206 protein-coding genes, 4 tRNA genes, 3 rRNA genes, 7 pseudogenes and 1 riboswitch (2 of these 221 running past the window's edge) are annotated in these 230686 nt (G+C 61.7%); of the genes and pseudogenes, 92 read left to right on the top strand and 128 right to left on the bottom strand.

Translation table 11 applies throughout. The features are described 5' to 3' along the window. The 3 genes in view from xerD to queG are tightly spaced (each overlapping or abutting the next) and all read right to left on the bottom strand, a layout consistent with a single transcriptional unit that may run on beyond the window. Positions 1-403: the beginning of a site-specific tyrosine recombinase XerD gene (gene xerD, locus LDZ28_RS10855; protein ID WP_244826162.1), read on the bottom strand. It extends 524 nt beyond the left edge of the window; only the first 403 of its 927 coding nucleotides appear in the window; it begins with the start codon at positions 401-403; the stop codon falls past the left edge of the window. Continuing rightward, positions 400-876: a methylated-DNA--[protein]-cysteine S-methyltransferase gene (locus LDZ28_RS10860; RefSeq protein WP_244826163.1), complete on the bottom strand. Its 477-nt coding sequence runs from the start codon at positions 874-876 to the stop codon at positions 400-402. Before LDZ28_RS10860 ends, xerD begins: the two co-directional genes overlap by 4 nt. Beyond that, entirely contained in the window at positions 873-2132 is a 1260-nt protein-coding gene (queG, locus tag LDZ28_RS10865) for a tRNA epoxyqueuosine(34) reductase QueG (protein WP_244826164.1), read from the bottom strand. Before queG ends, LDZ28_RS10860 begins: the two co-directional genes overlap by 4 nt. 18 nt (positions 2133-2150) lie before the next feature. Between queG and tsaE the strand changes: the two genes are divergently transcribed. After that, positions 2151-2714 (top strand): tRNA (adenosine(37)-N6)-threonylcarbamoyltransferase complex ATPase subunit type 1 TsaE, encoded by a 564-nt coding sequence (gene tsaE / locus LDZ28_RS10870; protein ID WP_244826165.1) that lies wholly within the window; start codon positions 2151-2153, stop codon positions 2712-2714. Further along, positions 2696-4231, top strand: coding sequence for an N-acetylmuramoyl-L-alanine amidase (locus LDZ28_RS10875; RefSeq protein WP_244826166.1), 1536 nt, complete (start codon positions 2696-2698; stop codon positions 4229-4231). The genes tsaE and LDZ28_RS10875 overlap by 19 nt, the downstream gene beginning before the upstream one ends. A 336-nt stretch (positions 4232-4567) precedes the next feature. Here LDZ28_RS10875 and LDZ28_RS10880 read toward each other — a convergent pair whose 3' ends face one another. Further along, on the bottom strand, positions 4568-5449 hold the full coding sequence (locus LDZ28_RS10880) for an EamA family transporter (RefSeq protein WP_244826167.1): 882 nt from the start codon (positions 5447-5449) through the stop codon (positions 4568-4570). A gap of 172 nt (positions 5450-5621) precedes the next feature. Then, a complete protein-coding gene (locus LDZ28_RS10885; protein WP_244826168.1) occupies positions 5622-5888 on the bottom strand; it encodes a hypothetical protein in 267 nt (88 codons plus the stop codon). Between the two features lie 213 nt (positions 5889-6101). On the opposite strand from LDZ28_RS10885, the gene LDZ28_RS10890 reads away from it, so the two are divergent. Continuing rightward, a complete protein-coding gene (locus LDZ28_RS10890; protein ID WP_244826169.1) occupies positions 6102-7001 on the top strand; it encodes a pirin family protein in 900 nt (299 codons plus the stop codon). Between the two features lie 97 nt (positions 7002-7098). Then, a complete protein-coding gene (gene trxA / locus LDZ28_RS10895; protein ID WP_244826170.1) occupies positions 7099-7947 on the top strand; it encodes a thioredoxin in 849 nt (282 codons plus the stop codon). A gap of 273 nt (positions 7948-8220) precedes the next feature. Here the strand turns inward: trxA and LDZ28_RS10900 are convergent, their stop codons facing one another. Next, positions 8221-9066 (bottom strand): ThiF family adenylyltransferase, encoded by an 846-nt coding sequence (locus LDZ28_RS10900; RefSeq protein WP_244826171.1) that lies wholly within the window; start codon positions 9064-9066, stop codon positions 8221-8223. 267 nt (positions 9067-9333) lie between these two features. Between LDZ28_RS10900 and pdxH the strand changes: the two genes are divergently transcribed. The 3 genes from pdxH to LDZ28_RS10915 all read left to right on the top strand — a co-directional run bounded on the left by pdxH (position 9334) and on the right by LDZ28_RS10915 (position 12498). Then, positions 9334-9975 carry a pyridoxamine 5'-phosphate oxidase gene (gene pdxH, locus LDZ28_RS10905; RefSeq protein ID WP_244828102.1) on the top strand — a complete coding sequence of 214 codons (642 nt, stop codon included), beginning with the start codon at positions 9334-9336 and terminating at the stop codon, positions 9973-9975. A gap of 139 nt (positions 9976-10114) precedes the next feature. Beyond that, on the top strand, positions 10115-11329 hold the full coding sequence (locus LDZ28_RS10910; protein ID WP_244826172.1) for a cyclopropane-fatty-acyl-phospholipid synthase family protein: 1215 nt from the start codon (positions 10115-10117) through the stop codon (positions 11327-11329). Further along, positions 11293-12498, top strand: coding sequence for a DUF72 domain-containing protein (locus LDZ28_RS10915; RefSeq protein WP_244826173.1), 1206 nt, complete (start codon positions 11293-11295; stop codon positions 12496-12498). Before LDZ28_RS10910 ends, LDZ28_RS10915 begins: the two co-directional genes overlap by 37 nt. A gap of 239 nt (positions 12499-12737) precedes the next feature. Here the strand turns inward: LDZ28_RS10915 and msrA are convergent, their stop codons facing one another. Further along, the gene (gene msrA, locus LDZ28_RS10920; protein ID WP_244826174.1) at positions 12738-13298 is read right to left on the bottom strand and encodes a peptide-methionine (S)-S-oxide reductase MsrA; all 561 of its coding nucleotides are present in this window, start codon (positions 13296-13298) and stop codon (positions 12738-12740) included. Between the two features lie 436 nt (positions 13299-13734). Between msrA and LDZ28_RS10925 the strand changes: the two genes are divergently transcribed. Further along, positions 13735-14247 carry a flavin reductase family protein gene (locus tag LDZ28_RS10925; protein ID WP_244826175.1) on the top strand — a complete coding sequence of 171 codons (513 nt, stop codon included), beginning with the start codon at positions 13735-13737 and terminating at the stop codon, positions 14245-14247. Positions 14248-14280: 33 nt separating this feature from the next. Here the strand turns inward: LDZ28_RS10925 and LDZ28_RS10930 are convergent, their stop codons facing one another. Further along, positions 14281-14787 (bottom strand): Lrp/AsnC family transcriptional regulator, encoded by a 507-nt coding sequence (locus tag LDZ28_RS10930; RefSeq protein ID WP_244826176.1) that lies wholly within the window; start codon positions 14785-14787, stop codon positions 14281-14283. A gap of 130 nt (positions 14788-14917) precedes the next feature. On the opposite strand from LDZ28_RS10930, the gene kynB reads away from it, so the two are divergent. From kynB to kynA, 3 genes are read left to right on the top strand one after another with little or no spacing between them, the layout of a single operon-like run. Continuing rightward, positions 14918-15550 carry an arylformamidase gene (gene kynB, locus LDZ28_RS10935; protein WP_244826177.1) on the top strand — a complete coding sequence of 211 codons (633 nt, stop codon included), beginning with the start codon at positions 14918-14920 and terminating at the stop codon, positions 15548-15550. A gap of 35 nt (positions 15551-15585) precedes the next feature. Then, positions 15586-16836 (top strand): kynureninase, encoded by a 1251-nt coding sequence (gene kynU, locus LDZ28_RS10940; RefSeq protein WP_244826178.1) that lies wholly within the window; start codon positions 15586-15588, stop codon positions 16834-16836. A 12-nt stretch (positions 16837-16848) separates the two neighbouring features. Next, the gene (gene kynA, locus LDZ28_RS10945) at positions 16849-17745 is read left to right on the top strand and encodes a tryptophan 2,3-dioxygenase (protein WP_244826179.1); all 897 of its coding nucleotides are present in this window, start codon (positions 16849-16851) and stop codon (positions 17743-17745) included. Positions 17746-17869: 124 nt separating this feature from the next. On the opposite strand, the gene LDZ28_RS10950 is transcribed toward kynA, so the two are convergent. Next, positions 17870-18622 carry an IclR family transcriptional regulator gene (locus LDZ28_RS10950; protein WP_244828103.1) on the bottom strand — a complete coding sequence of 251 codons (753 nt, stop codon included), beginning with the start codon at positions 18620-18622 and terminating at the stop codon, positions 17870-17872. A gap of 381 nt (positions 18623-19003) precedes the next feature. Between LDZ28_RS10950 and LDZ28_RS10955 the strand changes: the two genes are divergently transcribed. The 4 genes from LDZ28_RS10955 (at position 19004) to LDZ28_RS10970 (ending at position 21859) form a co-directional block, all read left to right on the top strand. Next, a complete protein-coding gene (locus LDZ28_RS10955; RefSeq protein ID WP_244826180.1) occupies positions 19004-20194 on the top strand; it encodes an acyl-CoA dehydrogenase in 1191 nt (396 codons plus the stop codon). A gap of 250 nt (positions 20195-20444) precedes the next feature. Next, a complete protein-coding gene (locus LDZ28_RS10960; RefSeq protein WP_244826181.1) occupies positions 20445-20747 on the top strand; it encodes a YqjD family protein in 303 nt (100 codons plus the stop codon). 197 nt (positions 20748-20944) lie between these two features. Next, complete coding sequence (locus LDZ28_RS10965) at positions 20945-21325, top strand: phage holin family protein (RefSeq protein WP_244826182.1); 381 nt, start codon at positions 20945-20947, stop codon at positions 21323-21325. A gap of 21 nt (positions 21326-21346) precedes the next feature. Then, positions 21347-21859, top strand: a complete 513-nt coding sequence (locus LDZ28_RS10970) for a DUF3318 domain-containing protein (protein WP_244826183.1) — start codon at positions 21347-21349, stop codon at positions 21857-21859. 4 nt (positions 21860-21863) lie between these two features. Here the strand turns inward: LDZ28_RS10970 and LDZ28_RS10975 are convergent, their stop codons facing one another. From LDZ28_RS10975 to glyA, 7 genes are all read right to left on the bottom strand, one after another. Beyond that, positions 21864-22313 (bottom strand): type IV pilin protein, encoded by a 450-nt coding sequence (locus LDZ28_RS10975; RefSeq protein WP_244826184.1) that lies wholly within the window; start codon positions 22311-22313, stop codon positions 21864-21866. Positions 22314-22322: 9 nt separating this feature from the next. After that, positions 22323-22814, bottom strand: a complete 492-nt coding sequence (locus tag LDZ28_RS10980) for a pilus assembly protein (protein WP_244826185.1) — start codon at positions 22812-22814, stop codon at positions 22323-22325. Further along, positions 22811-23578 carry a PilW family protein gene (locus LDZ28_RS10985; RefSeq protein WP_244828105.1) on the bottom strand — a complete coding sequence of 256 codons (768 nt, stop codon included), beginning with the start codon at positions 23576-23578 and terminating at the stop codon, positions 22811-22813. The genes LDZ28_RS10980 and LDZ28_RS10985 overlap by 4 nt, the downstream gene beginning before the upstream one ends. Continuing rightward, on the bottom strand, positions 23575-24006 hold the full coding sequence (locus tag LDZ28_RS10990) for a prepilin-type cleavage/methylation domain-containing protein (RefSeq protein WP_244826186.1): 432 nt from the start codon (positions 24004-24006) through the stop codon (positions 23575-23577). The genes LDZ28_RS10985 and LDZ28_RS10990 overlap by 4 nt, the downstream gene beginning before the upstream one ends. Next, positions 24003-24551 carry a GspH/FimT family pseudopilin gene (locus tag LDZ28_RS10995; RefSeq protein WP_244826187.1) on the bottom strand — a complete coding sequence of 183 codons (549 nt, stop codon included), beginning with the start codon at positions 24549-24551 and terminating at the stop codon, positions 24003-24005. Before LDZ28_RS10995 ends, LDZ28_RS10990 begins: the two co-directional genes overlap by 4 nt. Before the next feature lie 155 nt (positions 24552-24706). Then, complete coding sequence (gene nrdR, locus LDZ28_RS11000) at positions 24707-25189, bottom strand: transcriptional regulator NrdR (RefSeq protein WP_244826188.1); 483 nt, start codon at positions 25187-25189, stop codon at positions 24707-24709. 30 nt (positions 25190-25219) lie between these two features. Beyond that, on the bottom strand, positions 25220-26467 hold the full coding sequence (gene glyA / locus LDZ28_RS11005; RefSeq protein WP_244826189.1) for a serine hydroxymethyltransferase: 1248 nt from the start codon (positions 26465-26467) through the stop codon (positions 25220-25222). A 178-nt stretch (positions 26468-26645) separates the two neighbouring features. Continuing rightward, positions 26646-26744: riboswitch (ZMP/ZTP riboswitch) on the bottom strand. A gap of 193 nt (positions 26745-26937) precedes the next feature. On the opposite strand from glyA, the gene LDZ28_RS11010 reads away from it, so the two are divergent. The 9 genes from LDZ28_RS11010 (at position 26938) to LDZ28_RS11050 (ending at position 33661) form a co-directional block, all read left to right on the top strand. Then, positions 26938-27687 carry an SDR family NAD(P)-dependent oxidoreductase gene (locus LDZ28_RS11010; RefSeq protein ID WP_244826190.1) on the top strand — a complete coding sequence of 250 codons (750 nt, stop codon included), beginning with the start codon at positions 26938-26940 and terminating at the stop codon, positions 27685-27687. 134 nt (positions 27688-27821) lie between these two features. Beyond that, positions 27822-28274, top strand: coding sequence for a tol-pal system-associated acyl-CoA thioesterase (gene ybgC, locus LDZ28_RS11015; protein WP_244826191.1), 453 nt, complete (start codon positions 27822-27824; stop codon positions 28272-28274). A 142-nt stretch (positions 28275-28416) separates the two neighbouring features. Next, on the top strand, positions 28417-29094 hold the full coding sequence (gene tolQ, locus LDZ28_RS11020) for a protein TolQ (protein WP_016346195.1): 678 nt from the start codon (positions 28417-28419) through the stop codon (positions 29092-29094). A gap of 9 nt (positions 29095-29103) precedes the next feature. Then, a complete protein-coding gene (gene tolR, locus LDZ28_RS11025; RefSeq protein WP_244826192.1) occupies positions 29104-29547 on the top strand; it encodes a protein TolR in 444 nt (147 codons plus the stop codon). Then, positions 29544-30641 (top strand): cell envelope integrity protein TolA, encoded by a 1098-nt coding sequence (gene tolA / locus LDZ28_RS11030; RefSeq protein ID WP_244826193.1) that lies wholly within the window; start codon positions 29544-29546, stop codon positions 30639-30641. Before tolR ends, tolA begins: the two co-directional genes overlap by 4 nt. Before the next feature lie 120 nt (positions 30642-30761). Then, positions 30762-32054 (top strand): Tol-Pal system beta propeller repeat protein TolB, encoded by a 1293-nt coding sequence (gene tolB / locus LDZ28_RS11035; protein WP_244826194.1) that lies wholly within the window; start codon positions 30762-30764, stop codon positions 32052-32054. Positions 32055-32108: 54 nt separating this feature from the next. Next, on the top strand, positions 32109-32615 hold the full coding sequence (gene pal / locus LDZ28_RS11040) for a peptidoglycan-associated lipoprotein Pal (RefSeq protein WP_244826195.1): 507 nt from the start codon (positions 32109-32111) through the stop codon (positions 32613-32615). 55 nt (positions 32616-32670) lie between these two features. Beyond that, the gene (gene ybgF, locus LDZ28_RS11045) at positions 32671-33420 is read left to right on the top strand and encodes a tol-pal system protein YbgF (protein WP_244826196.1); all 750 of its coding nucleotides are present in this window, start codon (positions 32671-32673) and stop codon (positions 33418-33420) included. 165 nt (positions 33421-33585) lie between these two features. Next, positions 33586-33661 (top strand) — tRNA-Lys (locus LDZ28_RS11050). 71 nt (positions 33662-33732) lie between these two features. Here the strand turns inward: LDZ28_RS11050 and LDZ28_RS11055 are convergent. After that, complete coding sequence (locus tag LDZ28_RS11055) at positions 33733-34326, bottom strand: hypothetical protein (RefSeq protein ID WP_244826197.1); 594 nt, start codon at positions 34324-34326, stop codon at positions 33733-33735. Positions 34327-34490: 164 nt separating this feature from the next. On the opposite strand from LDZ28_RS11055, the gene LDZ28_RS11060 reads away from it, so the two are divergent. Next, positions 34491-35564, top strand: a complete 1074-nt coding sequence (locus LDZ28_RS11060; protein ID WP_244826198.1) for a YafY family protein — start codon at positions 34491-34493, stop codon at positions 35562-35564. On the opposite strand, the gene LDZ28_RS11065 is transcribed toward LDZ28_RS11060, so the two are convergent. Next, positions 35561-39010 (bottom strand): YhaN family protein, encoded by a 3450-nt coding sequence (locus LDZ28_RS11065; protein ID WP_244826199.1) that lies wholly within the window; start codon positions 39008-39010, stop codon positions 35561-35563. The two genes, LDZ28_RS11060 and LDZ28_RS11065, sit on opposite strands and share 4 nt — an antisense overlap. A gap of 4 nt (positions 39011-39014) precedes the next feature. Next, the gene (locus tag LDZ28_RS11070) at positions 39015-40283 is read right to left on the bottom strand and encodes a DNA repair exonuclease (protein WP_244826200.1); all 1269 of its coding nucleotides are present in this window, start codon (positions 40281-40283) and stop codon (positions 39015-39017) included. Between the two features lie 175 nt (positions 40284-40458). Between LDZ28_RS11070 and LDZ28_RS11075 the strand changes: the two genes are divergently transcribed. Further along, complete coding sequence (locus LDZ28_RS11075) at positions 40459-40686, top strand: hypothetical protein (protein WP_244826201.1); 228 nt, start codon at positions 40459-40461, stop codon at positions 40684-40686. Positions 40687-40689: 3 nt separating this feature from the next. Here the strand turns inward: LDZ28_RS11075 and rsmA are convergent, their stop codons facing one another. The 4 genes from rsmA to LDZ28_RS11095 form a co-directional block, all read right to left on the bottom strand. Next, a complete protein-coding gene (rsmA, locus tag LDZ28_RS11080; RefSeq protein ID WP_244826202.1) occupies positions 40690-41499 on the bottom strand; it encodes a 16S rRNA (adenine(1518)-N(6)/adenine(1519)-N(6))-dimethyltransferase RsmA in 810 nt (269 codons plus the stop codon). A 47-nt stretch (positions 41500-41546) separates the two neighbouring features. Beyond that, on the bottom strand, positions 41547-42548 hold the full coding sequence (pdxA, locus tag LDZ28_RS11085) for a 4-hydroxythreonine-4-phosphate dehydrogenase PdxA (protein ID WP_244826203.1): 1002 nt from the start codon (positions 42546-42548) through the stop codon (positions 41547-41549). Between the two features lie 6 nt (positions 42549-42554). Beyond that, positions 42555-43904: a peptidylprolyl isomerase gene (locus LDZ28_RS11090; protein ID WP_244828107.1), complete on the bottom strand. Its 1350-nt coding sequence runs from the start codon at positions 43902-43904 to the stop codon at positions 42555-42557. A gap of 140 nt (positions 43905-44044) precedes the next feature. Beyond that, complete coding sequence (locus LDZ28_RS11095; RefSeq protein ID WP_244826204.1) at positions 44045-46435, bottom strand: LPS-assembly protein LptD; 2391 nt, start codon at positions 46433-46435, stop codon at positions 44045-44047. Positions 46436-46681: 246 nt separating this feature from the next. Here LDZ28_RS11095 and LDZ28_RS11100 point away from each other — a divergent pair, with 246 nt between their 5' ends. The 3 genes from LDZ28_RS11100 to purB all read left to right on the top strand — a co-directional run bounded on the left by LDZ28_RS11100 (position 46682) and on the right by purB (position 49905). Then, entirely contained in the window at positions 46682-47707 is a 1026-nt protein-coding gene (locus tag LDZ28_RS11100) for an aminoglycoside phosphotransferase family protein (RefSeq protein ID WP_244826205.1), read from the top strand. A gap of 6 nt (positions 47708-47713) precedes the next feature. Then, a complete protein-coding gene (murU, locus tag LDZ28_RS11105) occupies positions 47714-48421 on the top strand; it encodes an N-acetylmuramate alpha-1-phosphate uridylyltransferase MurU (RefSeq protein ID WP_244826206.1) in 708 nt (235 codons plus the stop codon). A gap of 95 nt (positions 48422-48516) precedes the next feature. Next, a complete protein-coding gene (gene purB, locus LDZ28_RS11110) occupies positions 48517-49905 on the top strand; it encodes an adenylosuccinate lyase (RefSeq protein ID WP_244826207.1) in 1389 nt (462 codons plus the stop codon). 108 nt (positions 49906-50013) lie between these two features. On the opposite strand, the gene LDZ28_RS11115 is transcribed toward purB, so the two are convergent. The 11 genes and pseudogenes from LDZ28_RS11115 to LDZ28_RS32850 all read right to left on the bottom strand — a co-directional run. Further along, positions 50014-50508, bottom strand: a complete 495-nt coding sequence (locus LDZ28_RS11115) for a gluconokinase (RefSeq protein WP_244826208.1) — start codon at positions 50506-50508, stop codon at positions 50014-50016. A 10-nt stretch (positions 50509-50518) separates the two neighbouring features. Then, positions 50519-51883, bottom strand: a complete 1365-nt coding sequence (locus tag LDZ28_RS11120; RefSeq protein WP_244826209.1) for a GntP family permease — start codon at positions 51881-51883, stop codon at positions 50519-50521. A gap of 264 nt (positions 51884-52147) precedes the next feature. Then, positions 52148-52459 carry a hypothetical protein gene (locus LDZ28_RS11125; protein ID WP_244826210.1) on the bottom strand — a complete coding sequence of 104 codons (312 nt, stop codon included), beginning with the start codon at positions 52457-52459 and terminating at the stop codon, positions 52148-52150. A 110-nt stretch (positions 52460-52569) separates the two neighbouring features. Next, complete coding sequence (locus LDZ28_RS11130) at positions 52570-53676, bottom strand: YadA-like family protein (RefSeq protein WP_244826211.1); 1107 nt, start codon at positions 53674-53676, stop codon at positions 52570-52572. Positions 53677-54066: 390 nt separating this feature from the next. Continuing rightward, positions 54067-54177, bottom strand: a pseudogene (locus tag LDZ28_RS32840) (hypothetical protein); the annotation flags it as partial. A 1299-nt stretch (positions 54178-55476) separates the two neighbouring features. Then, positions 55477-56073, bottom strand: coding sequence for a plasmid pRiA4b ORF-3 family protein (locus tag LDZ28_RS11140; protein WP_244826213.1), 597 nt, complete (start codon positions 56071-56073; stop codon positions 55477-55479). 7 nt (positions 56074-56080) lie between these two features. Next, on the bottom strand, positions 56081-57625 hold the full coding sequence (locus LDZ28_RS11145; RefSeq protein ID WP_244826214.1) for an IS66 family transposase: 1545 nt from the start codon (positions 57623-57625) through the stop codon (positions 56081-56083). A 51-nt stretch (positions 57626-57676) separates the two neighbouring features. After that, positions 57677-58024, bottom strand: a complete 348-nt coding sequence (gene tnpB, locus LDZ28_RS11150) for an IS66 family insertion sequence element accessory protein TnpB (RefSeq protein ID WP_244826215.1) — start codon at positions 58022-58024, stop codon at positions 57677-57679. After that, on the bottom strand, positions 58021-58455 hold the full coding sequence (locus tag LDZ28_RS11155) for a transposase (protein WP_370652031.1): 435 nt from the start codon (positions 58453-58455) through the stop codon (positions 58021-58023). The genes tnpB (LDZ28_RS11150) and LDZ28_RS11155 overlap by 4 nt, the downstream gene beginning before the upstream one ends. Positions 58456-58523: 68 nt before the next feature. After that, positions 58524-60555, bottom strand: a pseudogene (locus LDZ28_RS32845) (hypothetical protein); the annotation flags it as partial. Positions 60556-60984: 429 nt separating this feature from the next. Next, positions 60985-61041, bottom strand: a pseudogene (locus LDZ28_RS32850) (ESPR-type extended signal peptide-containing protein); the annotation flags it as partial. Positions 61042-61196: 155 nt separating this feature from the next. Between LDZ28_RS32850 and LDZ28_RS11175 the strand changes: the two are divergent. The 4 genes from LDZ28_RS11175 to LDZ28_RS11190 are packed head-to-tail and all read left to right on the top strand — an operon-like array spanning position 61197 to position 64172. Further along, a complete protein-coding gene (locus tag LDZ28_RS11175) occupies positions 61197-61628 on the top strand; it encodes a transposase (RefSeq protein ID WP_244828109.1) in 432 nt (143 codons plus the stop codon). Continuing rightward, positions 61625-61972 carry an IS66 family insertion sequence element accessory protein TnpB gene (tnpB, locus tag LDZ28_RS11180; RefSeq protein WP_244826215.1) on the top strand — a complete coding sequence of 116 codons (348 nt, stop codon included), beginning with the start codon at positions 61625-61627 and terminating at the stop codon, positions 61970-61972. Before LDZ28_RS11175 ends, tnpB (LDZ28_RS11180) begins: the two co-directional genes overlap by 4 nt. Before the next feature lie 51 nt (positions 61973-62023). After that, positions 62024-63568, top strand: a complete 1545-nt coding sequence (locus LDZ28_RS11185) for an IS66 family transposase (RefSeq protein ID WP_244826214.1) — start codon at positions 62024-62026, stop codon at positions 63566-63568. Between the two features lie 7 nt (positions 63569-63575). Beyond that, a complete protein-coding gene (locus LDZ28_RS11190; protein ID WP_244826213.1) occupies positions 63576-64172 on the top strand; it encodes a plasmid pRiA4b ORF-3 family protein in 597 nt (198 codons plus the stop codon). Positions 64173-64557: 385 nt separating this feature from the next. Here the strand turns inward: LDZ28_RS11190 and LDZ28_RS11195 are convergent, their stop codons facing one another. From LDZ28_RS11195 to edd, 6 genes and pseudogenes are all read right to left on the bottom strand, one after another. After that, a complete protein-coding gene (locus LDZ28_RS11195; protein ID WP_244826219.1) occupies positions 64558-65685 on the bottom strand; it encodes a DUF2827 domain-containing protein in 1128 nt (375 codons plus the stop codon). A 46-nt stretch (positions 65686-65731) separates the two neighbouring features. Beyond that, entirely contained in the window at positions 65732-66883 is a 1152-nt protein-coding gene (locus LDZ28_RS11200; protein WP_244826220.1) for a DUF2827 domain-containing protein, read from the bottom strand. Beyond that, on the bottom strand, positions 66880-68037 hold the full coding sequence (locus LDZ28_RS11205) for a DUF2827 domain-containing protein (protein ID WP_370652032.1): 1158 nt from the start codon (positions 68035-68037) through the stop codon (positions 66880-66882). The genes LDZ28_RS11200 and LDZ28_RS11205 overlap by 4 nt, the downstream gene beginning before the upstream one ends. Positions 68038-68481: 444 nt before the next feature. Then, a pseudogene (locus LDZ28_RS11210) lies at positions 68482-68589 on the bottom strand (hypothetical protein); the annotation flags it as partial. Between the two features lie 1072 nt (positions 68590-69661). Next, positions 69662-70294: a bifunctional 4-hydroxy-2-oxoglutarate aldolase/2-dehydro-3-deoxy-phosphogluconate aldolase gene (eda, locus tag LDZ28_RS11215; RefSeq protein WP_244826221.1), complete on the bottom strand. Its 633-nt coding sequence runs from the start codon at positions 70292-70294 to the stop codon at positions 69662-69664. An 85-nt stretch (positions 70295-70379) separates the two neighbouring features. Beyond that, positions 70380-72269, bottom strand: coding sequence for a phosphogluconate dehydratase (edd, locus tag LDZ28_RS11220; protein ID WP_244826222.1), 1890 nt, complete (start codon positions 72267-72269; stop codon positions 70380-70382). Positions 72270-72569: 300 nt separating this feature from the next. Between edd and LDZ28_RS11225 the strand changes: the two genes are divergently transcribed. Then, the gene (locus tag LDZ28_RS11225) at positions 72570-73409 is read left to right on the top strand and encodes a MurR/RpiR family transcriptional regulator (protein WP_244826223.1); all 840 of its coding nucleotides are present in this window, start codon (positions 72570-72572) and stop codon (positions 73407-73409) included. Between the two features lie 106 nt (positions 73410-73515). Beyond that, positions 73516-75375: a hypothetical protein gene (locus LDZ28_RS11230; protein ID WP_244826224.1), complete on the top strand. Its 1860-nt coding sequence runs from the start codon at positions 73516-73518 to the stop codon at positions 75373-75375. Between the two features lie 13 nt (positions 75376-75388). Here the strand turns inward: LDZ28_RS11230 and LDZ28_RS11235 are convergent, their stop codons facing one another. From LDZ28_RS11235 to LDZ28_RS11275, 9 genes are all read right to left on the bottom strand, one after another. Continuing rightward, positions 75389-75805, bottom strand: coding sequence for a CopD family protein (locus LDZ28_RS11235; RefSeq protein ID WP_244826225.1), 417 nt, complete (start codon positions 75803-75805; stop codon positions 75389-75391). Positions 75806-75814: 9 nt separating this feature from the next. Then, positions 75815-77086, bottom strand: a complete 1272-nt coding sequence (locus LDZ28_RS11240; RefSeq protein ID WP_244828111.1) for a glutamate-5-semialdehyde dehydrogenase — start codon at positions 77084-77086, stop codon at positions 75815-75817. Between the two features lie 127 nt (positions 77087-77213). Beyond that, positions 77214-78314, bottom strand: coding sequence for a DNA polymerase III subunit delta (gene holA, locus LDZ28_RS11245; protein WP_244826226.1), 1101 nt, complete (start codon positions 78312-78314; stop codon positions 77214-77216). 22 nt (positions 78315-78336) lie between these two features. After that, the gene (gene lptE, locus LDZ28_RS11250; RefSeq protein WP_244828112.1) at positions 78337-78888 is read right to left on the bottom strand and encodes an LPS assembly lipoprotein LptE; all 552 of its coding nucleotides are present in this window, start codon (positions 78886-78888) and stop codon (positions 78337-78339) included. A 53-nt stretch (positions 78889-78941) separates the two neighbouring features. Further along, complete coding sequence (gene leuS, locus LDZ28_RS11255; protein WP_244826227.1) at positions 78942-81536, bottom strand: leucine--tRNA ligase; 2595 nt, start codon at positions 81534-81536, stop codon at positions 78942-78944. Positions 81537-81996: 460 nt separating this feature from the next. Beyond that, positions 81997-82425: a biopolymer transporter ExbD gene (locus LDZ28_RS11260; RefSeq protein WP_244826228.1), complete on the bottom strand. Its 429-nt coding sequence runs from the start codon at positions 82423-82425 to the stop codon at positions 81997-81999. 14 nt (positions 82426-82439) lie between these two features. Further along, complete coding sequence (locus LDZ28_RS11265; RefSeq protein ID WP_244826229.1) at positions 82440-83105, bottom strand: MotA/TolQ/ExbB proton channel family protein; 666 nt, start codon at positions 83103-83105, stop codon at positions 82440-82442. A gap of 5 nt (positions 83106-83110) precedes the next feature. After that, entirely contained in the window at positions 83111-83908 is a 798-nt protein-coding gene (gene dapB, locus LDZ28_RS11270) for a 4-hydroxy-tetrahydrodipicolinate reductase (RefSeq protein WP_244826230.1), read from the bottom strand. Between the two features lie 102 nt (positions 83909-84010). Next, positions 84011-84802: an outer membrane protein assembly factor BamE gene (locus LDZ28_RS11275; RefSeq protein ID WP_244826231.1), complete on the bottom strand. Its 792-nt coding sequence runs from the start codon at positions 84800-84802 to the stop codon at positions 84011-84013. A gap of 231 nt (positions 84803-85033) precedes the next feature. Between LDZ28_RS11275 and fur the strand changes: the two genes are divergently transcribed. Then, on the top strand, positions 85034-85462 hold the full coding sequence (fur, locus tag LDZ28_RS11280) for a ferric iron uptake transcriptional regulator (protein ID WP_244826232.1): 429 nt from the start codon (positions 85034-85036) through the stop codon (positions 85460-85462). A gap of 186 nt (positions 85463-85648) precedes the next feature. Here the strand turns inward: fur and alc are convergent, their stop codons facing one another. After that, complete coding sequence (alc, locus tag LDZ28_RS11285; protein ID WP_244826233.1) at positions 85649-86668, bottom strand: allantoicase; 1020 nt, start codon at positions 86666-86668, stop codon at positions 85649-85651. 41 nt (positions 86669-86709) lie between these two features. Beyond that, a complete protein-coding gene (locus tag LDZ28_RS11290; RefSeq protein ID WP_244828113.1) occupies positions 86710-88029 on the bottom strand; it encodes a C4-dicarboxylate transporter DctA in 1320 nt (439 codons plus the stop codon). A gap of 230 nt (positions 88030-88259) precedes the next feature. Between LDZ28_RS11290 and LDZ28_RS11295 the strand changes: the two genes are divergently transcribed. After that, positions 88260-88955 carry a FadR/GntR family transcriptional regulator gene (locus tag LDZ28_RS11295; RefSeq protein WP_244826234.1) on the top strand — a complete coding sequence of 232 codons (696 nt, stop codon included), beginning with the start codon at positions 88260-88262 and terminating at the stop codon, positions 88953-88955. Positions 88956-89144: 189 nt separating this feature from the next. Here LDZ28_RS11295 and gap read toward each other — a convergent pair whose 3' ends face one another. Together gap and tkt are read right to left on the bottom strand one after the other, a co-directional pair. Next, complete coding sequence (gene gap / locus LDZ28_RS11300) at positions 89145-90155, bottom strand: type I glyceraldehyde-3-phosphate dehydrogenase (protein WP_244826235.1); 1011 nt, start codon at positions 90153-90155, stop codon at positions 89145-89147. Between the two features lie 42 nt (positions 90156-90197). Next, entirely contained in the window at positions 90198-92249 is a 2052-nt protein-coding gene (tkt, locus tag LDZ28_RS11305) for a transketolase (protein ID WP_244826236.1), read from the bottom strand. Positions 92250-92596: 347 nt separating this feature from the next. Here tkt and LDZ28_RS11310 point away from each other — a divergent pair, with 347 nt between their 5' ends. Then, the gene (locus LDZ28_RS11310) at positions 92597-93010 is read left to right on the top strand and encodes a glyoxalase/bleomycin resistance/extradiol dioxygenase family protein (RefSeq protein ID WP_244826237.1); all 414 of its coding nucleotides are present in this window, start codon (positions 92597-92599) and stop codon (positions 93008-93010) included. Positions 93011-93074: 64 nt separating this feature from the next. After that, complete coding sequence (locus LDZ28_RS11315) at positions 93075-93812, top strand: 16S rRNA (uracil(1498)-N(3))-methyltransferase (RefSeq protein ID WP_244826238.1); 738 nt, start codon at positions 93075-93077, stop codon at positions 93810-93812. Positions 93813-93910: 98 nt separating this feature from the next. On the opposite strand, the pseudogene LDZ28_RS11320 reads toward LDZ28_RS11315, so the two are convergent. The 4 genes and pseudogenes from LDZ28_RS11320 to LDZ28_RS11330 form a co-directional block, all read right to left on the bottom strand. Further along, positions 93911-94306 (bottom strand): annotated as a pseudogene (locus LDZ28_RS11320) (barstar family protein); the annotation flags it as partial. Positions 94307-94375: 69 nt separating this feature from the next. Continuing rightward, positions 94376-94483: pseudogene (locus tag LDZ28_RS32855) on the bottom strand (barnase inhibitor); the annotation flags it as partial. Positions 94484-94498: 15 nt separating this feature from the next. Continuing rightward, a complete protein-coding gene (locus LDZ28_RS11325) occupies positions 94499-95014 on the bottom strand; it encodes a ribonuclease (protein WP_370652137.1) in 516 nt (171 codons plus the stop codon). Positions 95015-95469: 455 nt separating this feature from the next. Beyond that, complete coding sequence (locus LDZ28_RS11330; RefSeq protein WP_244826241.1) at positions 95470-97764, bottom strand: NADP-dependent malic enzyme; 2295 nt, start codon at positions 97762-97764, stop codon at positions 95470-95472. A 263-nt stretch (positions 97765-98027) separates the two neighbouring features. On the opposite strand from LDZ28_RS11330, the gene thiL reads away from it, so the two are divergent. From thiL to LDZ28_RS11345, 3 genes are read left to right on the top strand one after another with little or no spacing between them, the layout of a single operon-like run. Then, a complete protein-coding gene (thiL, locus tag LDZ28_RS11335; protein ID WP_244828115.1) occupies positions 98028-99032 on the top strand; it encodes a thiamine-phosphate kinase in 1005 nt (334 codons plus the stop codon). Continuing rightward, entirely contained in the window at positions 99022-99561 is a 540-nt protein-coding gene (locus tag LDZ28_RS11340; RefSeq protein ID WP_244826242.1) for a phosphatidylglycerophosphatase A, read from the top strand. The genes thiL and LDZ28_RS11340 overlap by 11 nt, the downstream gene beginning before the upstream one ends. 39 nt (positions 99562-99600) lie before the next feature. Next, positions 99601-100101, top strand: a complete 501-nt coding sequence (locus LDZ28_RS11345; protein WP_244826243.1) for a CinA family protein — start codon at positions 99601-99603, stop codon at positions 100099-100101. A 155-nt stretch (positions 100102-100256) separates the two neighbouring features. On the opposite strand, the gene pyrF is transcribed toward LDZ28_RS11345, so the two are convergent. The 16 genes from pyrF to mpl all read right to left on the bottom strand — a co-directional run bounded on the left by pyrF (position 100257) and on the right by mpl (position 117477). Continuing rightward, the gene (gene pyrF, locus LDZ28_RS11350) at positions 100257-101069 is read right to left on the bottom strand and encodes an orotidine-5'-phosphate decarboxylase (RefSeq protein ID WP_244826244.1); all 813 of its coding nucleotides are present in this window, start codon (positions 101067-101069) and stop codon (positions 100257-100259) included. Positions 101070-101175: 106 nt separating this feature from the next. Next, the gene (locus LDZ28_RS11355) at positions 101176-102336 is read right to left on the bottom strand and encodes an aldose 1-epimerase (RefSeq protein WP_244826245.1); all 1161 of its coding nucleotides are present in this window, start codon (positions 102334-102336) and stop codon (positions 101176-101178) included. 82 nt (positions 102337-102418) lie between these two features. After that, the gene (locus tag LDZ28_RS11360) at positions 102419-103294 is read right to left on the bottom strand and encodes an SMP-30/gluconolactonase/LRE family protein (RefSeq protein ID WP_244826246.1); all 876 of its coding nucleotides are present in this window, start codon (positions 103292-103294) and stop codon (positions 102419-102421) included. Beyond that, entirely contained in the window at positions 103285-104073 is a 789-nt protein-coding gene (locus tag LDZ28_RS11365; protein ID WP_244826247.1) for an SDR family NAD(P)-dependent oxidoreductase, read from the bottom strand. The genes LDZ28_RS11360 and LDZ28_RS11365 overlap by 10 nt, the downstream gene beginning before the upstream one ends. 75 nt (positions 104074-104148) lie before the next feature. After that, on the bottom strand, positions 104149-105165 hold the full coding sequence (araH, locus tag LDZ28_RS11370) for an L-arabinose ABC transporter permease AraH (RefSeq protein ID WP_244826248.1): 1017 nt from the start codon (positions 105163-105165) through the stop codon (positions 104149-104151). A 24-nt stretch (positions 105166-105189) separates the two neighbouring features. Then, entirely contained in the window at positions 105190-106704 is a 1515-nt protein-coding gene (gene araG / locus LDZ28_RS11375) for an L-arabinose ABC transporter ATP-binding protein AraG (protein WP_244826249.1), read from the bottom strand. Between the two features lie 59 nt (positions 106705-106763). Further along, positions 106764-107771 (bottom strand): arabinose ABC transporter substrate-binding protein, encoded by a 1008-nt coding sequence (locus LDZ28_RS11380; protein WP_244826250.1) that lies wholly within the window; start codon positions 107769-107771, stop codon positions 106764-106766. A 113-nt stretch (positions 107772-107884) separates the two neighbouring features. Then, a complete protein-coding gene (locus LDZ28_RS11385) occupies positions 107885-108664 on the bottom strand; it encodes an SDR family oxidoreductase (protein ID WP_244826251.1) in 780 nt (259 codons plus the stop codon). Beyond that, positions 108661-109347, bottom strand: a complete 687-nt coding sequence (locus LDZ28_RS11390; RefSeq protein ID WP_244826252.1) for a 2-dehydro-3-deoxy-6-phosphogalactonate aldolase — start codon at positions 109345-109347, stop codon at positions 108661-108663. The genes LDZ28_RS11385 and LDZ28_RS11390 overlap by 4 nt, the downstream gene beginning before the upstream one ends. An 18-nt stretch (positions 109348-109365) precedes the next feature. After that, the gene (locus tag LDZ28_RS11395; protein WP_244826253.1) at positions 109366-110328 is read right to left on the bottom strand and encodes a 2-dehydro-3-deoxygalactonokinase; all 963 of its coding nucleotides are present in this window, start codon (positions 110326-110328) and stop codon (positions 109366-109368) included. Continuing rightward, the gene (locus tag LDZ28_RS11400) at positions 110325-111269 is read right to left on the bottom strand and encodes an IclR family transcriptional regulator (protein WP_370652036.1); all 945 of its coding nucleotides are present in this window, start codon (positions 111267-111269) and stop codon (positions 110325-110327) included. The genes LDZ28_RS11395 and LDZ28_RS11400 overlap by 4 nt, the downstream gene beginning before the upstream one ends. Before the next feature lie 383 nt (positions 111270-111652). Beyond that, positions 111653-112405 (bottom strand): monofunctional biosynthetic peptidoglycan transglycosylase, encoded by a 753-nt coding sequence (gene mtgA, locus LDZ28_RS11405; RefSeq protein WP_244826254.1) that lies wholly within the window; start codon positions 112403-112405, stop codon positions 111653-111655. After that, positions 112405-113253 carry a shikimate dehydrogenase gene (gene aroE, locus LDZ28_RS11410; RefSeq protein WP_244826255.1) on the bottom strand — a complete coding sequence of 283 codons (849 nt, stop codon included), beginning with the start codon at positions 113251-113253 and terminating at the stop codon, positions 112405-112407. The genes mtgA and aroE overlap by 1 nt, the downstream gene beginning before the upstream one ends. Positions 113254-113314: 61 nt before the next feature. Then, the gene (locus LDZ28_RS11415; RefSeq protein WP_244826256.1) at positions 113315-115405 is read right to left on the bottom strand and encodes a ribonuclease catalytic domain-containing protein; all 2091 of its coding nucleotides are present in this window, start codon (positions 115403-115405) and stop codon (positions 113315-113317) included. An 81-nt stretch (positions 115406-115486) separates the two neighbouring features. Beyond that, complete coding sequence (locus tag LDZ28_RS11420; protein ID WP_244826257.1) at positions 115487-116086, bottom strand: YqiA/YcfP family alpha/beta fold hydrolase; 600 nt, start codon at positions 116084-116086, stop codon at positions 115487-115489. Beyond that, entirely contained in the window at positions 116083-117477 is a 1395-nt protein-coding gene (mpl, locus tag LDZ28_RS11425) for a UDP-N-acetylmuramate:L-alanyl-gamma-D-glutamyl-meso-diaminopimelate ligase (protein WP_244826258.1), read from the bottom strand. The genes LDZ28_RS11420 and mpl overlap by 4 nt, the downstream gene beginning before the upstream one ends. Positions 117478-117694: 217 nt before the next feature. On the opposite strand from mpl, the gene LDZ28_RS11430 reads away from it, so the two are divergent. From LDZ28_RS11430 to LDZ28_RS11470, 9 genes are all read left to right on the top strand, one after another. Then, on the top strand, positions 117695-118342 hold the full coding sequence (locus tag LDZ28_RS11430; protein WP_244826259.1) for a UDP-N-acetylmuramate--alanine ligase: 648 nt from the start codon (positions 117695-117697) through the stop codon (positions 118340-118342). A 13-nt stretch (positions 118343-118355) separates the two neighbouring features. Next, positions 118356-118895: a TlpA disulfide reductase family protein gene (locus LDZ28_RS11435; RefSeq protein ID WP_244826260.1), complete on the top strand. Its 540-nt coding sequence runs from the start codon at positions 118356-118358 to the stop codon at positions 118893-118895. 529 nt (positions 118896-119424) lie between these two features. After that, complete coding sequence (gene accB, locus LDZ28_RS11440) at positions 119425-119898, top strand: acetyl-CoA carboxylase biotin carboxyl carrier protein (protein WP_244826261.1); 474 nt, start codon at positions 119425-119427, stop codon at positions 119896-119898. 183 nt (positions 119899-120081) lie between these two features. After that, the gene (gene accC, locus LDZ28_RS11445) at positions 120082-121455 is read left to right on the top strand and encodes an acetyl-CoA carboxylase biotin carboxylase subunit (RefSeq protein ID WP_244826262.1); all 1374 of its coding nucleotides are present in this window, start codon (positions 120082-120084) and stop codon (positions 121453-121455) included. 14 nt (positions 121456-121469) lie between these two features. Then, positions 121470-122372, top strand: coding sequence for a 50S ribosomal protein L11 methyltransferase (prmA, locus tag LDZ28_RS11450; protein ID WP_244826263.1), 903 nt, complete (start codon positions 121470-121472; stop codon positions 122370-122372). A gap of 49 nt (positions 122373-122421) precedes the next feature. Continuing rightward, the gene (locus tag LDZ28_RS11455; protein WP_244826264.1) at positions 122422-123828 is read left to right on the top strand and encodes a DUF3426 domain-containing protein; all 1407 of its coding nucleotides are present in this window, start codon (positions 122422-122424) and stop codon (positions 123826-123828) included. A 115-nt stretch (positions 123829-123943) separates the two neighbouring features. Beyond that, positions 123944-124444, top strand: coding sequence for a thiol peroxidase (gene tpx / locus LDZ28_RS11460; RefSeq protein ID WP_244826265.1), 501 nt, complete (start codon positions 123944-123946; stop codon positions 124442-124444). Between the two features lie 144 nt (positions 124445-124588). Further along, the gene (locus LDZ28_RS11465) at positions 124589-125527 is read left to right on the top strand and encodes a carbohydrate kinase family protein (RefSeq protein WP_244826266.1); all 939 of its coding nucleotides are present in this window, start codon (positions 124589-124591) and stop codon (positions 125525-125527) included. Positions 125528-125544: 17 nt separating this feature from the next. Then, positions 125545-126024, top strand: a complete 480-nt coding sequence (locus tag LDZ28_RS11470) for a glycine zipper 2TM domain-containing protein (RefSeq protein ID WP_244826267.1) — start codon at positions 125545-125547, stop codon at positions 126022-126024. Positions 126025-126288: 264 nt separating this feature from the next. Here LDZ28_RS11470 and LDZ28_RS11475 read toward each other — a convergent pair whose 3' ends face one another. The 4 genes and pseudogenes from LDZ28_RS11475 to LDZ28_RS11490 all read right to left on the bottom strand — a co-directional run bounded on the left by LDZ28_RS11475 (position 126289) and on the right by LDZ28_RS11490 (position 129658). Beyond that, positions 126289-127017 carry a histone H1-like DNA-binding protein gene (locus LDZ28_RS11475; protein ID WP_244826268.1) on the bottom strand — a complete coding sequence of 243 codons (729 nt, stop codon included), beginning with the start codon at positions 127015-127017 and terminating at the stop codon, positions 126289-126291. Positions 127018-127048: 31 nt separating this feature from the next. After that, positions 127049-127385: pseudogene (locus tag LDZ28_RS11480) on the bottom strand (hypothetical protein). A gap of 104 nt (positions 127386-127489) precedes the next feature. After that, positions 127490-128749, bottom strand: coding sequence for a ribonucleotide-diphosphate reductase subunit beta (locus LDZ28_RS11485; protein WP_244826269.1), 1260 nt, complete (start codon positions 128747-128749; stop codon positions 127490-127492). Between the two features lie 696 nt (positions 128750-129445). Next, the gene (locus tag LDZ28_RS11490) at positions 129446-129658 is read right to left on the bottom strand and encodes a DUF3820 family protein (RefSeq protein WP_244826270.1); all 213 of its coding nucleotides are present in this window, start codon (positions 129656-129658) and stop codon (positions 129446-129448) included. 119 nt (positions 129659-129777) lie between these two features. Here LDZ28_RS11490 and LDZ28_RS11495 point away from each other — a divergent pair, with 119 nt between their 5' ends. Further along, a complete protein-coding gene (locus tag LDZ28_RS11495; protein WP_244826271.1) occupies positions 129778-131172 on the top strand; it encodes an MFS transporter in 1395 nt (464 codons plus the stop codon). A 159-nt stretch (positions 131173-131331) separates the two neighbouring features. Here LDZ28_RS11495 and LDZ28_RS11500 read toward each other — a convergent pair whose 3' ends face one another. The 3 genes from LDZ28_RS11500 to LDZ28_RS11510 form a co-directional block, all read right to left on the bottom strand. Continuing rightward, positions 131332-134334, bottom strand: a complete 3003-nt coding sequence (locus tag LDZ28_RS11500) for a ribonucleoside-diphosphate reductase subunit alpha (RefSeq protein WP_244826272.1) — start codon at positions 134332-134334, stop codon at positions 131332-131334. A gap of 988 nt (positions 134335-135322) precedes the next feature. Further along, positions 135323-135673 (bottom strand): PP0621 family protein, encoded by a 351-nt coding sequence (locus LDZ28_RS11505; RefSeq protein WP_244826273.1) that lies wholly within the window; start codon positions 135671-135673, stop codon positions 135323-135325. A 28-nt stretch (positions 135674-135701) separates the two neighbouring features. Continuing rightward, complete coding sequence (locus LDZ28_RS11510) at positions 135702-136613, bottom strand: inner membrane protein YpjD (protein ID WP_244826274.1); 912 nt, start codon at positions 136611-136613, stop codon at positions 135702-135704. A 121-nt stretch (positions 136614-136734) separates the two neighbouring features. On the opposite strand from LDZ28_RS11510, the gene ffh reads away from it, so the two are divergent. Together ffh and LDZ28_RS11520 are read left to right on the top strand one after the other, a co-directional pair. After that, positions 136735-138102, top strand: a complete 1368-nt coding sequence (gene ffh, locus LDZ28_RS11515) for a signal recognition particle protein (RefSeq protein WP_244826275.1) — start codon at positions 136735-136737, stop codon at positions 138100-138102. A gap of 115 nt (positions 138103-138217) precedes the next feature. Beyond that, a complete protein-coding gene (locus tag LDZ28_RS11520; RefSeq protein ID WP_244826276.1) occupies positions 138218-138769 on the top strand; it encodes a hypoxanthine-guanine phosphoribosyltransferase in 552 nt (183 codons plus the stop codon). 47 nt (positions 138770-138816) lie between these two features. Here LDZ28_RS11520 and LDZ28_RS11525 read toward each other — a convergent pair whose 3' ends face one another. Next, a complete protein-coding gene (locus LDZ28_RS11525; protein WP_244826277.1) occupies positions 138817-139416 on the bottom strand; it encodes a MarC family protein in 600 nt (199 codons plus the stop codon). Position 139417: 1 nt separating this feature from the next. Further along, positions 139418-141154, bottom strand: a complete 1737-nt coding sequence (locus tag LDZ28_RS11530; RefSeq protein WP_244826278.1) for a proline--tRNA ligase — start codon at positions 141152-141154, stop codon at positions 139418-139420. A gap of 295 nt (positions 141155-141449) precedes the next feature. On the opposite strand from LDZ28_RS11530, the gene LDZ28_RS11535 reads away from it, so the two are divergent. Then, entirely contained in the window at positions 141450-142100 is a 651-nt protein-coding gene (locus tag LDZ28_RS11535; RefSeq protein ID WP_244826279.1) for an RNA pyrophosphohydrolase, read from the top strand. Here LDZ28_RS11535 and LDZ28_RS11540 read toward each other — a convergent pair whose 3' ends face one another. Continuing rightward, on the bottom strand, positions 142101-142247 hold the full coding sequence (locus tag LDZ28_RS11540; protein WP_244828158.1) for a hypothetical protein: 147 nt from the start codon (positions 142245-142247) through the stop codon (positions 142101-142103). It abuts the gene before it with no gap. Between LDZ28_RS11540 and LDZ28_RS11545 the strand changes: the two genes are divergently transcribed. Continuing rightward, the gene (locus tag LDZ28_RS11545; protein WP_370652138.1) at positions 142207-142770 is read left to right on the top strand and encodes a CNP1-like family protein; all 564 of its coding nucleotides are present in this window, start codon (positions 142207-142209) and stop codon (positions 142768-142770) included. The genes LDZ28_RS11540 and LDZ28_RS11545 overlap by 41 nt on opposite strands. 81 nt (positions 142771-142851) lie before the next feature. Here LDZ28_RS11545 and proB read toward each other — a convergent pair whose 3' ends face one another. The 4 genes from proB to rplU all read right to left on the bottom strand — a co-directional run bounded on the left by proB (position 142852) and on the right by rplU (position 145967). Beyond that, positions 142852-143970: a glutamate 5-kinase gene (gene proB / locus LDZ28_RS11550; RefSeq protein ID WP_244826281.1), complete on the bottom strand. Its 1119-nt coding sequence runs from the start codon at positions 143968-143970 to the stop codon at positions 142852-142854. 49 nt (positions 143971-144019) lie between these two features. Further along, on the bottom strand, positions 144020-145132 hold the full coding sequence (cgtA, locus tag LDZ28_RS11555) for an Obg family GTPase CgtA (RefSeq protein ID WP_244826282.1): 1113 nt from the start codon (positions 145130-145132) through the stop codon (positions 144020-144022). 210 nt (positions 145133-145342) lie between these two features. After that, positions 145343-145603, bottom strand: a complete 261-nt coding sequence (gene rpmA / locus LDZ28_RS11560; protein WP_014192314.1) for a 50S ribosomal protein L27 — start codon at positions 145601-145603, stop codon at positions 145343-145345. Positions 145604-145655: 52 nt separating this feature from the next. Then, positions 145656-145967: a 50S ribosomal protein L21 gene (gene rplU / locus LDZ28_RS11565; protein WP_244828118.1), complete on the bottom strand. Its 312-nt coding sequence runs from the start codon at positions 145965-145967 to the stop codon at positions 145656-145658. 247 nt (positions 145968-146214) lie between these two features. Here rplU and LDZ28_RS11570 point away from each other — a divergent pair, with 247 nt between their 5' ends. From LDZ28_RS11570 to LDZ28_RS11610, 9 genes are all read left to right on the top strand, one after another. Next, positions 146215-147207, top strand: coding sequence for a polyprenyl synthetase family protein (locus LDZ28_RS11570; protein WP_244826283.1), 993 nt, complete (start codon positions 146215-146217; stop codon positions 147205-147207). A 40-nt stretch (positions 147208-147247) separates the two neighbouring features. Then, positions 147248-147324 (top strand) — tRNA-Pro (locus LDZ28_RS11575). A 161-nt stretch (positions 147325-147485) separates the two neighbouring features. Continuing rightward, positions 147486-148775: an HlyC/CorC family transporter gene (locus tag LDZ28_RS11580; RefSeq protein WP_244826284.1), complete on the top strand. Its 1290-nt coding sequence runs from the start codon at positions 147486-147488 to the stop codon at positions 148773-148775. Positions 148776-148849: 74 nt separating this feature from the next. Next, entirely contained in the window at positions 148850-150043 is a 1194-nt protein-coding gene (locus tag LDZ28_RS11585) for a GspE/PulE family protein (RefSeq protein ID WP_244826285.1), read from the top strand. Beyond that, positions 150040-151248, top strand: coding sequence for a type II secretion system F family protein (locus LDZ28_RS11590; RefSeq protein WP_244826286.1), 1209 nt, complete (start codon positions 150040-150042; stop codon positions 151246-151248). The genes LDZ28_RS11585 and LDZ28_RS11590 overlap by 4 nt, the downstream gene beginning before the upstream one ends. A gap of 31 nt (positions 151249-151279) precedes the next feature. Further along, on the top strand, positions 151280-152191 hold the full coding sequence (locus LDZ28_RS11595) for an A24 family peptidase (RefSeq protein ID WP_244826287.1): 912 nt from the start codon (positions 151280-151282) through the stop codon (positions 152189-152191). Positions 152192-152207: 16 nt separating this feature from the next. Next, entirely contained in the window at positions 152208-152813 is a 606-nt protein-coding gene (gene coaE / locus LDZ28_RS11600; RefSeq protein ID WP_244826288.1) for a dephospho-CoA kinase, read from the top strand. Positions 152814-152960: 147 nt separating this feature from the next. Next, entirely contained in the window at positions 152961-153716 is a 756-nt protein-coding gene (gene zapD, locus LDZ28_RS11605; RefSeq protein ID WP_244826289.1) for a cell division protein ZapD, read from the top strand. A 67-nt stretch (positions 153717-153783) separates the two neighbouring features. Then, entirely contained in the window at positions 153784-153975 is a 192-nt protein-coding gene (locus LDZ28_RS11610; RefSeq protein WP_244826290.1) for a DNA gyrase inhibitor YacG, read from the top strand. On the opposite strand, the gene LDZ28_RS11615 is transcribed toward LDZ28_RS11610, so the two are convergent. From LDZ28_RS11615 to secA, 4 genes are all read right to left on the bottom strand, one after another. Further along, positions 153972-154415 (bottom strand): NUDIX domain-containing protein, encoded by a 444-nt coding sequence (locus tag LDZ28_RS11615; protein ID WP_244826291.1) that lies wholly within the window; start codon positions 154413-154415, stop codon positions 153972-153974. The genes LDZ28_RS11610 and LDZ28_RS11615 overlap by 4 nt on opposite strands. Before the next feature lie 5 nt (positions 154416-154420). Continuing rightward, on the bottom strand, positions 154421-155284 hold the full coding sequence (locus LDZ28_RS11620) for an ATP-binding protein (protein WP_244826292.1): 864 nt from the start codon (positions 155282-155284) through the stop codon (positions 154421-154423). A 26-nt stretch (positions 155285-155310) separates the two neighbouring features. After that, a complete protein-coding gene (gene argJ / locus LDZ28_RS11625) occupies positions 155311-156552 on the bottom strand; it encodes a bifunctional glutamate N-acetyltransferase/amino-acid acetyltransferase ArgJ (RefSeq protein ID WP_305038163.1) in 1242 nt (413 codons plus the stop codon). Between the two features lie 171 nt (positions 156553-156723). Then, entirely contained in the window at positions 156724-159537 is a 2814-nt protein-coding gene (secA, locus tag LDZ28_RS11635) for a preprotein translocase subunit SecA (protein WP_244826294.1), read from the bottom strand. 288 nt (positions 159538-159825) lie between these two features. Here secA and LDZ28_RS11640 point away from each other — a divergent pair, with 288 nt between their 5' ends. Then, positions 159826-160320 (top strand): DUF721 domain-containing protein, encoded by a 495-nt coding sequence (locus LDZ28_RS11640; RefSeq protein WP_244826295.1) that lies wholly within the window; start codon positions 159826-159828, stop codon positions 160318-160320. A gap of 50 nt (positions 160321-160370) precedes the next feature. Here the strand turns inward: LDZ28_RS11640 and lpxC are convergent, their stop codons facing one another. The 18 genes from lpxC to coq7 all read right to left on the bottom strand — a co-directional run bounded on the left by lpxC (position 160371) and on the right by coq7 (position 180881). Continuing rightward, a complete protein-coding gene (lpxC, locus tag LDZ28_RS11645; RefSeq protein ID WP_244826296.1) occupies positions 160371-161288 on the bottom strand; it encodes a UDP-3-O-acyl-N-acetylglucosamine deacetylase in 918 nt (305 codons plus the stop codon). 266 nt (positions 161289-161554) lie between these two features. Continuing rightward, the gene (locus tag LDZ28_RS11650; protein WP_244826297.1) at positions 161555-162058 is read right to left on the bottom strand and encodes a peroxiredoxin; all 504 of its coding nucleotides are present in this window, start codon (positions 162056-162058) and stop codon (positions 161555-161557) included. Positions 162059-162340: 282 nt separating this feature from the next. Then, a complete protein-coding gene (gene ftsZ / locus LDZ28_RS11655; protein WP_244826298.1) occupies positions 162341-163543 on the bottom strand; it encodes a cell division protein FtsZ in 1203 nt (400 codons plus the stop codon). Between the two features lie 144 nt (positions 163544-163687). Next, positions 163688-164920 carry a cell division protein FtsA gene (gene ftsA, locus LDZ28_RS11660; protein ID WP_244826299.1) on the bottom strand — a complete coding sequence of 411 codons (1233 nt, stop codon included), beginning with the start codon at positions 164918-164920 and terminating at the stop codon, positions 163688-163690. Between the two features lie 26 nt (positions 164921-164946). Beyond that, positions 164947-165699: a cell division protein FtsQ/DivIB gene (locus LDZ28_RS11665; protein ID WP_244826300.1), complete on the bottom strand. Its 753-nt coding sequence runs from the start codon at positions 165697-165699 to the stop codon at positions 164947-164949. A 30-nt stretch (positions 165700-165729) separates the two neighbouring features. After that, positions 165730-166671, bottom strand: a complete 942-nt coding sequence (locus tag LDZ28_RS11670) for a D-alanine--D-alanine ligase (protein ID WP_244828120.1) — start codon at positions 166669-166671, stop codon at positions 165730-165732. Between the two features lie 26 nt (positions 166672-166697). Continuing rightward, a complete protein-coding gene (gene murC / locus LDZ28_RS11675; RefSeq protein WP_244826301.1) occupies positions 166698-168089 on the bottom strand; it encodes a UDP-N-acetylmuramate--L-alanine ligase in 1392 nt (463 codons plus the stop codon). A gap of 3 nt (positions 168090-168092) precedes the next feature. Then, positions 168093-169226 (bottom strand): undecaprenyldiphospho-muramoylpentapeptide beta-N-acetylglucosaminyltransferase, encoded by a 1134-nt coding sequence (murG, locus tag LDZ28_RS11680; RefSeq protein ID WP_244826302.1) that lies wholly within the window; start codon positions 169224-169226, stop codon positions 168093-168095. Continuing rightward, the gene (gene ftsW / locus LDZ28_RS11685; protein ID WP_244826303.1) at positions 169223-170521 is read right to left on the bottom strand and encodes a putative lipid II flippase FtsW; all 1299 of its coding nucleotides are present in this window, start codon (positions 170519-170521) and stop codon (positions 169223-169225) included. The genes murG and ftsW overlap by 4 nt, the downstream gene beginning before the upstream one ends. Continuing rightward, the gene (murD, locus tag LDZ28_RS11690; RefSeq protein WP_244826304.1) at positions 170518-172029 is read right to left on the bottom strand and encodes a UDP-N-acetylmuramoyl-L-alanine--D-glutamate ligase; all 1512 of its coding nucleotides are present in this window, start codon (positions 172027-172029) and stop codon (positions 170518-170520) included. Before murD ends, ftsW begins: the two co-directional genes overlap by 4 nt. A gap of 77 nt (positions 172030-172106) precedes the next feature. Continuing rightward, on the bottom strand, positions 172107-173276 hold the full coding sequence (gene mraY / locus LDZ28_RS11695; protein WP_244826305.1) for a phospho-N-acetylmuramoyl-pentapeptide-transferase: 1170 nt from the start codon (positions 173274-173276) through the stop codon (positions 172107-172109). A 20-nt stretch (positions 173277-173296) separates the two neighbouring features. Continuing rightward, the gene (gene murF, locus LDZ28_RS11700) at positions 173297-174727 is read right to left on the bottom strand and encodes a UDP-N-acetylmuramoyl-tripeptide--D-alanyl-D-alanine ligase (protein WP_244826306.1); all 1431 of its coding nucleotides are present in this window, start codon (positions 174725-174727) and stop codon (positions 173297-173299) included. Continuing rightward, on the bottom strand, positions 174724-176250 hold the full coding sequence (locus LDZ28_RS11705) for a UDP-N-acetylmuramoyl-L-alanyl-D-glutamate--2,6-diaminopimelate ligase (RefSeq protein ID WP_244826307.1): 1527 nt from the start codon (positions 176248-176250) through the stop codon (positions 174724-174726). Before LDZ28_RS11705 ends, murF begins: the two co-directional genes overlap by 4 nt. Continuing rightward, positions 176247-178106 carry a penicillin-binding protein 2 gene (locus LDZ28_RS11710; protein ID WP_244826308.1) on the bottom strand — a complete coding sequence of 620 codons (1860 nt, stop codon included), beginning with the start codon at positions 178104-178106 and terminating at the stop codon, positions 176247-176249. The genes LDZ28_RS11705 and LDZ28_RS11710 overlap by 4 nt, the downstream gene beginning before the upstream one ends. Beyond that, a complete protein-coding gene (gene ftsL / locus LDZ28_RS11715; RefSeq protein WP_244826309.1) occupies positions 178103-178447 on the bottom strand; it encodes a cell division protein FtsL in 345 nt (114 codons plus the stop codon). The genes LDZ28_RS11710 and ftsL overlap by 4 nt, the downstream gene beginning before the upstream one ends. Continuing rightward, a complete protein-coding gene (gene rsmH, locus LDZ28_RS11720) occupies positions 178444-179397 on the bottom strand; it encodes a 16S rRNA (cytosine(1402)-N(4))-methyltransferase RsmH (protein WP_244826310.1) in 954 nt (317 codons plus the stop codon). Before rsmH ends, ftsL begins: the two co-directional genes overlap by 4 nt. A 15-nt stretch (positions 179398-179412) precedes the next feature. After that, entirely contained in the window at positions 179413-179841 is a 429-nt protein-coding gene (gene mraZ / locus LDZ28_RS11725) for a division/cell wall cluster transcriptional repressor MraZ (protein WP_244826311.1), read from the bottom strand. Between the two features lie 383 nt (positions 179842-180224). Then, the gene (gene coq7, locus LDZ28_RS11730) at positions 180225-180881 is read right to left on the bottom strand and encodes a 2-polyprenyl-3-methyl-6-methoxy-1,4-benzoquinone monooxygenase (protein ID WP_244826312.1); all 657 of its coding nucleotides are present in this window, start codon (positions 180879-180881) and stop codon (positions 180225-180227) included. A 346-nt stretch (positions 180882-181227) separates the two neighbouring features. On the opposite strand from coq7, the gene LDZ28_RS11735 reads away from it, so the two are divergent. Beyond that, complete coding sequence (locus LDZ28_RS11735) at positions 181228-182406, top strand: porin (RefSeq protein ID WP_244826313.1); 1179 nt, start codon at positions 181228-181230, stop codon at positions 182404-182406. A 153-nt stretch (positions 182407-182559) separates the two neighbouring features. Here LDZ28_RS11735 and LDZ28_RS11740 read toward each other — a convergent pair whose 3' ends face one another. Together LDZ28_RS11740 and LDZ28_RS11745 are read right to left on the bottom strand one after the other, a co-directional pair. Then, entirely contained in the window at positions 182560-184233 is a 1674-nt protein-coding gene (locus tag LDZ28_RS11740; RefSeq protein ID WP_244826314.1) for a long-chain fatty acid--CoA ligase, read from the bottom strand. A gap of 130 nt (positions 184234-184363) precedes the next feature. Beyond that, the gene (locus tag LDZ28_RS11745) at positions 184364-186445 is read right to left on the bottom strand and encodes a molybdopterin-dependent oxidoreductase (protein WP_244826315.1); all 2082 of its coding nucleotides are present in this window, start codon (positions 186443-186445) and stop codon (positions 184364-184366) included. 166 nt (positions 186446-186611) lie between these two features. On the opposite strand from LDZ28_RS11745, the gene LDZ28_RS11750 reads away from it, so the two are divergent. Beyond that, positions 186612-187802 carry a M20 aminoacylase family protein gene (locus LDZ28_RS11750; RefSeq protein WP_244826316.1) on the top strand — a complete coding sequence of 397 codons (1191 nt, stop codon included), beginning with the start codon at positions 186612-186614 and terminating at the stop codon, positions 187800-187802. 118 nt (positions 187803-187920) lie between these two features. Here LDZ28_RS11750 and rrf read toward each other — a convergent pair. The 6 genes from rrf to LDZ28_RS11780 form a co-directional block, all read right to left on the bottom strand. Next, positions 187921-188034, bottom strand: a 5S ribosomal RNA gene (gene rrf / locus LDZ28_RS11755). A gap of 117 nt (positions 188035-188151) precedes the next feature. Continuing rightward, positions 188152-191032, bottom strand: a 23S ribosomal RNA gene (locus tag LDZ28_RS11760). Positions 191033-191336: 304 nt separating this feature from the next. After that, positions 191337-191412: transfer RNA gene (locus LDZ28_RS11765), tRNA-Ala, on the bottom strand. Positions 191413-191468: 56 nt separating this feature from the next. Further along, positions 191469-191545, bottom strand: a tRNA-Ile gene (locus tag LDZ28_RS11770). A gap of 64 nt (positions 191546-191609) precedes the next feature. Further along, a 16S ribosomal RNA gene (locus LDZ28_RS11775) occupies positions 191610-193142 on the bottom strand. Together the 16S, 23S and 5S rRNA genes with 2 tRNA genes alongside form the textbook arrangement of a ribosomal RNA operon. A 494-nt stretch (positions 193143-193636) precedes the next feature. After that, the gene (locus LDZ28_RS11780) at positions 193637-194413 is read right to left on the bottom strand and encodes an enoyl-CoA hydratase (protein ID WP_244826317.1); all 777 of its coding nucleotides are present in this window, start codon (positions 194411-194413) and stop codon (positions 193637-193639) included. A gap of 139 nt (positions 194414-194552) precedes the next feature. Between LDZ28_RS11780 and paaN the strand changes: the two genes are divergently transcribed. The 4 genes from paaN (at position 194553) to paaK (ending at position 198970) form a co-directional block, all read left to right on the top strand. Further along, on the top strand, positions 194553-196262 hold the full coding sequence (gene paaN / locus LDZ28_RS11785) for a phenylacetic acid degradation protein PaaN (RefSeq protein WP_244826318.1): 1710 nt from the start codon (positions 194553-194555) through the stop codon (positions 196260-196262). A 102-nt stretch (positions 196263-196364) separates the two neighbouring features. Further along, on the top strand, positions 196365-197156 hold the full coding sequence (gene paaG, locus LDZ28_RS11790; protein ID WP_244826319.1) for a 2-(1,2-epoxy-1,2-dihydrophenyl)acetyl-CoA isomerase PaaG: 792 nt from the start codon (positions 196365-196367) through the stop codon (positions 197154-197156). A gap of 58 nt (positions 197157-197214) precedes the next feature. Further along, entirely contained in the window at positions 197215-197601 is a 387-nt protein-coding gene (paaI, locus tag LDZ28_RS11795) for a hydroxyphenylacetyl-CoA thioesterase PaaI (RefSeq protein WP_244828121.1), read from the top strand. Between the two features lie 70 nt (positions 197602-197671). Then, entirely contained in the window at positions 197672-198970 is a 1299-nt protein-coding gene (paaK, locus tag LDZ28_RS11800) for a phenylacetate--CoA ligase PaaK (protein WP_244826320.1), read from the top strand. Here paaK and LDZ28_RS11805 read toward each other — a convergent pair. Both LDZ28_RS11805 and apaG read right to left on the bottom strand, forming a co-directional pair. Next, entirely contained in the window at positions 198967-200208 is a 1242-nt protein-coding gene (locus LDZ28_RS11805) for a murein transglycosylase A (protein WP_244828122.1), read from the bottom strand. The genes paaK and LDZ28_RS11805 overlap by 4 nt on opposite strands. A 90-nt stretch (positions 200209-200298) precedes the next feature. Then, on the bottom strand, positions 200299-200673 hold the full coding sequence (apaG, locus tag LDZ28_RS11810; RefSeq protein ID WP_244826321.1) for a Co2+/Mg2+ efflux protein ApaG: 375 nt from the start codon (positions 200671-200673) through the stop codon (positions 200299-200301). Between the two features lie 295 nt (positions 200674-200968). On the opposite strand from apaG, the gene rpe reads away from it, so the two are divergent. The 8 genes from rpe to LDZ28_RS11850 all read left to right on the top strand — a co-directional run bounded on the left by rpe (position 200969) and on the right by LDZ28_RS11850 (position 208157). Then, a complete protein-coding gene (gene rpe, locus LDZ28_RS11815) occupies positions 200969-201658 on the top strand; it encodes a ribulose-phosphate 3-epimerase (protein WP_244826322.1) in 690 nt (229 codons plus the stop codon). Continuing rightward, positions 201655-202395 (top strand): phosphoglycolate phosphatase, encoded by a 741-nt coding sequence (locus LDZ28_RS11820; RefSeq protein WP_244826323.1) that lies wholly within the window; start codon positions 201655-201657, stop codon positions 202393-202395. The genes rpe and LDZ28_RS11820 overlap by 4 nt, the downstream gene beginning before the upstream one ends. A 386-nt stretch (positions 202396-202781) precedes the next feature. Continuing rightward, positions 202782-204278: an anthranilate synthase component I gene (gene trpE / locus LDZ28_RS11825; RefSeq protein ID WP_244826324.1), complete on the top strand. Its 1497-nt coding sequence runs from the start codon at positions 202782-202784 to the stop codon at positions 204276-204278. A gap of 12 nt (positions 204279-204290) precedes the next feature. Further along, a complete protein-coding gene (locus LDZ28_RS11830; protein ID WP_244826325.1) occupies positions 204291-204875 on the top strand; it encodes an aminodeoxychorismate/anthranilate synthase component II in 585 nt (194 codons plus the stop codon). 5 nt (positions 204876-204880) lie between these two features. Beyond that, on the top strand, positions 204881-205912 hold the full coding sequence (gene trpD, locus LDZ28_RS11835; protein WP_244826326.1) for an anthranilate phosphoribosyltransferase: 1032 nt from the start codon (positions 204881-204883) through the stop codon (positions 205910-205912). Positions 205913-205923: 11 nt separating this feature from the next. Next, positions 205924-206709 carry an indole-3-glycerol phosphate synthase TrpC gene (trpC, locus tag LDZ28_RS11840; protein ID WP_244826327.1) on the top strand — a complete coding sequence of 262 codons (786 nt, stop codon included), beginning with the start codon at positions 205924-205926 and terminating at the stop codon, positions 206707-206709. Between the two features lie 21 nt (positions 206710-206730). Continuing rightward, positions 206731-207384, top strand: a complete 654-nt coding sequence (locus LDZ28_RS11845; RefSeq protein ID WP_244826328.1) for a CYTH domain-containing protein — start codon at positions 206731-206733, stop codon at positions 207382-207384. Further along, positions 207381-208157 (top strand): uracil-DNA glycosylase, encoded by a 777-nt coding sequence (locus tag LDZ28_RS11850; RefSeq protein ID WP_244826329.1) that lies wholly within the window; start codon positions 207381-207383, stop codon positions 208155-208157. The genes LDZ28_RS11845 and LDZ28_RS11850 overlap by 4 nt, the downstream gene beginning before the upstream one ends. Before the next feature lie 88 nt (positions 208158-208245). Here the strand turns inward: LDZ28_RS11850 and LDZ28_RS11855 are convergent, their stop codons facing one another. From LDZ28_RS11855 to LDZ28_RS11870, 4 genes are all read right to left on the bottom strand, one after another. Further along, positions 208246-208842: an FMN-dependent NADH-azoreductase gene (locus LDZ28_RS11855; protein WP_244826330.1), complete on the bottom strand. Its 597-nt coding sequence runs from the start codon at positions 208840-208842 to the stop codon at positions 208246-208248. A gap of 139 nt (positions 208843-208981) precedes the next feature. Continuing rightward, positions 208982-210799: a M61 family metallopeptidase gene (locus tag LDZ28_RS11860; RefSeq protein ID WP_244826331.1), complete on the bottom strand. Its 1818-nt coding sequence runs from the start codon at positions 210797-210799 to the stop codon at positions 208982-208984. Positions 210800-210897: 98 nt separating this feature from the next. Next, positions 210898-211629, bottom strand: a complete 732-nt coding sequence (locus tag LDZ28_RS11865) for a DsbC family protein (RefSeq protein WP_244826332.1) — start codon at positions 211627-211629, stop codon at positions 210898-210900. Positions 211630-211659: 30 nt separating this feature from the next. Beyond that, the gene (locus LDZ28_RS11870; RefSeq protein WP_244826333.1) at positions 211660-212832 is read right to left on the bottom strand and encodes a UbiH/UbiF family hydroxylase; all 1173 of its coding nucleotides are present in this window, start codon (positions 212830-212832) and stop codon (positions 211660-211662) included. A gap of 240 nt (positions 212833-213072) precedes the next feature. Here LDZ28_RS11870 and ychF point away from each other — a divergent pair, with 240 nt between their 5' ends. From ychF to LDZ28_RS11890, 4 genes are all read left to right on the top strand, one after another. Beyond that, positions 213073-214167: a redox-regulated ATPase YchF gene (gene ychF, locus LDZ28_RS11875; RefSeq protein ID WP_244826334.1), complete on the top strand. Its 1095-nt coding sequence runs from the start codon at positions 213073-213075 to the stop codon at positions 214165-214167. A 121-nt stretch (positions 214168-214288) separates the two neighbouring features. After that, complete coding sequence (locus LDZ28_RS11880; RefSeq protein WP_244826335.1) at positions 214289-214612, top strand: DUF3761 domain-containing protein; 324 nt, start codon at positions 214289-214291, stop codon at positions 214610-214612. A 178-nt stretch (positions 214613-214790) separates the two neighbouring features. Beyond that, complete coding sequence (gene ettA / locus LDZ28_RS11885) at positions 214791-216458, top strand: energy-dependent translational throttle protein EttA (RefSeq protein ID WP_244826336.1); 1668 nt, start codon at positions 214791-214793, stop codon at positions 216456-216458. A 242-nt stretch (positions 216459-216700) separates the two neighbouring features. Continuing rightward, positions 216701-217825, top strand: a complete 1125-nt coding sequence (locus tag LDZ28_RS11890; RefSeq protein WP_244826337.1) for a DUF748 domain-containing protein — start codon at positions 216701-216703, stop codon at positions 217823-217825. A 3-nt stretch (positions 217826-217828) separates the two neighbouring features. On the opposite strand, the gene LDZ28_RS11895 is transcribed toward LDZ28_RS11890, so the two are convergent. The 3 genes from LDZ28_RS11895 to LDZ28_RS11905 all read right to left on the bottom strand — a co-directional run bounded on the left by LDZ28_RS11895 (position 217829) and on the right by LDZ28_RS11905 (position 220629). After that, on the bottom strand, positions 217829-218452 hold the full coding sequence (locus tag LDZ28_RS11895) for an HAD family hydrolase (protein ID WP_244826338.1): 624 nt from the start codon (positions 218450-218452) through the stop codon (positions 217829-217831). Between the two features lie 27 nt (positions 218453-218479). Then, a complete protein-coding gene (locus LDZ28_RS11900; protein ID WP_244828123.1) occupies positions 218480-220231 on the bottom strand; it encodes an aminopeptidase P family protein in 1752 nt (583 codons plus the stop codon). Positions 220232-220356: 125 nt separating this feature from the next. Beyond that, entirely contained in the window at positions 220357-220629 is a 273-nt protein-coding gene (locus LDZ28_RS11905; protein WP_244826339.1) for a hypothetical protein, read from the bottom strand. A gap of 296 nt (positions 220630-220925) precedes the next feature. Here LDZ28_RS11905 and LDZ28_RS11910 point away from each other — a divergent pair, with 296 nt between their 5' ends. The 7 genes from LDZ28_RS11910 to LDZ28_RS11940 all read left to right on the top strand — a co-directional run bounded on the left by LDZ28_RS11910 (position 220926) and on the right by LDZ28_RS11940 (position 227114). After that, positions 220926-221693 carry a glycosyltransferase family 2 protein gene (locus tag LDZ28_RS11910; protein WP_244826340.1) on the top strand — a complete coding sequence of 256 codons (768 nt, stop codon included), beginning with the start codon at positions 220926-220928 and terminating at the stop codon, positions 221691-221693. Positions 221694-221855: 162 nt separating this feature from the next. Continuing rightward, positions 221856-223190, top strand: coding sequence for a glutamyl-tRNA reductase (gene hemA / locus LDZ28_RS11915; RefSeq protein WP_244826341.1), 1335 nt, complete (start codon positions 221856-221858; stop codon positions 223188-223190). A 94-nt stretch (positions 223191-223284) separates the two neighbouring features. After that, the gene (gene prfA / locus LDZ28_RS11920; protein ID WP_244826342.1) at positions 223285-224367 is read left to right on the top strand and encodes a peptide chain release factor 1; all 1083 of its coding nucleotides are present in this window, start codon (positions 223285-223287) and stop codon (positions 224365-224367) included. Beyond that, complete coding sequence (prmC, locus tag LDZ28_RS11925; protein WP_244826343.1) at positions 224364-225200, top strand: peptide chain release factor N(5)-glutamine methyltransferase; 837 nt, start codon at positions 224364-224366, stop codon at positions 225198-225200. Before prfA ends, prmC begins: the two co-directional genes overlap by 4 nt. 97 nt (positions 225201-225297) lie before the next feature. Next, the gene (gene grxD / locus LDZ28_RS11930; protein WP_244826344.1) at positions 225298-225609 is read left to right on the top strand and encodes a Grx4 family monothiol glutaredoxin; all 312 of its coding nucleotides are present in this window, start codon (positions 225298-225300) and stop codon (positions 225607-225609) included. A gap of 13 nt (positions 225610-225622) precedes the next feature. Then, positions 225623-226219 (top strand): UbiX family flavin prenyltransferase, encoded by a 597-nt coding sequence (locus LDZ28_RS11935; protein ID WP_244826345.1) that lies wholly within the window; start codon positions 225623-225625, stop codon positions 226217-226219. A gap of 109 nt (positions 226220-226328) precedes the next feature. Next, complete coding sequence (locus tag LDZ28_RS11940) at positions 226329-227114, top strand: class III extradiol ring-cleavage dioxygenase (RefSeq protein ID WP_244826346.1); 786 nt, start codon at positions 226329-226331, stop codon at positions 227112-227114. A 92-nt stretch (positions 227115-227206) separates the two neighbouring features. Here the strand turns inward: LDZ28_RS11940 and LDZ28_RS11945 are convergent, their stop codons facing one another. After that, positions 227207-228799 carry an APC family permease gene (locus tag LDZ28_RS11945; protein ID WP_244826347.1) on the bottom strand — a complete coding sequence of 531 codons (1593 nt, stop codon included), beginning with the start codon at positions 228797-228799 and terminating at the stop codon, positions 227207-227209. A 476-nt stretch (positions 228800-229275) separates the two neighbouring features. Between LDZ28_RS11945 and LDZ28_RS11950 the strand changes: the two genes are divergently transcribed. Then, complete coding sequence (locus tag LDZ28_RS11950) at positions 229276-229479, top strand: cold-shock protein (protein ID WP_016346375.1); 204 nt, start codon at positions 229276-229278, stop codon at positions 229477-229479. A gap of 64 nt (positions 229480-229543) precedes the next feature. On the opposite strand, the gene LDZ28_RS11955 is transcribed toward LDZ28_RS11950, so the two are convergent. Beyond that, positions 229544-230686, bottom strand: partial view of an Hsp70 family protein gene (locus tag LDZ28_RS11955; RefSeq protein WP_244828124.1) — the 3' portion only. 132 nt of this gene lie beyond the right edge of the window; the window shows 1143 of its 1275 coding nt (coding positions 133-1275); the start codon falls outside the window, past its right edge; it ends in the stop codon at positions 229544-229546.

Here is a 230686-nt window from a genome sequence, read left to right on the forward strand (position 1 = left end):
CGCCGAGCAGCGCTTCGACTTGCGCTTCGTTGAGCGTCGATGGAAAACGCGGCGGCTGCTTCGCCGAGCGCAGCTTCAAGGTTGGATCGACCGTCGCGCGATGCTCGCGCAACGCCCAGCCGTAATATCGGCGGAACACGGACAGACGCCGGTTCGCGGAGGTCGCCTTGTCGCCACGGCGCGCAGCCATGTAGCCGTTCAGGTCGCTTTCACTCGCCGTGTCGATGGACCCGCCGCGCGTCTTCGCGAGCCATTCGGCGAAGAGCTTCAGGTCGCGGCGATACGCTTCGAGCGAATTCTTGGCGAGCCCGTGTTCGAGCCAGAGCGCGTCGCAAAAGAGATCGATTGAGTCCGAACTCGCGATCAGTTCCGGCGTCGGCAGTTCCTCGGCGATTGCGCTCATGCGATCGATACACCCTCATGCGCCAGCAACCAGCGCTTCACGTCACGAAAAAAGCCATCGCCGGGCGTATGCGCGAAGCCGCCTATCCCGCTCGATGAAACCACCCGGTGGCACGGTATCACGATCGGCAGCGGATTGGAGCCGCACGCTTGCCCGACCGCGCGCGGCACGCTGCCGACTTCGCGCGCGAGCTGGCCGTAGGTCCACACTTGTCCCGCCGCGATGCCAGAAATGCCCTTCCACACGCGCTCTTGAAACGCCGTGCCGCCGGTGCCGAGCGGCAGATCGAAACGCATGGCGGGTTGCTCGAAATATTGGCGAATCTGTGCGATGGCTTGTTGCACGAGCGGCTTGTCCGACTCGATGCTTTCGACCTCGCCCGGAAGATAGACGATCTCGCGCACGGCGCGCTCGTCGGCGCGAATGCCGACTTTGCCGAAGGGCGCGTCGATCACTGCATCGAAATGCTTCATGCCGGCCTCGCTATTTCGTCTGGCGCCGCGCGCTGCGCGAGCGCCCATTGCACATGCTCGCGAACCAGCGCGGAAGGATCGTCCATGCGCGCCTGCAACGCTTGCACGATACGCTCGCGCTCCACGCTTTCGAGCGACGCGCGCAGTGCATTGCCCATCGCCACCGCGATATTGCGTAGCCATCGCTCGTGTCCGATACGCCGGATCGCGCTGCCCTGCATGCGCGTGTCGAAGTCCTCGGCGCTCCACGCAAACAACTCGACGAGCGTGGAACGATCGAGCCCATGCCGCACATCGAAGTCCACGACCGGCGTGGCCTGCGCGAACTTGTTCCAAGGACACACGAGCTGACAATCGTCGCACCCATACACGCGATTGCCGATCAAAGGCCGCATCTCCTCGGGAATACTGCCTTGCAGTTCTATCGTCAGATACGAAATGCAGCGCCGCGCATCCACGCGATACGGCGCCACGATCGCGCCAGTCGGACATGCGCCGATACAGCGCGTGCACTGCCCGCAATGCGCGCCGTCCGTCTCGGGATGCGGGTCGACGGGCAATGCAATATCGACGTAAATCTCGCCGATGAAGAAGAGCGAACCGGCATCGCGATCGAGCAGCAACGTATGCTTGCCACGCCAGCCGACGCTTGCTTTTTGCGCCAGCGCGACTTCGAGAACCGGCGCGGAGTCCGTGAACGCGCGATGCCCGAACGGCCCGATGGCAGCTTCGATGCGCTCGGCCAGTTGCTGCAGCCGGTTGCGCATGACCTTGTGATAATCGCGGCCGCGCGCGTAGATCGAGACCATCGCCTGCGATGGATCGCTCAGGCGCGACCATTCGACGGCGCGCCAGTCGTTCCTCTGACCATCGGCTGTCGCGACACTTTCAGCGCCCTTGTGCTCGAGCGTCGCGCCAGGCAGATAAGCCATGCGCGCCGTGATGACCCGTCGCGTGCCGGCCACAAGCTCGGCGGGCCTTGCGCGTTTCATCCCATGTTTGGCCATATAATCCATCTCGCCGTGATAGCCTGCTTCAAGCCAACTGGCGAGGCCTTCCTCGGCATCCGTCAGGTTGGTATCGCCGATACCAACCGCACCGAATCCCAACTCGCGCCCCCACGTCTTGATGCGTAGCGCGAGTTCCGCCAGCGCGGCCTCATCGCCTAGTTCGACGTGATGCAAGGCGCGCGACTCATCGGCGGCGTCGCTGGACGCGGTCGTGATTTCAACGGAATGTTCCGGCAATCGGTTCATCACGACATTTTACGAGCAATGCCCGAAAGCCCTGTACGAACGACGCCTGATTTTCCTTCCGCGCTCCTCGAACGCCGCTTCGATCTGCGCGACGAAGCGGCAACGCTCGCCTTCGGGGAACGCTTTGCACGCGCCATCGACGAGACGCGCAAGCAAACCTCGGCCGAACGTTTTTCGGGCTTGCAGGTCCAGTTGATCGGTGACTTGGGCGCGGGCAAGACCACGCTCGTGCGCGCGACCTTGCGCGCGCTCGGTCATGCGGGCCGCGTGAAGAGTCCGACTTACACGCTCGTCGAGCCCTATTCGCTCGACACGCCAGGCGGGCCGCTCGATGTCTATCACTTCGATCTCTACCGCTTCGCCGATCCCGCCGAATGGGCCGATGCCGGCTTTCGCGAGTATTTCGATCGCGGCGCGGTGTGCCTCATCGAATGGCCGCAGCAAGCAGGCGGACTGCTCGGCGTGCCGGACCTCGTGTTCGAACTTGCCTTGCCCGACGAGAGCCGTGAAGTCGAAGAAGGCCGCGTGCTGAATGCGCGGGCGTTTAGCGAAACAGGAAAGACATGTCTCGAAAGATGCTGATCAAGCCGTTTCATTCGATCGAATCGGGTGCGAGCGCGCCGCACAACTGGCGGCGGCGTCAGGTGCTGCGCGCGGGCGCATCGACGCTTGCGCTTGCGCTCGTCGCACCGAAGCTCGCGCACGCGAGTTCCGTGCTCGGCGTGCGCGTGTGGCCCGCGCGCGATTACACGCGCGTGACCATCGAATCCGACCAGCCGCTCACGAACAGCAATCAGACGCTGCAAGGCCCGGACAGACTCGTCGTGGATCTGAACGGCATCGATCTGGATCAGTCGCTGCGCGATCTCGTCTCGAAGATCACGCCGAACGATCCGCAGATTCAATCGGTGCGCGTCGGTCAGTACCAGCCGCATGTCGTGCGCATGGTGTTCGACCTCAAGGGTTCGGTCAAGCCGCAGGTCTTCACGCTAGGGCCGATTGGCAGCTACAAGTATCGGCTCGTGTTCGATCTTTACCCGGCCGTCGCGCCCGATCCGCTGATGGAACTGCTCGCGCAGTCCGAGCACAAGCAGGAGGCCTTCGACCGCGCCAATCCGAATCCTTCCGCGCCGCCGCCCGCCACGCTTTCGGGGCCGGCCACGCCGCAGAAATCGCTCTCGCAGGATTCGACCGACGAGTTTTTCCAGAAGTACGCTCAGGGCGATGCCCCGGACAACGCCGCGTCGGTGGCGCCGAAGCCCGTGCCTATGCCTGCGCCATCCGTGCCGAAGCCGTCGCGCGTCGTGCCGCCCGTGATCGCGAAGAAGGATGACGACGACAGCGACCAATACACGTTCTCGCAGCCCAAGCAGGATCGCTCGGGGACGACGCGCCTTCTGACTGTGGCCATCGATCCGGGTCACGGTGGCGAAGATCCCGGCGCTATCGGCGGCGCGGGGACGTATGAGAAGCACATTGCGCTCGATATCGCGAAGAAGCTGCGCGCGAAGATCGACGCGCAACCCAACATGCGCGCCATGATGACGCGTGATGCCGATTTCTTCGTGCCACTCAATGTGCGTGTGCAGAAGGCGCAGCGTGTCGGCGCCGATCTATTCGTGTCGATTCATGCGGACGCGTTTACCGAGTCTTCGGCGCGTGGTTCTTCCGTTTTCGCGTTGTCGGAACATGGTGCGTCGAGCGCGGCGGCGCGGTGGATGGCCGCCAAGGAAAATTCGTCGGATCAGGTCGGTGGCATCAACGTGAAATCGCAAGACGCTAGCGTGAATCGCGCGCTTTTCGACATGTCCACTACGGCGCAGATTCGCGATTCCATGCGGTATGGGAGTTTCGTGCTGAATGAAATCGGGGGCATTAACAAACTGCACAAGGGGTCGGTCGAGCAGGCAGGGTTTGCCGTGCTCAAGGCACCGGATATTCCCTCGATTCTCGTCGAAACCGCGTTTATCAGTAACCCGGATGAGGAGACTCGCCTCAACGATGATGCCTATCGGGACAAGATGGCTAGCGCCATTATGAAAGGCATCAGGCGGTATTTTGCTGCTAATCCGCCTTTGGCTAAGAGTCGCATGACTTGAAGACGTTGGTTTGCGGTTCTTTTGCGGTTCTCGGGCAGTCTCGTTCAGTAGCCGCCTCCCCGGCGGGGGGGTCCCTTTCTTTGCTGCTGCAAAGAAAGGAACCAAAGAAAGCAGCTTTGGAACCGGCATCTGAAGCACAACTGGTTCCCCGCTATTTACCACAAACCCCTTGTGCACTCCCCCTCCACTCACGCTCTCGGTAAAACTCACAAGATCAAAGCTTTTTTCGGAGTCGCTGTTCGATTTTTTTCACTGGCACTTTCAAGGAAGTCGGCCGTTGTATTGCTTTTTTCTTTAGCGTCTTCCCTTTAAGGGTCCGTTTTTTTGCGGTTTTTTTTATCGCGGGATGGGGAATAGTCTCTGTTTCAAGCGTGCGCCGAATACATTGACCGCCAATCCCGCCATTACCAGCGCCGCGCCCGCTACTTCCGCCGGTGTCAGTGCCTCGCCCAGAAACACCGCCGCCGATGCAATGCCTATCACCGGCACCAATAACGAGAACGGTGCGACCTGCGCCGCCGGATAGCGCGCAAGCAATTTGCCCCACAAGCTGTAGCCAATGATGGTCGCGATGAACGAGAGATAAACGATCGCGAAAATCGATATCGACGGGATCGCCGCAAGGCTCGCTTCAATGCGCGCCGGGCCCTCGAAAATCAACGACAACGCAAGAAACGGCAGCGGCGGTATCAGGCTCGCCCACACTACGAGCGACAGCAAGTCGACCTTGCCCATGCGCTTCGTGACGACATTGCCAAGCGCCCACATCGACGCCGCGCCAAGCGTGAACAAGAACCCTGTGAGGGTCATCGCGTGGCCGCCCTGCATGCCGATCAGCGCTAGCCCGGCCGCCGCGATCAAGAGTCCAGCTATATTCATCGCGCGTATGCGCTCGCCAAGCATGAAGGCGGCAAAGATCAAGGTGAAGAACGCCTGCGCCTGCAAGACGAGCGAAGCAAGTCCCGCCGGCATGCCGACCGACATGCCATAGAACAACAACGCAAACTGGCCGAACGAAATGGAAAGGCCATAAGCGAAAAGCCAGCGCAGCGGAATTCGCGGGCGCTTGACGAAGAAGACCGGCACCGCGGCCAGCGCGAATCGCAAGGCGCCCAGCAAGAACGGCGGCACGCCGTGCAAACCCAGTTTGATGACGACGAAATTCACGCCCCACGCGAGAATCACCACCGACGCAATCAGCAAGTCCCTTGGCGACATCGCCGCTCCTTCGTGCACTTCGATTGAAAGTCACACGAGTTTAGCGGGGCGCACTCTGCGGTGGCTTGTGAAAAACTGCGCTCACAACGCCTTGCCGTCTTGGCGCATGCAGACAAAAAAACGCCCGCGCCTCCCAAGGGAAGCGCGGGCGCTTCACAGCAATCCAGACCGCTTACTTGCTTTGGCCGGATTCCGCTGCCGCATTGTTGCCGGTTTCGACGTCAGGCGTCTTCTTGCCTGCCGACGGATGCGCGCTGTGCTTGCGCATCTTGTGCTTGGTCGTGCCCGACGACGACGTGCCATCGGTCGACGCGCCAGTGTCGGTCTGGCCCATGGCCGCCGACGAGTTGCCCGACGAGGTCTGGGCCATTGCGCCGGTTGCAGCCGTGGCGCTCAAAAGACCTGCGGTGATGGCGATCAACAGTTTATTCTTGCTCATGGTTTCCTCTCCTATCAATTGACGTTTGCGCAAATTCTGCACGCATGCTGCAAAAAGCGCGGTCCCTTCGTAAAAAACACGTGAAGCACGCGTAACTCCGCACGAAGTCGATGAAGCGTTTTCCACATCCCCGATGAGAGCGCATCGCCGCAGCGGCCGGTAGAATCGGCGGTTCCAGGCGCGCAACCGGCGCGTCAGCTACCGGAACCGCCAATGTCCACGTCGATCCGCGTCCTGCTCAAACCACATCAACACGATGTCGGCGGCCTCACGGTGAGGCGCGTGCTCCCCGCACTGGCGGCACGCACTGTCGGACCCTTCATCTTCTTCGACCACATCGGTCCCGCAACCCTCGTGCCCGGACAGGGACTGGATGTACGGCCGCATCCGCATATCGGGCTCGCAACCGTCACCTATCTCTTCGAAGGCGCCATCATGCATCGCGACAGCGTCGACTCCGTGCAGAAGATCGTGCCCGGCGACGTCAACTGGATGACCGCCGGGCGCGGCATCGTCCATTCGGAACGTACGCCCGACGAGGAACGCGAGCGAGGCCAGACGATGCATGGCATCCAGACCTGGGTCGCGCTGCCGGTGGCAAGCGAGGAAGTCGAGCCTTCGTTCGAGCATCATGCGGCGTCCGCCTTGCCGCAAATCGAGCGCGACGGCGTGACTTTGCGCGTAATCGCGGGCACCGCGTTCGGCGCCCAAGCGCCCACGCGCACGTTCTCGCCAACGCTTTACGTCGCCGCCGATTTCGCTCGCGGCAGCGCGCTCACGCTCGATACCGAACACGAGGAACGCGGCGTGTATCTCGTCGAAGGCGATCTGTCCATCGACGGCGAAACGCTGCCCGAACAGCAAATGGCCGTGCTCGAACCGGGCGCGCCGGTGCATTTCGAGAGCGCGAACGGCGCGCGCGTGATGATCCTCGGTGGCGCGCCGCTCGACGGCGCACGCATCATCGAATGGAATTTCGTCGCCAGTTCGCGCGACAAGATCGAGGCCGCGAAACAGGCATGGAGCGAGCAGCGCATGGGGCACGTTTCCGGCGAGACGGAGTTCATTCCGCTGCCGCCCGCGCGCCGCGAGAATCGCGCGCCCGAGGCATGAGACGTGCATCGGCGTGAATCAACGCCGTGGCCGTTGAGAGTTATGCAAGCGTCCCCATCTAATTTCAAGACACATTGCAGGCATTAGGAGAGAACGCATGGAAACGACCCTCGCTACGTTTGAAAACGACGTCATCAACGCGTCGATGCTCGCGCCCGTTCTCGTCGATTTCTGGGCTCCGTGGTGCGGCCCGTGCAAGACGCTCGGTCCGATGTTGGAACGGCTCGAAGCCGAAGCCGCCGGCAACTGGAAGCTCGTCAAGGTGAATGTCGACGAGAATCAGGAACTCGCGCAGCACTTCCAGGTGCGCAGCATTCCGCACGTGATCGCGTTTGCGGAAGGCCGGCCAGTGGACCAGTTCATCGGCGTGTTGCCCGAAGGCCAATTGCGCGAGTTTCTCGACCGGCTCGTGCCCGCTGGCGCCGAGGCCGAGCGCCGCGCCGCGCACGACGCGTGGGCGAGCGGTAACCGCAAGGACGCGATCGATCGCATCAAGGCCACGATCGCGCTCGATCCGAGTTACGAAGATGCGCGCCTCGATTTGATCGAATGGCTGATCGCGGAACGGCGGATCGACGAAGCGAAGGAAGAAGACAAGCTGCTTTCGCCTAAGACGACGCAGGGCATCGACGCGCGCTACAACGCGCTCAAGACCGAACTCGACGCCGCCGATGCAGCCGCCGGACTGCCGCCCGCCGACGATCTCATCGCGGCGGTGAACGCGAAACCGGACGATCTCGAAGCGCGCTTTGCGCTTGCGAACCGTTTGATCGCCGGCCGCGATTACGGTGGTGCGCTGGAACATCTGCTCGAAATCGTCGTGCGCGATCGCGCGTTCATGGACGACGTCGGCCGCAAGACGATGCTATCGGTGTTCGAACTTGCGGCGAATCAACCGGATGTCGTGGCGTACTGGCGGCGCAGGCTGAGTGCCGCGATGAATTGAGCATGCATGATCGCTCGTGGATGCAAAAACGGCCAGCTCGTGGAAGCTGGCCGTTTTTTTGTTGGCTGCGGTTCGCCGCGTGACGTCAAGCAGCGCATGTTCGCCGTGTGGCCACGTCGACTCGCGTGCATGCATGCAACTGGCGGGTTTGCCGCGACGCCAGCTCGTCATATTCGTGCGAAAACCGACCTGCCATCGACGCAAGCCACCACCATTCATGCTTCTGTGACTCTATGGCACGCCGTTGTTACGTCCTCGCAAGAACCTGCCGCCCTAAGCCGCCTTCTTCGCCAACGCCCGAAGCACGAACGCCGCCGCCGCGAACCCAAAGCTCGCCGTCACACACACGCTGGACCCGAAACCCGCGCAATTCAGCCCGACCGGGCCCGCGTATTCCGCGCCGGTTTCCAGATGCTCCGCGCCCTCGCTGATATCGCAAGCCACCGCTTCCGGGTAAATGAGCGGCTCGTCCGAATACACCGCGCTGACCTTGAAACGCGCCTTCGGTCCGCGCGGAAAGCCATGCATTTTGCGCAACTGGCCGCGCACTTTCGAAAGCAGCGGGTCCTGAATGGTCAGCGCCAGGTCGTCGATGCGAATACGCGTCGGATCGAGCTGCCCGCCCGCGCCGCCCACCGTGATCAGCGGCTGCTTGTTCGCGACACACCACGCAATGAGTGCGGTTTTCGTGCGCACGCTGTCGATGGCATCGACGATGAAGTCGAAACCGCCGCCGAGCATCGCATCGAAATTACCCGGCTCCACGAAGTCCTCGATCTGCCGCACGTCGCAGGCGGGATCGATCAAACGGATGCGCTCGGCCATCGCCGTGACCTTGGCCTTGCCGTAGTTGCCGTCGAGCGCGTGGATCTGCCGGTTGGTGTTGCTTTCGGCGACGTTGTCGAGATCGATCAACGTGAGCTTGCCGATTGCGCTGCGCGCCAGCGCTTCAGCCACCCACGATCCCACGCCGCCTATGCCGATCACCGCGACATGCGCGCCTTCGAACGCCGCGAGCGCAGGCGCGCCATACAGACGCGCGATGCCGCCGAAGCGTCGGTCGCGGTCGGCGATCTCGTCGGCGGAAGGTGACTCGTTGGGAGCGATGGTGGCAGTCATAGGTGGAAGCAGAAACCGAAAAAGCGCGGGAGGGCTTCGCGGAGCATGGGCAAAAACAAGCCAAACGCCGCTGCGGCCCGTCAGGCATAGCTTACAAGCGCCTGTCTAATTGACAAAGTTGGTAGACCATTCATGCAGAAAGCGCGCGAATTGCGTATTCTGCCTTATCGAAACCCAAGGGGTGATAGCCGGACCGGATTCACCACGGCAAGGGCAAGAAAGAACCACCTTGGCTATACTGACGCCGACTGTAGCGTTTGCATAAAAATGACCACCCTCGCAGACCTTCGCAAAAATTATTCTCGCGGCTCACTCGACGCCGCCGACGTCGCGCCGGAGCCGGTGCGCCAGTTCGACACCTGGTTCGCCCAGGCGCTCGACGCGAAACTGCCCGAACCCAACGCCATGACCTTGGCCACCGTCGACGAGAACGGCCGGCCCTCCGCGCGCATCGTGCTGATCAAGGGGTTCGACGAACGTGGCTTCGTTTTTTTTACCAATTACGATAGCCGCAAAGGCCGCGAAATCGCCGCCAATCCCGCGGCAAGTCTGCTGTTCCACTGGATCGAGCTCGAACGTCAGGTGCGTGTCGAAGGCGTGATCGTCAAGACGAGCGCCGAGGAAAGCGATGCCTATTTTCAGTCCCGGCCGCTCGGATCGCGCATTGGCGCGTGGGCGTCGGAACAGAGTCAGCCGCTCGAAAGCCGCGAGGCGCTCGAAGCGCGCGAGCGCGAAATGATCGAAAAATTCGGCGACGCACCGCCGCGCCCGCCACACTGGGGCGGCTACCGGCTCGTGCCGGACACCATCGAATTCTGGCAGGGACGTCCGTCGCGGCTGCATGACCGCATCGTCTATGAGCGCGAGCGCGCGGACGGCCCGTGGGATATCAAGAGGCTCGCACCCTAAGACGGGTCCGGTAGCAGGCAGTACGTCGTCATAAAACGCAGCACCACGGCAACGAACATGAAGGCGCGTCGATGCACGGGCATCCAGAACCGGCACGGCGGGCCTTCCCCTTGATTTTCTTTAGCGCGGAGAAGCAAGCATGTTCTGGGAGAAGAAGCTGACGCAATGGGTCGAGGAAGTGCGGGCCAGGGCCAACCTGCCTGCGCGCCTCGTGCTTTGGGATGGACAGCAGCACGACTTCGGGCAGTTCGCCGCGCCGCAAGTCACGTTGCATGTAAAGAGCGCGACGGCGCTGCCTTATCTGCTGGAACCGAGTCTCGACAATCTCGGTGAAGCGTACGTGAAAGGCAAGATCGATATCGAGGGCAAGCTCTCGGACATCATCAACGTCGGTTATTCGCTCGCGAAGAACACCGTCACGAGCGCGGGCAAGCTGGCTCGCGTGCGGCGCTACTTCAATCACTCGAAGGCGTCGGACAAGAAGGCCATTCAGTACCACTACGATGTGTCGAACGAGTTCTATCAGCTCTGGCTCGACAAGAACATGGTGTACTCGTGCGCGTACTTCGAAAACGGCGACGAAGATTTGGCCACCGCGCAGATCAAGAAGATCGATCACATCCTGACCAAGATTCAGGTGCAGCCGGGCCATCGTTTGCTCGACATTGGCTGCGGCTGGGGCGCGCTCGTGATCCGCGCCGCGCAGAAGTTCGGCGCGAAGTGCGTGGGCGTGACGCTCTCGGAAAACCAGTTCAAGCTCGCGACGCAGCGCGTGAAAGATGCGGGCCTCGAAGATCAGATCGAAATCCGTCTGCAAGATTATCGCGACGTGCCGGGGCAATTCGACCGCATCACGAGCGTGGGCATGTTCGAGCACGTCGGACGCAAGAATCTGCCGGGCTACTTTGCAAAGATTCGCGATCTGCTGGTCGATGACGGCGTCGCGATGAATCACGGCATCACGTCATCCGACGCCGACAGCGGCGAGACCGCGCTCGGCGGCGGCGAGTTTATCGACCGCTACGTGTTTCCGGATGGCGAGTTGCCGCATATCGGTCTCGCGCTCGAAAGCATGCAGCGCGGCGGGCTGGAAGCGATCGACATCGAAAGCTTGCGCCGGCATTACGCCCGCACGCTCGACATCTGGGCCGAGAGCTTCGAGGCAAACGCCGAGCAAGCCAAGAAGCTTGTGGATGACGAGAAATTCCGCATCTGGCGCGTGTATCTCGCGGGTTGCGCGTACGCGTTCGAGAACGACGACGTGTCGATCTATCAAGTGGTGTGCCGCAAGGCGGGCCGCAGCGCGACGACATTGCCGTGGTCGCGGAAATACATTTACGAGAAGGCGCTCTGAAGCAGGGATCGAAGTTTTCGGAAGAGGACGCTGCGCGTGACGGCGACGCGCAGGGCTCCCTGCTCGACGACGCGGCGCCGAGTGAGATTGCGCCAGCCGGTGAGCTAGAGTGCCTGCCGGCGTCGGCGGAACACGGGCAAGCCACAGAACCCGACCTGTTCGACGAACCCGCGCCGCGCAAGCCCGCGAGCCAGCCGAAGGCACGCGGCGTCCTGCCTGCGCCATTGAACGCCGATCTCGACGCGCTCGCGAAAAAACTGCCCGAAGCCATTCATCTCGGCACATCGACGTGGTCGTTTCCGGGCTGGCGCGGCATCGTCTACGGCGACGCGTATTCGAACACGAAGCTCTCGCGCGACGGCCTCACCGCCTACAGCGCGCATCCGTTGTTGCGCTGCGTGTCCATCGACCGCTCGTTCTACGCACCGCTTTCGCTCGCCGACTACGCGCGGTATGCGAGCCAGGTGCCGGAGCACTTTCGCTTCATCGTGAAGGCGCCTGCCGCCGTCACCGACGCCTTTATCCGCGGCCAGCGCGGCGCGCCCGATGCGGAGAACCCCGCGTTTCTAAACGCGCGGATTGCCATCGACGAATTTGTGGCACCGTGCATCGGCGGGCTTGGGACGAAAGCCGGCGCGCTCGTGTTCCAGTTCTCGCCGCTGCCAGATGCGATGATCGTCGAGCCATCGCGCTTCATCGACCGGTTGGCGGCGTTTCTCGGCGCGCTTCCGCCGCTCGAAGGCGAGACGCGTTACGCCGTCGAATTGCGCGACGCCGTCATGCTGACACCGCGCTTCATACGCGCGCTGCGGGACGCGAACGTGCGCTATTGCATCGGCGTGCATGCGCGCATGCCGGACGTGCGTCGCCAGGCGAAGGCGCTCGCGTTGCTGGACGAAGAAACGCTAGGGCCGCTCGTCGTGCGCTGGAGTCTGCATAGCGGCTTTCGCTACGAACAGGCGAAGGCGAAGTACGAGCCGTTCGACCAAATAGTCGATGAAGACCGCGACACGCGCGAGGCGCTGGCCGAACTGGCCGCGCGATATGCGATCGCGGGCCAGCCGGTGGTCATCGCGGCGAACAACAAGGCGGAGGGTTCCGCGCCGCTTACGTGCTTCGAGCTTGCGCGTGGGATTGCGCGGGAATGCGAGCGCGTACTACGCGGCTAGCGGTAAAGCTATAACGTGCGACGGCTGAAATCGACCGGGCTCCCCGGCGTACTGGCTGAACGCTCTATCCACCGCTATCGAGCCGCACTTCAGGCACGGCTCGCATGCCGTCACGTCTTTGCTTCAAGCGCGACTTGAGCGCCAGGATGCCTCGCCTTATGGCATGGACTGAACGCGGCGACTTCCCGGCTCCGACACGGTATGCAGACCGCCCTCAAGCGCGGCCTCCGCCCCGCCCTTCACTTCTTCAACCGATGCGCGAACTTCTTGCGGAACTTCGCGACCTTCGGGCCGACGACCGCCGCGCAATACCCCTGGTTCGGATGCTGCTCGAAGTAGTTCTGGTGATACGCTTCGGCCGGATAGTAGTCGTTATCGAGCGCGGTGACCTGCGTGACGATCTTGCCGCCGAAGACATCCTCGCGCTGCAGTTCATCGATCACTTCGAGCGCGACCTTGCGCTGCTCGTCCGAATGCGTGAACACCGCCGAGCGATACTGCGTGCCCACGTCATTACCCTGGCGATTGAGTTGCGTCGGATCGTGCGTCGCGAAGAAAATCTCAAGCACTTCGCGGTAGCTGATGATCGCCGGATCGAACACGACCTTCACCACTTCCGCGTGGCCAGTTTCGCCATCGCAGACCTGTTCGTACGACGGATCGACCACCTTGCCGCCCGCATAGCCGGATTCGACCGACACCACGCCTTCGACCGCCAGAAACACCGCTTCCGTGCACCAGAAGCAACCGCCGCCGAGCGTCGCGGTTTCGGTTCTCGCCTGCTCATTCTGCTGGGTCATGCGCAACTCCTCGTCAAGTGCATGCGGCCATGCCGCGGATCATCCATATGGATGCGCCTCGCCGCTTCTTCAACATTCCACGGTTTCTTCGATGTTTCCGATGCGCGCGAAGGGCTTGCTCCGAGCTTACCGGCTTTTACAAAGCGGCGTTGGCCACACTGCCGGCGCTGGCTTATGGCGGTTCCGGACGGCTGATTCCGCTAGAATCGAGCCAATCTCCAGCTTTTAGACAACACGAGAACAGGTCCTTCCGATTCGAATGCAACACGTATCCGGTTCGGCAAGACGAGATTCCACCAACTGATGACAAGCCCTTTCGCCCCGAGGAAATGCGCGTCCGGATCGGCATAAAACAAGACACTTCTAACCGATGACAAGTCCTCTCGCTCCAAGCGAAACTCGTCAGGTCGGCGAAAAAACAAGACGACTTTGCCCGATGACAAGCGCTAAAACCCCGAACTTCGATCCGAAAGAATTCCGCGCCGCGCTCGGCCAGTTTGCGACGGGCGTGACCGTCATCACCACGCGCACCGAATCCGGGCAGTTGATCGGCATCACGGCCAGTTCGTTTAATTCGGTATCGCTCGACCCGCCGCTCGTGCTGTGGAGTCTCGCCACCAAGTCGGCTTCGATGTCGGTGTTTCGCGCCAATAGTCACTACGTGGTGAACGTGCTCGCGGCATCGCAACTGGAGCTTTGCCGGCGCTTCGCCACGGTCAAGGGCGACCGCTTCGCGGGCGTCTCGCACGCGGCGGGCGACACCGGCATGCCAGTGCTCGACGGCGCGATTGCCTGGTTCGAATGCCACAATCGCAGCCGCTACGACGAAGGCGACCACGTGATCTTTGTCGGCGAAGTGGAGCGCTGTGGCGTGCGCGCGAAAGACGACAGCGCGCCTCCGCTGGTGTTTCACGCCGGCGGATTCCACACGTTGGGATCGATCGAATAAGCCCCTCGACGCTTGAATATCAACGCCTGAGGCTCAAGGCGGGCTGCTTGGCCGCGCCGGTTGTTCGATCAGCGCGACGGGCACGCCTGCATCGTCCTTCATGGTTTGCAAGACGATATTCGAGCGAATGTCGATAACGCCCGGCGCCTTATACAGCTTGCTCAGAATGAAATCCGAGTAGTGCTTGAGGTTGTGCGCGAGCACGCGCAACACGTAATGCGTGTCGCCCGTGACGACGAACGCGCCCACCACTTCCGGCCATTCGCGCACGGCGGCCGCGAACTTCTCGTGCCAGTTTTCCTGGTCGTTGCGCATGGAGACGTGCACGAAGGCTTCGAGCTCGATGCCCAGCCGCTCACGGTCCAGACACGCGCGATAGCTCGCAATCACGCCCTCTTCTTCGAGCAGGCGCATGCGGCGCAAACACGCCGAAGGCGAGAGCGCGATGCGCTCCGCAAGGTCCAGGTTACTGATCCGTCCATCTTCCTGCAGTACCGCCAGAATTCGGCAATCTGTTGCATCGAGCGTGAATCCGGTCATTTTTTAGTCCCCTAGCCCGTTTCATCGAATTATGTTCTAGCCACAACGTTTTTGGGTAGTTTTTTTGCAATCACATTTCGAGATAGCACGGCTATGATTTGACGCATCCCAGCGCTTTCTGTTAGCCGACATGACGCTTCTCGATATTTCTCCGCCGATTTCCACCGACACGCCGGTCTGGCCGGGCGATACGCCCGTTGGTATCGAACGCGTCTGGCGCATGGAAGCGGGCTCGCCCGTGAACGTGGCGCGTCTCACGCTTTCGCCGCACACCGGCGCTCATGCCGATGCCCCGCTGCATTACGACGAACACGGCGCGGCTATTGGCGAGGTGCCGCTCGACACGTATCTCGGCGCTTGCCGGGTCGTGCATTGCATTGGCGCGGCGCCGCTCGTTTTGCCAGAACATATCGCCGATTTTCTCGACGATGACAACGCCCCGCCGCGCATCCTCCTGCGTACCTACGCGAGCGCGCCGCTCGATACTTGGGACAGCGCATTTTGTGCCGCCGCGCCCGCGACCGTCGATCTATTGGCGGCGCGTGGCGTGAAGCTCATCGGTATAGACACGCCATCGCTCGATCCGCAGGAATCGAAGACGATGGACGCGCATCGCCGGATTCGCGCGCACGGCATGGCGATTCTCGAAGGCCTCGTGCTCGATGCCGTCGCGCCCAGCGACTACGAACTCATCGCGCTGCCGCTCAAATTTTCGACGCTCGATGCGAGCCCGGTGCGCGCCGTCCTGCGCCCGCTTTCCTGATCGCCCCGATCTTCCCTGAACAATTGGACTTTTCGATGAAAAACCGTGACGACGCCGCCGCACTCGACCGCGACGACCCGCTGAATGCCCTGCGCGATCAATTCGTGCTCGCGAACGACGTAATCTATCTGGATGGCAACTCGCTCGGCGTGCCGCCCAAAGCGGCTGCCGCGCGCGCGGCCGGCGTGATCGCCGAAGAATGGGGCGAAGGGCTGATCCGCAGTTGGAACACCGCCGGCTGGTACGCGCTGCCGCGACGGCTCGGCAACAAGCTGGCTTCGCTCATCGGCGCGGGCGAGGATGAAGTCGTCGTGAACGACACGATCTCGGCCAATCTCTTCAAGATCCTTTCCGCGGCACTCAAGCTCGCGAACGAGCGCGATCCGAAACGTCGCGTGATCGTCTCCGAACGTTCGAACTTTCCGAGCGACCTGTATATCGCGCAGGGTTTGATCGAGCAGCTCGATCGCGGCTATGAACTGCGTCTCGTCGATGACGCGTCCGAACTGCCTGCCGCCATCGACGAACACACCGCCATCGCGATGATCACGCACGTGAACTATCGCACCGGCTACATGCACGACATGGCCGCGCTCACCGAGACGATTCATCGCGCGGGCGCAATCGCGGTCTGGGACCTGGCGCATTCGGCAGGCGCGGTGCCGGTCGATCTGAACGGCGTCGGCGCGGACTATGCCGTCGGCTGCACGTATAAGTATCTGAACGGCGGACCGGGTTCGCCTGCGTTCGTGTGGGTGCCCAAGCGCCATCAGAACACATTCTCGCAGCCGCTCTCGGGCTGGTGGGGGCACAAGAAACCGTTCGCGATGGACCCGGTGTATCGCCCGGACGATGGTATCGGTCGATATCTGTGCGGCACGCAGCCTATCGTCTCGATGTCGCTCGTCGAGTGCGGGCTGGATGTATTCCTGCAAACGGATATGCAGACCTTGCGGCGCAAGTCGCTTGCGCTTGGCGATCTGTTCATCGAGCTAGTGGAAGCGCGTTGCGGCGAGTTTCCGCTGACGCTCGCGACGCCGCGCGAACATGCGCGACGCGGCTCGCAAGTGAGCTTCGAGCATCCGAACGGCTATGAGGTGATGCAGGCGCTGATCGCGCGTGGCGTGATCGGCGATTATCGCGAGCCGCGTATTTTGCGCTTCGGCTTCACGCCGCTTTACACGCGTTTCGTCGATGTCTGGGAAGCGGTTGAAACCTTGCGCGATGTGCTCGCGACCGAAAGCTGGCGCGCGCCGGAGTTTGGCGAACGCGCTTCGGTGACTTGAGAGGTGACGGCCATGAATGAGGTTAAAGGCGGCGGATGTCCGTTCGGCCACGGTGCGGCCGATGCCGCACGGGCGGTGCATCCGGCAGAATCAGGCTGGCACGAAGCCAAGCTCGATTTCTCCGATTCGATGAGCTACGGCGACTATCTCGGCCTCGATTCGATTCTGACCGCGCAGCATCCACGCTCGCCGGACCACAACGAGATGCTGTTCATCGTGCAGCACCAGACGAGCGAACTCTGGATGAAGCTCGCGCTCTACGAACTGCACGCCGCCCTCGAAGCGGTTCATACCGACGCCCTGCCATCCGCCTTCAAGATGCTCGCGCGCGTGTCGCGCATCTTCGAGCAACTGGTGCAGGCGTGGAACGTCCTCGCTACCATGACGCCTTCCGAATACACCGCGATGCGGCCGTATCTCGGTGCGTCATCCGGGTTTCAGTCGCATCAGTATCGGCAGATCGAGTTCATGCTCGGCAACAAGAATGAGCAGATGCTGAAGCCGCATGCGCATCGGCCGGAGATTCTCGCGCAGGTGCGACAGACGCTCGAAGCGCCTTCGTTCTACGACGAAGTGATCCGACTGCTCGCGCGACGTGGCTTCCAGATCGCGCCCGAAAGGCTGCAGCGCGACTGGACCCAGCCCACGACGCACGACGCGTCGGTCGAAGCGGCGTGGCTCGCGGTATATCGCGATCCGTCACGCTACTGGGAGCTCTATGAGATGGCGGAGGAACTCGTCGATCTGGAAGACGCCTTCCGGCAATGGCGCTTCCGGCATGTGACGGCGGTGGAGCGCATCATCGGCTTCAAGCAAGGAACGGGCGGCACGGCGGGCGCTTCGTATCTGCGCAAGATGCTGGACGTGGTGCTGTTTCCGGAGCTTTGGCATGTGCGCACGATGCTTTGAGATTGCGTGCGGTCGATGAACTCAAGCTGTGGCGACTGCGCAATCGCGCGCGACCCTCGCCGCCCGGCGACGCTTCGAGCACGGCTGCTTCACGATGCCGCGAGCAGCCCAATCGAGCGGTCCTTCAGGCGAGCCGTCCCGCCAACGCCCTTAGTTTCGGCGCAATCGACTCGCGGAAATAACCCTCATCCATCGACGACGCCGGCCCGCTGCTGCTCAACACCAGCCAGCGCCCATTGCGCACGTCGCGAAACGGCGCGGCAATCGCGTTGACGTCGTCGTGCCATTCACGGAATGAATAGCAGCAGCCGTCGCGCGCGAAATCTTCGATCGCGCGCTGCGCCGAAGCCACTCGTTCGGCGCCTTCCCGTTCCCGCAATTCTTCCAGCAAGGCCGCGCGCTCATCGGCGTCGAGCACGGCGAGATAGGCGCGTCCCATGGAACTCGTGAGCATCGACAGACGCGATCCGGGCGCGAGGCCGAGCGTGAGCGCGGTTTCGCTACGAATGGTTTCCAGATAGATCATGTCGAGGCCATCGCGACAGCCGAGCGATACCGCCGCGCCGATCTCACGCGCCAGCGCGCGCATATGTGGCCGGGCGAGTTCCAGTGTGTCCGCGCCCGCCAATAGCGAGAAGCCGAGCGAGAGCACGCCCGTGTCGAGCGCGTACTTGCCGGCGGCATCGTCGAAACGCAGGTAACCGAGCGTGGTCAGCGTGTAGGCCAGACGATTGACCGTCGCCTTGGGCAATCCCGTGCGCGCGACGAAATCGCGATTGCCGAGAAGCGTCTCGCCAGGGCGAAATGCGCGCAACATATCGAGACCGCGTGCGAGGGCGACGACGAACTTGCGATCGTCGGATGCGTTGGGCGACAGATGAGAGTGGCGGCCGGACTCGTGATCTGAAGCGCGGTCGGACGCGTGTCCGGGATTACGCTCATCCGCACGCCCGAATTCGTGGATGGATTCACGGCCGGACTCGCAGCTCGATTCGCGGCCTGAAGCGCGGACAGATTCGCGGCTAGAAGCGCCTTTGGAGCCGCCGGCCAATGCGTCTTCGGTTCTGCCATCAGGTGCACGTTCGGCTTTCCGGCGAGATTCGCCGTCGGTTTCACGCCCAGAACCACGTTTGAAAGCAGCAGACATCGGATGCTAAACTCGAAGCTAATTTGCAAAACATTGTTCCGCTCAGCGGAACGCAAGTCAAGCGCCGGAGCGAGGCGCTTTTCAATCGACACTGCATGGGAGGAGACGCACATGGCCGACGCCGCTCGCTTCAACTGGGAAGACCCGCTCTTGCTGGATCAGCAACTCAACGAAGAAGAACGCATGGTCCGCGACGCCGCGCGCGCCTACGCGCAGGACAAGCTGCTGCCGCGCGTGACGCAGGCGTTTCGCGAGGAAACGACCGATCCGTCGATCTTTCGCGAAATGGGCGAGCTCGGTCTGCTCGGCCCGACCATCCCCGAACAATACGGCGGACCGGGCCTCAACTACGTGAGCTACGGCCTGATCGCGCGCGAAGTGGAACGCGTGGATTCCGGCTATCGCTCGATGATGTCGGTGCAATCGTCGCTCGTAATGGTGCCGATTCACGCTTTCGGCAGCGACGCGCAAAAGGAAAAGTATCTGCCGAAGCTCGCGCGCGGCGAGTGGATCGGCTGCTTCGGGCTCACCGAGCCGAACGCCGGTTCCGATCCCGCCAGCATGACGACGCGCGCGAAGAAAGTGCAGGACGGCTACTCGCTTTCGGGCTCGAAGATGTGGATCTCGAACTCGCCTATCGCGGATGTGTTCGTCGTCTGGGCGAAGCTGGAGGAAAACGGACGCGATGAGATTCGCGGCTTCATCCTCGAAAAGGGCTGGAAAGGACTGTCCGCGCCAGCCATTCACGGCAAGGTTGGATTGCGCGCGTCGATCACCGGCGAGATCGTGATGGACGAAGTGTTCGTGCCGGAAGAAAACCTGTTTCCGGAAGTTCGCGGTCTCAAAGGGCCGTTCACCTGTCTGAACTCGGCGCGCTACGGCATCTCGTGGGGCGCGCTCGGCGCCGCCGAAGCCTGCTGGCATATGGCGCGGCAATACACGCTGGATCGCAAGCAGTTCGGTCGTCCGCTTGCGGCAAACCAGTTGATCCAAAAGAAACTTGCCGATATGCAGACAGAAATCACGCTAGGCCTACAAGGCGTGCTGCGACTCGGGCGCATGAAGGACGAAGGCACGGCAGCGGTCGAGATCACCTCGATCATGAAGCGCAATTCGTGCGGTAAGGCGCTCGACATCGCCCGGCTCGCGCGCGACATGCTGGGCGGCAACGGCATTTCGGACGAGTTCGGCGTGGCGCGTCACCTCGTCAATCTCGAAGTGGTGAATACCTACGAAGGCACCCACGATATCCACGCGCTTATTCTCGGACGCGCGCAAACCGGAATTCAGGCTTTTTTCTGAAAGGCGTATGGTGCGACTCGGACTGATTGATCCTCTTTGTAACTTTCGATCAGTTTGCTGAAACTTTTACGGGTCAGATCGGCTCCCATTGTCAGCGATGTCGAGAGTTTGACAAGGCTGCGGCGATTTCCTTTGATTAGCATCGAGTGGAATGAAACCTGCAAGGAGTCTGTGTTGCAGGTTCCAGCCTGCTCGTCAGCAATCGCATCTCTGGCTGCGAATCAGGTAGCCTCACCGATTGGAGCCTTTAATGTCAGAAATCAATAAGGAGCGATTCATGTCGGACATCAAAACCGTTCTCGCTGACGCCGAAGATCTTCTCAAGCAAGCCGCCAGCGCCACGGGCGAACGCGCTTCCGAACTGCGCGAGAGCGCGCTCGCTCGACTAAAGCAAGCGAAGGAGAAAGCCGCCGATGCACAAGTCGTCGTGATCGAACGAGGCAGAAAAGCCGCGCGCGCCACGGACGATTACGTCCACGAACACCCGTGGGCATCCATTGGTATTGCGGCTGGCCTCGGCACGGTGATCGGGCTTCTCATCAACCGCAAATAAGCCGCACTTCCCCACGCTCCTCGACAATGGCCCGGTGATTGCTACGTTCGTAACGGTCACGGTCCATCATCAAGAAAGGACCGAACCGCCAACGCCCGCTCGGGGCGCGCGGATCGACTCTCGCGCCGGAACGCCGCCTCGTGCGGCGACCGGGACAATATCAAAGCGGCACCCAACGCGCTTCTCGCACCCAAGCCATGACGACCGAACGGCCACCGCAGCAATCGTCCCCCGGACCGTTGCGACGAATCATCAGTTCTGCCTTCGCCATCTTCGAGACGCGCCTTGAACTCATCGGTATCGAGCTTCAGGAAGAGAAGGAGCGGCTTATCGGCGTACTGTTTCTCGGTCTCGCCGCCATGATGCTGGCAATGATGGCGCTGATCTCCCTCACCGTGCTCATCGCCATATTCTTCTGGGACACATATCGCTGGCAGGCGCTTGGCGGCATCACGCTCGTTTATGCGCTGATTGCAATCGCCTGCGGACTACGTGCGCGCAGCACGCTGCTCGACGCGCCGAACATGTTTGACGACACGCTCGCCGAATTCCGCAAGGACCGCGACACGTTCCACTGAACTCACACGGGCAGTCCGACCATGAGCAAAAAAGACGATACCTTCAAGCCGCCCAAGCGTGACAACGCCAAGGCGCTGCGCACACCGCACATGCGCGCGCTGCGCAAGGAACTGCTGATTGCGCGCGCCGATGTCGAACGCATGGAGCTTCAGCAGGCCACGCACGATCTGCGCACGTCGATCACGCACTTCAGTTTCCTGCGCTTTTTGATGCCTGGCGGCGGCAACCGGCGCACGCCGAAGCGCGGTGCATCGGGTGGCGGCATCGGCGGCATTCTGGCTTCGGTCAGCTCGATGCTTGGCGGCAAGGGCAGCAATCTCGGCCTGCTCTTCAAGCAGTATCCAATCATCGGCTCGGTGGCGTCGCTCGTGCTGACCAAGCCTGTGCGGACCGCCGTGGTGCGTGGTGCCAAGCCCGCGCTCAAGTGGGGCGGTCTGGGTTTGGTCGCCTGGGAAGGCTGGCGCATCTGGCAACAGATGAAAGCCCCGCATGCCGAAGCCACCACCGAAGCCGTCGATCCGACGGTCTTCTGAACGTTTAATTTTTCCCTCCCCAACAAGCGGTGGACTGCGCGGTATCCAGTGCAGTCGCCGCTGATCCCGTCGTGCGGTTCGACCGCACGCCCGTCGCGTCGACGATGAATACGCCGCAAGAATCGTCCTGCATCGGACCATTTGCGACTGGCGTCGCCTCGATGCTGTATCCGCCATTCGTCGCCGATTCCGGCAGCACCGCGAGCCGATAAACCGGCGCACCGCTCGATGGCGCCTGATCCATGCCGGCGGAAAGCGTCACTGCATCCGTCGCCGACTGCGCGAGCCGCGTACTTTCGATGTATTGCACGGCACGCATCGACGCCGCCGCCGCATCGAGCCGATGCGCCTTCGCCACGTGCTGCCGATACGCAGGCACCGCGAACGTCGCGATGATCGCCACGATGCAGAGCGCGATGATCAATTCCAGCAGCGTAAAGCCCTTGTCCTTCATGGTTCGTCCTCAAAACGGCTTCGCTACGACGCGCCGCCAATGTCGGGTCGCGCCATCGATTCTTGATTGCAGCCACGCCTCGGTCTCGGGCGATGCGCCGAAGCCACGCGCCGTCACGAGATACGACGTCACCGCCACCGCCTGGTCCGTATGCGACCAAGTTTCGATCAGACATTGCGGCGCGCGGCGCGCATACGGCCAGTCGCCAAACGGCTCGATGGCGACGGCCGACGCTCCTTCGAACGACGCCTTGCTGCGCCAGCCCACAGGCTCCTGCGCGCCCGAACTCGTCATGACGGGCGCATCGGCAATCATGCGAACGCAGCGGACCAACGCGCTGTCGGCCGCATGGAACGCCTGCATCCGCTCGCGCGCCGACACGGCCGTGCGGGTCGCGACGAGCGAGGCTTGCAGCCAGGCGCTGGCGGTCACGAGCATCATCGCGGCGAGCAAGAGGACGATAGGCAGCACCGTGCCGCGCGAACGCGCGCGCCGCCTCACGACGTGCCTCGCGCGTTGCGTATGCCAACCGTGCGCCAGAAGGCCATGCGCGTGCGTCCGTCATCGCTGACGGCTGGTGCGCCATCGCAATCGACATAGTTCGCCCGACGTTTCGCCTGAATCGCCGCGCCACGCACGAGCACGCAGACCTCGGCGGCGTAGACATCCGGCCAGCGTTCGCGTGCGATGGCCGACGCGTCGAGCGCGGCCGGTGCACCCGCGATCCAGTAGACGACGCGCATCCGTTCGACGCCCTCCACCAGCGGTTGCGCCTGACGACCCCCGCCCTCGCAATAAAGCTCCGGCTCGCCGCTCGACGTGCTGGGCTTTGCGTAATAGCGGTTGAAGACGAACGCATCCGAAACCGTCTGGCCGATGCAGTCGGTAGGCGTGCCGCTCGTCGATGGCCACGTCGAAACCGTGTCGGCCGCGTAGCGGACCTGCAGACCGTCCGAGTGACTCGCGAGCGACTCGCACGACGCCGACGTCTCCGCGCCGGTCACGCGCCCCTGCGAACAGCCGAAGAGCGGCGCGTCGGTCGCGCCCGCGGCCGAAAATCCGGCCATCTGCACTTGTTGAGCGACGAGATCGAGCGCGCCGACGCCGGCATCGTGAATGTGCGCGGCATCGGCGGCACGTTCGAAGCCCGCACGCTGAGCGCGATACACAGACAGCGACGCGGCCAGGATCAACAGCCCGAGCGCAAGCGCAATCGAAAGTTCGAGCAGTGTGTGGCCGCGTGAATGAATGAGCCGCGTGTTCATCGTGCAAAGGCCATCGCGATGCATGACGTGTGCGGTCGCGCCTGCGGTTCGGGACACGGCTCCGCGCCTTCCGCGACATGCCAGTTGACGGTTGCGACCTGCACGCCGTTGCCGCGATCCGAGATGGCGATGTCTCCATCGGGCAGCAACGCAGCCGCCCTCGCCCGCCACCTCGACAACATGGCCGAGCTATCCGCGCTGCCACGCGTTGCCTCGCCGATGGAGTCGGCCATCAGTGCCGCGCGTTCGCTCAACAGCGCCGTTCGTTCGGCTTTTGCCAGCGCGTTTTGCATGGCGACGAGTCCGAGCGCCGTGACCGCCGCGATCGACAGGGCGATCATCACCTCGATCAACGAATCGCCGCGCGGGCGAACGGATCGAGTGCGCCCGCCGCGCCTGATGCTCGGCATGACCGATCGCGCGTTCATGCCGATGCTCCGCAAGCGCCTTGAGTCATGCGCGCACGCCCGCCCGCAGCCAGTCGAATGCAGCGCCGCGACGACGCATTCGCGTTGGCATCCGCGCTGCGCGGGCCGAAATCGAAGCTACGGAAGCCGCCGATCACTTGGCCCATCGGCGGCGTGAACGAAAGATCCGTCGATGCGCCCGCAATGGCGACCGATGTCATCGCCGGCTGCAAGCGCAAGAGCGTCAGCGCGCCGTCTTTATCGACGAAGAGGCCCCAGCCGCACGACCAGTCCGCGATACCCGCGTCGCAAGCCTTGCCCGCCGCGAGGCAATGCCGGCTCGCATCGACGCGGCATAGCGTGACGCGCGCGCCGCGTTTGAGCGATTCGGCCCGCGCGAGCGAAAGCGTCGAGAAAAGCGAGCGCGCGCGGGCATCGATCTGATCGCGTGCCTGCCAGGAGAGAAACGAAGGCGTGGCGAAAGTTGCGAGGATCGCCATCACGGCAAGCACCACGCAAAGTTCGACGAGTGTGAAACCAGAATTCGAGAAGCGGCTCATCTGCATGCCTTATCGACGAGTTGAACGAATGCTCAATCTAGCGATAAGGAACGCGCGCCGCCATTAGCCGAATGGACGAGTGTTCACGCGCGTTCGCACGGGGCACACTGCCCGAGGGCAAAAGATCGACTGGGGGAAAGATGCTCGGTACAGACGCGCAATCAGCGCTTGCGGGAAGTGGTCTTTTTGGGCGCGGCGCGGCGGAATTCCTCGAGCACGTCCTCGAACTCGGACACGTCTTCGAAACGCTTGTAGACCGACGCGAACCGTACATAAGCGATGGTGTCGAGCTGCCGCAACTCGTTCATCACGAGTTCGCCGAGACGTTCGCTCTGCACTTCGCGCTCGCCGCTGCCAAGCAATTGATATTCGATGCGCGCGACGGCTGCCTCGATGGCGTCCGCCGCAACCGGCCGCTTGCGCAGCGCCAGCTTCATGCTCGCGACGAGCTTGCGGCGATCGAACTCGGTGCGGCTGCCGTCTTTCTTCACGACCGACGGCAGCGCCAGTTCGACGCGCTCATACGTGGTGAAACGCTTGTCGCAGGATGGACAGCGTCGCCGCCGCCGGATGGCTGCGCCGTCCTCCGACACGCGAGAATCCACGACCTGGGTGTCTTCGTGTCGGCAGAAGGGGCAGCGCATCGGGGCTTGGTTCCTGGCTCGGTTCGAATATCAGCGATAGACCGGGAAACGCTTGGTCAACTCGGTCACTTGTGCGCGCACGCGCTCGAGGTTCGCCTGGTCTTCCGGTGCGTCGAGCACGTCCGCGATCAAATTGCCAACCTGCTCCGCTTCCTTCACGCCGAAACCGCGCGTGGTCATGGCGGGCGAACCGAGACGCACGCCGCTCGTGACGAACGGCTTTTCCGGATCGTTCGGAATGGCGTTCTTGTTGACCGTGATGTGCGCGGCGCCGAGCGCGGCTTCGGCCGCCTTGCCGGTGATCTTCTTTGCGCGCAGATCGACCAGCATGACGTGGCTTTCCGTGCGGCCCGAGACGATACGCAGACCGCGCTTGACGAGCGTTTCGGCCAGCACGCGCGCGTTATCGACCACTTGCTGCTGGTACGTCTTGAACTCCGGCGTCAGCGCTTCCTTGAACGCGACGGCCTTCGCCGCGATCACGTGCATGAGCGGACCGCCCTGAATGCCCGGGAAAATGGCCGAGTTGATCTGCTTCTCGAATTCAGCCTTCATGAGGATCACGCCGCCGCGCGGGCCGCGCAGGCTCTTGTGCGTGGTCGTGGTCACGAAGTCCGCGTGCGGAACGGGATTCGGATAGACGCCTGCCGCGACGAGCCCCGCGTAATGCGCCATGTCGACCATGAAGTAAGCGCCGACACTCTTCGCGATTTGCGACAGGCGCTCGAAGTCGATACGCAGCGCGAACGCCGACGCGCCCGCGACGATCAGCTTCGGCTTGTGCTCCTTGGCGAGCGCTTCGGTCTTTTCGTAGTCGATGTCTTCGGCTTCGTTCAGGCCGTAGCTCACGACGTTGAACCACTTGCCCGACATGTTGACGGGCGAACCGTGCGTCAGGTGGCCGCCTTCGGCGAGGCTCATGCCCATGATCGTGTCGCCCGGCTTCAGCACGGCGAAGAACACGCCCTGGTTGGCCTGCGAACCGGAGTTCGGCTGCACGTTCGCGGCTTCGGCGCCGAACAGTTGCTTGACGCGGTCGATTGCCAGTTGCTCGATGATATCCACGTATTCGCAACCGCCGTAGTAGCGCTTGCCGGGATAGCCTTCGGCGTATTTGTTGGTGAGTTGCGAGCCTTGCGCGGCCATGACGGCCGGGCTCGTGTAGTTTTCCGAGGCGATCAACTCGATGTGATCTTCCTGACGGCGATTTTCCTGCTCGATCGCCTTGAGCAGTTCGGGATCGACCTTGGCGAGGGTACTTTCGGCTCTGTCAAACATACGTTTTCCGTGAGATCAAAACAGGTTGACCGGATCGCGCGTGACGATGCGTTCGAAGCACGAACGCAAAACGCAAGGAAGACGCAGGACGCCAGACGGGTCCACACGCGACGGATGAGGGAAGAATCCGGGTTCGCGGAACGGACAGCCACCGGCAACGCAGCGACGGCGCGCGGATCTCAGCTGCCCAGGCGAACGGCAAAACGACACTCCGCGCTTCCTAGTGGGTCGTTCCACCTTGAATCCGAAGATTCTATCGCCAGTCACGCGGGGTTTGAGCGTTGTAGTGTAATGGTGCGGCCGGGTTTAGGCAACTTGGCGAGCGTCTGCGAAACGCGTAAAACGCACGATCGTTCTGGTTTGCAGTTGCTTGCCGCATCGCATCATTGGAAGTACTCTGTGCGCCGTTGCCGGTCGTGTGTCCGCGCGCGCTCCGGTACAGCCCAACCCCCACTTTCCGGAGCCCGCTCATGATCGTATTCGTCACCGGCGCCTCTGCCGGCTTCGGCGCAGCCATTGCCCGCACATTCGTCAAGGGCGGCCATCGCGTCGTCGCGGCCGCGCGCCGTAGAGACCGGCTCGCCGCGCTATCGAAGGAACTCGGCGACTCGCTCTTGCCAGTCGAACTCGACGTGCGCGACAGCAACGCCATCAAGAGCGCCATCGCCTCGCTGCCCGAATCGTTCGCCCAGATCGACGTGCTGGTCAATAACGCGGGCCTCGCGCTCGGCCTCGAACCGGCACAACGCGCGAATCTCGACGACTGGAAGAACATGATCGACACCAACTGCATGGGACTCGTCGATGTCACGCATGCCGTCCTTCCCGGCATGGTGGCGCGCAATCGCGGTCACGTGTTCAACCTCGGTTCGGTCGCGGCGTCGTACCCGTATCCGGGCGGCAACGTGTACGGCGCGACCAAGGCGTTCGTGCGGCAATTCAGCCTGAACCTGCGCGCCGACCTTGCCGGAACCGCGTTGCGCGTGACGGATATCGAGCCGGGCCTGTGCGGCGGCACCGAGTTCTCCAACGTGCGCTTCAAGGGCGACGACGACAAGGCCAGCGCCGTCTACAAAGACGTGCAGCCGCTAACCGCCGAGGATATCGCCGACGCCATCTACTGGATTGCGACGCGCCCCGCGCACGTGAATATCAACGCGATCGAACTCATGCCCGTGGCCCAAACCTTCGGACCGTTGCAAATACACCGCGGCTCGTAAGAGGAATCGACTGTATTTGGTGGCCCAACTTCCGCTTCCGGTAAAATGCCGCGGATGTTTATTTGTCAAAAAGCGAGCCGGAGCGGGTCCAAAAGCCTCCGCGCGAGCGGGGCGGCGCAAAGGTGAGTGATTCGTTGAATTTCGAATGGCCGATTCGGGTGTACTACGAGGACACCGACGCGGGCGGCATTGTCTTCTACGCGAACTACCTGAAGTTCTTCGAGCGTGCGCGCACCGAATGGCTGCGCGCGTGCGGTATCGACCAGCAGCGGCTGGCCGAATCGGCCGGCATCGTGTTCGTCGTGAGAAGAACATCCGTCGATTATTCGGCTCCCGCGCGCCTGGACGACTCCATTCGCATCGTGAGCCGTATCGCGCGGCTCGGGCGCGCATCGGTGGATTTTCATCAGGAAGCGTGGCGTGACGCGGTTCTTCTTGCAAGCGGCGATATTCGCGTCGCTTCGGTGGATCGCGCAACGATTCGCCCTGCCGGTATTCCCGAACGAGTTCTCGAAGGATTGAGGCGCGGTCCTCATGCCGGGCAGGTCGTGCTTGCCGCGGACGAGCATCGCGCGCACCCGGTTTGAACGCTTCACGGGCAAGAGCCGGCCACGAGGCGGCTTTCGTTTTATTGATGTCGCGGTCACGAAAGCCTGACGCGCCTTTGACCGGAAGCCCCTTTTCCGGACGTAAATAGCAGCTAATAGCAGGTGGAAGCAGCGGACTTTTATGAACAACACACAAGACTTGTCGATCGTATCTCTCGTCATTCATGCGAGCCTGCTCGCGCAGGCCGTCATGGCCCTGCTGCTTCTGCTCTCGCTGCTGTCGTGGACTTTCATCTTCCGCAAGTGGTTCGCCATTCGGCGCGCGCGCGCGCAAACCGAGCGTTTCGAACGCGATTTCTGGTCCGGAGGCGACCTGCAGGCGCTGTATCAAAGCGCGGCGAACAACCGTCACACCATCGGCGCGCTCGAGCGTATCTTCGAATCGGGCATGCGCGAGTTCTTGAAGGGCAAGGAGCGTCGCATCACCGATCCGGGCGCGATTCTCGACGGTTCGCGCCGCGCCATGCGGGCTGCCTTTCAGCGTGAAATGGACGTGCTCGAAGCGAATCTCGCGTTTCTTGCATCGGTCGGCTCGGTCAGTCCGTATATCGGTTTGTTCGGCACGGTCTGGGGCATCATGAATTCGTTCCGCGGCCTCGCAAACGTACAGCAGGCAACGCTCGCCAACGTGGCGCCCGGCATTGCCGAAGCGCTCGTCGCGACCGCGATCGGCCTCTTCGCCGCGATTCCCGCCGTGGTCGCTTACAACCGCTACGCTCACGATATCGACCGCCTGGCGATCCGCTTCGAGACCTTCATCGAAGAGTTCTCGAACATCTTGCAGCGTCAGGCGCACTAAGGAGTCACGATGGCAGGCTCGTCCCGTTCCAGCATGCGCGGCAGTTCGCGCCGCGCCATGGCCGACATCAATGTCGTGCCGTATATCGACGTGATGCTCGTGTTGCTCGTCATCTTCATGGTGACGGCGCCGCTCGTGTCGCCTTCGATCATCAACTTGCCGACCGTCGGCAACGCGCAGCCACAGGAACAGCAGCCGCCGCTCGTCATCAACATCAAGGCCGACGGCAGCATGAACGTGCGCTACAAGGAAGAAGGCGGCGCGACGCAAGAGCAGAGAATGACCAAGGACGACCTGAACACGTTCGTACTCAATCGTCAGGAGTCGCATCCGGATCAACCCGTCGTCATCGCGGCGGACAAGACCGTGAAGTATGAAGTCGTCATGAACGTGATGTCCGATATGAAGGCGCGCGGCGTGAAGCGCGTCGGATTGCTCGTCAAATCGCAATGACCCTTTTGCAGAACCGGCAGACGCGCGGCTCATCAGCGCGACCCATCCGCCCGCCGCGCGAACGCGGTACGGGCCGCGCTTTCGCGCTCGCCGCCGTCATGCACTTGCTGCTTGGCTGGCTGCTGTATCACGGCATCAACTGGCAGAACAACACCCCCGCCGGAGCCGAGGCGGAACTGTGGACCGAGATTCCCGACACGCCTGCTCCCACGCCGCGCGTCGCGCCCCCGCCGCCCGTGGCCGTGAAGCCGCAGCCTGCGCCGCCGCCCGCGAAGGACGAGGACGCCGACATCGCGCTGCAGGAAAAGAAGCGTAAGCAGGAAGCCGCCGCACGCGATGCACAATTGGCCGAGCAGCGCCGCCAGCAGGAATTGGCGCAGCAGGAAGCCGAAGCGAAGCGCCAGCAGCAAGTCGCCGCTCAAGCCGCCGCGGCGGCCGCCGCGCAGAAGGCCATGCAGGACAAGCAGAAGCAGATCGAACAACAACGTCAGGCCGACCTGCAAAAGCAACAACAAGCGAAGCTGCAACAGGACAAGGCGCGTCAGCAGCAACAAGCCGAAGCGCAAAAGGCCGAGCAGCTTCAGGAACAGAAGGAAGCCAAGGCGAAAACCGATGCCGAAGCCAAGGCAAAGGCCGATGCGCAAGCCAAGGCCAAGGCCGCGGCGCAGGCAAAAGCCAAGGCGGATGCGGAAGCGAAGGCGAAGGTCGATGCCGAACGCAAGTCGCGCCTCGCGCAGCTGCAAGGGCAGCTCGGCGGCGGCACGAATTCGAGCGGCGAAGGGCTGGCCAAGGGTGGCACCGGCAAGGGCGCGGGCGGCAACGCGGCGTCGGCGGGTTATGCCGAGAAGGTGCAGCGTCGCGTGCGGCCGAATATCATCTGGTCGGGCGAAACGTCCGGGCTGGAAACGGTCGTGTCGGTGCGCTGCGCGCCTTCGGGCACGCTGCTTTCGGCGACCATTACGCGGTCGAGCGGCAACGAGCAGTGGGACGCTGCCGCGTTGCGCGCGGTGCAGCGCTCCGATCCCATGCCGAAGGACATCAACGACCAGGCGCCAGGGTCATTTACGATCACGCTGCGCCCGGCTGGCAGTTGATTGCGCGGGACCACTGCAAAGCGTGAGACCGTTGCCGCACGGGAACGAATTGTGCAATCGGGGGTCTGTTTCTGCAGTCTCGGGTAACTTGAAAACGCATTTTTCTGGAACGAATACAGCATGAGTTTGATGAAGAAGCTTGGCTTGAAAACGCTGGTCGCATCCTGTCTGATCGCCGCCGGTACCGCCGCACATGCCCAGTTGAACGTGCTCGTGACTGGCGTCGGTTCTACCCAGTTTCCGATCGCCACGGCCAACTTCGCCAATGAGGGCAGCTCACCGCAACAGGTCAGCGCGATCATTCGTCAGGACCTGCAGAGAAGCGGCAAATTCACGAATATCGACGCGGGCGGCACGCCGGTTTCCGAGACCGATTCCGTCGATCTCGGCGCATGGAAAGCCAAGGGCGCGGACGCGTTCGTATCGGGTAGCGTCAACAAGCTGCCGAACGGCCAGTACGAAGTGCGCTTCCGTCTCTACGACACGGTCAAGCAGCAGAATCTCGGCGGTTTGTCGCTCGTTTCCGCCGAAAGCGGCCTGCGCATGAGCGCACACAAGATCGCGGACTACATCTACGCCAAGTTGCTCGGTGGCCGCGGCGTATTCGCAACCCGTCTGTCCTACGTCATTCAGACGGGCGGACGCTACCAATTGCAGATTTCGGACTCGGACGGTCAGGACGCGAAGATCGCCCTTTCCAGCCCGGAGCCGATCATTTCGCCGGCATGGTCGCCGGACGGCACGAAGGTCGCCTACGTGTCGTTCGAAAAGAAGAAGCCGGTGGTCTACATCCACGATCTGCCGACCGGGCGGCGCGTGGTCGTATCGAATCAGAAGGGCAACAACAGTGCGCCGGCGTGGTCGCCTGACGGCAGCAAGCTGGCCGTGGCCTTGTCGCGCACCGGCAATACGCAGGTTTTCGAAGTCAACGCGGACGGCTCTGGCCTGCGTCGTCTGACACAAGGCAGTTCCATCGATACCGAGCCGGCCTTCTCGCCCGATGGCAACTCCATTTACTTTACGAGCGATCGCGGCGGCCAACCGCAGATCTACAAGATGCCGGCGGCGGGTGAAAACGCCGGCGCGGCCCAGCGGGTCACGTTTACGGGCAGCTACAACACAAGCCCGCGCGTGAGTCCGGACGGCAAGCAACTCGCGTACATTTCGCGCACCGGTGGCGGCTTCAAGCTGTATTTGCAGGACCTCGGGTCCGGCACGGCGACGGGGCTGACCGACACGACGCATGACGAATCGCCGAGCTTCGCGGCGAATGGTCAGTACATCCTCTACGCCACCCAAGTGAACGGACGTGGCGTGTTGGCAGCCGTATCGACCGATGGTCGTACGCGGCAAGTCTTGTCCGTACAGGGCGGTGTGGTGCGCGAGCCGTCCTGGGGTCCGTTCATGCAGTAAGTTCAGCAAACACGTTCAAATACAACGTTCAGCTACAACACAAGGAGAGGTACCATGATGTCGAAACTTCGTATCGGCCTGGCAGTTGCGATGGTCGGCGCATTGGCAGCTTGTCACTCGGGCGTGAAGCTCGATGAAGGCGCGAACAAGGGCTCGGTCGGCACGCAGCCGAACCCGACGGACGTCAAGCAGGTCAACATCGACCCGCTGAACGACCCGAACAGCCCGCTCGCCAAGCGCAGCATCTTCTTCGACTTCGACAGCTACGCCGTGAAGGACGACTATCAGCCGCTGCTGCAACAACACTCGACGTACCTGAAGAGCCACCCGGAACGTCACGTCCTGATTCAAGGCAACACCGACGAGCGCGGCACGAGCGAGTACAACCTGGCGCTTGGTCAGAAGCGTGCGGAAGCCGTGCGTCGCGCCATGTCGTTGATGGGCGTTGCCGATTCGCAAATGGAAGCCGTAAGCCTTGGCAAGGAAAAGCCGATGGCGACGGGTCACGACGATTCGTCGTACGCCCAGAACCGCCGTGCGGATCTCGCCTACCAGCAATAACAGCAGCAATAGCAGTAGTCCACGTAACGTAACTTAGTCACGGGTGAGTTGCCCTATGTTGTATCGCTTTTCCTTGCTGCGCCTTGCCGCAGCCGCGTGCGTCGCAGGTTCGACGATGCTTGCCGTGCCCGCGCACGCTGGCGTCTTCGACGACAACGAAGCGCGCAAGGCCGTACTCGATCTGCGCACGAAGACGGACAGTCTGGGCAACCAGTTGTCCGCCGCGCAGCGCACGATCCTCGATCAGTCGAATCGTATCGATCAGCTTAATCAGCAGGTCGCGACGCTTCGAGGGCAGAACGAGGATCTGGGCAATCAGGTTGCCACGCTGCAGAAGCAGCAGAAAGACTATTACGCCGACCTCGATACGCGCTTGAAGAAGTTCGAGCCGCAGCAGCAGACTATCGACGGCGTATCGGGCGCCGTGCAACCTGGCGAGACGGAAGCGTTCAACGCGGCATCGACCGAGTTCCGCAACGGTGACTACAAGAATGCCGCGACTTCGTTCAAGGCATTCGTCTCGAAGTATCCGCAGAGCCCGTATCAGCCGACCGCGCAGTATTGGCTCGGCAACGCGCTGTACGCGCAGCGCGACTACAAGGGATCGACTGCGGTCTGGCAGAATCTGGTGAAGACGTACCCAACGCATCCGCGAGCGCCCGAGGCGTTGCTCGCAATCGCGAATAACCAGATCGAACAGGGTCAAAAAGCGGCTGCCAAACAGACGCTGCAGCAGATCATCTCGCAGTATTCCGGCACTGAAGTCGCACAGTCGGCGCAGAGCAAGATGTCGCAGGTGAAGTGACAAGAAGCATCGAAGCATCGAGCGAAGCTTTCGGGTTTCGCGCCTCTCGAGACGAATGCCCGCGGGCCGTTGCGCCGCGGGCGTTTTTCTTTGTTTCGTCGATGCGCGCGCAGCCCGCGCTGCCTTGACAGAATCCGAAACGGCCGATTATAATTTCGCCTCTTTGGGTCGTTAGCTCAGCTGGTAGAGCAGCGGACTTTTAATCCGTTGGTCACAGGTTCGAATCCCGTACGGCCTACCAAAGAAATCGAAGGGCCGCGCTTAGCGCGGCCCTTTCCTTTTTCTTCGCTGGCTTCGCACCAGCACCAGTCTTCATCGTTCGAGCAATTCGACCCTTGGCGTCAACTCAAGCGCCGCTACCGATTCAAAGTTCGCGTTGGCCTCGCTCAAAGCGCGATCCGCGTCTGCACGGCGCCGCTTGTACTTCAAGTGCTTGCCAAGTCCCGCGCCGAACACGATCAGTCCGGCGAGCGCGAATGGCCACTCGATGTAAGCCATCATCAGCAATAGCAGGCCCCACGCCGCATGAGGCCAGAGCTTTGGCTGGGCTGGCACCGAACGCATGGCCACATCGAGTCGCGCGAGCGCCGCATCTAATCCGTCGACCGCGCCGTGCCGCTCTTGCAACCGCGCTTCGATCTCGTACACCGCGCGCATCGACTTTTCCTTCGACGGAAGCGACAACGATCCGATATCGCCCAGCAAACCGATCGCTTCGTTGACCTGCGCAAACGAAGGTCTCAGCGCGAGAAAAGTCGGTTCGTGTTCCGGCAGCCGCATCGCGCGATGAATGTCCAACCGGCTCACGCACACGCCGTGCGAGAAGAAATACCGCTGGATGGCATGTGTTGTCCGGCCCTTGAGCTTCTGTAAAAGCTCCTCGTTGGCTTGCTCTCGTTTGCTCATGCTTCTGAATGCTCCTCGACGCTCGTTTAATCGTGGGCATTCTTTCCGCTCGCCACGCGAAACGTCACTAGAACAATCCTAAACAGCGCTCGACCGTTCGAGACATCCTCTGTCCCAATGCTGCCTATAATCAAACCTCTCCGCTTCCAACCCAACGCACCGTCATGACCTCGAGCCTCGACGAAGCCATTCTCCGCGTGCTGCCAACCGAACGCGACGCGCTCGCGTGGCTCTCCACACCCGAAATTCGCCGTCGTCTCGAAGAGCGCGGGCATCGCGTTGGATACACGAAAAAAGTGCAGCGGCATCTCACCGCGCTCGAAGCCGAATCGCGCGTCATGTCGATGCAAAATGGCCGCGAACTGCTCTGGCAACGCAAGCCATGGCTGCATGGTCTGCAGGAAGGCGTCGGCTTGATGAGCGCATCGGAAGCGGTGGCGTTTCACATCCTGCAGCGCTTTGCCGGCAACAAGCTACCGAACGCGGTCACGCGCGACATCGACCCGCTCTTCAAGGCTGCCGAAGCGCGGCTCTCGCAGGAGAAGGCGGACAGCCGCATCTACCGCGCGTGGGCGGACAAGATCGATTCCGTCGATGGCGCCTTCACGCTGATTCGTCCGAAGCTGCGTCCGGACATTTTTCAGGCCGTGGCGACAGCGACTTTCTTCGAGCGCGAACTGCTCGTACAGTACCGCGCCGCGTACAAAGGCGAGCAAGGCGACGCGCCGAAAACCAGGACGCTCTGGCCGCTCGCGCTCGTCGAATCCGCTGGCGTGATGTACATGGTCGCGCAGGACCCGGGCCGTGCGCCGCGTCCGGAAAAAGGCGAAAAGGAATGGGTGCGCGCGCTGTACAGGCTGGACCGCATTCGTTCGGTGTCCGAGTCGGGCGAGTCCTTCACGTATCCCGAAGACTTCAAGCTGCGCAAGTACATCGAGACGCAGCAGGTCTTCGACTTTCTACCCGAGCCGCCCGTGCGCCTCGAACTCGCGTTCGAAGGCAGTTCGGGCAACCAGCTACGCGAGTCGCCGATGTCGAAAGATCAGCATATCGACATGCTGCCCGACGGCCGCATGAAGGTGACCGGCACGGTGACGCCGAGCCTCAAGCTGCGCTGGTGGCTGCGCGCGCTCGGCGCGGGCGTCGAGATTCTCGCGCCGCAAACGCTGCGCGACGAATTCGCGGACGACTTCCGCAAGCTCGCGGCTCGGTACGCGCGTGCGAGTGAAACCGCCTAGCGCATGAAGTGCACGTTGACCTTCGGTCCGAACACTTCGCGCACCATGTCCACGAGATGATCGTGATGGCTCAAAAAAATCACCTGCGTGTGCATCGCGATTGCGCTCAAGACGCGCAGGCCGGCGCGCGCGCGGCCGTCGTCGAAATTGATGAAGAGATCGTCGGCCACGAACGGTAGCGGCGACGCCTTCTCGGCATGCTCCTCCAACGCAGCCAGACGCAGCGCGAGATAAAGCTGATCGCGCGTGCCTTCGCTCATGCCGGTGATCTCGACGTGTTCGCCGCTCTCGCGAATGGCGGCGAGCGCCATCGGCTGGCGGTCGTAATCCACGGCGAGCCGCGAGAACGCGCCGAGCGTGAGCTCCGAGAAAATCGTGCTTGCGCGCGTGAGCATCGGGCCTTGACGGCGTTCGCGGTATCGGTCGATCGCCCACTTCAGGAGCGTCGATGCCGTCTCCACCTTGACGAAGCGCTCGGCGGCATCGGCCATGACGGATAGCGCTTCCTGCCGCTTCGCTTCGGCGCGCGCGGCGTTGCCTTCGCCGGAGATCGCGTTGAGTTCGCGGCGCGCGGCATCGAGCTCCGTCGCCAGTTCGCTCGATGCCTTCACGGAATCGCCGAGCGCCGCGCCGATCAGCGACAGTTCGCCGTGCAGACCGGACAGGTCGGCGCCCTCCACTTCCGCGATCAGAACGTCGAGCGCGAGGCCGTCGCCACCTTTGATCAGCGCATCGCGCGCGGCATCGATCGCGGCGAGCAACGCGCGCTTCTTCTGCGACTTGCCGATGAGCGGCGCGAGCAACTCCGCGCTGTCCACGCGGGCCCGCTCGTAAAGCGGACGCAGCGCCGACTTCGCTTCCTCGACGCCCGCCTCGGCGCGGCTCACCTGCTCGCCCGCCGATGCCAGTTCCTTCTTCAGACGCTCGGCATCGGCACGCGCCGCGCACGCGGTATCGAGCCGCGCCGAGAGTTCGGCCGCGATTGCGCCGGGCTCACGCACATGGTTCGTGCCATCGAGTTCAAGCGCGAGCTGCCTTGCATCGGACTCGAACGAGGCGAGCGCCGCGCGCATGGCGTCGATCTGTCCGTGGCGAATGGCGTCGATCTGCACGAGCTGTTCGCCGATCTTGTGGACGATACCAATGGCCAATTCGGCCGCCGCCTGCGAGTCCGCCGCGACCGCCACGCCGGCTTTCGCCGCGGCTTGCGACCATTCGGCTTGCCATCGCTCGAAGGCAAGCGCAGCGGCCTTGGCCGTGTTCTGCCGCGTGACCAGTTCCGCTTGCGCTTCGTCGAGTTGCCCGACGATATGACGCCGCTCGATCACCGCTTCGTCGATGGCGCCGATATGCGCTTCGGCGGCATCGCAAAGTACGTCGAAGTCGGCGGTGGCTTCCGCCAACGGCAAATGCCGCGCGAGGTCTTCATGGCGCGTGGCCGCTTCGGCGCTTTCGCGCTCGAACTCTTCCGCGCGCCGGGCAAGCGTGCGCGCCGCCTCGATTACGTGCTCGCGACGCGTGAGCCATGAAGGGACGTCGTCGAGCGCCATCTCCGCAACTTGACTGTGCGATGCGAGCGCGTGCCACGCCGCATCGACGTCCGCGAGCGCTTTTGCGGCTTCGTCCGCGCTGCGTTGCCTTCGTGCGAGCGTTTCCTGATCGACCGCCACGCGCCGCTGCAACGCGCTGAACTGCGTGGCTTGTCCGATGGAATCGAGTCTGCGGTCGGCAAGGTCATCGGCGGTGTGCATCGCCGTCTCGAAAAGCGGCGCGCCCGAATCGAGCGGCGTCGCGCCACTCTTGAGCGCGTGCCACGCGGTATCGCGCGTCTTGCGAGCACTGCGGACCTGATCGCCCGTGACGACATCATGCGTCTGGGTGAAATCGGCGAGTTCGGTTTGCGTGGCGTGCAGCGCGTCGTGCGCTTCGTTCATGCGATCGGCGGCGCGCGTCAGCCGAAGCGCGAACTCCTGCCGCTCGCTGCGCAAGATGGCGATGCGCTCGATCGACGGCAAGTTCATCGCTTGCAGTTCGGCAATTGGCCGCGACCATTGGCCAAGCGATGCAAGGCCCGCTTCGAGCGCTTGCGCGGCTTCGCGGCGCGCGTCGCCGAGACGGTCTTGCGCCGCGCCCGTTTCGCGATATTTCTGCGCCTGCCGCAGCGCGCGGCGCAACTCCTGCGAGACCTCGCCCTCGGCGATGCCGCCAAGTCGCACCTTCAATGTCCCGATCTGGGCGAGCGTTTCATCGACCGAGCGCGCCGCATTGCGCGCCGCCGTCTCCAACGTGCCGCGTTCGCGCATCAGGCTCGTGACCGTCTGCAACGCAAGCTGTCCGGGCAGCGCCTGACGCGCGCCCGCTTCGTTTTGCGGCCAGCCGAGTTCCGCGCAATCCTGCGCGACTTGGCGCAGACGCGCGGCGACATCGTGTTCGAGTCGCGCGATGTCGGTCGCGTGATGCGCGCACCGATGACGCGTGGTGTCGAGCGCGCGTATGCGGGTTTCCAGCGCGAGCAACGCGTGGTCGATACGGATTTCGTTCAGCTCCGCCTGACGTTGCGCCGTCGCCTTGGCGTGCAGCTCGTGCGCGGTTTGCGCCGATGCAAGCCGTGTCAGCGCGCTTTGCAAAACAGCTTCGGCGTCGGCGGGAAGATCGGTGACTTCGCCGAGTTCCGCGAGCTCGGCCGCCTTCTCGCGCCACACGTTCAAATACGGCGCGACGCGGCGAATCCGCTCCAGCTTGCCGCGTTTCGCTTCGAGTTCCGCGCGACGCGTTTCGAGCGCGCGGCCGCGCTCCTCGGCTTCATCGACCGCCGTATATGTCTTGCGCCATTGCGTCGTGCGCACGCTCGCCGTCTTCAGTTCGCTCGTGGCTTCCTCGAATTGCTTGAGGCCGATGTAATACGCGCGGTCGCCTGACTTGCGCTTGGCCCAGAGCGCGTCCGCTTCCTCGGCCAGGCGTTGTCGCACGGCGCCGAGACTCGCAATGCCCGCAGCCGATTGAAACAGCACCTGCCCGACATCGCTCGATGCATCGAGAATGCTTCGTCCGCCCGCAATCAATCCTTCGTGGCCGAGACAGTACATCTGCTCGAAGAAGCTCTTGTCCGCCGTGCCGATGAAGGGCGCGAGCGCATCGGCGGCGAGCGCGTCGCCATTGGGTTTGGCAAGCGACGCCTTGCGGCTCTTGGTGCGATGAAACGCGAGCGTCTCGTCGTTCAGTTGCAGCGTTGCGCCGAGTTGCAGATCGCTCTGCGGATGCACGAACGCGAGCGGCGAGCGCTGCGGAATGCCGAACAGCAATTCGGCAATCGCCGTCTTGATGGTCGACTTGCCCGCCTCGTTCGGTCCGACGATGAAGTGAAAATCCTGTGGCGCCGCCGGAAATTCGATGACGCGATCCGTGAACTTGCCGAAGCGAATCAGTTCTAGCTTGCCGACGCGCATGAGCCTATTCCGCATCCGCGAGTTGGGCGATCAGACCGGAGCGCACTTCGGCGACGATCCGCGCGAGATCGTCGTTGCGCACGTATTCGAGTTCAGGCACCGACTTTTGTAATTCGCTCGGCGCCTGCGACGCCAGACCGATCAAACGCTCTTTCAACATGCTTAGAAACTCCGGGTCGGACTCGGCTTCGACCAACAAGGCGTGCAGATCGGCGAGCGCATCGGCGCCGCCGGCGAACGGTTCGCCCGCCGCGCTCGAATGCACGATCGGCTGCGTCGCGATCTTCACTTTTTCCAGCCACAGACGGTCGTGGCTGATCGCCGCGATCTGCGCCAGCACTTCGGCGCGCAATTGCGCTTCTAGACCGAATAGCGCGCCATGCGCTTCGGTCGCGCCGGTGATGGTAACCCGCACCGCGAGCGGCACGGGTTGCGCGGCGGATTCGACGAGCGCATCGAGCGCGCGTCCGACCGCGAGCGCGACGTCATCGAGCGTGACGGCTTCGCTGGCATCGACGATAACGGACTCCCAGCGCAAGACATCGATGAAAAGCCGCTCGACGCTCACCTCTTCCGTCTCCGAAACGTGGACGATCACCGCGCCGCGCCGGCCCGGTTCGCGGATATTGCGGCCCTGCAAGTTGCCAGGGAACACGATCGTGGAGGCCTCTTGCCAGATGGCGAAATCGTGCACGTGGCCAAGCGCCCAGTAGTGATATTGCCGCGCGTGCAACTCGGCGATCGAGCACGGCGCGTAACTCGCGTGCGCCGCGCTGCCTTCGAGCGCGGTATGCAACACGCCGATGTTGAAGTAGCCCTCGACCGGCTGCGGATACGCGGTGACGAGATTCGTCGTGACCGCTTTTTCCTTGAAGCTGTGGCCGTGCAGCGCCACCTTCAGGGCGTCGAGTCGAAAGGTCTGCGGCTTTCTGCTCGAAAACGTGTGCACGTTGTCGGGTAGCTGCAACTGGCTCGTCATCTCGCTCTCGGCGTCGTGATTGCCGAAGAGCACATAAACCGGAATGCCCGCGCGTCGCAAGCGCCCCATCTCGCGGCAAAAGAAGATGCCGGTGTTGTAGTCGCGCCAGGTGCCGTCGTAGAGATCGCCCGCGATGACCATGAAGTCCACCGCCTCTTCGAGCGCGACATCGACGAGCTTCGTGAATGCGTCGCGCGTGGCGTTGCGTAAGAGATCGGCGGGCGCGTCGGCATAAGCGGCGAGACCGTGCAACGGGCTGTCCAGATGGATATCCGCCGCGTGAACGAACCGCATGGCGTTGCCTCCTTTTTGATGTACTCGATGACCGCGCGGAGCGACGATGATAGCAGCCGCAAAGAACGAATCGCGTCGCGTTGGAACGCGTTTCTTCGGGACGCGATGTGTCCCTGCGGGCTTGCACAATGACTCACTCGCATCCGCCGAAGAACGAACAGAACGAGGAGAACAAGTGAGCGCAACGAGCCCTTACACCACGCAGACAGTCGATGCCGCCATCGTGCATCTGGAACGCGTCCTGTCGAAGGAAGGCGCGAATTCGCTGTTCGGCCAGACGTACTGGCGCAGTCGCGTGCAGCAGGTCAGCGCGACGCGCGGCCTGCATCGCGACCAGCGCATGCGGCTCGAACGTCTCATGCGGCTGCTTTCGGACGTTTCGAGCGCCGCGCTATGTCTATGACACTCAAGCCCGCACGAGCGCTTGTGCCAGCGCAACGAACTCCGCCACCGGCACTTCTTCGGCGCGACGCGCGAGATCGAAGCCGAGCGCGTCGAAATCGATTCGGTCGCGATACGCGCCGAGATTGTTGCGCAGGACCTTGCGACGCTGCGCGAAAGCAGCCTTGACGACTTCACTCAAGGTCGCCTCATCCACCACGAGCAGTTCGTGCGGCGCGAACGGAATCATCCGCACGATCGCGGAATTCACCTTCGGCGGCGGCTGGAAAGATTCAGGCGGCACGTCGATCAGCTTGTCCATCACGTAGCGGTATTGCAGCATCACGGACAGGCGGCCGTAGTCCTTGCTGGCGGGCTCGGCAATCATGCGATCGACCACTTCGTCCTGCAGCATGAAGTGCTGGTCGATCACCTTGGGCGCGAAGCTCGTCAGGTGGAACAAGAGCGGACTCGAAATGTTGTACGGCAGATTCCCGACAATACGCAGCGTCGGCTTGTCGCCTTCCAGCGCGAGCGAGCCGAAGTCGAATTCGAGCGCATCGGCGGAATGCACGACGAGACGCTCGCCAAAGCGCTTTTCCAACCGGCCGATCAAATCGCGGTCGAGTTCCACGGCGTGCAGCGGCGACTCGGGCGTGGCCACCCGTTCGATCAGCGGCTCGGTCAGCGCGGCAAGACCCGGTCCGATTTCGACCATGCGTTCGCCGCGTTTCGGCGCGATCGTATCCACGATCGAATCGATCACGCCTTGATCGACGAGAAAGTTCTGCCCGAAGCGCTTGCGCGCGAAATGGCCCTGGTGTCTGGTGGACATCGGTCTGACGCCTTTGAAACTGATGTGAATGAAGAACCGCGCGACGCTCAGACGCCGCGCTTGTCTCGGTGCTTGTGGCGCGCCATCGTGACGGCGGCGTCGATGGCCGCGATCATGCTGCCCGCATCGGCGCGGCCCGTGCCCGCGAGATCGAGCGCCGTGCCGTGATCGACGGAAGTGCGGATGATCGGCAAACCCAGCGTGACATTGATGCCTTCGCCAAAGGTTGCGAATTTCAGTACCGGCAAGCCCTGGTCGTGGAACATCGCGAGCACGCAATCGGCGTCTTTCAGATAGCGCGGCTGAAACAGAGTATCCGCCGGATACGGACCCGGCGCGTCGATACCGAACGCGCGAGCACGTTCGAGCGCGGGCGCGATGACATCGATTTCCTCGCGGCCGAGATAACCGTTCTCGCCCGCATGCGGGTTCAGCCCGGTCACGAGAATACGCGGCGCTGCGAGGCCGAAATGCGCGCGCAGATCGTGATCGATGATGCGCAGCGTCTCGACCAATCCGTCGATGGTCAGTGCCGCGGACACGTCCTTCAGCGGCAGATGCGTGGTGGCAAGCGCAACGCGTAATGGCCGCTCGCCCGTGCCCGCCAGCATCATCACGACTTGCGGTGTATGCGTGCGCTCGGCGAGATATTCGGTGTGGCCGGTGAAAGGCACGCCGGCGTCGTTGATCGTGCTCTTTTGCAGCGGTGCGGTAACGATGGCGTCGAACCGGCCTGCGAGCGCGCCGTCGATGGCTGCATCGAGCAGATTCAGCACGTAACGGCCGTTGGCCGCGTTCAGCTTGCCGGCCTCGGCGGGCGCGGCAAGCGCATGATGCTCGATCTCGATTCCACCATGCGCGGCAGGCCAGGACGCGGCGCGTGCCTTGAGCAACTCGCGGTCGCCCAGCACGACGAAGCGCGCTAACGGCCAGCGCGCCTGCGCTTCCCGCAAGGCGGCCGCCGTCAATTCCGGACCGACGCCCGCCGGTTCGCCTGTGGTGATCGCGATGGTGATCGCCGGGGCGAGCGGATGGGTGTCGGCGTTCATGCGGTCTTACTGCTGGGCTTGCGCCGCAATGCCCTTGTACTGCACGTAGGCGGTGTCACGCAGTTCGCGCAGCCAGTCGGAGTACGCCTGTTCCGCCTTGCGCTGACCAATGGCCTGACGCGCGATATCGAGCTGCTGCGTGGCCGACCCTTCCGCGTCGCGCCGGCCCAGCACCTGGATCAGGTGATAGCCGTATTCGCTGCGCACCGGGTCGCTCACGGCGTCGTCCTGCAGACTGTTCATCGCGCGTTCGAACTCGGGCACGGTTTCGCCCGGGCTGATCCAGCCGAGATCGCCGCCTTGCGAGGCCGAACCGTCTTGCGAATACGTGCGCGCGAAGTTCGCGAAATCGCCGCCCGAGAGCACTTGCTGCTTGATGTCGAGCAGCTTCTGGCGCGCGGATTGTTCCGACATGCCATCCGACACGCGCAGCAGAATGTGACGCACGTGCGTCTGCACGAGCTTCGGCGCATCGGCCGCGGTGCCCTGGCTCGCGCGGCGCTCGACCAGCTTGACGATCTCGAAGCCGCCGTCGGTGCGCAGAAGCGTCGGCACGACCTGACCGGGACGCAACGTGGCCACCGCCGACACGATGCCCGCCGGCAACGTGCCCGGCGTGCGAAAGCCGAGGTCGCCGCCCTTGCCTGCGTCCGTGTCCTGCGAATTCTGCTTGGCAAGTTTCGCGAAGTCGTCGCCGTTTTGCGCTTGCTTAAGCACCGCGTCGGCTTGCGCCTGCACCTTCGCGACATCGGCGGAAGATGCGTCGGAAGGCAGCTTGAACATGATGTGCTGCAGGTGCAGATCGCTCGAGTTGCGCGCGCCGGGACCGCGCTGGCTGGCGATGTAGTTCGCCACTTCGCCGTCGGACACGGTGATCTTGCTGTCCACTTCCTTTTCGCGCAGCTTGGAGAGCGTGAGTTCGGTGCGGGCGTCGCGCGTGAAGGTGGTCCAGGGCACGCCTTGCGCCTCGATGCGCGAGCGGTAGACGTCGAGCGTCATCTGGTTTTGCTGCGCGAGACGCTCGAGCGTGCGGTTCACGGTGGCGTCGTCGACGACGATGTTGTCTTCCTTCGCGCGCTGCAACTGAATGCGCTCGAGCACCATCTGATCGAGCACCTGCTGCTGCAATTGTTCAGCGGGCGGCACCGGCGCGTTCTGTTGTTGCAGACGCTGCGCGATGAGGCGCGAGCGGTCTTCGAGTTCGCGCCGCGTAATGACGCCGTCGTTGACGATCGCGACGACCGAATCGGTGATTTGGGCACTGCTGCCATTCGACAACGCCTGCGCACCGGCCGGCGAACTCAGGATCAGAGCGGCAGCGATCACGCTTGTTGCAACTACCGTCGATCGAAACATATTCACGTTTGCCACAGATACTCCATCAAATACGGGTCGTGCCCGTTCGTATGCTGCTTCTCGTGCGGTTCTGGCGAGCCGCCTTACTGCTTCTTAGCTGCGTGTTAGAGGATGCCTTGTCCGCCTGCGTTCCCCGAGGCTCACTCGTAGTTGCTGTAGCGGGCGAGCGGCGGCGCTGCTGGCGGCGGAGGCTGGTAGCCCTGGACGCTCGCGCGGAACGCGCTGACGAGGCCGTTGTCGACGTTCGACAGGCCCTTGAACGTAAGCTGCGCGAGCACGCGCGTGCCGGACGAGGGCTGACCGCTGGTGTTGACGCCATTAGCGTAACGTTGCGCGCCGAAACCAAGCGCCCAGCAGTCGGCATCGTACTGGAAGCCCACGAGGCCGTCGACGAGCCGATGACTCGCAAGATCATAATTGACACGAGCGACCGCATAGAGACGATTCGTGAGCGGCCACTCGCCGGACACCAGGATCTGGTTGATCGGCTCGTTCACGAGCGTGGTCTGGTTGGAACGCGTGTAGCGGTAGCCGACGTTGATCACCTTGCGGTCGGCCGGGCTGAACGCGAAGCCGATGCTCGAGCGCACGAGCTGATTATTGTCGACATTATATTGGAACGCGGTTTCCGAGGCGAAACCAGCTCCCAGCTTGATCGCCGCGCCCGCGATGAGGTCCGAGTGCTTGGCCTCGTTGATTGGCTGATCCTCGGAGATCGTGACGCGCTGGCTCGTGAAATAGTACTGCTGCGCGATGACGAAACGCGCACGTTCATCGCCCGTCGCCGGGTTGATGAAGCGCGTCGTAAGGCCCGCCGTGATGCGGTTTGCGTCCGCGATCCGGTCGTTGCCGACGAACGTGTTCGGCGTGTAAATCTCGGCGAGACCGAAGTCGGCTTCGGCGGTATCGAAGATCGGCGCGAAATTCTGGTTGTGATACGGCGTGTAGACGTAGTAAAGCCGCGGTTCCAGCGTCTGGATGTAGTCCTGGCCGAAAAGCCGCACCGAGCGGTCGAACACGAGACCTGAGTCGAAACTGAGCGTCGGGATCGATTCGGTGAAGTTCTTCGGCTGGCCTGCCGGCGTCAGCGGTTGGCCCGCAATCGGCCCGGTCGCGATATGGCTCAGGTCGTAAGACGCGAAGTGCCACTGAATCTTCGGCGTGACAAAGTAGCCCGGCGCGTTGACCCCGTAACTCACGTACGGGTTGAAGTACATGCGCTGACCGTCGGTCGCGCCTTCCTCGGTGATCGTGAAGCGCGTGAAATCCGCTTCGGCGCCGTAGTCGAAACCGCCGACGTTGAACTTGCTGTACTGCACGTTCAACTGCGGTTCGCGCGCATACGGCGGGACCGACGGCTGCAACGTCTGCCAGCGCTGTTCGCGCGCAAGCACGGACCACGGTCCGTTGCTGTATGTCAGACCCGCTTCCTGCTGGTAGAGCAACTGCGTGCCGTTCAGGAACTGGTTCGACGCGTTGCCCAGGTCTTCCGGATACTGACTGTCCGAAACCTTGTTGTAATTGACGTAACCCGCAAAGCCGCCGCCGAAGTTCTGAAAATGCTTCCAGAAGATGGCATAGCGGTTCGTGTGCGTTTCGCGATCGTTCGGCAAATAGTCGCCAGTGAACGAGCCGGAGTAAGTAGGCGACAGATAGCGGTACGTCGCTTCCATCAGCACACCGCGCTGCGTCATGACGCGCGGCGTTACCGTCAGATCGCGATTAGGCGCGATGTTGAAATAGTACGGCGCTGTCAGTTCGAAGCCCGTGTTCGAACTTACCGAAAAAGTCGGCGGCAGAAAGCCACTGCGGCGGTCGCCCGTCAACGGAAACGACAGCCACGGGCTTGCGAATACCGGCACGCCCTGGAAGAACAGCACGCCGTTATGCGCGACGCCGTCTTCGGCGCCGGTATCGAAATCGAACGAACTGCCCTTGATGTACCAGGCCGGATTGGTTTCGCACGCGCAGGCCGTGTAGGTGCCGTGATCGACACGCGCCCGCTCGTTATCGATGATATCGATGCGCTCCGCGCTGCCCGAGCCGCCCGTCAGCAGGAAGTGGTACTTCGGGTTCGTCATGAACCCTTCGTTCGCCTCAACCTTCAAATGCGCTTCGGGACCCACGAACGACACGCCGTTGTTGATGAGCCTGACATTGCCGAAAGCATCGGCCATGTCGGTGTCCTGGTCGTAATGGAGCGCATCGCCCTTTATGACCGTCACCGTGCGCCGGATTTCCGCCGAACCTTTCGCCGCCATGTCCTCGTCGGACGTGCCAGTGGTCTTGTCGCCGAGAAGAAAACTCGTTGGCTGCTGGCCGCTCTTCAGCGGGCGCTCTTCCAGTTGGGGCGCGAGACGCAGGCTGCCGGGACCGTCGATTGGCTGCGGTTCGGCTGCGGGTCCTGCAAGCTGAGCGTGCGCGAAAGCGGGCATCAGGCCCGGAACGGATAAAAGCGCGGCGACGAGCCGCCGCCGGCGTGGCTGAGCGTCGCCTGGAATCTTCGATGCGGGAAACTGTCGTGGCGGCATGTATGGGTGGCGGTTCGATCCCGTTCGCGTCCTGAGCGCGATGCCGACAAGTCTGCGGCCGCGCTTTTGGCCGCGCTGTGACCGCACATGCGTCGAGGTCGAAACTGGACGGTCCGTTGCCAGGCAGGGACGACACTCGATCGAACGGTGACGCGGACAGTCGTCGGGCCTGGCGCCAGGCTTGAAACGGATCGCTTAAAAAAGTCGTGGGGTATTATATGGCAAGATGTTTTGCCTCTCGAATTTATGACGCACATTCCCCCCGATTCCCGCTTCGAACAACTTCGTTCGTGGCTGCAAACCCTCACCGATCGTTACCGGCTCGATGTCGCGACGCTCGCGCCCGCGTCGGCCGACGCCAGCTTTCGCCGCTACTTCCGGCTGGAGAGCGCATCGGAGCATGGCAGCACGCTCATCGCCGTCGATGCCCCGCCGCCCGAGAAATGCCGCGAGTTCGTGCAAGTGGCAGGCTTGCTCGAAACCGCCAACGTGCATGTGCCGAAGATTCTCGAAGCCGACTTCGAGGCCGGCTTCATGCTCGTGACCGATCTCGGCACGACCACCTACATCTCCGTCCTCGATGATAAGAACGCGCGCGGGCTCATGCGCGACGCCATCGACGCGCTGATCCGCTTCCAGCAGACTTCGCGCGAAGGCGTGCTCCCGCCGTTCGACGAAGCGTTCCTGCGTCGCGAGATGGAGTTGATGCCCGAGTGGTTCATCGGCCGTCACCTTGGCCGCGAGGTCACACAAGCCGAGCGCAAGACGCTCGACAAGACCTTCGATCTGCTCGTCAAAAGCGCGCTCGCGCAACCGCGGACTTTCATGCTGCGCGACTTCATGCCGCGCAATCTGATGGTCGCGGAGCCGAACCCCGGCGTGCTGGATTTTCAGGACGCGGTGTACGGGCCGATTGCGTACGACATCGCATCGCTCATGCGCGACGCGTTCATCAGCTGGGACGAAGAGTTTCAGCTCGACTGTATCGTGTACTACTGGGAACGCGCGCGAAAGGCCGGCCTTCCGGTCGATGCGGACTTCGGCGAGTTCTATCGTCAGGTCGAGTGGATGGGCCTGCAGCGGCACATCAAGGTGCTCGGGCTGTTCGCGCGCATTCATTATCGCGATGGCAAGTCGCACTATCTGGCGGACTTGCCGCGCTTCATCGGCTACGCACGCAAGGTGGCCGAACGCTACGCGCCGCTCTTCCCCTTCGCGCGTCTGCTCGATCAGTGGGAAGGCCGCGCGATCGAAGTCGGCTATACGTTCTGAGCGGCCATGAGTCAAACCCTCAACACGGCGATGATCTTCGCCGCCGGCCGCGGCGAACGCATGCGCCCGCTCACCAATTCCTGCCCGAAGCCGCTGCTTGAAGTCGGCGGCAAGCCGTTGATCGTCTGGCAGATCGAGCGGCTCGCGGCGGCGGGCATCCAAACCATCGTCATCAATCACGCGTGGCTCGGCGAGCAGATCGAAGACGCGCTCGGCGACGGTTCGCGCTGGGGCGTCGAGTTGCGCTATTCCGCCGAGACCGACGCGCTGGAAACGGCGGGTGGAATCGCGCAGGCGCTGCATCTGATCGGGCGCGGCGTGTTTATCGCGGTGAGCGGTGATGTGTTCTGCGAGTTCGACTATGCGTCGCTCGGTGAGCGCGCCGACAAGCTCGCATCGCGCGATACGCCCGGCATGCATCTCGTGATGGTGCCCAATCCGCCCTTCCATCCAAACGGCGACTTTGCGTTGCGCGAAGACGGGCTGCTCGCCATCGACGGCGCGCCGCGCCATACGTTCGGCAACATCGGTCTCTACGACACGCGCATGTTCCATGACCTGACTCCGGGTACGCGCCGCGCGCTGACGCCGTATTACCGCGAGACCATCGCGGGCAGACGCGCCACCGGCGAGTTGTACGTAGGCCGCTGGGAGAACGTCGGCACGCCCGCGCAACTCGACGCGCTCGACCGGGAATTGCGCGCCCAAGCCTGAGGCGCGCCGGGATTGGGACGCATCCGATGGTAAAATGCGCAGTTCTGCCGTCTTTTCCTTCCAGCCGCAAGCAGAAGCTGACACGCCAAGCCATCATGTCCGATACCCGTCCCGATACCCTCTTCGCGCTCACCGCGCTTTCGCCGCTCGACGGTCGCTACGCCTCCAAGACCGAAGCCCTGCGCGAATGGCTCTCCGAGGCCGCATTCATGCGTCACCGCGTGACGGTCGAAATTCATTGGCTGATCGCGCTGTCGCGTGCGGGCTTCGCCGAAGTGCCGCGCTTTTCCGAGGCATCCGAGCAATTTCTGCTGAGCTTGGCCGAGCGCTTCACGGCGCACGACGCGGCGCGCATCAAGGACATCGAGCGCGTCACGAATCATGATGTGAAGGCAGTCGAATACTGGCTGAAGGAATCGGTCAAGGGTCAGCCGGAACTGGAACGCGCGAGCGAGTTCATTCACTTCGCGTGTACGTCGGAAGATATCAACAACACGTCGCACGGGCTCATGCTCGCCGGCGCGCGCGAACATGTGATCGTGCCCGCGCTGCGCTCGGTGCACGAGCGCCTGGTGAAGCTCGCGCACGCACACGCCGAACAGCCAATGCTCTCGCGCACGCACGGCCAGCCCGCGAGCCCGACGACGCTCGGCAAGGAAATCGCCAACGTGGCGGCGCGTCTGTCGCGCGCCATCGAACGTATCGTCGAGGTGCCGCTGCTTGGCAAGATGAACGGCGCGGTCGGCAATTACAACGCGCATCTGTCGGCGTATCCGGAGTTCGACTGGGAAGCGTTTTCGAAGGATGTCGTCGAAAACCGTTTGAAGCTCACGTTCAATCCGTACACGATCCAGATCGAGCCGCACGACTACATGGCCGAACTGTTCGATGCCGTCGCGCGCGCGAACACGATTCTGCTCGACCTCGATCGCGACGTGTGGGGCTATATCTCGCTTGGCTACTTCAAGCAGCGCACGAAGGCGGGCGAGATTGGTTCATCGACGATGCCGCACAAGGTCAACCCAATCGACTTCGAAAACTCGGAAGGCAATCTCGGCCTAGCGAACGCGACGCTGCGCCATCTTTCCGACAAGCTGCCGATTTCGCGCTGGCAGCGCGACCTCACCGATTCGACGGTGCTGCGCAATATCGGCGTGGCGTTCGGCTACTCGCTGCTCTCCTACGACGCGCTGATCCGCGGTCTGGACAAGCTCGAGGTGAACGCGGCGCGCCTGAACGAAGATCTCGACAATTGCTGGGAAGTGCTCGCCGAGCCCGTGCAAACGGTGATGCGCCGTTTCGGCATCGAGAATCCGTATGAGCAACTGAAGGAACTGACGCGCGGCAAAGGCATCACGCGCGAAGGCTTGCAGACGTTCATCAATGGTCTCGCGATTCCCGCGGATGCAAAGCAGTTGCTGCTCGACATGACGCCGGGTTCGTATATCGGCAAGGCGGTCGAGCTGGCGAAGCGAATCGCTTGACGTTCGATCGGGCCGCTTGAGCCGGCCCTTCCGCACTTGCTCGCTTCATAAAAGAAGGCCCCGCGCTTGAACACGCGGGGCCTTTTTTTGATGCCTATCGCTCCAGACTCAGCGCGTCTTGAGCTTCTCGATCACGTTATCCACGATCTGCTCAGGCGTGAGTTCAATACTCTCGATGATCGCCTCGTCTTCGCCCGGCTCTTCGAGCGTATCAAGCTGGCTTTGCAACAGCGACGGCTCGAAGAAGTGGCCTGTACGCGTCTGCAGGCGCTCCTTTAACACGTCGAACGTGCCTTGCAGATAGACGAAAACGACGTCCTTGTCGCCATCGCGCAAGATGTCGCGATACGAGCGCTTCAACGACGAGCACGTGAACACCGCCGTTTCGCCCGCGCGCTTTTTCTCTTCGATCGCCGCGCGGATCGTCTTTAGCCACGGCCAGCGGTCGTCGTCCGTCAGCGGGATGCCCTTGTGCATCTTTTCCTTGTTGGCGGCGCTGTGGAACGCGTCGCCGTCAGTGAACGGGCATTGCAGGCGTTCCGCCAGCATTTCGCCGATGCGGGTTTTGCCGGCGCCCGAGACGCCCATCGCGATGAGAATCATCAAAATCTCCTTACACGACCGCCGCGAGCGCGAAGGTCAAACCTAAACCCATCAGGGAAATCAGCGTTTCGAGCAACGACCAGGTCTTGAACGTCTGTCCGACCGTCATCCCGAAATACTCTTTGATCAGCCAGAAGCCGCCATCGTTCACGTGCGAGAAGATCAGCGAGCCAGAGCCGGTAGCAAGCACCAGCAACTCGGGACTGACGTGACCGCCTGCCGCCGCTGCAATCGGCGCCACGATACCGCAAGCGGTCGTCATGGCGACAGTCGCCGAGCCGGTGGCCAGGCGAATCAGCGCGGCGACGAACCAGCCGAGCAGCAAGGGCGAAAGATTCGCTTGCGAAGCCGTGGCGACGATCTGCTGAGAAATGCCGCTCTCACGCAGGATATTGCCGAAACCGCCGCCCGCGCCCACGATCAGCGTGATGCCCGCGATTGGCGCAAGACATTCGCCGCAGAACTTCTGGATCTGATCGCGATTGAAGCCGCGCGCCGCACCGAAAGTCCAGAAACTGACCAGCACGGCAATCAGAAGCGCCATGTCGGACTGACCGACGAAGCGTAGCAGGTCGTTGGGCAGCGTCTTCGGCGTGAAGACCAAGTCAGCCCAACTGCCGACGAGCATGAGAATCACCGGCAACAGAATGGTGAAGAGCGTAATGCCGAAGCTCGGCAGATCGCGCTTTTTTTCCGTATCGCCATGCTTGCTGATGAACTGGTCGGCCAGCGCATTGGCATCCGGCAGCTTAATGTACTTGTGGATCATGAGCGCAAAAAGCGGCCCGGCGACAATGGCGGTCGGAATCCCGACGATCAGACCATATGCAATCGTCCTGCCGATATCGGCGTGATACGCCTGCACCGCGAGCAACGCGGCCGGGTGCGGCGGAATCAAACCGTGCACGACCGAAAGGCCGGCGACCATCGGCAGACCGATCAGCAGCAAGGATTTGCCCGTGCGTTTGGCGACATTGAACGCGATCGGAATCAGCAGCACGAAACCCACCTCGAAGAACACCGGCAAGCCCACGATGATCGCCACAACCATCATCGCCCAGTGAATGTTCTTTTCGCCGAAGACATTGATCAGCGTATTGGCGACGCGCTCGGCGCCGCCGGATTCCGCCATCATTTTGCCGAGCATCGTGCCGAGACCCACGACGATGGCAATATGCCCGAGCGTATTGCCGTTGCCGGTCTCGAACGCCTTGACGATCTTGTCCATCGGCATGCCGACCGCAAGCGCGAGCAGCACGGACACAATGATCAGAACGAGAAACGGGTAAACCTTATAACGCGCGATCATCAGGATCAGAACCGCGATCGCGATTACCGCATAGAGCAGGAGCATGCTCCCGTGGACGGCCGGCATGACGCCTCCTTTGATTTTGTTGAGGTTTTTGGCGCTATGCGTGCGTTTGCCGTCGCTGCAAAGAAGCAACGGGCAAGCGCGTGCACCGCGCCGAAGAATCGGGATTTTACTGGTAAGCGGGAAAGTCGTCCGTAAAGCGGTCGAAGGACAACATAAAGCTGAATTTGGATGCGCGCGCCGTCGCTTGAATATGAAAAAAGCCGACTCTTGTTGAGAGTCGGCTCTTTCGTGCAAATTGCTTCGCGCTAATTCGAACAGCTTGAATCAGGACGCCGGATTCGCGGTCGGTGCGGCAGAACCGCAGGTGAAGGTGATCTCGCGCGGATCGTTACGGCCTTGATTGCCTTGCAGACCGTCGACTGCCTGCACCAAAACCACTTGGCGATCCTGGCAAATCTTTGTCGCCGCGCTCATGCACGACTTCTGCGACTCGAACAGACCGGAGCATGTGACACGATAGGCTTCGCCCTGATTTGCGATGTTCACCTTTCGAGCCGTATAGGCCAGGCCTGTGTCGGTGGTGCATGCAGACAACATTGCCGCTGCGGAGATGATGGAAATAAGATACTTGAACATCTTTCAACTGCCGGGTAATTGATGGTTGCTTGAATCGAGCGCCTGGGCAAACGCGCGACTACGCGAATGCCCAGGCTTTGCTTCCTGACTGTCACGTCAGGAAGTTTGCTTTACCACCGGTACGAAGCGTTGGCGCTGTACACGGTGCCATTGCGGCTCGTACCCGCACCCGCCTGCAACACGAGGTTCTGCGTGACGCGCAGGTTCATCGCGACGGCAGCCGCCGCATAACCCTGATACGCGGCGCCGCCCACACCGACGGACATATCCTTGTCCTGATCGATGTGCGGGACCATGGCCAGAGCCGTAGCCGCTGCAATACCCGAGTAGGCGGTGCGACCGATGTTGGTGACCTGGCTTTGCATCCCGGCAACCGCACCGTCCGTGTAGCTGTTGGATTGCGCGACCGCGTCGTTCAACTGGTTCACGTTGACCATATCCGTGTCTTGCGTGCCAGCCGCGACGTTGGTGATCTGACGCTCACTTCCCACCGCACCAACCGACACCGTCTGAGCACGATCCGCCACGGAACTTGCACCCAAGGCAACGGAGTTGTCCGCCGTAGCCTGGCTGCCCGCGCCGATCGCCGTTGCGTAGTTACCGCTCGCAAGGGCATTCGTGCCCATTGCGGTGGTGCTCATGCCCGTGGCTTGTGCGTTCGCGCCGCTTGCTACAGCGTGCGGACCGCTAGCCACGGCCGCTTCGGTCGTGCGGTCGCCATCAGCCGCAAAGAGCGGATTCGCACTTGCGGTGACGTTCTGGATGGAACTGGCCAGCGCGTCGAGCTGCGCCTTATTGGCCAAGTCGGTCGGAGCGACACCGGCTTGAACGCCATGGATCTGCGTGCCTTGGGCGCCGCTCAGCGTGATGTTGCTGTAGTCGGTGTTGCCGTTGGCATCCGTGTCGAACGTTGCGGCCGTCTTCGCGGTTTGATTGCCGTAGAGGCCAGAATCCTTCAACTGACCAACCGTTGCAACGTCACTGTCAGCAATACCGTTCGCGATGTTGGTAATACGCAGCTTGTCCGTGCTGTTGCCGAACGACACTGTGTTCGCCTGGTCGGCGACAGCGTTGGTAGCCAAAGCCACCGCGTTGTCGGCCGTCGCCACGGCGTTGCCGCCGATTGCGACCGAGTTCTTGCCCGTTGCCGACGAGTCGATCAAGACGGAGTTGGCATGGAAATACTTGATGCCACCCCCGTTCGCGGCAGTGCTCATGGCCGTCGAGATGCTCGTGACGTCGGTCATCGCAGTGCTCACGGTCGTCGACATCGAGTCGATGCCCGTCGACAGTGAGTTCACAGTGGTCGACATCGAGTTGACGGTCGTCGAGATCGACGTGGAGAGCGAACTGAAGCCCGTCGAGAGCGAGGACACACCTGTCGAGAGCGAGGACATGCCCGTCGACAAGGAATCCACGCCCGTGGACATCGAATTGATCGTCGTTGAAGACGACGTCGACAGCGAATTGACACCCGTCGAGAGCGAGTCAACACCGGTCGACAGCGAGGTGATGGCCGTTGACGAAGACGTCGAAATGGAGTCGATACCCGTGGACAACGAACTCATCGCCGTCGAAGACGACGTGGACAACGAGCTGACGCCTGTTGAGAGCGAATCAACACCCGTGGACAGCGAGCTGACCGCCGTCGAAGACGACGTGGACATCGAGCTAATGCCCGTCGAGAGCGAATTCACACCCGTGGACAGCGAGCTCATCGCCGTCGAAGACGACGTGGACAACGAGCTGATACCCGTTGAGAGCGAGCTGATGCCCGTGGACAGCGAACTCACACCCGTGGACAGCGAGCTGACGGCCGTCGAAGACGACGTGGACAGCGAGCTTACGCCCGTGGACAGCGAATTCACACCGGTGGACAACGAACTGACGGCCGTCGAGGACGACGTGGACAGCGAATTCACACCGGTCGAGAGCGAATCCACACCGGTCGACAGCGAGCTGACGGCCGTCGAGGACGACGTGGATAGCGAGTTCACACCCGTGGACAGCGAGCTGATGGACGTCGAGCTCGATGTGGACAGCGAGCTGACACCCGTGGACAGCGAATCTACACCGGTGGACAGCGAACTGATAGCCGTCGAGGACGACGTGGACAGCGAGCTGACACCGGTAGAAAGCGAATCGACACCCGTCGACAGCGAATCGACACCCGTGGACAGCGAACTAATTCCCGTCGAGGACGACGTGGACAGCGAACTGACGCCAGTCGAGAGCGAATCAACACCCGTGGACAGCGAACTAACACCCGTCGAGAGCGAATCCACGCCCGTGGACAGCGAGCTGATCGCCGTCGAATTCGACGTAGACAGCGAACTGACACCCGTCGAGAGCGAATCAACACCCGTGGACAGCGAACTAACACCCGTCGAGAGCGAATCCACACCCGTGGACAGAGAACTGATGCCCGTCGAAGACGATGTGGACAGCGAGTTGATACCCGTCGAGAGTGAATCAATACCCGTGGAAAGAGAACTCGTCGCCGTTGAAGACGACGTGGACAGCGAGTTGACACCCGTGGACAACGAGCTGATCGCCGTCGAGGACGACGTGGACAGTGAGCTCACACCCGTAGACAGCGAGCTAATGGCCGTCGAGGTCGACGTGGACAACGAGCTGATGCCCGTGGACAGCGAACTCACACCGGTCGACAGCGAACTGATGGCCGTCGAGGTCGACGTGGACAGCGAGCTAATGCCCGTGGACAGCGAGCTGATGCCCGTGGACAGCGAGCTGACACCCGTGGACAGCGAGCTGATGGCCGTCGAAGTCGACGTGGACAGCGAGCTCACGCCTGTGGACAGCGAACTGACACCGGTGGACAGCGAGCTGATGCCCGTGGACAGCGAACTCACACCCGTCGAGAGCGAGCTGATGGCCGTCGAGGTCGACGTGGACAGCGAGCTGACGCCCGTGGACAGCGAACTCACCGCCGTGGACAGCGAACTGATGCCCGTGGACAGCGAACTGTAAGCGTCAAACCTTGGCCGTCTTGACGATCAGAATTTGATCTCTGAGAGCCGCTGGTTTGCAAGCGCGAGATCGAAGGCGCCGGCATCGAAGTTGCCGCCACACCATTCGAGGAAGTGGTCGTGTTCCTCGTGCGCTGAATCGCCGATTGCTTCGAGGAAGGCGGCATATCCCGGCACGCCGCCAACGTCCTCCGGCGGACATGCGTTCTGTCCGTCGAGGCATAGCGGCTGGCGCATGTCTGGATCAGGCACGAGGGCCTTCTCGACCTTGATCCGATGCTGCCAGTTGTCGCCGTAGTCGTAGATGTAGGTGAACGACCTCAATCCTCCCAGCGCCTTGGCCAGCGTGACCCGTGCTTCATTTAGCATGGGCGGATCGCTCTGGAAACCGAAGTCATCCGGTTCGCCATAGTTGGTTTCGCCGAAGACGAATTCATGCAGGTGGCCTCCATCCCAGCCCATGGCCAGCAGCAGCACGACATGCAGCTTGCCCAGGCGGATAGAACCAGGAACGATGATTCGTCGCCAGATCGCAGGCTTGATGTACTTCAGCTCAACGCGCAGCACGTAATCGGGCACTGGCGACTTGACCAGGCGCACAGCGGGTTTGCGGGTTTGGACCATCGAATAATTACGCGGCTTGCTGTTCGACGTGTTCGGCTGGCATCAGGCGCCACGGCAGCAACTCATCGATGCGGTTGATGGGATGGTCGGCGATGCGCTCAAACACCGTGCGCAGATAGGCAAACGGCTCGATACCGTTCAGGCGCGCCGTACCGATGAGGCTGTAGATCACGGCCGCGCTTTGGCCACCGCCATCGGAACCTGCGAACAGATAGTTGCGCCTGCCCAGAACCAGCGGCCTGATCGCGCGCTCCGCCGTGTTGTTATCCACTTCGACGCGCCCGTCTTCGCAATAGCGTGTAAGTGCGTGCCAGTGCCCCAGCGAGTATCTGATCGCCTTCGCCAGTCCCGACTTCGCCGAGACCTGTGACAGCGTGTGTTCAAGCCAGGCCTTCAGCTCAGTGAGCAATGGGGCGGATCGTTGTTGACGCGCAGACAGGCGCAGGTCCGGTGTTTGACCGCGAACCTCGCGTTCGACAACATATAGCGCCCCAATGCGGCGCAGTGCTTCTTCGGCAATCGGTGAACTGTCCAGCTTGTACAGGTCGTAGAATTTGCGCCGGGCATGCGCCCAGCATCCGGCCTCGATGATCGTGCCGTCACGATACAGGGCGTCGTACCCGCTGAAAGCATCTGCCTGCAGAATTCCCGTATAGCCCGCCAGATGTTCCCGAGGTCGCTCACCTTTGCGGTCGGGTGAGTATCTGTACCAGACTGCTGGTGGCGCGCGGCTTCCCGCTGGGCGGTCATCGCGCACATAGGTCCACAGACGCCCCGTGCGCGTCTTGCCACGCCCCGGCTCCAGCACAGGAACGGGCGTGTCGTCGGTATGGATCTTGTCTGCGTCGAGCACGTAACGACCGTGTGCATCGGACAGCGGCTGCAGCAGCGCGGCTCCTTCGCGCACCCACGACGCCAGTGTTGCCCGGTCCAGTTCGATGCCCGCGCGGCGAAAGATGCCGGCCTGCCGGTATAGCGGCGTATGGTCAGCGTACTTCGCGACGACGACCTGTGCGAGTAGTCCGGCACCCGCCATCGATCGCGCTATCGGTCGCGAAGGCGCTGGCTCCTGCACCACTGCAGCACAGCGCGGACAGCTTAGCTTGGGACGTACGTGACGTAGCACCTTGAAGTAACCGGGCACATAGTCAAGCACCTCCGAGACGTCTTCACCGAGCGCGCGCATCTGCTTGCCGCATTCCGGGCATCCGCAATCGCCCGGTGCATGAACAACAGTTTCCCGGGGGAGATGGGCAGGGAAGCGCCGTGGCTTGCGACGCAGCGGAACAACGTCCGTTGTGGCCGATGTATCCGAAGTCGTGTCGGCATCGGGCACCTTCGCCGTTGCGACGATGGCCGATTCTGGAGCGGCAAGCTCACCGAGCGCGAGCTGCAGCTGGTCCATCAATTCGGTCATACGCTCCGATGAACGGCCATACTGCCATCGCTTCAGTCGCGAGATCTCGGCCAGCAACTGCGCGATGGTCTCGTCACGCGAGGCAACGATGCGCTTGAGGGCGGCAATGTCGTCGGGCAGATGGCTGGCTGGCATGCATGCCAGTGTAATTGAAGACCGTGCGCTTGTGGACTCCCACACCCTGCGTTACGCCGCGTGCGTCGGCTGCCACGTCCGTTCTGGATGTCGCCAGTCAATCCCCTCGAGCAGCATCGACAACTGCGCCGCAGATAGATGGACTGTTCCCGAGTTCGCCTGTGGCCACACGAAGCGTCCGTGCTCAAGTCGCTTCGCGTACAGGTTCATGCCGTCGCCGCTCCACCATAAAATCTTGATGAGGTCACCGCGACGCCCACGAAAAAGGAAGATGTGACCTGAGAAGGGATCACGTCCCAGTGTCGATTGCACCAGCCCGGCAAGTCCATCCATGCCCCGGCGCATATCGGTAACGCCCGCTGCCAGCCATACGCGGGTACCGCTGGGTGGAGCAATCATGCTGGCATCAGGCAGCGCAGCACGAGGCGCAACTGCACTGGATCGACCATACCCGTGACGCGCACACGGGCACCGTTCAGTTCGATCTCGATGCCCGACGCTGACTGTAGGCTCTCGCGATGTGGCTCGACCGGCTGCAGTGCCAGTGACGCCGGCGCGCTCTGCTCGTCTGTCGGTGCTTCAGGTAGCGCAACTGGCAGCAACACCGCCGTGCTGTGCGCCACCTCGTCAAACAGGCCCGCCCGCAGTTGCCGGCGCCACTTGAACACCATATTGAGATTCAGCCCGTGCGCCTGCGCGAGCTTCGCTACCGAAATACCCGGCTCGCTCGCCGCAACGGCAACTTGCCGTCGGTACTCCGGTGCGTAGTTCGGTCGGCCCTTGCGGCTCGATGGTCTCGCACTCCTTGCGTCCAAAGTAGTCCCCACCACTTGAAGTAACGGGTATCACTTTGTACAACGGCTTCAGGTCTGTCCATGCGGCCATGAAATAACGCTTACAGCGAACTCACACCCGTTGACAGCGAGCTGATCGCCGTCGAGGTCGACGTGGACAGCGAGCTCACACCCGTGGACAGCGAACTTACGCCCGTCGACAGCGAGCTGATTGCCGTCGAGGTCGACGTGGACAACGAGTTCACGCCGGTGGACAGCGAACTGATACTCGTCGAGCTCGAGGTAGACAGCGAGCTGATACCCGTGGACAGCGAGTTGATCGCGGCCGAGTTCGAGCTCGACAGCGAGCTCAACTGACCGAAGTTCACCGCGTCGGACTGGTTCGTGCCGTCAGCCACGTTCGTGAGCGTTGCCGCCGAGCCACCCTTGTTCAGCGTGACCTTCGTGTGCGTCGAGTCATCGTACTGCACCGAGTTGGCCACACCCGTGGACAACGAGTTGATCGCCGTCGAGGTCGACGTGGACAGCGAGCTCACACCGGTCGACAGCGAGTTGACTGCCGTGGAGGTCGAGCTCGACAGCGTGCTCATGCCCGTGGACAACGAGCTGATACCGGTAGACAGCGAGTTGATGCTCGTGGAAGTCGACGCCGACAGCGAGCTCATGCCCGTGGAGAGCGAGTTGATGCCCGTGGAGCTCGAAGCCGACAACGAGTTGATGGCCGTGGACGCCGAACTCGACAGCGAGTTCACGCCCGTGGACAGCGAAGTGATGCCCGTCGAGGTCGACGGTGGACAGACTGCTGACCGAACTGACAGCCGTGCTGACGCCGGTTGAAAGCGAGTTGACGGTACTGGTGGTCGTGCTCAGGCCGGTGGAAAGGCTATCGACCTTGCTGTTCGCGGTACTGACGCCCGTGGAAAGGCTGCTTACCTGGCTGTTAGTCGTGCTCAAGCCGGTAGAAAGCGAACTCACTGCACTATTGGTCGTGCTCAGCCCCGTCGACAGCGAGCTTACGCCGGTCGATGTCGAAACGGACAACGAACTCAGGTTAGTCGAAAGCGTGTTGACAGTGCTGTTGGTGGTGCTCAAGCCGGTCGACAGGCTGTTCACCGAGCTGTTGGTGGTGCTCAGGCCGGTCGACAGGCTGCTTACTGCGCTCGTCGCTGTGCTAAGACCGGTAGACAGGCTGGTAACACTACTATTGGCCGTGCTCAAGCCAGTAGAGAGGCTGCTCACGGCGCTATTAGTGGTGCTCAGACCAGTCGAAAGGCTGCTCACCATACTGCCGGTGGTGCTCACACCCGTCGATAGCGAAGTTACTGCGCTGTTCGTCGTGCTGAGCCCCGTGGATAAGCTGCTCACGGCGCTAGTCGTGGTGCTCACACCGGTCGATAGGCTGCTAACCGCGCTGCTAGCTGTACTCAAGCCCGTTGATAAACTGCTCACCGCGGTGTTCGTCGTACTTAGGCCAGAAGACAGGCTATTGACCATGCTGCCGGAAGTGCTCAGACCCGTTGACATACTAGTGATCGAGCTGCTTACTGTGCTCACCCCTGTCGAAATACTGCTAACGGAGCTGTTCAACGTGCTCAAGCCGGTCGACAGACTGCTCACGGAACTGGTCGTCGTGCTGAGGCCAGTTGACAACGAATTGATCTGGGAACCCGTAGAAAGCGACAAACTGTTTAAACCAGTAGACGTGGAAGTCGATAGCGAGCTTAGGCTCGTTGAGAGACTATTCACACGGCTGCTCGTCGTACTTACTCCGCTAGATAGCGAATTTACGGCGATCGACAAAGAAGAAGCCGATGTTGAAATTGAATTAACGCTGGTCGAAGTGCTCGACGAAACCGACGACCAAGCGCTTGAGATTGAGCTCATTCCCGTGGACAAACTCGTGGAAGCGGAGGTCCACGCCGTAGACACCGAGCTCATGCCGGTAGACAGACTGGTCGAAGCACTGCCCCAAGCTGTCGACAGCGAGCTCATCCCCGTCGACATAGAGCTAATGTTAGTAGAGAGCGAGAGGGACGTGGAGCTAACAGCGGTAGATAGCGAATTGGAAATCGTAAATAGCTGCCCGCCGTTCACTGCATCCATGCTGGAGCTTGTTATCGCGCCATTCGCCATATTCGTAATGCTGTGCGCGGTCATATCCAGGTACTGATTCATCTGGATTTTCGTGGCCGCACCCAAGGTTACGACGCCAGCGCCAACAGCCATGAAGGCCGACGTACTAGCGTTGTCGTCCATCATGATGGCGCCGCTCCATCCACTGCCCAAGTTCATGAAGCTATTGTTGCCACAACTATTGCCACTGATGGTGCCTGAAGAGTTGGTCCATATTCCATACCCCGAACCACTCACACACGTGCCAAGAACGGGAACAGCCCAAGCAGCAGAACTTCCGAATAGGAAGGCGGCCGTAGCGCCAATTCCGGTGGCCATTCTCAACATATTAGAGGGCTCTTGCGCTCGTCGAGAAAATACCGCGTCCTCGCCAGTTTCCCGACCGCGCACCGCGCCGGAACTCCTTTTGCCACGCACCGCCGCCGTCTCTGCAACGGCAACGAAAGTACCTACTTTCTCATTCCAAATACTGCGGTATGACTTATTCATAAACCGTATTGATCCACAAAAAACGACCGTCTTTCACAAAAAACCTAAGAAGGAAAACCTTCTAACTACGGCACAGAATATTCGTAAGCGTTATTTCATGGCCGCATGGACAGACCTGAAGCCGTTGTACAAAGTGATACCCGTTACTTCAAGTGGTGGGGACTACTTTGGACGCAAGGAGTGCGAGACCATCGAGCCGCAAGGGCCGACCGAACTACGCACCGGAGTACCGACGGCAAGTTGCCGTTGCGGCGAGCGAGCCGGGTATTTCGGTAGCGAAGCTCGCGCAGGCGCACGGGCTGAATCTCAATATGGTGTTCAAGTGGCGCCGGCAACTGCGGGCGGGCCTGTTTGACGAGGTGGCGCACAGCACGGCGGTGTTGCTGCCAGTTGCGCTACCTGAAGCACCGACAGACGAGCAGAGCGCGCCGGCGTCACTGGCACTGCAGCCGGTCGAGCCACATCGCGAGAGCCTACAGTCAGCGTCGGGCATCGAGATCGAACTGAACGGTGCCCGTGTGCGCGTCACGGGTATGGTCGATCCAGTGCAGTTGCGCCTCGTGCTGCGCTGCCTGATGCCAGCATGATTGCTCCACCCAGCGGTACCCGCGTATGGCTGGCAGCGGGCGTTACCGATATGCGCCGGGGCATGGATGGACTTGCCGGGCTGGTGCAATCGACACTGGGACGTGATCCCTTCTCAGGTCACATCTTCCTTTTTCGTGGGCGTCGCGGTGACCTCATCAAGATTTTATGGTGGAGCGGCGACGGCATGAACCTGTACGCGAAGCGACTTGAGCACGGACGCTTCGTGTGGCCACAGGCGAACTCGGGAACAGTCCATCTATCTGCGGCGCAGTTGTCGATGCTGCTCGAGGGGATTGACTGGCGACATCCAGAACGGACGTGGCAGCCGACGCACGCGGCGTAACGCAGGGTGTGGGAGTCCACAAGCGCACGGTCTTCAATTACACTGGCATGCATGCCAGCCAGCCATCTGCCCGACGACATTGCCGCCCTCAAGCGCATCGTTGCCTCGCGTGACGAGACCATCGCGCAGTTGCTGGCCGAGATCTCGCGACTGAAGCGATGGCAGTATGGCCGTTCATCGGAGCGTATGACCGAATTGATGGACCAGCTGCAGCTCGCGCTCGGTGAGCTTGCCGCTCCAGAATCGGCCATCGTCGCAACGGCGAAGGTGCCCGATGCCGACACGACTTCGGATACATCGGCCACAACGGACGTTGTTCCGCTGCGTCGCAAGCCACGGCGCTTCCCTGCCCATCTCCCCCGGGAAACTGTTGTTCATGCACCGGGCGATTGCGGATGCCCGGAATGCGGCAAGCAGATGCGCGCGCTCGGTGAAGACGTCTCGGAGGTGCTTGACTATGTGCCCGGTTACTTCAAGGTGCTACGTCACGTACGTCCCAAGCTAAGCTGTCCGCGCTGTGCTGCAGTGGTGCAGGAGCCAGCGCCTTCGCGACCGATAGCGCGATCGATGGCGGGTGCCGGACTACTCGCACAGGTCGTCGTCGCGAAGTACGCTGACCATACGCCGCTATACCGGCAGGCCGGCATCTTTCGCCGCGCGGGCATCGAACTGGACCGGGCAACACTGGCGTCGTGGGTGCGCGAAGGAGCCGCGCTGCTGCAGCCGCTGTCCGATGCACACGGTCGTTACGTGCTCGACGCAGACAAGATCCATACCGACGACACGCCCGTTCCTGTGCTGGAGCCGGGGCGTGGCAAGACGCGCACGGGGCGTCTGTGGACCTATGTGCGCGATGACCGCCCAGCGGGAAGCCGCGCGCCACCAGCAGTCTGGTACAGATACTCACCCGACCGCAAAGGTGAGCGACCTCGGGAACATCTGGCGGGCTATACGGGAATTCTGCAGGCAGATGCTTTCAGCGGGTACGACGCCCTGTATCGTGACGGCACGATCATCGAGGCCGGATGCTGGGCGCATGCCCGGCGCAAATTCTACGACCTGTACAAGCTGGACAGTTCACCGATTGCCGAAGAAGCACTGCGCCGCATTGGGGCGCTATATGTTGTCGAACGCGAGGTTCGCGGTCAAACACCGGACCTGCGCCTGTCTGCGCGTCAACAACGATCCGCCCCATTGCTCACTGAGCTGAAGGCCTGGCTTGAACACACGCTGTCACAGGTCTCGGCGAAGTCGGGACTGGCGAAGGCGATCAGATACTCGCTGGGGCACTGGCACGCACTTACACGCTATTGCGAAGACGGGCGCGTCGAAGTGGATAACAACACGGCGGAGCGCGCGATCAGGCCGCTGGTTCTGGGCAGGCGCAACTATCTGTTCGCAGGTTCCGATGGCGGTGGCCAAAGCGCGGCCGTGATCTACAGCCTCATCGGTACGGCGCGCCTGAACGGTATCGAGCCGTTTGCCTATCTGCGCACGGTGTTTGAGCGCATCGCCGACCATCCCATCAACCGCATCGATGAGTTGCTGCCGTGGCGCCTGATGCCAGCCGAACACGTCGAACAGCAAGCCGCGTAATTATTCGATGGTCCAAACCCGCAAACCCGCTGTGCGCCTGGTCAAGTCGCCAGTGCCCGATTACGTGCTGCGCGTTGAGCTGAAGTACATCAAGCCTGCGATCTGGCGACGAATCATCGTTCCTGGTTCTATCCGCCTGGGCAAGCTGCATGTCGTGCTGCTGCTGGCCATGGGCTGGGATGGAGGCCACCTGCATGAATTCGTCTTCGGCGAAACCAACTATGGCGAACCGGATGACTTCGGTTTCCAGAGCGATCCGCCCATGCTAAATGAAGCACGGGTCACGCTGGCCAAGGCGCTGGGAGGATTGAGGTCGTTCACCTACATCTACGACTACGGCGACAACTGGCAGCATCGGATCAAGGTCGAGAAGGCCCTCGTGCCTGATCCAGACATGCGCCAGCCGCTATGCCTCGACGGACAGAACGCATGTCCGCCGGAGGACGTTGGCGGCGTGCCGGGATATGCCGCCTTCCTCGAAGCAATCGGCGATTCAGCGCACGAGGAACACGACCACTTCCTCGAATGGTGTGGCGGCAACTTCGATGCCGGCGCCTTCGATCTCGCGCTTGCAAACCAGCGGCTCTCAGAGATCAAATTCTGATCGTCAAGACGGCCAAGGTTTGACGCTTACGAATATTCATGTGTTCGCCGTGTTAGAAGCGGACACCTCCTAAAATCGAGAAATCCAATCAACGGGCGACACTCAACGCTGCGCCGCGCGTATTTAAGAAAAGTCGCATTGAATACAGCAGAACACAGCTGATGGAAGCTAGGCGGAAACCACACTAGTCCCGGCTAAAAGCTTCTGTGATAATCCGTTGATTACTGAACAACAGCGGAGACCGGCGGGCGGCCCAATTTACTGAAAGGAAGGGATTCGGTATCAATAAAAAAGGTTTCCTAAGCTACAGGAAACCGTGGTGCTCTAGCCAAGCGGTTTTGAAACCGCTGGCGGATTACAATTGCGACTTAAGCAACGCTGGACCTCAGCGTGCAGGGCTTTCCATTAACGAATTCAACAATTGCGTGTATGTTTTCGACAGCGCTTCATTTTCTGGCATGAAACGATTGATCGCTGATCTCTGAGCGTCTCGGTAAACCACGTATTGGGCGTCGTGCACCTCGATGGCCTTAATAACTTGTTTTGCCCCCTCTTGTACGTTGTTGGCGTGATAGTAGTAACCAATATCTGTGCACAGAGTGGCGTTGTGAACGAGCGGATATCCTTGCCAGCACACTTCCAGATAGAAGTAATTCAGAGGGTTTTCCCACTGATGAGAGATCACGATATCCGTGCATTCGGCAAGAAACGTAGGAGTTTCGAAACGGCCTAGGAACACAGCCTTGGACTGTCTTACGATGTCGAGCTGATTCATCAATGAAATAAATTCTTTGCAATTTACTGCAAGATGCTGGGCGTTCGTGACCTGCAGCAGTTCAATACAGTCTGGCTGCTCGCGATAGGCAAGCTCACCAATCATCGTTGGATAAAGACAGAATTTAACAACGTTGATGTTCGGTTCCATCACGCTGAGTCGGCGTGGTCCGGTGCGAGGCCGGTATTCACCCGAGTTCGGCAATTTAGCGGTCCGCTCATTCAAAAAAATCGGACTCCAGATAAACGGCACGACCTGAGCGGTTTGTCTTCGCAAAACTTCGAAATACGCCTGACTGATATTGGCAACCTGCGGAATCATCCATATATCGTCGTAGCGCTGATTGACGAACAGATTTTCACCAAAGCTCGGCTTGCTAAATATGACGGACTCCATTGCGTGCACATACTCGAAGCCGCAACAATAAGAAATCAGCCGTGCACCGCGCCGCTTGAGGTAGTCCGTCGCGGCCGGATCGATCTGGCCGCCGAGTTCTATCAATACGTCGACGTTGTCTTTCGCATCGTTGAAGGTGACAGTAGGCCAGCGTTTTAAATCCCAAGGCAACTTGTCCGTGATCGCCACATGCGTCGTATTGACCAGCACGACGCTTTCGACATTCGGACAATTCTTCAGCGCTTCCGCGAGGAATACGGCATTCTGTTTAATGCCGTTGTTCCACAGCGTCTCGGCCTCATGATGCAGTCCGATCGTAATTCCAATACGCAACTTCTTCATCGCTCACTACTCCGCATCACGGTAACAGGCCTGCTGCCCGTAGTTGTCAGGTTCTTGCATAAACTGCTTCGATAGCTTGGGTATAAAGCCGTACGTTCTCTTCGTTTTCCGGATCCAGCGTCTTCAGAAACGTTTTCGCGCTAGCCTGGTAGCTGGCGAGGTTTTCGTCGTGCACAGCGAACGCGCGACGCAATGCCCTGCCGCCTTCTTCGCAGTCGAAGTCTTGATAGCGATACCCGCAATCACCGATCAAATGCGAGTTATGAATTAGCGGATACCCACCGTACAAAGCTTCGTAATAGACATAGTTCTGAGGGTTCTCCCACTGGTGGCTGACAACTGCATCAACCGACACTGGTACGATCTGCGCGAACGGATAACGCCCCTCAAAGAAGCCGAGCCCATGTTTGACAATGTTCAGGCTCTGCGCAAATCCTGCGAATCCTGGATGATCTTTCAGTTTGAACGTGTTGTATGCGTACATACGTTCAATCATGTCCGGATTCTCCCGATGCGCCATTTCACAGCAGAGCATGGGGATATAACTCGTTTTCACCATGCAGACATTCGGCTCAAAGATTCCGATACGCCAGCGGCCACGGCCACGCTGATATCCAAACGTCTGGCCCTCTGGCAATTTCGCAACCTCGCGGTCGAGAACCACAGGACTCCAGAGGTGCGGCATTAGCTTCACCGGCGCACGGAAGAGCGTCTCGAAGTATGGCGCACAACTGCGCTCGTATTCCGGGAGCGTCCAAACCTCGTCATACGGCGCACCCGAGATAAGCAGCGCGTGTTGCAGGTTGAAGACCATTCGCTCGATGTCAATGACGTAGTCATTACCTACGCGCATCGTAATGATCTTTCCGCCGCCGTCTCGAAACTTGATCGACCATTCCTTATTGAGCTGGGCGCTCATCTCGATCATTACGTCGAGCTTCGTCATGGCTGTTTCCATGTCGATGAGCGGTGCCGGCGAATCGACCAAGAAACGCTTGGCGTCCTCCGGGCCACCATCGCCGCCGCCCGTCACCAAATAAGTGGCTTTTACGCGCGGAGAACGCTTAAGCAGCATGACGAGATACAGGCAGTTCTGGAAAATGCCGTTCTCCCAGAGCGACTGCTCGCCTTTTCGGATAAAAATTGAAACGCCGACATTCAACCGCTCCGGCATGCGGGGTTTTGTTTGCTTGTTCATACGCCGAGCTTCACAGTGCTGTGGTTGCAAAGGTGCAGCAACCGATTGGCGAAACTATCGAGATTCGCTAGTTGAAACGGATTGACCGAGTCGATTACACGCTGGGCTCGTGCGCGATAGTCAGCTAGCGATGCGTCGTGTTCGCGAGCAGCCAATAAGAGTTGCCGGCCGCCCTCTTGCGCGTTGAAATCCGGGTAGTAGTAGCCCGCGTCGAGCCAAGGCGAGTTGTGCACCAGCGGATAGCCGCCATACAAGACGTCAAGATAAAGATAATTCTGGTCGTTTCCCCATTGGTGAGAGACGACGGCATCTGCGTACTGCGCCATGAAGCCTGCAATGTCATTTCGACCGTGAAATGTTGCCTTGCTGTCTTTCACGATGTTGAGCGAATTCGCCATTTGCACGAGCGTCGGATGATCCTTCATGTGCAGCGAGTTGAGCACATGCATGTGCGACACGCTCGAAGGTACGGCTCGATAAGCTTCTTCGCATACCAACATCGGAATGCTCGACGTCTTCACAACTGAAATGTTCGGCTCGAACATTGCGACACGAAAGCCCTGCGCATGTGGTGGATCTTCCAATGAAGTTCCGCTCCGACGCTGATATCCGAAATGGAGTCCGTGTTCGCTTACTTCGGCAATGCGTTGTTCGAGAAACTGCGGATGCCAGATGAATGGCACAAGATGAACATCGCAACGGTGGAGCGTACGCATCATGGGGATTGACAATCGATCTTTCGGCATCAACCAGATTTCGTCATAGCGGTCCGGCCGCATAACGTGAACCGGTTTATCGAAAACGGGCGCCTCGATCAGACCAACGTAGGGCTGCCCGCAGCAGTAATAAACCACCTTCTTGCCGCGTGCGCGCATTAGATCAAGCCACTGGGTATCCAGCGCACCACCCATCTCGAAAATCACATCGACATGATTGGTTGCGTCCGCTGCGCGCATGATGCGCACCTTTCTTGACGACAGATCGACTTGCGGCGGCATCGCGTTTTGATCGCCAACATCAATCAACGAAACGCTTTCTACGAACGGCAACCGTTGGAGAGCTTCCGCCAAGAAGATGACATTTTGCCCAAGCCCGTTCTGCCAGATGTTCTGTCCTTGATGCGTTACGACAGAAATTCCGATTCGGATTGTCATTAGTTGTTATCCCAGAAATGACGAAGCGCATTTTCAGAAATTGAAACGCTGCGCTGTTGGCTTTGCGTTTGAGAGACTGCTGTGCCCAAAGACGCACGCGTTGCCATTTGCCAAACGCTGATGGAAAGCAGGAGAGACCGTAATCAAGCGTTTTTGCCGGGGGACAAAAAGCGGATTCCTTGGTCAAATATATAGAAGAACACCTGAAATTCCCAGTGAACCTGACGGTTTATGAGAGTCGTCCTATGACGGTGCCAGGGTTCTAGTCTGCCAACGCTTAAAGGCAGTCCGGCAGGCTAAAACGTCCGACCGCTTTCGGTGGAAAAGCTAAGAAGTGTCGGGGCGATTAGCTCGAAAGAGCGTGCGGGAGATCGGCGCAAGAAAGCGTCGCCACAGTTCGTAACGATGTCTCGCTTTGTATCACCGAGGCTCGTCTTGACAGCACGATCCTATGCCACGCCGCACTGCCTCGATGTCCGCGCCCACCATGTCGGCAAGATTCGCCAACTCGTTCATGAACGAGATACGCGTCGCAAGCATTGCATTAGCAGCGTTTTGGTTGCGACGAATGAAAATGCACGAATGCGCGCACCGACGCCAGCACAGTGCAATTCGGTGGCCTCTGTTACTCTGCTATAGCGTCGAGGTGCGGTTCGAACCAATACATCGAGCCATGTGTACTTGTTCCACTTAGGAAGAAGCGACGGCGCACTAGGTGTCGAATCGGGCCTATTTCGCTTCGCGTCGCACGTCGCTTGTTGCTTGCTTATCGTTGCTCGCTCGCAAGCGTCAGCAAATGTCGAGTCTTGCAGAAGCAGTTACTTCCGGTTCAGCATCCTGCGATCAAGTTCGTTTCTCTGTTACCTGCTTTCAGCCATCACCAGTGCGGATACCATGATTATCTTTGTCTTAGCTCGCTCTTTTTATACTACTAAAATCGTTCGTGTCCGTGGATCACGAATTCAATTATCCGACGGCGTATAGCGGAGAAAATTCGCAGAATCTGTTTATTAAAATCCACACCTTTCTTAGCCTGTCTTAATGAATTGGCGAACAGTACTGGTTTGAACCAAATCGCTCAACAAACGAAACCATCGGGCCGTTTCGCACGTTGAGCCAAATTCTATTTTTAAGATGCTCAATTTAACTTAGAAGCATCAATTGAAATTTTAATTACACATCGTCTGCATCTTGCCGTGATGCAGCCAGTGGTGCGGAGTCACTCAACGATGGCTTGCTCGAGCCGTTGGTTCTGACGGGTAAGACTAAAAACGTCGACGACCAAGTGCTGAACTCTTACTCAACACGACACAACGCTTAACTCGTCAGTGTCAGCCGAAATTTGTTGAAGAACCCCAAGCATTTTGAAGGATGAGCTCTTGGGTCCTACGTCACCGCCATCAAGGGTGTGTGCAGAACGGGCGTGACGCACAAAAGTAGAAGTCGATATTTGAAGCGTACGTCGAAGATGAGGGCCGACAAGAACCGGCGAGATCGGAAGAGGGCTCGTTAAGCGAGTTCCACCACGAAACGCGAGCTCGGCTCAAGGCACGTTACCTTCGCACAAAGGACGTGCCCCAAGAACAGACTCATATACAACAGAATGACACCTCAGCCCAGCAACTCACCCCTGCGCCGCCAACTCCGTAGCCGCCCGCGCCAGCCTCGTAACCTCCTCCCAATTCTGCGTAGCCAGCGCAGCCTTCGGCGTCAACCAAGACCCGCCCACACAAACCACATTCGGCTGCGCCAAGAAGCTCGTCGCCGTCTCGGCGGTAATCCCGCCCGTCGGACAGAACTTCAAGTTGGGAAACGGCCCATGGAAAGCCTGCAGCATCGGAATTCCACCCGCCTGCTGCGCCGGGAAAAACTTCACGATTTCATATCCAAGTTCCATCGCCGTAATGATGTCGCTCGGGGTCATCACGCCAGGCAGCAATGGCAAGCCCGCATCTTGCGCAGCCTTATGCATGTCTCGCGTCAAGCCGGGTGACACACCGAATTGCGCACCCGCCTTCTTTGCCTGTGCACAATGCTCGGGTTTCGTGATCGTGCCGACGCCCACGACGATATCGTCCGCAAGCTGACTCGCCCGCTCGATTGCCGCGATACCCGCGGCCGTGCGCAACGTAATCTCCAACACCTTCACGCCGCCAGCATGCAGCGCGCGCGAGACGTGCTCGCCCTGCTCGACCGAATCGAAGGCAAGAACAGGAATGACAGGACCCAGACGGACGATTTCGCTTACCGTTTTCATGTGATACGACTCCTGGTGTTTGATGCGGCGCCGTTGTCTAACGGCCAAGCCGCGAGGTTTGTTTCAGGCAGCAACGGCCTATGACTCAATGTGTCGCGTGCGCCTTCACGACATCGGGCGAGCGGTGCGACGGAGCAGACGCGGCGTCAAGCAGCGCGCCAAACACCGACGCGCCCTCTTCCGCTGGCAACGCCGCGTGACGGAACACGCCGAACAGCTCACGCCCGAAGCCCGCCTCGTTTTGCGCCTGATGCAGCGGCGCCTCCACTTCGCGCGCCGCCCATTCATCGGCATCGATATCGACGTCGAGCACGCCCGACGGCGCATCGATCACGATCATATCGCCCGTGCGCACCTTGCCGATCGGACCATGCAACAACGCTTCAGGCGATATGTGGATTACCGCGGGCACCTTGCCCGATGCGCCCGACATGCGCCCATCGGTCACGAGCGCCACATGGAAGCCCTGATCCTGCAACACGCCGAGCAACGGCGTCAATCGATGCAACTCCGGCATGCCATTCGCGCGCGCGCCCTGAAAGCGCACGACCGCCACGAAATCGCGCTTGAGCTCGCCCCTGTCGAACGCCTCCTGCACTTCTTCCTGCGAATTGAACACGATAGCCGGCGCCTTCACCACGCGATGTTCAGGCGCAACCGCCGAGATCTTGATCACACCCCGCCCGAGTTTGCCTTGCATGAGCCGCAAACCGCCATCCGGCTGAAACGGCTCGCCAATGCTACGCAGCACCTTGCTGTCATGACTTTCTTTAGCGCCATCGACCCATTGGAGCTTGCCGTCGATGAGCTTCGGCTCCTTCGTGTAATGCGACAGCCCATGACCGACGACCGTCTGCACGTCCTCATGCAGCAAGCCGCCTTCGAGCAGATTGCGCACGAGGAACGCAACGCCGCCCGCCGCGTGAAAATGGTTCACATCGGCCTTGCCGTTCGGATAGATCTTCGCGAGCAGCGGCACGACCTGCGACAGTTGATCGAAGTCGTTCCAGTCGATGATGATCCCCGCCGCGCGCGCAATCGCCACCAGATGCAGCGTGTGATTCGTGGAGCCGCCCGTCGCCAGCAACGCGACGATGCCGTTGATGATCGCTTTCTCATCGACGACGTGGCCAATCGGCGTGTAGTGGCCGCGTTCGAGCGTGATATCCAGTACGCGACGCGCGGCCTCGGCGGTAAGTGCATCGCGCAACGGCGTATGCGGATGCACGAACGCAGCGCTCGGCAGATGCAGGCCCATCACTTCCATCAGCATCTGATTGCTGTTCGCCGTGCCGTAAAACGTGCATGTGCCGTGACCGTGATAAGCCGCCGCTTCCGCTTCGAGCAATGCGTCGCGGTTGCATTTGCCCGTCGCGAACTCCTGACGAACCTTCGCTTTGTCGTCGTTGGTGAGGCCGCTCGTCATCGGACCGGCGGGCACGAAGATGGTCGGCAGATGTCCGAACTGCAGCGCGCCGATGGCGAGACCCGGCACGATCTTGTCGCATACGCCGAGGCACAAGGCGGCATCGAACATGTTGTGCGTGAGCGCCACGGCCGTGCTCATGGCGATGACTTCGCGCGAGAACAGCGACAACTCCATGCCAGCGTTGCCCTGCGTGATGCCGTCGCACATGGCCGGCACGCCGCCCGCGAATTGCGCAATACCGCCGTGCTTCTGCGCCGCCTGCTTGATGATGTCGGGGAAGCTCTTGTACGGCGCATGCGCCGACAGCATTTCGTTATAAGAAGACACGATGCCGATGTTCGGCTCGCGCACCGCCTTGATCGCGAACTTTTCCTGCCCTTCGAGACCCGCGAAGCCGTGCGCGAGATTGGCGCACGACAACGCGCCGCGCGCCGGAAACTTGCCGCGCGCGGCGTCGATGCGCGCCAGATAAGCCGAACGGGTGGACTTGCTGCGTTCGATCACGCGGTCGGTGACCTTCTTGAGTTGCGAATGCGGGGAAACCATCGGAGCTCCTTTGTCTCACTCCCGGCGTGCTTGCCGTCGAGGTATTGGGTTGGACGTCGCGAGGACTGGCAGCTATCTGATTATTTTGCGTCGTGCCGTGAAACGAAATGTTAGTAGAAAAACTACAAGCAGACAACTTGCGATCCGCCTTTATTTGTTAAGCGTTCGCGTATCTGGCGCTTTTACCGGCAGAGAACTCAGGGAAATCCCCTAAACCTACACATCGGATCGTGTAGTAAATGTACAAAGCAGCGATCAGCTATAGTCGCAGGCAATTTTCCAGCATAGGCGAGATTCCCGATGTTGCTGTCCCAAGTCGAGGCGATGCGAGAACAATTGCGCCCTTCGGAGCGCAAGCTGGCCGACTACGTGCTCGAAGCGCCGCGCGAGGTACTCGACTTGTCGATGACCGATTTTGCGGCGCGGGCCGGCGTCAGTCAGCCGACGATCGCGCGCTTCTGTCAGGCGTTGGGCTTTTCCGGCTTTCGCGAGTTCAAGATTCGTCTTGCTCAAAGCGTGGCAGGGGACGTTCCCACGGTTTATCGCGATGTCCGCAGCGACGAGCCGCCTGCGGGCGTTGCCGCGAAGGTTCTGGACCGCACCATCGGAGCGCTGATCCAGGTGCGCAACAGCTTGTCGTCGGACAGCGTCGCCGCCGCGATTGGCGTGCTGGCCAACGCGCGTCGCATCGAGTTCTATGGCGCGGGCGGATCGGGCATCGCGGCGCTGGATATGCAGCACAAGTTCTTCCGCCTCGGCGTGCCGTCGGTTGCGTATTCGGACCCGCATACCTATACGACTTCGGCGGCGCTGCTCGGACCCGGCGATGTCGTCGTCGCCATTTCCAATACTGGCCGCACAAAAGACATTCTCGACGCGTGCAAATCGGCAATGGATCGCGGCGCGAGCGTGATCGCTATCACGCATGGCAATTCGCCGCTCGCGCGCATGGCGAATATCGGGCTTTTCGCAAATGTCGACGAAGACACGGATATTTTCTCGCCGATGACTTCCCGCGTATCGCACTTGGCCATCGGCGATATTCTCGCGGTCGGCATGGCGTTGGCACGTGGCCCTGAGTTGGCTGCGCGTCTTGCCGAGGCCAAGGATGTGCTGGAACGAAGACGCGTCGACCTTTGATCGACGCAGCACACCGGCCGCGAATGTGACAGTTGGTTCAATCGGCTTACTTTGCCAGTACGATCATTTAGTATGAGCTTCAGCGATTAAGTGATCAGTAGAGCAAATGGAAACCAGCGGCGTATTTTCACTTGAACGTTTCGAGTCCTGTATCAATGGCGAAGACTTCGATGAAGCTCTCGCCCTGTTCGGCAAGTTCTCGGAACGGTTGGCAAGATTTCCGTATATGAATCTGGCCGACCTCATGTCCCACGGCGACGCCCGAGCGTTCGCCAATAGATCCGAGTCGGACGAGCATTTCGCCAGCCGCGTTTGTCATGCTTTAGGAAGCATGCTCGTGAATCCGCGATTCACCTGGACCGACGTTCGTTTGCAATCGTTGCAAGCGCAGCGTTCGCTCATCTGGAGCATCGCGGCTGCCACGTCGCCCGGTCATACCGACCATTTCGTGCGTGAGTTGCTTGCTCGTCGTCAAAGCAACGCCGACGCATCCACTCTTTCTGCCGACACCGCTCGACGCCTGAGCATTCTGTACAGCCCGGAATCACGCATCGACCTCGATATCGCGCAACTTTGGAACGCCGACCGCGCTTCGGCGTTGAGTCTTGCCATCGGTATCGGAGGAGAACAATTCGGCGGCAGCGCGGTTGCGTGTGCACGACGCATCCGCTTGCTCGAATGGCTGACCGGCTCGATCGACAAACTGAATGAGTCGCCGCCGCTCGATCTGACGAGTCTCTGGGCGCTGTATATGCATTGCACTTACACCGAGGGAAACCGACATGCCGTGAAACAAGGCATCAACGGTCTCGTGCGCCTGGGTCTTGCGAATTTCGGGCTGACCGATCTCGATACGACCAAGCCACCACCCGAGCGCGAACGGAACGCACCTCCGCTCATGCTGGTCGTCGCGGAAAGTTTCAACAGCGGGCATTCGATCGTGCGAACGCATTCCGCAACGCTCGCTGCGGCAAGACGTTGCTTCGAAACAGTCGCGTTCTGCGCACCTCGCTCTATCGACGATGCGGGTCGTCGGGTATTCGATCGAACTATCGATCTCCCGGAAGGCGCCAACGTGCTCGACCAAGTCCGCCTCATTCGCGACTTCGCGCAAACGGAGCACCCAAGCGTGCTGTACATGCCGAGCGTGGGCATGTCGGTTCTGACCATTTTCTTGTCAAACATCCGCGTCGCGCCGCTGCAAATTGCGGCGCTCGGGCACCCGGCGACGACGCATTCGGACTGCATCGACTACGCCAGTGTCGAAGATGATTATGTCGGCGACCCGGCTTGCTTCAGCGAAAAACTCATGCGGCTGCCGAAGGACGGACAGCCTTATATCGCATCAAGTTTATTGAGCGCGGTTCCGGCCCGCACGCCGGTTGGCAAGAACCACACTGACATTGCCATCGCCGCGACGCCGATGAAGTTCAATCCGTCCTTCTTCACTGCCTGCAGGGCAATCGTGCAGCGGGCAGGGCCGCATGTGCATCTGCATTTCATTGTGAGCGGCAGCAAGGTGTTCACCTTGATGCACCTGAATCGCGTGCTGAGCGAGTATCTTCCTTTTGGCTCATTCACGATCCACGGTTTCTTGCCCTACGATGAATACGCCGAACAGCTCGCCAACATGGACATGTTCCTGAGCCCCTTTCCCTTCGGCAACACAAACGGAATCGTGGATGCCTTCACCGTCGGCTTGCCCGGTATCTGCAAAACGGGACCGGAAGTGTTCGAGCATATCGACGGCGCGATGTTCGCACGCGCGTCGATGCCGGAATGGATGGTCGCAACGACTGTGGACGACTACGTTGAGGCTGCTGTCCGGTTGGCGAATAACCGGGATGAGAGAGAAGCGCTACGCGCGTGGATGCTTGAAACGAAAGTCGTGCAACGCTTCTTCGAGGGACGGCCGGAAGTATTCGGCGAAATGGCGCTAGCGCTACTTGAACAGCGCGACGCGTGAAAATGGCAAGCAGCTAAAAAGGCTTGACCACGACAAGCAACGTCGCGCCTAAAAGACCCAGCACCGGCAATTCATTGAACATCCGATACCACTTGTCCGACCGCTTATTCTCGCCACGTTGAAACGTGTGCAGCAAGCGCCCGCAATAAGCGTGATAAACGATGATCAGCGCAACGACGGTGAGCTTCGCATGCAGCCAGCCCTGCCCCGCGCCAATGCCTACCACGAGCCACAACCAAAGCCCGCACGCCAGGGCGGGCACCGCGATGAACGTCATGAAGCGAAACAGCTTGCGCGCCATGAGCAGCAAGCGAGCGGTTGCAGCCGCGTCCTTTTCCATCGCGAGATTCACGAAAATGCGCGGCAGATAGAAAAGCCCGGCGAACCACGACGCGACCAGCACGATATGCAGCGATTTGATCCAGAGCATCGCGTAACCTTACTGACGCACTTCGCCGCGCCCGAGCACGACGTATTTTAGTGACGTCAGCCCCTCCAGCCCGACAGGTCCGCGCGCGTGCAGCTTGTCGTTCGAGATGCCGATTTCCGCGCCGAGACCGAATTCGAAGCCATCGGCGAAACGGGTCGATGCGTTGACCATCACGCTCGCCGAATCGACCTCGCGCAAAAAGCGCATGGCGCGGTCGTGGTCTTCGGTGACGATGGCATCCGTATGATGCGAGCCGTAGATGTTGATGTGCTCGATCGCTTCATCGAGGTCCTCGACGACCTTGATCGCCAGAACCGGCGCGAGGTATTCCGTGGTCCAGTCGACCTCGGTGGCATCGACGAGCGAACCCACGTTCGCCGCTTCGAGCACCGCGCGCGCAAGTCCGTCCACACGCAGTTCGACATCCTTTGCCTGAAACGCGCGCGCGAGCGCCGGCAGTGCCTCATGCGCGATGCCTCGCCCGACGAGCAGCGTTTCCATCGTGTTGCAGGTGCCGTAGCGGTGCGTCTTCGCGTTGTCGCAGATCACCGCGGCCTTGGCGAGATCCGCGCGGTCATCGACATAAACGTGGCAGATGCCGTCGAGATGCTTGATCATGGGCACGCGCGCTTCTTCCATGAGCCGCGCGATGAGGCTCTTGCCGCCGCGCGGCACGATCACGTCGACGAACTCCGTCATGGTGATGAGCTTGCCGACCGCCGCGCGATCCGCCGTCTCGACGACCTGCACCGCATCTTGCGGCAAGCCGGCCGTTTCGAGGCCCTTGGCGATGAGCTTTGCAAGCGCCGTGTTGCATTCCAGCGCCTCGGAACCGCCGCGCAAAATGGTGGCGTTGCCCGACTTGAGGCACAGAGCGGCTGCGTCGATCGTCACGTTCGGCCGCGATTCATAAATGATGCCGATCACGCCCAGCGGCACGCGCATCTGCCCGACCTGAATGCCGCTCGGCCGATACTTGAGCCCGCTGATTTCACCGATGGGATCGGCCAGCGCCGCGACCTGTCGCAAGCCTTCGACCATCGTGTCGAGCGCCTTGTCCGACAGCGTCAGACGGTCGATGAACGCCGCGTCGTGACCCTTCTCGCGCGCGCGGGCGAGATCGCGGGCATTCGCCGCTTTGAGTGCTTCGCGTTCCTCGGCAATAGCGAGCGCCACCGCATGCAGCGCCGCGTTCCTGGCCGCCGTCGATGCCCGCGCCATGGCACGCGACGCCTTGCGCGCGCGCCGGCCAAGGTCGGCCATGTAGTGATCGATGTTCATCATGTGTCTCTTTGCGGGCCGCAGGCATCCGCAATGTCTGGATATCGCGCTCCGCCCGAACAACGGCGAGCGCTGAAAAAATCATTCTAAGCGGTTAAGCGTATTGCAACAGCGCCCGCTCAAGCGTCTAGCGACGAACTCGCGCCGGTGGCGCAACGGCGACGGCATGCGCGGCCTTGCTGGAATGCGCGACAGCCATGGCTAGCTCGAACATGCCGGCCCAGGGATCGGGCGGCGGTTCGCTGCCGCGCTTGCCCGCGCTCCCGGACAGCCCCTTCACCTGCCGATCCAGCCGCGCCGCCAGCGAAAGCGCCTTCTCCAGCGCTTCCTCGGTCACGCGCGAAAGCGCCGGGCCGATCAACCGTTCGCGCGGACCCCAGACGCGGTTCTCGCGCATGAGCGTGGCGAGCGGTTTGCCCGATGCCACGCCGCGCTTGATACGCAGCAGCGTACGCACCTCTTCGACCAGCGCCCACAGCACGAGCACGGCGGCTTCGCCTTCGCCCTTCAGACCGTCGAGCATGCGCGCGAGCCGGCCGATATCGCCGGTCAACATGGCCTCGTTGAGCTTGAAGACGTCGTAGCGCGCGACGTTCAGCACGGCATCGTGAATCTGCTCGAAACTCAATACGCCTTGCGGATACAACAGCCCGAGCTTCTGGATTTCCTGATGCGCCGCGAGCAGATTGCCCTCCACGCGTTCGGCGATGAACAGAAGCGCTCGCCGCCCTTCTTCGCCTGGCGCCACACGCTGGCCTTGCAACGAAAGCCGCTGACCGACCCACATGGGCAGTTGCGCGCGTTCCACTGGATCGATTTTCAGCGCGACGCCCGCGCCGATCAGCGCCGTGAACCACGCGGACTTCTGCGTCGCGCCATCGAGACGCGGCAAGGTGACGAGCGCGAGGATGTCGGGGTTATTGGCGGCGGCGAGCGTCTTCAACGCTTCCGCGCCTTCCTTGCCCGGCTTGCCCGTGGGGATGCGCAATTCGATCAGTTGCCGGTCGCCGAAGAGCGACATCGACTGCGTCGCGCCGATCAACCCGCTCCAGTCGAAACCGCGCTCGACGGTAAACACCGTTCGGTCCGTGAAACCCGCCGCGCGCGCCGCGGCTCGGATGCGGTCGCACGCTTCCTGCGCGAGCAGGTGCTCGTCGCCATAAACGACGTACAGACCCTTCGGACCTTTCGCGAGGTGCGCTTCGAGCGCGTCGAGCTTCAACTGCATGATGGTCGATGAGCGCGCGCGATCAAAGCGGCGGCGTCGGCAACGGCGCGCGTGGCGCGATGCCCGGCGTCTGCTCGCTCGGCGCCGGATGCAGCGAACGCACGACGGCAAGCCGGCGCGTCAACTGATCGACGGCGTCGTTACGCATGTCGTTGTAGAGCAGCGTCGCTTCCTGCGATTTCGCGAGCGTGTACTGGTCGCTGTAGGTCATTGCGCGATTCAGCGCGATGACGCTAGGCGGAATCAGCAACGTGCCGTCGGCGCCGAGCAGCGAATACGTCAGCCGGAAATCGAGCTCGTATTCCTGCACCACGCCCTGCGAATTCAGACTCAGCGTGCCCATGCCCGTGCCCTCGGACAGCGACAAAGTAGCGTCCGGCTTCTCGCCTGCCTTGACGATGACCGTATCGCTGCCGCCCTGCACCATGCGTTCGAGCCGCGCGACCATTTGCGGCGTGCCGCCCGAAATGGAGAGCCGCTTGAACGCGTAGTCCTGCTGTCCGCGCAATTGGAAGCCGCACGCGGATACGGCGAGCGCGCCGCCAAGCAGCGCCAGAAACGAACGCCTGCCCATGCCGGTTGCCTCGACTCGTTTTCCGGTCACATCCACTCCCTTGGCGCTCATCATCAGACGACCACGTTGACGAGGCGTCCCGGCACCACGACGACCTTCTTCGGCGCACGCCCTTCGGCAAACTTCTCGAACATCTCGTGCGCGATCGCGGCCTTTTCGATGTCTTCGCGCGATGCGTCTTTCGCGACCGTCAGCGCGCCACGCACCTTGCCGTTGACTTGCAACACGAGTTCGATCTCCGATTGTTCGAGCGCGGCTTCGTCGACCTTCGGCCACGGCGCATCGAGCAGCGGACCGAAGCTATCGGCGTAACCGAGTTCCGACCACAACTGAAACGTGACGTGCGGCACCACCGGATACAGCACGCGCAACAGCACGCTGAAGGTTTCGTTGAGCACGCCGTCGCTCGACTGCTTCGCGCTTTCGAGCGCGTTGAGCATCTTCATCGCGGCCGAAACGACCGTGTTGTACTGCAGGCGGCCGTAGTCGAAGTCGGCTTGCTTGAGCACCGTATAGATTTCGCGGCGCAGCGCGCGATCGGCATCGTTGAGTTTCGATGCATCGAGCTTCGCGTGCTGACGCAGCGCTTCAGCGTTGTCGTGTCCGAAATGCCACACGCGGCGCAGGAACCGGCTCGCGCCTTCCACGCCCGCGCCCGACCATTCGAGCGATTGCTCCGGCGGCGCGGCGAACATAACGAAAAGACGCGCCGTATCCGCACCGTATTGGTCGATGAGCGTCTGCGGGTCCACGCCGTTGTTCTTCGACTTCGACATCTTCTCGACGCCGCCGAGCACGACCGGCTGACCGTCCGCGTTCGAGGTCGCGCCCGTGGGACGGCCCTTGTCGTCGTGCGTGACGGTGACATCCAGCGGGTTGTACCAGGTCTTCTTGCCCGCCGCGTCTTCGCGATAGAACGTCTCGTTGAGCACCATGCCCTGCGTGAGCAGATTCTTCGCGGGCTCGCCGAACTTCACGAGGCCCATGTCGCGCATGACCTTGGTCCAGAAGCGCGAGTACAGCAAGTGCAGAATGGCGTGCTCGATACCGCCGATGTACTGGTCCATCGGCATCCAGTAATCGGTGCGTTCGTCGACCATGGTCTTGGCGTCCGGCGCGCTGTAGCGCGAGAAGTACCAGGAAGAATCGACGAAGGTGTCCATCGTGTCGGTCTCGCGCTTCGCCGCCGCGCCGCATTTCGGGCACGCGCAGTTCAGGAACGCTTCGGACTTCGCGAGCGGATTGCCCGTGCCGTCCGGCACGAGGTCTTCCGGCAGCACGACCGGCAAGTCTTTTTCCGGCACCGGCACGTCGCCGCAACTCGGGCAATGGATGATTGGAATCGGCGTGCCCCAGTAGCGCTGACGCGAAATGCCCCAGTCGCGCAGACGCCAGGTGATCTGCTTGTCGCCGAAGTCTTTCGCTTTCAAGTCGGCGGCGATCGCGTTGATGGCTTCCTCGGTCGTCATGCCGTCGTACTTGCCGCTGTCGACGAGACGCCCGGCGGTTTTGTCGCCATACCATTCCTGCCAGGCATCGGTCGAATAAGTCTTGCCTTCGACGGCGATGACCTGCTTGATCGGCAAGCCGTATTTCTTCGCGAACGCGAAATCGCGCTCGTCGTGCGAGGGCACGCCCATGACCGCGCCTTCGCCGTAGGACATCAGCACGTAGTTGCCGATCCACACTTCGACCTGTTCGCCCGTCAGCGGATGCGTGACGAAGAAACCGGTGGGCATGCCCTTCTTTTCCATGGTGGCGACATCGGCTTCCGCCACGCCGCCGCGCTTGCATTCCTCGATGAACGCCTGCAAGTCCGCGTTGTCGCGCGCAAGGCGCGTGGCGAGCGGATGCTCCGCCGCGATCGCCGCGAAGGTGACGCCCATGATGGTGTCGGCGCGCGTGGTGAACACGCGCAGCAGCTTCGCCTCGCCATCGATCTCATACGGGAAACCGAAATTCACGCCGAAGCTCTTGCCGATCCAGTTCTGCTGCATGATCTTGACGCGCTCGGGCCAGCCGAGGCCTTCGAGATCGTCGAGCAACTGGTCCGCATAGTCGGTGATGCGCAGGTAGTACATCGGAATTTCGCGCTTCTCGACGAGCGCGCCCGAGCGCCAGCCGCGCCCGTCGATGACTTGCTCGTTCGCGAGCACGGTTTGATCGACCGGGTCCCAGTTCACCGTGCCGGTTTTCTTGTACGCGATGCCCTTTTCCAGCATCTTGAGAAACAGCCACTGGTTCCACTTGTAGTACTCGGGCGAGCAGGTGGCGACTTCGCGCGACCAGTCGATGGCGAGACCCATCGACTGCATCTGCTTCTTCATGTACGCGATGTTTTCGTAGGTCCACTTTGCCGGCGGCACGTTGTTCGCCATGGCCGCGTTCTCGGCGGGCATGCCGAACGCGTCCCAGCCCATCGGCATGAGCGTGTTGTGACCGTTCATGCGCAGATAACGGTACATCACGTCGTTGATGGTGTAGTTGCGCACGTGACCCATGTGCAGCTTGCCCGACGGATACGGCAGCATCGAGACGCAATAGAACTTGGGCTTGGCCGACGTCTCGGTCGTCCGGTAGACGTCGTTCGCGCGCCAGTTGCTCTGCGCGGCGGATTCGACGTCGGCGGGTACGTATTTATCGTGCATGGTGTGGTGGCTTTACGCAAATGCTGGGAACGGACCTCGGACGCGCTTTGCGGCGTGTCGGTCTGGATTGGCGCTGCGCCCGGTGTTTCGTCCTGCTGCTGACGAGCAACGCAAAGCACGGGCAAAGGGCGATTATACCGTCGTGTCAACTTGCTCAGGCGATGGCGGCAGGCTTCGAGATGCGTGTCCAGGGCTTTCTGGCGGAGGCGGCGAGGTGCTTGGCGCCGATGCAAAGCTTCGAGCGCCCGCCGGTGAGAAGTCAAACGCCGCCAAGTAAGCCGATCGAGCGACATACGCGCAATGCAAGCTTGATCGAGGAGCGCATTGGAATTGTGCCGCGCTTCGCGTCTCCCGTCGCTGCAAAGCTCAAGTGTACGAAGCGGGAAAATACGTTTGACCGGCACGCTGAAGTTGCATCCCGCCCGGCGCCGCCAACCGCCGCAAAACTAAAAAGACGCGCCTACCGCGCCGGTTGCCCGACCGCTTGCGTAACGAACCCGATCCGCTCCAACCCCGCCTGCTGCGCCGCGCCCATCACCTGCGCGATGACCTCGTAGCGCGTCGCGCTCGACGCCCGCAAATGCACTTCGGGCTTTTGCGCGGCCTTGGCGGCATCCGCGAAACGCGCGCGCATGTCGTTCATGCTGATGGGCGCGTCGTTCCAGTAGAGCTTGCCCGCATCGTCGATGGAAAGCGTGATGGTCTGCGGCGTCTCGCGCGCCGGCTGCGACGCGACTTTCGGCAGATCGAGCCGGATCGCATGCGTGAAAAGCGGCGCGGTGATGATAAAGATGACGAGCAGAACGAGCATGACGTCGATGAGCGGCGTCATGTTGATGTCCGCCATTGGCGCGTTATTGGGCTTTTTGTCGAGTCCGCCGAACGCCATCGCCTCGCGCTCCCCTACTTGCCTTCACCGCACACGAACGTGTGCAGATCGTGCGCGAAGCCGTCGAGTTCCTCGGAAATCTGCCGCACGTAGCGCCCGAGCACGTTGTAGGCGAGCACCGCCGGAATGGCCACGACGAGCCCGAAGGCCGTCATGATGAGCGCCTCGCCAACCGGACCGGCGACGGTTTCGATCATTGCCTGTCCGCTCGCCGCAATGCTGGTCAGCGCGTGATAGATGCCCCACACGGTCCCGAGCAGCCCGACGAACGGCGCCGTGCTGCCCACCGACGCCAGCAGAACCTGCCCGAACTCCAGCCGCCGCTGTGAATTCAGCAACGCTTGCCGCAACGCGCGCAGCACGCGTTCGCTGCGTTCCACGCGCGCGAGCAACGCGCCCGGCATCTCGGCTTCCGATGCACGCCACGCAGCCTCGGCGAGCGGCAGATATACGCGCTCGCGATCGACTGCACGCAAGGCGCCGATGCCGTCCTTGAGCGTCGCCGCCTGCCAGAACCGCTGCACCCCGCGCGGCCCCTGACGCTTCGCGCGCGTGAGCACCCACGCCTTTACCAGCAGAAAACACCAGCTTGCGAACGACATGGCGAGGAGCACGCCCGCAATCGCATGCGTGACCGCATCGCCGCTTTGAAGATAATGAATGACGCCTGTGGCCGCCATGAATCTCAGCGCAGCCCGAGGACGTCCTGCATGTCGAAAAAGCCTTTGTCGTGGCTCGCGAGAAACCTCACCGCGCGCAGCGCGCCCTGCGCGTAAGACAGACGGCTCGCCGATTTATGCGTGATCTCGACGCGCTCGCCGATGCCCGCGAACATGACCGTGTGATCCCCGACGATATCGCCGCCGCGAATGGTCGCGAAACCGATGGTCGATGGGTCGCGTTCGCCGGTCACGCCTTCGCGCGCGTAGACGGCGCAGTCCTTGAGGTCGCGGCCGAGCGCCTTGGCCACTGCCTCGCCCATGGCGAGCGCGGTGCCAGAGGGCGCATCCACCTTGTGCCGGTGATGCGCCTCGATCACTTCGATGTCGTAGCCCTCCGCGAAGTGCTTCGCCGCGAATTCGAGCAGCTTGAGCGTGACGTTCACGCCAACGCTCATGTTCGGCGCGAACACGACGCCGATCTTCGCGCCCGCGGCTCGCAATTGCGCCTTCTGTTCATCGGAGAAACCGGTCGTGCCGATCACCATCTTCACGTTGTAACGCAGCGCGGCTTCGAGATGCGCGAGCGTGCCCTCGGGGCGCGTGAAGTCGATCAGATAATCGGCGGCAGCGAACACGCGTTCGATGTCGTCGGTGAGCAGGACGCCCGTGGTCTTGCCGAGAAACGCGCCCGCGTCCTGGCCGAGCTGCGGCACGCCGGGCCGGTCGAGGGCGCCGACGAGTTCCGCGTCGGGATCGTTGAGAACGGTTTCGATCAACATCCGGCCCATGCGGCCCGATGCCCCGGCGATGGCGATCTTCATGGCTGTCTCGTGTCGAAGCGCGCAACGGTCACGCGCTGGATGATGCAGATTGGAAGCAACGGGAACCGCGCGAGGAGCGCGCCGGTTCCCGTCGGCGCCGCGTTACTGCGGCATGGAGAACTGCGTCTGACTACCGGCGTTGGAAGGCGTGGGCGACGTGCTCGCCGGGCCTACCGCGCTGCTATCCGGAATGTTGATTTGCTGCGGCTTGCGCTGCAACTGGATCTGCGAGTTGCTGCCGCCCGCGCCCGCCGAACCCGGCGCACCGCCCGCGCTTTGCGGCGCGCTGCTGTAGGCCGAAGAGCGCTGACGGCCCGTTGGCGTATCCACCTGAGCGGTCGCGCGATTCGCGGCCTGCGCCGCTTGCTGGTTCGCGTCGCCCGAAAAAGCCGCCGCTGCGTTTGGCTGCGTGGAAGGCTCGCCCGCCGGAGCGGTCACGGCCACGGTGGATGCCGCGACCGGCGCGGAAGCGGGAGGCACCGCGGCCTTCGCGACCTTCACGCCCTTGTCGCCGTCGATTTCCGCGAGCAGTTCGAGGTTCGAAGGCAGATTCTCGCCGCCCGACCAGCTCACCACGCGCTCGCTCGCGAAGTTCACGACGAAGTCGCGCTGCTGCACGACCGACGTGGAACCGCGCTTGAAGTAAAAGACGTAGTCCCAGCGATCCGCGTGGAACATGTCGGTGAGAAGCGGCGTGCCGAGAATTTGCTTGACCTGATCGCGCGACATGCCGACCTGCATCTGGCTTGCTGCTTCTTGCGAAACGAAATTGCCTTGCACGACCGTGATCCGATACGGCGTGATGCTCTGCGCGATCTTCTGCGTGATGCTGTCGTAAGTCGAGCAACCGGCCAGCAATGCGGCCACGGTTGCAGCGATCATGGTTCCCCGCATGCGACGGCTCTCCCTGCAATTCGATAAAATTTTTGAGAACATTTCAACCTTTCGCGCGAGGCGTTTTCGAAGGCCGCGCCAATCCAAGCCAATCCAAGCCAATACGTGAGCCAATACGCGACAGTCACGTGCTCATGCGGACCGATCCGTGTCATTTCTGTTCATGATGTCGGGAACGGTCAAAACGCATTACTATGAGAACCTCAAATTGTACTCTAGGGATGCCTAGCCATGACCAATCCCGCCGATCTCAAAAATATCGGGCTCAAGGCGACCCTGCCCCGCCTCAAGATTCTCGAAATCTTCCAGCACAGTCCGGTGCGCCATCTGACCGCTGAAGACGTGTATCGAAACCTGCTCACCGAAGAGCTGGATATCGGTCTCGCCACGGTTTATCGCGTGCTCACGCAGTTCGAGCAAGCCGGACTTTTGTCGCGGAGCAATTTCGAATCGGGCAAGGCCGTCTTCGAACTCAACGAAGGTTCGCATCACGATCACCTCGTGTGCATCGACTGCGGCCGCGTGGAAGAGTTCTTCGACGCCGAGATCGAACGCCGTCAGCAGTCCATCGCGAAAGAGCGCGGCTTCAAGCTCCACGAGCATGCGCTGGCTTTGTACGGCGCCTGCACGAAAGAAAACTGCCCGCACCGTAAGCATTGAGCGGATGCGCCGGGTGCCCGGCGCGCAATAGGCAAAACCGCCGCCCATCGGCAACGATGGACGGCGGTTTCATTTCGCCTGTACGGTTTGCGAGATGCGTATGCGCACGATTCGCAATTACGTTTCACATACCTTGATCGATGAACGCGAATGCTCGGCGCGCGAGCAAGACAAGCATCGGCGTCTTCATTGAATTTCGCCGAAGACGCGCAGCCGCGACACGCCGCCATCCGGAAAAATATTGAAGCGCACGTGCGTCACGGGCCCGAGCTTCGCGAGCTCCTTCTCGAAGCGATGCACGTTGTCCATAGCGAGTTTTTGCTCGTCGAGCAGCACAGGCCAGAACATGGCTTGCGTCACGAGCGATTCATCCGTGCCGCCCTCCACACGCGCCGCCTGCAGCGAGCAGCGATCCGGGAAATTGCCTTTGAAATGCGCGGTATCGACTTCGATCGCGCGGATCACGCCAGGCGCGGCCAGCGCCACGATCGCCCAGTCGTTGCCAGGCTCGCGACGGCGACGCGTTTCCCAGCCATCGCCCATATTCACGCCGCGTCCCGGCATCAGCATTTGCGATGCTGGCCCGAAGTGCTGATTGTTCGCCGCGACCAGATACGCGCCGTTCTCGACAGCCGCGAGGTCCAGCAGCGTGCCGCGCTCGATGCGCGAAAAATCCGTCTTCGGCTGACCATACACACGTAGCCGCGCGATCCCGCCATCGGGGTAAATGTTCACGCGCAAGTGCGTGTAAGCGCGCGTATCGGCGATCTCGACATAGTGATGACGATTGCCCTGCAAGGTCGTCGCCGGCACGATCTCGCGCCAGTCGCCGTCTTCGGGCGCGCTCGCTGGATCGGCGTTCGGGCTGTAGCACGCCTCGACCGACGCGGCCGGCGGAAAGTTGCCCGTGAAATGACTCGTATCGATATCGATGCCGTGAATCGTGCCCGCGCGCGCGAGCTTGACGACGCAGAAGTCATAGCCCGTCGTGCGCTTGCGGCGCGTTTCCCAGCCGTCCATCCACTTGCCGTGTTGGTCGTATTTGCCGGGAATGAACACCGCCGGCTGCGGCTCCAGCATGCGTTCCTTCGGCGCGAAGAATTCGTCCGTGGCGAAGAGCGCCTGCGCGCCGAGACGCGGGTCCGCGAGGTTAATATAGCGGCGCGTGAAGGCGGGCGCGTCGGGATCGAGAATCGGGTTTGCCATTCGTATGTCCTTTTATTTGAAGATCGAGCGCAGCTTCGGCATCAGATCGCGTGCGCGTTCTCATGCCCATGCGAGGTTTCGGGCGCGGCCGGCACGAAGCGATAATCCGCGTCCTGGTCGAGCACACGCCTGGCGCGCGCCCGGTCGATGTCGTTCTCCCACACGGCCACGACCACCGTCGCCACGCAATTGCCGATGAGATTCGTCACCGCTCGCGCAATGCCGACGAACCAGTCGACCGGCAGAATCAGCACGAGACCGAGCACGGGAATCGCGGGAATGGCCGACAGCGTGGCCGCAAGGATCACGATGGCCGAGCCGGGAATGCCGTGCGCGCCCTTCGAAGTCACGAGCGACACGAGGACCACGACGATCAGGTCATGCAGCGAAAGCGGCGTGTTGGTCGCCTGCGCGATGAAGATCACCGCGAGCGTGAGGTAGATCGAGAAGCCGTCGAGATTGAACGAATAGCCGGTCGGAATCACGAGGCCGACGGTCGAGTCCTTGATGCCCATCCATTCGAGCTTGCGCATGATCTGCGGCAGTACGGCATCGGACGATGCAGTGCCGAGCACGATCGACAATTCTTCGCGCAGATAGCGCACGAGCTTGAAGATGGAGAAGCCCGCGAGGCGCATCACCACTGCGAGCACGACGAACACGAAGAGGAAGCAGCTTGCATAGAACACGGCCACGAGCAGGCCGAGTTGCTTCAACGATTCGACGCCGTACTGCCCGGTCGTGAACGCAATCGCGCCGAGCACGCCGAGCGGCGCCAGCTTGATGATGAACGCCATGATGCGAAAGAACACGTGCGAGAGTTCGTCGATCAGACCGGTCACGCGCTTCGCCTTGTCGCCGAGCAACGAGAGCGCCGAGCCAAATAGCACGGAAAACACCAGCACTTGCAGGATGTCGCCCTTGGCGAAGGCGTCGATGGCGGTATCGGGAATGATCTTCAGCAGAAAACCCGCCGTGTCCTTGAGGCTCTTCGCGTGTTCCGTGTAGGTCGTGAGCGACGACGCGTCGAGCGTATGCAGGTCGATATTCATGCCGACGCCCGGACGCGTCACCCACGCGAGGATCGCGCCGATCACGAGCGCCAGCGTAGTCATGATCTCGAAGTAGACCACCGCTTTCAGACCGACGCGCCCGACCTTCTTCAGATCGCCCGCGCTCGCCATGCCGCTGACGACGACGCAAAACACGATTGGCCCGATCACCATCTTGATGAGCTTGAGAAAGCCATCGCCGAGCGGCCGCAGCGACTGGCCGAAGTGCGGGAAAAGCGCGCCGACCACGATACCGATGACCAGCGCGATCATCACCCTGCCGAACAGCGAATTCAGGAATCTCGACACGACCTTCTCCTTGTCGTTGAAGGGTTTCATTTTCAGGCAACTGTTCCGACTGGTCGGACCAGTGATGTGATGAGGCATATTAGAAAGCCGATATAACCGCGTCAAGCAACGCGTGCTAACGGTTTACCCTGTTGCCTTCTGGCATGGAATCGCTTGATTCGAACCGGAGCACACGCGTACGAAAGGCGCGCATACAATGGCGGTCAGACCGGCCATTCCCAATTCTTCCTATGAAAAACGTTCCGCATACCGTGACCGATGCCGCCATCGCGACCATTCGCGAGCGTATCGAGTCAAGCATGTATCCCGTGGGCAGTTTGCTTCCCGCGCAGCGGCAACTATCGGAGGAACTGGCGATCAGCCGTGCTTCGTTGCGCGAGGCGCTGACCACGCTCGAAGCGCTCGGCATGCTGCACATCCGTCCCGGCAAGGGTGTGTATGTGAGCAGCGCGCAGGCGTCGAGCGCGCATGGCTGGCGGTTTGCCGATCAGGCGTCGTTGCCCGATACGTATCAGATGCGCTTCGCGCTCGAAGGATTCGTCGCGCGGCTGGCGGCGCATTCCATCGGCGATGCCGACATCGACTGGCTCGATGACAATCTGAACGCGCTGCAAGGCGCGCTCATGGCGGCGGAACTCGAGGAAGCCGCGCAACTCGACTTCGCATTCCATATGCGTATCGTGAGTCTCGCGGGCAATGCGGCCATCGAGTCCATCTTGCGTGGCAGCGCCGACATCATGAAAGAGAGCCAGCGCTTGCCGTTCTATCGGCGCGAGCTCGTGCTTTCGACTTATAACGAACACATGGTGATCGTCGAAGCACTCAAGGCGCGTGACGGCGAGAAAGCCGGCATTGCAATAGAGCGGCACATCGTCAACGCGGCGCAACGCGCGGGCGTGCATTTTCCGGTGCCACACCGAGCGTAGGTCCGGCATTTCCAGCGATGCGCTGTCGAATCGATCTCAGGGGCACGGCATCGGCGAACGCGGCTGCGGCGGCTGCGGCTTACGTCGTGTCGCATTGCCGGCAGCAATTTCGCGTAAGCCGGAACACGCGCGGGAAAAGAAAAGCCGCTCCGAAGAGCGGCTTTTTTTACGTCAGTTAGTGCAGCAAGCTTACTTCGCGTTCGCGAGCGCTACAGCCGTGTCCAGCATGCGGTTCGAGAAGCCCCACTCGTTGTCGTACCAGCTCGACACCTTCACGAGACGGCCCGACACCTTCGTGAGCGTTGCATCGAACGTCGACGAAGCCGGGTTGTGATTGAAGTCGATCGACACGAGCGGCGCCTCGTTGTAGCCGAGAATGCCCTTGAGCGAACCTTCCGCTGCTTCCTTCATGATCTTGTTGACTTCCTCGACCGTCGTATCACGTGCGGCGATGAAAGACAGATCGACCACCGACACGTTGATGGTCGGCACGCGAATAGCATAGCCGTCCAGCTTGCCGTTCAATTCCGGCAGCACGAGACCGACCGCCGAAGCCGCGCCCGTCTTCGTCGGGATCTGGCTATGCGTGGCCGAGCGCGCGCGACGCAGGTCTTCGTGATACACGTCGGTCAAAACCTGATCGTTCGTGTAAGCGTGGATGGTGGTCATCAGACCGTTCACGAGACCGATCTTGTCGTTCAGCGGCTTGACGAGCGGTGCGAGACAGTTCGTCGTGCACGACGCGTTCGAGATGACCGTGTCGGATGCCTTCAGCACGTGGTGGTTCACGCCATACACGATGGTCGCGTCCACGTCCTTGCCACCCGGCGCCGAGATGATGACCTTCTTCGCGCCACCCTTGATGTGCGCGCTCGCTTTTTCCTTCGTCGTGAAAAAGCCCGTGCATTCCAGCACGACGTCGACGTTCAACTCGCCCCACGGCAGTTCGGCCGGGTTGCGGTTGGCCAGCACGCGAATCTTGTCGCCGTTGACGACGAGGTAATCGCCGTCCACCGACACTTCGCCCGGGAACTTGCCGTGCGCCGTGTCGTACTGCGTCAAATGCGCGTTCGTCTTGGCATCGCCGAGATCGTTGATGGCGACGATCTCGATGTCGTGTTTCTTGCCGTTTTCGTAGAAAGCTCGCAGCGTATTGCGGCCGATCCGGCCGTAGCCGTTGATTGCAACGCGAATCGTCATGGTCAATCTCCTGATGGCTAAAAAAACCGTTGACTGCCGGGTTCAGGCCGCGAGCACGGACTTCGCCGTCTCGACGACATGTTCCACCGTGAAGCCGAAATGCTTGAACAGCTCGCCCGCCGGTGCGGATTCGCCGAACGTGTCGATGCCGACCACGCCGCCTTCGAGGCCCACGTACTTGCGCCAGAAATCCGTCACGCCCGCCTCGATCGCCACGCGCGCCACGCCCTTGGGCAACACGCGCTCGTGGTATTCGGCGTCTTGCTTGTCGAACACGTTGGTGCAGGGCATCGAGACGACGCGCGCGCCAATGCCGTCCTTCGCCAGCGCCTCGACCGCCTGCATCGCGAGCTGCACTTCCGAGCCGGTCGCGATGAGGATGATCTTGCGCGCCGGAATGTCGTCGTTCCAGTCGCGCAGCACGTAGCCGCCCTTCGCGATGTTCGCGATCTGCACGTCGTTGCGCGGCGAGAATTGCAGATTCTGCCGGCTGAAGATCAACGTGGACGGACCTTGATGTTCGATTGCATGCGTCCAGGCCACCGCCGTTTCCACGGTGTCGGCCGGGCGCCACGTCTGCAGTTGCGGAATCAGACGCAGACTCGACACGTGTTCGATCGACTGATGCGTCGGGCCATCTTCGCCGAGACCGATGGAGTCGTGCGTGAACACGAAGATGGAGCGCGACTTCATCAGCGCCGCGACGCGCAACGCGTTGCGACTGTAATCCGAAAACGTCAGAAACGTGCCGCCGAACGGGCGGAAGCCGCCATGCAGCGCGAGACCGTTGATGGCCGTGCTCATGCCGAATTCGCGCACACCGTAATTGATGTGGTTGCCCCACTGGATGCCCGCGTGACCGGGGTTCGCGTTTTCTGCGTCGCCGGCGGCGCGTACGGGCTTCGACGCTTTCCAGTTCGTGAGGTTCGATCCCGTAAGATCCGCTGAACCGCCCAGCAGTTCCGGCAACGCAGCGGCCAGACCTTCGATGGTCTGTTGCGATGCCTTGCGCGAAGCGACCGTTTCGGCGCGCTGGTTCGCATCTTCGATGATCTTCGCCGCGCTCGCCTTCCAGTCAGCCGGCAATTCGCCCTTCATGCGGCGCGTGAATTCGACCGCTTCGCTGCCGTACTTCGCGCGGTAGGCCTCGAACGCCTTGTTCCACTCGGCTTCGGCGTGCGTGCCTTGTTCCTTCGCGTCCCACGCCGCATAGACTTCCTGCGGAATCACGAACGGCTCGTAATTCCAGCCGAGGCCCGCACGCGTCGCCGCGATTTCCTTGTCGCCGAGCGGCGCGCCATGCGCGTCGTGACCGCCTGCCTTCGTCGGCGCACCCTTGCCGATGACGGTGCGGCAGCAGATCAGCGTGGGCTTGTCCGAGTTCTTCGCCGTGGCGATGGCGGCATCGACCGCTTCGACGTCATGGCCGTCTACCGCGCGGATCACGTTCCAGCCGTAGGCTTCGAAACGCTTCGGGGTGTCGTCGTGGAACCAGTGTTCGACGTGACCGTCGATGGAGATGCCGTTGTCGTCGTACAGCGCGATCAGCTTGTTCAGCTTGAGCGTGCCCGCGAGCGATGCGGCTTCGTGCGAGATGCCTTCCATCAGGCAACCGTCGCCGAGGAAAACATACGTATGGTGATCGACGATCTTCGCGTCGGCCTTGTTGAACTCGGCCGCCAGCAACGCTTCGGCGAGCGCCATGCCGACCGCGTTGCCGACGCCCTGACCGAGCGGCCCGGTGGTGGTCTCGACGCCCGGCGTCATGCCCACTTCCGGATGGCCCGGCGTCTTCGAATGCAGTTGGCGGAAGTTCTTCAGTTCACCGATCGGCAGGTCGTAGCCGGTCAGGTGCAGCAGCGAATACAGCAGCATGGAGCCGTGACCATTCGACAAAACGAAACGGTCGCGGTCGAACCAGTGCGGATTCGTGGGGTTGTGCTTCAGATGGCGCGACCACAGCGCGACGCCGATTTCGGCCATGCCCATGGGCATGCCGGGGTGACCGGAGTTGGCTTGTTGAACGGCATCCATGGCAAGCGCGCGGATCGCGTTGGCCATGAGGGCGGTCTGACTGGAGGGCTGGGTCGTCATGTCGTGTCGAGTGCTTGGAAAGCTCGGGAGCTTCCGGCTGGTCCTGAAATAATCCGCAGTGATTCTGCTACGCGCCGGACCCGCGGCACACAACGTTTTCAGGACCGGAACGACGAGAAACGACGAGGATCGGGAGGCCGTCATTCTAACAGACCGGTCCGATTGACAGGCCGCGAGCAAGCGCCAAAGCATCGCCGTTCGACGCGCATCGCTGACCATCGCGGCGGGCACGTTCCGTGCAGCGGCTGCTTCGCTTCGAGCGCCGGCGCCTGCGGATGGCATGCCGGGCTTCGTGGCAGAATGTCCCTCACCGTATTCGTGCAGCAAGGCTTGAAGGAGTGCTTTCGATGACAGACCCACGCCCGGCCGACGTGCCCTGGTTGACGCCCTATCTCACCGTGCGCGATGCGCGCGTGAGCATCGGGTTCTACGAGAAGGCGCTCGGCTTCGCGGTGCGCGACAGCGTGAACGACGATGGCAGCATCATCCACGTCGAGATGACGTATCGCGGCCAGTTGATCGTGATGTTCGCGCCGGAGGGCGCTTACGGCTCGCAGGCGCGCACGCCGAAGAGCTCCGGCATCATGGCGCCGCAGTCGTTCTATCTTTATGTGGACGACGTGGATGCCACCTTCGCGCAGGCCATCGCCGTGGGCGCGAAAGCGCTCATCGAGCCACAGGATCAGTTCTGGGGCGACCGCTTTGCGCAGATCGAAGATCCGGACGGCTATCGCTGGGCGATTGCGCGGCATTTGAACTAAGCGCTGTTTCATTCTCTCAAGGCAACTTCACTATCCGCGGGTTCTGCATCCGCGATCGTTACCTATGCCACGCTTTTACGTTGACGGCCCGCTCGCGGTGGGCCAAACCTTGCCCCTCCCCGACGATGTCGTGCGCCACGTGCACGTCCTGCGCCTCCAGACCGGCGATGTCATCACGCTCTTCGATGGCGAAGGCGGCGAGTATCGCGCGGAGCTGACCGAGATCGCGAAACGTGCGGCCAGCGCGCGGATCGACGAACACGACGAACGTGACGCGGAGCCGCCGTATCGCGTGATACTCGCGCAAGGCGTCGCAGGCGGCGACAAGATGGACTGGCTGATCGAGAAAACGGTGGAGTTGGGCGTCGCGGATATCGTGCCGCTGACCACCGAGCGCGGCGTCGTGCGGCTTGCGGGCGAGCGTGCGCTCAAGCGTCAGGCGCACTGGCAAGCGCTCGTGCGCGCCGCCTGCGAGCAATGCGGACGCAATCGCGTACCGCACGTCGCGCCGCCGCGCGATCTCGACGCCTGGCTCGCCGACTTGCCGCCCGCCTCCGATGGTGAGCTGCGCTTGCTGCTTTCGCCGCGCGCGGAACTCACGTTCGCGACGCTGCCCGCAAAAGCGCCGCGCGAACCGGTGACTTTGCTGATTGGACCGGAGGCGGGATTTTCGCCATTGGAAGAAAGTGAGATTGTGGCGGCGGGTTTCTCCGCGCTCGGTCTCGGACCGCGCGTGTTGCGCACGGAGACGGCGGGAATCGCGGTGCTGGCGGCACTGGCCGCGCGTTGGGGCGGCTGGTGAACGGGACGACAGCCCGCAAAACAAAATCAGCCCGATGAGCAAGACCCATCGGGCTGATTCATTTCAAACGTCGCGCGAGCAGCGCTCGCTTCAGCGCGTCACACGAACGAATAGAACACGCGGAACGCCACGCGCCGTTCGGCCCAGAACTCGGCCGCGTCGCGGAACACGTCGAGCAGCGTCTCGCGCCCTTCCTTGTCGAATTTCTGCGCAATCGGCAATTGCTCCAGCACGATCACGAAGCCCGGTTGCGAGCCCGCCTTGTGGACGAGATCGGTCAGCGAGTCGTACAGCGCGTCGTAGTTCTTGCCGAAGTGCTTGGGAAACAGGAACGACGTTGCAATGGTCTCCAGGATTTCCTGCTTGCTCTGCGCCTGCCCGAGATACGCGTAAAGAAAATGCTGTTCGAGTCGATTCGCTTCGTCGGCAAGTTCCTGAACACGGAACGCGCGGATGGATTGCACGATATTCGGCCGCACCGTCGCGAAAAGAGACTCGGATTCCTCCGCCGGTTCCTGAGAATGCGCCTGCACCGGATTCGGCTCGTCATCGGGTCTGTTGTCGTGTTCTGTCATGCGTAGCCGCAATACTCGCTGGAACAGGTTGCCATCGCCGGTTGCGAAAAGATCACTCGCGACGCCGTTGTCGTGCGCGTAGATGTTGTCGCTCATGCCGTTAATCCCTAGTTAGTCCGCAATGCGTTTGAAACTGGCGTAATGGTCGTCCGTGTAGTAGCAGTCGCCGGTCTGCCGCTTCGACCCGCCACACACGATTCGCCGGGCGCCCCGGTCACGCGAACGCGGCGTGGGCACCGTGTACTCGTGGTAATAACCACGCGGATGCCGCGGCAGCACACGCTCGCGATTGCCGAACACGACTCCGTCCTTTGGATAAGGGAAAGGGCCGCCCGCTTCGATCAGCCGCAATGTCGCCACTGCCTGCTTCGGCAACTGCGCAATGCCGATGGTGGCGAGCCCGTCACGCTCAGGCCGGCCGGATTCGGCAGACCGTTGCGTGGGTTCCCGCACCGGTCCCCGACCAAGAGACCCTGCCGATTCGGCGGGCGTTCCCGGCGCCTCGCTTGCCTGAATGGCAGCGGGACCCGCGGATGCCGCGTCTGGTGCGCCGCCACGGGATTCGTCCTTGCCACACCCGCCAAGAATGAGACTCAAGGCGACGATGGATGAAACCCATGCACGCATCACGAAACGGTTGTCCCCGCGTTATCAGAATTCGACGACCATGAAAGATGCAAGGGTATCGCTAATGACAAGGGGAAGCAACGTTCCGCGAGAAATCGGCAATTCTTCCTTAAAATTGCCAAAAAGCATGGAGATTGGCAAAAAATCAAGTCAATATTTAGCCCAAATCTGAGAGATTTTTATCTCGAACGAGATAATAATTTGTCCCGCAGAGCCGCGAAGCCATATGACGAGTCGCCTCACTTGTCGGCTTCACGGCAGGCGCTCCGCCGAGGCTCTGTTTTTGACCCTTGGAGGGCGAGTGAATCCCCTTTGCTCTTGCCTCGAAGCGTGCCAACGACCCACGGCACGCTTTTTTTTCGCCCGCGTTTTTTGTTGCCAAAAAAAAACGCGGCGGAAAATTCCGCCGCGTTCAATTGGCACGTCGTCGTACGGCAGACGCTCAGTTCATCCGTTCACCGTGCAGCCGTCGCGTCGGCCACGAGCAGCGCCGTCATGTTGACGATACGCCGCACCGTCGCCGATGCCGTCAGCACATGCACCGGTTTTGCCGCGCCGAGCAGCATCGGACCGATGGCAATGTTGTTGCCCGCCGCGGTCTTCAGCAGGTTGTACGAGATGTTCGCGGCGTCGATGTTAGGCAGGATCAGCAGATTGGCGTCGCCTTCGAGCGTCGATTCCGGCAGCACTTCCTTGCGCAGACGTGAGTCGAGCGCGACGTCGCCGTGCATTTCGCCATCGACGTCGAGATCGGGCGCGCGTTGCTTGAGGATAGCCAGCACGTCGCGCATCTTCTGCGCGGTCGGCGCGTTGCTCGTGCCGAAGTTCGAATGCGACAGCAGCGCGATCTTCGGCACGATGCCGAAACGCTTCACCTCTTCCGCCGCCATGATGGTGATTTCCGCGAGCTGCTCGGGCGTCGGGTCGACGTTGACGTGCGTGTCGGCCAGGAAAATCTGGCGGCCCGGCAACACGAGGCCGTTCATGGCCGCGTAGACCTTCGCGCCTTCCTTCTTGCCGATCACCTGATCGATGAAGTGCAAATGCCGATGCGTCGTGCTTACCGTACCGCAGATCATGCCGTCGGCTTCGCCCTTTTCCACCAGCATCGCGCCGATGAGCGTGGTGCGGCGGCGCATCTCGAGCTTGGCCATCTGCTCGCTGATACCCTTGCGCGCCATCATCTTGTAGTACGTCTGCCAGAAGTCGCGGTAGCGCTCGTCGTGATCGGTGTCGACCATCGTGAAGTCGACATCCGGCGTGAGACGCAGACCGAACTTCGTGATGCGCTGTCTGATGACCGCCGGCCGGCCGATGAGAATCGGCTTGGCGATTTTTTCGTCGACGGCGATCTGCACGGCGCGCAGCACGCGCTCTTCCTCGCCTTCCGCGAACACGATGCGCTTCTTCTCCGGCTCCACGCTGCGCGCGAGCTGGAACACGGGCTTCATGGTCGTGCCGCTGTGGTAGACGAACTGCTGCAAGTGCTGTTCGTAGGCGTCCATGTCCTCGATAGGACGCGTCGCCACGCCGCTGTCCATCGCGGCCTTGGCCACTGCTGGCGCAATCTTCACGATGAGACGCGGATCGAAAGGCTTCGGAATCAGATACTCGGGGCCGAACGACAAGTCCTGAATGCCGTACGCGGTCGCGACGATATCGCTTTGTTCCTGACGCGCCAGTTCCGCGATTGCGTTCACCGCCGCGATTTCCATTTCCTTCGTGATGGTGGTCGCGCCCGCATCGAGCGCGCCACGGAAGATGAACGGAAAGCACAGAACATTGTTGACCTGATTCGGGTAGTCCGTGCGGCCGGTGGCAAGCACGGCATCGGGGCGCACTTCGAGCGCGAGTTCCGGCAGGATTTCCGGCGTCGGATTGGCAAGCGCGAGAATGAGCGGCTTCGCGGCCATGCCCTTGACCATTTCCTGCTTGAGCACGCCGCCTGCCGACAAGCCGAGGAACACGTCCGCGCCTTCCATCACTTCGGCGAGCGTGCGCGCGCTGGTCTCGCGAGCAAAGCGTTCCTTGTCCGGGTCCATGAGTTCGGTGCGGCCTTTATAGACCACGCCGGCCAAGTCCGTGACGAAGATGTTCTCGATCTTCATGCCGAGATCGACGAGCAAGGTGAGACAGGCCAGCGCCGCCGCGCCCGCGCCGGACGCCACGAGCTTCACTTCGGCGATGTCCTTGCCGACCACCTTCAGGCCGTTGGTGATGGCTGCCGCGACCACGATAGCCGTGCCGTGCTGATCGTCGTGGAAGACGGGAATCTTCATGCGCTTGCGGCACTCGCGCTCGACGATGAAGCAATCCGGCGCCTTGATGTCTTCCAGATTGATGCCGCCGAACGTCGGTTCGAGCGCGGCGACCACTTCGACGAGCTTGTGCGGATCGCTTTCGTTGAGCTCGATGTCGAACACGTCGATGCCCGCGAACTTCTTGAAGAGCACGGCCTTGCCTTCCATCACCGGCTTGGAAGCGAGCGGACCGATGTTGCCGAGACCCAGTACCGCCGTGCCGTTCGACACGACGCCCACGAGGTTGCTGCGCGCGGTGAAACGTGCGGCGTTGAGCGGATTTTCAACGATCGCCTCGCACGCGAACGCGACGCCCGGCGAGTAAGCCAGCGCGAGATCGCGCTGGTTGATCATCTGCTTGGTCGGCGCAATTGCGATCTTTCCGGGGACCGGAAACTCGTGATAGTCGAGCGCGGCTTCGCGAAGCTTGGTATTGGCGTCAGTCGTCATAAGGCGGGCTAGCAGTGCGGGAATTAGAATGGAAGTTCGAACGCATTGTAGCGCCATTCGTGTAGCGCTTTAGCCCGCAGTCCATGCAATTCAGCTACAAGTGCCGTGACTTTAAAAGGTCTGATCCTGAAGCGCAGTAAGGCTTTCAGCGCATCGGCCGGCTTTTTCGAGACACGATGCGGGTACGTTTACCGCTCGCCGATGCATTTTGCCGTCCAATACATTTCTATCTTGCAGCGCAACAATCAGCCTTGACGCCCACGATGCTCTCCGAGTTTTCACTGATCGATCGATACTTCGCCCGCCGCGCGAGCCCGCCATCGTCACGACACGACAACGCGGCCGCCATGCCGCTTGGCATCGGTGACGATTGCGCGCTGATCGCGCCGCCCGCCGGACATCAACTGGCTATTTCCACGGACATGCTGGTCGAAGGCCGTCACTTCTTTCCCGATGTCGATCCGAACGCGCTCGGCCACAAGGCGCTCGCCGTGAACCTTTCCGATCTCGCCGCGATGGGCGCGAAGCCGCACGCGTTCACGCTTGCGCTCGCCTTGCCGCGCGCCGACGAAGCGTGGCTCGCCGCATTCAGCGACGGCCTCTTCGTGCTCGCGCAGCGCTTCGACTGCGCGCTGATCGGTGGCGACACCACGAGCGGTCCGCTCAACATCTGCATCACCGTTTTCGGCGACGTGCCGCATGGCGCGGCATTGCGTCGCGATGCCGCGAAGCCGGACGACGACATCTACGTTTCCGGCACCTTGGGCGATGCTCGCGCGGGACTCGGCGCAATACGCGGCGAATGGCCGGCGGCGTCGTCCGCATGGAACGTGGCGCTCGAACGCCCCGAGCCGCGCGTGGCGCTCGGTCTCGCGCTGCGCGGCGTCGCGCACGCGGCGCTCGATATCTCCGATGGCCTGGCCGGCGATCTCATGCATATCCTCAGGCGCTCGAACGTGCGCGCCATCGTCGATGCCGACGCCGTGCCGTGCTCCGATGCCGTTCGCGCGTTGCCCGAAGCCGCGCGCCGCCAATGCGCGCTCGCGGGCGGCGACGACTACGAACTCTGCTTCACCGCGCCGCGCGAGCGGCGTGACGCCGTGGCTCGCATTGCAGAACGCGTGGGCGTGGCGTTGACGCGCATCGGTACAATCGAAGCGATGAGCGCGCCGTGCACGACGAGTACGCCCGCCATCGACTGGCGCGACAACACGGGCGCGCCGCTTTCACTGACGTTGCAAGGCTTCGACCACTTTCATGCAGACTGACCCGACCCCGGCGCTCCCGGGCGATCCCCCCACTGCGCGCGGCGCGCCGCGCAAGCCGAGCGCGCGCTTCATGCTCACGCATCCGCTGCATATTCTTTCGCTCGGTTTCGGCAGCGGGCTTTCGCCGATCATGCCCGGCACCGTCGGTACGCTCTTCGCGTGGGTTTCGTTCGTCGTGTTCAATCAGTATCTGACGGTGGCCGAATGGGGCGCGTTGATCGTCATCGGCTTTGTTGCCGGATGCTGGTTCTGCGGCTTCACCGCGAAGAAGATGAATGTCGCGGACCCGTCGGCGGTCGTATGGGACGAGATCATTGCGTTCTGGCTCGTGCTGCTGCTCGTCACGCCCGCGACGTTCACCGGACAGTTGTGGGCGTTCGTCGTGTTTCGCTTTTTCGATATGGTCAAGCCACCGCCCATTCGCTATTTCGACCGCCATTTGAAAGGCGGCTTCGGCATCATGTTCGACGACCTGGTCGCGGCGTTCTTCTCGCTGCTCGTGATCGCGCTCTGGCGCATGACCGTCTGACGGTCGTTCTTCTCACCTTCAACCCTTCGGAACATCGTCATGGCAACCGATACCGTCGTTCACCAACTCGCGATTCGCGTCGGCAACAAGCTGCGCGACGAACGGCTGACGCTCGCGACCGCCGAGTCGTGCACGGGCGGCATGGTCGCGGCGGCGATCACGGATATCTCCGGCAGCAGTGCGTGGTTCGAGCGCGGCTTCGTCACGTATTCGAACCTCGCGAAGACCGAGATGATCGGCGTGCCGGCTGCGTTGATCGAACAGCATGGCGCGGTGAGCGAGCCGGTGGCGAAAGCAATGGCCGAAGGCGCCTTGCGCAACAGCCGCGCGCAGGTGGCGGTGTCGATCACGGGCGTGGCGGGGCCAGGGGGCGGCAGCGAGGCGAAGCCGGTGGGAACGGTGTCGTTTGCGTGGAGCAATCGGCTGCATACGGCTGTCGAGACGCAGTTGTTCAAGGGGGACCGCGAACAAGTACGCACACAGGCGGCGGCGCATGCGTTGAGGGGCTTGCTGGAGTTGCTGGAGCGCAGGGAGAAGTAAGCGCGATGTGGCTTCGATCGCATCGCGTTCTGACTTCGCGGTATTGGTCGTGAGTTGGCGTAGCGTTGAAACGCCGCGAATTCATCGATACCCGCTGATCCACGTTTCAGCGCGGCTTCTATGCATCGTCGCATTGCCGAAGCCGCGCATCGTTCTTATCGATACGCGTTGATCGAATCGCGCGTTTTCTTCGCCGCCTCCGCAGCGGCTTGAGCGTAATCCTCGCCCTTGCTCGCGTAGATGATCGCGCGCGACGAATTGATCAGCATGCCCGTGCCGTTGCCAGTGCGGCCCGCGCGCACGGTTCTTTCGACATCTCCGCCTTGCGCGCCGATACCTGGAATCAACAACGGCATCTCGCCGACAATGCAACGCACCGCTTCGATTTCCCTCGGAAACGTCGCGCCGACCACGAGTCCGAGCTGACCGTTCTTATTCCACCTTTCGGCCGCGAGCGTCGCGACCACGTGATAAAGCGGCCTGCCGCCTGTATCGAGAAACTGCAGATCGGAGCCGCCCGCGTTCGAAGTCCGGCACAACACGATCACGCCCTTGCCTTTATGCGCGAGATACGGCTCGATGGAATCGAAACCCATGTACGGGTTGACCGTGACCGCATCCGCACGATAGCGCTCGAACGCCTCGCGCGCATATTGCTCCGCCGTGCTGCCGATGTCGCCGCGCTTGGCATCCAGGATCACGGGAATGCCGGGATGCTTCTCGTGGATATGCGCGATCAGCGCTTCGAGTTGATCTTCCGCGCGATTCGACGCGAAGTACGCGATCTGCGGTTTGAACGATGACGCGTAAGGCGCGGTGGCATCGACGATATCGCGGCAGAACTCGAAGATCGCGTCCGAACGGCCCTTGAGCGCGGCCGGGAACTTCGACGGCTCGGGATCGAGACCGACGCACAGCAGCGATTGCGTGCGCGACCACGCGGCGTTGAGCGATTGAATGAAGGACATGGCGGGAGGCTTCTCGAAGAACGTCGATGGCACGCATTTTAACGTGCCGGCGTTCCACCCTACTCGTCCGAATCGTCCGGCATGCCGCCGCTTTGATCGCTTGCTCTCAGGCGTCTGTCATCTGGCTTTCCTTCAGCCATCCACGCGTGCATGCGTTGCGCGTGCCTTCGCCTTCGCGCCCGAACCCGCGCGGGCGCGCGTGCGTGGACTGGCCCGCCGCGACGCATCGCCCCGTTCGCTCGACCGTGAAGCGAAACGTACGCGCGAGCCGCTCGCCCGGTTCGAGCACCGTCATGCCGTGCGCCTCGCCTCCACCGGGCAGGTTCACCGCGTTGATCGGATGATCCACCGGCTCGAAGCAAAAGAAGTTCTCGCCGGGCGGCGCGTAAAGCACGTAGTAGTCGGTATCGGCGGCGATGATGAGCGACAGCCGACGCCTGGGCCACAGCACGCTCGTGCGTCCGCTCCAGCCGGTGAAGGCGTTGTTCACCATCTCGGACGGCATCGGGTATGCCACGCCGAACTGCCACGCGGGCGGCGCGGGAACGTGACGCACCGGCAGCCAGTCGTCGCCGCAAAGCCACAGACCGCCCGCCGCCGCGGATAACTCCGTATCCGCTTCGCGCATCAGAAACGGATGCAGCCCGAGACCGAACGGCAGCGCCTGATCGCCCGTGTTCTGAACGTCGAGTGTCACGACGAGCGTCGCGTCGTCCAAGGCATAAGTCTGCGTTGCGCGATACGAATACGGCTTGCCGTCGCGCCGGTCGAGCGTCATGCGCACATGGGCTGCGTCTGCGTCTTCGTCTTCCACTTGCCACGCGCCGAGCCAGCCGTCGCCGTGAATGGGCAGCGGTTCGCCCGCGCGGTTGCACGGCACGTCGATCGCGCGGCCGGAAAACTCGAACTGCCCATTGCCGATGCGATTCGAATACGGCAGCAGCGGATAGCAGGCGAGCTGATTCGGATCGGTGTCCGGGCCCGGTTCGATGCAAGGTCGAAAGATCGGCACGAGCGCGCCTTCATGACGCCAGTCGAATCGTGTGATGCCGCCGCCGAGCGAAGGCGCGACATCGAGCCGCAAATGCGCGTTTGCAAGCGTGATGCAGCCAGCGACGCCCGCGCTGCCGATAGCGACCGCCGCGGTGCCCGGGCCGGGGCGTATCGGCGGCTCCTTGGCGGCGGCGAGACGAGAACGGCGGGCGTTCGCCTGCGCCGTAGATGCGGATACCGCGTTCGATCCTGTTTCTGTGTGCGCAGCAGTCATGGCTCGTACTCCAGCGAGAGGCGAAACGGCCCGGCGTGGCCGGGCTTGGGCGCGCTTGAACGCAGAGCGCGGCGCCTTGGTTTTATGGCTTGCCCTGAAATACCGCTTCTTCGATTCCGCGCACACCCGGTGTGGCGATGAACACGCCGCCTGCATGCGGATCGGTCTGCAAGGCACGCTCGTTCAGTCCGACGCGCGCGCTCGTCACATACATCGAGGCGAAGTCCGCTCCGCCGAACGCGACGCAACTCGGTTGCGCGCTCGGCACATCGACACGCGCGCTTTCGCGGCCATCGGGTGCATAACGCACCACGCGATAACCGCCCCATTGCGCGTTCCAGAGCCCGCCATCGGCATCGACGATAGAACCGTCGGGAACGCCCGTCGCATCGCTCAATTCGACGAACACGCGGTCGTTCGCGAAGCTCGGGTAATCGCACGCGCGAATCTGGCGCGTCGGGGAATCGCAGTAGTACATCGTCGCGCCATCTGGGCTGAAGCCGATGCTGTTCGAGATCGCGCAGTCGGGAAGCGGCAACCGTTCGAGCGACAAATCGTGATTCAGCCGATAGAACCCGCCGACCGCCTGCGCATCCTCCACGTCGTGCTTGGTGCCGAACACGAAGCGCCCTTCGCGGTCGCAGCGGCCATCGTTCAGACGCGTCGGCAAATCGGCTTCGACGAGCATGATGGTCTCGATCTCGCGCGTCGTCAGGTCGAAGAACGCGAGCCGCGATGCAAGGCCGAGCAGCAAGCGTCCCGCATCGGCGCACGGCGTGAAGCACGCGAGCCGCTCGGGCATTTCGAAGGATTCGCTTTTGCCGTCGCGCGGATCGTAACGCCACAGACGCTTGCCTTCGATATCGGTCCAGTAGAAGCGGCCGCTTCGCGCGCACCACGTCGCGCCTTCGCCGAGCGCGCACTGGCTGTCGACGAGAAGGCGCGCTTTCACGCCCATCCTCCGTCGACGACGATATCCTGCGCGGTCAACATGCTGCTGTCGTCCGACGCCAGGAACAGCGCCGCGCGCGCGAGATGTTCCGGCATCAGTTCGGCGTCGATGCACTGGCCGAGCTTGATGGCTTCGCGGCCTGCGTCGTCGAGCCAGAGCGTCTTTTGCTTTTCGGTCATCACCCAGCCCGGGACGAGCGTATTCACGCGAATGCCGAACTTGCCGAGATCGCGCGCGAGGCCGCGCGTCATGCCCTGCACGCCCGACTTCGACGTGACGTAGACCGGGAAATTGCCTTGCTTGAGCATCCAGCTGATGGAGCCGAGATTGATGATCGAGCCGCCGCCGAGCTGCTTCATGTCTTCGATGACCGCCTGCGCCGCGAAGAACTGATGGCGAATGTTCACCGCGATGCCGGCATCGTACGATTCGGGCGTCACGGATTCGATCGAATGACGCTTGTCGTTCGCCGCGTTGTTGACGAGCACGCTGATGGGCCCGAGCGCCGAGCGCACATCGACGATGCCTTTACGCAAGGCGTCGATGTCGGTCAGATCGATACGCAGGAAGAGCGGCTTGAAACGGCCTTCGGGCAACGACGCGCCGAGCCGGTCGGCGAGCGCTTCGCCCGCGGCCGTATCGATATCGAAGAACGCGACCTTCGCGCCCTGACCGGCGAAGTTTTCCACGAAGGACGCGCCGATACCGGTGGCGCCGCCCGTGATGAGCACGGTTTTGCCCGCGAGGCTGGGATAAACGGCGAGCTTCTTTTCAGTGGCTGACATGGGCTTGTTCACAAGAGTTTGGCTTCGCGAAAGCCATATGGCTCTCGCGGCGATGCAAACGACACGACCGGAGGCTCAGTCCCGCGACCCGCGATTCTTCAGCTGATCGAGCAGCACGGCGGCCAGCAGGATCGCGCCGCGCACGAGGTACTGATAGAACGCGTCGATGTTCAAAAGGTTCATCACGTTTTCGACCGTGCCCATGATGAGCACGCCGATCACGACGCCCGAGATCGTCGCGCGTCCGCCGAGCAGCGACACGCCGCCCAGCACGCACGCGGAAATCACGTTCAATTCGAAACCTTCAGCGGCATTCGGCTGACCCGACGTGATCCGCGAAGCGAGAATGACGCCCGCGAGCGCGGTGACCGCGCCCTGGATCAGGAAGATCCACACGCGCGTGCGCTCCACGTTGATGCCCGCGAGCCGCGAGGCTTCCGGATTGCCGCCAATTGCGAGCGTATTGCGGCCGTACACAGTCTGGTTGAGCAATACGCCAAAAACGATGAAACATGCAAGCGTGACCCAGATAGGCAGGGAAATCCCCAACATAGAGAGTCCGCCGAGTTCGATGAAGGTGTCCGACGACACGCCCACCGCCTGACCGTGCGACACGATGAAGCCCAGGCCGCGCACGATTTCCATCGTGGCGAGCGTGGTGATCAGCGCGTTGATGCGCAGATAGGCGATCACCGCGCCGTTCACGAATCCGATCACCGAACCCGCCGCCACCGCCGCGATGATCGCGATGAACGTATTGCCCGTCGCGTTCAACACCATCGCGCAAAGCACGCCGGCGAAGGCGATCGTCGAGCCGACCGAAAGGTCGAAGTCGCGCGAGGCGAGGCAGAACATCATCGTGCAGGCCACCATGCCGATCTGCGAGATCGACAAGGCCAGTCCGAGCATGTTCTCGATCGAAAAGAAGTGATCGACCGTCAGCGACATCGTGGCGAACATCACCACGAAGATCACGATCAGACTGTATTCCGTCAGTTGCTGATACCACTTTTGCTTGTCGTTCTTCTGCGGAATCAGCGCGTTCGCCACCGCCTCACCCGCTTGCCCGACGATGTTTTCTCTTGCTTCCATGATGTGCTCCCCTGTCTTCTCTCTTTAAGCCGCTTCCGCGACCGTGTCCGATTGCGGCAGCGCCAGACTCAACACCGACTGCTCGTTCGCCTTCCCGCGCGGCAATTCGCCCGCTATACGACCTTGCCGCATCACGACGATCCGGTCGGACACGCCCAGCACTTCGGGCAGTTCCGACGAAATCATCACGATGGCGCAGCCGCGCTCCGCCAGTTGATAGATCACGTTGTAGATCTCGTGCTTGGCGCCGACGTCGATACCGCGCGTCGGTTCATCGAGGATCACGACCTTGAGATCCGGCTCCGCGAGCCAGCGCGACAGAATGGCTTTCTGCTGATTGCCGCCCGACAAAAAGCGGATGCGCTGTCTGCGGCTCGGCGTCTTGATCTTCAAGAGCTGGATGAAGCGATCCGCCGTCTGCGCTTCCTTCTTGCGATCGAGGAACAAACCCGCGCGCAGATAATGCCGGCGGCACGAGATGTTGATGTTCTCCGCGACCGTCGCCATCGCGACAATGCCCTCTTCCTTGCGATCTTCCGGGCACAGCACGATGCCGTGTCGAATCGCTTCGCCCGTGCTGCGCACCTTGATCGGCTGACCGTCGAGTTCGATCGCGCCTTCCTTCTTCTTGTCCGCGCCGTAGACGAGGTGCATCAATTCGCTGCGCCCCGCGCCCACCAGCCCGAAGAAACCGACGATCTCGCCGCGCCGCACTTCGAAATTCGCCGGCGCGCTCAGGGCTGCGCCTTGCAGGTTCTCGACCGAGAAGCGCACGTCGCCGAGCGGCCGCGCGCGATAGTTGTAGATATCGCTGATCTCGCGGCCGACCATCTCCTGAACCAGCGTGTCGCGCGGCAAGTCTTTCAGCGAAAGATGCGACGCGATCTTGCGGCCGTCGCGGAAGATGGTGCAGGCATTGCACAGTTCGTAAATCTCGTCCATGCGATGCGAGATATAGATGAGCGCGCGGTTGTCCGCCTTCAGATCGCGCACGAGCTTGAACAGCACTTCCGTCTCGCGATGCGACAACGAACTCGTCGGTTCGTCGAGCGCGATCACGCGCGCGTTGCGCAACAGCGCCTTGCAGATTTCCACCATCTGCCGCTGCGCGATCGAGAGCTTGCGCAGCTTGGCGTTAGGATCGAGATCGACGCCCATCGCCGTCAGCCGGTCGCGCACGTGCTTCTTCGCCTCGCGCTTGTTGACCCAGCCGAGCCGGTTCGGCAGCGCGCCGAGCAGCAGGTTCTCGGCCACGGTCAAGTCCGGCACGTACTGCAATTCCTGATGGATCACCGCGATGCCCGAAGCAATCGAAGCCGCGGCGCTTCCGAAATGCACTTCCTTTTCGTCGATGAGCACGCGCCCCGAATCGGGCTGATACTCGCCGCCGAGAATCTTGAGCAAGGTCGATTTACCCGCGCCGTTCTCGCCCATCAAACCGTGAACTTCGCCGGCGTTGACGTCGAACGACACGCCGTCGAGCGCGCGCACGCCTGGAAAAACCTTGCCGATATTGTCAAAACGCAGCGTCGCTGACACATCGCCTCCTTATGCTTCGAGCGAGCCACGCCACGCGCGGCCCGCTCTCGTCCAATGACTTAGTTCGATGCCAAGCCCATCTGCTGACGCACCGACGCCACGTTTTCACGCGTTGCCAGCATGCCGGTCGTGAGCGTGAGTGCCGGCGGCGCCTTGCCGTCCTTGATCCACGCGTACATCAGGTCCGAGGTTTCCTCGCCGTGACGCTTCGGGCTGATGATGACCGTGCCGTAGAAGCCCGTCGGGTTCGGTTTCTTGAACTCGTTGATCGCCGAATCCGAGCCGCCGATGCCGATGCCGATCATGTTGTCAGCCTTGAAGCCACGGCCTTCCGCCGCGCGCACCGCGCCGAGCACGCCTTCGTCGTTGAGCGCGTAGGCCACCCAGTGCTTGAACTGCGGGTTCTTCGTGAGCGCGATGTTCGCGGCGTTGAACGCGTTTTCGGTGTCGGTCTTCGCTTGCGGCGCCATGATGATGTTCGCCTTCGGAAAGCCCGATGCCACGAGCGCGTCGGTGGCGCCGGCCGTGCGGTCATGCGCGGTCGGCAGCTGTTCGTAAGTCACGTCGATGGCGCCGACTTCCTTCACGTCCCAACCGCGCTTCTTGATCTCGGCCGCAATACCGTCGCCGACTTGCTTGCCGATGTTGTAAGCCGAAATGCCCATGTGCGGCACGGCTTCGATCGGCTTGCCGGAACCGTCGACGAGACGGTCGTCCACCGTCATCATCTTGAGCTTGTCGGCCTTCGCCTTGGCCACGATGCCCGGTCCGAGCTTGACGTCAGGCGTGCAGATGATGAACCCCTGAGCCTTTTGCGCGGCAAGGTTGTCGATCGCGCTCATGACCTTTTCGCCCGACGGCGCGCCGATCTTCACGAGGGTGAAGCCCTTCGCTTTCGCGGCCATTTCGGCGAACTTCCATTCGTCCTGGAACCACGGTTCTTCGGGTTGCTTCACCAGGAAGCCGATCTTGACGTCGTCGGCGGCTTGCGCAACCGGCGCGGCGATCATGGTGGCGCTCGTGGCCGTCGCAGCGGCGAGAAGCGTAAGGAACAGTCTGCGTTTCATCGTTTTGTCTCCCGACTTTTTGCTCGAATCATGCCCGCGCACGGGCGCTCAGTTGGTTGGCGGCCGCGTTTTTGTAGTGATGCCGCACCACGGCCAGTGCGTCATTCGTGACTTCAGTCGTGGTAGAGCGCAGAGCGCCCGCCATCGATCGTGATGCAACTCGCGTTGATGAACGGCGCCTCGTCGGATGCGAGGAACACCGCCGTCATCGCCACTTCTTGCGGCTGGCCGATACGCTTCATCGGCTGCAAATCCAGTGTGGCCTGACGCGCGACCTGTGGATCGGGCTGGCCGTTCCACCAGTCGAGCGTCAGTTGCGTTTCGATATAACCCGGCGCGATGGCATTCACGCGCACGTTGTTCGGCGCGTATTCGATGCCGAGCGCGCGCGTCAGTCCGATCACGCCGTGCTTGGCCACCGGATACGGAAAGCAGCCGGGGATGATCTTGAACGAATGCGTCGAGGCAATATTCACGATGCTGCCCGCGCCGCGCTCGACCATGCCGGGCAGCGCCGCGCGGCAGCCGTTCCAGACGCCGTCGAGATCGACGGCGAAGCAGCGCCGCCAGTCTTCGTCGGTCATCGTGAGCGGGTCGCAGAACACGTTGATGCCCGCGTTGTTCACGAGCACGTCGAGCGGGCCGAACGCGCTTTCGGTTTGCGCGACCGCTTCCTTCACCGATGCGCTTTGGGTCACGTCCGTGCCGATCGCGACGACGCGCGTCGAATTCGCTTCCTTCGCGATGCGTTCAGCCGTCGCTTGCGCCGTCTCGATATCGAGTTCCGCGAGCGCGACCGCAGCGCCCTCGCGCGCAAACGCCAGCGCGATCGCCGCACCGATGCCGCGCCCGGCGCCCGTGATCATCGCGACCTTGCCGGCGAGGCGGTTCATTGCTTCTCGCCCCGTGTGGAATGCGCGACCGCTAGTCCGTCGATGAACGCTTTCGCATGCGATGCCGTCGCCGTTTCGCTCTGCCCCGGCTTGTACAGCGCCGAGCCGAGACCGAAGCCGTTCGCGCCCGCGCTGATAAACGGCCCCATGTTGTCCGGCGCGACGCCGCCCACCGGCACCAGCGGCACTTCCTTCGCGATCACCGCGCGCCACGCCTTCACGACATGCGCGCCGAGTTGTTCGGCGGGGAACATCTTCAATACGTCCGCGCCGTTCTTGAGCGCGAGGAACGCTTCGTTCGGCGTTGCCACGCCCGGCGCGCAGGCGAGCCCCTGCGCTTTCGCCGCGCGCACGACATCGGCGTCGCTGTGCGGCATCACGATCAGTTCGCCGCCTGCCGCGCGCACGCTGTCGACGTAACTCGCATGCAGCACCGTGCCCGCGCCGACGATGGCATCGGCGGGCAGCGCCTGGCGGATCGCCGCGATGCTGTCGAACGGCTGCGGCGAATTGAGCGGCACTTCGATGATGCGAAAGCCCGCTTCATACAGCGCGCGGCCGTGCGCCTCGGCTTCCTCGGGCGTGATGCCCCGCAGGATCGCGATCAGCGGACACGCGGCGAACGCTTTCGCGAGGCCGCCGTGCATGCCGTAAGGCGCGGGTAGATTGATGGGCGGTTGCATTCGTTTCTCCTTTCCGTGTCACATGCGCGCGGGCTTGGCGATCAACCCGGCCTGCAATGCGATTCGATAAAGCCCGGATTCGGTCGCTTGCGCCACCGTCTGCGCGTCGTTGCATCCGTATTGCGCGAGGGCCGCGCGATAGCGGTCGCACAGCGCATCGTTGCCGATCAGACGCAACGTCTTGCCGGCGAGCGTCGCGTTCTCGCGCGCCAGCACTTCGTTCAGGCCGCGCAGTTCATGGCCGATCAAAAGTCCCGACAGATAATCCGGCTGCTCGGCCGCCGTGAGCTGACCGGTCAGTCCGAGTGTGCGCGTGCTGAAGATCGTCGCCAGAAGGCCGGCATGACCGGCATCGCGCGCGGTATCGACGCCTCTCAGAAACGCCGCGCTATCCGGCTTCGCGTCCTGCTCCATCGTGCGGCCGAGGATGGTGTGATCGCGCAGTGCGCCGAAGGTCTCGCCCGTCATGAACGTATAGAAGCGTTCGATCCGTCCCGCTTGCACGAATGCCCACTTGGCATGCGTGCCCGGCAGACCGATGAGCGCGCCACTCGCCGTGTTCAGCGACGCATCGCTCGCGAGTGCGCCGAAAATCTGCGTCTCCTCGCCGCGCATCACGTTCGGCAGCGTGCCGCGTTCGAGCACGCCCGGCACGACATGAACGGTCGCGCCCCGCGCCGCCTTTACCGTGACGATGCCCGCGACGAGCGCGTCGGCATCGGCGGGCGTTTCGACGTAAGGCGCCTCCATCCAACCCTGCGCGCTGCCGACCATGCCCGCCGCGATGACGGGTAGTTGCGCATTTGCGCTCAGCCAAGCGCCGCAGGTTTCCTCGAAAGCCTGATCGAAGCCGCCAGCGGGCAGCTTCATGATTCCCGCCGACGAAGCGCGCGTGTCGAGCGCGGCGCCTGCGGCATCGAGCAGATAAGCGCGCAGGGACGTCGTGCCCCAGTCGAGCGCGATCAGAACGGGCGCGCTCATCGCTTGATCCTGCGGTTGGCTTGCGGCGCGCGCCAGCCGAGTTCCTCGGAGATCGCGCGCGCTTCGCGCTGCACGACCGGAATCAGTTCTTCCATGCGTTCGTGGGGCATATAGGGAATCGTGCTCGCCACCGAAAGCGCCGCGACGATCGCACCCGACGCATCGCGCACGGGCGCCGCCACGCAGCGGATCGACGCCTCGTTCTCTTCGAGATCGAAGGTGAAGCCACCTTGCGAATAGCGTGTCATGCGCTGCAAAAACGTGTCCATGTCCGGCCGGTTCTCCGGCTTGAAACTCGTGCGGGCGAGCGCGCGCAGCGATGCATCGAGCAGCTTCTTCCAGACGTTGGCTTCGAGGTCGAGCATCATTGCCTTGCCGATTCCCGTCGATGCCAGCGGCATGCGATGCCCCACGCGCGAGCGCATTTCCAACCCGCGCGTGCCCGGAATCTTGTCGATGTAGAGCACGTCGTCGCCGTCGCGCACGCCGAGGTGAATGGTGTCGTGCGTGTGTTCCGCAAGCGACTGCAAATGCGGACGCGCGACCGCCGTGAGCGGCATCTGTTCGAGCGCGATGGTGCCGAGTTCGATCAGTTTCGGCCCGAGCAGATAGCCGCCCTGCACTTGCCGGAGATAACGCGCCTGCACGAGCGAACTCACGAGCCGATGCGTCGTGCTGCGCGTGGTGCCGAGCGCCGCGCCGAACGAGCGCAGATCGCGCGCGCCGTTGGCGGCGGCTTCGAGAATCGCGAGGCCGCGCAAAAGCGTTTGCGTGCCTGCCTGTTGCGGCGTGATGTCGACGAGCGCGCTCGGCAGCGCGAAGGCGTCCGGATCGCGCCGATGATGGCCGTTGCTTTTCTTGTCGGCGCCGTCGTTCATGGCGTTGGCCGACATATCGCGCACGTTCGGCGCGGTGGATTCGGTTTGTTCGATTTTGGTCATGCCGCTCGTTCCTCGATGAACACGACGCGCGTCATGCGAAGCGTGCAAGCTGGACGGCGCGCGCGGCACGAGCCCAAGCGCCCGCCGAAGCGATGACGAATCCGAAAGATGAGGCGCGTGACGCGACCTGCGAACGCGGGCAGGCGATCGATTGCATGACTTGTCTCCGTTGTTCTGGATATTCTTCGTCGCGCCCGTCTCGGATGACTGACGCGTGTGCTTTTTATGCTGTGGTCGGATTGTAGTTCCGCCTATCTCGATAATTCAATATGTGATCGCACTGTTCACATAATGGGAGTAAAGCTGACGGCCGACAGCCTTTTGCAAACAAAAAAGCCCTGACAAATCAGGGCTTTAACTAGTTTAGCGCCGCTAGCTAAATTTCACTCGGGCAACTCGGCCGCGCCCATTCGCCGCGCGATTACGTTGGCGCGCCTGGTCAGATACGGCGTCGCGCGGTGATCGTCGAAGTATTTCGGACGCGGCAGCATGACGGCAAGCCGTGCGCTTTGCGACGCGGACAGCTTTGCCGCTGTCGTCTTGTAGTAATACTGGGCCGCCGCCTGCGCGCCGTAGACGCCATTACCCCACTCAACCGAATTGAGATAAATCTCGAAGATGCGCTGCTTGTCCATCAAAAGCTCGAGCATCGACGTGATGACGAGTTCCTCGGCCTTGCGGATATAGCTTTTCTCGCGCGACAAGAACAGATTCCGCGCGAGTTGCTGCGAAATGGTCGAACCGCCCGCGACGATCTTTCCGCGCGCCTTGTTCTTTTCCCACGCTTGCAAGATGGCGTCGGTTTCGTAGCCGTTGTTATTGACGAAGTTGGAGTCTTCCGACGCGATGATCGCGCGCTTCAGATTGCGCGAAATCTGGTCGTACGGAACCCACGTGCGTTGCAGTTCGATGCCAGGACGCTCTTTCGCGAGGGTCCAGGCGTCGGCGCGCATGAAGGCCGTCGCGCCGGGATTTACCACGGTCCAGACCGCGATCTGCGCGAAGAAGTAGAGCTGCGTCGCGAGCGCGGCGATAACCAGTACCGACACGCCATAACCGATCCAGCGCGCGGGACCGAGCCGCACCCCGCGCCGCTGCCGCGTGCGCGTGTGCTCGGAAATGGGTGCGGTCGTCATCAGACTTTGGCTGCGAGCACCTGGCGCAGCTCGCGCAATACCGCGCCGCCGTCCGGGCGCACGCCGCGCCAGATGAAGAACGATTCGGCCGCCTGTTCGACGAGCATGCCGAGGCCATCCGCCGCGCGCGCCTGAAGGCGTTCGGCGTGCTGCATGAACACGGTTGGCTTCGCGCTGTACATCATGTCGTAGGCGAGCGTGCCGGCGCCGAACGCGGCGGCGTCGCAGTCGGGCAAGGCGGCGTCGAGACTGCCCGCGGTCGCGTTGACGATGACGTCGTAGCGCCCTTCTTCCGCGCTCTTCGCGCTGCCGCCCGCAAACCGCACGTTCGACGCGAGCGCGGCTTCCGCGAACTGATCGACCAGTTGCAGCGCCTTCTCAGCCGTGCGATTCACGATGGTGAGCGCCGCCGGCGAGCGATCGAAGATAGGCAGCACGACGCCGCGCGCCGCGCCGCCCGCGCCGAGCAGCAACACGCGCTTGCCCGTGAGGCTCACGCCGAGATTCACTTCGATGTCGCGCACGAGGCCGACGCCGTCCGTGTTGTCGCCGCGCACGCCATCCGCACCGAACGACAGCGTGTTGACCGCGCCCGCAGCGGCTGCGCGCGGCGAGAGTGTATTGGCGAAAGCGTGGGCGTCGAGTTTGAAGGGCACGGTCACGTTCATGCCGCGTCCGCCCGACGCCATGAACGTTCTGGCTTGCTCCTCGAAGCCGCCGAGCGGCCCAAGGATGCGTCCGTACTCGATAGGCTCGCCGGTCTGGATAGCGAATTTCGCGTGAATCCACGGCGATTTGCTGTGCTCGATCGGATTGCCGATCACCACGTATTGATCGCGTTGCGTCATCGCGCGCGTCCCGTGAGTTGGCGCGCGGCGTGCGCGCTCTGGATCATGCCGGCGCGCGGCATCATTCCGCCCGCTCCGAAGACTCTTGCGATTCGCCTGCACCCTCGACTCCGTCGGCACCTTCGGCACCTTCGGCCGACGGCTCCGTCGCGGAGACTTCCGCCTGCGCTTCGGCTTCGCCTTCGGCGCTGAGATCGACGGTTTCGACGATCTCTTCCTCGGCTTCGTCTTCTTCCACCGGCGCGCTTTGCGTGGGCGCGTCGATCACGTGCAGCAGGCGGCACGACGCCTCGACGGTCAGTTCATCGATGGATACGACTTCGAGCATCAAACGCGTGCCGCGCGCATGCACGCCGAGTCCGGGCACATGCAGGATCAGCGGAATTTCTTCGAGACGCACCAGATCGTCCTTGATGACCGATGCTGGAACTTGCCGCTTGTTCTCCTGCTTGAGCCAGCGCAGACACCAGAAATACTCCATGCGGCGCTGATGATCGGCATAAGCGGTGTAGGTATCGTCGAAACCTTGCACCACGGCGAAGAGATCCGCGTCCTTCGGTTTGAACGGCGCGGCGAGCTTGGCCGTCACGCCATGCTGCACGCACGCGAGCAATTGCCACTGATTCACGAGATCGACATAACGGCGCAGCGGCGAGGTGCTCCACGCATATTGCGCGACGCCCAAGCCTTCGTGCGGCGCGGGCGTGGTCTGCATGCGCGTGCGCTTTGGACCGGGACCGCCGAAACCGCGCTGCGATCGGTAGATGCCCGGTACGCCGTGATCGTTGAGAAACGCGCCCCACGACGAATTCGCGAGAATCGCCAGTTCGGCGACGATCAGATCGAGCGGCGAGCCACGGCGGCGCGGCGTAATGGTGATGCGCTCGCCTTCGACATAGAAATTGAAGTCGTTGTTACGCTGCACTTCGCGCTTCAGACCGTAAGTGGCGCGCGCCTGCTGTCGCTTTTCGAAGAGCGCTTGAGCCAGCGGCCAGAGCACGGCAATGTCCGCCTTATGCGGATAATCGCCGCTGCCGTCCGCGAGCGTCTCTTCGGTGACGTGTTCGTCGAGATGGTTGTGGCGCAGATTCGACTTCACGAATACACGTTCGGCGCGCGTTTCGGTGGCGACGATCTCCTGCGTCTCGCGATTCACGATGATGTAAAGCGACAGCGCCGGGCGCAAGCCGCCTTCACCGAGCGTGAAAACATTGACGACGTCGTCGGGCAACATGGTGATCTTGTCGCCCGGCATGTAGACCGTGGACAGCCGGCCACGCGCAATGGCGTCGATCGCATCGCCCCGCGCGATGCCAAGCGCCGGCGCCGCAATGTGAATACCCACGCGCACGCGGCCATCGGAGAGATGCTGGACGGAGAAGGCGTCGTCGATTTCGGTCGTCGTGACGTCGTCGATGGAGAATGCTTCGACATCCGCTTCGGGCAAGTCTTCCGGGAAAGGCGCGGGTTGCAGCGACGGAAAACCGACGCCGTGCGGAAAGAACTCCGACAGGAACTTCGCTTCGTGCAAGGCGCGCGCCGAGGCAATTCCGCCGCATTCCAGCATGAGCCGCGCTTGCGAAATTCCGCGCGCGGCGGCGGCCGCTTCGAGCGCCTTGTACTCGATGGAGTTCTTGTCGGGCTTCGTAAGCAAACCGATTGCCTTGCCCGCGAGCGCCTCGGGCAACTTGCCCGCCTTCAGTTCCTCTTCGTAGCCCGCTTGCACGAGCGCCTGCTGACGCTTGCGTTCGAGCCCGGCAAGCGCCATCTGCAATTGCTCTTGCGGCGCTCGCTGATACTGCCCGCGCCCCTTGCGGCGAAAGTACACCGGCGCGCCATGCATGCGCAGCACGAGCGCCGCGCGTTCGGCCGCGCCGAATTTGTCGCCGAAGTAATCCGCGCCGAGCGTGGCGAACGGAAATTCGTCGTCGGGCGCGCATTCCCACAGGAAGTCGAGATCGATTTCCTGCGCGATGGCGTCGGCTTCCTGCATCAGCTCGCCCGCAGCGGGTTTATCGAATTCGATCAGCACGTCTTTCGCGCGCACTTTCGCACGCCGTCCGCCCGGCAATTCGACCTGGAAGGCATCGCCCTGTTTGGACAGCACCGATCCGGCCTTGAAACTACCCGATTCCTCGAAGAAAACGTTCACTCAATACTCTCGTAAAACGGTGGACCGGGTCGCGGCAAGCGCGCCGGCGGTTGAATGGGCTATGTCCTCGCGCCGCGCGTGTCACGCGGCCGCGGATGCGACGGCCGGCGGCGGTTCGCGTCCGCAGAACGCGAGCACGTCGTCCAGATAGTCGGGGAAGTCGCTGATGGCGTGATCGCCGCCTTCGATCAGCGTGGTGCGCACGCCGGGGTAGTGGGCGAGCATGGTGCGGTAATCGAGCACTTCGTCGCCGGTGGCCGCAATCAGATAGTAACGCTCGGCCTGCGTGATCTTCTCGACGGCGAGCGCGCGCAGTTCGTCCAGATGGCGCGGCAACACGGTGATGCTGCCGCCGCCATGCCACAACGGCTGTTCGCCGAGATAGTGGCTCAGATCGCGCTGCGGCACCACGGCGGGATTGAGCAGCACGGCGCGCCAGCCGTGCTTTTCGGCGAGATACGTGGCGTAGAAACCGCCGAGCGAACTGCCGACCACGGTGATTTCTGCAGCGGATGTATTCGCGACGAGCGATTCCGCCAGTTCGATCGCTTCTTTCGGCGAGACGGGCAATACCGGACACTGCCATTCGCTCAGCCGCCCGAGGTCCGCCAGACGCGCACGCATGACGCGCGCCTTGAAAGATTGGGGCGAGGAGCGAAAGCCGTGCAGGTAGAGAATCACGCGTTTCCTCCGGACGGACGCGCCGAAAGTGCGTCGAGCAGCTTTTGATGCACGCCGCCGAAGCCGCCGTTGCTCATCACGAGCACGTGGTCGCCGGGGCGCGCGGCGGCCGCGACCGCCTTCACCAACGGTTCGATCTCGTTGAATGCCTGTGCCTTGTCGCCGAGCGGTGCGAGCGCTTCCGCCAGATCCCAGCCGAGTTTGTCGCGGCCATCACGCGCGCCGTAGCCGAACACGAGATTCGCGTCGGCGAGACTGCCGGGCAACTGCGCTTTCATCGTGCCGAGTTTCATGGTGTTGGAGCGCGGCTCCAGCACGGCCAGAATGCGCGCGTCGCCAATACGCGTGCGCAGGCCGGCAACCGTGGTTTCGATGGCGGTTGGATGATGCGCGAAGTCGTCGTAGACGGTGACGCCATCCACGCTGCCCTTCACTTCCATGCGCCGCTTGACGTTGCGAAAGCTCGCCAGCGACTTGACCGCTTGCGACGCCGGCACGCCGACCGAGCGCGCCGCTGCGATCGCCGCGAGCGCGTTCATGCGATTGTGTTCACCCTGCACTTGCCACTCGACCACGCCTTGACGCTCGCCTTCCCAATACACCGCAAATTGCTCGTCGACGCGCGCGCCCTCGGTCGCGGGTAGCGCTTGCCAGCCGCCATCCACACCGAAGCGTTCGACGCTCGACCAGCAGCCGCGCGTCAGCACGCGTTCGAGCGCGCCTTCGCGCCCGTTCGTGACGATGCGTCCGATGCCCGGCACCGTGCGCACGAGATGATGAAATTGTGTTTCGATGGCGGCGAGATCGGGGAAGATATCGGCGTGATCGAATTCGAGATTGTTGAGCACCGCCGTGCGCGGCCGATAGTGGACGAACTTCGAGCGCTTGTCGAAGAACGCGGTGTCGTATTCGTCGGCTTCGATGACGAAGAAGCTCGAGTCGGTCAGTCGCGCGGAAATGCCGAAGTTGAGCGGCACGCCGCCAATGAGAAAGCCCGGATTCAAGCCCGAATCTTCCAGTAACCACGCAAGCATGGAGCTCGTCGTGGTCTTGCCGTGCGTGCCCGCAACCGCCAGAACCCACTTGCCCGCAAGCACGTGCTCGCCGAGCCACTGCGGACCTGACGTGTAAGGCAGGCCGCGGTCGAGAATGGCCTCCATCAGCGGATTGCCTCGCGACACCACGTTGCCGATCACGAATAGGTCGGGTTCGAGCGCGAGTTGCTCGACGCCGTAACCTTCGATCAGTTCGATGCCTTGCGCTTCGAGTTGCGTGCTCATCGGCGGGTAGACGCCGGCGTCGCAGCCGGTGACCTTGTGGCCCGCTTCGCGCGCCAGCACGGCGAGTCCGCCCATGAAGGTGCCGCAGATGCCGAGGATGTGGATGTGCATAAACCGTGTCGCGCCGCGTGGGCGAAGAGTGCGGGAAACATGAAACGGCGCCGCGTGCACGCCGTGCGCGAAGACGCCTGGAGGCGCATATTGTAACCGACGCACTCCGCCACCTTACGCCCGCCGGCAGCCGATGCAACCGGCGCGATCGAGGGCCGATCAACGCTCGATCGAGACCCGATCGAAGCCGTTCAACGATATCTAGTATTATTTCGCCATGGTTCGCAAATCACATTTCGATCCGCAGCGCGTGCGCGAGGAAATCGCCATCGCGGCCGCGAGAATGATCGCCGAAGACGGCCTCGACTACTCCACAGCCAAGCGCAAGGCGGCGCGGCAGGTGGTCGGCGAGGCGAAGATCGGCGGCGAGTTTTTGCCCGACAACGATCAGATCGAAGAGGAGATCCGCGAGTATCAGGCGATCTTCCAGAGCGACAGTCAGCCTGTCGTCCTGCGCCGCATGCGCGAGTTCGCGCTCGAATGGATGGAACGGTTGAAGCCCTTCGATCCGTATTTGACGGGCGCGGTACTCAACGGCACGGCGGGCGAGCATTCCGACGTCCACTTGCAATGCTTCTGCGACAACCCGAAGGAAGTCGCAATCTACTTGCTGAACGCGAACATTCAGTACGACGTGTCGGAGACGCGGCATTTCGCCGGGCGCGGTTACGTGGAAACGCTCAGTTTTTTGCAGCGCATACCCGGCGAGGAACCAATGGGCCTGCACATCGCGCTCTACGATCCTGACGACTTGCGCGGCGCCGTGCGCGCCGATGGCCGCGGTCGTCTCGCGCGGGCGAACGCCGCGACGGTGCGCACGCTGCTCGATCATCCCGATACCCCGTCGCTCGAAATCAGCGGCTGACTCTATTTTTCCTATGAACAGCAAACGGATTCTGGCGCTTCTAGTCGTCGCGGTCGCAGCGACGGTCGGCGGCTTCTACGCAGGGCATGTCTTCACCGGCGGCGAAACCGTGGCCGCGACACAGAACAATGGCAACGCCGTCGAACAATTATGGAAGGCCGCGCCGCCGGGAGCCTCGGGCACCGCGCAACCGCTTGCATCCTTCAAAGGAAAACCGGTCGTCGTGAACTTCTGGGCTTCGTGGTGCGGACCGTGCGTCAAGGAAATGCCGGAGTTGTCGGCGCTGCATCGCGAATATGAGAAAAAAGGCATCACATTCATCGGCTTGGGAGTGGACAGCGAGAAGAACGTTAACGATTTTCTCGGCAAGGTGAAGGTGGACTATCCCGTCTATGTGACGGGCTTCGGCGGCGCCGACCTCGCGCGCAGCTTCGGCAATAACGCGGGCGGTTTGCCGTTCACCGTGGTGATCGACGCAAAAGGCGTGGTCCGGTCGACCAAGCTTGGTGAAGTCAACGTCGCCGAACTTAAGCGTACACTCGACGCGCTGTAAAAATTCGCTGCGTTTTTAACCGAAGTGTCGCTCAATAAGCAGCAAGTTAGCAGGTTGAACGCCGATCTTGCCGGAACTTCGCTCTTTCGCTACGACTTGTCCGAACTTCTGCCCTACTGATCGGACCCTGTCGGAACGGTAAAACTAGACAAAATTCTCTAAAGAGCGCTAAAGTGCGCCGAATTCCGCACAACCCGAAGCGACCATGAACACTCAACCGGTGCCGCAAGGCGACATTGCTGTCGAAACCGACACGCGTTTGGTGTGCGTCGACCAGCCTTTTCGCAGGCCATCGGGGAGCGCGCTTCAAAACGATCACGATGACGCATTCGACATGAACGCGCCTTGCGTGCCAATCGATTCTGCCGCCGCAACTTCGGCTCACGTTTGGTCCAGCGCACAGAGCTTGCAACAAACGCGTGCCGAAGCGCTGGCCCTGCCGGTCCGCGGCTGACAGTCAGAACACCACAAAGTCAAGTCAAGCACCGGGGGCAGTCCCGGTCTCCAAGCATTGAAAGGGGAATTTTCGATGGACCTTCGTAAACTCAAAACGCTGATCGACCTCGTCTCGGAATCCGGCATCTCGGAACTCGAAGTGACGGAAGGTGAAGGCAAGGTTCGCATCGTCAAGAATGCGGCGCCGGTCTATATGCAGGCGCCTCAGCAATACGCGCCGCAAATGCAGGCCGCACCCGCGCCGTTCGCCGGCGGCGCAGGCGAAGGTTCGGCGGCGCCCGCCGCGAGCCCCGCTGCCGTCGCGCCGCAAGGACACATCGTCACTTCGCCGATGGTCGGCTCGTTCTACCGCGCGCCTTCGCCGGGCGCGGACCCGTTCGTCCAGGTCGGCGATACGGTCAAGGAAGGCCAGACCATCTGCATCATCGAAGCCATGAAGCTCCTGAACGAGATCGAAGCCGACAAGTCCGGCGTCGTAAAGGAGATCCTCGTCGAGAACGGTCAGGCGGTCGAATACGGCCAGCCGCTCTTCGTGATCGGCGACTGACGCGTTACGCCGGACGACGCCGGATGCACCTCATCACGATGGCTCGCACCGTGTTTTCGATCTCCGGCTGCCCGCCGTGTCCGCGCGCTTCGCATCGGTTTTCCCCGATGCCCGAACCGCGCGCCGCCGATTCGATTCCCGAGGGCGCGCCCGTCGCGCCCGTTGATGAGCCGACCCACAGCCATGTTTGAAAAAATCCTCATTGCGAACCGCGGCGAGATCGCGCTTCGCATCCAGCGCGCGTGCCGCGAACTGGGCGTCAAGACCGTTGTCGTCTACTCGGAAGCCGACAAGGAAGCAAAGTACGTGAAGTTGGCCGACGAAGCCGTGTGTATCGGTCCGGCGCCGTCGAACCTCAGCTATCTGAACATGCCCGCGCTCATCAGCGCGGCCGAAGTCACGGACGCCGAAGCCATCCACCCCGGCTACGGCTTCCTTTCCGAGAACGCCGATTTCGCCGAGCGCGTCGAGCAATCGGGCTTCACGTTCATCGGGCCGCGTCCCGAAACCATCCGCATGATGGGCGACAAGGTCACGGCCAAGCAAACCATGATCAAGACCGGCGTGCCGTGCGTGCCGGGCTCGGAAGGCGCGTTGCCGGACGATCCAAAAGAGATCGTGAAGATTGCGCGCACGGTCGGCTATCCGGTCATCATCAAGGCGGCGGGCGGCGGCGGCGGACGCGGCATGCGCGTCGTGCATACGGAAGCGGCGCTCGTAAACGCGGTAAACATGACGCGCGAGGAAGCGGGCCGTGCGTTCGGCAATCCGCAGGTCTACATGGAGAAATTCCTGGAGAACCCGCGGCATATCGAGATTCAAGTGTTGGCGGATTCGTTCCGCAACGCGATCTGGCTCGGCGAGCGCGACTGTTCCATGCAGCGCCGACACCAGAAAGTGGTCGAGGAAGCGCCGGCGCCGGGTATCGCGCGGCGGCTGATCGAGCGTATCGGCGACCGCTGCGCCGACGCATGCAAGAAGATGGGCTATCTCGGCGCGGGCACGTTCGAGTTCCTGTACGAGAACAACGAGTTCTACTTCATCGAAATGAATACGCGCGTGCAGGTCGAGCATCCGGTGACGGAACTCATCACGGGCGTGGATATCGTGCAGGAACAGATCCGCATCGCGGCTGGCGAGAAGCTCTCGATCCGCCAGAAAGACATTCAGTTTCGCGGCCACGCGATCGAATGCCGGATCAACGCGGAAGATCCGTTCAAGTTCACGCCGTCGCCGGGACGTCTTACGTCGTGGCACGCGCCGGGCGGTCCAGGCATCCGCGTCGATTCGCACGCCTACAACGGCTATTTCGTCCCGCCCAACTACGACTCGATGATCGGCAAGCTGATCTCCTATGGCGCGACGCGCGAGCAGGCGATCAACCGCATGCGGATCGCGCTCTCGGAAATGGTCGTGGAAGGCATTCAGACCAACATCCCGCTGCATCGCGAACTGATGATCGACGCTAAGTTCGTCGAAGGCGGCACGAGCATCCATTACCTCGAAAACAAGCTCGCCGCGCGCAAGGCGGCGGTGGCCGAAGAGTCGAAGGCATAAGCGAGTCGATTAGCATGAGTTACCGGGAATTGATCGCCGAGCTGGATCGCGAGCACGCGGAAGCGCTGTCGGATGCGTTGCTCGATGTGGGCGCGCTGTCGGTCTCCGTCGAGGACGCCGACGCCGACACGCCTGACGAGCAACCGCTTTTCGGCGAACCCGGCCTCACGCCGGAGAAGAGCGCGTGGAAGCGTTCGCGCGTCGTCGCGCTGCTCGCCGACGACGCCGATCCCGCCGTGCTTCTCGCGGCCGCCGCGAATGAGATCGGTCTTGCCGACACGCCCGCCTATTCCCTGCGCGAAGTCGAAGAGCAGGATTGGGTGCGGCTCACGCAAGCGCAGTTCGATCCAATTCATATCGGCGAGCGTATCTGGGTCGTGCCTTCGTGGCATGACGCGCCCGACCCGGACGCGCTCGTGCTCGAACTCGATCCGGGCCTCGCGTTCGGTACGGGCAGCCATCCGACCACGCGGCTCTGCATGGAGTGGCTGGAGCAGTCGGTGAAACCGGGACAGTCGTTGCTCGATTACGGTTGCGGCTCGGGCATCCTCGCGATTCTCGCGAAGAAGTGCGGCGCACAGCCGGTATATGGCATCGACATCGACCCGCAGGCGGTGGAATCCGCGCGTCAGAATAGCGAACGCAATCACGCCGACGTCACCTACGGTCTGCCCGACGAATGTCCTGCCGGCGAGTTCGATATCGTCGTTGCCAACATTCTGTCCAATCCGCTCAAGCTGATGGCGTCGATGCTCGCCTCGAAGGTGAAAGCGGGCGGCCGTATCGCGTTGTCGGGCATTCTCGCGCGACAGGCCGACGAGGTCGCGGCGGTCTACGCGCAGTGGATCGACATCGCTGTCTGGCGCGAGCACGAAGGCTGGGTGTGCCTCGCCGGAACTCGGCGCGAAAGCCTTTAGAATAACGCCATCGTCCACGACTAGGCCGCGAGGCCAATGGCACTCTCCTATGGCGCTGGCAACCCGCTGCCCACACTGCGAAACCGTCTTCAGGCTGGACCCGCATCTGCTCGCGCCGCATGACGGCCGCGTGCGTTGCGGCCATTGTCAGGAAGTCTTCGACGCCGCGCATCATCGCTTCGAGCTTCCGGAAGAGCACGCCGCGCCGCACGAGGCGCAACATGCGGCGATCATCGACGATGAAGTCGCCGTCGGTCCTGCAAGCTTTGCGTCCGATGCGAATGGCGATGCATCGGCGAATTCAGTGGCAGCGGAATCTCAGGGTGTCACGGCGCCGGCAACGCCGAAGATAGCGAAGGAAATAGAGAAGCCGGCGACGCCGAGTCCGGCAGCGCCTGCCGCTGTAAAGCCTTCGACGCCTCCCGCCGCCAAGCCGATCACGCGAAAGACACCTGCGCCGGTTCCAAGCGGACCGTCTGCATCTGCGCCTCGACCGCTCGATCTCGGCGCGAATAATCCGCCCGTGCCGCCCGTGCCTTTAGCGCCTGAAGAGGACAGCGACCGCACCGTCTACGCGAATACGCCTGCATCCACGCAACCAGCGCAGAACCATCCCGCGAAGCAGTTCGTTCGTGTCGATGCACCGCCAGCCGATCACGTCACTCCGGCCGCACAATCTCCAACGCGCCCTGTCCCTCCGCCCGAGACACCCGCCGCACGCTTCGTTTCGCCGGACGATCGCGCGGAGCCGTTCATCGGGCCGACGCCGACTGCGGCCGAACCGCCGCGTCCCGCACCGGAGCCCGCGCCCGCCGCCGACTGGGGCAAGGACCCCGAGCCGGCCTTCGGCGCAAAGTCACCGCGCCCGCCGGGCGCCGCGCACGCGGCCAGCGCCAACGAAGCGTTCCCGGTCATCCGCGAATCGCGCGATGCACTCGGTCCGCTCGATCCGCCCGATCCCGAATGGACGCGTCCGCGCACGGGCTGGCGCGCGGCGGGCATCGTGCTCTCGGTGCTGCTCGTGCTGACGCTGATCGGCCAGATATTGTGGTGGCAACGCGAATCCGTCATGGTCTACGTTCCCGGCACGCATTCGCTCTACGCGGATATCTGCTATCAGCTCGGCTGCACCATCGCGCCGCCGCGCTATATCGACGGGCTGCAGATCGAAAGCTCCGGGCTGCGTCAGGTCGACGGTCCGCACAAGCTCGAACTGAAGCTGTCGCTGCGCAATCGGTCGGATGTGTCGCTGGCTTATCCTGCGCTCGAACTCACCCTGCTCGACGACAAGAGCAACGTCGCCGTGCGCCGCGTGCTATGGCCGCAGGATTACGCCCGACCGGGTACGATATTCCCCATCGGCCTTCCGCCGCAAAGCGCGCAGCCGGTCGTCGTGAGGCTGGATACGGGCGATGCGGTCGCCGCGAACTACAGGGTTCAGGTTTTCTATCCGTGATGCGTGCCCGCGCGGCCGCACGAACCCTGTCCATTCTGACGCGCGCGTTAACATCGAAGATGAACGAACGCGCGCGCTTTCCCGTCAGCATCTGACACATTCTCTGGAGCGCAACATGAGTCAAGTTACCCTCGGCGGCAATCCTATCGACGTACGCGGCACGTTTCCGAGCGCCGGCCAGCAGGCGGCCGAATTCACGCTCGTCGGCGCCGATCTTGGCGACGTCAAGCTGGCGAATTTCGCGGGCAAGCGCAAAGTGCTGAACATTGTGCCGAGTCTCGACACGCCGACCTGCGCGACCTCGACGCGCAAGTTCAACGAAGCCGCCGCCGGCCTCGACAACACGGTCGTGGTGGTCGTCTCGGGCGATCTGCCGTTCGCCGCCAAGCGCTTCTGCACGACCGAAGGCATCGAAAACGTGGTGACGGCATCGACGTTTCGCGGTCACGAATTCGCGGAAGCTTATGGCGTGGACGTCACGAGCGGACCGCTCAAAGGCCTGACGGCACGCGCCGTCGTCGTGCTGGACGCAGACAACAAGGTGCTGCATTCGGAACTCGTGCCGGAAATCAAGCAGGAGCCGAACTACGACGCCGCGCTTGCTTCGCTCAAGTAAGGTTGACGGCATGCCGGACCGCCGCGGCGGTTCGGCGGTTCGGCGGTCCGCATACGGGACGCGGTGGACGCTCAAAAGGGTTTCACCGCCGCGCGCCGTATGCGCACCCTCTTCCTCGGCACCTAAACTTAAAGGACGTTCGCCTTGGCTACGCTTATCTGCGGCTCGCTCGCCTACGACAACATCATGACTTTCCAGGGCCGCTTCGGCGACCACATCCTGCCGGACCAGGTGCACATGCTGAACATCAGCTTCCTGGTGCCGACGATGCGGCGCAACTTCGGCGGCTGCGCGGGCAACATCGCCTACGCGCTCAAGCTACTCGGCGGCGATCCCAAGATCATGGCGACACTGGGCGCGGCGGATGCTCAGTTGTATATCGACCGGCTCGACGCGCTCGGTATCTCGAAAGAGTACGTGCGCGTCCTGCCGGACCAGCACTCGGCGCAATGCTTCATCACGACCGACCTGGCGAACAATCAGATCACCGCGTTCCATCCCGGCGCAATGATGGAGTCGCACCTGAACCGCGCCGACGAAGCGAAGAACATCTCGCTTGGCATCGTGGCTCCGGATGGCGCCGACGGCATGCGCGAGCACGCGGCGCAGTTCGCGTCGGCGGGCGTGCCGTTCGTCTTCGATCCGGGTCAGGGTCTGCCGATCTTGGAAGGTGTCGAGCTTTGTCGCATGATTGAACTTGCCACTTACGTGGCGGTCAACGATTACGAAGCCAAGTTGTTGAGCAACAAGACCGGATGGTCGATCGAAGACATCATGAGCCGCGTCGATGCGCTCATCATCACGCGCGGCGAGCATGGCGCGCAGATCTATCACGAGGACGGCGTGCTCGAAGTGCCCGCCGTGAAAGCGCGGCAAGTCGTCGATCCCACTGGCTGCGGCGACGCATTCCGCGGCGGCCTGCTGTACGGTATCGAAAACAAGCTTGGTTGGGAAAAGACGGGCCGTCTTGCAAGTCTGATGGGCGCATTGAAGATCGAACATCAGGGTCCGCAAACTTATGAGCCGGCACGTGCCGAAATTGAAGAGCGTTACAAGCAGGCTTTCGGAAGCAGCCTGTCGTGATTGAGTGGAGTAATGGAATGAAAACGATAAGTCGTATCGCGCTTGCAGTAGCGCTCGTCGGCTCGGTGGCGCTCACGGGCTGCGCCTACAACAGCAGTTCGCCGGACGTGTACACGGCTTCGCAGGCGCAACGTGAGGAGACGGTGCGCATGGCGACCGTCGAAAGCGTGCGTGGCGTGAAGATCAGCTCGAACAACGGTCAACCGACCGGTCTCGGCACCATAGGTGGCGGCGCGCTCGGCGGCGTGGCCGCAGCCAGCGTCATCGGCGGCGGCAACGGGTCGATCATCGCGGGCATCATCGGCGGTCTGGCAGGCGCGGTCGCGGGTAACGCGGTCGAGAACAACGTCGCCATGAAGAACGGCCTGGAGATCACCGTGCGTCTCGATAACGGCGACATGCGCGCCATCACGCAAACCTCGAACGGAGAAGTGTTCCAGGCAGGCGAGCGGGTTCGCCTGCTGTCGAGTGGCGGCGTCACACGCGTCACGCACTAAGGTATTCAGCGGAGGATTAGCCCTCGCGTGGGCTCGTCACTTCGAGCTCACGCAGGTCTTTCGCGTTCCGAACGAAGCGCATGTATCGAAAGATGCATGCGCTTTTTCTTTGGCTCACGAAAACGCGGCGAAGCCCCAAGTCATGCGAACGGAAAAACCCGCCGCCAGGTTTCCCTGAGCAGCGGGTTTGAGGCCGGGTAGGCCTACCCGGTCGAAAGGCACATCGGTGTGTGCCGTGGTCCTGCCAACTACGAACGTAAAGACTTACGGACGGCTGCCCGTCGGGAACGGCCATGCTGCCGCCGGATTCAACGCCGTCTTGACTGCGGCGGCCGGAGCCGGAGCAGGCGTCGATACGGTCGTTGCCGTCGTTGCAGGAGCGGCAGCCGTAGTCTTCTTCGCAGCAGCGGCCTTTTTGGCCGGAGCTTTCTTGGCTGCGGGAGCCTTCTTCGCTGCGGGAGCAGCGGAAGCAGGAGCGGCAGCGGGGGCAGGCGCGGCGGCGGGAGCAGGGGCAGCAGCGGTTTTGGCGGGAGCCTTTTTCGCGGCAGCCTTCTTCGCAGGAGCCTTTTTCGCGGCAGCCTTTTTGGCGGCAGCCTTCTTCGCGGGGGCCTTCTTCGCCGCAGCCTTCTTAGCAGGCGCCTTCTTGGCAGCAGCCTTCTTCGCTGCGGCCTTCTTCGCAGGCGCCTTCTTCGCGGCTACTTTCTTGGTGGCTACCTTCTTCGCTGCAGCCTTCTTGGCGGGCGCCTTCTTGGCAGCAACCTTCTTCGTTGCGACCTTCTTCGACGCTACCTTCTTTGCTGCCGCCTTCTTGGCCGGAGCCTTCTTCGCTGCAACCTTCTTCGCCGCGACCTTCTTCACCGCGACCTTCTTGGCTGCTACCTTCTTCGTGGCGACCTTCTTGGCTGCTACTTTCTTAGCCGGAGCGGCCTTCTTTGCGGTGACTTTCTTTGCTGCAACCTTCTTGGCTGCGGGTTTTTTCTTGGCAACTGCCATGGTTTTTCTCCTTCAGGTTTTCAGATGAGAGTCAGTTCAAACTACACCCTTCGTCAAAACCCGCTTCCCACGCGTCGCTTCTCAAGGCGCACGCTACGAAGCGGATTATTCATCGGCGTACGCTGATCCCACCTGCTTACGCTAATGAATACGGCAAGGCGCGCCGTGCCCTTTGGCACCGCGCGCCAGATAGTGTCAGCACCGCTGATACGCGGCGCCGGCCATCGCTTGATCGAGCCAGCGAGCTTGCCGCTGGCGTTTTCCGGGGGGAAGTTTGCCCATCCCATTGAAGGGATCGCAAAAGGCCTGTCTTCTATCGCAGCCGTGTACGAGCACGGGCTAGCTAAGTCACAAGGCGCACTCTGCATCAGGCGACCGTTCTCCTAAACCTTGTCGGCCGAGCGCGCGTGAGTGTCACGCCGCTGCCCGGCCGTCCCATCGATTTCGTCTGCAACACGTCCTGGGCTTGTTGTTATTCCCAGGTCAGCGCGCCGCCGGTTTGATACTCAATCACGCGTGTCTCGAAGAAGTTGCGTTCCTTCTTCAAGTCGATCATTTCGCTCATCCACGGGAACGGGTTTTCCTCGTTCGGGTAGAGCGGGTCAAGCCCGATCTGCTGGCAACGCCGGTTGCAGATAAAGCGCAGGTAGCTCTTGAACATCGACGCGTTCAGGCCGAGCACCCCGCGCGGCATGGTGTCTTCAGCGTAGCGATATTCAAGTTCGACCGCCTCCTTGAAGAGCTCGCGGATCTCGGCCTTGAAGTCGGCGGTCCACAATTGCGGCTCTTCGAGCTTGATCTGGTTGATGAGGTCGATGCCGAAATTGCAGTGCATCGATTCATCGCGGAGGATGTACTGATACTGCTCGGCAGCCCCCGTCATCTTGTTCTGGCGACCCAGCGCCAGGATTTGCGTGAAGCCTACATAGAAGAACAGCCCTTCCATGATGCAGGCAAACACGATCAACGACTTCAGCAATTTCTGGTCCGCTTCCAGCGTGCCCGTGGTGAAGGCCGGGTCCGTCAACGTCTGGATGAACGGAATCAGGAACTCGTCCTTCGCGCGGATGGAAGCGACTTCGTGATAGGCGTTGAAGATTTCGCTTTCATCGAGCCCGAGCGATTCGACGATGTACTGATATGCGTGCGTATGGATAGCTTCTTCGAACGCCTGGCGCAGCAAGAACTGGCGGCACTCGGGAGCGGTGATGTGACGGTACGTACCGAGCACGATGTTGTTCGCGGCGAGCGAGTCTGCCGTGACGAAGAAGCCCAGGTTGCGCTTGACGATGCGGCGCTCGTCGTCCGAAAGACCATTCGGGTCTTTCCACAGGGCGATGTCGCGCGACATGTTCACTTCCTGCGGCATCCAATGGTTCGCGCAACCCGCGAGGTACTTTTCCCACGCCCACTTGTACTTGAACGGCACCAACTGATTGACGTCGGTCTTGCCGTTGATGATGCGCTTGTCCGCGACGTTGACGCGCGCTTCGCTTTGCGCGGCGATGACGCCAGCGGAAGGAGTCGCGGCTGCGGGCGGAACGAAGCCATCGGAGAAGATGTTGTTCGCTTGCGCGATCTGATGAGCAGCTTGATGAGCTTGGGCAGCACGATGATCGACATGCGCTGTACCTTGCGTACCGAAAGTCGTGCCTTGAGCGTTCTGCAACGGGTTCTGTTGCGAAGCGCTCGAGGGAACTACGGCAGTGGTCTCGTCATCCCAGTTGAGCATAAATTCTCACCATCAATTTAGTTCGGTTTGTACCATCTTTCCATGAGCATTAAAAGAGTTTGCTCATGGAAATTCTCGTTTTCACGCGTTTTAGTTTCGGCGTTGCTTCCTGCATACAACATTTGGTTCATCACATCGTGTGTGAAGCGTCATGCAAGATCGGTGGAAGCGTGTGTGAAGCGGTCCTGATCGAGTGTGTTCGATGACACCGGCGAGTGCTTCGACCGTGTTCTCTCGAAGCTCTGAGAGCGTTGCAGCATAAGGCTTTGCGGCTGACGATCAAATCATGTCGCGTGACTTCGCGCTTGCTCGATGACTCTCTTCGCGATAGATGCCGCGTAGCGCTGACGTTCTTGCTTGCGATGTTCGAGCGATGCAATGTCGAGCGATGTCACAAGACTCAAGCGCTTGGATGATTCGTGGTGTCGATACGTCATCTCTGCATGCTCTTCGCCGTGCTTCGATGTGCTTTGCCGTGGTCTCGCGAGACGCGGATGCATGAGCTCGACGAGTGACTCGATGCAAGGGTTCGAAGCCTGTTCATGCATGCACCGAAGGCTGTTTTCGACCTCTCGGCAAAGCGCTCCGATGCGTCGAAACCGTTGCCGAAGTCTAGCATTTGGCGCATCCAATTTCCACTAGATATTGTGTCTTGCGTTCCTGGCAAATACAACCTATAGCGCTTGACGCACAGCCTCAGCGGCTTCGCAGCGGATCGAGCAGAGAGCGCAAATTGTTATGGTCGATCTCATGCATGAGGGCAAGCAGGCGACCCAGCTTGCCCTCTGGAAAACCCTCACGCGCGAACCACGCGAGATAGTGAGCAGGCAAGTCGGCGATGAGCCGGTCCTTGTACTTGCCGTAGGGCATCGTCTGCGTGACGAGTCGTTGCAGGTCTTGCGGGTCCATCGCTTCTTCACTCCTCTTCCATGTTCATCGCGGCGCGTTGCGAGTTTCGTACTCGTCGGCTGCTCCATATCGGTGCCATAATCGCCGCTCTCGCTGCCTCGTGTCGAACGCGATTCTCCATGCCGATCGCCAAAGCTCTCATCGCCCCTCTCATCGTCGCGTGCGCGATGTTCATGGAAAGCGTCGATGCCAATGTCATCGTCACTGCGATTCCCGAAATGGCGCGTGCCTTCGGGCGCGATCCCGTCACGCTGAAGATTGCCGTCACGAGTTATGTGCTCGGCCTCGGCGTCTTCATACCGATCTGCGGCTGGGTCGCCGACCGCTTCGGCGCACGCACCGTGTTTCGTGCGGCCATCGGCGTGTTCGTGGTCGGCTCTATCCTCTGCGCGGCGTCCACCTCGCTCGGACCATTCACGGTGGCGCGCTTCATCCAAGGCGTCGGCGGCGCGATGATGGTGCCGGTCGGGCGCATCATCATCTTCCGCTCGGTGCGGCGCGCGGACTTCATTCGCGCGATGAACTATCTCTCGCTGCCCGCAATGCTCGGACCCGCCGTGGGGCCGCTGCTCGGCGGTTTCATCACGACATATCTGCACTGGCGGCTGATCTTCTTCATCAACATTCCGATCGGCATTCTCGGTATCTATCTGACCAACCGCTACATCGCGGATTCGCGCGAGGAGCATCCGGGCAGGCTCGACTGGTTCGGCTTCTTTCTCTCGGCGGGCGCGGGCGTGCTGCTGCTGCTCGGCTTGTCGCTCGTGGGCGGCGAGCTCGTGTCGCCAAGCGTGGCCGTTGCGATGTGCGTCGTCGGCGCGCTCATGGTCTCGTTCTACATCATGCATGCGGCGCGCGTCGAACGGCCGCTGCTCGATCTGCGCTTCTTCAAGGTGCCGACCTTTCAGGCGAGCGTGATCGGCGGATCGCTCTTTCGCATCGGGCTTGGCGCGGTGCCGTTTCTGCTGCCGCTCGCGTTGCAGGAAGGGCTCGGCATGACGGCCTTCAAGTCCGGCGCGATCACCTGCGCTTCGGCTTTCGGCGGCATGTTCATGCGCTCGCTGGCGTCGCGCGTGTTGCGGCGCTTCGGCTTTCGACGCACGCTCTTCTTCAACGCGGCGCTTTCCGGCATTGCCATCGCCGCCTGCGGGACCTTCTTTCCGGGCACGCCGACCTGGCTGATCTGGGCAGTCGTGCTGCTTGGCGGCTTCTTTCCCGCATTGCAGTTCACGAGCCTCAACTCGCTCGCTTATGCGGAGATCGAAACGCGCGATGTCGGACGCGCGACGAGTCTCGCGAGCTTCGTGCAGCAGGTATCGCTCGGGCTGGGTGTGACGATTGCCGGCGTGACGCTCGAGTTCTCGCAGTATCTGAACGGACATTCGGCTGTGCAGTGGTCGGATTTTTGGCCCGCGTTTTTCGTCGTCGGAATGTTTTCGTTTTTGTCGATGCCGATAACCGCGCGATTGCCGCTCGATGCTGGCTCGGAGATTTCGCGAGGAACGCGAGGTTGATGAAAGCCTGAAGCGCCACGCTGCAAAGCCGCGAAGCAAACAGAACGATCGAACCAAAACGAAACCGGGCCGGCACCGCGCGCTTCCTTCAACGAAGCACGCAATGCCGGCCCGGCGTGAAACATAAAGCCCTACCTGATCGAACCGCCAGCAACTAGCTTACTGACAAGCTTCGCACTCGTCGAAGCCGGGGTCGCCGGGACGCATCATGCAGACGGGACCATCGGCTTCCGGAGCCGCTTCAACCGGCACGGCAGCAGCCACCGCCGCAGCGTTGAATCCGCCCGCCGCCGCACCGCCAATCGCGCCGCCGTTGAATCCGTCCACACCACCGGCGCCAGCGGCACCGCTACCGCCATCGCCTGAAGGAACCGCGTTGAGCGCGCCGTGCGCCACCGTCGACTTCTCGACGTGCGTCGCCGCCATCGTGCGGAGATAGTAGGTGGTCTTGAGGCCGCGCAGCCATGCGAGCTTGTAGACCTCGTCCAGCTTCTTGCCCGATGCGCCGCCCATGTAGATATTGAGCGACTGCGCCTGATCGATCCACTTCTGGCGACGCGCCGCCGCTTCCACCACCCACTTCGCGTCCAGTTCGAACGCGGTGGCGTAGATGGCGCGCAGATCGGCCGGAATGCGGTCGATGCGCGACAGCGTGCCGTCGAAGTACTTCAGGTCCGACACCATGACTTCGTCCCACAGGCCGCGCGCTTTCAGGTCGCGCACCAGGTAGTCGTTGACCACCGTAAACTCGCCCGACAAGTTCGACTTGACGTACAGGTTCTGGAACGTCGGCTCGATGCACGCCGACACGCCGATGATGTTCGAGATCGTCGCCGTCGGCGCAATCGCCACGCAATTCGAATTGCGCATGCCGTGCGTCGAGATGCGCGAACGCAGCACGGACCAGTCCATGGATTCGGACGTGTCGACTTCGACATAACCGCCACGCGCCTCGGCCAGCAACTGCAGCGTGTCCTGCGGGAGGATGCCGCGATCCCACAGCGAGCCGCGATAGCTCGAGTAACGGCCGCGCTCTTCCGCCAGTTCCGTCGACGCGTAATAAGCGTAGTAGCAGACGGCTTCCATCGAACGATCCGCGAACTCGACCGCCTCTTGCGACGCATACGGCGTGCGCAGCAGATGCAGGCAGTCCTGGAAGCCCATGATGCCCATGCCCACCGGACGATGCTTCAGGTTCGAGTTACGCGCCTTCGCCACCGCGTAGTAATTGATGTCGATGACGTTGTCGAGCATGCGCATCGCCACGCTGATGGTGCGCTTGAGCTTCGCGTGATCCAGCGCGAGCGTGCCGTCCGCCTGTTTCGCCAGGTGCGCGACCAGGTTCACGGAACCCAGATTGCACACGGCGATTTCGTTGTCGCTCGTGTTCAGCGTGATTTCCGTGCACAGGTTCGACGAGTGCACGACGCCCACGTGCTGCTGCGGCGAGCGCACGTTGCACGGGTCCTTGAACGTGATCCACGGATGGCCGGTCTCGAACAGCATGCCGAGCATCTTGCGCCACAGTTGCGCCGCGGGCAGCTTCTTGAACAGCTTGATCTCGCCGCGCGCCGCTTTCTCTTCGTAAGCCGTGTAGGCCTTTTCGAAAGCCGCGCCGAACAGGTCGTGCAGGTCCGGGCAGGTAGCCGGCGAGAACAGCGTCCAGTCGCCGCCTTCGTGCACGCGCTTCATGAACAGGTCGGGAATCCAGTTCGCCGTGTTCATGTCGTGGGTGCGGCGACGGTCATCGCCCGTGTTCTTGCGCAGTTCCAGGAATTCCTCGATGTCCAGGTGCCACGTCTCCAGATACGCGCACACCGCGCCCTTGCGCTTGCCGCCCTGATTCACCGCGACGGCCGTATCGTTCACGACCTTCAGGAACGGCACGACGCCTTGCGACTTGCCGTTGGTGCCCTTGATGTGCGAGCCGAGCGCACGTACGCGCGTCCAGTCGTTGCCGAGCCCGCCCGCGAACTTCGAGAGCAGCGCGTTTTCCTTGAGCGCTTCGTAGATGCCGTCGAGGTCGTCGGCGACGGTCGTCAGATAGCACGACGAAAGCTGGGAACGGCGCGTGCCGGAGTTGAAGAGCGTGGGCGTGGACGACATGAAGTCGAACGACGACAGCACGTTGTAGAACTCGATGGCGCGCGCTTCGCGGTCGATCTCGTTGAGCGACAGACCCATTGCGACGCGCATGAAGAACGCTTGCGGCAGTTCGATACGCTTGCCTTCCGTGTGCAGGAAGTAGCGGTCGTACAGCGTCTGCAGGCCGAGATAGCCGAATTGCAGATCGCGGCTCGCGTCGAGCGCGGCGCCGAGACGCTTCAGGTCGAATTGCTGGAGCTTGTCGTCGAGCAGTTCGGCTTGCACGCCCTGCTTGATGAATTGCGGGAAGTATTCGGCGTAGCGCTCGCCCATTTCGGCTTGCGTCACTTCGCCTTCGAGAATTTCGCGGCGGATCGTGTGCAGCAGGATGCGCGCGGTGACCTGGCTGTACGCCGGGTCTTTTTCGATCATCGTGCGCGCGGCGAGGATGGCCGAGTCGTAGACCTGGCTCATCGGCACGCCGTCGTACAGGTTCTTCACCGTTTCGGCGACGATCGGGTCGGCGGAGACGGCATCGCCCAGATTGGCGCAGGCCGAGACGATCAGAGCCTTGAGCGCGTCCAGATCGAGCGGATGCGTGACGCCGTTGTCCACCACGTTGATGCCGCTCGCGTTCGCCCGGACTTCCGGCGCGTGCGCGCGCTCTTGCGTGCGCTTCTCGCGATACAGCACATAGGCACGCGCGACGTTGTGCTCGCCGCCGCGCATCAGCGCGAGTTCGACCTGATCCTGAATGTCTTCGATATGGAACGTGCCGCCATGCGGACGGCTGCGCACGAGCGCGCGCACGACGGCTTGCGTCAGTCGGTCGACGAGTTCGCGCACGCGAGCGGACGCCGCGCCCTGACCGCCGTTCACGGCGATGAACGCCTTCGTGACCGCGATGGCGATCTTCGACGGCTCGAACGACACCACGCTTCCGTTGCGGCGGATGACTTTGTAGTCCGCGTACGTCGTGTTCGGCGCGAGCGCTGGCGCGCCCGATGCATTGGCGCCGCCCTGCGGCCGCGCGGATGCGCCTTCGAAGGAAGTCGTGGCGTTCTCGGTGGTTTGCATGTGCAAAACTCCTGATGTTCGAATGGTGCGGATGGTCCGCGGATTTATCACTTATGCCGCGCGCGTTTGCTGTCGTCGTTGAACCGATGCGACACGCGCGATGTTTGACGGTAAAGCCAGGCTGTGAATACAGCAGGCTCGGAACACGAATCGCGCAAAAAAATAACGCCGATAACGGCCCGCATTGTTTCTGGCGTCTCATGCGATGCCCGCGTTGGCGCGCGGTGTCGGTCGACGCGATTTCACGTTTCGACTCGCGTTTCGACTCACGTTCCGACTCACGTTCACTTGCATGCCTTCTTCTCGGTGCTTCTTGCTGGCGCTCGATACACCCGATGCCCCATTCCTCGCAGATGGAAGCGTCGCGCGCACCGCCCCGGGCCAGCCAACTTCTCTTACGCCGGAAAGCCGACGGCGCCGGCTCATTAGAGCGGGCGCCGCCTCAACAACACAAGATATAGTGCAAAGTACGTCTTTCGGCACCAAGTATAGTGGACTTTCGCACAGTCTCAAAAAGTTTTATTTGCTCTGACCATGCGCTCACGGGGTTGACTTTTGCTGCGTCAAAGCACGGCAAGGGATCGGGCGTGAGCTTGCTGCGGCGCAGCGAGACGGAGCTTCCGCGAGGCGTTTATAACGAAGTCAAGATGTGTGGACAGGCGTGAATCGGGCGCGTGATTGCGCTATACGCGAAGGCCGCTTCGAGTTTTTGCGCGTGCGGGACGTTCGCGCCGAAGCCATCCTGGCGATGGAGGCGTTTGCAGTCGGCGAGAGTTTAGATGTATGAGACTGCGCTCGCCGCAATATAGAGCCGCAAACCGCATCTCATGTTCACTGTCGGCCAAGTAGCCGCCGCATGCGCTTAGTGCGTGTCAAGGGAGGATGACCGTGCTTACCGCAGCATGGCCTTTGCGGGAACAGCGCGCCTTTGCAGTCTGCAAGACATCCTCGACGTGAGGCGGCGCATGTTCGTTTCGGCACCGAAGGCTCAACGCGCGTCGCGCCCTCGCGGGCTCGCGGCATGACGTCGCGCGTGTTCATCGCAACAAAAGCGCTGTCCCGCCACCACGATCGACTCGCTGCGTGGCGTATGCACGCCGCATTGCACGCAGCGGATGAGCGGATCGGTGAGCTGCGGAGCATCGCTCGCAGCGGCGCCGCCACGCGTGCGACGCGCACCAGTGGCACCCGCAGCACCCGCAGCGCCCGATGAACCCGGCGCGCCGCTTCCCGCCGACGAACGCGCATCGGCTTGAGCGCGCTCGTTGGCGCGGCGCAGTTTCTTCAGGAGCCATTGGGTCACGAAGAAGAGCGCGATCAGAAGAATGAAGTTTCGCATCGACTTGAACAGGTTGGAAATGCCGCGCTCACACCACTGCGCGATGCAGCAGCACTTCGAAGACGAACCGGCTGCCCACGTAAGCCAGCAGCAACGCGACGAACGAAGCGAGCACCCAGCGCAAGGCAGCGCGTCCGCGCCAGCCGGAAACGCGTCGCGCGGTCAGCAGTGCGCCGAACATCACCCAGGAAAGGAACGCGAACACGGTCTTGTGATCGAGACGCAGCGCGCGATCGACCAGCTGCTCGTTGAACGCGATGCCCGACACCAGCGTCAGCGTAAGCAGCACGAAGCCAGCCGCGATCAATCTGAACAGCAGCTTTTCGAGTGTAAGCAGCGGCGGCAAGGTATCGAGCCAGCTCGCGAGCCAGCCGCCATTGGCCGCATGACGCGTGTTGAGACCGCGCATGCGCTGCAGCCGGCGCTCGAGCAGCAACATGAGCACCGCATGCAGCGCCGCGATGGCGAACAGCCCATAAGCGATATTGGCGATCAGAAAATGCAGCTTGAACATTGGCGCGGCGGAATACGAGAGCACGCGCACGCCGCCGAACAGAAGCGGCAGCAAGGACGCCACGCAAGCGAGCGGCAACACGAGCAGACGCAGGCCGTCGAGCGGAAAGAAGAAGCTTTCGATCCAGTAGATGCCCGCGCCCAGCCAGAACATGGCCGAGAGCGCGAACGCGAAGCCGAAGATCATCGCGTTCTGCGGAAAGATGGTGGTGTGCAGCAGAACGCCGTGCACCAGCAATGCCACTAATAATAAAGCGCGCCCGACACCGCTCATGCCCGATGCGCGCGACGTCGATGTCATCGAGCCTACGCCCGCAGGCACGCCCGCCAGCGCCGGTTCGACGGCGGTATGACGATGCGCGCGCCACCCCGCCACGGCTAGTCCGCCGTAGAGAAGCGCAGTGAGGGCATACAGTACAATATCCATGTTCGAAGTTTACACTAGGCCCCGGTTCCGCGACGCCTTCACCCTTGCGCCAGCATAGTGCGCAGCGCGGTGAGCGCGCCATGTCACTGTGAATTCTGGGCCGCATTCTATAGCGCTCCCCATGCTCGACAACCTCACTCAACGGATGGCGCGCGTCGTCAAGACGCTGCGCGGCGAGGCCCGCCTCACCGAGGCCAACACGCAGGAGATGCTGCGTGAAGTGCGTCTCGCGCTTCTCGAAGCAGACGTGGCGCTGCCGGTCGTGCGCGAATTCATCGCCAAGGTGAAGGAAAAGGCGCTCGGCGAGGAAGTCCTGTCGAGCCTTTCGCCGGGCCAGGCGCTCGTCGGCGTCGTGCAGCGCGAACTGACTGCCGTGATCGGCGGCGACTACGAAGGCAAGGCCGCCGAACTGAATCTCGCGGTCACGCCGCCCGCCGTCATCCTCATGGCCGGCTTGCAGGGCGCGGGCAAGACCACGACCACCGGCAAGCTCGCCAAGCTGCTGCGCGAAAAGAGCAAGAAGAAGGTGCTGACGGTTTCTGTCGACGTGTATCGTCCGGCGGCTATTCGTCAGTTGCAGACGGTGACCGAGCAGGTCGGCGCGGACTTCTTCCCGTCCGAGCCGGATCAGAAGCCCGCGGATATCGCGCGCGCGGCAATCGACTGGGCCAAGCGCCACTACCATGACGTTGTGATCGTCGACACGGCCGGCCGTCTCGGTATCGACGAAGCCATGATGAAGGAGATCAGCGAGCTACACGCGCTGCTCAAGCCCGCCGAAACGCTCTTCGTCGTCGACGCCATGCTCGGTCAGGACGCGGTCAACACCGCCAAGGCGTTCAACGACGCCCTGCCGCTCACCGGCGTCGTGCTCACCAAACTCGACGGCGACTCGCGCGGCGGCGCGGCGCTCTCCGTGCGTCATGTCACCGGCAAGCCGATCAAGTTCGTCGGCGTCGCGGAAAAGCTCGACGGTCTCGAAGTGTTCCATCCGGATCGCATGGCGAACCGGATTCTCGGCATGGGCGACATTCTCGCGCTCGTCGAGGAAGCGCAGCGCGGCGTCGACACGCAAGCCGCGCAGCAACTCGCCGACAAGGTCAAGAAAGGCGGCGACTTCGACCTGAACGACTTCAAGGCGCAGCTCTCGCAGATGAAGAAAATGGGCGGCCTCTCTTCGCTCATGGACAAGCTGCCCGCGCAGTTTCAGCAAGCGGCGCAAGGCGCGGACATGAACAACGCCGAGAAGCAGATGCGCCGCATGGAAGGCATCATCAATTCCATGACGCTTCAGGAACGCGCGAAGCCCGAGCTCATCAAGGCCGCGCGCAAGCGTCGTATCGCGGCGGGCGCGGGCGTGCATGTGCAGGAAGTCAACCGCATGCTGAACCAGTACGAGCAAATGCGCGGCATGATGAAGAAGCTCAAGGGCGGCAACCTGCAAAAGATGATGCGCGGCATGAAGGGCATGATGCCCGGCATGCGCTAGGCGCGACAGAACAGGCCCGCGCTCGCGCCGAACGCCGCGAGGAGCGCGGGTTTATCATAGGGCGCACGCCGCCGTTTCTTTCCACACTAAGTAGTCCGCCTCCCCGCTTCCCTCTATGAATCGCGAAGAAGCTCTCCATATTTTCAGCCACTCCGAAGAGATCGTTTCGGTCGAAGCCGTCAACGCATCGATCGAACGCATGGCTGCAGCCATCAAGGCGGCAACGAGCGACGATTTTCCGCTCGTGCTTTCGGTCATGGGAGGCGCGGCCGTTTTCACCGGCATGCTGCTGCCGCATCTCGACTTCCCGCTCGAGTTCGATTACATCCATCTGACGCGCTATCGCAACGCCATCAAGGGCGGCAGCGAAATGCAGTGGCGCGTGGCGCCGGCCGAATCGGTGAAAGATCGCGTGGTGCTCGTACTCGACGATATCCTTGACGAAGGCGAAACCATGGCTGCTATCCGCGACCGCATCATGGCGATGGGCGCGAAGCAGTTTTTGTCGGCGGTGCTGTGCGAGAAGATCATCCCGAAGGCGAAACCGCTGCGTCCTGATTTCTGCGGCTTCGAAGTGCCGGACCGTTATGTGTTCGGCTGCGGCATGGACGCGAAGGGTTATTGGCGGAATCTACCAACCATTCGCGCGCTAACCGAAGGCGCATGAGCGTTCGTTCGGTAGTCAGTGAAAAAAAGCGGCCGAGGCCGCTTTTTTCATAGCTGATGCACGAAGGTCCGTATGCCCGTGAGCATCATCTCGACCGAAATGGCCACGAGCACGAGCCCCATCAAGCGCTCGAATGCCGTCACCGCGCGCTCGCCGAGCCAGTGTTGAATCTTCTCGGCCAGCACGAGCACGATGGCGCACACGACCATGGTGACCGTGAGCGCGCCGATCCATTCCAGCATCTTCCCCGGCGCTTGCGATGTCAGCAGCATTACAGTGGCAAGCGCGGACGGTCCCGCAAGCGCGGGAATGGCGAGCGGCACGATAAGCGGTTCGCCGCCGCGCGAGTCGCCGCCCATCGGGCCGTCGGGATGCGGAAAGATCATCCGCAGCGCGATCAGAAACAGCACGATCCCGCCGCCGATACGCAACGACAGATCCGTCAAGTTCATCGCGCGCAGGAAGCGGTCGCCGGCCAGCATGAACACCAGCAGGATCACGAACGCAATCGCCACTTCCCGCAAGATCACGACGCGGCGCCGCTCGATAGCGACGCCGCGCAGTGCGTTGATGAAGATTGGAATATTGCCGAGCGGATCGGTAATCAACAGAAGCAGAATCGTCGCCGACAGGAAGTTGTATTGCACGTTACTTCGCGAGCGCCTCACGAATCTTGGCCGTCACCATGCCCGCTGCCTCGTCCACCGGCACGAGCGTGGCTTCGGTATCGCGGCGCGCCTGATATTCCAGCTTGCCGTCCTTGAGCCCGCGATCGCCAATGACGATGCGATGCGGCACGCCGATCAACTCCCAGTCCGCGAACATCACGCCCGGGCGCTCACCGCGATCGTCGAGAATTACGTCGAGGCCGGCTTCCTGCAAGGTCGCGTAGAGCTTGTCGGCCTGCTCGCGCACGGCTTCGCTGCGGTCGTAGCCCATCGGGCAGATCACGACTTCGAAAGGCGCAATGGCTTCCGGCCAGATGATGCCCTTGTCGTCGAAGTTCTGTTCGATGGCTGCGCCCAGAATACGCGTGATTCCGATGCCGTAGCAGCCCATCTGCATGGGCGCCGGCTTGCCGTTTTCGTCGAGGAAGGTCGCGCCCATCGAATCCGAGTACTTGGTGCCAAGCTGGAACACGTGGCCCACTTCGATACCGCGACAGATTTCGAGCGTGCCCTTACCGTCCGGCGAGGGATCGCCCGCGACGACGTTGCGGATATCCGCGACTTCCGGCTCGGGCAGATCGCGGCCCCAGTTCACGCCGGTCGTGTGGAAATCCACTTCGTTCGAGCCGACCACGAAGTCGCTCATGTTCGCGACCGTGCTGTCGGCGATCACGCGCACCGGCTTTTTCGTGCCGATTGGGCCGAGATAGCCCGGCGGCGTGCCGAACCATTCGACGATCTCCGCTTCCGTCGCGAAGCGATAACCCTTGAGGCCTGGCAACTTGCCCGTCTTGATGTCGTTCAACGAATGGTCGCCGCGCAGCATCAGAAGCCAGATGGTCGGCTCGGCGCCTTCGTTGTCGGTGGCGAGAATGATCGACTTGATCGTGCGCTCGAGCGGAATGCCGAGATACTCGGCGACGGCTTCGCACTTCGCCTTGCCGGGCGTCGGCGTCTTTTTGAGCTCTTCGGCGGGCGCGGCGCGCGTGGCGATGAGCGGCACGCCTTCGGCAGCCTCGACGTTCGCCGCGAAATCCGAAGCCGGGCAATACGCGATGTCGTCCTCGCCCGTCTCGGCGATCACGTGAAATTCATGCGAGCCGCTGCCGCCAATCGAACCGTTGTCCGCCGCGACGGCGCGAAACTCCAGGCCGATGCGCGTGAAGATGCGCACGTAGGCATCGAACATTTTCCGATACGACTCGGCGAGGCCGGCCGTGTCTTTATCGAACGAATACGCGTCTTTCATGATGAACTCGCGGCCACGCATGACGCCGAAGCGCGGGCGGATTTCATCGCGGAACTTCGTCTGCACCTGATAGAAGTTTACCGGCAACTGCCGATAGCTCTTGATTGCGCTGCGCGCGATCTCGGTCACCACTTCCTCGTGCGTCGGGCCCATGACGAAGTCGCGGTCGTGACGGTCCTTGAAGCGCAGCAGTTCGGGGCCGTATTGTTCCCAGCGTCCCGATTCCTGCCACAGTTCGGCCGGCTGCACGGCGGGCATCAGCAGTTCGAGCGCGCCCGCGCGGTTCATCTCTTCACGCACGATGGCCTCGACCTTGCGTACCGAACGCAGGCCAATTGGCAGGTAATCGTAAATGCCGCCCGCGACGCGACGGATCATGCCGGCGCGCATCATGAGCTTGTGGCTGACGATTTCGGCCTCGGAGGGCGCCTCTTTCAGGGTGCCGATGAAGAAACGGGATGCTTTCATTCAAGTTTTCCAAATGCGCCACGCGCTCCGAAAGCTCTGACTCTCGAAACTGGCGATACGTGTGAACGACGGGACGGACGACGGCTTTGTACGGAGCAGAGGCAGCGCGTCGATGCGCTACTTCGGCCAACGGAAGAAGATTTTGCCGCACGCGGAGTGCTCTGGCAAAAAGTCGCTTATGCGTGCTTCGAACCCGGGCTAATGACGAAGGCCGGTTCCGCGGGTTGATTCCAATACGCCGTGCCCGTTATCTGTTTATAATCAAAGCAATTTTAAAGGATTCGAAGGTGGTTGTATGCTGGATCGTGAAGGCTTTCGCCCGAACGTCGGCATCATCCTCTTGAACGCGCGCAACGAAGTGTTTTGGGGTAAGCGGCTGCGTGAACATTCCTGGCAGTTTCCGCAAGGGGGCATCAAGTACGGTGAGACCCCTGTGCAAGCGATGTATCGGGAGTTACACGAAGAAACCGGCTTGCTTCCGGAGCACGTCAAGGTCGTCGGTCGCACGCGCGACTGGCTGCGTTATGAGGTGCCGGATAAGTTCATCAAGCGCGAAGTGCGCGGACATTATCGCGGACAGAAACAGATCTGGTTTCTGCTGCGCATGGTGGGACGCGACTGTGACATTTGCCTGCGCGCGACGGACCATCCGGAATTCGATGCCTGGCGCTGGAACGAATACTGGGTCCCGCTGGATGCGGTAATCGAGTTCAAGCGTGACGTTTATCAACTGGCTCTGACCGAGCTATCCCGCTTCTTGCGGCGTACCAACTCCCGCGTCGAACGCGGCGAGCGCGTCGCGCATCACGGACCGCGCTATCCACGCGTCGTCCAGACGATGACGATCGAAGCACCTGCTGTAACCGTCGCTGGCAACGAGGTTCAGGCAGAATGCACGATCAGCGAGGAAGTGCATATCATCGTGCAGCGGTCTTCGTGCGACTGATCACTGCGGTTCTTCTTTTACTTTGACACTGAGCACGGCACGGCGAGCAATTCGCCGTGCTGTTGCCGTATGCGCACCTGTTTTCGGGAAGATCGAATTGAAAGCCATTGGTTCATTTGCGTTGTCCGCTGCGGTATCCGTGGCCATGCTGGCCACGCTCGCTGCCTGCTCCAGCAACAAAGGCCCGTCCACACAGGACGATGGCGTCTTCACCTATCTGCTCGACCAGAAGCCGGAGTGGACCGAGGAAAAGGTCGATACGCTTCCGCCGCTGCCCGAAGCCTCGAATCTGCTTGCGTTCAACGTGTCGCAGAATACGCCGCTGATTTTCGCCGTCGACAAGACTTCGCTTTCGGTCGGCAAGGATGGCGTCATTCGCTACGTGATCGTCGCGACGAGCCCGAGCGGCGCGCGCAATGTGAATTACGAAGGCATTCGCTGCGATACCTACGAATGGCGCCGCTACGCGAGCATCAACGATAACGGTACGGCTTGGGATCGCGAGGTCGCATTCGACTTTCGCCGCATAGAAAATGGCGAATTGAATGCGTATCAGGCGGCGCTGTATCAGGATTATTTCTGCACGAGCAAACTGCCGGTCGGCACGGCCAAGCAGATCGCCAGCAACATTCAGTACAAACGCACACAGAGTTCCATCAACGTGCGCTGAAGTTGGGTTACGTTGAGTTGCGTCGAACGTGCGCTCATGCGAAAAGGCCCGCTTTCAAGCGGGCCTTTTACGTATCAAGTCTCAGACGAGCACCAGATTATCGCGGTGAATCAACTCCGGCTCCAGCATATAGCCGAGCACCGTTTCGATCTCGCCGCTCGGCCGCCGATGAATCAGCCGCGCTTCTGAACTGCTGTAATTCGTGATACCGCGCGCCACTTCGCGTCCTTCGTCGTCCAAACAGGCGATGACCTCGCCGCGATCGAACGCGCCCTTCACGTCGATCACGCCGATCGGCAGCAAGCTCTTGCCTTCGGCTGTGACCTTCTGAACCGCGCCGTTGTCGATCACCACGTGACCGCGCATTTGAAGGTGATCCGCCATCCACTGCTTGCGCGCCGCAATGCGCGCCGTACGCGCGATGAGTTGCGTGCCGATCATCTCACCGGAAGCGAGCCGCGTGAGCACATCGGCTTCGCGGCCGCTTGCGATCACCGTGTTCGCGCCGCTATGCGCCGCGCGCTTCGCCGCGAGAATCTTCGTCAGCATGCCCCCGCGTCCGAGGCTCGAACCCGCGCCGCCCGCCATGGCCTCGAGTTCTGGCGTGCCGGCGTCCGCCTGTTCGACGAGCGTCGCGCTCGGGTCCTTGCGCGGATCGGCGGTAAAGAGGCCGCGTTGGTCGGTGAGAATGACGAGCGCGTCGCCTTCGATCAGATTCGCCACGAGCGCGCCGAGCGTGTCGTTGTCGCCGAACTTGATTTCGTCGGTGATGACCGTGTCGTTCTCGTTGATGATCGGCACCGCGCCCAGACGCAGCAGCGTGAGCAAAGTGGAACGCGCGTTCAGATAGCGCTCGCGGTCGGCCAGGTCGGCGTGCGTCAGCAGAATCTGCGCGGTGCGAATGCCGTGCGCGCCGAAGCTGCTCTCGTAGACCTGCGCGAGCCCCATTTGCCCGACGGCGGCGGCGGCCTGCAATTCGTCGATTTCGCGCGGACGTTTGGTCCATCCAAGCCGATGAATGCCCTCCGCGATCGCGCCGGAACTCACCAGCACGACTTCCTTGCCCTGCTCGCGCAAGGCCGCGATTTGCGCCGCCCAGCGATTGATTGCCGCATGATCGAGCCCGCGCCCGTCGTTTGTAACGAGGCTGGACCCTACTTTCACTACGATTCGCTTCGCAGCGGCGATGACCGAACGCATCGTGCGCATTCTCCTCGGGTGTCGCGGCCCACGCGGGCGGGCCGCGTCGTTACTCTTCGTCTACGTCTTTGTCTGCTTGCTCTTTCACAGGCGTGTCGCGAAAGCGCACGTCCGCCGCGAGATCCTCGGCCTCGGCCGCGCGCGACGCGTCCGAGTTCTGCGAAATGTAGTCGTAGATTGCGTAGATGAGCGCCTCGCAACCCTGACCGGTCAGCGCCGAAATCTCGTACACCGGCCCGGTCCATTCGAAACGCTCGACGAAGTCGTCGATACGCGCGCGACGTTCGTCTTCCGGCACCATGTCGAGCTTGTTCAGCACGAGCCAGCGCGGCTTTTCGTAGAGCGACTCGTCGTATTTGCGCAGTTCGTTGACGATGGCCTTCGCCTCGGCAACGGGATCGACGTTTTCATCGAACGGGGCGAGATCGACCAGATGCAGCAGCACGCCCGTGCGCTGCAAGTGACGCAGAAAGCGATGCCCAAGCCCCGCGCCTTCCGCCGCGCCTTCGATCAGGCCGGGAATGTCCGCGATCACGAAGCTCTTGCTCGGACCCACGCGCACCACGCCGAGATTCGGCGCAAGCGTGGTGAAGGGATAATCGGCGATCTTCGGCCGCGCGTTCGACACCGACGCGATAAACGTGGATTTCCCCGCGTTCGGCATGCCGAGCAGACCGACATCCGCGAGCACCTTCAGCTCGAGCTTGAGCATGCGGCGCTCGCCCGGCTTGCCGTCGGTCTTCTGACGCGGCGCACGGTTCGTGCTCGACTTAAAATGTAGATTGCCGAGGCCGCCCGAGCCGCCTTGGGCAATCAGAATCTGCTGATTGTGTTCGGTCAGATCGGCGATGAGTTCGCCCGTGTCCTGATCCGTGATGATGGTGCCGACCGGCATGCGCAACGTGATGTCGTCGCCACCTTTGCCGTAGCAGTCCGCGCCGCGACCGTTTTCGCCGTTGCGCGCCTGATGCTTCTTCGAGAACCGGTAGTCGATCAGCGTATTGATATTGCGATCCGCAACCGCGTAGACGCTGCCGCCGCGACCGCCGTCGCCGCCGTCCGGTCCGCCGAACGGGACGAATTTTTCGCGGCGCATCGACGCGCTGCCATCTCCCCCGTCGCCGGCGATGACTTCAATTCTCGCTTCGTCAATGAACTTCATGCGTTGCTCCGTCCCGTGTTTCTGCTCGATAAGACCGGAACATGCATTGAAGCTCAAATTCCGGTCGAGATACTATTTTGCCGTGACTGACGTGCGCCAGCCATGGTGATGAAGAATTCCTGGCGATGCGGCGTTTCGCGCATCCAAAAAACAAAAGGCCCCGCGAACTTCGCGGGGCCTTTGTCGGTCCTGAAGCCCGTGCAGTAAAACTTAAGCTGCCGGGACGACGACGACCGTGTGCTTTCTTGCTGCGCCCTTCGTCACGAACTTGACGTGACCGTCGGCCAGCGCGAACAGCGTGTGATCCTTGCCGATGCCGACGTTTTCACCCGGGTGCATGCGCGTGCCGCGCTGGCGAACGATGATGCCGCCTGCATTGATTGCCTGGCCGCCATAAACCTTCACGCCGAGGCGTTTCGATTCTGAGTCGCGGCCGTTGCGGGAAGACCCGCCTGCTTTTTTGTGTGCCATTTGATTAGCTCCTTAACCGATTTCCGCGTAACGATAACGATGCGACCACGCCTTAGGCGTTGATCGCGTCGATGCGCAGTTCGGTGTAGTTCTGGCGATGGCCAGCGTGCTTTTGGTAGTGCTTCCGGCGACGCATCTTGAAGATGGTCACTTTGGCATGACGACCTTGGGAGACCACGGTAGCCTTGACGGAAGCCCCACTGACCAGCGGCGCACCGAACTTAATCGATTCGCCTTCGCCTACTGCGAGAACCTGGTCGAGCGTGATTTCAGCGTCAATGTCTGCCGGTATCTGTTCTACTTTCAATTTTTCGCCAACGGCAACTTTGTACTGCTTGCCGCCGGTTTTTATGACCGCGTACATTGAGAACCTCACTCTGAATTCATTTTTCCACGCACCGCGCGAGGAAAACACGAGATTATACATAGGGTTAGAGGCTTCGTCAAAACGCATTGACAATCCCGTGCGTTGTGCATGACGGCGCGATCCTCGGCGAAAACAGTCCGATTTGACGCCGATTTCGCGGGCAAACGCCTCCGATGCTCGCGCCCGACACGCGTGGTCAGTCGGATTCGCCTTATAATCCGCCGCATCACCTTATTAGCCGATCATGTCGTCCACCGCCACTTCCCCTCCCAACGCCGCCGCACTGCTTGCCCCGATCGCCGAGGACATGCAGCAGGTCAATCGCGTCATCCGGCAGCGCCTGGCATCAGAAGTGATGCTCATCAACCAGATCTCCGAGTACATCATCGGCGCGGGCGGCAAGCGCTTGCGGCCGGCGCTCTTGCTGCTCGTCGCGGGCGCGCTCGGGGACACGACGGGGCACCGGCATGAACTGGCCGCCGTGGTCGAGTTCATTCATACGGCGACGCTTCTGCACGACGACGTGGTCGACGAATCCGACCTGCGTCGCGGCCGCAAGACGGCCAATGCGCTCTTCGGCAATGCCGCGAGCGTGCTGGTCGGCGACTTCCTGTATTCGCGCTCGTTCGAAATGATGGTGACCGTTGGCAAGATGCGCGTGATGGAGATTTTATCCGTCGCGACCAACGTCATCTCCGAAGGCGAAGTGCTGCAGCTTCTGAACATGCACGATCCGGACGTGGACGAAGCGCGTTACATGCAGGTGATCCGCTACAAGACGGCGAAGCTTTTCGAAGCGGCGGCCCAGCTCGGCGCGGTACTTTCAGGCTCTGACGCGCGCACGGAAGCAGCGGCGGCGGAATTCGGCCGGCGCATCGGCACCGCGTTTCAGATCATGGACGACTGGCTCGATTACACCGGTACGCCTGAATCCATGGGCAAGAATGCCGGCGACGACCTGCGCGAAGGCAAGCCCACGCTGCCGCTCATCTATTTGATGGAGCACGGCACGCCGGAGCAAGCGACACTCGCGCGCGAGGCGATCGAGCAAGGCGGCACGGATCGATTCGATACGATCTTCCACGCCATTACGACTTCCGGCGCGCTCGATCACACGCTGGAGTGCGCGCGCAAGGAAGCGCACGCCGCGGCAAGCGCGATTTCTTCGTTTCCAGATTCCATTTACAAAGAAAGCCTGATAGAATTATGTTCTTACTCGACATCGAGGCAGTCTTGAAAGAGACTAAACCGCCTCTAAAGTCCAGGTAAAACAAATTCGGGGTGTAGCTTAGCCTGGTAGAGCGCTACGTTCGGGACGTAGAGGCCGGAGGTTCGAATCCTCTCACCCCGACCAGAATTGCTGAAAAACCCGCATGGTCCGCCATGCGGGTTTTTTGTTTTGCGCGGCTGATTTACGCGTCTGCCATGGGTCCGCCAAGCGCGTGCACGCAGCAGGCAAGTCAATAAAACCGTCTGTTATAGTCGTCCCCATCACCGCCCCTACTCGATCAACGCGTGGACAACCTTCCTTTATGGGCGCAAATTTGCGCCATCTTTCTGCTGCTCATTCTTTCCGGTTTTTTCTCGATTTCCGAAACGTCGATGATGGCGCTCAATCGCCATCGGTTGAAGTTCCTTGCTAGCCAAGGATCGCTGCGCGCGCGCACCACGCAAGGACTACTCGCCAAGACCGATCAACTGCTTTCGGTCATTCTCATCGGCAACAACCTGATCAATACGATCATCCCGGTTCTCACCACGTCGATTGCGCTCAAGACTTTCGGCCACAACAACATGGTCCTGTCGATCACGACGGGCATGGTCGCGTTTCTCATCATCGTGTTCGCGGAAATCGCGCCGAAAATAGTCGGCGCAACATATCCCGAAAAAGTCGCGTTGCCCGCGAGTCTGATCCTTTCGCCGCTCATGCGCATCGCGCGGCCGCTCGTGTGGTTCGTGAATCTTTTCGCCAACGCCATTCTGAGCGCGTTGCACATCAACACGAAAGGCGGCCGCGATCAGCGCATTTCGCCGGAGGAATTGCGCACCATCGTGCTGGAATCGGGCAGTTTCATGCCGACCAAGCACCGCAGCATCCTGCTGAATCTGTTCGATCTGGAGAACATTTCCGTCGATGACGTGATGATCCCGCGCCGACGCATTGAAGCGCTCGACTTCGATGCGCCCTTCGACCAAATTCTGCATCAGCTCGAAACCTGCTATCACAATAAGCTGGTGGTGTTTCAGGGCGATATCGACCGCGTGCTAGGCGTGCTCCACGTGCGCAAGACCTTGTCCGCGCTGCATAACCAGGAACTCGAACGCGAGACGCTGCGCGCGCTGCTCGCCGAGCCTTACTTCGTGCCGACCGGAACGCCCGTGTTCCAGCAGCTTCAGTACTTTCAGGAAAGCGGCCAGCGAATCGCGATCGTCGTCAACGAATACGGTGAATTGCAGGGGCTCGTGACGCCGGAAGACATCATCGAAGAACTGATCGGTGAATTCACGACGACGATTCCGCGCGGCGCGGGGTCGCGCGGCGGCTGGGACGACAAAGGCGAGTGCATCGTGGCGGGCAGCATGCCGCTGCGCGAACTCAACCGCTGGCTCAAGCTGACCCTGCCGACCGATGGCCCCAAGACGCTCAACGGTCTGATCCTCGAAACGCTGGAGGACATTCCGGACGGCGACGTGTCGGTGCGAATCGCGGGCGTGTATTTCGAAGTCATGCGCAGCGACGATCAAGCCATCCGCACGGTCAAGATTTTCCGCCCCGTCGCGCCGGTCAAACGCCCGCAGCGTTAGCCATTCGGACGACTACGCACGCGCCGTGCGCCGCGAGATGATCGGAGCCTTCCGACATCGACCGGCTCACGCGCATGAATTCTCCCTTTCGCCTTGCTTCAACCGCCGATCCGGCACCCGATTCCCCTTCCGATCAAGACGCGCCCGCGGTCACGCTCGTCGCCGATACGTTGCGCGAAGCGGCGTCGCGCGGCGCGTCCGATGTCCACATCGAGCCGGGCGAGCATGGCTGGCGCGTTCGTTTGCGTGTCGATGGCGTGCTCCATGTGTTGCGGCATCCGCCAACGCATCTGCGCGATGCCGTCATCACGCGAATCAAGGTGCTGGCGCGGATGGATATCGCCGAGCGGCGCGTACCACAGGACGGGCGGCTGCGCCTCGCGCTGGCGGGCGGGCAGATTGGCGACTATCGCGTGAGTTCGCTGCCGACCGTGTTCGGCGAAAAGTTGGTATTGCGCAGGCTCGACGCGCTGCCGCCCGATCTTTCGCTCGATGCCCTCGGGCTCGATGCGCAGCAAAGCCGCACGGTCGAGTCCGCCATTCGCGCGCCGCATGGTCTCGTGCTCGTGACGGGTCCGACCGGCAGCGGCAAAACGCTCTCGCTCTATTGTTTCCTGCAGATGCTCAACGCCGAGGCGCGCAACATCTGCTCGGTCGAGGACCCGGTGGAGATTCAACTCGCGGGTATCAATCAGGTGAACGTGCGCGACAAGGCGGGGCTCAACTTCGCCGTCGCCTTGCGCGCGTTCATGCGGCAAGACCCGGACATCGTGATGGTCGGGGAAATCCGCGATGCCGAAACCGCCGACGTCGCCGTGAAAGCCGCGCAGACCGGCCATCTCGTGCTCTCGACGCTGCACACCAACGACGCGCCCGCGGCTATCGCACGGCTGATCGATATCGGCGTCGCGCCGTATAACCTCGCATCCGCGCTGCGGCTCGTCACCGCGCAAAGGCTCGTGCGCAAGCTGTGCGAGGCGTGTCGCGCGCCCGCGCCACTTACGCTAGATGACGGCATCCGGCCGTTCGAACCGCGTGGGTGTCCGGCGTGTCATGGCATCGGATATCGCGGGCGCGTCGGCGTGCATCAAGTGATGCCGGTTTCCGATGACATCCGCGAACTCATCGTCGGACGCGCGGCGACGCACGCCATTGCCCGCACAGCGCAACTGCACGGCATGCCCGCCTTGCGCGATGCCGCTTTCGCACGCGTTCGCGAGGGCGTGACGAGCGTCGCGGAAGCCACCGAGGCCACGGAAATCGCATGATGCGCGACGAATCCACGGACACGCGCTTCGCGTGGCGCGGCGTCGATGCCGACGGCCGGCGCCGCAGCGGCAAGACCATCGCCGCCGATGCCGCGTCGGCGCGCGCGTCGCTTCGGTCCAGCGGCGTGATCGTCATTGGGCTGGAGGCACTCGGCCGGGCCCCGGCGCCGCGCACGAAAGGGATCGAGATCACGGTCTTTACGCGTCAGCTCGCCGGTTTGCTGCGCGCGGGACTGCCGCTCGCAAATGCGCTCGACATGCTATCCAACGCCGGTTCGCGCGGCGGATTGGCGCGTCTCATGCGCACGCTCGCCCGCGACATCACACGCGGCGTGCCGTTTTCGGCGGCGCTTGCGCGTCATCCCGCTTCGTTCGATGCGCTGTATTGTCAGCTCGTCGCGGTCGGCGAAGTGGCGGGCGCGCTGCCTGCCGTACTCGGACGTATCGCCGATGACCGCGAGCGCAGCGCGTCGCAACGCGCGAAGCTGCGGGCCGCGCTGACCTATCCAGTGATGGTGCTACTGCTGTCGCTCGCGATCACGGCGGGGCTTTTGATCGGCGTCGTGCCGACCTTCAAGACGATCTTCGACGGCTTCGGCGCCGCCCTGCCCGCGCCGACGCGCTTCGTGCTCGCGTTATCGGACGGCGTCGCGCGTCATGGCGTGCCGTTCGTGGTGGTTTGCGCGTGCGTGGCGCTGATCGGCGTACATCGGCTGAAGCGGTCACCGCAGGCGCGACGGCGCGCGGATCTCGCCGCGCTGCGCTTGCCGCTCGCGGGCACGTTGCTGCGCTCGCTTGCGGTGGCGCGCTGGAGCCGCGCGCTCGGCACGCTGCTCGCGGCCGGCACGCCACTCTCCGACGCATTCGATTCGCTCACGCAGGCCACCGGCAATCGCGTGTTCGACGACGCCACCGTGGAGATCGCCGTGCGTCTGCGGCGCGGCGAGCGTCTCGCGGCCGCCATGCGCGCGCTGCGGTGCTTCCCCGATGACGTCGTGCAGCCGATCGCCGTCGCCGAGGAATCCGGCTCGCTCGACGCCATGCTGCTCGATCTCGCGAGCCTTGCCGACCGGCAGGTGGACGATCGCATCGGCACCTTTGCGAGTCTGTGCGAACCCGTGGTGATCGCCGTGCTGGGCGCGCTCGTGGGCGGTCTCGTCATCGCGATGTATCTTCCCATCATTCAGCTCGGCAACGTGGTGTAGCATCGCGGGCCAAAGCCATCGTTTCACTAACATGCAGCCTTTGTTCGATCCATCCGCCGTTCACTACGCCAGCCGCTATTTCGCGGCTTTTGCCGCGCTTCCGTACGCCGTTCAGTACGGCTTCGCCATCGTGTTCGGCCTCGTGATCGGCAGCTTTCTCACCGTCGTCGTGCACCGCTTGCCGGTCATGCTCGAACGCGCCTGGCGCGCCGAAGTCGATGCAGCGCTTCCAAATGCTCCGCAGCCCGAAGGCGATTCCTACCCAGAACGCTTCAACCTCGCCGTGCCGCGCAGTGCGTGCCCTCATTGCGGTCACGTCCTGCGCGCGTGGGAAAACATTCCCGTCGTCAGCTATCTCGCTCTGCGTGGAAGATGCGCGTCATGCGGCGCGCGCGTGAGCCCGCGTTACCCGCTGACCGAACTGACGACGGGCACGTTCGCCGCGCTTTCGCTCTACGCGTTCGGACCGGACTGGCCCGCGTTCGCCGCGTTCGGGCTGTGCGCGACGCTCTTGGCGGCCAGTCTCATCGATTACGACACGCGCTATTTACCCGATGTGCTGACGCTGCCTCTGCTTTGGGCCGGGCTAATCGTCAATTTCGGCGCGGGCGGGTTTGCGACGCTGCACGATGCCGTGACCGGTGCCATCGCGGGCTACCTTTTCCTGTGGTGCGTCTATTGGCTCTTCAAACTCGCGCGCGGCGTCGAAGGCATGGGCTATGGTGACTTCAAGCTACTCGCGGCTATCGGCGCGTGGCTCGGCTGGGAAGCGCTTGCGCAGGTCGTGCTGATCTCGGCGGTCGCGGGCGCGGCCTTCGGCATCGTGGCGACGTGGCGCGGGCGCATGCGCTTCGAAGAACCGCTGCCATTCGGGCCGTTCCTCGCGGCGGGCGGCGCGATCACGCTTTTTTTCGGTACGCCGCTTTATGCTTTGTTCGGATGACGACAAGGAGCCACGGATGTTCAGCATCGGTCTGACGGGCGGCATCGGCAGCGGCAAAAGCACGGTCGCTGATCTTTTCGCGGCGCGCGGCGTGCCGCTAGTCGATACCGATCTCATCGCGCATCAGGTGACAGCGCCGGGCGGCGTCGCAATGCCGCTTATCGCGAATGAGTTTGGCCGAGAGTTCGTTGCAACCGACGGCTCGCTCGACCGCACGAAAATGCGCACGCTCGTCTTCTCCGACGATACCGCGAAGGCCCGGCTCGAAGGCATCGTGCATCCGCTGATTCGCGCGGAGACCGAGCGTCAGCGGCAGGCTGCAACGGGCGCGTACCACATCGTCGTCGTACCGCTTCTGGTGGAATCGGGCAACTGGAAGACGCGAGTGTCACGCGTGCTGGTGGTCGATTGCCCGGTGGAAACGCAGATCGCGCGCGTCATGCGGCGTAATGGCTTTGCGCGCGAACAAGTGCTCGCAATCATTGCGAAGCAGGCAATGCGCGAAGCACGCCTCGAAGCAGCGGACGATATCGTCATAAACGATGAAACATCCACGCTGGACACGCTCGCCCGTCATGTCGATACCTTGCACGCCTGCTATCTCGCGCTGGCGTCCGAATGAGCGTTCGTTGCGGCCGGCATGGGCGAAATTATCGAAATGCTTCGAAATCGACCTAAATGTGGCGCGATTTGCTAGGGTAGGGATGCAGCATTAGAATGTCCTGACTTCCCTGCCGGGGAAGCAACCGACCTACGCCGAGGCGAGCGCTTGATCCTTTACGAGTATCCCTTCAACGAGCGAATCCGGACGCTGTTGCGTCTCGAAGACCTGTTCGAGCGCTTCACGTTCTTTCTGACTCAGGAAGATCCGCGGGAGCATCATGTCGCGTTGATCACGCTCTTCGAGATCGCCGAAGTAGCGGGCCGTACGGACCTCAAAGCCGATCTCATGAAGGAACTGGAGCGTCAGCGTCAGACGCTTGCGCCCTTTCGCGGCAATCCCGGGATCGAACAAGAAGCGCTGGAAGCGGTGCTGGGCGAGATCGAACAGACGCTCGCGGGCCTTGCGGACATGCACGGCAAGACCGGCCAGCATCTTGCGGACAACGAGTGGCTCGCGAGTATTCGTAGTCGTACGATCATTCCCGGCGGTACGTGCAAATTCGATTTGCCCTCGTATTACGCGTGGCAGCAGTTGCCGGTGGAAGAGCGCCGGCAGGACATCGCCAAATGGGTCATGCCCATGCTCGCTTTGCGCGACGCCGCCGCCATCGTATTGCGGCTTGCGCGCGAATCCGGCCAGGCGTCTAAAGTCATGGCCATGCAGGGCAGCTATCAACAGATGTTGTCCGGCAGAACGTATCAACTAATGCAGGTGCGGGTGTCGCAAGAAGTTCGCGTGATTCCCGAAGCAAGCGCAAACAAATACATGCTGTGGGTGCGTTTCACCGTGCAGGACGGCGATCTCAAGCCGCGCGCCGTCGATGTCGACGTGCCCTTTCATCTGACGCTTTGCAGCCTTTGAACCCGAGCATTTCGGTTTCGTATCGAGGATAGATCGAAGCCCGCTCCATTCGTTACGTCTCATCGTCATGACCACTGTCGTCAAATGCCCGACCTGCGCCAAGGAAGTTCGCTGGGTACCGGAAAACCGTTTTCGTCCGTTCTGCTCTGAGCGTTGCAAGCAGATCGATCTGGGCGCCTGGGCCACCGAAAAGTACAAGATCGGAGGCAACGCTCAGGAAACGCCGCCTGACGACGACACGCGCGGCAGCCTGAACTAGGCTTCTTCGGCGAGCCATTCCAGAATGGGAATCGCTGCGGGTAGCAGCGGCGCCACGTCCACCGGCAGAGTCTGCCAAGAGATAGCCTGCCCTTCGCGCCCGAGCGGCTCGCCCTTCCACTCCGTCACTTTGCAGAAAAACAGCCGCACGTAGGCATGCGGATAATCGTGTTCGAGCGTGCGCCAAAGTTCACAGGCGACCACGTCGATTCCCAGCTCTTCATGCAACTCACGGCCAAGCGCAGCCTCGACGCTCTCTCCTCGTTCCAGCTTGCCGCCCGGAAATTCCCAGTAACCTTCGTATGGCTTGCCCGGCGGACGCTGCGCAAGCAGATAGCGCCCGTCCGGCTGAACCATGACGCCGACGGCCACTTTCGTCACCTTGCGCCCATCGGGCGCAAGATCGATGGTCGCCTCGTTCTCGTGCCTGGCGTCGGTCATGTCCGTCATTGCTTGCGTCCCGACCAGTCGCGCGCGAACTGCCATGCAACACGGCCCGAACGCGAACCGCGCTCGAGCGCCCAGACGAGCGCATCGCCACGAGCGCCGGCAATCTCGGCTTCATCGACGCCGAAATGCTTCAGCCAATGGCCGACGATCGCCAGATAATCGTCCTGCTTGAATGGATAGAAGCTCACCCACAGCCCGAAACGCTCCGACAGCGAAATCTTCTCTTCGACGACTTCGCCCGGATGAATCTCGCCATCGGACGTGTGCTTGTACGTCTCGTTTTCGCTCATGTACTCGGGCATCAAGTGCCGGCGATTCGACGTCGCGTAAATGAGCACGTTGTCAGACTGCGCGGCAACCGAGCCGTCGAGCGCGACTTTGAGCGCCTTGTAGCCAGACTCGCCTTCCTCGAAGGAAAGATCGTCGCAGAACACGATGAAGCGTTCCGGCCGCGTTGAAATGAGATCGACGATATCGCCAAGGTCGTGCAAATCGTCTTTGTCGACTTCGATCAGACGCAGGCCGTCTTTCGAATACGCGTTCAGGCAAGCCTTGATGAGCGACGATTTACCCGTGCCGCGCGCGCCCGTCAGCAACACATTGTTGGCGGGCAGCTTCTGCACGAACTGGCGCGTATTCTGTTCGATCAGGCCTTTCTGACGGTCGATGTTCTGGAGATCATCCAGCGCAATCTGCGAAACAGCCGTCACCGGCTGCAGATAGCCGCGCCCCTGGCGCTTGCGCCAGCGAAACGCCACTGCGGATTCCCAGTCGATTTCCGGCGCCGCGGGCGGCAACATGCCTTCGATGCGCGCCAGCACCGCTTCGGCGCGCGTGAGGAATTGTTCGAGCTTGTCCATGGTGTCTTTTTCTTGGGCGCGCCGGATCAGGAGCGATAGTCGGCGTTGATGCTCACGTAATCGTGCGAAAGGTCACACGTCCAAACGGTGGCTTGTGCGTCGCCACGGCCGAGCAGCACGCGAATCGCGATCTCGCTCTTTTTCATCACGCGCTGGCCGTCTTCCTCGCGATACTCGGGGTTACGCCCGCCCGCTTTCGCGACGAGCACGTCGTCGAGGTAAAGATCGACCTTGCCGACGTCGAGGTCCGCCACGCCCGCATAGCCGATTGCCGCGAGAATACGCCCGAGATTAGGGTCCGACGCATAGAACGCGGTCTTCACGAGCGGTGAATGGCCGATTGCATAAGCAATCTGGCGGCATTCCGCGACGTCCTTGCCGCCTTCGACGGTGATCGTCATGAACTTGGTCGCGCCTTCGCCATCGCGCACGATGAGCTGCGCCAGTTCCTGCGCGACGGCAGTGACCGCATCGCGCAAAGCGGCGTAAGCGGGTGAATCCGTCGAAGTGATTGCCGGCAGGCTCGATTTGCCCGACGCGATCAGGATGAATGAATCGTTGGTCGAGGTATCGCCGTCGATGGTGATGCAGTTGAACGAGCGATCCGCAACGTGCTTAACCAGTTCGTCGAGCACGGGTTGCGCGACGTTGGCATCGAAGGCGAGGAAACCGAGCATGGTGGCCATGTTCGGCTTGATCATGCCCGCGCCCTTGCTGATGCCCGAAAAGGTCACCGTGTGGCCGTCGATCCGCACCTGACGCGACGTGGCTTTCGGCAGCGTGTCCGTGGTCATGATGGACTGCGCGGCTTCGAACCAGTGCGCGGCCTGCTGATTGGCCAGCGCGGCAGGCAAGCCCGCTTTCAGACGATCGAGCGGTAGCGGCTCGAGAATCACGCCCGTGGAGAACGGCAGGATCTGCTGCGCGTCGAGGTTCGCGAGGCGCCCAAGCTCCGCGCAAGTCTCGCGAGCGATCACGAGGCCCGGCTCGCCGGTGCCCGCATTCGCGTTGCCCGTGTTGATGACGAGCGCGCGAATGCCCTTGCCGCCCGCGCGAACGGCTTCGAGATGCTCGCGGCAGACGATTACCGGCGCGGCGCAAAAACGATTTTGCGTGAACACACCCGCCACGGTAGCGCCTTCATCGACGCGAATGACCAGCACGTCCTTGCGATTGGGCTTGCGAATGTTCGCCTCGGCCCAGCCTAGCGTGACGCCGGCGACGGGATGAAGCGCTGCGGGATCGATCGAGGGGAAATTGACGGCCATGTTCGCGACTCAGCTGTAGGTGACGCGTGCCGGTAAGAAGACCAGGCCGGCACAGAATGAAGGACTGACGCGCGCCGGGAGCGGAGCGACGCCGTGAAACGCGCGCGAAAGCGCCAGATGGACAAACGACGCATTGCTGCGTCGCTTGGTCCGTTTCGTCTGAGCAGCCTATTAAGCCAGCTTGCCGTGACAGTTTTTGTACTTCTTCCCGCTGCCGCACGGGCACGGGTCGTTGCGGCCGACCTTCGGCAGATCGTCGGCTGAACGTGTGACGACGCTGACGTCGTCGCCTGCGGACATAGCCTGATTGACCATCTGCGCGGCGGCGGTTGCCGCCACCGCGGCCGGCGCCGGCGCTGCCGCCGGCGCGTTGAAGTCCGCGTGCGTGAACGACACGTTCTCCAGATGGCTGCCGCGCTCTTCGTACTGTTCGGCGGCTTCTTCGAGCTGCTCCGGCGACTGGATCTGCACGTTCATCACGACGCGCGTGACTTCCTGCTTGACCTCGTCGAGCATGGCCGCGAAGAGTTCGAATGCCTCGCGCTTGTATTCCTGCTTCGGGTTCTTCTGCGCATAGCCGCGCAGATGGATGCCCTGACGCAGGTGATCGAGCGCGGCCAGATGTTCGCGCCAGCGGCTGTCGAGCGTCTGCAGCATGATCGAGCGTTCGAACGCGCTGAATGAATCGCGGCCGACCATGGCGACCTTCGCCTCGTACGCTTCGTCGGCGGCGGCGAGCACGGCTTCGTTGATTTCCTCGGCGTCGATGGAGTTCGACTCGTTGATCATCTCCTGCACGGCGAGATCGAGCGACCAGTCATTGCGCAGCACTTCTTCGAGCTCGGGCGCGTCCCACTGTTCCTCGATACTGCCCGCCGGCACGAAGTTGCGCACGAGGTCGCCGATCACGCTCTGACGCATGGCCGCGATGGTTTCCTGCACGTCCGTCGCTTCCAGCAACTCGTTGCGCTGCTGATAGATCACCTTGCGCTGATCGTTTGAGACGTCGTCGTATTCGAGCAGTTGCTTCCGGATGTCGAAGTTGCGCGCTTCCACCTTGCGCTGCGCCCCTTCGATCGACCGCGTGACCATGCCCGCTTCGATCGGCTCGCCTTCCGGCATCTTCAGGCGGTCCATGATCGCGCGCACGCGGTCGCCCGCGAAAATGCGCAAAAGCGGATCATCCAGCGAAAGATAGAAGCGCGACGAACCCGGGTCGCCCTGACGGCCCGCGCGGCCGCGCAACTGGTTGTCGATACGGCGCGATTCATGCCGCTCGGTCCCGATGATATGCAGGCCGCCCGCTTCCTTCACGGTGTCGTGCAGCATCTGCCATTCGTCGTGCAGCTTCTGAATCAGCCGGGCCTTTTCGCCTTCGGCAATCGAAAGATCCGCCTCGATGAACGAAGCCTGCTTCTCGACATTGCCGCCAAGCACGATGTCCGTGCCGCGACCGGCCATGTTGGTCGCAATGGTCACGGCGCTCGGACGCCCCGCTTCCGCGACGATGGCCGCTTCACGCGCGTGCTGCTTCGCGTTCAGCACTTCGTGGCGAATGCCTGCCTGAGTGAGCAGGCCGGAGAGCAATTCCGACGCTTCGATGGACGTCGTGCCGACGAGCGTTGGCTGACCGCGTTCGACGCACTCGCGAATGTCGCGGATGACGGCGTCGTAACGTTCCTTCGATGTCTTGTAGATTTGATCCTGCTTGTCGACACGCTTCGGCGCCCGGTTGGTCGGGATCACGACCGTTTCCAGACCGTAGATTTCCTGGAACTCGTAGGCTTCCGTGTCAGCCGTGCCGGTCATGCCGGACAGCTTGGAATACATGCGGAAATAGTTTTGCAGCGTGATGGAAGCGAGCGTCTGGTTTTCGCTCTGAATCTGCACGTGCTCCTTGGCTTCCACTGCCTGATGCAGACCGTCCGACCAGCGGCGGCCCGTCATCATGCGGCCCGTGAATTCGTCGACGATAACGACTTCACTGCCCTGCACGACGTAGTGCTGATCGCGGAAGAACAGCGTGTGCGCGCGCAAAGCGGCGTACACGTGGTGCATCAAGGTGATGTTCTGCGGCGCGTAGAGACTTTCGCCCTCGCCGATCAAACCCCATTCGGCAAGCAGACGCTCCGCCTTTTCATGGCCCGATTCGGTGAGGAACACCTGACGCGCTTTCTCGTCGAGCGTGTAGTCGCCCGGCTTTTCGACGCCCGTGCCGTCCGCCTTCTCCTCGCCGATCTGCTGTTCGAGCAGCGGCGGGAGCGCATTCATGCGCACGTAGAGGTCGGTGTGATCTTCGGCCTGACCGGAAATGATGAGCGGCGTACGCGCTTCGTCGATGAGGATCGAATCCACTTCATCGACGATGGCGAAGTTGAGCGGCCGCTGCACGCGCGCGTTGGTCTCGTAGACCATGTTGTCGCGCAGATAGTCGAAGCCGAATTCGTTGTTCGTGCCGTAAGTGATGTCCGCCGCGTAGGCTTCCTGCTTCTGGCCGTGTTCCATTTGCGACAGATTCACGCCGCACGAAAGACCCAGGAAGTTGTAAAGACGCGCCATCCATTCGGCGTCGCGTTGCGCGAGGTAGTCGTTCACCGTCACGACGTGCACGCCGCGGCCCGACAGCGCGTTCAGATACGCGGCGAGTGTGGCGACGAGCGTCTTGCCTTCGCCCGTGCGCATTTCCGCGATCTTGCCGTAATGCAGCACCATGCCGCCGATCAACTGGACGTCGAAGTGGCGCATTTTCAGGACGCGCCGACTCGCTTCGCGACAGACCGCGAACGCCTCGGGCAGAAGCACGTCGAGCGATTCGCCGCTCGCGACGCGCTGGCGGAACTCGTCCGTCTTCGCGCGTAGCTGATCGTCCGTGTATTTCTCGACGGTCGGCTCGAGGGCGTTGATCGCCACAACGGTCTTTTGGTACTGCTTGACCAGCCGCTGATTGCGGCTGCCAAAAATCTTCTGAAGGAAACCGGTGGTCATCGGATCAGTGTCTGCGTCGCGGCTTCGGATGGGCGCATGTTGCTTGCTGCGTCCGAGTTCGGAGAACCCCGGCGACTTAAGTCCATTGGGTGAAATCGAATCGGGAATTTTAGCACGCGAGTTTGGCAGACCTTACGTCCGCGTGGGCTCGCGCGCGTCGGGGGAACGCGACAGTCAACCGTTTGAAAGTTTGTTCCGGCGCGGTTGCCGAATAAGGCTTGCGCGTCGGGGAAGCGCGCGGGCGCGCGTTACAATCGAACCATTGCGTCGGGCGTTCTCAAGCCAAAAATGAGCCGTTTTTCTACAAATTCAAGATCTGGACCGGAGCGGTTCGATCCGCGCAAGCCACAGGCGCTGGCCGATGTCCTCGATCGCACCGATGCCTTTCGCGCTTTGCGGGCAGGCGTCGAGCAAGTGGCGGCACTGCAGCGCGATCTGAGCACGCTTCTGCCGGATTATCTCGCGGCCAATGTCGAGCCCGGTTTCATCAAGGAAGGCGTGCTAGCGCTTTTCGCCGCGCATAACGCGCTCGCGGCGCGGCTGCGCCATATCGAGCCCACTTTGCTCGCCGATCTGCAGCAACGCGGCTGGGCGGTCAACTCGCTGAGAGTGCGCGTGCGTCCGCAATCGATGCAGGACGCGGTGCCGCCCAAGCAAGCGCGGATGTCGGCGGCGGGTGCATCGGCGCTGCACGAGCTTGCCGAGACGCTCGCGCCTTCGCCGCTACAGGAAGCGCTCGCGAAAATGGCCGCGCGTCATCGAGGCAAAGGCGAAAAAAAATGAGCGATGCTTTCGCACCGCTCATTCGCTTGAAACTCGCTGCCTGAAGTGACTCAGGCAAATGCCGTCTGCGTGTCGAAACTGAAACCGCGCGGCGCCTTCTGAATGTCCTCGAAGGTGACCATTTCGTAAGCGTCTTCGTTTGCGAGCAATTCGCGCAAAAGCATGTTGTTCATGGCGTGGCCGCCCTTGTACGCCTTATAGGACGCGAGCAGGGGATGCCCCACGACATACAGGTCGCCAATGGCGTCCAGCATCTTGTGCTTCACGAATTCGTCGTCGTAGCGCAGGCCGTCGTTATTCAGGATGCGGTACTCGTCGAGCACGATCGCGTTGTCCATGCTGCCGCCGCGTGCGAGACCGAGTTCGCGCATCATTTCAACTTCGTGCGCAAAGCCGAACGTACGAGCACGCGCGATTTCACGCACATATGACGTAGTCGCGAAATCCACTTCCAACGCCTGACCGGTCTTGTCGACGGCCGGGTGACGGAAGTCGATGGTAAAGCTCAGTTTGAAGCCGAAATACGGGTCGAGACGCGCGAATTTATCGCCGTCGCGCACTTCGACGGGCTTCGTCACCTTGATGAATTTCTTCGGCGCGTTCTGCTCTTCGATACCCGCCGATTGAATCAGAAACACGAACGAAGCCGCGCTGCCGTCCATGATCGGGATTTCCTCGGCGGTTACATCGACATACAGATTGTCGATACCGAGTCCCGCGCATGCCGACATCAAGTGCTCGACGGTGGAAACGCGCGCGCCGTCCTTCTGCAGCACGGACGCCAGGCGCGTGTCGCCGACGGACATCGCGGACGCGGGAATGTCGACCGGCTGCGGCAAGTCGATACGCGAGAACACGATGCCCGTGCCAGCCGGTGCGGGCTTGAGCGTCAGTTCGACCTTCCGGCCGGAATGGAGCCCGATCCCCACGGTCTTGACTACAGTCTTGATTGTTCGCTGCTTCAACATGATTTTCTTCTTCCGATATGAATTCCCAATAAAGAGAATTAATCGCACTATATAAGCTAATAGGCCGAAGTATACTCCATCCAGTGCACGTCGTCGCGCTCCGGGAGGTTTCAAGTGTTTCCCGGTGTTACCTGCCGATGACAGATTTAATGAAGTAGAACGGGCCGATGGCCGGAATGGAGGCATTTCCGGTCATCGGCCCCAAGTTGCGGCTGTTTGAGAGTGCGTCTGCGGCGTTGTACAGAGACAACGCGACGCCGCTTCACTCAGCGCAACGTCGCCAGGATGCTTTGAGCGTCGCTGACTTCGAACTTGCCGGGCGCTTCGACATTAAGCGTCTTGACCACGCCATTGTCGATCACCATCGCGTAGCGCTGGGAACGAATTCCCATGCCGCGCTCGGTCAAATCCTGATCCAGTCCGAGTGCCTGGGCAAAACGCGCACTGCCGTCCGCGATCATCTTCACCTTGCCCGCGGTTTGAAGATCGCGTCCCCACGCGTTCATGACGAACGCGTCGTTGACGGAAACGCACCAGACTTCGTCGATACCCTCAGCGGAAAACTCCTCCGCCGCCTCGACGTAGCCGGGCACGTGTCTGGCGGAACACGTCGGCGTGAACGCGCCCGGCAATCCGAAGATCACCACGCGCTTGCCAGCGGTCCGCTCGCGCGCCGAGAACCCGTTCGGTCCCACGGCGCAGCCTTCGCTCGGCTCCTCGATGAACTCGAAGAGACGCACATCCGGCAACGTTTCACCCACTTTGATCATGCTCGGTCCTTCCCTCGTCAGTGCCCGCACATTCCGGCGAAGTGCATCGTCCCGCGCTTGACGCTTTATCGCGAAGTTCGACGACACCGGCTTCATCTGCACAGTGGCAAATTCGTGGAGAGCGCCTGGCCACGGCCTGGCGTCCGATTCGATACGTCCTCGAACGCGGCCTTGGACAGTCGCCCCACGTGAAGCCTGCATTGTCGCGCTTCTCGATTCAGCGCGCGTGATAACGGGTGCTACGGCTTCGCTCGTCGCCATATTTCGGCGATGAGGCCCGTCTTAGTCCGCTTGCTTGCGCAGGAACGCCGGGATGTCGTAAGTGTCGACGCCCTTTTCCTGCAATGCCTGCACATGCGAAGCCGCCGTTTCCCGCGTCGAACGCCACACTGCCGGCGTGTCCAGCTGACCGTAATCCGTCGGCTGACCATGCTGCGGCGAATACGTGTTGTGCGTTGCGTGCGCATGCGCGACCGGCTGATTGTCGGTGCCCGTGCGCAGGAGGGTCATTGGCGCTTGCTGCTGCTTCTTCGCCGCGCGGCCCAGGCCCGTTGCCACCACCGTCACGCGTAGGGCGTCGCCCATTGCGTCGTCGTACACCGCGCCGAAGATCACAGTTGCGTCGTCGGCCGCGTAGCTCTTGATGGTATTCATCACTTCACGCGTTTCCGACAAACGCAGCGAACGGCTCGACGTGATATTCACGAGCACGCCGCGCGCACCCGACAAGTCCACGCCTTCGAGCAACGGGCTCGCCACGGCCTGTTCCGCCGCGAGACGCGCGCGATCGACGCCGGCGACTGTCGCCGTGCCCATCATCGCTTTGCCTTGCTCGCCCATCACGGTCTTCACGTCTTCGAAGTCGACGTTCACGAGACCATCGACGTTGATGATTTCCGCGATGCCCGCGACAGCGTTGTTCAGCACGTCATCCGCGCACTGGAAGCACTTGTCCATTTCGGCGTCGTCGCCCATCACGTCGAACAGCTTGTCGTTCAACACGACGATGAGCGAGTCGACGTGATCTTCCAACTGCTGCGAGCCGGCTTCCGCCACGCGCATGCGGCGGCCGCCTTCGAACTCGAACGGCTTGCTCACGACGCCGACGGTCAGAATGCCCATTTCCTTCGCGATCTGCGCGACCACTGGCGCCGCGCCCGTCCCCGTGCCGCCACCCATGCCCGCGGTGATGAACACCATGTGCGCGCCACGCAATGCATCGGCGATACGCTCGCGCGCGTCTTCCGCCGCTTCCTTACCCTTGTCCGGCTTGGCGCCCGCACCGAGACCGGTCATGCCCAATTGCAGAACCGCCGGCGCGCGTGAGCGAGCCAGTGCCTGCGCGTCGGTATTCATCACGATGAAGTCGACGCCTTGTACACCTCTGTTGATCATGTGCTGCACGGCGTTGCCACCCGCACCTCCGACACCGACCACCTTGATGATCGTTCCGTTGGTTTCCGTTTCCAGCATTTCGAAATCCATGTTGCCTCCGTCAAGAATGAAGATCGGCGTTATTCGGCGAGAGATCGGGCAACCCCTCACCGCGCGCCAGCCGCCGGTACTGGCACGAATTATATTCAGCGTCTGCTGCTTTTTCTTTCGTGCTACTTATGTTTCTTATTCGATTCAGAAGTTTCCGAGAAACCAGTCTTTCATGCGCGTGAATACCTGGCCCATCGATCCGTTCTGTACCGCGACCTTGCGGCCGCGCATGCGTTGCGAGCGTCCTTCGGCGAGCAGGCCCATGGCCGTCGAATAGCGCGGATTGCGCACGACATCTGCAAGGCCGCCCGCGTATTCCGGCACGCCGATACGCACTGGCTTCAGGAAAATGTCTTCGCCGAGTTCGACCATGCCGGGCATCATCGCCGCGCCGCCGGTCAGGACGACGCCGCTCGACAGCAATTCTTCGTAGCCGGATTCGCGCACGACCTGCTGCACCAGTGAGAACAGTTCCTCGACACGCGGCTCGACCACTGCTGCGAGCGCCTGACGCGACAGCGTGCGCGGACCGCGTTCGCCGAGACCCGGCACTTCGATCATCTCGTCGGGATCGGCGAGCGCCTGCTTCGCGATGCCGTAGCTCACCTTGATGTCTTCCGCGTCCGGCGTCGGCGTGCGCAGCGCCATCGCGACGTCGCTCGTGATTTGATCGCCGGCGATGGGAATCACGGCCGTGTGACGGATCGCGCCTTCGCTGAAGATGGCGATGTCCGTCGTGCCGCCGCCGATATCGACGAGCACTACGCCCAGTTCCTTCTCGTCTTCCGTCAACACCGCCAGCGACGAGGCGAGCGGCTGAAGAATGAGGTCGTTCACTTCGAGCCCGCAGCGGCGCACGCACTTCACGATGTTCTGCGCCGCGCTCACCGCGCCCGTCACGATATGCACCTTTACTTCGAGCCGGATACCGCTCATGCCGATAGGCTCGCGCACGTCTTCCTGACCGTCGATGATGAATTCCTGCGTGAGGATATGCAGCACCTGCTGATCGGTCGGGATGTTGATGGCCTTGGCCGTTTCGATCACGCGGGCGACGTCCGTCTGCGTGACTTCCTTGTCCTTGATCGCCACCATGCCGCTCGAATTGAAGCTGCGGATATGGCTTCCCGCAATGCCCGTGAAGACATTCGTGATCTTGCAATCCGCCATCAGCTCGGCTTCCTCGAGCGCGCGCTGAATGGATTGCACCGTGGCCTCGATGTTGACCACGACGCCCTTCTTCAACCCCTTCGAGTCGCTCTGACCGAGTCCGATCACCTCGTAGTGGCCCTCGCCTTTCAGTTCGGCGACGATCGCGACCACCTTCGACGTTCCAATGTCGAGGGAAACCAGCAGGTCTTTGTAGTCTTTGCTCATAGCGTGCTCATGCCCGTTTTGTCTGCTTACTTCTTGGCCTTGTCGGTGTCATTGATGAAACGCATTCCAGCTGCTCGTATCGCGAAGCCATTCGGGTAACGCAAATCCGCGTATTCGATGTCGTTGCCCCAACGCCCCGTCACCGACGGCCACGACGCAACGAAGCGCCGACTGCGTTCGAGCAATGTGTCTTCATTGCGCTCGCGGCCCAGTTCGAGCTGCGTTCCGTTCGAGAGCTTGACCGTCCATGCGAATCGCGGCGACAGCGTCACTTCCTCCGGCTGCGCGTCGAGCGGCGCGAACCACTTCTGAAAATCGTGATACCGGGCGACCACTTCCTTCGCCGTGCCCTCGGGACCGTCGAACGCGGGCAGGTCGTCGTCGAGTTCGCCCTGGTTCGCCGTGAAGAGTTCACCGTCCACGCTCACCAACTGGTCGTTGCCCCAGGTGCCGAGCGGCTTGTATTCCTCGAGTGTCACTGCGAGCGCATTCGGCCAGACGCGCCGCACGCTTGCATGACGCACCCACGGCATCTGCTCGAACGCGGCGCGGGCCGTATCGAGATCGACCGTGAAGAAATTGCCCTTCAGATGCCCCACCACGCTCGCGCGCACCGTCGGCGTGTTGATGTGCGCCGTGTCGCCGTCGATCTGGATACCCCGCAGACGAAACTCGGGACGCTGTATCGCCCAGATGCCCGCGGCGGCCAGCAGCATAAGCACGAGCATCAAGTGCAGCGCGCTGGCGGCGAGGTTCATTTGGCGAACGTTGTTCCACATGGTTCGTTTGCTTGTGTCCTGTGCGAATGTTTAGTCTTCGAGCGTCAACGACAACACCTTCACAACCAGATCCTTGTAGCTGATGCCGACCGCGCGCGCCGCTTTCGGCGGCAACGAGTGGTCCGTCATGCCCGGCGCCGTGTTGACTTCGAGAAAGTACGGATTGCCGTCGAGGTCAAGCATGAAGTCGGCGCGGCCCCAGTCCGTGCAGCCGAGCATGTCGAAGGCGCGCTGCGTCAGTTGCTTCATGCGCGCTTCCTCCGCTTCGGTCAGGCCGCAGGGAATCAGGTACTGGGTGTCGTCGGCGACGTACTTCGCGTGATAGTCGTAAAACTCGCCCGCCGGCACGATCTTGATGACCGGTAAATCCAGATTGCCGGCGATACAGCACGTGAACTCGCCGCCGCCTTCGATGCTCTTCTCCACGATCACGATCTTGTCGTACTTCGCGGCTTCTTCGAGCGCGGGCGCGAGCGTTTCCGCGCTCTTCACCTTGATGACAGCGACGCTCGAGCCTTCCGTCGCCGGCTTCACGAAAAGCGGCAAGCCGAGCTTCGCAATGATCTCGTGCGTGCGCGCGTCGTAGTCTTCACCGCGATACACGGTCTCGAACGGCGGCGTGGGAATGCCGGTCTGCTGCCACACGAGCTTGGTGCGCAGCTTGTCCATGCCGAGCGCCGAACCGAGCACGCCGCTGCCCGTATAACGGATGCCGTAAAAGTCCAGCGCGCCCTGCAACTGGCCGTTCTCTCCATAGCCGCCATGCAGCGCGATAAACACGCGCTCGAAACCTTCCGCCTTCAAGTCCGAGAGCGGACGCTCCGCCGGATCGAACGGATGCGCGTCGATGCCCGCTTCGCGCAAACCTTCGAGCACGAGCCGTCCCGAGTTGAGCGAGACTTCGCGCTCGGCCGAGTTACCGCCAAGCAGCACGGCGACCTTGCCGAAGACCTTGGGATCGAGTTGATTCACGTTGCTTTTGGTTGCGTCTTTCATGTTCAGTTCTGGCTCAGCGCGAGCCGCCCGCATACACCGCCGATGGAACCCGCGCCCATGGTGATCACTACGTCGCCGTTGCGCGCAAGCGTCGTCACGGCATCGGGTACTTCGTCCACGGTTTCGACGAACACCGGTTCGACCTTGCCCGCCACGCGGATGGCGCGCGCGAGCGCACGGCCGTCGGCGGCGACGATGGGCGCTTCGCCAGCGGCGTAGACATCGGTGAGCACGAGGGCATCGACGGTGGACAACACCTTCACGAAATCCTCGAAGCAGTCGCGCGTGCGCGTGTAGCGATGCGGCTGGAACGCGAGCACGAGCCGGCGATCCGGAAACGCGCCGCGCGCCGCCGCGATGGTCGCGGCCATCTCGACCGGGTGATGACCGTAGTCGTCTATCAGCGTGTACGCACCTTCGTTGTCGTTCGCCTTCACTTCGCCATAACGCTGGAAGCGCCGGCCCACGCCGTTGAACTCGGCGAGCGCACGCTGGATATCGGCATCCGCGACTTCGAGTTCGGTCGCAATGGCAATGGCGGCGAGCGCGTTCTGCACGTTGTGCGTGCCCGGCAGATTCAGTTCGATATCGAGCGGCGGCGCGTCTTCGCGCAGCGTCGTGAACTTCATGCGGCCGCCGCGCGCTTCGACGTTCACCGCGCGCACTTGCGCTTCGGCGCCGAGACCGTAGCGGATGATCGGCTTCGACACGAACGGCAGGATTTCGCGCACGTTCGGGTCGTCCACGCACAACACGGCAATGCCATAGAACGGCAGGCGATGCGTGAATTCAATGAACGCCTGCTTCAGCCGCGCGAAGTCGTGGCCGTAGGTGTCCATGTGATCGGCGTCGATGTTCGTGATGACTTCGATCACGGGAAAGAGGTTGAGGAACGACGCGTCCGACTCGTCCGCTTCCGCGACGATGAAGTCGCCGGTGCCGAGCCGCGCATTCGCGCCCGCGCTGATCAGCCGGCCGCCAATGACGAAGGTCGGATCGAGTCCGCCTGCCGCCAGCACACTTGCGACGAGCGACGTGGTCGTGGTCTTGCCGTGCGTGCCGGCAATGGCGATGCCCTGCTTCAGGCGCATGAGTTCCGCGAGCATGACCGCGCGCGGCACGATAGGCACGCGACGATGACGCGCGGCCAGCACTTCCGGATTGTCTTGCCGCACGGCCGTGGATACGACGACCGCGTTCGCGCCTTCGATGTTCTGTTCGTGATGCCCGATAGCCACGCGCGCGCCGAGCATCTTGAGGCGCTCGGTGATTGCGTTGTTCGACAGGTCCGAACCGCTGACCTGATAACCGAGATTAAGCAGCACCTCGGCGATGCCGCTCATCCCGACTCCGCCAATGCCGACAAAGTGAATGTGTTTGACGATATGTTTCATGACTTAATGTGCCTCTCGAGCTTGCGCGTGGGTACGCGCACCGGCCACGTCGGCGCAAACCTTCGCGACCCGTTCGGTCGCGTCCGGTTTCGCCAGCGCGCGCGAACGCTCGGCCATTGCCGTAAGCGTTTCGCGCGACTGCATACGCAACCAGCCGGCGAGCCTTTCCGCCGACAAATCGCGTTGTTGTATCAATTCCGCCGCGCCGTTCCTGGCGAGGAACGCGCCGTTGGTCGTCTGGTGATCGTCGACGGCGAACGGGAACGGCACGAATAGCGCCGCTACGCCGACCGCCGCGACCTCGGAGACGGTCATCGCGCCTGAACGGCAGATCACGAGATCGGCTGCCGCATAAGCGCTTGCCATGTCTTCGATGAACGGCATGAGTTGCAAGTCGCCGCCACGCGAAAAACCTGCCGCGGCGTAATTCGCTTCGAGCGCTTCGATATGCTTCGCGCCTGCCTGATGCACGATGCGCGGACGTTCTTCGTCGCTCAACAGGGCAAGCGCCTTCGGCACCGTTTCGTTGAGCGCAGCCGCGCCGAGACTGCCGCCGACCACGAGCACGTTCAACCGGCCCGAACGCGCGGCATAGCGTTCTTTAGGTGGCAATGTGCGCGTTAGTTCCGCACGAATGGGATTACCCGTCCATTCGGCATTGGGCAGCGCGTTCGGAAAGGCGACGAGCACGCGCTTCGCAAGATGCGCGAGCACCTTGTTCGCGAGTCCCGCGATGGAATTCTGTTCGTGCAGCACGAGCGGGCAGCCGGCGAGTCTCGTCATCACGCCCGCCGGGAACGTGATGTACCCGCCCATGCCGAGCACGACATCCGGCTTCACCTGACGCAGCACGCGCAGACTCTGCGAACACGCGCGCAAGAGATTCACGGGCAACATGAACTTGGTCTTGATGCCCTTGCCGCGCACGCCGCCGAAGCGCACGGACTCCATCGGAATACCGTGCTTCGGGACGAGCGTCGCTTCCATGCCGCTCGCATTGCCGAGCCACACCACGCGCCAGCCCTGCGCCTGCATCCAGTGCGCGACCGCGAGACCGGGGAACACGTGGCCCCCGGTGCCGCCCGCCATGACCATCAGCGTGCGCGCGTTCGCAGTGGATGAGCCTTGCACGGTCATACCTTGCCTCCGCGCATCAGCACCCGGTTTTCATAATCGACGCGCAGCAGTACCGCGAGCGCGACGCAGTTCAAAAGAATGCCCGAGCCGCCGTAGCTTACGAGCGGCAACGTGAGACCCTTGGTCGGCAAAAGACCGAGATTCACGCCCATGTTGATGAAGGTCTGCGCGCCGAACCAGATGCCCACGCCCTTGGCCATCAGACCGGCGAAGGTGCGATCGAGTGCGAGTGCCTGACGGCCGATCTCGAACGCGCGGCGCACGATCCAGTAAAACAGCAGGATCACGCAGATCACGCCGACGAACCCGAGCTCTTCACCGATCACCGCGAGGATGAAGTCGGTATGCGCTTCCGGCAGATAGTTGAGCTTCTCGACGCTGCCGCCGAGGCCCACGCCGAACCATTCGCCGCGTCCGAATGCGATGAGCGAGTGCGTGAGCTGATAAGCCTTGCCTTGCGCGTAACGGTCGTCCCACGGATCGAGGTAAGCGAAGATTCGCTCACGACGCCAAGGCGATGCCCACACGAGCAAGGTGAAGGTGCCGACCGCCGTCGCCACCAGGCCGCCGAACAGCTTGCCGTTGACGCCGCCGAGGAACAGCACGCCCATGGCGATAGCCGCGATCACCATGAACGCGCCCATGTCCGGTTCGAGCAGCAAGAGCGCGCCGACTGCGCCGACCGCGACCGCCATCGGCAAAAAGCCCTTGCCGAAGCTATGCATGAACTCTTGCTTGCGCACGGTGTAGTTCGCGGCGTAGATGGTCACCGCGAGCTTCATGATTTCCGACGGCTGCATGTTCGTGATGCCAAGCGGAATCCAGCGGCGCGCGCCGTTCACGCCCTTGCCCACATGCGGCACCAGCACGATGACGAGCAGCACGAGCGCCACGAGAAAGAGCTTCGGCGCGTACTTGTCCCAGGTCTTGATGGGAATCTTGAACGCGATGACCGCGCCGACGAGCGCCGTTGCTATCGAGATCAGATGGCGCACGAGGAAGTGATAGTCGCGATACTGCGCGTACTTCGGCGAATCGGGCATGGCGATCGAAGCCGAATACACCATCACGATGCCAAGGCCGAGCAGCGAGATCATCACCCACAAAAGCGAGTAGTCGTAGTCGAGCATGCGCGAGCGCGCCGGACGCACGCCGTTGACCGCGCTCGAAATGCCGCCCGCGGTTTCGGGACGTCCGACGCGCACCGAAGCGCCCGCGCGACCCGCAAGCGAATCCTGCGGAACCGCGTTGCGCTGGCCAGTCAATTTCGATCCAAAGCGTTCCGACCAGCTCATAGCATGACTCCCCGCGCGGCGGCAATTTCTTCGACCGCGCCGCGAAATACGTCGGCGCGATGTGCATAGTTTTTGAACATGTCGAGGCTCGCGCAGGCGGGCGAGAGCAGGACGGCATCGCCCGGTTGCGCGAGGCGCGCGGCGGACTGCGTCGCGGCTTCGAGCGTGGCGTGATCTTCGAGCGCGACGCCGGTGGCTTCGAGCGTTTCGCGAATGCGCGGCGCGTCGCGGCCGATCAGCATGACGGCGCGCGCCCAGCGTGCGACCGGTGCTTCGAGCGGCGAGAAATCCTGGCCCTTGCCGTCACCGCCCGCGATCAGCACGATGCGTTGCGCGAGACCGTCGAGCGCGGCGACCGTGGCGCCGACGTTGGTGCCCTTGCTGTCATCGACGTAATCGACGCCTTCGATCTGCGCGATCACTTCGACGCGATGCGGCTCGCCGTGATATTCGCGCAAGCCGTGCAGCAAGGCGGCGAGCGGCAGATCGACCGCACGTGCGAGCGCCAGCGCCGCCAGCGCGTTGGCGGCGTTATGCAGACCGCGAATGCGCAGCGCGTCGGCAGGCATGAGGCGCTTGCTCACCACGTTCGGCGCGGCGGCTTCCTGCTTGCGACGACGCGAGCTGACCGGTTCGTCGGCGGCGTCCTGATCCACGCCTTGCGCGAGCCAGACCATGCCGTTCTCGCGCAAAAGCCCGTAGTCGCCCACGTTGACCGGCTCGTCCAGACCGAAGCTCACCACGCGATTCGCCGCGACGTTCTTCGCGAGCGCCATGGTGCGGGCGTCGTCGCGGTTCAGCACGCGCGTCGTGCGCGCGCCGAAAATGCGGCCTTTCGCGGCGGCGTAGGCGTCGAGACCGCCGTGCCAGTCGAGATGATCCTGCGTAATGTTCAGCACGGCGGCGGCGTCCGGCGCGAAGGTGTGCGCGGTTTCGAGCTGGAAACTCGACAGTTCGAGCACCCAGACGTCGGGCAGCGCGGTTTGATCGATGGCTTCCGTGAGCTTGTCGAGCATGGCCGGGCTGATGTTGCCCGCGACCGCCACGCGCTTGCCCGCGCGTTCGCACAGGAGGCCCGTGAGCGCGGTCGTCGTGGTTTTGCCGTTCGTGCCCGTGATGGCGATCACCTTCGGCTGATAGCCGTCCATACCGAGCTTGGCCAGCGCCTGCGCAAACAATTCGAGTTCGCCCCACACAGGAATGCCGCGTGCTTTAGCAGCGTCGATCAGCGGCGCGAGGTCCGGCGCGAGCGGCGAAAGTCCCGGGCTGATGGCGACGATCTCGATACCGCCATCGAGCAATTCAGTCGAGAACGGGCCGCCGACGAAGTCCGCATCGATCTGATGGATGGCGAGCTCGGAAAGATTGGGCGGCAGTTCGCGCGTGTCGGCGATGCGCAGGCGGCAGCCGTGCCTGGCGCACCAGCGCGCCATCGCGAGACCCGATTCACCGAGTCCCAGCACAAGCACCATCGGACTTTGCCGACCCACAAACTTCTCGCCAAACATCGCTTTACCTTTGACCTGAAACGAAAATTCAAGAAACCTTCGAGCGTCGCACCATCGACACGAAAATCACCGCGAAATCAACGCAGCTTCAACGTCGACAAACCAAGCAGACACAGCATCAACGTGATGATCCAGAAGCGCACCACCACTTGCGTCTCGGTCCAGCCGGACAGTTCGTAATGGTGATGCAGCGGCGCCATCTTGAAGAAGCGGCGGCCCTCGCCATAACGGCGCTTCGTGAACTTGAACCAGAAGACTTGCAACATGACCGAAAGCGTTTCGGCCACGAAAATGCCGCCCATGATGAACAGCACGATCTCCTGACGCACGATCACGGCAATGGTGCCGAGCGCGCCGCCGAGCGCGAGCGCGCCGACATCGCCCATGAACACTTGCGCCGGGTGCGTGTTGTACCAGAGGAAAGCGAGACCGGCGCCTCCCATGGCCGAACAGAAGATCAGCAATTCGCCCGCGCCGGGAATATGCGGGAACAGCAGGTACTTCGAATACACGGAGCTACCCATGACATAAGCGAACGCGCCAAGCGACGCGCCCACCAGCACCACGGGCATGATGACCAGGCCGTCGAGGCCGTCGGTGAGATTCACCGCGTTGCTGGCGCCGACAATCACCAAGTACGTCAGCGCGATGAAGCCCCATACGCCGAGCGGATAGCTGATCGCCTTGATGAACGGCAGCATCAAGTCGGCACGCGCTGGCAGACCCATGGAAAGACCGCTGCGCACCCACGCCATGAAGAGATCGAACACGCGCGCGTTGTTCGCCTCGGACACGCTGAAGGCGAGGTACACCGCGGCGAAGAGACCGATGACCGACTGCCAGAAATACTTCTCGCGCGACGACATACCGCGCGGGTCCTTGTACACGACCTTGCGATAGTCATCCACCCAGCCGATCACGCCGAAGCCGAAGGTCACGAGCATCACGATCCACACGAAGCGGTTGGTGAGGTCGGCCCACAACAGCGTCGAAATGGCGATACCCATGAGGATAAGCACGCCGCCCATGGTCGGCGTGCCGGACTTGACGAGGTGCGATTGCGGGCCGTCACGGCGCACGGCCTGACCGACTTTCAACGCGGTCAGTTTGCGGATCACCCACGGACCGCAGACGAGCCCGATCAGGAGCGCCGTCGCCGTGGCGCCCACTGCGCGGAACGTGATGTAGGTAAACACGCGCATGAAGCTGGCGTCATTCTGGAGCCATTGCGCGAGTGCGAGTAGCATGCTGGTCCTTCTCTTTCAGTTCAGTGTGCCGCGGGCGTGGTGCCCGCGACGGGTGGTTGTGGACTTGTCACGGCGTCCACCACGCGCTCCATCTTCATGAAGCGCGAGCCTTTCGCGAGATACGTGGCGCCGGGTCCGAAGCCGGCTTGTTGCACTGCTTGAATCAGGGCGGCGACATCGTTGAAATGCGCGCCGGCCTGCTTCGATGCCGCAGCGTTGAATGCGTTCACGGAATCGACGCTCGCGTCGCCCAACGCGAAGAGCGCGTCGATTCCGCGTTGTGCCGCATAAGCGCCGACTTCGCGATGGAACGCTGGACCTTCTTCGCCTACTTCGCCCATGTCGCCCATGACGAGCACGCGCGGCGATGCCTGCGATGCGAGCACGTCGATGGCCGCGCGCATGGAGTCGGGGTTGGAGTTGTACGTGTCGTCGATCACGGTGGCGCCGGAAAGCGCGCCAAGCACCGCGCGCTTCACTTGCAGACGTCCCTTGACCGGCTGAAATGCTTCGAGACCGCGCTTGACGGCATCGAGCGATACGCCTGCAGCCAGTGCCGCCGCCGTTGCGGCCAATGCGTTGCGCGCGTTGTGATCGCCAAGCACGGCAAGCGCGATGTCGATCTCGCCTTGCGGCGAGCGAACGTGCACCGTCGTGCCGTCGAGCGTGCCGGTGACGGCCGCCTTCGCTGCGTCCTCGCTCAATGCGAAGTCCATGATCGGATTGCCGGTCGCGGCCACGCGCCAGATGCTCGCGTAGTGATCGTCGGCGGGAAACACGGCCGTGCCGGTTTCGCCGAGCGCGTGAATGACCGATGCATGTTCGAGCGCGACGGCTTCCACCGTTGCCATGAATTCCTGATGCTCGCGTTGCGCGTTGTTCACCACGGCGACGGTCGGCGCGGCGATCTTGCCGAGCACACTCGTTTCGCCGGGATGATTCATGCCGAGTTCGACGACCGCGAGCTTGTGCGCCGCGTTCAGGCGAAACAACGTGAGCGGCAAACCGATGTCGTTGTTGAAGTTGCCGGCCGTGGCGAGCCGCGCATCTTCGCCGACCGCGGCCGCGAAGATCGACGAGATCATTTCCTTGACCGTGGTCTTGCCGTTGCTGCCGGTAACGGCGACGAGCGGCATGGCAAAGCGCTCACGCCAGCCGTGTGCCAGCGCACCGAGCCCGATGCGCGTGTCCTTTACCTTGATGACTGGCAGCGGCCAGGCATTCCCGGATGATGGCTCGCGCGAAACGAGCGCCGCCGACGCACCGCCCTTTGCAACCTGATCGAGGAAGTCGTGCGCATCGAAACGATCGCCCTTCACCGCTACGAAGAGATCGCCGGCCTGAACCGCGCGGCTGTCGGTGACGATGCGTTCGATCGCGAGGTTTTCATCGCCCTGCAAAACGGCGCCGGGAATGAGCGCTGCGGCTTCGCGCAAGGTGAACATGGTCATTCGCCGCCTCCGCGCTGCTGCGTGGCACGTGCGGCAAGCGCGAGGCGTGCGTGGTCCTGATCCGAGAAAGCGCGTTTCTTGCCCATGATTTCCTGCGTGGCTTCGTGGCCCTTTCCGGCCAGCACGACGACGTCTTCGCGCGCCGCCGCGCGAATCGCCTGCAAGATCGCGCTCGCGCGATCTTCGATACGGCGCGCTTTCCTGGCGTCCTTCATGCCGCCCGCGATCTGGTCGATGATCGCTTGCGGGTCTTCGCTGCGCGGGTTGTCGCTCGTGATGACGATCTGATCGGCAAGGCGCTCGGCAATCGCGCCCATGAGCGGGCGCTTGGTCGCGTCGCGGTCGCCGCCGCAACCGAACATGCAGACGAGTTCGCCGCCGCGCGCAGTCGCGATTGGACGCAAGGCGGCGAGTGTCTTGTCGAGCGCGTCGGGCGTATGCGCGTAGTCGATCACGACGAGCGGCTCATCGCTTTGCGGCCGTCCGCCGAGCCGCTCCATGCGGCCGTTCACCGATTCGAGTTTCGCGATGCGTGCAAGCGCGGTGTCGAACGGCACGCCGACTTCGAGCAGCACGCCGAGCACGGAAAGCAGATTACTGACGTTGAAGGCGCCGAGCGTGCCGACCTCCACGTCGGCTTCGCCCCAGTCCGACGAAAGATGAAACGCGGTGCCCGTTGCGGTGGCGCGCACGTTGGTCGCGAGCAAAAGCGCATCGGCGCTTGGCACGGCGTTCACGGGAATGTCGACGCCGTATGCAATCGTGCGCACCTTGCCGCGCAGCGATTCGATCAAACGTTGTCCCGCCGCGTCGTCGCGATTGACGATTGCGGTTTTGAGCGTGGGCCACGCGAAAAGACGCGCCTTGGCGGCTTCGTATGCGTCGAAAGTGCCGTGATAGTCGAGATGATCCTGCGTGAGGTTCGTGAAGATGGCGAGGTCGAAATCCGTGCCGTTCACGCGCCCTTGATGCAGCGCATGCGACGAGACTTCCATCGCCACGCCCTCCGCGCCCTGCGTCTTGAGTTGCGCGAGATTGCGCTGAAGCTGTGCCGCGTCGGGCGTGGTGAAGCCGGTATGCACGAGCTTGCCCGGCATGCCGATACCCAACGTGCCCACGATTGCGCACGGCCGGCCGAGCGCGGTGAGCGCGGTGGCAATCCACTGACTGCACGAAGTCTTGCCATTGGTGCCCGTCACGCCAACGGTGAGCATCGACGCGGTCGGCTCGCCGTACCAGGCAGCGGCAATCGGGCCGGCAAGTTCGTTGAGTTTTGCGACGGCGAGCGTCTTCGACGCATCCGGCTTGCCCGTGAAGTTTTCCGGCTGATACAGCGCCGCCACCGCGCCCACTGCGAGCGCGGCATTCAGATAAGAACGGTTGTCCGCGCCATCGACGGCATAGGCCAGAAACACGTCGCCGCTCTTGAGTGAGCGCGTGTCGGCATGCAGGTTCGCCGAGGGTTGCGCATGTGCGCGCAGCCATTCGACCGCGTTCGATATCTGGCGGGCCTGCGCGCTCATCGCACGACTCCCGGATGCGTCTTCGTATTGCTCGACACTGCGTATTTCTTCGCGGCTATTGCGTTGTTGGCGTTGTTCGCGGGCTGCTTCGCCGGCGGTTGCGTTGCGGAGTTCGAATCGTCGGTCACGACCATTTGCTTGACCGGCATGTCGGGCGGCACATTGAGCGCACGCAGCGTGTCGCCGGCGATGGCCGAGAAAACGGGACCCGAAACCTGGCCGCCGAAGTGACTGCCCGCCGTCGGTTCATCGACCGATACGGCCACGACGATGCGCGGATTCGGCATTGGCGCCATGCCGACGAACGACGCGCGATACTTCGAATGGTCGTAACCGCGACCCGCATGCTTGTACGCGGTGCCGCTCTTGCCGCCGACGCGATAGCCCGGCACCGCTGCATCCGGCGACGTGCCGCCCTTCGACACCACGGTTTCGAGCATGGCGCGCACTTCACGCGCGGTGGTTGGCGAAAACACTTGCTGACCCTGCGCCGGTTGATCGCCCGGCGTGCGGAAAATGGACACCGGCATGACCTGACCGTCGTGCGCAATCGCGGTATAAGCGCGTGCTAGCTGAAACAGCGAAGCAGACAAGCCGTAGCCATAAGACATGGTTGCCTGCTCGATGCGCCGCCAGCTCTTCCACGGCCGCAACCGTCCCGTCACCGCGCCAGGGAAACCAACCTTCGGCGCCTGACCAAGACCGAGGCTCGTGTACATGTTCCACATTTCTTCGGCGCGCAATTGCATCGCAATTTTGGTCGCGCCGATATTGCTCGATTTCTGAATCACTCCACCGACAGTGAGCGTGCCGAAACCCGAATCGTCCGTGATGCGCGCGCCGTCCAGCACGAACGTGCCGCCGCCCGTTTCGACGAGCGTATTCGGCGTCACGCGATGCAAATCCAGCGCGAGCGAAACGGTGAACGGCTTCATGATCGAGCCTGGCTCGAAAGTGTCCGTGAGAATGCGGTTGCGCAACTGCTCGCCAGTCATGCGCGTGCGGTCGTTCGGGTTGTACGTGGGATAGTTGACGAGCGCGAGTACTTCGCCCGTTTTGGTGTCGATCACAATTGCAGCGCCAGCCTTCGCCTTCGACTTCTCGACCGCAGCCTTCAGATTCGTGTACGCGATGTACTGAATCTTGCTGTCGATCGAGAGTTCGACGTCCGTACCATTATGCGGCACGACCTGCTCGTCGACATCCTCGACGATATGACCCATGCGGTCCTTGATGACGCGACGCATGCCAGGCGTACCCGCGAGAACACCTTGGTCGCCGAGTTCGACGCCTTCTTGTCCCTTGTCTTCAATATTAGTAAAGCCGATCAGATGCGCAGTGATTTCGCCTTCCGGATAGAAGCGCTTGTATTCGCCGCGCGAATAGATGCCGGGAACGTCGAGCTCCGCGACCTTTTGCGCGACTTCGAGCGGCACCTGACGCTTCACGTAGACGAAGGTCTTGTCCATCGAGAGTTTCGCGCGCAGATCTTTCTGCGTCATGTCGAGCAACTTTGCGAGTTGCGCAAGCTTGTCCGCGCCGAGGTCGTTCGGCACGGCTTCGGGAATCGCCCAGATGGCCTTCACCGGCAGACTCGTGGCGAGCACGAGACCGTTACGGTCGCGAATCTGGCCGCGCGTGGCGGGCATTTCCAGCGTGCGTTGATAGCGGCTTTCGCCTTGCTTCTTGAAGAACGCGTTGCCCGGACCCTGGATCCAGAATGCCCGCCCGGCGAGCGCGACGAACGCCATGAACAACATGAACACGACCAGCTTCGAGCGCCACATGGGCAGACGCACTGCAAGGATCGGATTCGGCGTGTAGGCGACGTCCTTTTGTTTCGCGGATTTTTTCATCGTTTGGCTCCGCGTGCGGGCGGCGCCGACGCGGGCAGCGGCGGCGGCATGGGCGCGTCGGCGGCCTTGAAGGTCGCCGGGTCGTAGGTCAGGTATTGCGTGCGGCCGGTAGCGACGGGCTGCATCTTCAACGAGTTAGTAGCCAATTGCTCGATGCGCGAGGTCTTCGACAACGCGCTCTGCTGATACTGAAACTGCGCATAATCCTGCTGCAACTGACGCTCTTGCGACTGCGCTCTTTGCAATTCGATGAACACTTGCCGCTGCTTGTTGGTGGCGCTGACGACCGACAACGCGCACCCGAGCACGACGATCAACAGGAAGATGTTGAGGCGATTCATGGCGCGATCCGCTCCGCGATACGCATGACCGCGGACCGGGCGCGCGGGTTGGCGGCGACTTCAGCGTCGCTCGGAAACACGCGGCCCACGACCCGCAACGGCGGGCTGGGAAGATCGACCGCGCGGATCGGCAAGCGACGGTCCACGGCGGGCGCGCTGGCATGCGCCTGCATGAAACGCTTGACGATCCGGTCTTCGAGCGAATGAAAGCTGATCACGACCAGCCGCCCCCCTTGCTCCAACAACGAAAGTGCCGACTCAAGTACTACTTGCAGCTCCGCAAGCTCTTGATTGACGTGAATCCGTATAGCTTGAAAGGTGCGAGTTGCCGGGTCCTTGCCCTTCTCACGGGTTTTGACGACGTGACCCACGATTTCGGCAAGCTCGCTCGTGCTGTCGAGAGGCCCAAGACGCTCGGACTCTGCCCTGCGAGCAACAAGCGCCTTTGCAATCTGAAAAGCAAACCGTTCTTCCCCATAATCTCTGATCACCTCCGTGAGTTCCTGCACCGTTGCCCGCGCGAGCCACTCTGCCGCCGACTCCCCTCGAGTCGGGTCCATGCGCATGTCGAGCGGACCTTGCGCGCGAAAACTGAAGCCGCGCTCCGGGTCGTCCACTTGTGGCGACGACACGCCCAGGTCCAGCAACACGCCCGACACTCGCCCCATCCCACGCTCGCTCGCCGTATCGCGCAGGGCAGCGAAACTGTCATGCACAATCGAAAAGCGTGAGTCTTGTATCTGTTGCGCCGTGGCGATTGCGAGCGGGTCTTTGTCGAAGGCGACGAGCCGCCCCGCTTCGCCCAGCCGATCCAGAATGCCCCGGCTATGTCCGCCGCGCCCGAAAGTGCCATCTATATAGATGCCGTCCGCGCGCGTGATCAGCCCGTCAATTGCTTCGTTTAGCAGCACCGTGCGATGCTGCAGTTCATTTCTCATCGCAGGTGCCATGTTTTTAGCGCCGCGTCAGAAAGTGAAATTCTTCAGCGCGTCGGGCATGCCCTGCGCCATCGCCGCGGCTTCCTTCGCCGAATAGGTCTGCGAATCCCATAATTCGAAGTGCACGCCCATGCCGAGCAGGGTCACTTCTTTTTCAAGCGATGCGGCAGAGCGCAGTTCGGGCGAGACCAATACGCGGCCGGCGCCGTCCATTTCCACATCCATTGCGTTGCCGAGAAAGATGCGCCGCCACCACATGGCTTCCATGGGAAGCGCGGCGACTTTGGCGCGAAAGACTTCCCACTCCGGGCGAGGAAACAGCAACAGGCATCCATCCGGGCTCTTCGTGAGCGTCACCCGGCCTTCTGCCTGCCCTTGCAGCGCTTCCCGATAGCGAGACGGAACCGACATCCGTCCTTTCGCATCGAGCGTCAGCGCCGACGCTCCCTGGAACACTCGCCCTTCTCCCTGTGCTGACGCCCCCGTTGGCGCCCGTCTTTTTGCGAAGTAGCCTTAAAGTGACTCCGAAATCACACAAAAGACCACTTTCTGACACTGTCTCCCACTTTAGTGGAAGGCATTTCCTCGGTCAAGACGCGAAACTTTTTTTCGAGTAGTTTTTGCCCGTTAGAACAAGGACTTAGCGCAGGAGCTTAAAGTAGCACAAAGTAGAAAAGCGTTATAAATTATAGAGCTAGTGGACGATGTGAAAGTGTTACGTGAATTTGACCGACAAAATGAATGAAATGTAACCGTTCTTATAGGCGGATTTGCCGCCTCCGCGCACGCGCAAAGGTAATTTGGTCGATGGAGCAGGCCATCGACCATAAGACTGCCGTCTAAATATAGTAAGCGGTGCGGGTCATGATCTTCGATGCTGCGCGCATCAACGCTCGCACGGGGAACGGAACCTCACCACCGCCCGCTCCGATAGCCGCGGCAGCATGTGCGGCTTCGTCCTGCCGCATCTGCTCGACGATCGCGCGCGACGCGTGATCGTTTTGCGGCAGCGTCTTCATGTGGCCATCGAGATGTTGCTCCACCTGACGCTCGGTTTCAGCCATGAAACCCAGGCTCGCGCGATCGCCGAGGCGTCCGGCTGCAAAGCCGATGGCCAGTGCGCCTGCGTACCACAACGGATTGAGCAGGCTCGGGCGCGAATCGAGATCGCGAAGGCGCTTGGACGTCCATGCGAGATGGTCTTCTTCCTCGCGCGCGGCGTGTTCGAAGCTCGCCTTCAGCTGCGGGCTATTGGTCGCCAGCTTCTGGGCCTGATAAAGCGCTTGCGCGCAGACTTCGCCGACATGGTTCACGCGCATCAGACCAGCGGCGTGCGACCGCTCCTTCTCGTCGAGCGCGGGTTCGTCGATGCCCGGAAGGCTCATCTCCGACTGACCGAGCGCGTTCGGCTCCGGAACCGGCCGCGACATGCGGCTGATACCTGCCATGGAACGCAGGCCGCGGTCGAATTCGCTGATGACTTCGTCTAGCGTCATGGTTTTTCTCCCTCATCTCGTTGCGCGGAATTCGATGCTCTTCGCCTTCTTTCAGCAAGCCACATTCTCTGGCAAGAAATATCCAAAGCAGGCTTTTTGAACTAATCAAATTTTGAATTAGGGCAAACGCGAGTCATAAAATTACTGCAAAACCAAGATTTTAGCGCATGTTGCAAAAACGTCACACGAGGTGCGCAGACCGGCCCCTTTTCCTTTGTCGCCCAAGGCCTCTTTGTTACATTACGTCTCAACTTCATTCAGAAGTGCCCGGCAGGGACGTCAACACACTGGCGCTAGAACAGTGACCTTGCCCAAAAGTCGCAAACACTCCTTGGAGATCTATTCAATGAAAAAGTCGCTTCTCGCTTTGGCCGCTTTGGGCACCTTCGCTGGCGCCGCCCACGCGCAAAGCAGCGTGACGCTGTACGGCATCATCGACGCTGGCTTCCTGTACTCGAACAATAGCGCTGGTCAGAAGTTGTATGCCTTGAACAGCGGCAACGTGCAGGGCAGCCGTTGGGGCCTGCGTGGTACGGAAGATCTTGGCGGCGGTCTGAAGGCCCTCTTCGTGTTGGAAAACGGCTTCAACGTGTTCAACGGCGCGCTGGGTCAAGGCGGCGACGAGTTCGGCCGTCAGGCTTACGTCGGTCTGTCGACGGCGCAATACGGCACGGTCACGTTGGGTCGTCAGTACGACTCCGTGGTTGACTTCACCGGCGCGTTCGAAGTCGGCAGCCAGTGGGCGACGTACTTCGGTGCGCACCCGGGCGACCTCGACAACATGAACAACTCGTTGCGCGTCAACAATTCGGTCAAGTTCACGAGCGCCAACTACGCCGGCTTCACGTTCGGCGGCTTGTACAGCCTGGGCGGCAACGCAGGTCAGTTCAATCGCAACCAGATCTGGTCGGCTGGCCTCGGCTACTCGCAAGGCCCGTTGCAATTGGGCGCTGCGTACTTGAACGTCAAGGACCCGAACTATTCGTTCTTCGGCAACAACACGACCTCGCGCACGGCTGCAACGGCCGGTACGGCTTCGAACTTCCCGAACAGCCGCGTGATCTCGGGCTTCGCATCGGCTCACACGCAACAAGTGATCTCGGCGGGCGGTGCTTATACGTTCGGCGCGGCAACGGTCGGCGCGACGTACAGCAACACGCAGTTCAAGGATGTCGGCCGCGAAGCCGGCGCCGGCCTCAACCCGGCTGCTTACACGGGCGGTTCGGGCAAGTTCCACAACGCCGAACTCAACTTCAAGTATCAGTTGACCCCGGCTCTGCTGCTCGGCGTCGCTTACGACTACACGAAGGGCTACGGCCTGGCCGATGCCAAGTACCACCAAGGCATGCTCGGCGCGGACTACTTCCTCTCCAAGCGCACGGACGTGTATATCGACGGTGTGTACCAACACGCAACGGGTACGGATTCGACGCAACGCGCAGCAGTTGCAAGCATCAACGGTCTGTCGCCGTCGTCGACGTCGAACCAGGTCGCGGCACTGGTCGGTATTCGCCACAAGTTCTAACAAGTCTTAACATAGCGGTATCTCTTGAAAGGCGCCTTTGGGCGCCTTTTTTATATGGCATGGCGCGTCGGGCATAACCGCTTCTATGCGATGCAAAGAAAAAAGCCTTCGGTCTTTCGACACGAAGGCTTTTCCATTTGCCAAATCGATTCTTCAGGCCGTGCCGTCGCGCAATTCGCGCCGCAAAATCTTGCCGACATTGCTCTTCGGCAGGTCGTTGCGAAACTCGATGATGCGCGGCCGCTTGTACCCCGTCAGCCGCTCCTTGCAGAACGCCACGACATCCGCTTCGGTCAGGCTCTGATCACGGCGCACGATGAAGAGCTTCACCGCCTCGCCCGAGTTCTGATCCTTCACGCCGACCGCGGCCACTTCGAACACGCCGGGCAGCATGGCGACCACGTCCTCGATCTCGTTCGGATAAACATTGAAGCCGGACACGAGAATCATGTCCTTCTTGCGATCGACGATTTTCACGTAACCGCGATCATCGAAGACGCCCACGTCGCCCGAGCGGAAGAAGCCGTCGGGCGTCATCACCTTTGCGGTTTCGTCGGGGCGGTTCCAGTAGCCCGCCATGACTTGCGGACCGCGAATGCAGATTTCGCCGGGCTGACCGAACGGAACGTCGTTGTTGTCGTCGTCGCGAATGACGATTTCCGTCGATGGCAACGGCAAGCCGATCGTCCCCGTATATTCCATCGCCGTGACCGGATTGCAGGTCACACAGGGTGACGTTTCGGACAACCCGTAGCCTTCGACAATCGGCACGCCCGTCTTCGCGAACCAGCGTTTGGCGACGGCTTCCTGCACCGCCATGCCGCCGCCATTCGCCGCGATGAGCTTGGAGAAATCCAGCTGGTCGAAATCGGGATGATTCAACAGCGCGTTATAGAGCGTGTTGACGGCCGGAAACGTATTGATCTGTATGCCCTTTAGTTCCTTGATCGTCCCCGCGATATCGCGTGGATTCGGAATCAGCACGCCAAGTCCGCCGGTGCGGATCGTCAGCATGCCGCACACCGTCAGCGCGAAGATGTGATAAAGCGGCAACGCGACCACGCAGATGAACTGGTCGATATCGGGCCGGCGCTTGCGTGCCGGATCCAGCCAGACTTCGGATTGCAACACGTTCGCGATCAGGTTGCGATGCAAAAGCGTCGCGCCCTTGGCGACGCCCGTCGTGCCGCCCGTGTATTGCAGGAACGCGACGTCATCGGGACTTTGTTCGACGCTATGAAACGTGGCGCGTCCACCTTCGCTGAGCGCGTCATTGAAGCGAACCCGTCCGGGCAAACTCCACTCGGGCACGAGCTTCTTCACGCGCCGCACGACCAGATTGACGACGAGCCCTTTCAAACCCATGAGGTCGCCGAGCGCGGCGACAACCACGTGTTTGATGGCCGTGTTCTTCACCACGGCTTGCAGCGTATGCGCGAAATTCTCGAGCAAGACGATGGCTTCCGCGCCGCTGTCCTTCAACTGATGTTCGAGCTCACGCGGTGTGTACAGCGGATTGACGTTGACGACGATATAACCCGCGCGCAGAACCGCCGCAATCGCGATCGGATATTGCAACACGTTGGGCATCATCAACGCGACGCGCGCGCCGGGCTTGAGACCCTTCGTCTGAAACCATGCCGCGAGCTTTTTCGACATGTCGTCGAGTTCGCCGTAGGTAATCGACTTGCCCATGCAGACGAACGCGCGCCGGTCGCGGTTCTTGCGGAAACTGTCTTCGAGCAACTGGGAAACCGACCGGTACGCGGAAACGTCGATTTCAGCCGGTACGCCGTCCGGGTAGGACTTCAACCATGGTTTTTCCATGCGGCGTCTCCTTCTTATTGGAATTTAGAATGATCGTGCGAAAACGAGATGCTAGCTGCTTGCCTCGCTTCCGACAATTGGGTTAGACGCCGCCTTCCAGACTCGTTCCGGCCTGCTCTTTCATTACGACTCAATGCATTGACTCCACTTCAACCAGGCAGTCGTAAAACGTCGCCGATCCCCCCAGATCGGTCAGTGCCTGGCTCGTTACCTGATTGGCGTTACGGCCATCGGGGGACAACTTCTTCCACCAGATCGACAACCCGACCACGACGCCCTCCTTCGCGCGTTCGGTTACACGGGCGCGCGCCTGCATCGAGCCGCGATCGTTGAAGATGCGAACCAGCACGCCGTCTTCGATACCGCGGAGTTCGGCATCGGCAGGATGGATATCGAGATGCGGCTGGCCTTCGGTCGCGCGCAGACTCTCGACGTTCACGAAACTGCTGTTCAGGAAATTGCGCGCGGGCGGCGAGATCATCGCGAGCGGATAGCGCGCCGCGAGTTCGGGCGAGCCGTCCGTCGATTCGTACGGCGGCAGATAATCGGGCAGCGGATCGAGTCCTTCGTTTTTCAGACGTTCGCTATAAAACTCGCACTTGCCCGAAGGCGTGCGAAAGGCGCCTTGAGCCAAGGGCGCATCGGCAAGATTGAGTTTCAGCCAACCCGTCTCTTTGAGCGCGTTCCAGTCCTGACCTTGGAGCGTCGCATCGGCCCAGCGAAAGGCTTTCGATGCAATCTGTTCGTCGGTCTCGAAGAGTGCCGGTTCGGTGAGGCCCATGGCGCGCGCGAGACCTCGAAAGATGTCTGTATTCGTGCGCGCTTCGCCGACCGGTTGAATGGCCGGCAAGTTGGCCATCACATGCGTATGCCCGTAAGACTTATGGACGTCCAAGTGTTCGAGCTGTGTCGTCGCCGGGAAAATCAGATCGGCATAGTCAGCCGTATCGGTCTGAAAGTGTTCGAGGACAATGGTGAACAGATCGTCACGCGCAAAGCCCGCGGCGACTTTCGCGGAGTCGGGCGCCACGGCCACCGGGTTCGAGTTATAGACGATCAGCGCTTCGATCTTCGGGCCGAATGCGTCGTCTCCGGGGTTCAGCAGCGCGTCGCCGATAGCGTTCATATTGACGATGCGCGGCAGTTTCGACGGCCAGCCGGGCGACAGGTTCGGACGTTCGAGCGCGTTTCCATCGACCGGTGTCCAGCCCGACGACGACAGCAGCAGTCCGCCCGCGCGCTCACGCCATGCGCCCGTGAGCGACGGCAGACAGGCAATGGCGCGGACCGCATTGCCGCCGCCGCGCACGCGCTGCATACCGTAATTCAGGCGAATCGACGCCTTCCTGGTAGAACCGAATGCGCGCGCGAGATCGATCACCGTCTTCTCGTCAAGACCGCATATCGACGCCACGCGCGAAGGCGGAAACTGCGCCGCGCGCGCCTTGAGTTCTTCGAAGCCGAGCGTGTGAGCATCGACATATTCGCGGTCGATGAGATCCTCGCGAATCAAAACGTCGATCATGCCGAGCGCGAGCGCAGCGTCCGTTCCGGGCCGCAGCGCGATATGTTGATGACACTTTTCCGCCGTCAGTGACCGATACGGATCGATTGCGATCAACTTGGCGCCGCGCCGCTTTGCTTCCTGCGCACGCGTCCAGAAATGCAGGCTCGACGCGATCGGATTCGCTCCCCAGATCAGGATGATCTCGCTTTCCTCGAAAAACTCGGTATGCATGCCGAGGCTCGCGCCGTATGTGTAGCGCAAGCCGGCAGTCCCGGCGGCGGCGCAGATCGTCCGATCGAGCCGCGACGCGCCGAGCACATTGAAAAAACGCGCCGCAATGCTCTCGCCTTGTACCAGTCCCATCGTGCCTGCATAGCTGTACGGGAGAATCGCTTCGGGCGCGCGCTGTGCAATCGACTTCAGCTTGTTGGCAGCCAAGGTGAGCGCGGCATTCCAGCTAATTGCCTCGAAGCGCCCTTCGCCTTTCCGGCCGACGCGGCGCAACGGCGTGAGCAGTCGGTCTTTATGATGCGTGCGCTCGGCATAACGCGTCACCTTCGTGCAGAGCACGCCCTGCGTCGGCGGATGATCCGGATCGCCGCTGACCTTTACCGCTTTGCCGTCCTTGACCGTGACGCGCATTGCGCAGGTATCGGGACAGTCATGTGGGCAGACGGCTCGGGCGAACTCGGTTGGAGCGTTCATGGCATGGGTCCGGGATTACCAGATGAAAAGCGTCAGATGAGTCGATTTTATTATGGTCGCCGTGGGAACGACCGTTCAAATCATCAAATAATGACGGCGTAGAATGCAAGGACCGACGCAGTGTCAATGCGCAACGTCCGAATTCAAACGTGAGAACGGTTCCAAAATGAATCTGATCCCTGAAATCGAAGCATCGCACGAAGAAATCAAAGCTCTCCGACGAACGATTCATGCTCATCCGGAGCTGCGTTACGAAGAGACGGGGACGAGCAAGCTTGTCGCGGAAAGCCTCGAGCGATGGGGCATTACTGTGCATCGTGGGCTGGGAAAGACGGGCGTCGTCGGCGTGCTCAAGCGTGGCTCCGGCAACGGGTCGATCGGACTACGCGCCGATATGGACGCACTGCCCATTCAGGAAATCAACACCTTCGAGCATCGATCGACCCACCCCGGCCGCATGCACGCGTGCGGTCACGACGGGCACACTGCCATGCTGCTCGGCGCAGCAAAACATTTGGCGGAGCATGGCAACTTTAACGGCACGATTGTTTTCATCTTTCAGCCGGCCGAGGAAGGTGGCGCAGGCGCGCGTGCAATGATCGAAGACGGCTTGTTCAAGCGTTTCCCTGTCGATGCCGTCTTTGGGATTCACAACTGGCCGGGAATGCCTGCGGGGCACTTCGGCGTGGTTTCCGGTCCAATCATGGCGTCGAGCAATGAGTTTCGGATCACGATTCGCGGCATCGGCTCGCATGCGGCAATGCCTCATAACGGACGTGACCCGGTATTCACTGCTGTGCAGATCGCCAATGGGTTACAGGGCATCATTACTCGAAACAAGAAGCCTATCGATACTGCCGTGCTTTCGATCACCCAAATTCATGCTGGCGACGCGGTCAATGTCGTGCCGGATGAGGCATGGTTAGGTGGCACGGTGCGCACGTTCACGGTCGAGACTTTAGACGTTATCGAAGAACGTATGCGCAAGATCGTCGAAGCGACGGCATCGGCTTACGATTGCGAGGCGGAACTGCATTTTCATCGAAATTATCCACCGACGATCAACGACGCTGAGCAGACGAAGTTTGCGGCGGAAGCGATGACTGCCGTTGTAGGCAAGGATAAGGTGAACGCCTCAGTCGAACCAACAATGGGCGCGGAGGACTTTTCGTTCATGTTGCTTGAAAAGCCCGGGTGTTATGCGTTTCTCGGGAATGGCAACGGCGGTCATCGGGATCATGGACATGGTGCCGGTCCCTGCATGTTGCATAACGCCAGTTACGATTTCAATGACGATTTGTTGTCTGTCGGCTCGTCTTACTGGGTTCGATTGGCAGAGCGGTTCTTAGCTCGATAACCTCGATTTTTTATTTTGGCGCTGCTCAACCAAGCAGCGCTTTGCTTTGCGCGCCAATGCTGCAGAAATGCAAAAACCCCACCTGTTTGGGGGTGGGGTTTTTGTTGCTGCATGAGGAGCCTGACGATTACCTACTTTCACACGGGAGATCCGCACTATCATCGGCGTGGAGTCGTTTCACGGTCCTGTTCGGGATGGGAAGGGGTGGTACCAACTCGCTGTGGTCATCAGGCATGACTTGTTGTCGTGCGCCGGGTGGGCACACAACCAATCCGGGAAGAAGCAGTAAATGTTGGGTGGCGATTGTCGCACACGCATAACTCGCCAGTGGTTCAAACACACTGGTTATAGGATCAAGCCTTACGGGCAATTAGTATCAGTTAGCTCAATGCATTACTGCACTTACACACCTGACCTATCAACGTCCTGGTCTGGAACGACCCTTCAAGGGGCTCGAAGCCCCGGGGATATCTCATCTTAAGGCGAGTTTCCCGCTTAGATGCTTTCAGCGGTTATCTCTTCCGAACATAGCTACCCGGCGATGCCACTGGCGTGACAACCGGTACACCAGAGGTTCGTCCACTCCGGTCCTCTCGTACTAGGAGCAGCCCCCTTCAAATATCCAACGCCCACGGCAGATAGGGACCAAACTGTCTCACGACGTTTTAAACCCAGCTCACGTACCTCTTTAAATGGCGAACAGCCATACCCTTGGGACCGGCTACAGCCCCAGGATGAGATGAGCCGACATCGAGGTGCCAAACACCGCCGTCGATATGAACTCTTGGGCGGTATCAGCCTGTTATCCCCAGAGTACCTTTTATCCGTTGAGCGATGGCCCTTCCATACAGAACCACCGGATCACTATGACCTGCTTTCGCACCTGCTCGACTTGTCGGTCTCGCAGTTAAGCACGCTTATGCCATTGCACTATCAGCACGATTTCCGACCGTACCTAGCGTACCTTCGTACTCCTCCGTTACACTTTGGGAGGAGACCGCCCCAGTCAAACTGCCTACCATGCACTGTCCCCGATCCAGATCATGGACCAAGGTTAGAACCTCAAACAAACCAGGGTGGTATTTCAAGGACGGCTCCACCGAAACTAGCGTTCCGGTTTCATAGCCTCCCACCTATCCTACACAGATCGGTTCAAAGTCCAATGCAAAGCTACAGTAAAGGTTCATGGGGTCTTTCCGTCTAGCCGCGGGGAGATTGCATCATCACAAACACTTCAACTTCGCTGAGTCTCGGGAGGAGACAGTGTGGCCATCGTTACGCCATTCGTGCAGGTCGGAACTTACCCGACAAGGAATTTCGCTACCTTAGGACCGTTATAGTTACGGCCGCCGTTTACCGGGACTTCAATCAAGAGCTTGCACCCCATCATTTAATCTTCCGGCACCGGGCAGGCGTCACACCCTATACGTCCACTTTCGTGTTTGCAGAGTGCTGTGTTTTTATTAAACAGTCGCAGCCACCAGTTTATTGCAACCTCTTCACCCTTCCAGCGCAGGCTGGTTAAGCTACAGAGGCGTACCTTATCCCGAAGTTACGGTACCAATTTGCCGAGTTCCTTCTCCCGAGTTCTCTCAAGCGCCTTAGAATACTCATCTCGCCCACCTGTGTCGGTTTGCGGTACGGTCACTATTAGACTGAAGCTTAGAGGCTTTTCTTGGAACCACTTCCAATTGCTTCGCTTCCGAGGAAGCTCGCGCCACACCCTTGAATTATGTGCCCGGATTTGCCTGAGCACCTTCTCCAATGCAGCGACCGGGACGTCCAACACCCGGACAACCTTCCGCGATCCGTCCCCCCATCGCATCTAACAATGGTGCAGGAATATTGACCTGCTTCCCATCAGCTACGCATTTCTGCCTCGCCTTAGGGGCCGACTCACCCTACGCCGATGAACGTTGCGTAGGAAACCTTGGGCTTACGGCGAGGGGGCTTTTCACCCCCTTTATCGCTACTCATGTCAGCATTCGCACTTCCGATACCTCCAGCACGCTTTTCAACGCACCTTCGCAGGCTTACGGAACGCTCTCCTACCATGCATATAAATATGCATCCGCAGCTTCGGTGACTGGCTTGAGCCCCGTTACATCTTCCGCGCAGGACGACTCGATCAGTGAGCTATTACGCTTTCTTTAAAGGGTGGCTGCTTCTAAGCCAACCTCCTGACTGTTTTTGCCTTCCCACTTCGTTTCCCACTTAGCCAATCTTTGGGACCTTAGCTGGCGGTCTGGGTTGTTTCCCTCTTGACACCGGACGTTAGCACCCGATGTCTGTCTCCCGTGATTGCACTCTTCGGTATTCGGAGTTTGCTATGGCGTAGTAATCCGCAATGGACCCCACAACCATGACAGTGCTCTACCCCCGAAGGTGATACACGAGGCACTACCTAAATAGTTTTCGGAGAGAACCAGCTATTTCCAAGTTTGTTTAGCCTTTCACCCCTATCCACAGCTCATCCCCTAACTTTTCAACGTTAGTGGGTTCGGTCCTCCAGTACGTGTTACCGCACCTTCAACCTGGCCATGGATAGATCACTTGGTTTCGGGTCTACGCCCAGCAACTGATCGCCCTATTCGGACTCGCTTTCGCTACGCCTGCCTTAATCAGTTAAGCTCGCTACTGAACGTAAGTCGCTGACCCATTATACAAAAGGTACGCCGTCACCCCTTGCGAGGCTCCGACTGTTTGTATGCATGCGGTTTCAGGATCTATTTCACTCCCCTCCCGGGGTTCTTTTCGCCTTTCCCTCACGGTACTGGTTCACTATCGGTCGATCACGAGTATTTAGCCTTGGAGGATGGTCCCCCCATCTTCAGACAGGATTTCACGTGTCCCGCCCTACTTGTCGTACCCCTAGTTCTTCCACGCTGTTTTCGCTTACAGGGCTATCACCTGCTATGGCCGCACTTTCCAGAGCGTTCAGCTAACAACACAGATAAAGAGTACAGGCTGATCCCATTTCGCTCGCCACTACTCTGGGAATCTCGGTTGATTTCTTTTCCTGCGGTTACTTAGATGTTTCAGTTCACCGCGTTCGCTTCACTAAGCCTATGGATTCAGCTTAGGATGACCCATTCGGGCCGGGTTTCCCCATTCGGATATCGGTGGATCAAAGCTCGTTTGCCAGCTCCCCACCGCTTTTCGCAGGCTACCGCGTCCTTCATCGCCTGTGATCGCCAAGGCATCCACCACATGCACTTGTTCGCTTGACCCTATAACGAGTGTGTCTGCCAGCATTGCTGCCTTCAAGCCCACCGTCATAGGTTGAGTATTCGCGTTGTGCCGTATTCCAAAGCAATCTTTCGATCACCTTTTCATACTTGATACAATCACAACCCTGATTACCCTACTCACACCCATCTCTAAGTGCTTTCGAATAATCTCTTTACTACTTCTTCCAGATTGTTAAAGAACGACAGCCGATAGCGTGATCAATTCGATCACCTACCCGCGCTGACTGGCTCAATCGCCAATGCGCAACGTTGAACCCCGCGTTCAGCGCTGTGCATTGAGGATTGGTGGAGGATGACGGGATCGAACCGACGACCCCCTGCTTGCAAAGCAGGTGCTCTCCCAGCTGAGCTAATCCCCCCGTGTGTGCCTGACTCAGTCTGCTCGCTTGGTCGTTTTAAGCACCGCTTGCTCGGGTGGTGGGTCTGGTTGGATTCGAACCAACGACCCCCGCCTTATCAAGACGGTGCTCTAACCGACTGAGCTACAGACCCTTAGCCTGTCTTTCTGACAGCCGATAAGCGTGAACACTTGAGTGGGCGAGCGTTTAAGCTCGAGAAAGGAGGTGATCCAGCCGCACCTTCCGATACGGCTACCTTGTTACGACTTCACCCCAGTCATGAATCCTACCGTGGTGACCGTCCTCCTTGCGGTTAGACTAGCCACTTCTGGTAAAACCCACTCCCATGGTGTGACGGGCGGTGTGTACAAGACCCGGGAACGTATTCACCGCGGCATGCTGATCCGCGATTACTAGCGATTCCAGCTTCACGCAGTCGAGTTGCAGACTGCGATCCGGACTACGATCGGTTTTCTGGGATTGGCTCCACCTCGCGGCTTGGCAACCCTCTGTTCCGACCATTGTATGACGTGTGAAGCCCTACCCATAAGGGCCATGAGGACTTGACGTCATCCCCACCTTCCTCCGGTTTGTCACCGGCAGTCTCCCTAGAGTGCTCTTGCGTAGCAACTAAGGACAAGGGTTGCGCTCGTTGCGGGACTTAACCCAACATCTCACGACACGAGCTGACGACAGCCATGCAGCACCTGTGCGACGATTCTCTTTCGAGCACCCCAGGCTCTCACCCGGGTTTCGTCCATGTCAAGGGTAGGTAAGGTTTTTCGCGTTGCATCGAATTAATCCACATCATCCACCGCTTGTGCGGGTCCCCGTCAATTCCTTTGAGTTTTAATCTTGCGACCGTACTCCCCAGGCGGTCAACTTCACGCGTTAGCTACGTTACTAAGGAAATGAATCCCCAACAACTAGTTGACATCGTTTAGGGCGTGGACTACCAGGGTATCTAATCCTGTTTGCTCCCCACGCTTTCGTGCATGAGCGTCAGTATTGGCCCAGGGGGCTGCCTTCGCCATCGGTATTCCTCCACATCTCTACGCATTTCACTGCTACACGTGGAATTCTACCCCCCTCTGCCATACTCTAGCCTGCCAGTCACCAATGCAGTTCCCAGGTTAAGCCCGGGGATTTCACATCGGTCTTAACAGACCGCCTGCGCACGCTTTACGCCCAGTAATTCCGATTAACGCTCGCACCCTACGTATTACCGCGGCTGCTGGCACGTAGTTAGCCGGTGCTTATTCTTCCGGTACCGTCATCCCCACCCGGTATTAACAGGCAGGTTTTCTTTCCGGACAAAAGTGCTTTACAACCCGAAGGCCTTCTTCACACACGCGGCATTGCTGGATCAGGGTTGCCCCCATTGTCCAAAATTCCCCACTGCTGCCTCCCGTAGGAGTCTGGGCCGTGTCTCAGTCCCAGTGTGGCTGGTCGTCCTCTCAGACCAGCTACAGATCGTCGCCTTGGTAGGCCTTTACCCCACCAACTAGCTAATCTGCCATCGGCCGCCCCTATAGCGCGAGGTCCCGAAGGATCCCCCGCTTTCTTCCGTAGATCGTATGCGGTATTAATCCGGCTTTCGCCGGGCTATCCCCCACTACAGGACACGTTCCGATGTATTACTCACCCGTTCGCCACTCGCCACCAGGGTTGCCCCCGTGCTGCCGTTCGACTTGCATGTGTAAGGCATGCCGCCAGCGTTCAATCTGAGCCAGGATCAAACTCTTCAGTTCAATTCCTGTTACTGTTTTCGGTTGTTTTACCAACCGGTCGCTCACTCAACGTACTGACGATGATCAATCCGTCTTTCGACAGATAAACCTTCCTCTAATACTGTGTGAGACTTGATAACTTTCGCTAAACGTCCCAACCCCGAAAGGTCAGAACCGCTCGCGCCATCAAGTGCCCACACTTATCGGCTGTTAGTTTTTAAAGAGCACATTCGCCAAGACTGCCTGCCAAGCGCACCAAGCATTTTGCTCAGCACCGCTTCGTCTTGCGTCGCTGCATCTGCAGCAGAGAAACGAGATTATGTACGCCGTTTCAGTTACTGTCAACAAGAATTTGAAGCTTTCTTTTCTTGCCCACCGCGCTTCGGAGCGAATACCACCTTTGCCCGCCTCGCCTACTGAAACCACCTCCCGCTTCCTTCGCGTTCATCGAATCGCGAAGGAACGGAATTCTAGTGGGCGCCGGCGAGAATCGCAAGCCCTTGCGTCGAAGAAACTTAACGGTGTTTGAAGACGGGCTTGCGCTTCTCGACGAACGCGGCCATGCCTTCCTTTTGATCTTCCGTCGCGAAGAGCGAATGGAACAGGCGACGTTCGAAATGAACGCCTTCCGCCAATGTTGTTTCGTAGGCGCGATTGACCGCCTCTTTCGCCATCATGACCGCTGGCAGCGAGAAAGAAGCGATGATCGTCGCGGCCTCGACGGCCTCATCGATCAGACGCTCCGCATCGACGACGCGCGACACCAAACCCGCCCGCTCCGCCTCGCTCGCGTCCATCATGCGCGCGGTCAGGCACATGTCCATCGCTTTTGACTTCGATACCGCGCGCGTCAGCCGCTGCGTGCCGCCCGCACCCGGGATGACGCCGAGCTTGATTTCCGGCTGGCCGAACTTCGCGGTATCCGCGGCGATGATGATGTCGCACATCATGGCGAGTTCGCAGCCGCCGCCCAGCGCGAAGCCGCCGACCGCCGCGATGATCGGCTTGCGAATCGAGCGGATGGTTTCCCAGTTGCGCGTGATGTAGTCGCCCTTGTAGGCGTCCATATAGGAATAGCCGGCCATCATTCCGATGTCCGCGCCCGCTGCGAACGCCTTCTCGCTGCCGGTCACGACGATCGCGCCGATATCCTCGTCGGCGTCGAATGCCTTCAACGCCGCGCCCAACTCATCCATCAGCGCGTCGTTCAGCGCGTTGAGCGCCTTTGGCCGATTGAGCGTGATCAGTCCAACCCGCCCGCGCGTCTCCACCAACAGATTCTCGTAAGCCATGCACTCCTCCTTTCGATCCTCAGGTAAGCCCTAATGAAATCACTTGCTTCGCGCTATCTCGATAATGCTAACATTACCAACCAACCGGTCGGTTAATTATTCGACCCGCCGCCATCCGCCGTTCTTACTGCTCGCGACCATGACACATCCGCTCTTTACGAAACATGAGGCGACGCTCGACCAAGCGCTTGCCGCCATCGAGACACGCGGCTATTGGAGCCCGTTCGCCGAAATGCCGAGCCCCAAAGTGTACGGGGAAACAGCAGCCGCGGATGGCGAAGCCGCGTTCAAGGCGCATCTCGGCAAGATGTTCGAACTCGACCAGCCCTCGACGGGAGAGACGGTCGGTGACGAACGATCGCCTTTCGGCATCGGGCTTGGCATCAAGTATCCCAAGTCTGATCCCGACGCGCTCATTCGGGCCGCTTCCGAAGCGCAATCTGCGTGGCGCGCCGCTGGACGGAAAGCGTGGGTCGGCGTGAGTCTCGAGATTCTTTCGCGACTGAACCGCGCGAGCTTCGAAATTGCGCAAAGCGTGATGCATACGACCGGTCAGGCATCCATGATGGCCTTTCAGGCAGGTGGCCCGCACGCGCAGGATCGCGGGCTCGAAGCCGTGGTCTATGCGTGGGACCAAATGCGCCGAATCCCTTCCGAAGCGCATTGGGAAAAGCCACAAGGCAAGAATCCGCCGCTCGCGATGCAAAAGCGCTTCACCATCGTTCCGCGCGGCACGGGCCTCGTGCTTGGCTGCTGCACGTTCCCGACGTGGAACGGTTATCCCGGCCTGTTCGCCGATCTCGCGACCGGCAACGCGGTCATCGTCAAACCGCATCCGGGTGCGATCTTGCCGCTTGCGATCACTGTTCGCACCGCGCGCGAAGTACTGCGGGATGCGGGCTTCGATCCGAATCTCGTCACGCTGCTCGCCACCGCTCCGAATGACGGCCCGCTCGTACAAGAACTCGCCGTGCGGCCCGAAATCAAGCTGATCGACTTCACGGGCAGCACGCAGAACGGCACCTGGCTCGAACGCAACGCGCATCAGGCACAGGTCTATACGGAAAAAGCGGGCGTCAATCAGATCGTCATCGATTCCGTGGACGATCTGAAGGCAGCGGCACGGAACATTGCGTTTTCGCTCGCGCTCTATTCCGGCCAGATGTGCACGGCGCCTCAAAACATCTACGTGCCGCGTGACGGTATCCGCACGGCCGACGGACACGTGAGCTTCGACGATGTCGCCAAGGCGCTCGCCGTTTCCGTCGAAAAACTGACCTCCGACCCGGCGCGCGCCGTCGAGCTGACCGGCGCGATTCAAAACGATGGCGTCGTCAATCGCGTAGCCCAAGCACGCGAACTCGGCGCGGTTCTCCTCGATAGCCAGACGCTCGCGCACCCGGCATTTCCCGAAGCGCGAGTGCATACGCCCCTCGTGCTCAAACTCGACGCGCGCGCCGATGAAGCCAGCTTCACCAAGGAATGGTTCGGCCCGATCTCCTTCGTCGTCGCGACGGACTCGACCGCGCAGTCGTTGGAACTTGCCGGCTCGATCGCGCAAGAACACGGCGCGCTGACCTTCGCCGTGTACAGCACGGACGACGCAGTGATCGAAGCGGCCTATGACGCAGCCATTCGCGGCGGCGTCGCCCTGTCCATCAATCTGACGGGCGGCGTTTTCGTCAATCAGACCGCGGCGTACTCGGACTTCCATGGCACCGGCGCGAATCCCGCGGCCAACGCTGCGCTGTCCGACGCGGCTTACGTCGCCAATCGCTTTCGTGTCGTGCAAAGCAGAGTCCATGTTGCGCCGAAGGCCGCGACTGCGGAAGCTAGCCAAACGGCATAGGCAAAAGCGACGGTGCAAAAGGCCTATGCCATTCGGCCGAATGGCAAGGGCTCGGGCGCACGGCTAGTATCGATTCGAACGATTGGTGATTGAGGAGACGCCATGTCCGGGAAGTCCGTCCTGTTTCATATCGATGCAACGACGCGCGTCGCAACGGTGACGCTCAATCGTCCCGACAAGCTGAACAGCTTTACCCGCGAGATGCATATCGAGCTGAACGACGCGTTGAACGAAGTCGAAGCGAGCAACGCGCGCGCGGTCATCATCACCGGCGCGGGACGCGGCTTTTGCGCGGGTCAGGATCTGGCCGATCTCGACTTCACGCAAGGCGCCACGCCCGATCTCGGCGAGCTGATCGAGGCACACTTCAACCCGCTCGTGCGACGTCTTCAGGCAATGCCATTGCCGATCATCGCCGCTGTCAACGGCACGGCCGCCGGCGCCGGCGCGAATCTGGCGATGGCGTGCGATCTTGTCATTGCCGCGCGCTCGGCCAGCTTTATTCAGGCGTTCGTGAAGATCGGTCTCGTGCCCGACTCAGGTGGAACGTGGCTTCTGCCACGACGTGTCGGCGAAGCGCGCGCGCTCGGGCTCGCGCTGACGGGTGAGAAGCTCGGCGCGGAAAAAGCGCAAGCGTGGGGCATCGTTTGGCGCGTGGTGGAAGACGCCGACTTGACCGACGCCGCGACGCAACTGGCCGCACAACTCGCGCAGCAGCCCACGAAGGCGATAGCGGCGATCAAGCAGGCGCTTCGCGCGAGCGCCAACAACACGTTCGATCAGCAACTCGACCTCGAACGCGATGTTCAACGCGAGTTGGGCGCGTCCCACGACTTCATGGAAGGCGTCGCCGCGTTCAAGGAAAAGCGCGCACCGCGCTTCGAAGGTCTGTAAGAGCCGCAAGGAGAAACCCGTGACGCCTCAACAACTGGCGGAAGCGACCGCCAAGGCAATGTATGAAGCAGACGCCTGCACGCGCTCGCTCGGCATTGAACTCGTCGAAATCAGGCCTGGCTATGCGCGGCTGCAGATGAACGTGCGCCCCGACTTCCTGAACGGTCACGCGATCTGTCACGGCGGCTTGATGTTCACGCTTGCCGATTCCGCCTTCGCCTTTGCATGCAATTCGTACAACCTCAGCACGGTCGCGGCGGGCTGTTCGATCGAATTTCTGCGTCCGGTTCAAGGCGGCGATCGACTGACCGCCGAAGCGATCGAGCAGACTTTGAGCGGCCGCACCGGCATCTACGATATTCGCCTGACCAACCGCGAAGGCGAAACAGTCGCGATGTTTCGCGGCAAGTCCGCGCAGATCCGCGGCACCGTCATTCCGGTCTGACTGGACCGACCCGAGCAGGCGGACGCGCCAGACATGGCCCCGCTGCATGGCGAGCATGAAGGAGACAACGATGACCACAACGCTGCCGCTCGAGCCCATAGAAAAGGCGAGCCGCGACGAACTTCTGGCGCTGCAACTCGACCGTCTGAAATGGACGCTCAAGCACGCCTATGAGAACTCGCCGGTGTATCGGCGCAAGTTCGATGCAGCCCACGTACACCCGGAGGACGTGCAGTCGCTCGCCGATCTCGCCCGCTTCCCGTTCACGACGAAAAAAGATTTACGTGACAGTTATCCGTTCGGCATGTTCGCCGTGCCGCAAGAGCGAATCTCGCGAATCCACGCTTCGTCCGGCACGACCGGGAAGCCGACTGTTGTGGGTTACACGGCGTCCGATATCGACATCTGGGCGAATCTCGTGGCGCGCTCGATCCGCGCAGCCGGCGCACGACGCGGCGATAAGGTCCACGTGAGCTACGGCTACGGTCTCTTCACGGGCGGCCTCGGCGCGCACTACGGCGCCGAACGCGCGGGACTCACGGTAATTCCCTTCGGCGGCGGTCAGACCGAAAAGCAAGTGCAACTGATCCAGGACTTTCGTCCGGACATCATCATGGTGACGCCGAGCTACATGCTCTCCATCGCGGATGAACTCGAGCGGCAAGGCGTCGATCCGGCGAGTTGCTCGCTGCGTCTCGGCATCTTCGGGGCGGAACCGTGGACGAACGACATGCGTCACGCGATCGAGGCGCGCATGGGTATCGACGCGGTCGACATCTACGGGCTTTCGGAAGTGATGGGGCCAGGCGTGGCTTCGGAGTGCGCGGAAACCAAGGACGGCCCGACGATCTGGGAAGACCATTTTTATCCCGAGATCATCGACCCGGAAACGGGCGAAGTGTTACCGGATGGCGAATTCGGCGAACTCGTCTTCACCTCGTTGACGAAAGAAGCGCTGCCGATCATCCGCTATCGCACGCGCGATCTCACACGGCTTTTGCCGGGCACCGCGCGCACGATGCGCCGCATGGAAAAGATCACCGGCCGCTCGGATGACATGATGATCGTGCGCGGCGTCAACGTGTTCCCCACGCAGATAGAAGAGTTGCTGCTCAAGCGCCCCGTGCTCGCGCCGCACTACCAGATCGTATTGACGAAGGAAGGTCCGCTCGACGTCCTGACGCTGAACGTCGAGCCTTGCCCCGAATCCGCGCCCGATACCGTCGCGCTCGACGGCGCCAGGGACGCGCTTACCTACGACATCAAGGCGCTGATAGGCGTCAGCGCTATCGTGAATGTGCTCGCGGTGAACGGCATCGAGCGTTCGGTAGGCAAGGCGCGACGCGTCGTCGACAAACGCGCCCGCTAGGAATTCGGCAGCAATAGCCACATCCGGCCGCCCTGCTTCATGCGGCCGGCAAGATCGCCGGCGTCGTCGCCCAGGCCCCAGAAGTAGTCGGCGCGCACGCCGCCCTTGATTGCGCTGCCGGTGTCTTGAGCAAAGACGAGGCGGTTCATCGGCTGATTGCTGAGCGGGCGCGTGGTCTGGAGGAACACGGGCGTGCCGAGCGGGATCGCGGACGGATCGACCGCGATCGAACGTTCGGGCGTCAGCGGCACCCCCAAGGCGCCAACCGGGCCGTCGCCGAGACTCGCGGACACCACGTCGGCCGACGGCATTTCGCGGAAAAACACGAAGCGCGGATTCACGTCGAGGAGCGCATCGACGCGCGCGGGATTTGCCTTCGCCCACGCCTTGATGCCCTGCATGGTCGCCTGCACCGGCGTGATTTCGCCGCGATCGAGCAACTCCTTGCCGATCGACCGATACGGCTGGTTGTTCGTGCCGCCGAAGCCAACGCGCATCACGCTTCCGTCTTCCATGACGACGCGTCCCGAACCCTGAACCTGCAAGAAGAACGCTTCGATCGGGTCGTCGACCCAGACGAGTTCGTTGCCAGTCAACGCGCCCGAACGTTCGAGCTGCGCGCGCGCAGGCAACGCCGAGCCTTGCTTATAGCGATACGGCCATCGATAAAGCGCGTACTGATAGATGCCATGCCGCGTACGCGCGCCGCGCAACAACGGCTCGTAGTAGCCGGTTACGAGGCCGTCGAGCGTGCCGTCGGTATTTGCAAGCTGATAAGGCGTGAAATAGCTCTCGAAGAAGCTGCGCGCCGCCGACATGTCCAGATCGTCGAGCTGCTGTGCCGCCGCGCATGCTCGCTGCCACGGTGCCTGACGCGCGAGACGGCTGCAATTCTGACGCAGCGCGGCCGTCGCGCCGATGAGTGAATCGTCCTGCCAGCCCGGCACTTGCTGCCAGCTCACCGGCGAAAGACGCGAAGCCGCGCGCTGTCCCGTGATGATCGGCGCGCCAGTCGGTGCATTCGCGCCTGGCTTGGTATAAGAGCCGCCTCCGCACGAGGCGACGAGGACCGCGGTTGCAATCGATGCGGCCAGCGCCGCCACGCGCGCGGCTGACCGCGTGAAACGCATACAATGCTCGTTCTTGATGGGAACCGCCATGTCTGATCTGTTCGACGAATATCCAATGCTGGTTTTCGGGCTCGAGGCGCTGGTTGCGCTCGGCTTGCTGATTTTTATCGTCGTGTGGACGAATTCAGGCAAGAAGAAACACCAGAACCGCCAAAACGACGCTGCGAAGCGCCGCTGATTGCCACTAAAACTCCGCGTTCAATGCAGGGTGCGCGGCATGTGCAGCGCGAACTCCGCGACCGGCGCTTCGAAGCGCTCGCCATCTTCCGCCACGCAGAAATAGGAGCCGCGCATCGTGCCCACGGGCGTCGCGATGACGGCCCAGCTCGTATATTCGAAGCGCTCGCCCGGCGGCAGAAGCGGCTGATGCCCGACCACGCCGAGCCCTTTTACTTCCTGCACGTGATCGTCGCTATCGGTGATGATCCAATGACGGGAGATCAGTTGAGCGGTGACCTGACCCGTGTTACGGATCGTCAACGTGTAGGCGAACGCGTATTGACGGTTGTCGGGATCTGACTGGTCCGGCAGGTAGCGCGTCTCGACCGCGACGCTGAATTCGTACTGGCTCATCGTTGTTCCAATTCTATTCGTCGCTGCGCCGCCATTTAGCGCGCAGGTGCCTCATTGTTTCATCGCTTTGCTTCCACTGGTCAAGCATTCTGCTTTATGCAATTCACACTCGCAATACGAATTGCGTGCTCGAGTCAAATCCAAAACTCGCGGCATTTCATTCTGAGTAGCACGTATTAGGCCGTTCAGCCGGGTAACGTGCTGAAAAAACGCGGGTTAGAATCGGTGTTCCAGACATCGAGCCTTAATCCGGCAATGCTTTCGCCGGACGCGGGCCAACTCACTCCACACGTCCATGAAGCAATTCCATATCGCTCCTAGCATCCTGTCTGCCGACTTCTCGCGCCTTGGCGAAGAAGTCCGTAACGTCGTCGCGGCCGGCGCCGACTGGGTTCACTTCGACGTGATGGACAACCATTATGTGCCGAACCTGACGATCGGCCCGGTGGTGTGCGAGGCGCTTCGCCCGCATGTGGACGTGCCCATCGACGTGCATTTGATGGTGCGCCCGGTCGACCGTATCGTGCCGGACTTTGCAAAAGCCGGAGCTAATCAGATCAGTTTCCATCCGGAAGGTTCGGATCATATCGACCGGACCTTGTCGCTCATTCGCGATCACGGCTGCAAGGCGGGCCTCGTGTTCAATCCGGCCACGCCGCTCATTTATCTGGATCACGTGATGGACAAGGTCGATCTCGTGCTCATCATGTCGGTGAACCCCGGCTTTGGCGGACAGTCGTTCATTCCTGAAGCGTTGAACAAGATTCGCGAGGCGCGCACGCGTATCGACGCTTACCGCGAGCGAACGGGCCGCGATATTCATCTCGAAGTGGATGGCGGCGTGAAGGTGGAGAACATCGGCGAGATCGCGGCCGCGGGCGCGGACAGCTTCGTCGCGGGCTCGGCCATCTTCGGCAAGCACGACTACAAGCAAGTAATCGACGCCATGCGCGCCGAACTTGCCAAAGTGGGGAACGCGCAGTGAGCGAACTCACCACCTTTTCGATACGACCCGCGCGACCGATCCGCGCGGCCATCATCGATCTCGACGGCACCATGGTCGATACCGCCGACGACTTCGTCGCCGCGATCAACGGCATGCTCGTGCGCATCGGTCTGGAACAGCAGCCGGTCGCGCGCGATGAAGTCGTGGGTTACGTCGGCAAGGGCTCGGAGAATCTGATCCGCAGCGTGCTCGCCGTGCGCCTGCCGCGCACCGAGGCCGCCGCGCAATTCGACGACGCCCTCGCTATCTATCAAAGCGAATACGCGAAGATCAACGGCCAGTACTCGGCGCTCTTTCCCGAAGTGAAGGAAGGTCTGGAAGCCATGCGCGAGCTCGGCATCGCGCTCGCGTGCGTGACCAACAAGCCGCATCGGTTCGCCGTGGAGTTGCTGGCGCACTTCGGCATTGCCGAGTATTTCAAGGTCATTCTCGGCGGCGATTCGGTCGCGCAGAAGAAGCCCGATCCGCTTCCCATGCTCACCGCGTGCGAGCGGCTCGACGTGCTGCCGCGCGAAACCGTGGCGGTCGGCGACTCCGAAAACGACGCTCTCGCGGGCCGCGCCGCGGGCATGGCGACGCTCACCGTCCCCTACGGCTACAACCACGGGAAAGATGTGCAATCGGTGAAATCCGATGGTATAGTTTCCACGCTGCGCGCCGCCGCAATGGCCATTTCCACTACGCTGGCGCCGCCCAATACCACACTGACTGAATAGTCCATCTCATGTTTCTCAACAGAAAACGGAGTCTGAGCAGCATCGACCGGGGAGCCTGGCCCTGGCGTCGCTGGTCGCGCTAACCTCGCCTGAGGTACGCTGAAGCCATCATGTTCGAGCACGCTTCAGCATCCGTTTTTTGTTTCGCTGCGCATTCCCGCGCCGTTTCCTCTGACTTGTCGCACCGCTTGCTTCGGAACCAATTCCGGCGCAACGCACGATAACCGCGTCGTTCTTCAAGACGTCTCTCCTTGCGAGAAACGCCCGCGAAAACGCGTGTCGTCGCGCACCGTTCGACAGCATGGAAAACCGGCCGATCGCAGTGCCCCGCTTGTCCCGATGCCGCGCTCAATCAAAAGAATGCGCGGCACGCAAAGGATCGCAAGATGACCGAACTCGAATTCCAATCGCTGGCGAACGAAGGCTATAACCGCATTCCGCTCATCGCAGAAGCGCTCGCCGATCTCGAAACGCCCCTGTCGCTTTATCTCAAGCTCGCGCAGTCCGAGCGCAATGGCGCCAACTCGTTCCTGCTGGAATCCGTCGTGGGCGGCGAGCGCTTCGGGCGCTATTCGTTCATCGGCCTGCCGGCGCGCACGGTGGTGCGCGTACAGAACGGCGTGTCGCAAGTCGTGACCGACGGCGACGTCACCGAGACCGATGAAGGCGATCCGCTCGCGTTCATCGAACGCTTCCAGAAGCGTTTCAAGGTTGCCATGCGTCCTGGTTTGCCGCGCTTCTGCGGCGGCCTGGCGGGCTACTTCGGTTACGACGCGGTGCGCTATATCGAGAAAAAGCTCGCGCATACGGCGCCGCACGACGATCTCGGCCTGCCGGACATTCAGCTTCTGCTGACCGAGGAAGTCGCGGTCATCGACAACCTCGCGGGCAAGCTCTACCTGATCGTCTATGCCGATCCTACCAAGGCCGAGGCGTATGCCAAGGCGAAGCATCGGCTGCGCGAACTGCGGGCGCGTCTGCGTGCTACCGTCCAGCCGCCCGTGACGTCGGCGAGTGTGCGCACCGAAACGTTCCGCGAGTTCGCTAAAGAGGATTATCTGAACGCCGTGCGACGCGCGAAGGAATACATCGCGGCGGGCGAACTAATGCAGGTGCAAGTCGGCCAGCGGCTCGTCAAGCCGTTCCGCGACAACCCGCTCTCGCTGTATCGCGCGCTGCGTTCGCTCAATCCGTCGCCGTACATGTACTACTACAACTTTGGCGGCGACGTTCACGTGGTCGGCGCATCGCCGGAAATTCTCGTGCGTCAGGAACAGCGCGCGGGCGAGCGCATCGTGACCATACGTCCGCTTGCCGGCACGCGACCGCGCGGCAACACGCCCGAGCGCGACGCCGAACTCGCCACCGAACTGCTGAACGATCCGAAGGAAGTCGCCGAGCACGTGATGCTGATCGACCTCGCGCGCAACGACGTGGGCCGTATTGCGCAGACCGGCTCGGTTTCGGTGACGGACAAGATGATCATCGAAAAGTATTCGCACGTTCAGCACATCGTGAGTTCGGTCGAAGGCACGTTGAAGCCCGGCATGAGCAACTTCGACGTATTGCGCGCGACCTTTCCCGCCGGCACGCTTTCCGGCGCGCCGAAAGTGCGCGCGATGGAATTGATCGACGAACTCGAACCTGTGAAGCGCGGCTTGTATGGCGGCGCGGTCGGTTATTTGTCGTTCAGCGGCGAAATGGATCTGGCGATTGCCATTCGCACCGGCCTCATTCACAAGGGCAATCTCTATGTGCAGGCGGCGGCGGGTGTCGTTGCCGACTCGGTGCCCGAGTCCGAATGGCAAGAGACGGAGAACAAGGCGCGCGCCGTGTTGCGTGCCGCCGAGCAAGTGCAAGATGGCCTCGACAGCGACTTCTGAGGAGAAAAGACCATGCTGCTGATGATCGACAACTACGACTCGTTCACCTATAACCTGGTCCAGTACTTCGGCGAACTCGGCGAGGACGTGCAGACGTTTCGCAACGACGAAATCTCGCTCGATGAAATCGCCAAGCTCAATCCCGCACGCATCTGCCTGTCGCCGGGACCGAGCAATCCGCAGCACGCGGGCATCACGCTCGACGTACTGCGCGAGTTCTCCGGCAAGCTGCCCATTCTCGGCGTGTGCCTCGGCCATCAGGCCATTGGCGAAGCGTTCGGCGGACGCGTGGTGCGCGCGCAGACCATCATGCACGGCAAGGTGAGCGCGATCGAAACCGACTGTAAAGGCGTGTTCTCCGACCTGCCAAAACACTTCAACGTCACGCGCTATCACTCGCTGGCGATTGAACGCGAGTCTTTGCCCGACTGTCTTGAAGTGTCCGCATGGACGCCTGATGGTGAAATCATGGGCGTGCGCCACCGGGAACTCGAAGTGGAAGGTGTGCAGTTCCATCCGGAATCCATTCTTTCCGAGCATGGTCACGCGCTGCTCGAAAACTTCGTGAAAAACACGGCATCGGGAAAGCGAGCGTGACTGCCATGACGATCACCGCACAAGAAGCGCTGCAACGCACGATCGAGCATCGCGAAATCTTTCACGACGAAATGCTGCATCTCATGCGCACCATCATGCGCGGCGAGATGTCGCCGGTGATGGCCGCTGCGATCATCACCGGCTTGCGCGTGAAGAAGGAAACCATCGGCGAGATCGCGGCCGCCGCGACTGTCATGCGCGAGTTCGCCAATCACGTCGAGGTGGCGGACAACTCCCATTTTGTCGATATCGTCGGCACGGGCGGCGACGGCTCGCACACTTTCAACATTTCCACGGCATCGATGTTCGTTTCCGCCGCCGCCGGCGCTAAGGTCGCGAAGCACGGCAATCGCGGCGTGTCGAGCAAGTCGGGCAGCGCGGACGTGCTCGAAGCGCTTGGCGTGAATATCGATCTGACGCCGGAACAAGTCGCCGCCTCGATTGCCGAAACCGGCATGGGCTTCATGTTCGCGCCGAACCATCATCCGGCAATGAAGAACATCGCGCCCGTGCGCCGCGAGCTCGGCGTGCGGACCATCTTCAATATTCTCGGGCCGCTGACCAATCCGGCGGGCGCGCCGAATCAGCTGCAGGGCGTGTTCCATGAAGACCTCGTCGGCATCCAGGTTCGTGTGATGCAGCGGCTCGGCGCAAACCACGTGCTTGTCGTGTACGGCAAGGACGGGATGGACGAAGTGTCGCTCGGCGCCGCGACCAAGGTCGGCGAATTGAAGAACGGCGAAGTGAACGAGTACGAGATTCATCCCGAAGACTTCGGTCTTCAAATGGTCTCGAACCGCTCGCTGAAAGTGCAGGACGCGCAGGAATCGAAAACCATGCTGCTCGGCGCGCTGAACAACAAGGCGGGTGTAGCGCGCGAGATCGTCACGCTGAACGCGGGCGCGGCGCTCTACGCGGCCGACATCGTCGATTCGATCGCCGAGGGCATGGCCGCCGCGCGCGAAGCCATCGCCAGCGGCGCGGCGCGCGAAAAGGTCGAAGCTCTCGTGCGCTTCACGCAGCAATTCACCAAATAACGGACATCACCATGAGCGACATTCTGGATCGCATCATCGCGGTGAAGCGCGAGGAAATCCGCGCCGCCGAACAAAGCGCGCCGCTCGAAGAACTCAGGCTCGAAGCGAGCGCGCGCGACTTGCGCGATTTCGTCGGCGCGCTGCGTGCGAAGCATGCTGAAGGCCGGGCCGCGGTCATTGCGGAAGTGAAGAAGGCGAGCCCTTCCAAAGGCGTGCTGCGCGAGCACTTCGTGCCGGGCGAAATTGCACGCTCCTACGAGCAAGGCGGCGCCGCGTGCCTTTCCGTGCTCACCGACGTGCAGTTCTTCAAAGGCAGCGTCGCGTATCTCGAAGAAGCGCGCGCCGCGTGCAGCCTGCCGGTGCTGCGCAAAGACTTTATCGTCGACCCTTATCAGATCATGGAAGCGCGCGCGATGGGCGCCGACTGCATTCTGCTGATAGCCGCCGCGCTCGAACTTTCGCAGATGCAAGATCTCGAAGCCTATGCACATTCGCTCGGACTCGCGGTGCTAATCGAAGTGCACGACGCCGACGAACTGCGAGACGCGCTCACGCTGAAAACGCCGCTCATCGGCATCAACAATCGCAATCTGCGCACGTTCCAGACGACTATCGATACGACCATCGGCATGCTCGAAGCGGTGCCGGACGACCGCATCGTGGTGACGGAATCGGGCATTCTCTCGCGCCACGACGTGGACCGGCTGCGAGCGATGCACGTGCATACGTTCCTCGTCGGCGAAGCGTTCATGCGCGCCGACGATCCGGGCACGGAACTCGCGCGAATGTTCTTCTGACTCTAAAGACGGGACCGAATTTTGGGCATCGAACAGGAAATCAAGCTCGCGCTGCCGCCTTCGCAGCACGACGACGTGGCGCGCTTTTTCGACGAGCGCACCGGTGCGGGCAAGCCGATGGAACTGGCGAACGTCTATTTCGACACGCCGGATTGCGCGCTCGCCAAGGCGAAGTCCGCATTGCGCCTGCGCCGCACGCCCGACCAGTGGCTTCAGACGTACAAGGTGCTGGGCGAATCGAAAGCCGGCTTGAGCCGTCGTCACGAATGGGAGATGCCGGTGGCGGGCGAATCGCTTGAAATCGATGCGCTCCTTGTTTCCTGCGAAGACGAAGCGGCCCGCAAGGCGCTGCAGGACGCCGCGCCGAATCTGATCGCCCTGTTTCGCACGGACTTCCGGCGCATCGTGTGGGACATCGAGCGTGAAGGCTCGCAGATCGAAGTCGCGCTCGACGCCGGCAAGATCACGGCGGACGTGGATGGCGAAAACCATCACGCGGAAATCAGCGAGCTGGAACTCGAGATCAAGTCCGGCGACGCCAAAGCGCTCTCCACGCTCGCCGCCGAATTGCGCGGCGCTTTTCCCGAACTCGACCCGGAAGATTTGAGCAAGGCGGAGCGAGGTTATCGGTTGCGCGAGCGTCCGGAAAGCGCGGTAGACGACGCCGAAGCATGAACCAGCAGTCTTCTCTTTTCGACGAGCCTCGCACGCACGCTGGCGGCTTCATCACGCTCGAAAGCCAGTTCGAAGCGCTGCCCGCTGAATGGCGGCGGCATCTGAAAGCATTTATCGACAGTCCGCGCTATGCGTCGTTGTGCGCTTTCGTGGATTCCGAGCGCGCCGCCGGCAAGACCGTTTATCCCGCCGATGTTTTCCGCGCATTGCGCCTCACCAGTCCTGGCGAGGTCAAAGTGGTGATTCTCGGTCAGGACCCGTATCACGGTGAAGACAAAGGCGCGCCGCAAGCGCATGGGCTTGCGTTCTCCGTGCCCGCGCCCGTGCGCCCGCCGCCGTCATTGCGCAACATCTTTAAGGAGATCGCCGCGAGTCTGGATATCGTCGCGCCCGCTCACGGCTGCCTCGATTCGTGGGCGAAACAAGGCGTGCTCTTGCTCAACACGTCGCTGACCGTCGAGCGCGATAAAGCGGGAAGCCATGCCAAGCGCGGCTGGGAACAGTGCACGGACACGCTGATCCACGAAATTGCCGAGCGCCACGATGGCGTCGTGTTCATGTTGTGGGGCGCGCACGCTCAGGCAAAACGCGCGCTGATCGACGGCACGGGAAAGGCCCATTGCGTGCTGGAAGCGCCGCATCCGTCGCCGTTGTCGGCGCATCGCGGATTTCTGGGGTGCGGGCATTTCGTCGCCGCGAACGAATATCTGAAGCGGCATGGGCGCGAGCCGATCGACTGGCGCTTGCCCGCCGAGGCACAGTTGCTCGCCTGAGCATCCGCATCAATGCAACGCAATGCAAAGAGCCCGCCGCGGTCCGAAGACCGGGCGGGCTCTTTTACTTCGGCGTCGAGCTTAAGCCTTACAGCGCCGCGATCGAATCGCGTGCCGAAGCGAGCGCTGCGCTCGCGGCGTCCGGCCCCATCGCCAGGCCTTCGGCGTAGATGAAGTTCACGTCCGTCATGCCGAGGAAGCCCAAGAACGTCTTGAGATACGGCGTTTGCGAGTCGTTCGGCGTGCCTGCGTACTTGCCGCCACGCGCCGACACCACGAACACCTTCTTGCCCTTCACCAAGCCTTCGGGGCCGGTCGCGGTGTAGCGGAACGTGATTCCGGCCCGCGCGATCCAGTCGAAATAAGCCTTCAGTTGCGACGACACGCCGAAGTTATAAAGCGGCGCCGCGATCACCACGATGTCGGCCGCTTGCAGTTCGTCGATCAGCGCTTCGCTCTTCGCGTTGATGGCGACTTGTTCCGGCGTGCGTTGTTCGGCGGGCGTGAAGAACGCGCCAAGCGTGGCGTCGTCGAGGTGCGTGAGCTGGTCGGCGAGCAGATTGCGGACGACCACGTTCGCGCCCGGATTGCTTTGTTGCAGCTTCGCGGTGAGTTCGTCGGCGAGCAGCGTCGATTGAGCGCCTTGCGAGCGGGCTGCGGAGTTGATCTGGAGAATCGTCGTCATGATGGCTTCCTTGATGGAGGAGCGGGAGCCGTCGGCGCCCGCGTTGGAAGCATTCTTCGTTGTTCGGCGTTCCGGAAAAAGCCGTCCGGCCGTGAAGGATCGTTGCACCAGTAGGACAATCCCCGGTGGGCGCAGCCTTTCAGCCCTTCAGCCAGCGCTCGCGCCATTGTTTCGACGGTCCGCGCCCGTCGATAGCCGTCAGCACGTAACGCGACACTTCGGGGCCGTCGAGCTTCACTTCGGTACGACGCAGTTCGTCGCGGCGAAACGCGTGTACTTCGACCTTCGCACCCGGCAGATAACGCGACAACAGCGCCTCCAGATTCGATCCCGTCACACGCAGACCATCGAGGGCCACTAGAACATCGCCCGCCGAAAGCCCCGCCTTCTGCGCGGCGCTGCCGTCGTGCACGACCGCCAGCGTGCAATCCGCGCTGCCCCGCACGCGCACGCCGAGCGACGGCTTGCCGGCCGTGCCGCTCGTCGGCAGATCGGGCGCGAGTGCTATGCCGAACGGCTCGAGGAGCGCGTCGAGCGGCAAGTCGCGCGTGCCGCGCACGCCGTCGCGGAAGAGCGAGCGCAGATCCGCGCCGGTGGCCTCGGCGAAGAGCGCTTCCACTTCGTCCTCGCGGATGCCCCGTGCCTTGCCGAGATAGAAGTCGCGTCCGTAGCGCTGCCACAAGAGACGCATGACATCGTCGAGCGACTTACGGTTGTCCGTCTGCGCGCGGATCGACAAATCGAACGCGAGCGCGACGAGCGAACCCTTCTGGTAGTAACTGACGATGGCGTTCGATGCGTTCTCGTCGGCGCGGTAGTACTTCACCCATGCGTCGAACGAACTCTGCGCCACCGACTGCTTGAGCCGCCCGCTTCCGCGCAACACGCCGCCGATGGTCTTACCGAGCATCGAGAAGTAATCGCTCGCGGAAATAAGGCCGGTGCGCACAAGGATCAGGTCGTCGTAATACGACGTGAAGCCTTCGAAGAGCCACAAAAGCGACGTGTAATTTTCCTGCGACAGATCGTACGGCGCGAACGCCGCCGGCTTGATGCGCTTTACGTTCCACGTATGGAAGTATTCGTGGCTGCAGAGGCCAAGATAGGTGCGATAACCTTCGCTGACTTCGGGTCGGCCAAGCACCGGCAAGTCGCCGCGATTGCAGATCAGCGCCGTGGATGCGCGATGTTCCAGCCCGCCGTAACCATCGCTGACGGCGACCGTCATGAACACGTAGCGATCCACCGGCGCTTTCTTCGTGCGCGGTTCGAAGAGCGCGATCTGCGCTTCGCACACGCGTTTGAGGTCCGCCGCGAGCCGGTTCATGTCGAGCCCGATCACGCGTCCCGAAATCACGATGTCGTGCTTCACGCCATGCGCGGTGAAACCGCCGAGCGCGAATTCGCCGATCGTCACCGGATGATCGACGAGTTCGTCGTAATTCGCGGCCTCGTACGCGCCGAAACCATGGCGCTTCGTGCCACGCGCTTCGGCAAGCGCCGTGGCGACGCGCCAGTTGCGCAGCGCTCCGCCCTGCGGCGCTTGAATATCGACGATACACGGCGCAGCCGACTGCCCCTCCACCGCGAGAAACACGCTCGTGCCGTTGAAGAAGCCGACGCTGTCATCCAGATGCGCGGCGCGTACCGACATGTCCCACGCGTACACCTCGTAACGCAGCGTGATGGGGCCATCCGCCGGCGCGGCTTGCCACGCGTGCTTGTCGATTTTTTCGATACCGATCTTGCGCCCTGCCGCGTTGAACGCCTGCAACGTGACGATATTGCGCGCGAATTCGCGAATCATGTAGCTGCCCGGAATCCACACCGGCAGCATGAAGCGTTGTCCCGCCGGGTCCGGCGCGGCGACCGTGAGCGTGACTTCGAAGATATGCGCGGCCGGGTTCTTCGGAACGATGCTGTAGCGCACCGGTCGATCGAGCGTAGTCGTTGCCATGTCGTGTCCTTTGTTCTTGTTGTGGGCGCGCGGTCGGTGCGCCTTTGAAACCAAAAGAGGCGCCTCTCATGCGCCTCTCGTCGTGGGTTCGGGCCGCCTCAATGCGCGGTCGAAAGTTCCTTCTCCAGCCGGTCGGCGGGAACGGCGCCTGGCAGACGGCGGCCGTCCGCGAGGAACACGGTCGGCGTGCCGCTCACGTTCATCGTGTGGCCGAGCTTCAGGTTCTTGTCGATGGCGGTGGTGTCGCACGAGGCGGCCGTGGTCGGCGCCTTGCGGTCCAGCATCCAGCCTTCCCAGCTCATCGCGCGATCTTTCGAGCACCAGATCGACTTCGACTTCGCGGTCGAATCCGGCGAGAGCACGGGATACAGGAACGTGTACACGGTGACGTTATCGATGGACTTCAAGGTCGATTCGAGTTGCTTGCAATACGGGCAATTCGGGTCCGAGAACACCGCGATCTTGCGGCTGCCGTTGCCCTTCACCACTTTCACCGCGTTCTCGAAAGGCAGCTTCGCGAAGTCGATCTTGTTGGTCTCGGAGAGCCGCGCTTCCGTGAGATTCTTGCTGCTGCGCGTATCGACGAGATCGCCGATCAGCACGTAGTTGCCGGTGGCGTCGGTATAGACGATCTGCGAGCCGAGGTTCACTTCATAGAGCCCTGGAATGGGCGTCTTGTCGACACTCTTGATGTTCGCGTCGCCCATGCGCGATTCGAGCGTGGACTTGATCTTGTCGGTGGTCTGGTCGGCCTGCGCCGTACAGCCGAGACCAAGCGTCACGGCGAGTGCCGCGGCCGCTGCGAGTGCCGTTCGAAGTGTGCGTTTCATGTTCTTTTCCTGTATGTGCCTGGCGTGTCTTTAACCGAGCGCGGCCGAAACCAGCCAGCGCTTGACGAGTGGCTGCGCGCCCACGAGCGCCATGCCGGTATTGCGAACCGCGCGCGCAAGCGTGCCCGGCACCGAGAAAAGCCGTTGCAAGCCGTCTGTCGCCAACATGAGTTTTTGTATGTCTTCGCGGCGCGCGCGTTCGTAGCGGCGCAGCAAAATGGGATCGCCAAGATTGCGAAAACCTTCTTTATTGGCGATGACATCCGCGAGCGCGGCGACATCGCGCAAACCGAGGTTCATGCCTTGCCCGGCTAGCGGATGAATCAGATGCGCGGCGTCGCCGATAAGCGCGACACGTGGCGCGATCAGCTTGTCGACCGTTTGCAACGCGAGCGGGAAGCCTTGCGCGGGCGTCACGCATTCGAGCGTGCCGAGCATGTTTTGCGTGGCCTGTTCGACTTGTGCCGCGAGTTGCGCGGGATCGAGCGCGAGGAGTTCGTCGGCGTGTTCGGTGCGCGCGGACCAGACGAGTGAGACGTGATCGCCCGGCAGCGGCAGCAGCGCGATGATTTCCGAGTCGCGGAACCATTGGTAAGCGGTCTCGCCGTGTGGCCGCTCCGCCTTGAAATTCGCGACCACGCCCGTCTGCCGATAATCGCGCCGGTCGACCTTCGCGCCCATTTGCGCGCGCACCCAAGAATGCGCGCCATCCGCGCCGACGATCAGATCCGCTTCGAGCGTCTCGCCGCTTGCAAGCGTGACGTGCGCGGCATCGTCCTCGACCGTCATGCCCTGCGCGCGCGATTCGAACCACGACAGACTCGGCTGGAAGCGCAGCGCGGCGTCGAGCGACTGTTCGATCAGATTCGACTCGACGATCCACGCGAGCTGCGGCACCGAGGCCTGGAACGCGGAGAAGTGCAGTTCCGCGTGCGTGTCGCCGAACACGCGCATGTCGAAGACGGGCCCGAGCCGCGTGCGATCGAGCGCTTGCCAGACGCGCAGCCGTTCGAGCAGCGTCTGCGAACTCGACGAGAGCGCGTAGATGCGCGAATCGAACGCGGCGCCCGCGGGCAAGGCGGCGGCTTGCGGCGCGAGCAACGCGGTGCGCAAGCCGGATTGCGCGAGCGCGAGCGCAGCGGTCTTGCCAACGAGCCCGCCGCCGACGACAACTGCATGAAAGGTCAGGGGATGCGAAGTCATCCGGCCATTATAGCCGTGAGGATTGCAGCGTATTTGGCGCCTGCGCGGCGCTGCGGCGGGCCGTCGCGGAAGGCGGCGCGAAACGCCGCTGCCCGGCGCGGCGGTACAATGGCGGTTTGCCTGGCCGCTCGACGCGGCCGTTGCGCTGGCGGGCGTTTTTGCCAATTCAGCCTTTGCCCGGCGCGCGACTTTTGACGAAACCCGCGCGGCCTGCGCCGTCTCACCAGTTCGAAGGATTCCATGAGCCTCCAATGCGGCATCGTCGGCTTGCCTAACGTCGGCAAGTCCACTCTATTCAATGCTTTGACCAAGGCGGGTATTGCCGCCGAGAACTATCCGTTCTGCACCATCGAGCCGAATGTCGGCGTGGTCGAAGTGCCGGACGCGCGCCTCACCGCGCTCGCCGAAATCGTGAAGCCCGAGCGTATCCTGCCGGCCGTCGTCGAGTTCGTGGATATCGCGGGTCTCGTCGCGGGCGCGTCGAAGGGCGAAGGTCTCGGCAATCAGTTCCTCGCGAACATCCGCGAGACGGATGCGATCACGCACGTCGTGCGCTGCTTCGACGACGAGAACGTGATCCACGTCGCGGGCAAGATCGATCCGCTGGACGATATCGGCGTCATCAACACGGAACTCGCGCTTGCGGATCTGTCGACGGTCGAAAAGGCGCTCACGCGTTATTCGAAGGCGGCGAAGTCGGGCAACGACAAGGAAGCGGGCAAGCTCGTCGCCGTGCTCGAAAAAGTGCGCGCGCAGCTCGACGAGGCCAAGCCGGTGCGTGCGCTTTCGTTGAACGAAGACGAGCAGGCGCTCATCAAGCCGTTTTGCCTCATCACGGCGAAGCCGACCATGTATGTGGCGAACGTGAAGGACGACGGTTTCGAGAACAACCCGTATCTCGACGCCGTTCGCAAGCATGCGGACGCGGAGAACGCGCCGGTCGTCGCGGTGTGCGCGGCAATCGAAGCGGAAATCGCCGATCTGGACGACGCGGACAAGCAGGACTTCCTCGCCGACATGGGCATGGACGAGCCGGGCTTGAACCGCGTGATCCGGGCGGGTTTCAAGTTGCTTGGCTTGCAGACGTACTTCACGGCTGGCGTGAAGGAAGTGCGCGCGTGGACCATTCATATCGGCGATACGGCGCCTCAGGCCGCTGGCGCCATCCATACCGATTTCGAGCGCGGCTTCATTCGCGCGCAGACCATCGCGTTCGATGACTACGTCGCGTTCAAGGGCGAGCAAGGCGCAAAGGAAGCCGGGAAGATGCGGGCCGAAGGCAAGGAATACGTCGTGCACGACGGGGACGTGATGAACTTTTTGTTCAACGTTTGAGCGCCGTCAAGCGTCAAGAATCGTCAAATCGTCTTGCATGAAAAAGCGGAGTGCCCGATAAACGGGGCTCCGCTTTTTTCATGAGCGGTACCCGATAAAAATAAAGAGAGACAAAAAGAAGATGAAAGGACCCGCGTTTCTGCGTTCGCTCGCTGTCACGTGTTGCATTGCGTTGTCCGCGAGCGTCATCCCTTGCACACCGGCGCACGCGTACGCGAACAGCGCGAACGCGAACAGCTTCAACCCGCAACCTGACGAAAACGACCTCGACAGACATGGCCATTACGTCAACCGCGACGGCAACGTAATCCATGCGCCCTCTCGCTCGCGTTCGGGTGCGGTACCCGAAGGCGCGACCGCGCAGTGCCGCGACGGCTCGTACAGCTTCAGCCGCCACCACGGCGGAACGTGTTCGCGGCATGGCGGCGTGGCGCGCTGGCAATAGCCTGAGCACGCCCGAAGTACAATGACATTCGATCCCGCGCGGCACACGCGCCGGAAAGCGCGTCATCCCGCGCCGACGATTCGCGTCGAATGCCGATAACGCGGCGTGCGCGTCCAGCACGCAACCGCCCGCGCCCGGCGTTCGCACTCTTCACCACACCATTACAGACAACATCGACATGGCCCAATACGTCTTCACCATGAACCGCGTCGGCAAGATCGTCCCGCCGAAGCGTCAGATCCTGAAAGACATCTCCCTCTCGTTCTTCCCCGGCGCGAAGATCGGTCTGCTCGGTCTCAACGGTTCGGGCAAGTCCACACTCATCCGGATCATGGCGGGCGTCGATAAGGACATCGAAGGCGACGCCACGCCGATGCCCAATCTGAACATCGGCTATTTGCCGCAGGAACCGCAACTCGATCCGCAACAAACCGTGCGTCAGGCAGTCGAAGAAGGTCTCGGCGATGTCTTTCAGGCAACCAAGAAGCTCGACGAAATCTACGCCGCTTACGCCGAGCCCGACGCCGACTTCGACAAGCTCGCCGCCGAGCAAGCGAAGTACGAAGCCATCCTCGCGACGAGCGACGGCGGCAGCCCCGAGCAGCAACTCGAAGTCGCCGCCGATGCGCTGCGCCTGCCCGCGTGGGACGCGACCATCGAACATCTTTCGGGCGGCGAAAAGCGCCGCGTCGCGCTGTGCAAGCTCCTGCTGCAAAAGCCCGACATGCTCCTGCTCGACGAACCGACCAACCACCTCGACGCCGAATCCGTCGAATGGCTCGAACAGTTCTTGACGCGCTATCCGGGCACCGTCGTCGCGGTCACGCACGATCGCTACTTCCTCGACAACGCCGCCGAATGGATTCTCGAACTCGACCGCGGTCACGGCATTCCGTGGAAGGGCAACTACAGCAGCTGGCTCGACCAGAAGGAAGAGCGCCTGAAGCAGGAAGAATCGAGCGAATCCGCCCGCCAGAAAGCCATCAAGAAGGAACTGGAATGGGTGCGCCAAAATCCGAAGGGACGTCAGGCGAAGTCGAAGGCGCGCATCGCACGCTTCGAGGAACTCAACAGCCAGGAATATCAGAAGCGCAACGAGACGCAGGAAATCTTCATTCCCGTGGGCGATCGTCTCGGCAATGAAGTCATCGAGTTTAAGAATGTCAGCAAGGCGTATGGCGACCGGCTGCTGATCGACAACCTTAGCATGAAGATTCCGGCGGGCGCGATCGTCGGTATCATCGGGCCGAACGGCGCGGGCAAGTCCACGCTGTTCCGCATGCTGACCGGCAAGGAGCAGCCGGATTCCGGCGAGATCGTGCAAGGGCCGACGGTCAGGCTCGCCTATGTCGATCAAAGCCGCGACGCGCTTGGCGCCGACAAGACCGTGTTCGAGGAAATCTCCGGCGGCGCGGATGTGCTCACGGTTGGCAAGTACGAAACGCCGTCGCGCGCGTATATCGGCCGCTTCAACTTCAAGGGCAGCGATCAGCAGAAGCTCGTCGGCAATCTGTCGGGCGGCGAACGCGGACGTCTGCATCTGGCGAAAACGCTGATCGCGGGCGGCAACGTCTTGCTGCTCGACGAACCGTCCAACGACCTCGACGTCGAAACGCTCCGCGCGCTCGAAGACGCGTTACTCGAATTCGCCGGCTCGGTCATGGTGATCTCGCATGATCGCTGGTTCCTGGACCGTATCGCCACGCACATCATCGCGTTCGAAGGCGACTCGCACGTCGAGTTCTTCGACGGCAACTATCAGGAATACGAGGCCGACAAGCGCAAGCGGCTCGGCGAAGAAGCCGCGAGGCCGAAGCGTCTGCGCTACAAGCCGATCACGCGCTGATCCTTTGCGTGAACGGATGAGACGAGGAACGCGCGCGCCTATGCGCGCGCGCGCACCGACATCGGACACGAATGCGGCGACTGTCTGAGGCACGTCGCCGCCAGTCTTCACCGCATCTTTGCGACACGCTAGCGGCGCGACAGAGGCTGAAAAGTACGCGCTCACTTAAAAAAACGATGCACGCGAAACGGCTTACCGCCGAGTGAGCCTCAGGCAGAACCAGTATTCGGGAGACATAGCAGATGGCGCGATCGAAAGCGCAACGGGGAGCGCTTTGGGCAGTCGGAATCGTCGTGGCGATCATCGTCGTGGCGGTTGGCGGGTGGCTCTTCGTCGCGCATCAGATGAAGGAGCGCATTCTCGAAACGCTCGGGCCGAACGGCTCGGCCGAAGAGATCGATGTCGGCTTCGGCCACGTCACACTGTCGCGCGTGCGTCTGCGCGGCCCGCAGGACTGGCCCGCGAGCGACGCCATGCGCGCCGAGCGCATCGTGCTCGACATCGACATGCACGAAGCGCTGCGAAACCGCGTGCATCTGCATGGCGTGAGCGTGGACAACTACTATTTGTCGATCGTGCGTTCCGCCGATGGCCGCGTGCAGATTCTGCCCGGTCTCAAGGAAACCGCGCGCGTCGCCGACGCCAAGCCCGACGCGAAGGAAGACGCGCGCTCGCAAGAAGAGAAGCTCATCGATCGCGTGTCGTTCGAACGCGGCTCGATGGAGTTCTTCGATTCATCGGTGCAAAAGCCGCCGTATCGCGTGTTGATCAGCGATTCGCGCGCGACCATCGACCATCTGCATCTCCCCGCGCTCACCGACCGCACCAATCTGTCGATGTCCGGTTCGATCAAGGGTCCGTCGCATACGGGAACGGTTTCGTGGGGCGGCTGGATGGTCATCGCCAACAAGGATTCGCAGACGCGCGCCGTGCTGAGCGGCGTGGATATCGCGTCGCTCGACCCGTATCTGCTGAAAAAGGCTGGCGCGCGCGCGGCGGTGACGGGCGGGACCATCGACCTCACCGTGGACGCGAACATCCACGATTACCGCATTCACGCGCCCGGCACGCTCACGCTGAATCACTTGCAGATCAGCGACACCGGCAACGGACTCGACACCTTCCTTTCCATTCCGACGAAAGCCGCTGTCGCCGCGCTGAAAGACCGCAAGGATCAGATCAAGCTCGACTTCGTGCTCGACGGCGATCTGCGCGATCCGAAGTTTTCGCTGCAGGAAAGTCTGTCGAAGAAACTCGCCGCCGGTTTTGCGAAGGCGCTCGGTGTGAGCGTCGAAGGCGTGGCCAAAGGCACGGGCGATACCGTGCGCGGTATTGGCAACGCGCTCAAGAGTTTGCTCGGTCAGTAAGCTTCAGATAGGCACGGCGAGCGCGCGCAGCTTCGTTTCGGTTTCCATCGCGCCCGTGTAGTGTATGCCGTGCCAGCCGAGATCCGTGGCGGCCTGCGCGTTCTTCGCGTTGTCGTCGATGAAGACGAGTTCGTGCGGCTGAATGCCCGGCAGATGCTTTTCGATCTCCGCGCGCATCAGCGCGAAAATCTGCGGGTCGGGCTTGACGATTCCCACGCGCCCCGAAACGATGATCTCGCGAAACCGCCGCAACACGTCGAAGCGTTCCCATGCATACGGGAACGTCTCCGCCGACCAGTTCGTCAGGCCAAATAGCGGTACGCCTTCCGCGTCCAGCCGGTCGACGAGCGCCACGCCCTCTTCCAGCACGCCCGACACCATCTCGTGCCAGCGCGCATAGAACGCGCGAATCAGCGCTTCGTGATCGGGATAGCGCGCGATCAGTTCGGCGGTGCCTTCTTCTATGGTCTGCCCGCCGTCCTGCTGCACGACCCAATCCATCTTGCAGACGTTGTCGAGAAACCAGCGGCGCTCGGTTTCGTCCGGAATCAGTTGCCGGTACAAATACTCGCGATCCCAGTCGATCAACACGCCGCCGAAGTCGAATACGACTGCCTTGATGGTCATGGTTTTGCTGCTCCTTCTTGTTTCGGATCAGATAGCCTGCGTACGTTTTTCGAGCCACGCCAACGCCGTGCCCGACACATGCGGCGACACGCGCCGGCGCACTTCCTCGTGATACGCGTTGAGCCACGCGCGCTCGTCCTCGCGCAGCAAGGCCAGGTCGATGCAGCGGGTATCGATCGGGCAGAGCGTGAGTGTTTCGAAGTCGAGGAAATCGCCGAATTCGGTCTTGCCCGCGCTTCGGTTCAGCACCAGATTCTCGATGCGAATGCCCCACTTGCCCGGCCGATAGATGCCCGGCTCGATAGACGTGATCATGCCCTCCTCCATCGCCGTCCAGCTTTCGGCGGGCGCGTAGTGCGAGATGACCTGCGGGCCTTCATGCACGTTCAGAAAGTAGCCGACGCCGTGCCCGGTCCCGTGGCCGTAGTCCGCGCCGGCTTCCCAGATCGGCGCGCGCGCGATGGAATCGAGCATTGGTGAACGGATGCCACGCGGAAAGCGTGCGCGCGACAGCGCCATCGTTCCTTTCAGCACGATGGTGAAATCGCGCTTGTGCTCGGCCGTGATCTCGCCGACGGGAACCACGCGTGTAATGTCCGTCGTGCCGCTCACATACTGTCCGCCCGAATCGATCAAGAGCAAGCCATTGCCTTCTATCACCGAATGCGACGCTTCGGTTGCGCGGTAGTGCGGCATCGCGCCGTTGGCATTGAAGCCCGCGATAGTGCCGAAGCTCAGCGTCACGAAGCCCGGACGCCGCGCGCGCGCCGCCGTGAGCTTTTCGTCGATGGTGAGTTCCGTAATGCGCTCGCGGCCCAGCGCATTCTCGAACCAGGCGAAGAATTCGGCGAGCGCCGCGCCGTCCTGTTCCATCGTCGCGCGGATATGCTCGGCTTCCGCCGCCGTTTTTTGCGACTTCGCGAAGGTGGACGGATTCACGCCTTCCACGATCGTCACCGCCGAGGGCACTTGCTCCAGCAAACCATGCGTGATGCGGCGCGGGTCGATCAGGAGCGTGGCTCCGGCGGGCAGCGCGGCGAGTGCGCGGGGCGCATCGGCGTAAGGCGCGACGCGCACGTTGTCGCGCGCGAGCGATTCCTCGAGCTCGGCCGACACCTTGCCATCGGCGATGAAGATCGTCGCGTCGTCAGTGCCGATCAACGCATGCGCGACGAACACGGGGTTGTAGCTGACATCGCCGCCGCGCAGATTGAAGATCCACGCGAGATCGTCGAGCGTGGACACGAAGTGCCACTGCGCGTCTTTTGCGCGCAAGGCTTCGCGCACCTGCGCGAGTTTGTCCGCGCGGCTCACGCTGGCGTGCGGCGCGGCATGTTCGTAGATGGGCGCGTCAGGCAAACCGGGACGCGTCGGCCAGATGGAATCGAGCAGATCGACATCCGTGCGCAGTACGATGCCGCGTGCCTTCAGCGCATCCGCAAGCGAGCGCGCCGCCGCCACGCCGAGCACGGCGCCATCGACGCCGACGACATCGCCCGAATCGACATGCGCCGCCAGCCATTCGACGTGCGGCGCGGTTTGCTGGCCGCCCATCATCTTCATGAGCACGATGCCGGTGCCCGCCAGTTGCGCCTCGGCTTGCGTCCAATAGCGGCTGTCCACCCAGACGCCCGCGAAATCCGCCGTCACCACGAGCGTGCCGACCGAACCGGTGAAGCCGGACAGCCATTGCCGCCCTTGCCAGCGCTCCGGCAGATATTCGGAAAGATGCGGGTCTGCCGACGGAATCAGCACGGCGGCAAGATTGTCGAGCGCCATCTGGCCGCGCAGCGATTCAATGCGCCGGGCGAACTCGGCTGCGTCGGGAATGGCGGAATGTGCGATGCGGTCGTTCATGAAGTCACCTGCATGGAATGCGTGAGGAAGCGCCGGCGAGCGCGGGTTTAGCGACGCGCGGCAAGGCCGACTGTCACCGTCACGACGACGAGCGCGAACACCGTGCACGCGAACCATTCGAGCGTATCGCCGTCGTGATACAGGTTGATGATATTGCCGAACATGCGCGCGACGATTATCGCCAATATGCCCGCGACGATGGCCGTCCAGATGCGCCCCGCCGCGCCTGTGCCCACGCGCCCCGCGCGCCGCAGCGGATGCAGCCACCAACCCGTCGCGCCGATTACCGCGCCCAAAAAGATCAAGCCCGTCCAGCCCATCAGCTACCGCGCCCCTTTGATTGCGATCGAACCGGCGCCGCGCGCCGTTAGCGGTCGAGTTTAGGGGGCCAGGTTGGCGATGGCAAGTGCGTTTCCTTGAACGATTTATGCGACTAAGCTTAAAAATGAAAATATGCCGGGCCGGTAAAATGACCGCTTTAGCCACGCTGATTTAAGGGCGATACTCTAAGGAGTCATTGCCCAAGTTCGCGGCATCGATTTAATGGGTTTACAGCGGAAAACAAAGCACCATGATTGAGAAAAGCCTCATAACGCTAAACGGTCTGGAATTCGTCATGACCTACCGCGGTTCCACGCTGGAACGGCGTGAAAATCTGCGCGGCATATTGCGCCATCTCGATTCGACTTATTCCGACTACACGGTTTATCTCATCGAAGCCGATGCCACGCCCACCTTTCACTGGTCGGGCCTCGGCGACGAAAAGATCAGGCATGTCTTCGTATACGACAACGGCCCCTTTCCAAAGGCGCGCCTATGCAATCTGGGCGCGCGAATGTGCACCGGCGACATCATTTGTTTCCATGACGCGGACATGATTTCCAATCCGGATTATCTGCCGCTTTGCATCAACGCGATTCGTCATGGAACGGCAAGCGACGCACTTTGCCCATTCACGAACGTGATTAACGTTACGGGTGTTTATCGCGATGCCTTCATTGCTTCCGGAGATTACGCAATACTAAAACCGTTTCTCGAAAGCGACCGGCCCGAAGAAATGGAAATTCTCTATGCGAATACGCCGGGCGCCATCGTGCTCATAAAACGCTCGGATTACATGCGTGTTGGCGGCTACGATCCGCGCTTCATTGGCTGGGGCGGCGAAGATGACGACCTGCTCACGCGCGCGGTGCGGCTCGGCGTTCGTTGGCATTCCGTGCCCGATGCAAACGCGTCGCTGTTCCATCTGCATCACGACAATACTTCGCGGCACGCGGCCATTGCCGCCGCCGAACGAAATCGCGAAGCGGCTGCCGAGACGCATGCATTGTCGCAAGAGGAACTCGAAGCGCGCGCCGCCGAGCTGGCAAAGTACTTCGATTGAGCGCGGCGCTGCGTCCTGGCGTCGCACGAGCGTGCGGCTTCACACCAGCTGCAAGCGGCGCGAGCGAACACCAGCCATCCCCTATGCCGCCTATAAATGAAGAGATTGGTAAAACGCTATAATATTGCGCTATCTGAAAGGCCATCGGCTTAGGCCCATTACATGCAGCTCCTCACGATCGGAATCAATCACCACACTGCGCCTGTCGCCTTGCGCGAACGCGTGGCGTTTCCGCTCGAACAGCTGAAGCCCGCTCTGGGCGCGCTGAAGGACATCTGGCTTGGGCCGCTCGCCAAGGTTTCGCCCGAAGCGGCGATCCTCTCGACCTGCAATCGCACCGAACTTTACTGCGCCACCGACGACGCCGCCGCGCGCGACGCCGCCATTCAGTGGATGTCGAAGTACCACAATCTCCCCGTCTCGGAACTCGCGCCGCACGTCTACGCGCTGCCGCAGTCCGAGGCCGTGCGCCACGCCTTCCGCGTCGCCTCGGGGCTGGATTCCATGGTGCTCGGCGAAACGCAGATCGTCGGACAAATGAAGGATGCCGTGCGCACCGCGTCGGAAGCGGGCGCGCTCGGTACTTATCTCAACCAGTTGTTTCAGCGCACCTTCGCGGTGGCCAAAGAAGTGCGCTCCACGACCGAGATCGGCGCGCAGTCCGTTTCCATGGCCGCCGCCGCCGTGCGACTCGCCCAGCGCATCTTCGAAAACATTTCGAGTCAGCGCGTGCTTTTCATCGGCGCGGGCGAAATGATCGAACTCTGCGCCACGCACTTCGCCGCGCAGAATCCGCGTGAACTGGTGGTCGCAAACCGCACGGCCGAACGCGGCGAAAAGCTCGCCGAACGGTTCAACGGCCGCGCCATTCCGCTTTCCGAGCTGCCTACGCGCATGCACGAGTTCGACATCATCGTGTCGTGCACGGCGTCGACGCTGCCTATCATCGGGCTGGGCGCGGTCGAACGCGCGGTGCGCGCGCGCCGGCATCGGCCAATCTTCATGGTCGATCTCGCCGTGCCGCGCGATATCGAGCCGGAAGTCGGCAATCTGCAGGACGTGTTCCTCTATACCGTCGACGACCTCGGCGCGATCGTGCGCGAAGGCAATGCGTCGCGGCAAGCTGCCGTCGCGCAAGCCGAAGCGATCATCGAAACGCGTGTGCAGAATTTCATGCAGTGGCTGGATGCGCGCAGTATCGTGCCGGTCATCCGCCACATGCATACACAAGCCGACGCGCTGCGCCGCGCCGAAGTCGAACGCGCGCGCAAGCTGCTCGCGCGCGGCGACGATCCCGCCGCCGTGCTCGAAGCATTGTCGCAATCGCTCACCAACAAGCTCATTCATGGTCCGACGCACGCGCTCAATCGCGCGACCACGGAAGAGCGCGCCCAACTCATCGACCTGATGAGCGGCTTCTACCGCCACGGTTCGTCAGACAAGCCGCAAGACGACACGCCTTCGGCGCCTGAATCATCGCAGTCTCCGGACCGTTAGCGGCTTTCCTCGCTGTTCTCCAATGCCGCGCGGCGCTGACGCGCAGGCATTTCTGATTCCACAATTCTCCGGAGCATCGCTCCAACTCCGCCCGATGAAAACGAGCATGCAAAGCAAGCTCGACCAGCTTGCAAAACGGCAGGTCGAACTCAACGAATTGTTGAGCCGCGAAGACGTGACCGCCGATATGGATCAGTATCGGAAACTCACGCGCGAACATGCGGAAATCAGTCCGGTCGTCGAGCAGTACGCGCTCTGGCGTCAGGCGCTCAACGACGAAGCGACCGCGCAGGAATTGCTGTCCGATCCGTCGATGCGGGATTTCGCCGAAGAGGAAATCGGCGAAGCGCGCGAACGCATGGCGACGATCGAAAGCGATCTGCAGACCATGCTGCTGCCGACCGATCCCAACGACGAGCGCAATATCTTCATCGAAATTCGCGCGGGCACGGGCGGCGACGAATCCGCGCTGTTCGCGGGCGACCTGCTGCGCATGTATCTGCGCTATGCGGAGCGCAACCGCTGGACCGCCGAAACCATGTCCGAGAGCGTGTCAGACTTGGGCGGCTACAAGGAAGTGATCGTGCGGATTGCGGGCCACGGCGCCTTCTCGCGGCTCAAGTTCGAGTCGGGCGGGCATCGCGTGCAACGAGTGCCGGCGACGGAAACGCAGGGGCGCATCCATACGTCCGCGTGCACGGTCGCGGTCATGCCGGAAGCCGATGAAATCAGCGAAGTGGTGATTAACCCAGCGGATCTGCGTATCGATACCTTCCGAGCGTCGGGCGCGGGCGGGCAGCACATCAACAAGACCGATTCGGCCGTGCGCGTCACGCACTTGCCGACCGGAATCGTCGTCGAATGTCAAGACGACCGCTCGCAGCACAAGAACAAGGATCGCGCGCTGAAGGTGCTCGCCGCGCGCATCAAGGACAAGCAGTATCACGAGCAACACGCGAAGGAAGCGGCGACGCGCAAGAGTCTGATCGGTTCGGGCGACCGCTCCGAGCGCATTCGCACCTACAATTTTCCGCAAGGGCGCATGACGGATCACCGCATCAATCTGACGCTCTACAAGCTCGAATACATCATGGACGGCGATATCGACGAACTGATCGGCGCGCTCGTGAGCGAGCATCAGGCGGAATTGCTCGCGGCGCTCGGGGAAACCGAGTGACGACCGCAGTCGATCTGCTGCGTGCGTGTGCGCTGCCGGCGCTCGAAGCGCGCGTCTTGCTGATGCACGTGCTCGGCTGGCGACGCACGCAGCTCATCACGCGCGACCGCGAAGCGCTTGGCGCCACCGCGGTTAGCCGCTTCGAGGCGCTCGTCGCGCGCCGTGTCGCGGGAGAACCGATCGCGCAGCTGACCGGAACGCGTGAATTTTTCGGGCTCGAATTCGACGTGACGCCCGATGTGCTGATTCCGCGCCCGGAAACCGAATTGCTGGTGGAAACGGCGCTCGACGCCATCGCGAATACGCCGAACGCGCGCGTGCTCGATCTCGGCACGGGAACCGGCGCCATTGCGGTTTCGCTCGCGCATGCACGGCCCGACGCGCGCGTGTGGGCCGTGGACCGCTCAGGCGCCGCGCTGGATGTCGCGCGTCGCAATGCAGAACGGCTGCTCGATCCGGCGCGCGCGGGCGGGCCGCTCGCGTTCGTCGAAAGCGACTGGACCGCGAAGGTCGATCCTTCGCTGCTCTTCGAAGCCATCGTGAGCAATCCGCCGTATATCGCAAGCGACGATCCGCATTTGCAGCAAGGCGATCTGCGCTTCGAGCCGCGCGACGCGCTCACCGATGACGCCGACGGTTTGTCCTGCATCCGGACCATTATCGAGCGAGCGCCGTTTCTGCTTGCGCGCCGTGGCGTGCTGTGGCTCGAACACGGCTACGATCAGTCCGACGCCGTGCGCCGACTGCTCACGGCGCGCGGTTTCACCGATGTGCATTCGCTGTGCGATCTGGCGGGAATCGAGCGAATCAGCGGCGGCGTTTTCAATGCCTGAGCGCGGCGGGCGAGCCAGGCAGCGGTCAGCCCGGAATAGCGAAATCCGCTATCATTTCAACACTTAGTCCCCACCGACATCAAAGCGCAGGAACATCATGGAAACGCAAGAACGCATCAAGCAACTCGTCGATCAAAACGCGGTCGTCCTCTTCATGAAGGGCACGGCGCAGTTCCCGATGTGCGGTTTCTCCGGCCGCGCCATTCAGGTGCTGAAGGCGTGTGGCGTCGATCAGATCACAACCGTGAACGTGCTCGAAGACAACGAAATTCGTCAGGGCATCAAGCAATTCTCGAACTGGCCGACCATTCCGCAGCTTTACGTGAAGGGCGAGTTCATCGGCGGCTCGGACATCATGATGGAGATGTACGAATCCGGCGAACTGCAACAGCTCTTCGCCGCTGCCTGAAGTTATCTTCGAAGTGAACGCGCCTGCCGCCCGACGACGGCTCATCGTCGCCATCACGGGCGCCACGGGCGCAATTTACGGCGTGCGTCTGCTTGAAACGTTGCGCCGTGTTCCCGGCGTGGAAACGCATCTGCTCGTTTCCAGCGCCGGCTGGCTCAATATCCAGCACGAGCTGGAACTCGATAAATCCACGGTTCACGCGCTCGCGGACGTTGTTCATAACGTGCGCGATGTCGGCGCGAGCATCGCGTCCGGCTCGTTTTCCACGGAAGGCATGATCGTCGCGCCGTGCTCCATGCGAACGCTGGCAAGCATCGCGCACGGACTCTCCGACAATCTCATCACGCGCGCGGCGGATGTCGTGCTCAAGGAGCGTCGCCGTCTGGTGCTGCTGGTGCGCGAAACGCCGCTCAACCTCGCGCATCTGCGCAATATGACCACGGTGACGGAAATGGGCGGCGTGATTTTTCCGCCGCTGCCGGCGTTTTATCAGAAGCCGGCGAGCATCGACGAGATGGTGGATCACACCGTCGCGCGGGTGATCGATCTGTTCCAGATCGCATCGCCGGCCGCCGCTGCATGGGAAGGAATGCGCGGCGAAGCGGACTGAGCGTCGATTTGATTGCAAACGCCGACGACACAATTCATTGCTTCAGCGGCCGTTTATTTCCACTGGTCCCGGCCGTACATTGGTGGCATCCAACTCAATACGCGACGCCATGACTTCCCTTCCCTCCGTTTTCGTTTCCCACGGCGCGCCGACGCTGCCTATCGACCCGTCGATGCCTTCCGGCGAATTCGCCTCGCTCGCTGAAACGCTGCCGCGCCCGCGCGCCATCCTCATGCTTTCGGCTCACTGGGGCACGACGCAACCCGTTGCGAGCATCGCCGAGCGGCCGGAAACCATCCACGATTTCCACGGTTTTCCGCGCGCGCTCTATGAACTGCGCTATCCCGCGCCCGGCGCGCCCGATCTCGCCCGCAACGCCGCCGCGCTGCTCGGCGAGCACGGCATTGCTGCGAGCACGATGGAGCACGGCCTCGATCACGGCGCGTGGGTGCCGCTTCTGCTCATGTTTCCCAACGCCGACATCCCAGTCGCGCAACTTTCCATTCAACCGCGCCTCGATGCCGCGCATCACTTCGGTATCGGCCGGGCGCTGCGCGATTTGCGGCGCGACGGCGTGATGATCGTCGGTTCCGGGCAGATCACGCATAACCTGCGCATGGCGGATTTCGGCGCGCGTCCTGAAGATGCCGATCCGCGCGTCGATGAGTTCACGCATTGGTTCGAGGCGCGTCTTGCCGATCGCGACATCGACGCGCTGCTCGACTATCGCGCCCGCGCGCCGCACGCCGCGCTGATGCATCCGACCGACGAGCATCTGCTGCCAGTATTCGGCGCACTAGGCGCTGCGGCGGATGACTATCAGTTGCGCATACAGTCGCTCGGCACTTTCCAGCGCGCGCTCGCCATGACGAACTACGTGTTCGCGGACGCCTGAGGCCTGAACGTACGAGCCGCGCAGGAAAGAGCGAAGCCCCGCCTGATTGCTCAGGCGGGGCTTCGTTTTACCGCTTCTCGTCGACGATCTGCTTACGCGCCGACTCCGTGCTGAATGTCTTCGTGCGCTTCGCGTTCATCCAGATAGTCCGTCCTATAACCGGTATGCACGCCCCAGAAGTAAAACACGAGCGCGAGCACGGCGACGAGCGCCATGTCCCAGCCATACGGCAACACGCCACTTCCGCCGAATTCCTTGCTGCCGATGAGCGACATGACGGCCATTGTCGGCAGATACGCCACCAGCCACCACGCGGCCTTCAAATCGCGGCCCCATCCCGCGAAGCCGGTCTTGCCCTGGAAGTAGAAGTACACGGGCAGCGCGACGACCATCAACAGGATGATTTCGCCGGTCAGCGGCCACTTTGCCCAGTACAGGACGAGCGACGCGCAGACGAACGCGAACGGCGCGACCAAGCCCATTAAGGGCAAGCGGACCGGCCGTTCCAGATCCGGCGCGGCGCGGCGCAGCGCCATCAGGCTCACAGGCCCGGTGAGATAGGAAATGACCGTCGCCACCGAAATCACCGCCGCCAGCGTGCCCCAACCACGGAAGAAGAACAGGAACACGAACGCGACGAACAGGTTGAACCACATCGCGGGACGCGGCACGCCGTAGAACGGATGCACGTTGCCGAATATCTTCGGCATCGTGTTGTTGCGCTCCATCGCGTAAATCATGCGCGTGGTCGTCGCCATGTAGGTGGTGCCGGTGCCGCTCGGGCTCACGAAAGCATCGACATAAAGAAGCACGGCGAGCCAGTTCAAATTCAGCGCCAGCGCCAGTTCCGCGAACGGCGACGCGAAGTTGAAATGCGACCAGCCCTTCGCGACATCGGCGGGATTGACCGCGCCGATGTAGGCCACTTGCAGCAATACGTAGATCACGAGCGCGATCAGAATCGAGCCGATCACGGCGAACGGGATGCTCCGCGACGGATTGCGCGCCTCGCCCGCGAGATTGACCGGGCTCTGAAAGCCGTTGAAGCTGAACACGATGCCGCTCGTCGCCACCGCCGTCAGCACGGCCGGCCAGCCATAGGGCGCGAAGCTCGACACCGTGCCGAAGTTCTCGGAATGGAACCCTGTATAGATGAGGCCCGCGATGGTCAGGCCGGGAATCAGGAACTTGAAGACAGTGATTGTCGAGTTGGCGCGCGCGAACACCTTCACGCCCCAGTAGTTGAGCATGAAGTACACGACCACGAGCAGCGCCGAGAGGATCAGCCCTGAAGTCGTGAGCGTTTCATTCACGAAGAGCGCATGCGCCCATTCATAGGGCCACGTGCTCATATATTGAATGGATGCCTCGGCCTCGATCGGAATGACCGAGACGATGGCAATCCAGTTCGCCCACGCGCTGATGAAACCGACGAGCGCGCCATGCGAATAGCGCGCGTAACGCACCATGCCGCCGGATTCGGGAAACGTCGCGCCCAACTCCGCGTAAGTAAGAGCGATCGCCATGATGACGACCGCGCCGATCACCCACGCGACCATGGCTGCGGGACCGGCGATCTTGGCCGCTTTCCACGCGCCGAACAACCAGCCTGAACCGATGATGGAACCGAGGCCGGTAAGCATGAGTGCTATCGGCCCGATATTTCGTTGTATCGAACTCTTCACATTGTTCTCCAGTGTCTCTCGCCTTGCGCTTGGAGGTCAGGCGCACGAATGCACATCCGCCGCGCGCGATGCCGGCCTACGGTCCGGTGATAGGGCGATTTTGGTGCAACCTTGGCAGGTTGGCGCGTAGTGTAACGGTTGCACCTTTCGAATGCAGCGAAGGATTGTCAGCTTTCATCAGTTTTTGCGCGATGAAAGCTACCACACGGCGGTGATAGACAGTTGGCAGTGAAATTATGAAAGATTCGTAAGATACGTTGCGATATCTCAAAAAGTCCCTGCGCGGCAGTCGGATATTATTTGACCGCGAAAACGATTAGCCGTATAAACCTTCTTGCAGGATTTCAAGTGGCGAGTGACTTGTGGTTCTTTCGTAGTTCGCCATCGCGGTACTCCGGTTGGTCCCATTGCCCCTTCCTTGATCTTCATGCACCCTTGGCTTCGGCCTCATTCATCAATTTTTTGGAATAAGTAACATGGAAACCGGTACCGTCAAGTGGTTTAATGACGCAAAGGGCTTTGGCTTCATCACCCCGGATGGCGGCGGCGAAGATCTGTTCGCACACTTCTCGGAAATCCGCATTGAGGGTTTCAAGACACTTCAAGAAAACCAAAAGGTTACCTACGAAGTGAAGACTGGCCCCAAGGGCAAGCAAGCAGCGAACATCAAGCCGGCGTAAGTTTTTATCCGGCTTAAAAAAAACCCCGCCTCGGCGGGGTTTTTTGCATCTGGAACGAGCGCGATCAGGTAAAGACGCGTTGCGCGTAAATACCGAGACCCGTCGCCACGCTGGCAAGTCGATCGCCGAATACGGCTCGTGCGCCGGGAAAAGCCGCCGCGAGCGCATCGGACAGAAAGCGCAAACCGGTGGTGCCGCCCGTGAAGTACACGGCGCCGACATCCGCGTTCGCCACGCCCGCGCGTTTCACCGTTTCCAGCGCCGCTTCGACGATACGCCGCGTCTCGTCCGCTCCTGCTTCGATCAGCTGGGCTTCGTCGAATGCGACGCGCAGCGCTTCCTCCACCTCTTCCATGTCGATCTCGGTTACGCCGCCCGCCGCCACGTCGATCTTCGCTTCCTCAGCGTGCGCAGTCAGCGCATGACCGAGCCTGCGATCGACGACGCGCATCAGCCGGTCATGCAGACGCGGTTCGGTGTAAAGGTGGCGCATCAGTTGCAATTCGCTCACGCGCTTGGGCGTGTAGACGGTATTGATCAGATGCCACGTCGCCAGATCGAAATACACGCGGTTCGGCACTTCGCGCCCTTGCGGATCGAGCGTCTGATAACCGAGTTCGCGCAAAACGGTCGTCAGCTCGACGCGCCGGTCGAAATCTGTGCCGGCCACGTGCACACCGTGATGCGCGAGGACATCGCTTTTTCGGTCTAGCTGGCGAGCGCGCTCGGGCCCCACGCGAACGAGCGAGAAGTCGGACGTACCGCCGCCGATATCCGCGACCAGCACGAGCCCTTCCTGCGTCAGGCGCGCTTCGTAATCGAATGCGGCGGCGATCGGTTCGTATTGAAAGTGAATCTCGCGCAAGCCGATGGCGTGCGCGCACGCTTCGAGTTGCGACTGCGCAAGGCGGTCGGCGCGCGGATCGTCATCGACGAAAAAGACCGGACGGCCGAGAACCGCGCGATCGAGCGGACTTGGCGAGACCGCCTGCGCTTTCTGTTTCAGATGTTGCAGAAAAAGCGTGATGACGTCCGTGTACTTGATGGCGGAGCCGTCGCCGAGATCGGTGCTAGTGTCGGCGAGCGGCGAGCCGAGAATGCTTTTCATCGAACGCATGAGGCGGCCGTCGAAGCCGTCTATATACGATTCGAGCGCGGCGCGGCCATAGGACTGGCTGTTTTCGTCCGTGTTGAAGAAGACGGCCGT

The sequence above is a fragment of the Caballeronia sp. TF1N1 genome, from assembly GCF_022878925.1.
Taxonomy (GTDB): domain Bacteria; phylum Pseudomonadota; class Gammaproteobacteria; order Burkholderiales; family Burkholderiaceae; genus Caballeronia.

Bases quoted from the DNA above. Each gene is read 5' to 3' on its own strand.
- LDZ28_RS11540 (WP_244828158.1), bottom strand. From the start codon at position 142,247: ATGGCCACGGATACCGCAGCGGACAACGCAAATGAACCAATGGCTTTC.
- LDZ28_RS11520 (WP_244826276.1), top strand. From the start codon at position 138,218: ATGAATCGCGAAGAAGCTCTCCATATTTTCAGCCACTCCGAAGAGATC.
- LDZ28_RS11200 (WP_244826220.1), bottom strand. From the start codon at position 66,883: ATGAACAAGCAAACAAAACCCCGCATGCCGGAGCGGTTGAATGTCGGC.
- LDZ28_RS11355 (WP_244826245.1), bottom strand. From the start codon at position 102,336: ATGACTGCTGCGCACACAGAAACAGGATCGAACGCGGTATCCGCATCT.
- tolQ (WP_016346195.1), top strand. From the start codon at position 28,417: ATGAACAACACACAAGACTTGTCGATCGTATCTCTCGTCATTCATGCG.
- LDZ28_RS11610 (WP_244826290.1), top strand. From the start codon at position 153,784: ATGACCACTGTCGTCAAATGCCCGACCTGCGCCAAGGAAGTTCGCTGG.
- LDZ28_RS11385 (WP_244826251.1), bottom strand. From the start codon at position 108,664: ATGAACCGCCTCGCCGGCAAGGTCGCGATGATCACGGGCGCCGGGCGC.
- LDZ28_RS11190 (WP_244826213.1), top strand. From the start codon at position 63,576: ATGGTCCAAACCCGCAAACCCGCTGTGCGCCTGGTCAAGTCGCCAGTG.
- edd (WP_244826222.1), bottom strand. From the start codon at position 72,269: ATGGTTTCCCCGCATTCGCAACTCAAGAAGGTCACCGACCGCGTGATC.
- LDZ28_RS11890 (WP_244826337.1), top strand. From the start codon at position 216,701: ATGGCGCGATCGAAAGCGCAACGGGGAGCGCTTTGGGCAGTCGGAATC.
- msrA (WP_244826174.1), bottom strand. From the start codon at position 13,298: ATGACCCAGCAGAATGAGCAGGCGAGAACCGAAACCGCGACGCTCGGC.
- LDZ28_RS11365 (WP_244826247.1), bottom strand. From the start codon at position 104,073: ATGTCAGCCACTGAAAAGAAGCTCGCCGTTTATCCCAGCCTCGCGGGC.
- glyA (WP_244826189.1), bottom strand. From the start codon at position 26,467: ATGTTTGACAGAGCCGAAAGTACCCTCGCCAAGGTCGATCCCGAACTG.
- LDZ28_RS11055 (WP_244826197.1), bottom strand. From the start codon at position 34,326: ATGAGCAAACGAGAGCAAGCCAACGAGGAGCTTTTACAGAAGCTCAAG.
- LDZ28_RS11740 (WP_244826314.1), bottom strand. From the start codon at position 184,233: ATGGAAAAACCATGGTTGAAGTCCTACCCGGACGGCGTACCGGCTGAA.
- LDZ28_RS10890 (WP_244826169.1), top strand. From the start codon at position 6,102: ATGTCCACGTCGATCCGCGTCCTGCTCAAACCACATCAACACGATGTC.
- tpx (WP_244826265.1), top strand. From the start codon at position 123,944: ATGAGTCAAGTTACCCTCGGCGGCAATCCTATCGACGTACGCGGCACG.
- kynB (WP_244826177.1), top strand. From the start codon at position 14,918: ATGACGCTTCTCGATATTTCTCCGCCGATTTCCACCGACACGCCGGTC.
- LDZ28_RS11620 (WP_244826292.1), bottom strand. From the start codon at position 155,284: ATGGACAAGCTCGAACAATTCCTCACGCGCGCCGAAGCGGTGCTGGCG.
- LDZ28_RS11430 (WP_244826259.1), top strand. From the start codon at position 117,695: ATGGTTCGCAAATCACATTTCGATCCGCAGCGCGTGCGCGAGGAAATC.
- LDZ28_RS11295 (WP_244826234.1), top strand. From the start codon at position 88,260: ATGAAAAACGTTCCGCATACCGTGACCGATGCCGCCATCGCGACCATT.
- LDZ28_RS10880 (WP_244826167.1), bottom strand. From the start codon at position 5,449: ATGTCGCCAAGGGACTTGCTGATTGCGTCGGTGGTGATTCTCGCGTGG.
- trpD (WP_244826326.1), top strand. From the start codon at position 204,881: ATGACGATCACCGCACAAGAAGCGCTGCAACGCACGATCGAGCATCGC.
- grxD (WP_244826344.1), top strand. From the start codon at position 225,298: ATGGAAACGCAAGAACGCATCAAGCAACTCGTCGATCAAAACGCGGTC.
- LDZ28_RS11195 (WP_244826219.1), bottom strand. From the start codon at position 65,685: ATGAAGAAGTTGCGTATTGGAATTACGATCGGACTGCATCATGAGGCC.
- LDZ28_RS11130 (WP_244826211.1), bottom strand. From the start codon at position 53,676: ATGAGCACTGCCGCGAACGGGGGTGGCATCAAGTATTTCCATGCCAAC.
- ychF (WP_244826334.1), top strand. From the start codon at position 213,073: ATGAGCCTCCAATGCGGCATCGTCGGCTTGCCTAACGTCGGCAAGTCC.
- araH (WP_244826248.1), bottom strand. From the start codon at position 105,165: ATGGAAGCAAGAGAAAACATCGTCGGGCAAGCGGGTGAGGCGGTGGCG.
- LDZ28_RS11185 (WP_244826214.1), top strand. From the start codon at position 62,024: ATGCCAGCCAGCCATCTGCCCGACGACATTGCCGCCCTCAAGCGCATC.
- LDZ28_RS11590 (WP_244826286.1), top strand. From the start codon at position 150,040: ATGATGCGCGACGAATCCACGGACACGCGCTTCGCGTGGCGCGGCGTC.
- LDZ28_RS11940 (WP_244826346.1), top strand. From the start codon at position 226,329: ATGACTTCCCTTCCCTCCGTTTTCGTTTCCCACGGCGCGCCGACGCTG.
- LDZ28_RS11490 (WP_244826270.1), bottom strand. From the start codon at position 129,658: ATGGACCCGCAAGACCTGCAACGACTCGTCACGCAGACGATGCCCTAC.
- LDZ28_RS10885 (WP_244826168.1), bottom strand. From the start codon at position 5,888: ATGAGCAAGAATAAACTGTTGATCGCCATCACCGCAGGTCTTTTGAGC.
- LDZ28_RS11530 (WP_244826278.1), bottom strand. From the start codon at position 141,154: ATGAAAGCATCCCGTTTCTTCATCGGCACCCTGAAAGAGGCGCCCTCC.
- LDZ28_RS11115 (WP_244826208.1), bottom strand. From the start codon at position 50,508: ATGATTCTCATCGCGATGGGCGTCTCGGGCGCCGGCAAAACCCGCATC.
- LDZ28_RS10910 (WP_244826172.1), top strand. From the start codon at position 10,115: ATGTTCTGGGAGAAGAAGCTGACGCAATGGGTCGAGGAAGTGCGGGCC.
- thiL (WP_244828115.1), top strand. From the start codon at position 98,028: ATGCTCTCCGAGTTTTCACTGATCGATCGATACTTCGCCCGCCGCGCG.
- LDZ28_RS11340 (WP_244826242.1), top strand. From the start codon at position 99,022: ATGCAGACTGACCCGACCCCGGCGCTCCCGGGCGATCCCCCCACTGCG.
- accB (WP_244826261.1), top strand. From the start codon at position 119,425: ATGGACCTTCGTAAACTCAAAACGCTGATCGACCTCGTCTCGGAATCC.
- LDZ28_RS10900 (WP_244826171.1), bottom strand. From the start codon at position 9,066: ATGACTGCCACCATCGCTCCCAACGAGTCACCTTCCGCCGACGAGATC.
- LDZ28_RS10860 (WP_244826163.1), bottom strand. From the start codon at position 876: ATGAAGCATTTCGATGCAGTGATCGACGCGCCCTTCGGCAAAGTCGGC.
- LDZ28_RS11260 (WP_244826228.1), bottom strand. From the start codon at position 82,425: ATGGCGTTCGGCGGACTCGACAAAAAGCCCAATAACGCGCCAATGGCG.
- LDZ28_RS11090 (WP_244828107.1), bottom strand. From the start codon at position 43,904: ATGTTTCGATCGACGGTAGTTGCAACAAGCGTGATCGCTGCCGCTCTG.
- LDZ28_RS11640 (WP_244826295.1), top strand. From the start codon at position 159,826: ATGAGCCGTTTTTCTACAAATTCAAGATCTGGACCGGAGCGGTTCGAT.
- paaI (WP_244828121.1), top strand. From the start codon at position 197,215: ATGTATGAAGCAGACGCCTGCACGCGCTCGCTCGGCATTGAACTCGTC.
- argJ (WP_305038163.1), bottom strand. From the start codon at position 156,552: ATGGCCGTCAATTTCCCCTCGATCGATCCCGCAGCGCTTCATCCCGTC.
- tnpB (WP_244826215.1), top strand. From the start codon at position 61,625: ATGATTGCTCCACCCAGCGGTACCCGCGTATGGCTGGCAGCGGGCGTT.
- LDZ28_RS10960 (WP_244826181.1), top strand. From the start codon at position 20,445: ATGTCAGAAATCAATAAGGAGCGATTCATGTCGGACATCAAAACCGTT.
- LDZ28_RS11100 (WP_244826205.1), top strand. From the start codon at position 46,682: ATGACGCACATTCCCCCCGATTCCCGCTTCGAACAACTTCGTTCGTGG.
- LDZ28_RS11065 (WP_244826199.1), bottom strand. From the start codon at position 39,010: ATGCGCGTCGGCAAGCTAGAACTGATTCGCTTCGGCAAGTTCACGGAT.
- tsaE (WP_244826165.1), top strand. From the start codon at position 2,151: ATGCCCGAAAGCCCTGTACGAACGACGCCTGATTTTCCTTCCGCGCTC.
- murF (WP_244826306.1), bottom strand. From the start codon at position 174,727: ATGACCATGTTCACCTTGCGCGAAGCCGCAGCGCTCATTCCCGGCGCC.
- LDZ28_RS10925 (WP_244826175.1), top strand. From the start codon at position 13,735: ATGACAAGCGCTAAAACCCCGAACTTCGATCCGAAAGAATTCCGCGCC.
- LDZ28_RS11780 (WP_244826317.1), bottom strand. From the start codon at position 194,413: ATGGCTTACGAGAATCTGTTGGTGGAGACGCGCGGGCGGGTTGGACTG.
- LDZ28_RS10985 (WP_244828105.1), bottom strand. From the start codon at position 23,578: ATGAACACGCGGCTCATTCATTCACGCGGCCACACACTGCTCGAACTT.
- LDZ28_RS11855 (WP_244826330.1), bottom strand. From the start codon at position 208,842: ATGACGACGATTCTCCAGATCAACTCCGCAGCCCGCTCGCAAGGCGCT.
- LDZ28_RS11125 (WP_244826210.1), bottom strand. From the start codon at position 52,459: ATGTTCAAGTATCTTATTTCCATCATCTCCGCAGCGGCAATGTTGTCT.
- lptE (WP_244828112.1), bottom strand. From the start codon at position 78,888: ATGGGCAGGCGTTCGTTTCTGGCGCTGCTTGGCGGCGCGCTCGCCGTA.
- LDZ28_RS11395 (WP_244826253.1), bottom strand. From the start codon at position 110,328: ATGAGCGCGCCCGTTCTGATCGCGCTCGACTGGGGCACGACGTCCCTG.
- mraY (WP_244826305.1), bottom strand. From the start codon at position 173,276: ATGCTACTCGCACTCGCGCAATGGCTCCAGAATGACGCCAGCTTCATG.
- LDZ28_RS11360 (WP_244826246.1), bottom strand. From the start codon at position 103,294: ATGGGCGTGAAAGCGCGCCTTCTCGTCGACAGCCAGTGCGCGCTCGGC.
- LDZ28_RS11310 (WP_244826237.1), top strand. From the start codon at position 92,597: ATGACAGACCCACGCCCGGCCGACGTGCCCTGGTTGACGCCCTATCTC.
- LDZ28_RS10965 (WP_244826182.1), top strand. From the start codon at position 20,945: ATGACGACCGAACGGCCACCGCAGCAATCGTCCCCCGGACCGTTGCGA.
- murD (WP_244826304.1), bottom strand. From the start codon at position 172,029: ATGTTTGGCGAGAAGTTTGTGGGTCGGCAAAGTCCGATGGTGCTTGTG.
- LDZ28_RS11495 (WP_244826271.1), top strand. From the start codon at position 129,778: ATGCCGATCGCCAAAGCTCTCATCGCCCCTCTCATCGTCGCGTGCGCG.
- rsmA (WP_244826202.1), bottom strand. From the start codon at position 41,499: ATGTCCACCAGACACCAGGGCCATTTCGCGCGCAAGCGCTTCGGGCAG.
- LDZ28_RS11140 (WP_244826213.1), bottom strand. From the start codon at position 56,073: ATGGTCCAAACCCGCAAACCCGCTGTGCGCCTGGTCAAGTCGCCAGTG.
- gap (WP_244826235.1), bottom strand. From the start codon at position 90,155: ATGACGATTCGCGTTGCAATCAACGGCTACGGCCGGATCGGCCGCAAT.
- trpC (WP_244826327.1), top strand. From the start codon at position 205,924: ATGAGCGACATTCTGGATCGCATCATCGCGGTGAAGCGCGAGGAAATC.
- pyrF (WP_244826244.1), bottom strand. From the start codon at position 101,069: ATGTCCTTCATTCAATCGCTCAACGCCGCGTGGTCGCGCACGCAATCG.
- LDZ28_RS11205 (WP_370652032.1), bottom strand. From the start codon at position 68,037: ATGACAATCCGAATCGGAATTTCTGTCGTAACGCATCAAGGACAGAAC.
- trpE (WP_244826324.1), top strand. From the start codon at position 202,782: ATGACCGAACTCGAATTCCAATCGCTGGCGAACGAAGGCTATAACCGC.
- queG (WP_244826164.1), bottom strand. From the start codon at position 2,132: ATGAACCGATTGCCGGAACATTCCGTTGAAATCACGACCGCGTCCAGC.
- rsmH (WP_244826310.1), bottom strand. From the start codon at position 179,397: ATGGCACCTGCGATGAGAAATGAACTGCAGCATCGCACGGTGCTGCTA.
- LDZ28_RS11880 (WP_244826335.1), top strand. From the start codon at position 214,289: ATGAAAGGACCCGCGTTTCTGCGTTCGCTCGCTGTCACGTGTTGCATT.
- LDZ28_RS11070 (WP_244826200.1), bottom strand. From the start codon at position 40,283: ATGCGGTTCGTTCACGCGGCGGATATCCATCTGGACAGCCCGTTGCAC.
- LDZ28_RS11905 (WP_244826339.1), bottom strand. From the start codon at position 220,629: ATGGGCTGGACGGGCTTGATCTTTTTGGGCGCGGTAATCGGCGCGACG.
- dapB (WP_244826230.1), bottom strand. From the start codon at position 83,908: ATGAAGATCGCCATCGCCGGGGCATCGGGCCGCATGGGCCGGATGTTG.
- LDZ28_RS11900 (WP_244828123.1), bottom strand. From the start codon at position 220,231: ATGGCGCTCGACAATCTTGCCGCCGTGCTGATTCCGTCGGCAGACCCG.
- LDZ28_RS11745 (WP_244826315.1), bottom strand. From the start codon at position 186,445: ATGAACGCTCCAACCGAGTTCGCCCGAGCCGTCTGCCCACATGACTGT.
- prfA (WP_244826342.1), top strand. From the start codon at position 223,285: ATGAAAACGAGCATGCAAAGCAAGCTCGACCAGCTTGCAAAACGGCAG.
- apaG (WP_244826321.1), bottom strand. From the start codon at position 200,673: ATGAGCCAGTACGAATTCAGCGTCGCGGTCGAGACGCGCTACCTGCCG.
- rpmA (WP_014192314.1), bottom strand. From the start codon at position 145,603: ATGGCACACAAAAAAGCAGGCGGGTCTTCCCGCAACGGCCGCGACTCA.
- LDZ28_RS11225 (WP_244826223.1), top strand. From the start codon at position 72,570: ATGTTGCTGTCCCAAGTCGAGGCGATGCGAGAACAATTGCGCCCTTCG.
- LDZ28_RS11615 (WP_244826291.1), bottom strand. From the start codon at position 154,415: ATGACCGACGCCAGGCACGAGAACGAGGCGACCATCGATCTTGCGCCC.
- murC (WP_244826301.1), bottom strand. From the start codon at position 168,089: ATGAAACATATCGTCAAACACATTCACTTTGTCGGCATTGGCGGAGTC.
- LDZ28_RS11830 (WP_244826325.1), top strand. From the start codon at position 204,291: ATGCTGCTGATGATCGACAACTACGACTCGTTCACCTATAACCTGGTC.
- LDZ28_RS11750 (WP_244826316.1), top strand. From the start codon at position 186,612: ATGAATCTGATCCCTGAAATCGAAGCATCGCACGAAGAAATCAAAGCT.
- LDZ28_RS11390 (WP_244826252.1), bottom strand. From the start codon at position 109,347: ATGCAACCGCCCATCAATCTACCCGCGCCTTACGGCATGCACGGCGGC.
- pal (WP_244826195.1), top strand. From the start codon at position 32,109: ATGATGTCGAAACTTCGTATCGGCCTGGCAGTTGCGATGGTCGGCGCA.
- LDZ28_RS11315 (WP_244826238.1), top strand. From the start codon at position 93,075: ATGCCACGCTTTTACGTTGACGGCCCGCTCGCGGTGGGCCAAACCTTG.
- ettA (WP_244826336.1), top strand. From the start codon at position 214,791: ATGGCCCAATACGTCTTCACCATGAACCGCGTCGGCAAGATCGTCCCG.
- LDZ28_RS11710 (WP_244826308.1), bottom strand. From the start codon at position 178,106: ATGAAAAAATCCGCGAAACAAAAGGACGTCGCCTACACGCCGAATCCG.
- alc (WP_244826233.1), bottom strand. From the start codon at position 86,668: ATGGCAAACCCGATTCTCGATCCCGACGCGCCCGCCTTCACGCGCCGC.
- LDZ28_RS11095 (WP_244826204.1), bottom strand. From the start codon at position 46,435: ATGCCGCCACGACAGTTTCCCGCATCGAAGATTCCAGGCGACGCTCAG.
- paaG (WP_244826319.1), top strand. From the start codon at position 196,365: ATGTCCGGGAAGTCCGTCCTGTTTCATATCGATGCAACGACGCGCGTC.
- ftsA (WP_244826299.1), bottom strand. From the start codon at position 164,920: ATGAGCAAAGACTACAAAGACCTGCTGGTTTCCCTCGACATTGGAACG.
- nrdR (WP_244826188.1), bottom strand. From the start codon at position 25,189: ATGCGCTGCCCCTTCTGCCGACACGAAGACACCCAGGTCGTGGATTCT.
- aroE (WP_244826255.1), bottom strand. From the start codon at position 113,253: ATGACGCAACGCGATCAATACGTGGTGATCGGCAATCCGATCGAGCAC.
- lpxC (WP_244826296.1), bottom strand. From the start codon at position 161,288: ATGTTGAAGCAGCGAACAATCAAGACTGTAGTCAAGACCGTGGGGATC.
- murG (WP_244826302.1), bottom strand. From the start codon at position 169,226: ATGACCGTGCAAGGCTCATCCACTGCGAACGCGCGCACGCTGATGGTC.
- LDZ28_RS11505 (WP_244826273.1), bottom strand. From the start codon at position 135,673: ATGCGAAACTTCATTCTTCTGATCGCGCTCTTCTTCGTGACCCAATGG.
- LDZ28_RS10970 (WP_244826183.1), top strand. From the start codon at position 21,347: ATGAGCAAAAAAGACGATACCTTCAAGCCGCCCAAGCGTGACAACGCC.
- mtgA (WP_244826254.1), bottom strand. From the start codon at position 112,405: ATGACGACCGCACCCATTTCCGAGCACACGCGCACGCGGCAGCGGCGC.
- paaN (WP_244826318.1), top strand. From the start codon at position 194,553: ATGACACATCCGCTCTTTACGAAACATGAGGCGACGCTCGACCAAGCG.
- LDZ28_RS11435 (WP_244826260.1), top strand. From the start codon at position 118,356: ATGAACAGCAAACGGATTCTGGCGCTTCTAGTCGTCGCGGTCGCAGCG.
- LDZ28_RS11665 (WP_244826300.1), bottom strand. From the start codon at position 165,699: ATGTGGAACAACGTTCGCCAAATGAACCTCGCCGCCAGCGCGCTGCAC.
- kynU (WP_244826178.1), top strand. From the start codon at position 15,586: ATGAAAAACCGTGACGACGCCGCCGCACTCGACCGCGACGACCCGCTG.
- proB (WP_244826281.1), bottom strand. From the start codon at position 143,970: ATGCGTTCGGTCATCGCCGCTGCGAAGCGAATCGTAGTGAAAGTAGGG.
- LDZ28_RS11060 (WP_244826198.1), top strand. From the start codon at position 34,491: ATGACCTCGAGCCTCGACGAAGCCATTCTCCGCGTGCTGCCAACCGAA.
- tolB (WP_244826194.1), top strand. From the start codon at position 30,762: ATGAGTTTGATGAAGAAGCTTGGCTTGAAAACGCTGGTCGCATCCTGT.
- LDZ28_RS11325 (WP_370652137.1), bottom strand. From the start codon at position 95,014: ATGCGTGCATGGGTTTCATCCATCGTCGCCTTGAGTCTCATTCTTGGC.
- LDZ28_RS11235 (WP_244826225.1), bottom strand. From the start codon at position 75,805: ATGCTCTGGATCAAATCGCTGCATATCGTGCTGGTCGCGTCGTGGTTC.
- rplU (WP_244828118.1), bottom strand. From the start codon at position 145,967: ATGTACGCGGTCATAAAAACCGGCGGCAAGCAGTACAAAGTTGCCGTT.
- LDZ28_RS10875 (WP_244826166.1), top strand. From the start codon at position 2,696: ATGTCTCGAAAGATGCTGATCAAGCCGTTTCATTCGATCGAATCGGGT.
- LDZ28_RS11650 (WP_244826297.1), bottom strand. From the start codon at position 162,058: ATGATCAAAGTGGGTGAAACGTTGCCGGATGTGCGTCTCTTCGAGTTC.
- LDZ28_RS11860 (WP_244826331.1), bottom strand. From the start codon at position 210,799: ATGGCAACGACTACGCTCGATCGACCGGTGCGCTACAGCATCGTTCCG.
- coaE (WP_244826288.1), top strand. From the start codon at position 152,208: ATGTTCAGCATCGGTCTGACGGGCGGCATCGGCAGCGGCAAAAGCACG.
- LDZ28_RS11400 (WP_370652036.1), bottom strand. From the start codon at position 111,269: ATGACCAAAATCGAACAAACCGAATCCACCGCGCCGAACGTGCGCGAT.
- tolA (WP_244826193.1), top strand. From the start codon at position 29,544: ATGACCCTTTTGCAGAACCGGCAGACGCGCGGCTCATCAGCGCGACCC.
- pdxA (WP_244826203.1), bottom strand. From the start codon at position 42,548: ATGAACGCCGACACCCATCCGCTCGCCCCGGCGATCACCATCGCGATC.
- LDZ28_RS11275 (WP_244826231.1), bottom strand. From the start codon at position 84,802: ATGCGGGGAACCATGATCGCTGCAACCGTGGCCGCATTGCTGGCCGGT.
- LDZ28_RS11895 (WP_244826338.1), bottom strand. From the start codon at position 218,452: ATGACCATCAAGGCAGTCGTATTCGACTTCGGCGGCGTGTTGATCGAC.
- LDZ28_RS11705 (WP_244826307.1), bottom strand. From the start codon at position 176,250: ATGAGCGCGCAGGCCCGCCAGATATCGAACGCGGTCGAATGGCTGCGC.
- mpl (WP_244826258.1), bottom strand. From the start codon at position 117,477: ATGCACATCCACATCCTCGGCATCTGCGGCACCTTCATGGGCGGACTC.
- coq7 (WP_244826312.1), bottom strand. From the start codon at position 180,881: ATGACGCTAGACGAAGTCATCAGCGAATTCGACCGCGGCCTGCGTTCC.
- ffh (WP_244826275.1), top strand. From the start codon at position 136,735: ATGCTCGACAACCTCACTCAACGGATGGCGCGCGTCGTCAAGACGCTG.
- LDZ28_RS11455 (WP_244826264.1), top strand. From the start codon at position 122,422: ATGGCGCTGGCAACCCGCTGCCCACACTGCGAAACCGTCTTCAGGCTG.
- holA (WP_244826226.1), bottom strand. From the start codon at position 78,314: ATGCAGTTGAAGCTCGACGCGCTCGAAGCGCACCTCGCGAAAGGTCCG.
- LDZ28_RS11950 (WP_016346375.1), top strand. From the start codon at position 229,276: ATGGAAACCGGTACCGTCAAGTGGTTTAATGACGCAAAGGGCTTTGGC.
- LDZ28_RS10975 (WP_244826184.1), bottom strand. From the start codon at position 22,313: ATGAAGGACAAGGGCTTTACGCTGCTGGAATTGATCATCGCGCTCTGC.
- LDZ28_RS11535 (WP_244826279.1), top strand. From the start codon at position 141,450: ATGCTGGATCGTGAAGGCTTTCGCCCGAACGTCGGCATCATCCTCTTG.
- LDZ28_RS11510 (WP_244826274.1), bottom strand. From the start codon at position 136,613: ATGGATATTGTACTGTATGCCCTCACTGCGCTTCTCTACGGCGGACTA.
- LDZ28_RS11240 (WP_244828111.1), bottom strand. From the start codon at position 77,086: ATGAACATCGATCACTACATGGCCGACCTTGGCCGGCGCGCGCGCAAG.
- LDZ28_RS11595 (WP_244826287.1), top strand. From the start codon at position 151,280: ATGCAGCCTTTGTTCGATCCATCCGCCGTTCACTACGCCAGCCGCTAT.
- trxA (WP_244826170.1), top strand. From the start codon at position 7,099: ATGGAAACGACCCTCGCTACGTTTGAAAACGACGTCATCAACGCGTCG.
- hemA (WP_244826341.1), top strand. From the start codon at position 221,856: ATGCAGCTCCTCACGATCGGAATCAATCACCACACTGCGCCTGTCGCC.
- LDZ28_RS11865 (WP_244826332.1), bottom strand. From the start codon at position 211,629: ATGAAACGCACACTTCGAACGGCACTCGCAGCGGCCGCGGCACTCGCC.
- rpe (WP_244826322.1), top strand. From the start codon at position 200,969: ATGAAGCAATTCCATATCGCTCCTAGCATCCTGTCTGCCGACTTCTCG.
- LDZ28_RS11585 (WP_244826285.1), top strand. From the start codon at position 148,850: ATGAATTCTCCCTTTCGCCTTGCTTCAACCGCCGATCCGGCACCCGAT.
- tnpB (WP_244826215.1), bottom strand. From the start codon at position 58,024: ATGATTGCTCCACCCAGCGGTACCCGCGTATGGCTGGCAGCGGGCGTT.
- LDZ28_RS11145 (WP_244826214.1), bottom strand. From the start codon at position 57,625: ATGCCAGCCAGCCATCTGCCCGACGACATTGCCGCCCTCAAGCGCATC.
- LDZ28_RS11470 (WP_244826267.1), top strand. From the start codon at position 125,545: ATGAAAACGATAAGTCGTATCGCGCTTGCAGTAGCGCTCGTCGGCTCG.
- secA (WP_244826294.1), bottom strand. From the start codon at position 159,537: ATGACCACCGGTTTCCTTCAGAAGATTTTTGGCAGCCGCAATCAGCGG.
- pdxH (WP_244828102.1), top strand. From the start codon at position 9,334: ATGACCACCCTCGCAGACCTTCGCAAAAATTATTCTCGCGGCTCACTC.
- LDZ28_RS11910 (WP_244826340.1), top strand. From the start codon at position 220,926: ATGACCTACCGCGGTTCCACGCTGGAACGGCGTGAAAATCTGCGCGGC.
- LDZ28_RS11500 (WP_244826272.1), bottom strand. From the start codon at position 134,334: ATGCAAACCACCGAGAACGCCACGACTTCCTTCGAAGGCGCATCCGCG.
- ybgF (WP_244826196.1), top strand. From the start codon at position 32,671: ATGTTGTATCGCTTTTCCTTGCTGCGCCTTGCCGCAGCCGCGTGCGTC.
- LDZ28_RS11485 (WP_244826269.1), bottom strand. From the start codon at position 128,749: ATGCTCAACTGGGATGACGAGACCACTGCCGTAGTTCCCTCGAGCGCT.
- paaK (WP_244826320.1), top strand. From the start codon at position 197,672: ATGACCACAACGCTGCCGCTCGAGCCCATAGAAAAGGCGAGCCGCGAC.
- LDZ28_RS11120 (WP_244826209.1), bottom strand. From the start codon at position 51,883: ATGCCGGCCGTCCACGGGAGCATGCTCCTGCTCTATGCGGTAATCGCG.
- accC (WP_244826262.1), top strand. From the start codon at position 120,082: ATGTTTGAAAAAATCCTCATTGCGAACCGCGGCGAGATCGCGCTTCGC.
- ftsL (WP_244826309.1), bottom strand. From the start codon at position 178,447: ATGAATCGCCTCAACATCTTCCTGTTGATCGTCGTGCTCGGGTGCGCG.
- kynA (WP_244826179.1), top strand. From the start codon at position 16,849: ATGAATGAGGTTAAAGGCGGCGGATGTCCGTTCGGCCACGGTGCGGCC.
- ftsZ (WP_244826298.1), bottom strand. From the start codon at position 163,543: ATGGATTTCGAAATGCTGGAAACGGAAACCAACGGAACGATCATCAAG.
- LDZ28_RS11345 (WP_244826243.1), top strand. From the start codon at position 99,601: ATGGCAACCGATACCGTCGTTCACCAACTCGCGATTCGCGTCGGCAAC.
- LDZ28_RS10930 (WP_244826176.1), bottom strand. From the start codon at position 14,787: ATGACCGGATTCACGCTCGATGCAACAGATTGCCGAATTCTGGCGGTA.
- LDZ28_RS11380 (WP_244826250.1), bottom strand. From the start codon at position 107,771: ATGAAACGCAGACTGTTCCTTACGCTTCTCGCCGCTGCGACGGCCACG.
- LDZ28_RS11475 (WP_244826268.1), bottom strand. From the start codon at position 127,017: ATGGCAGTTGCCAAGAAAAAACCCGCAGCCAAGAAGGTTGCAGCAAAG.
- LDZ28_RS10995 (WP_244826187.1), bottom strand. From the start codon at position 24,551: ATGCAGATGAGCCGCTTCTCGAATTCTGGTTTCACACTCGTCGAACTT.
- prmA (WP_244826263.1), top strand. From the start codon at position 121,470: ATGAGTTACCGGGAATTGATCGCCGAGCTGGATCGCGAGCACGCGGAA.
- LDZ28_RS11010 (WP_244826190.1), top strand. From the start codon at position 26,938: ATGATCGTATTCGTCACCGGCGCCTCTGCCGGCTTCGGCGCAGCCATT.
- leuS (WP_244826227.1), bottom strand. From the start codon at position 81,536: ATGCACGATAAATACGTACCCGCCGACGTCGAATCCGCCGCGCAGAGC.
- murU (WP_244826206.1), top strand. From the start codon at position 47,714: ATGAGTCAAACCCTCAACACGGCGATGATCTTCGCCGCCGGCCGCGGC.
- eda (WP_244826221.1), bottom strand. From the start codon at position 70,294: ATGAAAACGGTAAGCGAAATCGTCCGTCTGGGTCCTGTCATTCCTGTT.
- purB (WP_244826207.1), top strand. From the start codon at position 48,517: ATGTCCGATACCCGTCCCGATACCCTCTTCGCGCTCACCGCGCTTTCG.
- LDZ28_RS10955 (WP_244826180.1), top strand. From the start codon at position 19,004: ATGGCCGACGCCGCTCGCTTCAACTGGGAAGACCCGCTCTTGCTGGAT.
- fur (WP_244826232.1), top strand. From the start codon at position 85,034: ATGACCAATCCCGCCGATCTCAAAAATATCGGGCTCAAGGCGACCCTG.
- LDZ28_RS10990 (WP_244826186.1), bottom strand. From the start codon at position 24,006: ATGAACGCGCGATCGGTCATGCCGAGCATCAGGCGCGGCGGGCGCACT.
- ftsW (WP_244826303.1), bottom strand. From the start codon at position 170,521: ATGAGCTGGTCGGAACGCTTTGGATCGAAATTGACTGGCCAGCGCAAC.
- LDZ28_RS11330 (WP_244826241.1), bottom strand. From the start codon at position 97,764: ATGACGACTGACGCCAATACCAAGCTTCGCGAAGCCGCGCTCGACTAT.
- tolR (WP_244826192.1), top strand. From the start codon at position 29,104: ATGGCAGGCTCGTCCCGTTCCAGCATGCGCGGCAGTTCGCGCCGCGCC.
- LDZ28_RS11870 (WP_244826333.1), bottom strand. From the start codon at position 212,832: ATGACTTCGCATCCCCTGACCTTTCATGCAGTTGTCGTCGGCGGCGGG.
- LDZ28_RS11735 (WP_244826313.1), top strand. From the start codon at position 181,228: ATGAAAAAGTCGCTTCTCGCTTTGGCCGCTTTGGGCACCTTCGCTGGC.
- cgtA (WP_244826282.1), bottom strand. From the start codon at position 145,132: ATGAAGTTCATTGACGAAGCGAGAATTGAAGTCATCGCCGGCGACGGG.
- tkt (WP_244826236.1), bottom strand. From the start codon at position 92,249: ATGACGACCCAGCCCTCCAGTCAGACCGCCCTCATGGCCAACGCGATC.
- LDZ28_RS11265 (WP_244826229.1), bottom strand. From the start codon at position 83,105: ATGGCGGCCACAGGCGTCATTCATTATCTTCAAAGCGGCGATGCGGTC.
- LDZ28_RS11230 (WP_244826224.1), top strand. From the start codon at position 73,516: ATGGAAACCAGCGGCGTATTTTCACTTGAACGTTTCGAGTCCTGTATC.
- LDZ28_RS11570 (WP_244826283.1), top strand. From the start codon at position 146,215: ATGTCGTCCACCGCCACTTCCCCTCCCAACGCCGCCGCACTGCTTGCC.
- LDZ28_RS11850 (WP_244826329.1), top strand. From the start codon at position 207,381: ATGAACCAGCAGTCTTCTCTTTTCGACGAGCCTCGCACGCACGCTGGC.